Raw genomic sequence first — 217,951 nt, 5'->3', positions numbered from 1 at the left:
CGGGAAACCAGGCCTTCGCCTTCACGGGCACGGCTGCCGCCGCCCATTCGGTCTGGTATGTGAAACAGGCGGACGGCGTCCTGGTGCGCGGCGACCTGAACGGCAACAAGATCGCCGATTTCGAGATCTGGGTGGACGACGCGGCGCGCCTTGGCGCGAGCGACTTCATCCTCTAGGCGCGGTCCGCCGTGTCCAGCCAGATCGTCACCGGCCCGTCATTCACCAGCCGCACCGTCATGTCGGCGCCGAAGCGGCCGGTCTGGACCGCGATCCCCTGCGCGCGCAGGCTTTCGGCAAAGCGTTCGTAAAGCCGCCGCCCGTCGTCAGGCGCGGCGGCAGAGGAAAAGCCGGGGCGGTTGCCGGTGCGGGTATCGGCGGCCAGGGTGAACTGGCTGACCACCAGGGCGCCCCCGCCGATGTCCAGCAGCGACCGGTTCATCCGGCCCGCCTCGTCGCGGAAGATGCGCAGCTTGGCCACCCGGGCGGCCAGCTTGTCGGCAGCCCCTTCGTCATCGCCGGCCATGGCGCAGACCAGCACCAGCAGGCCCGGCCCGGTCTGGCCGACAACAGTGCCCTCCACCACGACCGACGCCTCGGTCACGCGTTGGACAAGCGCCCGCATCAGCCCAGCACGATCCCGGTGACGACCAGCAGCAGCCCGATCATTGATAGCGCCAGCGCCCCCATGTTGACGGCCAGCACCGGCCGCATCCGCTCGCGCAGCGCGGCGTCATCCAGCCCGGCCTTGCGCGCGCGGGCCACCGTCAGGATGCACCAGACCAGCGCCGCGACCCCCGCCAGCGTCAGCGCCGCGCCGCCCCAGATCAACCCCTCGAAAACCCTCATCGCGCACCCCCGTTCATGCCCATGCGCCCTAGCGGCGATTGCGCCGCGCGGCAAGACCGCCTAACAGATGCCCCCAAAGACGGGCAGGATCACACGGAAGGAAAACCCATGAAGGACGAGCAGGCCTACAGCGTCGCGGCGGATGAGCTGCGCCAGTTCATCGAGCAGTTCGAGCAGCTGGAAGCGGAAAAGAAGGACATCGCCGAACGCCAGAAAGAGGTGATGGCCGAGGCCAAGGCCCGCGGATACGACACCAAGGTGATGAAGAAGATCGTGGCCCTGCGCAAGCGCGACCGCGACGACATCGCCGAGGAGGAGGCGATCCTGGAAATGTACAAGCAGGCGCTTGGCATGGGCTGAGTCCCTATTTCCTTTGACTTCCCGTGTCTGATCCCCTAAAAGCCGCCCCTTCGGCCCTGAAATCCAGGGCGGCGGACGCGGGGAGATGTCTGTCGCAAGGATCGCGGTGCCTTCACGGGTGTCCGCACCCCCGATTCTGGCGATGACATGACGAACGATATGATAGCCGCGCCCCTGGCCGCGGCGCTGGCGGCCAAGGGCTATGCCAGCCTGACCACGGTTCAGGACGCGGTCCTGGAAAGCGACGCGCAGGGGCGCGACATGCTGGTCTCGGCGCAGACCGGATCGGGCAAGACGGTGGCCTTCGGGCTTGCCATCGCGCCGCAACTGCTGGACGGCGACACGCTGCCCGATGCGGTGGCCCCCCTGGCGCTGGCCATCGCGCCGACCCGAGAACTGGCCTTGCAGGTCGCGGCGGAACTGGGCTGGCTTTACGCCCAGGCAGGCGGCCGGATCGCCACCTGCGTGGGCGGCATGGATTACCGCGGCGAACGCCGCGCGCTGGAACGCAACCCCCATATCGTCGTCGGCACCCCCGGCCGCCTTCGCGACCACCTCGAACGCGGATCGCTGGATCTCTCGGCCCTGCGCGTCGCCATTCTGGACGAGGCGGACGAGATGCTGGACATGGGCTTTCGCGAGGATCTGGAATTCATCCTGCATTCCGCGCCCTCGGACCGGCGCACGCTGATGTTCTCGGCCACCGTGCCGCCCGCGATCGAACAGATGGCCCGGACGTTCCAGAAGGACGCGCTGCGCGTCGCGGCCCAGGGCGAATCGCGCCAGCATGTGGATATCGAATACCGCGCCTTCACCGTGGCCGCCCGCGACCGCGAACCCGCGATCTTCAACCTGCTGCGCCTGCACGAGGCGCAGACCGCGATCATCTTCTGCAAGACGCGCGCCAACGTGAACCACCTGCTAGCGCGCATGGGCAACCGCGGCTTCAAGGCCGTGGCGCTGTCGGGCGAGTTGAGCCAGCAGGAACGCACTCATGCGCTGCAAGCCTTGCGCGACGGGCGCGCCAAGGTCTGCGTGGCGACCGACGTGGCCGCGCGCGGCATCGACCTTCCGGGGCTGGAACTGGTGATCCATGCCGACCTGCCCACCAATTCCGACACGCTGCTGCACCGTTCCGGCCGCACGGGCCGGGCAGGGGCCAAGGGCGTGTCCGCCCTGATCGTGACGCCCGCCGACCTGCGCAAGGCGCAGATGCTGCTGAAACGCGCCCGCGTGGACGCCGAATGGGGACCGGCGCCGTCCGCCGACGAGGTTCGGGCGCAGGACGACACCCGGATGCTGGATCACCCCGCGCTGAAGGACGGCGCCGACGACGATGCCGCCATGGCGCAGATGCTGCTGGACCGTTTCGGCGCCCAGCGGGTGGCCCAGGCCTTCATCGGCCTGTGGCGCGAAGGCCGCCCCGCCCCCGAGGAGCTGACGGTGCTGCAGGACCGCGCCCCGGCGGCGGCCCGCGAACGCCCGCCCTTTGGCGAGGCGGTCTGGTTCCAGCTGTCCGTGGGCCATACGGGGCGGGCCGAGGCACGCTGGCTGTTGCCCAAGATCTGCGACGGCGGCGGCATCACCCGCGATGCCATCGGCGCCATCCGCGTGCGCCAGGACGAGACCTTCGTCCAGATCGCCGTGGAGCAAGCCGGCAAGTTCGGCAAGGTGATGGAGCTTGAGCCGGGCCTGACCATGCGCCGCCTGGAGGGCGAGCCGGATCTGGACCGCGCCCCCCGCCCGGCCGAGCGTCCCGCCCCCCGCAAGCCCGAGGCAGAGTGGAAAAAGCCCGCGCCCCGCGAGACGGCGGACGAGGCCCCGGCCAAGCCCAAGAAGGCGCGCTGGACGCCCGAGGAGCGCAGCGCGAAGACGGGCAGGGCCGGTCAGGATAACGCCAGGCCCGCCACTCCCGGCGGCTTCCGCGCCAAGGCCGCGCGCCCCGAGGGGGCCAAGGAACGCGGCAAGTTCGCTGCCCCCCGCAACGGCGGAAAGCCGCGCAAGGGCGAACGCTGAAAAGGCCCGCTGCCCGATCCAGGGCGTGCGGCGGTCTGCCGCCGCGCATCCTGCAAGGGCCGATGCAAATCCAAGAATAATGTTGACCTTGGGTCAAACTCGTCTCACGCTGAACTCGCTGTTCTAGTTAACGGAGTTTGCGTGATGATTAAGCGTGTTGGTCCTTCCGACGGGGATGCGGGCACGCGCCGCAATCCCCAGCCAGCGCAGGTTCTTCAGAAAAAGGATTTCGTTGACCGCGTTGTTGCCGCAAGCGGCGCCAAGAAGGCGGACGCCCGCCCCATCATCGAGGCGACCCTTGCCCAGTTGGGCAAGGCCTTGTCCGCAGGAGAGACCTTGGCCGTGCCGCCCCTTGGCCGGGCCAGGGTCAACCTGGAACGGGACCAGCGGGGCGGCGAGATCATCACCCTGCGTTTGCGCCGGCGGCCGGGCAGCATCCGGCAGTCCGCCCGTCCCTCCGCTTCGGACTGATGTCCGCCGATTCGGCCTTGCGGTCGTCTTTCCTGCCTGCTAGATGCTGCGCCCACGGGTGATTAGCTCAGCGGTAGAGCGCTTCGTTCACATCGAAGATGTCAGCGGTTCAAATCCGTTATCACCCACCATCCTTCCCTCGCCGCGTCGTCAGATCATGAAAACTCCTGTCACCGACGCCGCGATCCTGTCCGTCGCGCCCATGATGGACTGGACCGACCGGCATTGCCGCGTCTTCCACCGCCTGATGTCGCGCCGGGCGCTGCTGTACACGGAAATGGTTACCGCCCCCGCGATCCTCCATGGCGACCGGCCGCGGCTGCTGGATCATGACGCTTGCGAACATCCCCTGGCGCTGCAACTGGGCGGATCCGATCCGCTGGAATTGGCGCAGGCCACCCGCATCGCCGCCGCCTGGGGCTATGACGAGATCAACCTGAACGTCGGCTGCCCCAGCGACCGGGTGCAGTCGGGCTGCTTCGGGGCGGTGCTGATGAAGACGCCCGATCTGGTGGCCGACTGCGTGGCCCGCATGATCGACGCCAGCCGGGTCGAGGTCACGGTGAAATGCCGCATCGGTGTCGATGACCAGGTGCCCGAGGACGTGCTGCCCGCCTTCCTGGACACCATGCGTGCGGCGGGCATCCGGCGCATCGCGATCCACGCGCGCAAGGCCTGGCTGCAAGGGCTAAGTCCCAAGGAAAACCGCGACATCCCGCCCCTGGATTATCCCTTGGTCCATCGGATGAAGCGGCAGTTCCCGGACCTGCACCTGTCGGTCAACGGCGGCATCGCCAGCCTGGACGCCGCGCGCGAACACCTGCGCGTCATGGACGGCGTGATGGTGGGACGTGCCGCCTATCACCAGCCCTGGGACATCCTGGGTGGGGCCGACCGCCTGTGGGGCGACACGCCGCCTTTCGACCACCCCGAACAGGTCGCCCAGGCGATGCGCCCTTACATCGCCGCGCATCTGGCGGCAGGCGGGCGGCTGCACCAGATCACGCGGCACATGCTGGGCCTGTTCCACGGAATGCCCGGCGCGCGCGGCTGGAAACGCACCCTCTCCGAAGGCGCATCCAAGGGTGGCATCGAGGTCTATGACGCCGCCCTGCGGCAGGTCACGCAACTCGCCGCCTAGTCATTCACCTTTGCTCAAATATCCTGGGGTGAGGCCCGAAGGGCCGAGGGGCAAAGCCCCTCACTCCGCCGCCTTGGCCTGATCCCACAGCCGGTCCATCTCGGCCAGGTCGCTGTCCTCGGGGCGGCGGCCCTGTTCCGCCAAGGCGGCCTCTATGGCCTGAAAGCGGCGCGTGAACTTGGCGTTCGCCCGGCGCAGTGCCTGTTCGGGGTCGATCTTCAGATGCCGCGCCAGGTTCGCCATCACGAACAGAAGATCCCCGAATTCCTCCTCCAGCGCCTCCGGTCCCAGGCTGTCGCGCGCCTCGACCAGTTCGGCGGTTTCCTCGCCGATCTTGTCCAGAACATCCGCCGGGCCGGGCCAGTCGAAGCCCACGCGGGCCGCGCGGTTCTGCAGCTTGACCGCGCGCGTCAGCGCGGGCAGGCCCAGGGCCACGCCGTCCAGGGTGCCGCGTTCGGCCTTGCCCGCGCGCTCGACGGCCTTGATAGCTTCCCAGTCCTTGACCTGCTGTTCGGCGGACTTGTCGCGGGACTCATTCCCGAAGATATGCGGATGGCGGAAGACCAGCTTGTTGGACACCGCCGCCGCGCAATCGGCGAAATCGAACATGCCTTTCTCATCAGCCATTTGCGCGTGGAACACCACCTGCAGCAGCAGGTCGCCCAATTCGCCCGGCAACTCGTTCCAGGCCTGCCGGTCGATGGCGTCCGCGACCTCGTGTGCTTCCTCGATCGTGTAGGGGGCGATGGAGGCGAAATCCTGCTCGATGTCCCAGGGGCAGCCCGCCTGCGGGTCGCGCAACTGCGCCATGATGTCGATCAGGCGGGCGATCTCGGTCCCGGCGTCGCGGTCTGCCTTGGTCATTGCGGTTTCCCCCGGCTTCTGTCCTGATGGGCCATTGCCACAGCGCAGGGGTCAAGTCCACATGCCCGTCCTGAACCGCATCGCCGAATTTTCCGACGACATGACCCGCTGGCGGCGGCACCTGCACCAGCATCCCGAACTGGGCTTCGACTGCTACGGCACCGCCGCCTTCGTGGCCGAACGCCTGCACGCGTTTGGCGTGGACGAGATCCACGACGGCATCGGCAAATCCGGCCTTGTCGGCATCATCGAAGGTCAGGGACCGGGCCCCACCATCGGCCTGCGCGCCGACATGGACGCCCTGCCTATGGAGGAGGCGACGGGCCTCGATTACGCATCCACCGTGCCGGGCCGGATGCACGCCTGCGGGCATGACGGGCACACCACCATGCTGCTGGGCGCCGCGCGATACCTGGCGGAAACGCGCAATTTCGCGGGCCGCGTCGCGCTGATCTTTCAGCCGGCCGAGGAAAACGGCGGCGGTGGCCAAGCGATGGTGGGGGACGGCATGATGGACCGCTTCGCCATCACGCGGGTCTTCGCCATGCACAACAACCCCGGCCTGCCCGTGGGCATGATGAACACCACGCCCGGCCCGATCATGGCGGCGGTGGACACGTTCGAGATCCATGTCCAGGGCCGGGGCGGGCATGGGGCGATGCCGCACCTGACCGCCGATCCCATCGTCGCCGCCGTGGCGGTGGTGAACGCGATCCAGACGATTTCCAGCCGCAACCATTACGCGCTGGACGACCTCGCCCTGTCGGTCACGCAGATCCATACGGGCAGCGCCGACAACATCGTGCCCGACACCGCCTACATTTGCGGCACGGTACGCACCTTCGCCCCCCATGTCCGCGAGATGGTGCGCCGCCGCATGACGCAAATCTGCGAAGGCCAGGCCGCGGCCTATGACGTGGCGATCCGGCTGGACTACGCCCCCGGCTATCCCGCCACCGTCAACGACCCCGCCCAGACCGCCTTCGCCGTCGATGTCGCGCAAGAGATCCTGGGCCAGGACAATGTCTCGGGCGAGTTCGGGCGGGAAATGGGGGCCGAGGATTTCAGCTACATGCTGGAGGCGCGGCCCGGCTGCTATCTGTTCATCGGCCAGGGCGACACGGCCAGCGTCCATCACCCGGCCTATGACTTCAACGACGCGATCTCGCCCATCGGGGCCAGTTTCTTCGCGCGTCTTGTCGAACGCGGGCAGCCCATCCTTCGCTGACGTTCACGATCCTGTTCGGCGCCCGGCCTTTCTTGCCAAGCAGGGGCGGCGGGGATAGGTTGCGCGCCAATCCGGGCGGGGTCAGACCGCCGCGACAGCCGAAAGGACAACCCATGTTCGTCACCCCCGCCTATGCCCAGGCCACCGCAGGCGGTGCCAACCCCACCGCCGCCTTCGCGCAGTTCATCCCGCTGATCCTGATCTTCGCGATCATGTATTTCCTGATGATCCGCCCCCAGCAGAAGCGCGCCAAGCAGCACAAGGACATGGTCGCCGCGCTGAAGAAGGGCGACCAGGTCGTCACGCAAGGCGGCATCATCGGCAAGGTCGCCAGCGTCCGCGACGAGGAGCTTGAGGTCGAGATCGCCACCGGCGTGCGCGTCCGCGTGGTGCGCGGCACGGTGTCGCAAGTCCTGAACAAGACCGAGCCGGTCGCCGCGAACGCCTGACGCGTTCCCTTCATCCAATCAAGGGCTTGGGCCAAAGATGCTACAGATCGACCGTTGGAAACGCATCCTGATCATCGGGCTGTGCATCCTGGGCCTCGGCTTTGCCGTGCCCAACCTGTTCTATACCCGCGTCGAATCCCACAACGACGCCGTGGCCGCCATCGCCCGCACCGGCGTCGAGACGCCCGAGCTTGCCGCCGCCCGCGATGGCTGGCCCGGCTGGCTGCCCTCGTCCGTGGTGGCGCTTGGGCTTGACCTGCGTGGCGGCGCGCATCTGCTGGGCGAGGTCCGCGTGGCCGAGGTCCACAAGGCCCGCATGGACGCGCTGTGGCCCGAACTGCGCCGGGCGCTGGCCGACGAACGCGCGACGCTTGGCGCGGTCCGCCGCCTGCCGTCCCCGGAAGGCACGCTGAAGATCGAGATCGAGAAGCCCGAAGGGCTGACCCGCGCGACCGAGATCGTGCGCGGCTTTTCCAACCCCGTGACCACGCTGACCGGGGCGGGCCAGCAAAGCCTGGCGATCCAGGCGCAGGGCAACACGCTGACCATCCAGCTGTCGGACGCCGAAAAGGCCGTGACCGACGACCGCACCGTCCAGCAGAGCGTGGAAATCATCCGCCGCCGCGTGGACGAGGTCGGCACCCGCGAACCCACCATCGTCCGCCAGGGCGCCGACCGCATCCTGATCCAGGTGCCCGGCATCGGCTCGGCCGAGGAACTCAAGGCGCTGATCGGCACCACCGCCAAGCTGACCTTCAATTCGGTCGTGGGAACCGGCACCAACCCGGATGCCCGCCCCGGCGTGGGCCAGGTCATCCTGCCCTCCGCCGAACAGGAGGGGCTTTACTATACGCTCGAGGAAAGCCCCGTCGTCACCGGCGAGGAACTGACCGACGCCGTGCCCTCGACCGACCAGAACGGCTTGCCCTCGGTCGATTTCCGGTTCAACCCGTCGGGCGCGCGCAAGTTCGGCGCCTATACCAGCGCCAATATCGGCCAGCCCTTCGCCATCGTGCTGGACAACAAGGTGATCTCGGCCCCGGTGATCCGGCAGGCGATCACCGCCGGGTCGGGCCAGATCTCGGGATCCATGGATTTCGACGGGGCGAACCAGCTTGCCATCCTGCTGCGCGCGGGCGCGCTGCCCGCAAAGCTGGATTTCCTGGAAGAACGCACCATCGGCCCGGAACTGGGCCAGGACAGCATCGACGCCGGACGCCTGTCGTCGGTGATCGCGACGGCTGCGGTCGTGGCCTACATGATCGCCAGCTATGGCCTGTTCGGGGCCTTCGCCTCGGTCTCGGTGATCGCCAACGTCATCCTGATCCTGTCGATCATGTCGGTGATGGGCGCCACGCTGACCCTGCCGGGCATCGCCGGGATCGTGCTGACCGTCGGCACGGCGGTGGACGCCAACGTCATCATCTATGAACGCATCCGCGAGGAATTGCGCGCGGGCAAGCGCGTGGCGAAAGCCATCAGCGACGGCTTCGACGAGGCGATGAGCGCGATCATCGACGCCAACGTCACGTCCTTCATCGCGGCGGCGGTGATGTTCTTCCTGGGGTCCGGCCCGGTCAAGGGCTTTGCCGTGACGCTGACCATCGGGCTTGTCACCTCGGTCTTCACGGCGATCTTCCTGACGCGGCTGATGATCATCTGGTGGCTGGAATGGCGCAAGCCCAAAGAACTGATCCTGTAAGGGGACCGCTACAATGGCATTCCGTCTGAAACTTGTCCCCGACCACACCGACATCGACTTCTTCCGCTGGCAATGGCTGACCTTCGGCCTGTCGGCGGCGGCGATGGCGTTGTCCGTCCTGCTGATCGCCACGATGGGGCTGAACTTCGGCATCGACTTCAAGGGCGGCACCACCATCCGCACCGAAAGCCCGACCGCGTTCGAGGTCGGCGATTACCGTCAGGCTCTGGACGGCCTGGGCTTCAGCGACCTGGCGATCACCGAGGTCTTCGACCCCAGCTTCGGCCAGGACCGCCACGTCGCCATGATCCGCGTCGGCACCACGGACGAGACCGGCTCGGTTTCCGCCGAGCAGCTGAACCGGATCGAAACCGCGCTGCAACAGGTCGATCCGCAGATCACCTTTGCCTCGGTCGAATCGGTCGGGCCGAAGGTGTCGGCGGAACTGATCCAGACTGCCTTCTATGCCGTGGGCGCGGCCTGCCTGGGGATCATGGCCTATATCTGGCTGCGCTTCGAATGGCAGTTCGCCATCGGCTGCGTAGTGGCGCTGATCCATGACGTGCTGCTGACGGTCGGGCTGTTCTCGCTGTTTCAGTTAAAGTTCGACCTGACCACCATCGCGGCCCTGCTGACGACGCTGGGCTTTTCCTGCAACGACACGGTCGTGGTCTTCGACCGGCTGCGGGAAAACCTGATGAAGTACAAGACGCGGCCCCTCATCGACCTGATGAACCTGACCTGCAACGAGACGCTGTCGCGCACCATCATGACCGCCGTGACGACCGCCATCGCCCTGACCGCGATGCTGATCTTCGGCGGCGACGTGATCCGCGATTTCGTGATCGCGATGCTGTTCGGGGTGGTCGTTGGCTGCTATTCCACGATCTATGTCGCCAAGAACATCGTGCTGTGGCTGGGCGTGAAGCGCGACTGGTCCAAGAAGGATCCGAAGCTGGCCGCATCGCCCTTTGAAAACGCGGAACGTCCCTGATGAAGCTGACACCCACCCAGTTCGGCGGGGCGGTGGCCGTCGATGGCTATGGTCCCGGCTTCTTCCGCGTTGGCGGACAGGTCATGCAGGGTGCGGTGCTGGTCACGGCGTCGGGCGGAACGGCCTGGGGCGGGCTTGACGACCGCGCGCCGCTGCTGGCGCTGGCGGGGCAGGTGGACGTGCTGTTCATCGGCATGGGCGCGGATGTCGCCCACGCCCCCGCCGACCTGGTCGCCGCGCTGCGCGAGGGGGGGGTGGCGGTCGAATCCATGGCCTCCCCCACCGCCGCCCGGACCTATAACGTCACGCTGTCCGAAGGGCGGCGGGTCGCCTGCGCGCTTCTGCCCCTGTGAGCCTGCTGTCCGTCCATGACCTTGCTGTCGCGCGCGGCGGTCTGCGGACGGTCGAAGGGGTGTCCTTCACGCTGGCCCCGGGGCAGGCCCTGATCCTGCGCGGCCCGAACGGCATCGGCAAGACGACGCTGCTGCGCACGGTCGCGGGCCTGCAACCCCCCGTCATGGGCCGGATCGAGATGCCCGACGACGCCGTGGCCTATGCCGCCCATGCCGACGGGCTGAAGGGCGCGCTGTCCGTCACCGAGAACCTGGTCTTCTGGGCAGAGGTCTTCGGCGGCGGCGATATTTCCGCAGCACTGGCGGCCATGGATCTGACGGCACTGGCCGACCGTCCTGCCGCCGCGCTGTCGGCGGGGCAGAAGCGCCGCCTGGGCCTTGCCCGCCTGCTGGTCGCGCGCCGTCCGCTGTGGGTGCTGGACGAACCGACCGTGTCGCTGGACGCGGCCTCGGTCGCGCGCTTTGCCGACACCGTGCGCGGGCATCTGGCAGGCGGCGGCGCGGCGCTGATCGCCACCCATATCGACCTGGGGCTGGAGGCGCGGGTGCTGGACCTGACGCCCTTCCGCGCCCGGACCGACAGCACCGCGCGCCCCGCAGGCTTCAACGAGGCCTTCGCGTGATCGCCCTTCTGCGCCGCGACCTGCGGCTGGCCGTGCGCGCGGGCGGCGGCTTCGGCCTGGGCGTGGCCTTCTTCCTGATCCTCTGCGCGCTGGTCCCCTTTGGCGTCGGCCCCGACACCAGCGCGTTGCAACCGATCGCGGCGGGCATCCTGTGGCTGGGCGCGCTGCTGGCCTGCCTTCTGTCGCTGGACCGCATCTTCGCGCTGGATCATGAGGATGGCAGCCTTGACCTGCTGGCGACCTCGCCCCTGCCGCTGGAAGGCGCGGTGGCGGTCAAGGCGCTGGCGCACTGGATCACCACCGGCCTGCCGCTGATCGTCGCGGCACCCCTGTTCGGCATCCTGCTGCACCTGCCCGCTGCTGCCATCCCGGCGCTGCTGATGTCGCTGCTGCTGGGAACGCCCGCGCTGTCGATGCTGGGCGCGTTCGGCGCGGCCGTCACCGTGGGCCTGCGGCGCGGAGGGTTGCTTCTGTCGCTGCTGGTGCTGCCGCTGTATATACCGACGCTGATCTTCGGGACCGAGATGATCCGGCGCGGGCAGGACGGCGGCGACACGATGCCGCCGCTGCTGTTCCTGGCAGGCATCACGGCGGGGACATTGGCCGTGATACCTTTTGCCGCAGCCGCCGCGCTGCGGGTCAATCTGCGGTGAAGCGGCTTGAGCCGCCGGGGCGCGGGCGTTAGGGAACAACCATGTCGATCTGGGAATACGCCAACCCCGTCAAGTTCATGCGCACATCGGGCGCCGTCCTGCCATGGACCGTGGCGGGGGCGGCGGTCTGCACCGTCACGGGCCTGGTCTGGGGGTTCCTGACGCCCGAGGATTACCGGCAAGGGTCCACCGTCAAGATCGTCTTCCTGCATGTGCCCGCCGCGATGATGGCGATCAACATCTGGGTGATGATGCTGGTGGCCAGCCTGATCTGGCTGATCCGCCGCCACCATGTCAGCGCACTGGCCGCCAAGGCCGCGGCCCCCATCGGCGCGGTGATGACGGTGATCGGCCTCATCACCGGGGCGGTCTGGGGCCAGCCGATGTGGGGCACCTGGTGGGAATGGGATCCGCGCCTGACCAGCTTCCTGATCCTGCTGCTGTTCTATATCGGATACATCGCCTTGTGGTCGGCGGTCGAGGATCCCGACAGCGCCGCCGACCTGACGGGCGTGCTGTGCCTGGTGGGTTCGGTCTTCGCGCTGCTGTCGCGCTATGCCGTGTTCTTCTGGAACCAGGGCCTGCACCAGGGAGCGAGCCTGTCCGTCCAGTCCGGCGAACGGATGAGCGCGGTTTACAGATACCCGCTTTACCTGACCATGCTAGGCTTCGGGCTGATGTTCCTGTCGCTGATGCTGGTCCGCACCCGGACCGAAATCCGCAGGCGCCGCCTGGCCGCGTTGCAGGCAAGGGAGATGCGCGCATGATCGAGCTTGGGAAATATGCCGGGGCCGTTATGGGCGCCTATGGCCTGTCGCTGGCGCTGCTGGGCGGGTTGATCTGGCAGACGCTGGTTGCGAATGCCCGCGCGCGGCGTGATCTGGAAAGGCAGGAAAACCGTGGCTAGGATTTCGCCTCTTGTCGCGCTGCCGCCGCTGGCCTTTGCTGCCCTGGCGGGGATGTTCCTGTGGGGCATGGGGCGCGACGATCCGAACGAATTGCCCTCGGCCATGGTGGGGCGTCAGGCGCCCCCGGTCCCGCAGACGACGCTGCCGGGCAAGACGCAACTGACCGACGACATGCTGCGCCAGCCGGGCGTCAAGCTGGTGAACTTCTGGGCCAGCTGGTGTCCGCCCTGCCGGGCCGAGCATCCGACGCTGACCGAACTGGCCAAGCAGATGCCGGTTTATGGCGTCGATCTGCGCGATGTCGAGGCGAATGCCCTGGCCTTCCTGACCCAGGACGGCGATCCCTTCGCGGCGATCGCGACCGATCCCAAGGGACGCGGCGCCATCGACTGGGGCGTGACCGCCCCGCCCGAGACCTTCATCGTCGATGGCGAGGGCCGGATCCTGTATCGCTTCGCCGGACCCCTGGTGCGCGAGGATTACACGAACCGCTTCCTGCCCGAGCTTGAGAAAGCACGGGCAGCCGAATAGCGCGGCACGGGGCCGTCAGGGACCGTCGTTCAGATAGGGCGTCGGTTCCGCCTTGGCCTTTCGGGGCCGCTTGGCGGCGGGCTTTTTTGTCTTCGCCTGGACAATCCCGGGTTCTGCCCCGGCATCGCCCACAGGCTGGTCGTCGGCGTCAAGCTGGCTGCGCAGTTCTTCCTCGGCACGTGTCCAATGGTCGGCGTCGCGTCCTTCGGGGCGGCCTTCGCTTTCCCAGATCTCGTGGGCGCGTTGCCTGATCCGCTCCTGGTGGTCCTGATCCATGGTTCTCTCCTCTGGTTTACGAATGCGGTCTTTCGATCACCGCACAAGCGCCATGACGGTCTGCCACGGCACCGGAACGGTGCCGCTGAGGGGACGGTCCTGCGCGACCTCGTCGGCCGAGGTGTCGATGCGCAGCACCCATTCGCCCTCGGGCAGGGCGAATTCCGCGTCCTCGCCCGCATTGACCACGATCAACACATTCTTGCCGTCAGGCAAGGCCTGCTGCAGGGCGAAGCAGCGCAATTCGCCGTCCTGCCAGTCCCCGTCCTCCATCGCGCCGCCGCGCGGATGCAGCCATTCCATCACCGGGTGGCGGTCATCCGCATCGGCGGGGGCCACGCCGAAGCGGGATTGGGACAGCGACACGTCCTGGCGAAAGGCGGACAGCGCCTGCACGGCCAGCAGCACCTCCTCTCGCGCCTTGTCCCATTCCAGCCAGCTGATCGCGTTGTCCTGGCAATAGGCGTTGTTGTTGCCGTCCTGCGTGTTGCCGAAATCGTCGCCCGCCAGGATCATCGGCACGCCCTGGCTCAGCAGCACGGTCGCTAGCATGGCGCGGACGCGGCGGATGCGCGCGGCGATGATGCCGGGTTCGTCGGTCGCGCCCTCGGCCCCCAGGTTGTCGGACAGGTTGTGGTCGTGGCCGTCGCGGTTGTCCTCGCCATTGGCGTCGTTGTGCTTGTCGTTGTAGCTGACCGTGTCCCACAGGGTGAAGCCGTCATGCGCCGCGACGAAGTTGACGCTGGATGTCGCGGGCCGGTGGCTGTGGTTGAACTGCACGGGCGATCCCGCCAGCCGTTCGGACAGCGCGGGCAGCAGGCCCGGATCGCGGCGCCAGAAGGCGCGGGTGTCGTCGCGGAACTTGTCGTTCCATTCGCGGAACGGCCAGCGATAGCCGCCGACCTGGTATCCGCCCTCGCCGATGTCCCAGGGTTCGGCGATCAGCTTGACGCCCGACAGCACCGGATCCTGGCGGATGGCGTTGAAGAACGACCCGTCGCGCTCGAACCCCTGCGTCTCGCGCCCGAGGGTCGAGGCCAGATCGAAGCGGAAGCCGTCCACATGCATCGCCTCGACCCAATAGCGCAAGCTGTCCATGACCATGCGCAGCACCATCGGATGGGCCACGTTCAGCGTGTTGCCGGTGCCCGTGGTGTCGAAGCCGTGGCGGGGATTGTCGGGGGACAGCAGGTAATAGGACGCGTTGTCGATGCCGCGCAGCGACATGGTCTGGCCCAGCTCGTTGCCTTCGGCGGTGTGGTTGTAGACCACGTCCAGGATCACTTCGATCCCCGCCTTGTGCAGCTTGCGGATCGCTTCCTTGACCTCACGGATCTGGCCCGACTTCAGATAGGGGGCATGGGGGGCGAAAAAGGCCAGGGTGGAATAGCCCCAGTAATTCGACAGGCCCTTTTCGCCCAGGAAGCGGTCGTTGGCGAAGGCATGGATCGGCAGCAATTCGATGGCCAAGGCGCCGATGCGTTGCAGATGCTCGATCACGGCGTCGCTGCCAAGGCCGCGGAAGGTGCCGCGATCCCCTTCGGGAACGCCCGGATGCATTTGCGTCAGCCCCTTCACATGGGCTTCATAGATCACGCTGTTCTGCCAGGGCGTGCGGATCGCGCGGTCGGTGTCCCAATCGAACTTGGCATCGACCACCACCGCCTTGGGCATGAAGGCCGCGCTGTCGCGGGTGTCGAAGCTCAGGTCGTCCTCGCCCACCTGATAGCCGTGCAGCGCGTCGTCCCACTGGATCTGGCCGCGCAATTCGCGGGCATAGGGGTCCAGCAGCAGCTTGTTGGGGTTGAAGCGGTGGCCCTGCTCCGGCTCGTAGGGACCGTGGACGCGATAGCCATAGACCTGGCCCGGCATGACGCCGGGCAGATAGCCGAACCAGATCCCGCCCTCCATCTCGGGCAGCTCCAGCCGGTGCAGTTCCTGCTGGCCGGAATCGTCGAACAGGCAAAGCTCGACCTTCGTGGCGTGGTCCGAGAACAGGGCGAAGTTCGTGCCTTCGCCCAGGAATTCAGCCCCCAGGATGTCGGGGCGCATGACGCTGTGATCGAAGGTCGGGGCGTGCTTCATGTCGTACATGTCCAATCCGTATCAGGCGACATCGCGGGGATGCAGGGCGACGCCCTGGCGCGCGGGCAGGATCGCGGGGATGCGCAACGCGTCGCGCCGGTCCAGCATGGCCTGGGTGATCAGCACCGTGCGCCCTTCGCGGCGGAACCAGCGGGCATCCTCGTCCGGGTCCTCGCCCGCGACCAGGCCATGGGGGACGCGGGTGCCAGGCGCGACGATGGCGCAGGTCAGCCGGGCCGAGGGCGGGACCGCCGCCCCGGGCATCATCACGCTGCCGCGCCCCAGATACCATTCCGAGGCGGGCGAGATATGCGGCAGCCGCGCCGGCTGGCCGGCCACGAAATCCAGATGCGCCTGGCGCAGGGCGTCCAGCGTGCCCACGTCGCGCCAATAGGGCAGGCCCGTCGGCCCGGCGGGCAGGCGGTAAGCCATCGCCAGCCCCTGCGCGACGGCGGCGGGGATGACCTCGTGCCCGAAGTCCAGCGATTCGATGTCGGGACCGAACAGCGCGCCTTCCAGCCAGGCCCTGTCGAAGACGTAGATGCCCATCGACACCATGGCGCGGTCAGGCTCTCCGGGGATGGCGGGCGGGTTGGCGGGCTTTTCCAGGAAGGACGCGATGCGTCCGCTGTCGTCGGCCTGCATCACCCCGAAGCCGCTGGCCTGCGCCCGGGGCACCACGTCCACGGCCACGGTGACGGCGGCGCCGGATGCGCGATGCGCGGCGATCAGGCCCGTATAGTCCATGTCGTAGATATGGTCCGCCGCCAGCACCAGCACCTGATCCGCCTGCCAGTCCCGGACCTGTTGCCAGTTGTGGCGCACGGCGTCGGCGGTCCCGAGGTAGCGGTCGCGTCCGTCCTGCAGCAGCAGCGCGCCCGGCGCGAAATGCCGGCCCCAGCGGGCGGGCAGGTGGTGGTTCAGCGTCGCGGGCGCGAATTGCGTGGCCACCAGCAGCTTGTCCAGGCCGGACCGCACGACGTTCGCCATGGCGAAGTCCACGATCCGGTTGCGCCCCGCAAAAGGCACGGCAGGCTTGCTTTCGGTGGCGGTCAGGTCATGCAGCCGGGTGCCCTTGCCGCCTGCAAGAAGAATGGTGGCGACGCCGTGATCGGGATGGGTCAGTCTGGACAACGAAGGCTGCTGGTCGGTCACCGGGACAATCCTTTTCTCAAGGGAGGCGCGGCCGGCCAGAAGCCGACCCGTTCCAGCAACCGTCGCGACGCCGGATTGTTCCGGCGTTCATCAAAGATTATCCAGTGTCCTGACCGGGTTGAGGGTCACGCGCACCCCGCTGCCGTCCGCAAAGGCAAGCGACAAATCGCCCCCGTCCTGCGCCGCGGCCCGGGCCGAAAACGCGACCATTAGATGCTGGCCGCCCCCGCTGCGGATCAGCCGGATGCCGGTGTCGTCGATGAGGACCCGGGCGTCCGCGTCCTTGAGGAAATCGGCGTGCCTTTGGCGCAGCGACAGAAGCTGTCGGGTCCAGTCCGGCTTGGTATCCGCATCGGGGGTTGCGGCCAGGCTGTCCCAGTCCACCGGCAGGCGGTTGTCGGGGTCGGTCAGCGCCAGCAGCCCGCCTTCGTCCCCGCGATAGATGTCGGGGAATCCCGGCATCAGCATCTGCAAGGCCAGTTGCGCGAAGGCCAGCGCCTCGCCCCGGTCCAGCAGGGATTGCAGGGCAGGGTCGGGCGCACGCTGCCAGGCGTCCAGCAGGTCGCGGGCAAAGGCATGAGCGGCGGCCTCGGCCCCCGCGTCGGGGTTGGACCAGAAGCTGGTCAGCTTGGCCTCTCGCATGGCCTTTTCGATGTGGCCGTTCAGCCGGTCCGCGCTGCCATCCGCATCGCCGTTCCAGATCGCCAGGGCGGACTGGAGGATATACCAGCGCCACCGAGGCTCGACCGCCGGGGCCGAGGGCAGGGCGCCTGCCGCGTCATGCAGCGCCATGAAGGCCCGGGGCAGGTGGCTGATCGCCACCAGCCGCATCCGGGAATCGCCCGACCGCTTGGTGTCGTGGGTGGATACCAGCGTCATGTCCGACGCGCGGCGGCGGTCCAGGAAGGCATTGGCCTCGTCCGCCGTCACGGTGGGTTCATCGGGTTCGGCGCCGACCTCGTTCGCGGGCAGATAGCGGGTCCAGCGGAAGCCCGCCGTGTCCTCCTGCGCCTTGGCCAGCAGCGCGCCGGACACCTGCTGGAAGCGGCGGACCAGGGCACGCGCCTCGTCCGTCCGGGGGTCCAGCATCAGGTCGGCCAGCAGATCGACGACCGTGCGGCTGCGCAGCCCTTGGGCGGCATCGTCGGCAACGGCGCGCAGCAGCTCGCGGTCCTCGGGGCGGGCGGTGTCGGTGACATAGCTGCGGTATCGCGGCATGGCGACCAGCAGCGCCGTGATCGCCTCGCGCAGGGATTCCGGTCCCGGTTCGGCCACGGGCGATCCCTTGATGGCGGCGGCGGCCATGTCGCGCAGCTGGCGCCGTTCGGCGGCCAGTTCGTTGTCCAGCACCTCCAGCTTGGCCTGGCGAAGCTCGGCCCGGAAGTCGGTCCCGATGCCGGTCGCCTTGCGCCACATCGTGTCGAGTTCCTCGATCCCCGCCGGATCGGTCAGCAACCGGGCGATCAGGCGCGCGGCCTCGTATCCGGTGGTGCCGACCGTTTCCCATTCCGGGGGCAGGGTCTCGTCGCCCACCAGGATCTTTTCCACCCAGACGGGCGTGTCGGGCAGCGCCTCGTGCAGCCATTGCAGATAGGTTTTCGGATCGGCCAGCCCGTCGATGTGATCGACCCGCAACCCCTGGACCAGCCCCGACCGGACAAGGTCGAAGATCAGGCTGTGGGTGTCCTCGAAGACCTGCCGGTCCTCGACCCGCATCCCGATCAGGCTGGTGACGTTGAAGAACCGCCGGTGGGTGATGCCGTCGCGTTCCTGGCCGTAATGCACCAGCCGCCAGTGCTGCGCCTCGTGCAGGCTGCGCAGGTCGCCGGTGGCCGCGCTGCCCTCGGCCAGGGGGACCGACACGTCGCCGAACCGCCAGAAGCCATCTGACGTGCTGAAGGCGCCGTCTGCCAGCATCTTCTCGAAGGGTTCGGGCAGGAAGGGCAGGACCAGCGGACCCGCCTGCCAGTCGATGTCGAAGTGGCGGGCATATGGGCTGGCCTGCCCCTGCTTCAGCACGTCCAGCAGCCAGGGGTTTTCCAGCGTGAAGGCCGTATGGTTCGGCACGATGTCCAGGATGATGCCCAGGCCTTGGTCCTGCGCGGCGCGGGCCAGGGCCTCGAACCCTTCGCGCCCGCCAAGAGCGGGGTCGATCCGGGTGGGATCGGTGATGTCATAGCCATGGGTGGACCCTGTCGAGGCCATGAAGATCGGCGACAGGTAAAGGTGCGAGACGCCAAGGGTCCGCAGATAGGGAAGCAGGCGCGTCACGCGCGCGAAATCCACGCCGTCGCGAAGCTGGATGCGATAGGTCGCCAAGGGAATGGGATGGGTCATCGGGGCCTTGTGGTTACAAAAAGGGCATAGGGATCAACGCCTGCGCGGCCAACCGAGAAGGCCGCGTCCTGCGGCGGCTTCAGGTCCGGTTGGGCCTTGCCCAGGCTCAGCCACAGGCTCAGCGTGCCGCCGTGGAAATGCCAGGTGGCGGTCAGCGAGGCCGCACCGATGCGCGCGACCTCGGCCGGGGCGCTGCGTCCGCTTTTCAGCAGCGGCACGACATGATCCGCCCGAAACGCCAGCGCGCGGCGCGTCAGGTCCAGCCAGTTGCGGGCCGTGTCGGTATCGGACCAGTCCAGCCTGGACCGCTGGAAGGTGTCAAGCGACAGGGGGTCGGGCACTTCGTCGCCAAGGCTGGCGATGCCCGCGAATTCGGCGGCGCGGCCCTTGCGCACGGCCTCGGCCAGATCGCCGGTATAGTCGGCGAAGAACAGGAAGGGGGTGGTGGCGCCGCGTTCCTCGCCCATGAAGATCATGGGGATATAGGGCGCCACCAGCAGCAGGGCATAGGCCGCGCGCACCCCGTCGGGATCGGCCAGCGACAGCAGCCGTTCGCCCTTGGCGCGGTTGCCCACCTGGTCATGGGTCTGGGTCGAGTTGACGAAGCCCGTGACCGGCAGGTGCCCGCAAGGCTCGCCCCGCGGCTCGTCCCGGCCCGGGCGGGTCTGGCCTTCCTCGATATGGCCGCGTTGCAGGGCCAGGGACAGGTCGCCCACCGGATCATGCGAGAAGCTGGCGTAATAGCTGTCGGATTCGCCCGTCAGGGCGCAATGGACCGCGTGGTGGAAATCGTCGTTCCAGCTGGCGTCATAGCCGTTCTCGCGCAGGAAGGCCTCGTTCCGTTCATCCTCGACGACCAGGTGGATGGCGCGGGAGGGATCGACGGCACGGACCCGCTGGGCGAACTGGCGCATGAAGTTGTCCGCGCCGGGACCGGTGATCTGGTGGACCGCGTCCAGCCGCAGCCCGTCCAGCCGGTATTCCCCGATCCAGTATTCCGCGCATTGGGTCCAGTATTCGCGGACAGCAGGTTGCGAAAAGTCGATGGCCGCGCCCCAGGGGGTATGGCGGCTTTCATCGAAGAAGGCGGGCGCGGCGTGGTGCAGATAGGCGCCTTCGGGACCGAAATGGTTCATCACCAGATCCAGGATGACCATCAGGCCCTGCGCATGGGCGTGATCCACGAACCGGCGCAGGTCGTCGGGGCTGCCATAGGCCGGGTGCAGCGCATAGGGCAAGACGCCGTCATAGCCCCATCCCCGGTCGCCCGACCATTGGCCGACCGGCATGATCTCGATGGCGGTGATGCCGAGGCCCGCCAGGTCCGCCAGCCTTTCGGTCGCCGCCGCCAGTGTCCCCTCGGGCGTGAAGGTGCCCAGGTGCAGCTCATAGACCACCGCCTCGGCCCAGTCCCGACCCTGCCAAGGGGTCTGCCCGGCAGGCTTGGAGCGCGTCACGACCGAAGGGGAATGCACGTCCCCCGACTGCAGGCGCGAGGCCGGGTCGGGAATGTCCTGGCCGTCGATGCGGAACAGGTATTCGTCCCCTTCCCGTGCCGCTGCCGTGATCGACCAAAAGCCGTCCCCCTGGCGTTCCATCGGATGATGCTGCCCGCCAAGCACCAGCCCGACCTGCCTTGCATCGGGTGCCCAGATCCGCGCCGTCCAGCCGTCGTCGGACCAGCGCCCGCCCCAATGTTGTGTCATGCTGTCCCTGTCCCCTCAGATCATTGGCTTGCCGCCGGTCACGGCAATCGTCGCGCCCGAGACATAGGAGGACATCGGTTCGGCCAGCATCACATAGGCCGAGGCGAGTTCCACCGGCTGGGCAGGGCGCTTCATCGGATAGTTCTCGCCGAACTTGGACACCTTCTCGGGGTCCATGCTGGCGGGGATCAGGGGCGTCCAGACGGGACCGGGGGCCACCACGTTGGCGCGGATGCCGCGTTCGGCCAGCATCTGCGCAAGGCCCATGGTGAAGTTCTGGATGGCGCCCTTGGTCGTCGCATAGGCCAGCAGGTTCGGACTGGGATTGTCCGCGTTGATCGAGGCCGTGTTGATGATCGCGGAACCGGGCTTCATGTGCGGCACGGCGGCCTTGGTCAGGTAGAACATCGCGTGGATGTTGGTGGCAAAGGTGTATTGCCATTCCTCGTCCGGGATCTCCTCGATCTGGTCGAAGGTTTCCTGATGGGCGGCGTTGTTGACCAGGATGTCGATGCGCCCGAACTTCTGGGCGGTTTCCGCGACGATCCTGCGGCAGTGTTCGGGGTCCGAGATGTCGCCCGGCAAGGTCAGGCATTCGCGCCCGGCGTCCCGGATCAGTTGCGCGGTGGACTGGGCGTCATCGGTCTCGTCCAGATAGGCGATCGCCACGTCCGCCCCTTCGCGGGCATAGGCGATGGCGACCGCGCGGCCGATGCCGCTGTCGCCCCCGGTGATCAGGGCCTTCATCCCTTCCAGCCGGTTCGCGCCGCGCCAGCTTTCCTCGCCATGGTCGGGCACGGGGTCCATCTTCTGGAAGCTGCCGGGCAGGTCCTGCTGCTGCTTCGGAAAGGGCGGCTTGGGATAATCGCGCATCTGCGGCCTCGTGTTGGTGGGTGAATGGCCGCCCGACCGGCGGGCGGGATGCCCTTGCAGAACCGCCATCGGGCCGTTGGGTTTCCACCTTGCTGTTTATCAGCCGGAAATTCCGCGGCCGGACAGGGGGAACAACTGCCCCCGCCGCGTCGTTTGATCCCGACTGGATCGGAGCAAGACCATGCGAAACTGCGATATTCTGATAGCGGGCGGCGCGCTGATGATGGTGGCGGGGCTGATCGTTAAGGCCGCGTCCAGCCGCGAGGAGGAAAGCGATCATCGCTATGTCCGTGCGGCCGGAACCCGGGAAATGTCCGCGCCCCCGCGCACCTGGGACCGCGTGGACGAGACCGTGGACGAATCCTTCCCGGCCAGCGATCCCCCGGGCGGGTATTGAGACCATGCAGGATTCAGGCGACGCCAGGCTGATCGCCTATGGCAAGCTGATCGAGGCGCTGCCCGGTCTGCTGGACGCCGAGGGCAGGGCCGCGCTGTGCGACTGGCTGTCGGAACGCCAGGTCATGCATGACGGCCAGGAAGACCCCGGCGCCGTCATCGTCGAGGGGCTGGAAACCGAACTGGCCATCGCTCAGGTGTTCCGCGAGTTGTCCGAACGGTTGGGGTGCAGGCAGCTTTAGGACCATCTATTCCTGCGCCGTGCTGACTGGCGAAGGCCATCGCCTTCGCCACGCCGCGACATCGCAATCTGAACCGTCGGGCCTCAAAGGCCCGGCCAGCGCCCGCCCCGCCCCAGGCGGGCGCTTCTCGCCCACCGGGTCGGGCGCTGGCCTCTCGTGGTCACGGGGCTGCACCGTTTCTGGTTGCACCGTCGCGCAGCGGGCGGGGGAAATGCAGTGCATTTCCTGATCCCGCCCGTTGAGGCAAGGAAAGGCCCACCCGTCTTAGACCATGGCCGCCAGCAGCTTTTCCGTCTGGATCATCTCGATCTGCTGGCCGAAGCGGTTGGCATAGATCTCCATCGTGGCGTCGTGCGTTTCGTCGGTCGATGAACACAGCGCGTCCGACACGATGATCACGCGATAGCCCAGATCGACCGCCCCCATCACGGCGCCCAGCAGGCAGACATCCGTTTCCCCGCCGGTCATGATCAGCGTGTCGATCCGCTCCTCTTGCAGCATCCGGTGCAGCCGTCCATCCATCCAGGGCGAATAGACCGGCTTGTCGAAGATCCGTGCGGTGGGCAGGTGCAGCTCCAGTTCGGGCAGCAGCCGCAGCCAGTCCGGGTCGATGTTCTGGCGCAGCATCTGCGGCCATTTCTCGTAATAGGGACGCCAGGTGCCGGGGGCGTCGTCCAGCGTCTCGGGCGGGATGAAGCGGGTGAAGATCGTCTGCGACGGAAGGCGTTCCACCACCTGGCAGACCTGCGGCAGCACCCGGCGCAGCCATTCCACCGCCCAGGGCGAACCCTTGTCGAACATGCGCTGCATGTCGATGCACAGGTGCACCGTCCTGTCGCCCGGGGGACCATAGATCAGCCCCTCGTTCACCTTGCCATCCTTGTCCGGCTGCGTTCCAAAGGCCATGCGCGTGTTCCTTTTCGTTCCAGGGGGAAACTGCGGGCGGGGCGGCTGGTTGCAGGCGGGGCGTGATGTTCCCCCTTTGTTTCCGAAATGCGGTCGGATAGGATGGTGCGCGCTGGCTGATGGCAGAATGGAAGCCCCCATGGCGGAACCCCAGGATTGCGACGACCGCGCGGAAGGGCCGGCCCTGCGCAAGATCATCCATGTGGACATGGACGCCTTCTATGCATCCGTCGAGCAGCGCGACGATCCCGCCCTGCGCGGCAAGCCGGTGGCCGTGGGCGGGTCGGCCGCGCGCGGCGTTGTGGCCGCCGCCAGCTACGAGGCGCGGGCCTTTGGCGTGCGGTCCGCCATGCCCTCGGTCACGGCGAAACGGCGCTGTCCCGACCTGATCTTCGTCCGCCCCCGGTTCGAGGTGTATCGCGCCGTATCGGCCCAGATCCGGGAGGTCTTTGCCGAACACACCGACCTGATCGAACCCTTGTCGCTGGACGAGGCCTATCTGGACGTGACCCGGAACAAGCAAGGCATCCCCCTCGCCACCACCATCGCGCTGATGATCCGCGACCGGATCCGGCAGGTGACGGGGCTGAACGCGTCCGCGGGGATTTCCTACAACAAGTTCCTGGCGAAACTCGCCAGCGACCTGAACAAGCCGAACGGCCAGGCGGTCATCACCCCCGCGCGCGGCCCGGCCTTCGTGGCCGCGCTGCCGGTCAAGCGGTTCCACGGCATCGGTCCCGCCACCGCCGCCAAGATGGAACGCCTGGGCATCGTCACCGGGGCCGACCTGCGCGCCCAATCGCCCGAGTTCCTGCGCCATCACTTCGGCAAGGCGGGCGATTGGTATCACCGCATCGCGCGCGGCATCGACCATCGCCCGGTCGAGCCGCACCGCACCCGCAAGTCGGTGGGGGCCGAGGACACCTTTTCCACCGACATCCATGACTTCGACCTTGCGCGGCAGGAAATCGCGGCCCTGGCCGACAAGGTCTGGCGGCATTGCGAGGGCAAGCAACTGACCGGCCGCACGGTGACGCTGAAGGTGAAATACGCCGATTTCCGGCAGATCACCCGCAGCAGGACGCTGCCCGGCCCGGTCGGGGGCGCCCGCGACCTGGAAACCGTCGCGGTCCAGTTGCTGCAACCGCTGTTTCCCGTCGAAAAGGGCGTGCGGCTGCTGGGCGTCACGCTGTCGTCGCTGGGATCCGAGGACGAGGCCGAGGAACGCCAGCTGTCCCTGGGCCTGCCCGGCCCGTGACGGATAAATTTCGCCATAATGCGCGGGCGATGGAACGGACCCGCCCGGGATTGGTTGGAAAGGCATCTCGCGCTGCAACACGACCGCGGCGCACGAACGAAGCAAGGAGCTTTTCCATGGCCGACAAGACGCTGGACACGCTGTTCCACGAGACGCTCAAGGACATCTATTACGCCGAGCGCAAGATCCTGCAATCGCTGCGCAAGATGGCGCGCGCGGCCCAAAGCGAGGATCTGAAGGCCGCGTTCAAGATGCACGAGGAAGAAACCCAGGGCCAGGTCGAGCGCCTGACCCAGGTGTTCGAGCTGATCGGCAAAAGCCCGCGCGGCAAGACCTGCGACGCCATCGAGGGCATCATCTCGGAAGCCGAGGACATCGCCGAGGAGTTCAAGGGCAGCCCCGCCCTGGACGCGGGCCTGCTGGCCGCGGCCCAGGCGGTCGAGCATTACGAGATCACCCGCTATGGCACGCTGAAGGCCTGGGCGCAGCAGCTTGGCATGGACGAGGCGGTGGCGCTTCTGGACCAGACGCTGCAAGAGGAATCGGCCACCGACGAGAAGCTGACGGCCTTGGCCGAAAGCGTCATCAACGCCGCCGCCGAACCCGCCGCGGCCTGAACCGACCCGGCCCGCGCATTCCTGCGGGCCATGCCGCCTGCGCCGGAACCGGCGCGGGCGGTCTTTCGTTTTCAAGGCCGCAGGCGCGCCAGGACCGCGCTGGCGACAGCGGCGGCATGATCCCATCCCGGCAGATCGCGTCCTGCATCCCGGGCGGCATCGGCCATGGCGTCGCGCAGCGCGTGATCCTCCAGAACCCGGCGCAGCGCCCCCGCAAAGGCTGACGCGTTGTCCGGCGGCACCAGAAGGCCGGCGGGCGGGGGCACCGTGTCGGGAACCGCGCCGGTGTCGCAACTGACGACCGGCAGGCCGCGCACCAGGGCCTCGTCGAAGACCAGGCCGTGGCCTTCGTACCGGGTCGCCAGCGCAAAGACGGTGGCCTGCGCATACAACCGCTCCAGCAGATCGGGCGCGACCTGTCCGGCAAGCGTGATGCGGGCGGCGGCGGGGCTTGCCGCGGCCTGGCTTGCCAGGGCCTGCGCATGGGCCGCGTCCCAAGGGTTGCCGACGATCACCGCCCGCCAGTCAAGATCCGTCAGGCGCGACAGCGCCTCGATCAGGATGTCGTGTCCCTTGCGCGGGTGCAGGATGCCCACCGACAGGATCAGCGGCGGCGAAACGGGCGCGGCAGGCAGGCGGGGACGATCCACCCCCGGGCGGGCGATGGTGATGCGGGCGGGCGCGACGTGGTATTGCTGGACCAGGATGCGGCGGGTATGCGGGCTTGGCACCAGGACATGCCGGGCCAGCCGCAGGTTGTCGCATTCGGTGCGGAACAGGTGATCGCGCCGCGCCGGGTCCAGCCCGCTTTCGGCGGCCAGCGGGTGATGGACCATCGCGACGACCGGCGCGCGGACCCGGGCCAGGCCGTCCGTGTCGATGGCGCCGAAGACCAGCCCGTCCAGGATCAGCGGCCGGTCCGGCGGCAGCGCGGCCAGCGCCGCAACCGCCGCCGCCATGTCGCTGGCCGAGGGGTCGGGAAAGCTGGCGGGCAGTTGCAGATGAGCCATGTCGTGGCCGATCCGGCGCAGCCCCTCCAGCAGGCGGCGTTCATAGATGTAGCCGCCCGTCAGGGTGGCGATGTCGCCCGGGATGGCGAAGGCGGCGGGGCGGGGGATCAAGGGTCCACCTGCTCGGGCGCGTAAAGGCGCAGCACGCGACGCTCGATCCAGGCGATGCCCCCGTGGCCCAGGACGGATGCCCCCGTGACCAGCACCACCGTCAGCCACAGCATCGTGTAGTCCGACAGCGAGGCCGACAGCGTCATCAGGTTGCCAAGCCCGCGCCCGGTGGCCAGCCATTCGGCCACCGTGACCGCCAGGATGGCGGCGGGCACTCCCATCCGGGCCGCCGCGAAGAAGGCGGGCAGCATCGCCGGGATGCGCACATGGATCAACTGCGCCAGCCCACCGGCGCCATAGCCGCGCAGGATGTCGAGGATCTGCCCGGGCGCCTGCCGCAGCCCGTGCTGGCAGGCCACGAAGGTCGGAAAGAACACCATCAGCGCGACCAGCGCGATGGTGCCCGCCGCGCCCCGGCCCAGCATCAGCACGACCAGCGGCGCGGTGGTGACGATGGGCACCGACCGCAGCGCGACAGCCAGTGGCGTGACCAGCCCCGACAACCTGGGCGCCAGCGACAGGGTGACCGCAAGTCCCGCGCCCAACGCCAGACCCGCCAGATAGCCGGGCAGCACCAGCGCCGCCGTCTGGCCCGCCGCCCCCAACAGCGCCTGCCGGGTGGCGGCGGCATCCGGCGCCCGGGTCAGCGCGGCCAGCAGGTCGGGCGGACGCTTGGCGAAGAAGGGGTTCAGGCCGAAAAGCTCGATCCCGCCCCACCACAGCGCCAGCGTGACGCCCGCCAGCAGGACGCAGCCTTGCAGGCGGCCTGCCAGCGATCCCCGCGACAGGCGCGGCGGGGCCAGGATCACGGGCGGGCGTTCCAGCAGAAAGCGGCGGCCAAGCGCGCCGATGCCACCATAGGCCGCGATCGAGACCGCCGCCGCGACGCTTGCCACGGCCCACAAGGCGGGCACGTTCAGGTCGCGGGTGAAGCGGATGGTCAGCACGCCCAGGCCACGCTCGGCCCCCGTGAACTCGCCCACCATGGCGCCCAGGAAAGCGGCAGGGGCGGCGATCTGAAGCCCCGCCAGCAGATAGGGCAGGGAGGCGCGGGCGCGGACATGGATCAGCGCGGCCAGCCGTCCTCGGCCATAGCTTGCCACCAGGTCGAACCAGACCGAGGGCGCGGCCCGCAGCCCCGCCAGCAGCGGGATCAGCGTCGTGTAGAAGACGGCCAGCGCCGCCAGCACGATCTGCGGGCCGTTCCCCGGACCCATCGTCACGCGCAGGATCGGGCCGGTGGCGACCAGCGGCAGGCAAAAGACGACCAGCGCAAGCCCGCTCAGCAGGTTCAGTGCGCGCGGCCACAGCATCGCCACGGTGGCGATGAGGATGGCGGCCAGATTGCCCGCCAAAAACCCCCAGGCGGCATTCGCCAGCGAGGCGGACAACGCGCGTCCGACCAGCCCCGGATTGTCCGCAAGCCAGCCGCCCACGGCTACCGGCCCGGCCAGCAGGAACTGCCCCGCCGTCGCCGCCGCGGCCAGTTGCCACAAGGCCAGCAGCAAGACCGGCGATCCCGCCCGGCGGGCAAGCGCCGTCATTGCGCGGCCAGCGCCGGGCTGTCCGCCACGCCTTGCGCCAGGGCCGCAAGCGCCTGCGCCGCGATGCGCCGGAAGGCCGGGGTCTCGGTCACCTGCAAGGCGCGTGGATGGGGCAGCGGCACGGCCAGGTCGGCCACCACCCGCGCGGGCCGGGGCGACAGGACAAGGATGCGGTCCGACAGCAGCACGGCCTCGTCCACGGAGTGCGTGACCAGAACCGTGGTCGTGCCCAAGGGCTGCCACAAGGGCGGCAGGTCGCGCGCCAGCTGGCGGCGGGTCAGCTCGTCCACCGCGCCGAAGGGTTCGTCCAGCAGCAGCACCCGGGGTTGCGTGACCAGGGCGCGCGCGATGGCGGCACGCTGGCGCATTCCGCCGGACAGGGCGGCGGGCCGGGTTTCGTGAAAGCCTTCCAGCCCGACCAGCCCGATCAGCCGATCCACCAGCCCGGGATTGGCGGGCTGGCGCGCGAGCTTGCGGGCCAGCGCGATGTTCCGGCGCAGCGTCAGCCAGGGCAGCAGCGAGGGATCCTGGAAGGCCATCGCGATCGCGCCCTGCGCGGCCTGCCGGGCAGGGGGCAGCCCGGCGATCAGGACCTCGCCCGCCGTGGGCCGGTCCAGCCCCGCGATCAGCCGCAGCAGCGTCGATTTCCCGCAGCCCGACGGCCCGATGAGCGCGGTCGTCCGGCCCGGCGCGAAGGTCAGGTCCAGGGGGTCCAGCGCCATGACGCCATTGTCATGGATCCTGGCCAGGCCCGTGCAGGTGATCGGGGCAGGCGGTCTAGCCGGCATGGACTTCGTCAAGGATGGATCGGTCCCACAGGTCGGGCGTCACCGTGCGGCCCAGCAGGGACAGGGTGCGGATGTTGTCCTGAACCCCTTCGTCCGTCCACCAGCCAAAGCCATGCGCGTCGGTCAGCGGGGAAAACATCAGCGGCACCTGCCGTTCGGCCTGCAACCGCTGCACCGCCTTATCCAACCCGGCGTCGGGAAACATCGCGACCGTCAGGTCCGCCGCGGCATCGGTGTCAGAGCGATAGGCGTTCCACCCCCGCACCTCGCCCGCCATCAGGGCGACCAGTTCCCTGCGGCGGTTGGCCAGGCTGTCGTCGGTGGCCACATAGGTCTGGGACTGCAGCGCATAGCCGTGATCCGCCATCAGCATCGTTCGCGCCGCGATCCCCTGGACCGCCATGGCGACCGGCAGGTCGGTTTCCCAGCACAGCAACCCGTCCACCTCGCCCGCCAGCAGCGGTTGGGCGGAATACTGCGTCGGCACGATCTGGACAGCCCCGAAATCGACATCGTTCAGGCGGCACAGGGCCTGCAGGACCGGCGTGTTCGCCACCGCCATGCCGATGCGCTTGCCAGGCAGGTCGGCGGGCGCGTCGATCGGATTGCCAGGAAGCGAGGCGATGACGAAGGGGTTCTTCTGCATCGCCACGCCGATGATCCTGAAGGGCGCCCCCTGCGCCACGGCGGCGGCGGCATAGTCGGCGGCCGAGATGCCCACCAGCGCGTTGCCCGCGACCACGGGGGGTTCGACGGGGGCGTTGGGGCCGCCTTGCAGCAGCGACACTTCCAGCCCCGCATCCCGCCACCAGCCGTTTTGCAGCGCCAGATAGCTGCCGGCGAACTGGACGGAATGCAGCCAGGACAATTGCAGGCCCACCGGGGTCTGCGCCCATGCATAGGTGCTGCGGCAGGCGGCAAGGCCCGCCAGCCCGGCCATGACGCCGCGCCGGGTCATGGGAAGGATGCCGCGGGCGGCGGGCGGCACAGGCAAGCGGGCGGGGATCTGGCGGTCATGCATGGAGGAAAGCCTATGCCAGGCGCGCCATCCGTCAAGGCGGATTTGCGCCCCTGTTCAGATCGTTACTCATCCGCTACCATGATCGGAAGGGAGCCACGCGATGCCGAACCGCCTGCCAGGTTACCGACCGCCCGCCCGATGGCTGCACTGGATCGTGGCCGTCGCCGTTCTGGTGATGATTCCCGCAGGGCTGGTGATGGTGCAGGAGGGGCTGGCAAGGCCCGTGCAGGACACGCTGTTCATCCTGCACAAGAACCTCGGCACGCTGCTGATCCCGGTGATCCTGGTGCGGGTGATCTATCGCCTGACGCATCGCCCGCCGCCCCTGCCGGATACCATCCCGCGGTGGCAACGGCGGGCTGCGGCGCTGTCGCATGGGATGCTGTATGCCCTGCTGGTCGTGATGCCGGTCAGCGGATTCGTCCGCGTCCGCGCGGGCGGCTATCCCATCGAGCTTCTGGACAGGCTGGGCCTTGGCCCCTGGATCGGCAAGTCGGAACCCCTAGCCGATGCCGCCTCGGCCCTTCATCAGGCCGCGGCCTTTCTGCTGATCGCGGTGCTGGCGGTCCATGTCGGGGCCGCCCTGCAGCACGCGCTTATCCGGCGGGACGGGGTATGGTCGCGGATGTGGCCGGGTCGCGGGTGATCAGGGCCGCGCGCCGCAGGGCGGCCAGATCGGCGCTGCCGGTGCAGAAGCACGCCGTGCGCAACTGTTGCAGCACCACGTCCAGTTGCCGCTCCAGCGCCTCGGCACCATCCAGGGCCGAGGCCAGGACCGCCCCCGCCAGCGACACCAGATCCGCCCCCAGCCGGATCGCCCGGGCCGCGTCCAGCCCCGTGACGATGCCGCCCGAACCGATGATCGTGGCCTGGGGCGCCGCCTGCCGCGCGCCCCGGATGGCCTGCGCCGTGGGGATGCCCCACCCGGCAAAGCAGGCGGCCACCTGCGCGGCGGAACGGTCGGGCGCCCGCGCGGCCTCGACCCGCGCCCAGTCGGTGCCGCCTGCGCCAGCCACGTCGAACACCGTCACGCCCTCGGCGGCCAGGCGGGCGACGACGGTGGCGGAGAGGCCCGCGCCGACCTCCTTCACCACCACGGGCACCGGCAACGCGCGGGCCAGGGCGCCGATCTTGGCCGTCAGGCCCCGCCAGTCGCGGTCGCCCTCGGCCTGGACGGCCTCTTGCAAGGGGTTCAGGTGCAGGATCAGGGCGTTCGCGCCGATGGCCTCGACCGCGCGCAGGGCCTGGTCGCGGCCAAATCCCCGGTTCAGCTGCGCCGCGCCGAAATTGGCCAGGATCGGGATGTCGGGGGCGAGGCGGCGCAGGCTGCGGTCCAGCCCGGCGTCGCCGCCCCCCTCGATCATCACGCGCTGCGATCCGACCGCCAGGGGCAGGCGCAACCGCTGGCAGACCTGCGCCAGCGTGCGGTTGATCGCGCCCGCGCGGCTTGGGCCGCCGGTCATCGACCCGATCATCACGGGAGCGTTGATCCGGTGCCCCAGAAAATCGGTGGACAAATCCACGTCGTGCCACGAAACTTCGGGAAGGGCGACGTGTTCGAATACGACCGACTCCAGCCCGGTCGTTACCGTCGCGCCTGCCTGCCCGGCAAGCACGACATCCAGATGCTGTTCCTTGCGTGAGGTGAGTGTGAGATCGGAAACATCGTCTTTCCCAAGTGACGGATCGGGGTGGGTCATCTGCGGCAGCCCTTGTCGTTTCGCGTTGTCCCTGTCGGGCCGCAACGCCAGCCTTGAAGGACCAGTCTCATGCACCAGCAGGCATTAGACAAGGTGAACGCCGCAGCTAGGCACCCGGATGCACAGGCGGGCTTCGTGCGCCAGCTTGACCTGCGCATCGCGCACCACCTGTCGCAACTGTCCCCCGCCCCCGCCCGCCTGGTCGAGGCCGCGCGCGACGCCATGGGCAGCGGCAAGCGGCTGCGGCCCTATCTGCTGCATCTGGTGGCGGGCGACGCCGCCGACGGCGATGCCGTATTGGACATGGCCGTCGCGCTGGAGATGGTCCATACCGCGTCCCTGATCGTGGACGACCTGCCCTCCATGGACAACGCCCTGCTGCGCCGGGGCAGGCCCACGACCCATGCCCGGTTCGGCGAGGCGACGGCGATCCTGACCGCGATCGGGCTGCTGAACCACGCCATCTCGATCGCCAATGGCCTGAACGGGATGGACGACGGGCAGCGGGGGGCGCTGGTCTCGATCCTGTCGGGCGTGATGGGCTGGCAAGGGCTGGTCGCGGGGCAGGAACTGGATCTGAACGGGTTTTCCGATGCGGACGGGGCGGACGACGCGCTGGACCGGATCACCCGCATCAATGCGCTGAAGACCGGCGCGCTGCTGTGCGCGGCGGTCGAGGCCGGGGCGATCCTGGGCGGGCGCGAGGACGGCAAGCGCAGCCTGCTGCGCCGCTTTGGCGAGGATCTGGGCCAGGCCTTCCAGATCGCCGACGACCTGATCGACATGCTGTCCGACAGCGCCGCCACCGGCAAGGATTGCCAAAAGGACGTGGGCAAGGAAACCTATCTGGCCGTCTATGGCGCCGACGAGGCGCTGCGCCGCTGCCGTGCGCTGCTGGCAAGCGCCGACGAGGCGCTGGTCGGCGCGGGCCTGTCCCCCGATCCCTTCCGCTGCATGATCGACGCGATCTTCACCCCCATGCTGGACCGCGTGCCGCAGGCCGCGCCCAAGGCGGGGGCCGCGCGGTGACGGGGCTGGCGCCCCGCCGGTGCCGACGCTGTTCAGGCAACCGGACCGGAATAAGCCTGCCTTAAGGCCGGACGTAAAGACCGACCCGGCTGACGGGGACAACGCGCCGCCGTGGGCTTAGGATCGTCGATCCCACGGCCCTTGCGGCCAGCCGCATCTTTTCGCCCTTGGTGGTGGACAGCCGCCCGCTCCAGGCATCCGGTCCCTGCGCGCGCAGCTTGACGCCGATCTGGCGATAGATGTTGCGGGCGGCCGTAATGGCCAGGGCCGGGCGGCGGGGCAGGGCTGCGATACCCATGTCGGCGCTGCGGTAGTAAACCTCGGCCTCGTCCAGCAGGCGCAGGGCCACGCGGTGCAGGGCGGCGCGCTGGCCCGGGTCGTCGGGGTCAACTGTCGTGATCCCCTCGGCCCCCAGCAGGTCGCGCGGCAGATAGGTCCGGCCGATCCGGGCGTCGTCGATCACGTCGCGGGCGATGTTGGTCAACTGGAAGGCCAGTCCCAGGTCGCTGGCGCGGTCCAGCACGGCTTCATCCCGCACGCCCATGATCCGCGCCATCATCACGCCCACCACGCCCGCGACGTGATAGCAGTAATCCAGCAGGTCGCCCAGGGTGTGATACACGCGTCCCTCCACGTCCATCGCGAAGCCGTCCAGCAGTTCATCGACATGCCGGTGCGGGATGTCGCGTGCCGCGACCACGCGCGCCAGCCCCGCATAAACCGGCGCCGCCGCATCGCCCCGCAAGGCGCGGTGCGTCAGGTCGCGTAATTCGGCCAGCCGGGCGGCGGGGTCTTGGGCAACGCCCGTGGCAAACCCCGCCTCTTGCCCGTCGATCACGTCGTCGGCGTGGCGGCACCAGGCGTAAAGCATCACGCAATCCTCGTGCATCCCCGCGGGCAGGAAGCGCGAGGCCATAGCAAAGCTTTTCGACCCCACGGCGATGGATTGCCGGGCCTGGTCCAGGGTCGCGTCGCTCATGCCCGTTCCCCGATCATCAGCGAGGCGGTGGCCTCGGCCGATCCGACCACGCCGGGGATGCCCGCGCCGGGATGGGTGCCCGCGCCGACGATATACAGGTTCTCTAGCCGCTCGTCGCGGTTGTGGGGGCGGAACCAGGCGCTTTGGGTCAGGATCGGCTCGATGGAAAAGGCGGAACCCAGATGCGCGTTCAGTTCCGACCGGAAATCCAGCGGCGTGAAATGCCGCACCGTCATCAGGTCGCGCCGCAGGTTGGGGATATAGCGCGCCTCCAGGTAATCGAGGATCCGGTCGCGATAGATCGGCGCGGTGCGTTCCCAGTCGGGATCCACCGTGCCCAGATGCGGCACGGGGGCCAGGACGTAATAGGCGCTGCACCCCTCGGGCGCCAGATCCGGGTCCGTGACCGACGGCGCGTGCAGATACAGCGAGAAGTCGTCTGCCAGCGTCTTGCCCTTGAAGATCTGGCCGATCAGCTCGCGGTATCGCGGGCCGAACAGGACCATGTGGTGGCGCAGGTCGGGGCGCAAGCCCCGCAGGCCGAAATAGATCACGAACAGCGACATGGAATGGCGCTTGGCGGCCAGCTTGTCGCCCTTGGGATCGCCCAGCAGGGTGCGATAGGTGTGGACCACGTCGGCATTGCTGGCGATCATGTCGAAGGCGTGGCGCGCGCCCATGGCGTGGATGGCGGTGGCGCGGTTGCCTTCGGTCTCGATCCGGTCCACCGGGGCGTTCAGGTGGATGGTCCCGCCCAGTTCCCGGAACAGCCGCACCATGCCCGCGACCAGCGCGCCCGTGCCGCCCTTGGCGAACCAGACGCCGCCCTGGCGTTCCAGCGCATGGATCAGCGCATAGATGGATGATGTGGAAAACGGGTTGCCGCCCACCAGCAGCGTGTGAAAGCTGAAGGCCTGGCGCAGGTGTTCGTCCTTGATATGCCGCGCGACCATGGAATGAACCGACCGCCAGGCCTGCAACCGCGCCAGTTGCGGGGCGGCGCGGATCATGTCCGAAAAATGCAGGAAGGGCACGCTGCCCAGCTTCTCGTACCCCTCGCGATAGACATCGCGCGAATAGGCCAGGAAGCGGCGATAGCCTTCCACGTCGGGCGGGTTGATCTTGCGGATCTGCGCCTCGATCGCGTCCTGGTCGTCGGCGTAATCGAAGACGGTGCCGTCCTCCCAGCACAGGCGATAGAAGGGATCGACCGGCAGCAGGGTCACATGTTCGGCCATGTCGCGGCCCGACAGGCGCCACAGCTTCTTGAGGCAATCCGGGTCGGTGATGACCGTGGGACCCGCATCGAAGGTGAAGCCCGCGTCGTGATAGACATAGGCGCGGCCGCCCGGCTTGTCGCGCTTTTCAAAGACGGTGGTGGCGATCCCCTTGCTTTGCAGGCGGATGGCCAGTGCAAGGCCGCCGAGGCCAGCACCGATCACGGCGGCGGTCTTGCGGGGGGAAGTGGTCATGCAGGTCGTTCCTTCAGGGTTCCGGGCAGGCAGCGCAGCGCCTTGGCGACCGGCACGGGCGGCCGCCCGGTCAGGATGCGGGCCTTGTCGGCCAGGGTGCTGCGGCCTGCATACAGGCGTTCGATCAGGGGTTCGGGCAGGCGATAGAACCGCTCCATCACGCGGCGGCGTTCGTCGGGGGCGGCGGCCTCGAACAGCATCCGCGACAGCAGGCGGTAAAAGCCCTGCGCCCGGGCATCCGCCAGCGAATCGCGGCGCAGGGCCTTGGCGAGCGCCCAGGGACCTTGCTGCCAATGCCGCGCCACCAGATCGGCGCTGCGCACCGCATGGGGCAGGCTGTAGCCCGTCAGCGGGTGAAAGCGCAGGGCGCGCAGCCCGATGGCCGGGACGCCGGGGGGCAGGGATTTCCAGAAGGCGTCGGCATCCAGGCGCAGGGTGATCGGCAGGACGCCGGTTTCCTCGCGCACGACGGCGGCGACCTGCCAGCCCCGGGCCGCGGCATAATCCGCGATGTCCGCGCGCTGGCGGTCCGCCGACAGGTGGGCCGCGTCGGAATAATAGGTATCCTCGACCAGCAGGCGCGTGTCGTCGAAGGGCAGCAGGTAGAAGAAGCGATAGCCGTCCTGCTGCGGCACGGTGGCGTCCATGATGACGGGCCGCGTCAGGCCATGCGGGGCGGTCAGCCGCAGTTCCTGGCCCAGGAACTTCTGGAAGCGCACCTCGACCGCCGGATGGGGACGGAAGCCCCGCGCGTCGATGGCCAGGCGCGCCTCGATCCGCCCCCCGTCGGACAGGGTGAGGCTGCGTCCGTCCATCGCCGCCATCCGGGCCTGCAGCGTCGTCACGTTCGGCAACCGCTGCAACGCCGCGCCCAGGCTGTCCGCGTCCAACGAGGCATAGCCCGCCCGCAATTGCCGCCCGTATCCGGGAAAGCGCACGTCCTGCCCGTCCCAGGTCCGCCGGATCGCCGGGGCCAGCCAGGCCCGCTGCGATGCGTCCAGGTCGCCATCGTGGAAGGACCAGGTATGCCCCGCCAGCGGATCGGGCTTGGCATCGACCAGCAGCACGCGGCCCGCAGGCGCAAGCCGCAGCGCCGCCAGAGAGGCGGAAAGGCCCCCGCCCGCGATCACGATGTCAGGGGAATGCGCTGTCATATCCCGTTGATCTTGTGGCCCCTTGTCATAGCGAACGGCGCCCTTATCGTGGCAACGATGAAAGACGAACACCGTTCCGCCACCCCGCCCTTGCCGCGACGATCTGACACCCCGCTGCCGGTTGCAAGCGGTTTGCCGCGCCTGCGCGGACGGGGCCGGCAGGCCGCCTTGTTCATCGTCCTGGCGCTGGCTGTCAAGCTGGCCTTCCTGGCGGTCCTGCAACGGCCCCTGGGCTGCGATTGTTCGCAGGTCTGGGCCTTGCCCGGCGATGTGCGGCTGAATTCGCGCACGATGCTGGATCCCTACAGCCTGCTGCACCTGATCTTCGGCGCGGTGCTGGTCAAGCTGGTCCGGTGGAAGCGGCCCGACTGGCCCTTGTGGACGCTGCTGGCGGCGGTGATCGTCAGCAGCACGATCTGGGAAGTGGCCGAGAACCTGCCCGCCAGCATCGCCCTGTTCGGTTATTCCGCAGGCGATCCGCTGGCCTATGGCGGCGACAGCATCGTCAATTCGGTGGCGGACACGCTGGTCGCCACGCTGGGCGCGATGCTGGCCCTGCCGCTGGCGGGATGGGTGGTGGCCGTGATCGCCGTCGCGGCAGAGATCCTGTTGTCGATCGGCATCGGCGACGGTTTCCTGATCACCCTGTGGCGCGCGTTGGGGGGCTGACCCGCGCCTCGATCCTGTCCACCGCGCCCGCCGCGCCGGGCCAGTCGTCGGCCTGTGCGGCAAAGCTGCGCGCAGTGTCGCGAAAGCGGGGGCCGGAGAGCAGGCGCGCCACTGCCTCCCTGATCCGCGCCGGGCTGCGCTGCCAGGGTTGCAGCCGCAGCCCCGCGCCGCACTGCGCGATGCGCGCGGCCACGCCCGGCTGGTCATGGGTCAGCGGCACGGCCAGCATCGGCACGCCCGCCATCAGGCATTCCAGCGCCGTGTTCAGCCCGGCATGGGTCACGCACAGATCCGCGCGCTCCAGCACCGCCTGCTGCGGCACGAAGGGGCGGACCCAGTCGGCGGGGATCGCGCGCGCCCGATCCTCGGACAGGCATCCGGCATGGGAGACCAGCACCTGCGCCCCGGCCTGCCGGCAGGCAGCCGCGATGCGCGACAGCAGCCCCGCGCGATGGCCTTGCAGCGTGCCAAGCGAGACATAGACAAAGGGCCTTGTCCCGTCCGGCCGGATGTCGGGCGGAAAGTCCTGCGCCGCCTGCCCGCGCCGGAAGGGGCCGAGGGGGGCGATATGGGCGCCATTCACCGGGCGGGGATAGTCGAAGCCCAGCACGGTCTGCGACAGCGCCAGGCGGGGCGACAGGCAGTCCTGCAAGCGCCGCAGATCGCCAAGGTTCCAGGCCTGCGCCCAGCGGCGAATCACCCGCGACTGCGGCAGCATCAGCAGGTCGGCCACCCGCTCGCCCCCGGCATTGCGGCGCAGGCCCTGGGCGGTGGTGTCATGCGGCCAGCCCAGGAAGGGCAGGGGGATCCCCGGTTCCGGGTCCATGGGCACCGCGCAGGCGACCGAGACCAGCGGCACCCCAAGGGCGCGCGCCAGCAGGCCGGATGCAGGCTCCATCTGGTCGCCCAGGATCAGGTCGGGGGCAAGCGCGCGCAGGACGGGCAGGCCGTCGCGGCACAGGCGGTCGGTGCGGCGCGCGCCCGCCACGATCTCGGCCAGCAGGCGGCGGGGCTGCGGGCGGGCCGGGGGGCCGGGCAGGGTCACTTGCGCCGCGCCGCCTTGCAGGGCTACGCCAGGTTCGGTCAGGAAGATCGCCTCGTGCCCCCGGCGGGTCAGTTCCCGGGCCAGCGCCTCGAAGGCGCGCAGGTGGCTGGGCAGGGGCGGGGTGATCAGGACGGCGCGCATGAAGACCTTCGGGCATGGGGCACGCCCGTCCTGCCACAATCGGAGGCGGGTTGCACTTGTGCTTTCGGGTCGGTTTACCTCAGGGTGAGGGAAGGAGGGCCAGCGGTGCCGATCAAGCTGATCATCTTCGATTGCGACGGCGTGATCGCCGACAGCGAGGTCCTGTCGGCCTCGGTCCTGATCGACCAGTTGGCGGGTCTGGGGATTGTCATGACCCCCGCCGACGTGCGCCGCGATTTCCTGGGCCGCAGCTTCCCGACCGTCGCGCAGACGATCCGCGAGCGGTTCGGACAACCCTTGCCCGACCGGTTCGAGGCCGATTACCGCGCCCGCCTGCTGGACCGCTTTGCGGCGGAACTGGGACCGACGCCCGGCTTCATGGCGATGCTGGACGCCTTGGCGGTGCCCGCCTGCATCGCCACCTCGTCCAGCCCCGAACGCGCCGGGCGGACGCTGGAGGTGCTGGGCCTGGCCGACCGTTTCGCGGGCCGCGTCTTTACCGCAAGCCTTGTCCGCCACGGCAAGCCCGCGCCCGATCTGTTCCTGCTGGCCGCCGACCGCATGGGCTGCGCGCCCGAAAACACCTTGGTGATCGAGGACAGCAGCCCCGGCATCGCCGCGGGTCTGGCGGCGGGGATGCCTGTCCTGCATTACGCGGGCGGCGCGCATCTGCGCGGGGCCGAGCCGGTGCGCCTGCCGCCCGGCATCCGGTCCTTTGACAATTGGGGCGGATTCTCTCAACTGTTGGCTGATCTTCAGCAAGGAGTCCGCATCCCGTGAACGCCACCCGTTTTTCCCCCGAGGCGGTGCGACTGGACGATGCGGCGCGGGCGGGCTGGCTGTATTACGTGGCGGGCAACACCCAGGACGAGATCGCGCGCAAGCTGGGCGTCAGCCGCCAGTCGGCGCAGCGGCTGGTGGCGATGGCGGTTAGTGAAAAGCTGATCAAGGTCCGGGTGGATCATCCCATCGCGCGCTGCATGGACCTGGCAGGCGCGTTGTCGGATCGATTCGGGCTGATGTCCTGCGAAATCGTGCCCTCGGACCCCGACGCGCCCGGTCTGCTGACCGGCGTGGCGATCGCCGCGGCGGCGGAACTGGAAAGGACCCTCAAGTCGCCGGACCGGCGGATCGTCAGCCTGGGCACGGGCCGGGCGCTGAAGGCAACGGTGGAGCAATTGCCGCGCATGTCCTGCCCGCAGCATGTCGTCGTGTCCCGCCTGGGGAACATGATGCAGGACGGGTCGGCCTCGCCCTATAACGCGACGATCAGCCTGGCCGAACGGATCGGCGCGCCCCATTACCCGTATCCCCTGCCGGTGCTGGCGCGCGACCCTGCCGAGCTGGCCGCCATGCGCGGGCAGGACGCCGTGCGCAACACCATCCGCCTGTGCGAACAGGCGCATCTGTCGCTGGTGGGCATCGGCCAGATGGACCGCAGCGCGCCCTTGTTCGTGGACGGCTTCGTCAGCGCCGCCGAGATGGACGAACTGGCCGCCCTGGGCGCCGTGGGGGAAATCACCAGCTGGGTCTATGACCGCGAGGGCCGGGTGATCGACTGCGCCTTCAACGCCCGCGTGGCGTCCGCCCCGCTGCCGCGCGCCGCCGAACGCCCCGTGATCGCGGTGGCCACGGGCGAGGCGAAGCTGCCCGCGATCCGGGCCGCCCTTGTGGGGCATCTGGTCAACGGCCTGATCACCTCGGAAGCCACGGCCGAGCGTCTGCTGGCCCTCTAGGGCCGCCATCCCCCTTTGCAGACAGGAAATTCGCCGCTTTGGCGGATTGGTGTTCCATGTCAAACTTTGCCGATTGACAGAAGCCGGCAGCTTTGTGAGTATTTGCCCGTCGCCATGGCAAATGCCCAAACGACGAGGGAGGATAGCATGAACACCACTCTTCGCGCCCTGTTGGGTGCGACGGCGCTGTGCGCCACCGCCGGCATCGGTGCCGCGCAGGACAACGTGACCCTGACCATCGCCACCGTGAACAACGGCGACATGATCCGGATGCAGGGCCTGACCGGCGAATTCACCGCCGCGAATCCCGGCATCACGGTCGAATGGGTGACGCTGGAGGAAAACATCCTGCGCCAGAACGTGACCACCGACATCGCCAACCAGGGCGGCCAGTACGACATCATGACCATCGGCACCTACGAGGTTCCGATCTGGGCCAAGCAGAACTGGCTGGTGCCGCTGGAATTCGACGACGCCTACGCCGTCGATGACCTGATCCCCGCCGTGCGCGACGCGCTGTCGGTGGATGGCAAGCTGTATGCCGCGCCCTTCTATGCCGAATCGGCCATGGTGATGTATCGCACCGACCTGGCCCAGGCCGCGGGCGTCACCATTCCCGAAAGCCCGACCTGGACCGACATCATGACCGCCGCCAAGGCCATGACCGACAAGTCAGCCGAACAATACGGCATCTGCCTGCGCGGCAAGCCCGGCTGGGGCGAGAACATGGCCTTCCTGACCGCCATGTCCAACAGCTATGGCGCGCGCTGGTTCGACGCCGACTGGAAGCCGCAGTTCGACAGCGCCGAATGGAAGGCCACGCTGACCGACTATCTGACGATGATGAACGAATACGGTCCCCCCGGCGCCTCGTCCAACGGCTTCAACGAGAACCTGGCCCTGTTCCAGCAGGGCCGCTGCGGCATCTGGATCGACGCGACGGTGGCCGCCAGCTTCGTGACCGACCCCAAGAACTCGACCGTGGCGGACAAGGTGGGCTTCGCGCAGTTCCCCAACAAGGACGGCGTGGACAACCACGGCAACTGGCTGTGGGCCTGGAACCTGGCGATCCCGACATCCTCGGACGCGCAGAACGCGGCCAAGACCTTCATCGCCTGGGCCACGTCCAAGGGATACACGGAACTGGTCGCCAGCAAGGAAGGCTGGCGCGCGGCGCCTCCGGGCACGCGGACCTCGCTGTATGAGAACGCGGACTACCAGAAGGAGGCGCCCTTCGCGGCGATGACCCTGACGGCGATCAATTCCGCGAACACGCAGAAGGCCTCGGTCCAGGACATCCCCTATACGGGCGGGCAGTTCGTGGCGATCCCCGAATTCCAGGGCATCGGCACGGCGGTGGGCCAGCAGTTCTCGGCAGCCTTGGCCGGGCAGATGTCGGCGGATGACGCGCTGGCCGGCGCCCAGAGCACGACCCTGCGCGAAATGACGCGCGCGGGTTACATCAAGTAACGAGTCGAATCGTTACCGTTCGGCACCGCCCGGTTCCCTCCGCCGGGCGGTGTTCCTCGGGGCCTGAACGCGCCCCCGTGTCGCCAAGGGAGATTTCCGCCATGGCCACCCGCCAGACCCAAGGGCTTGCCCGTCTGATGCGCGCGCCCGCCATCATCCTGCTGTTCGTGTGGATGATCGTGCCGCTGTGCATGACGCTGTATTACTCGTTCCTGAACTACAACATGCTGAACCCCGGCATGACCAGTTGGGCGGGGTGGTTCAATTACCAGTATTTCTACACCGATCCCGCGTTCCTGGAATCGATCCGGAACACGCTGGTGCTGGTGCTGGGCGTGCTGTTCATCACCGTGGTCGGCGGCACCTTCATCGCCATGCTGATCGACAAGCCGATCTGGGGGCAGGGGATCGTGCGGATCCTGGTGATCAGCCCCTTTTTCGTGATGCCGCCGGTGGCCGCGCTGATCTGGAAGAACATGATCATGCACCCGAGTTACGGGGTGCTGGCGGATGTCGCGCGGTTTTTCGGCGTGCAGCCGGTGGACTGGTTCGCGCAATATCCGCTGACCTCGATCATCCTGATCGTGGCCTGGCAATGGCTGCCCTTCGCCACGCTGATCCTGCTGACATCGCTGCAATCGCTGGACACCGAACAGATGGAAGCGGCCGAGATGGACGGCGCGCCCGCCTACAGCCGGTTTTTCTATCTGGTGCTGCCGCACATGGCCCGCGCGATCACGGTGGTGATCCTGATCCAGACGATCTTCCTGCTGGGCATCTATGCGGAAATCCTGGTCACGACCAATGGCGGTCCGGGCACGGCCTCGACCAACCTGACCTTCCTGATCTATCGCGCCGCGCGGCTGAACTTCGACATCGGGGGTGCTGCAGCGGGGGGCATCATCGCCGTCATCCTGGCCAACCTGGTCGCCATCTTCCTGATGCGCGCCGTCGGCCGGAACCTGGACTGAGGGGGAACACATGGCACGCGCAGTCACCCGGAACGCCAGGATCGGCTGGACCATCGCGGCCTGGGCCGTGGCCCTGCTGATCTTCTTTCCGATCCTTTACACCATCATCACCAGCCTGAAATCGGAACAGGAGGCCATCGCGGGCTTCGACCTGATCCCGTCCTTCACGCTGGAAAGCTATCAGACGGTGCAAAGCCAGAACAACTATTGGCGGCCCTTCATGAACTCGGTCATCCTGTCGGTCGGATCGACGTTGCTGGCGCTGGTCGTGGCGATCCCGGCGGCCTGGGCGATGGCCTTCTCGCCCACGAAGCGGACCAAGGACATCCTGATGTGGATGCTGTCCACCAAGATGATGCCCGCCGTGGCCGTGCTGGTGCCGATCTACCTGATCTTCCTGCGCACCGGGCTGATGGACACCCGCATCGGGCTGACGATCCTCTTGATGCTCATCAACCTGCCGATCGTGGTCTGGATGCTGTATACCTATTTCCGCGAGATCCCGGGCGAGATCCTGGAGGCCGCGCGGATGGACGGGGCGTCCTTGCGCGACGAGATCCTGTATGTGCTGACGCCCATGGCGATCCCCGGCATCGCCTCGACGCTTCTTCTGAACATCATCCTGGCCTGGAACGAGGCCTTCTGGACGATCCAGCTGACCACCACCAAGGCCGCGCCCTTGTCGGCCTTCATCGCGTCGTTCAGCAGCCCGCAGGGGCTGTTCTGGGCCAAGCTGTCGGCGGCGTCGGTGATGGCCATCGCGCCGATCCTGGTCTTGGGCTGGTTCAGCCAGAAACAACTGGTCCGAGGCCTGACCTTCGGCGCCGTGAAATAAGGGGAAAGACATGGGACAGATAACCCTGCAAGGCGTGGCCAAGCGGTTCGGCGAGGTCGAGGTGATCCCGCCCCTGGACCTGACCATCGAGGACGGAGAGTTCGTGGTCTTCGTCGGCCCCTCGGGCTGCGGCAAGTCCACCCTTCTGCGCCTGATCGCAGGGCTGGAGGACGTGAGCGGCGGGCGCATCCTGATCGACGGGAAGGACGCGACCGATGCCTCGCCTGCGAAACGCGGGCTGGCGATGGTGTTCCAGTCCTATGCGCTCTATCCGCACATGTCGGTCAGGAAGAACATCGCCTTTCCGATGAAGATGGCGGGGATGCCCAAACCGGAACAGGACCGCCGGATCGAGGCCGCGGCCAAGGCGCTGAACCTGACCAGCTACCTCGACCGCCGCCCCGGGCAACTGTCGGGCGGCCAGCGCCAGCGGGTGGCCATCGGCCGGGCCATCGTGCGGGAACCCTCGGCCTTCCTGTTCGACGAGCCGCTGTCCAATCTGGATGCCGCGTTGCGCGTGGGGATGCGGCTGGAGATCAGCGAGTTGCACAACCGTCTCAAGACCACGATGATCTATGTCACCCATGATCAGGTCGAGGCCATGACCATGGCCGACAAGATCGTGGTGTTGCAGGCGGGCCGGATCGAGCAGGTGGGATCGCCGCTGGATCTGTATCACGCGCCGAAGAACGTCTTCGTGGCGGGCTTCATCGGCAGCCCGCGCATGAACCTGTTCACCGGCGCGGTTGCGGCGGACTACGGCGCCCAGACCATCGGCGTGCGGCCCGAACACATCCGCATCTCGGCCACGACCGGCAAGTGGCAGGGCCGCGTGGGGGTCAGCGAACACCTGGGGTCCGACAGCTTCTTCTATGTCGAAGGCACCGGCCTGGCGGAAACCGTCACCGTCCGGTCTGGCGGAGAGGTGGGGCTGCGCCACGGCGACACCGTCTGGCTGACGCCGGACGAGGGGAAGATCCATAAATTCGACACGAACGGAGACCGCATCTGATGCAACGACTGGACGGCAAGCGCGCGCTGATCACCGGCGCCGCGCGCGGCATCGGGCTGGAATTCGCCCGCGCCTATCTGGCCGAGGGTGCCCGGGTTGCCCTTGGCGACATCAACATCGACGCGGCCCGGCAGGCGGCGGATGCCCTGGGCCAAGGCGCCATCGCCGTGCGGCTGGACGTGACCGACCAGGCCTCCATCGACGCCTGCGTGGCCGAGGTCGAAGGGGCCTTCGGCGGCATCGACATCCTGGTGAACAACGCCGCCCTGTTCAGCGCCGCCCCCATCGCGGACATCACCCGCGCCGATTACGACCGGATCTTCGCCGTCAACGTCGCGGGCACGCTGTTCACCATGCAGGCCGTCGCGCGCGGCATGATCGCGCGGGGCCAGGGCGGCAAGATCATCAACATGGCCTCGCAGGCCGGGCGGCGGGGCGAGGCGCTGGTCGCCGTCTATTGCGCCAGCAAGGCCGGCGTCATCAGCCTGACCCAATCGGCGGGCCTGAACCTGATCGCCCACGGCATCAACGTCAACGCCATCGCGCCGGGCGTGGTGGATGGCGAGCATTGGGACGGCGTGGACGCGTTCTTCGCCAAATACGAGGGCAAGGCCCCCGGCCAGAAGAAGCGCGAGGTGGGCGAAGCCGTGCCCTTCGGCCGCATGGGCACCGCCGCCGACCTGACCGGCATGGCGATCTTCCTGGCATCCTCGGAAGCCGATTACATCGTCGCCCAGACCTACAACGTCGATGGCGGCAACTGGATGAGCTGAGGCTCGTCCCCCAGAAGAAAGGTTCGGCCATGGCCGTTTCGTTGAACGCATCCGCGCTGTCCCAACTGCCCGAGACCGTGGGCCGCCCCGGATACGACCGCGCCGCCCTGCGCCCCGGCATCGTCCATATCGGCGTGGGCAACTTCCACCGCGCGCACATGGCCTGGTATCTGGACCAGCTGTTCGAGGCGGGCGAGGGCCACGACTGGGCGCTGATCGGCGCGGGCGTGCGTCCGGGCGATGCCACCATGCGCGACAGGCTGGCCGCGCAGGACTGGCTGACCACGGTGGTCGAACTGGACCCAAACGGGCTGAATGCGCGGGTGATCGGGTCGATGGTCGATTTCGTCCCCGTGGATCCGCAGGCGGTGATCGCGGCCATGGCCGACCCGGCGATCCGCATCGTGTCGCTGACCATCACCGAGGGCGGATACTACGTCGATGCCAAGACCGACGGCTTTGACGCGGCCCACCCGGACATCGCCCATGACGCGGCCAACCCCGATGCGCCGCGCACGGTCTTCGGCATGATCCTGGCCGCGCTGCGGCAGCGCCGGGATGCGGGGGCCGAGCCATTCACGGTGCTGTCCTGCGACAACCTGCCCGAAAACGGCCATGTCTGCGCGCGCACGGTGACGGAGCTGGCGCAACTCTCGGACCCTTCGCTGGCGCAATGGGTCCGCCAGAAGGTCGCCTTCCCCAATTCCATGGTCGATTGCATCACCCCCGCCACGTCCCACCGCGAACGCGCCCTGGTCCGCGACCGCTTCGGCATCGACGACGCCGCCCCCGTGGTCTGCGAGCCGTTCCGCCAGTGGGTGCTGGAGGATCACTTCCCCCAGGGCCGCCCGCCGCTGGAAAAGGTCGGCGCGGAATTCGTGGCCGATGTCAGCCGCCACGAGCTGATGAAGCTGCGCATCCTCAACGGCGGCCACGCGGCCATCGCCTATCCGTCCGCGCTGCTGGGCCATCATTTCGTCCACGACGCCATGGCCGATCCGCAAATCGCCGCCTGGCTGCGCGCCCTGGAAACGCGCGAGATCATCCCGACGCTGAACCCCATTCCCGGCGTCAGCTATGACGATTACCTGGACCTGATCGTCAGCCGCTTCGCCAACCCCGAGGTGGGCGACACCATCCCGCGCCTCTGCCTGGACGGGTCGAACCGGCAGCCGAAATTCATCCTGCCCACGCTGGCCGATGCGCTGAAGAACGACCGCGACATCGACGGGTTGGCGCAAGAGGTGGCCTTCTGGTGCCGCTATTGCGAGCGGACGGACGAGGCGGGCAACGAGATCGCGCCCAATGATGATAACAGCGACGCGCTGCGCGAATACGCCATCGCGTCCCGCGCCGATCCGCTGGCCTTCCTGGCGAATGAAACCGTGTTCGGGCCGCTGGCCGCCAACCCGCGCTTTCAGGAGGCCTTCGCCCGCAGGCTGAAGATCGTGCAAACCCAGGGCGTGCGCGCCGCCATCGACAGCTATCTATCCGGCAAGTGAAAAACCGGCCCGAAAGGGCCGGTCCCGACATCAGGGCCGCAGCGTCTGGATCGTCACATAGCCCAAGGTCGGGCCGATCCACTGGCGCGACACGGCGATCTGGCCGCCCTGCACCATGTAGCTGTTCTGGAAGGTCGCGCCGTGGCCTTCGCAGTTCTCCACCGTCACGCCGGGGTTCGGACCCGCGCCCACGGTGCAGGCGAACTGCAAGGGCCGTTCCACCCCGTCGCCCGCGAAATACCGCATGACGCGCGTGCCGCTGCCCGAGGCACCGGCGCGGATCAGGGGTTCCGTCCCCGGTTCGGCCACCGACAGGTCGTTGCCCAAACCGCGCGTGCCGACCAGCATCCCGCCGCGCAGGATCAGCGCCTCCTCGGCGGGGGTCATGAAGGTGCGCAGGGCGCCGTTCTGGCCCGTCATCGCCATTACCTGCGTGCGGCCCAGGCTTTCGAAGCCCGCCTGGATCAGCGGGCCGGGATTGACGCGCAGCGCCTCGGCCGCCGCGTCCTGGGGCGACTTGGCGGGTGCGGCGGGCTGGCTGGCGGCGCGGCGTTGGGCTGCGACCTGGCCCGCCGTCTGCGCCAGCGCGCCGAACGGACCCGCGCCTTCGCTGTCGTTGCCGCACCCGGCCAGCCCGGCCAGCAGGGACGCCGCCAGCGTGATCTTCAGGACGCCGTTCATCGCCAGAACCTCCCCCAGCCTTCATAGAGTTTGACCGAATGACTGTCCCGAACCTGATCGTACAGGCGGTCGCGGACGTTCAGCTGGGCACCGCCGTCGCGCGACAGCGACCGCAGGTTGGCATCGACACGCTCGCGCGAGGGTTGCCCGGTCGCCCAGCCAAGCGGGATCGACAGCGTGACGCCCTTGTCGAAGCTGCCCTCGCCGAATTCCTCGGCAGACAGGTCGGTCTTGGTCGCATAGGCCCCGACCCGCCAGCCATTCGCGAATTCGCGGGTCAGGCTGATCGTCGCGCCCTTGTCGCCCGCCAGATACTTGCCCACGTCAAGCTGCGCCGTGAACCCCCGGGCGAATTCGTAATAGGCCGAGACATGGCCCATCGTCACCTCGTAGTCGCGGAAGTCGAACAACTGGTCGAAGTCGCGCTTCTTCACGTGGTTCACCTCGGCGCCAAGCGCCAGGGGCGAGTTCACGGGCTTCCACAGCACCTCGGTCGAGACGCCGCCATAGGCGCGTTCCAGCAGGCCGGCGGTCACGCGGGTATAGACCGTGGGCGCGGGCTTGGCATACCAGGCCAGCGTCAGTTCCGGGATCACCGGACTGGAATTGTCGCTGTACATGCGCGTATCCGACCGGACCCGCGGCACGCCCTCGGGGGTGGTTTCCAGGGCGGGGTTGGCCTCGTATTCCTCGGGCGTATAGTATTCGCCCCGCTGGCCGGGGATGCCCGGGCCGCGCCGGTCGATGTTGCCGAAGGCGCGCTGGCGCAGCGCGCCGGTCAGGACCAGCCCGGGCGCGATCTCGTAGCTTGCGCGCGCCTCGGCCCCGACCTCGTGGGTCAGCCCGTCCTCGGCGCTGAAGATGCCCAGGCTGACATAGGGCTTGATCGACCAGCGGAAGCGCGGATAGACGCCCTCGCTGCGCACCAGCCCCGGCGCGCCTGCCGGGGCGTCCGACAGGGCCGAGGCGCTCGCGATCTGGCCGGCCTCGGTGTTTTCCAGCCGCTCCACGTCCGAGCGGCGGAGGGTGACGGATGAGGTGGGCACACCCTCGGCGGTCGAGGTGATGACGAAGGTTTCCACCGACGGCGGCAGGGCGCGGGTCATCAGGCGCGCGGTGCGGCCGATGGCCTCGGCCTGGCTGATGTAGCGGCCATTGTGCAGCCGGACCTCGGCGCGGCCGGGCGACAGCGCCATGCTTTCCAGCGTCTGGCCTTCCTTGGCCATGGCCTGCCCGAGCGCGGTCTGGATCGCGGGCTGCGCGGTCGGATCCTGCGCCCAGGTGCCGGACCAGCCGTCGGGATCGGCCTGCGGGGCGGCGCGCGGGCGGACCGGGGCCGGGGCCTTTTCCAGGCCCGAGGGATAGGGCGCCTCGCGCGGGTTCAGGGCGATGGAAAACTGCGCCCCGAAGGTGTTGCCGCCGATGGTATAGACGCCGACCTCGTAGTTGCCGCCGAAGCGGTAGAAGGCGGCAAGGTTCAGGTTGCTGTCCGGTTCCTCGCCCTGCTGGAAGACCTGGCCGTTGCTGTATCGGGCGACATAATCCATGTTGGAATATTCCGCGACCAGGTTCAGCCGGTCGTTGACCTGCCAGCTGACCGAGGCAAAGGGCCGCGTGCCGCCCCGGAACCATTGGTCCACGTTGGGGGTGCCGCCCTCGTCGTCGATGTCGATGGTGCGCGGCTTGCCGGCCAGCACGCCCCAGCCAAGACCGGCGGACACGCGGACGGTCGGCGTCACCGTCTTGGTCGCGACGATGTATTCGCCCGAATAGACGCCCGTGCCCAGGAAATCCTGCAAGCCAACCGCAAGCGCCGGACGCCAGCCCTGCTCGTCCAGCACCTGATAGCGCAGGTCCAGCGACCGGTCGGTGATATAGCCGTCATCGCGGTAGTCGTTGATGCCGTCCACGCGCGAATAGCGCAGCACGGCCGTCAGCCCCGGCAGCGCCTGAAACACGACGCTGCTGCGGCGGGCATAGTCCGACCAGGAGATGGTGGCCCCCAGGGTGCCGTCCTGCAGGGTTTCCGCCGTGGGGGTGTCGATCCCCCCCGGCAGGCCAAAGGTGGACATGTTCCGCGCGTACATCGGGTCCGCCACGGCGGTCGTGCTGACCGAACCCAGGACCAGGGCCACGGGCAGGGTGGTCGCCATCAGGCGTCCGAGAAGGGGGGATCGGCGCATGGGTCGCGTGTCCTCGTTCTGCTTTTGGCCGGATCATAGGCGCAAACCGCCCCGCTGGAAGCCCGGAAACGCAACATGGCCGACATGGTGCGTCCTTGCTGCCGCAGGGGGCGGGCGATCACTCGGCGGGTTCGGGCGTGGTTGTCGTGCCGGTCGTCCCGGCAGGCGGCAGGGTGCGCAGTTCCGGGACGATGGGCGCGGTGCCGGTTGCCGGTGTTTCGGCCGCCGGGGCCGTCGTGGGGGCAGGAGGCAGGTCCGCCGTGCCTTCCGACGCGGGCGCGGGAGGGGTGGCCGCCGGAGGGGTGGCGGGCGGCGTCTGGTTCTCGGCCTCGGGCGCGGGGGTGCTGGCCGCCGGGGCGGGCGTTTCCTCGGCTGCGGCGGGCGTGGGGACCGGCCGGGCGGCTGCGGGGCGGCGGGTCGTCGTGGCCTGGCGCGGCGCGGCGGGGGCGGGGGCCTTGATGGCGGCGACGGCCTGGGCCACCTCGGGCGTGGCGGCGGAGGCGCAGCCGGTTTCCGTCCTGCCCGACACGGTCAGGCGCGCGGTGAAGGGAAAGTCCTGGTCCGCCATGCTGTCCTGGCAAGGGGCGGCGCGGACGTTCAGCACGAAGGGACGGCCCGCATGGACGCCCACGTATTCCACGCCCTGCGCGAAGGCCAGGCGGTTCACCCGGATCGGCCGGCCCTTCTGGTTGTCCGGCGTCTTGTAGATCGCGGTGCCGCCCGCCACGTCCACGGCCCAGAACGGTTCGTTCCCGCGCGCGCTGAAGGCCGCGGTGTTGTAGGTCGCGGGTTCGGCGGTGGACACGGGGCGGATCTCGGCCCCTGTCTCGATCGGCTGTTCCAGGGGCGAGACGCCCGGCGGTCCCTTGTGGCCCTGGACCTGCGGTTCGGCATTGCCAAGCTGGGGAAGGTTCATGCCCTCGCAGGCAGCCAGGGGCAGGGTCATCAGCGCGATGAGTGCAAGACGCGGTGTCATCGGTCAGCCTTCTATGGGGATCACTGTCGCGCCAGCGTTAGCAACCGCCGCGCGGCGGCACAAGCACGGGACGGCACTGGCGGCAACAGCCCGCCGCATGGCCCATCAACAATTCGGCACGTTGACCGCCAGCCCGCCCAGGGATGTTTCCTTGTACTTGTCCGACATGTCGCGGCCTGTCTGGCGCATCGTCTCGATGGCCGCGTCCAGCGGCACGAAATGGGTGCCGTCGCCGCGCAGCGACAGGCTGGCCGCGCTGACCGCCTTGATCGCGCCCAACCCGTTGCGCTCGATGCAGGGCACCTGCACCAGACCGCGCACCGGATCGCAGGTCATGCCCAGGTGATGTTCCAGGGCGATTTCCGCCGCGTTCTCGACCTGCTCGGGCGTGCCGCCCAGGACCGCCGCCAATCCCGCCGCCGCCATGGCGCTGGCGCTGCCGACCTCGGCCTGGCAGCCCGCCTCGGCGCCCGAGATGGAGGCGTTGTGCTTGACCAGCCCGCCGATGGCCGCAGCCGTCAGCAGGAAATCGGGGATGTCGCGTTCGGACGCGCCGGGCACATGGTCCAGCCAATAGCGGATCACCGCGGGAACCGTGCCCGCCGCGCCGTTCGTGGGGGCGGTCACGACCTGGCCGCCCGCTGCGTTCTCCTCGTTCACGGCCATGGCGTATGTGGACATCCAGTCGTTGATGACATGGGGCGCGGTCAGGTTCATGCCGCGTTCGGCCAGCAGCTTTTCATGGATCGCCTTGGCGCGGCGCTTGACCGACAGCCCGCCGGGGAGGATGCCGTCAGTGGCCAGGCCCCGGTCCATGCAGTCGCGCATCACCTGCCAAATCCGCATCAAGCCGTCGCGGATCTCGGCCTCGCTGCGATAAACGCGTTCGTTGTCATGCTTCATCCGGGCGATGGACTTGCCCGAGGCCTTGGCCATGGCCAGCATCTCGGCCGCGCTGGCAAAGGGAAAGGGGACGGCAGGCGCATCGTCGCTCCGCTTCTCGTCCCCCTTGCGGGCCAGCTCCTCGTCCGTCAGCACGAAGCCGCCGCCGATGGAGTAATAGACGCGGTGAAAGATCACGTCGCCCTGCGCGTCCGTGGCCGAGATCGTCATGCCGTTGGCGTGCCCCGGCAGCGCGTGGTCGTAATCGAAGCGCAGATCGCGGTCGGGGTCGAAGACCAGATCGCCCAAGCCATCAGGCGACAGGACGCGGGTTTCCCGGTTCCTGGCCAGCGCGGCCTCGGCGGCTTCCGCATCCAGCGTGGCGGGGACGAAGCCCGCAAGGCCCAGGATCGTGGCCCGGTCGGTCGCGTGGCCCTTGCCGGTAAAGGCAAGGCTGCCGTGCAGGCTGGCACGCAGCCCGTGCGCCTTGAAGGGCTGCTGGCGCAACTCGTCCAGAAAACGCGCACCCGCGACCATCGGCCCCATCGTGTGCGAGGACGAGGGGCCGACGCCCACCTTGAACAGATCGAAAACCGACAGGAACATGTGTCCCCCTTGTATTTTGGCTTTCATCTAAGCATCTGCCCGGCCAAAGGCCATTCCGATTGCGGCAGGCTTGCGGGATCTTGGCGACACGGGCACCGCAAATTGTCTGCCTTAATGATGGGCAATGTGCCTGTTTTATGTGCAATATTGCAGATGGTCAAACAAGCGGCACGATGGCCCGCCGCGCACGACCTTGCGGCTGGCGGCGGGCAGGATGAAGGAACAGGTTATGCAATTCGGCGACCCGATCATTCTTGGCGACACGCGGCTTGGCCCGCCGGTGTTTCTTGCGCCCATGGCGGGAATCACCGATCTGCCGTTTCGCCGTGCCGTTGCGCGGTACGGCGCGGGGCTGATGGTCAGCGAAATGGTCGCCTCGACCGAGATGGTGACGCCGCGCCCGTCCACCCGCGCCGCCGTCCGGGCCAAGGCCCTGACCGAAGGCGCGCTGCCCGTCAGCGTGCAGATCGCGGGGCGAGAGGCCGGGGCGATGGCCGAAACCGCCCGCATCGTCGAGGACATGGGCGCGCGCATCATCGACATCAACATGGGCTGTCCGGCCAGAAAGGTGACGGGCGGGCTGTCGGGCGCGGCGCTGATGCGGGATCTGGACCACGCGCTGACGCTGATCGACGCGGTGGTGGGCGCGGTATCCGTGCCCGTCACGCTGAAGATGCGGCTTGGCTGGGACGAGGATTGCCTGAACGCCGCCGACCTGGCCCGGCGCGCCGCGGATGCGGGCGTGGGGATGCTGACCGTGCATGGCCGGACGCGGGCACAGTTCTACAAGGGGCAGGCCGATTGGGCGCGCATCCGCGCGGTGGCGAACCTGCCGGGCCGTCCGCCGCTGGTCGCCAATGGCGATGTGGTGGACGCGGCGTCCGCCCGTGCGGCGCTGGCGGCGTCCGGTGCGGAAGCGGTGATGGTCGGGCGCGGCGCGCAGGGTGCCCCCTGGCGGCTGGCGCAGATCGCGCATGACCTGATGGGCGCGCCCGCCCCCGATGTGCCGCAAGGCGATGCCCTGGCCGATGCCGTGGCCGAGCATTACGAGTACATCCTGGATTTCTACGGCCTTGAGCTGGGCCTGCGCGTCGCGCGCAAGCATCTGGGCTGGTATGCCGATGCGAACGGCGCGCCCCTGCGGGACCGGATGCTGCGCGCGGACAGCCCGGCGGCGGCGCTGGCCCTGATCCGCCTGGCTTTTGCCGATGCGCGGGTGGCCGCATGACGCGACGCAGCCCTGCCGGTTTCGAGGAGGTCGATCCCGGTCCCGGCTGGGACGCCCTGCCGCTGCCTGCCCTGGTCCTGGATGAACAGGGCCGCGTCACCGCGATGAACGATGCGGCGGAAGTCTGGCTGAACATGTCCCGCAACTCGACCCTGGGCCGGACGCTTGACGGGGACGAGATGGGCACGCGGCTGCGCATCCACCCGTCCTTGTCGCCGCTGGTCTTCCGCGTCGTCCAGGGTGACGAACCCCTGTATCAACCCAATGTCCGGTTCGAGATCGGCGACCGCGCGGGCGGCCATCAGGAACGCCGCGCCCTGGTCCATGCCGGGCCTGCGGGCGAATTGGGAGGCGGCGTCACGCTGTTGCTGGTTCCCCAGGACGAGGCCGGGCTGCAATCGCAGAACCGCGCCGTGCGTACCGCCGCCCGCAGCGCCATCGGCATGGCCGAGATGCTGGCGCACGAGATCAAGAACCCCCTGGCAGGCATCCGGGGCGCGGCGCAGCTGATCGGCATGAACGCATCCCCCGAGGACCGCGAGATGGCCGAGATGATCGTCAGCGAATCGAAACGCATCGTGTCGCTCTTGGAACAGGTGGAACGCTTCGGCGACACATCGGCCCCGAACCTGCGGGCGATCAACGTCCATGACGTGCTGGAAAAGGTCCGCCGGTCGGCCGCCGTGGGGTTCGCCAAGAAAATCGGCATCGTCGCGGAATACGACCCCTCGCTGCCCGATGCCCTGGCCGATGCCGACCAGCTGACCCAGGTCTGCCTGAACCTGGTCAAGAACGCCGCCGAGGCGCTGAAGGACACCGACCGCCCCGCGATCCGGCTGCGCAGCTTCTATGACCACACCCTGCGCCTGCCGCCGGACGAAACCGACCCGACCGGCCGGCCCTTGCCCCTCCAGATCGAGATCGAGGACAACGGCCCGGGCCTGCCGCCTGCCATCGCCGACCAGATCTTCGAGCCGTTCGTGTCGGGGCGCGAGAACGGCACCGGCCTGGGGCTGGCGCTTGTCAGCAAGATCATCACCGACCATGGCGCGCTGATCCGCGTGGACTCGCGCCCTGGCCGCACCGTTTTCCGCATCTCACTGCCAAAGGCATAAGGGGACCGACGCCATGGACGGAACCGTTCTGATCGCCGACGACGACCGCACCATCCGCACGGTGCTGACACAGGCGCTGACCCGCGCGGGTTGCCGGGTCCATGCCACGGGCAGCCTGGCGCAGCTGTCGAAATGGGTCGAGGAAGGGCGCGGCGACCTGGTCATCACCGACGTGATGATGCCCGACGGCAACGGCATCGACCGCATCCCCGCCATCCGCGAGGCGCGGCCCGACCTGCCCGTCATCGTGATTTCCGCCCAGAACACCATCGTCACGGCCATCCGCGCGACCGAGGCCGAGGCCTTCGAATACCTGCCCAAGCCCTTCGACCTGCCGGATCTGATGACCAAGGCCAACCAGGCCCTGTCGCGCCGCCCGCGCAAGTCCGACCCGGTGCCCGACATCATCCCGGCGGTGCGGCCCGCGGCGGACCCCGCCATGCCGCTGATCGGCCATGCGCCCGCGATGCAGGCGCTGTTCCGCATGGTGGCCCGCGTCCTGAACGCCGACCTGCCGGTGCTGATCGCGGGTGAACCGGGCGTCGGCAAGACCACCATCGCGCGGTCCTTTCACGACCTGTCGGACCGGCGCGACAACGGCATCGCGATCCTGACCTCGGCCGATGCCACCGAGGAGGCGATCACCCGTGCGGCGGACAAGGCGCGCGGCGGCACGATCATCATCGAGAACCCGGCGGGCTTCGATCCCGCTGCCCAGGCCCGGCTGATCGGCCTGATCGAATCGCTGGAAAGCGGTCCCGACCGCGCCATGGCCCCGCGCATCGTGGCGACCACCGGTCCCGATCCCCAGGCCGACGTGGCGGCGGGGCGGCTGCGGTCGGATCTGTATTACCGGCTGGCCGGCGTCACGGTCACGGTGCCACCGCTGCGCGCGCGGGTCGATGACATCCTGCCGCTTGCCAACCACCTGCTGGCCCGCGCGGCCACGCAAGGGCTGCCGGACCGGACGCTCGGCGACGACGCGGCGGGGCTTTTGCGCGCCCATGCCTTTCCCGGCAACGTGCGCGAGCTGGAAAACATGATGCGCCGCCTGGCCCTGACCGCCAGCGGCGCCGCCATCACCGCCCCGGAAATGCGCGAGGCGCTGAGCCAGCAGGGCGGCACCCGCGCGGCGCCCATCGCCGCCATGCCGATGCCGGTGGCAGCGCCCGCCAGCGACAATGCCCTGTCCGCGCCCTATCAGCTTGGCGGCGGTAACGGTCCCCTGTCGGATTCGGTCGAGGCGCATCTGCAACGCTATTTCGACCTGCACGGCGACAGCCTGCCGCCCCCCGGGCTTTACGACCGCATCTTGCGGGAAATCGAACGACCTCTGCTTCAGGTTGCGCTGGACGCCACGGGCGGCAACCAGCTGAGATGCGCCGATCTTCTGGGGATAAACCGCAATACCCTGCGCAAGAAGCTGACCGAGCTGAATATCGAGGTGACACGGCGCCGCAAACTGATGTAAAACCGCCACAGGGGGCAGGGCCACCGTATCGGCGCTGCAACGGAAAGCCGCGAAAGACGGCAAGTGGGGGCTATGGCAGGCGCCGCATCAGGGCTGAGCTGGGACAGGCTCGCAAGGATCAAGCTGCCGCGTCACTGGCGCAGCGCCATGACGGCGGGTGTGCTGATCGTCGGCGTCCTGCTGGCGGGCGCGACGATGACGGTGCTTGGCCCGCTGGCCCAGGGCGCCGAAAGCCGCATGTTGCGGCTGATCCTGCTTCTGGATCTGGCCTATCTGATCGTGCTGATCGGGATCATCGTGCTGCGCATGGCGCGCCTGATCACCGCCCGGCGCAAGACCGCCGCCGGATCGCGCCTGCACGCGCGCCTTGTGCTGATCTTTGCCGGCCTCGCCCTGGTGCCCACGGTGCTGGTCGCGCTGTTCGCGGGGTTCCTGGTCAATATCGGGCTTGAAGGCTGGTTTTCGGGCCGGGTGCAGCAGGTCGTCACCACCTCGCAAGCCGCGGCCGAGGCCTACCAGGAGGAACACCGCCGCGACCTGACCGAGGATGCGACCGCCCTGGCCAGCATCCTGACCCAGGCAGGACGCGCCAACCCGATGATCGCGGACGGGGAAATGCGCCAGCTTCTGGTCCAGGGCCAGGCGCTGATCCAGCGGGGCCTGCGCGAGGCCTATGTCATCAACGGCACCGGGGAAATCCGCGCCCGGGGCGAGCGGTCCTATCTGTTCTGGTACGAGGCCCCGGCCAGCGGCGACCTGGACCGCGCGCAATCCGAAGGCGTCGTGCTGATCGAGGATTGGCAGAACAACGAATTCCGCGCCCTGGTGGCGCTGCCGCCGCTGGCCGACCGTTACCTGTACGTGACGCGCGACGTGGACGGCAACCTGCTGGGCCTGGTGGACGACACCCGCGCGACCGTCGGCAGCTATCGCCAGCTGGAACAGACGCGCAGCCAGGTGCTGTTCGAATTCTCGCTGGTGTATCTGGCTTTCGCGCTGCTGCTGGTGGCCGCCGCCGTGCTGCTGGGCCTGTGGTTCGCCTCGCGCCTGTCGCGGCCGATCGGGCTGCTGGCGCTTGCCAGCGAACAGGTAGGGCACGGGAACCTGGACGTGCAGGTGCCCGAACCCGACACGGGGGACGAAATCCAGACGCTGGGCCAGTCCTTCAACCGCATGACCCGGCAGCTCAAGGCGCAACGGGCCGAACTGATCGACAGCTATCGCGTCAGCGACGAACAGCGCCGGCTGTTCGACAACGTGCTGTCCTCCGTCACCTCGGGCGTGATCGGGCTGGACGCGGCGGGCGAGATCGACTTCGTGAACAGGTCCGCCAGCCGCCTGCTGGGCCTGGACCCCAAGCGCGACATCGACGCCCTGCTGTCCGAGGCGGTGCCGGAATTCGGCCCCCTGTTCGACCGCCTGTCGGCATCCGTTGCCGAAACCGTGCAGGACGAGGTGCGCCTGATGCGCGAAGGGCGCGTCGAAAGCCTGCTGGTGCGCATGGCCGTCCGGCGCGGCACCGATGGCGACCTGGAAGGCTATGTGGTGGCCTTCGATGACGTGACCGAGCTTGTGACCGCGCAGCGCATGGCCGCCTGGGGCGACGTGGCGCGGCGCGTGGCGCACGAGATCAAGAACCCGCTGACCCCCATCCAGCTGTCCGCCGAACGCCTGCGCCGCAAGTTCGGCAAGCTGGCATCGCCCGAGGACAAGGCGTCGCTCGACCAATACACCGACGTGATCATCCGCCAGACCGCCGACCTGCGCCGGATCGTGGACGAATTCAGCCGCTTTGCCCGGATGCCCGAACCCGACCGCGCCGAAACCGACCTGGCCGCCCTGCTGCGTGAGGTCACGCTGCTGCAACAGGACGCGCTGAAGGGGGCATTGACGACGCAAATCCCCGCCGGGCCGGTGATCGTCGATTGCGATGCCGGGATGCTGCGGCAGGCCTTCACGAACCTTCTGAAGAACGCGGGCGAAGCCGTCGAGGAACGGCGGGAAAACCCGCCCGAAGGCTGGGCGCCCCGGATCGCGGTCCTGATGCAGGCCGATCACGACGCGGTGACGATCCGCATCACCGACAACGGTCCCGGCCTGCCCGCCGACCGGTCCCGCCTGTTCGAGCCTTACGTGACCATGAAGACCGGCGGCACCGGCCTGGGCCTGCCCATCGTCAAGAAGATCGTCGAGGAACACGGCGGCAGCCTGTCCCTGTCGGACCGGCCCGACGGGCAGGGGGCCGTGGCCGAAATCCGTCTGCCGCGGGAACGCCATCCCATGCGCGGCGCGCAACGCAAGACAAAAACAAAAGAAGATGAGGCAGCACCGATATGAGCGATATCCTGATCGTTGACGACGAACGCGATATCCGCGAACTGGTCGCGGATATCCTGAAGGACGAGGGGTTCGAGACGCGCCTTGCCGCGAACTCGGACGAGGCGCTGGCGGCGCTGAACGACCGCCCGCCTGCGCTGATGGTCCTGGACATCTGGCTGAAGGACAGCCGGATGGACGGGATCGACATCCTCAAGCAGGTCAAGCGCAACAACCCGGACGTGCCCGTGATCATCATCTCCGGCCACGGCAACATCGAGATCGCGGTGGCGGCGATCAAGCAGGGCGCCTACGACTTCATCGAGAAGCCCTTCAACATCGACCAGCTGATGGTGGTGGTGAACCGCGCGATGGAAGCCAGCCGCCTGCGCCGGGAAAACAGCACCCTACGCCGGGGCGGCGACCGCTCGGCCGAAATGCTGGGCCATTCCGTGGCCTTCAAGCGGCTGCGCGACGCCCTGGACAAGGTGGCGAAATCCAACGGCCGCGTGATGCTGTCGGGCGAGCCGGGCACCGGCAAGGAAATGGCCGCCCGCTATATCCACGCCCACAGCCCGCGCGCCTCTGCCCCGTTCATCACCGTCCCCTGCGCCGCCATCGAGCCGGAACGGATGGAGGAGGTGCTGTTCGGCCGCGAAACCCCGGAACGCGGGATCGAGCCGGGATTGCTGGAACAGGCCCATGGCGGCGTGATCTATTTCGACGAGGTGGGCGACATGCCCATGGGAACGCAGCCGAAAATCCTGCGCGTGCTGACCGAACAGCAGTTCGTGCGGGCCGGGGGGGCGGACCGGGTGCGGGTCGATCTGCGCGTGATCTCGTCCACCAACCGCGACCTGCCCGCGGAAATCGCGGCGGGCCGGTTCCGGCAGGAACTGTATGACCGACTGAACGTGGTCCCCGTGGCGGTGCCCTCGCTGGCGGAACGGCGCGACGACATCGCCCTCCTGGCGCGCCATTTCATCGACGGGTTCCACAAGACCCAGGGGCTGACCCCGCGCGACCTGCCCGAGGAAACCGTGGCCGCGCTGCAATCCATGCGCTGGCCCGGCAACATCCGCCAGTTGCGCAACGTGATCGAGCGCGTGCTGATCCTGGCCGAGGAAAGCGGTCCCATCCAGCCCACCGAGCTGGAACCCCAGGGTGCCACCCCGGACAACAGCGACGCGCTCAGCCTCGGCCCGCAGATCACCGCCATGGCCCTGCGCGAAGCGCGCGAGATGTTCGAGCGCGAATACCTTGTGGCCCAGATCAACCGCTTTGGCGGCAACATCAGCCGCACCGCGCAATTCGTGGGGATGGAGCGCAGCGCCCTGCACCGCAAGCTGAAATCGCTGGGCGTGGTCGGCGGGATGCGGGCCGAGGACGAATTGCTGATGGGCAAGTAGGACGGTTGCACCCCGCGAACCGGCGGCATAGGCAGAGAGTGACGCAAAAGCCTGCGGCAAGGGAACGGCCATGAAGATCATCATCTGCGGCGCGGGCCAGGTCGGCTGGCAGATCGCCCGGCACCTGTCGGGCGAACGCAACGATGTGACGGTGATCGACAACAATGCCGAACTGATCCGCCGCGCGACCGATGCGCTGGACGTGCAGGGCGTGACCGGATTTGCCAGCCATCCCGACGTGCTGGACCAGGCGGGCGCGCGCGACGCCGACCTGATCATCGCCGCCACCCATTCGGACGAGGTGAACATGGTCACCTGCCAGGTCGCCCATTCGATCTTCCAGGTGCCCCGCAAGATCGCCCGCCTGCGCAGCAGCGCCTATCTCGAGGCGATCTATTCCGATCTCTACACCACGTCGAACCTGCCCATCGACGTGGTCATCAGCCCGGAACGAGAGGTCGCGAACGCCGCCCTGCAACGGCTGTCCGCGCCATCGACCTTTGACGTGGAAACCTTCATGGGGGGCCAAGTGCAGCTTCTGGGCATCCTGCTGGAGGATGATTGCCCCGCGTTGAACACCCCCCTGCGGCAGCTGAACGACCTGTTTTCCACCCTGCGCGCCATCGTCGTGGGCGTGCGCCGGCAGGGACGGCTGTTCGCGCCCGAACCGGGCGACCAGTTGTTCGCGCGCGACCAGATCTATGTCTTCAGCCACCGCGAGGACGTGGGCCGCACGCTGGAGATCTTCGGCAAGCCGCCGCTCAAGCAGGAACGCATCGCCATCATCGGGGCGGGCAACGTGGGCCTTGCCGTGGCGCAGGCGCTAGAGACGCGGCCCGACCGCATCCGCGCCAAGCTGATCGAACGCGACCGCGCCCGCGCGGAATACGCCGCCGACCGGCTGGAACGGACCATCGTGCTGAACGGCGACGGCCTGTCCGCCGAACTGCTCGAGGAAGCGGCCGTCCCCACCGCCGACGCCGTGCTGGCCGTGACCGACGACGACAAGACCAACATCCTCGCATCCGTGCGCGCCAAGCAGGCGGGGGCCAAGCTGGCGATCGCGCTGATCAACGACCCCACGCTGGTGTCCCTGATGGATGTGCTGGACATCGACGCCTATATCAACCCGCGTGCCACGACCGTGTCCACCATCCTGCGCCATGTCCGCCATGGCCGGGTGCGCGACATCTATTCCATCGGCGACGCCGAGGCCGAGGTGATCGAGGCGCAGGCCCTGTCCACGTCCCCCATATCCGGCCGCACGATCCGCGACATCGAGTTTCCCGAAGGCGTGCTGATCGGCGCGGTGCAAAAGGGCGACCGCATCGTGAAGCCCGCCCCCGACACAAGGATCGAGGAAGGCGACATCATCCTGATCTTCGCCCTCACCAAGGACGTGCCAGAGGTCGAGCGCCTGTTGCAGGTCTCGATCGACTTCTTCTGAGGCACCATGGCCGTCCTGCTGCGCCTTCCGCTGTTCGTGATCCTGGCCGCCATGACCGGGGCGGCGATGATGCTGCCCGCCGCCTATGCCTCGGTCAGCGATCAGGACCAGCTGGCGCGCAACTTCCTTTATTCCGGGCTTCTGGTGCTGGTGGGGGCGGGGATGGTCGGGCTTGCGACTTCGGCCAACCCCCACCCGCCGCGGCCGCGCGACACGCTGCTGGCGATGCTGGCGGTCTTTGCCGGGATGCCGCTGATCATGGCGCTGCCCTTTGCCGAAAGCGTGCCGGACACGGGCCTGTTCAATGCCTGGTGGGAAATGACCTCGGCGCTGACGACGACGGGGGCATCGCTCTATTCCGCCGACCTGCTGCCCTTGCCGCTGCATCTGTGGCGGGCGATGGCGGGGTGGATGGGCGGCTTCTTCATCCTGGTCGCCGCAACCGCCATCCTGGCCCCCCTGCATGTCGGCGGGTTCGAGATCATGGCCCCCCCCTATGGCCGCCCCGAATACCCCGAGCGTCTTCCCCGCTCCGCCGAGCCGCTGGACCGCAACCCGCATCTGTCCTCGCCGGTCTTCCACACCCCGCTGGCCCATCCCCATTTCCGCCTGATGCGGTCGGCGGTGCAGGTCTTTCCGGTCTATGCCGGGCTGACGCTGGCCTTGTGGCTGGTCCTGCTGCTGCTGGGCGATCCGGCGCTGGTCGCGCTGTGCCGGTCGATGGGAACGCTGTCCACCAGCGGGATTTCCCCGGTTCTCGGATCGCCCGGCGACAGTTCGGGCCTGTTGGGGGAAATGGCGGTGTTCCTGTTCCTGATCCCGGCCCTGTCGCGCCGCTTCTGGCCCGGGGGCGGGGAATTGCGCGCGTCCGACAGGCTGCGGGACGATCCCGAACTGAAGATGGCGGGGGGCCTTGTCGCCCTGGTGGCGTTGTCGCTGTTCGCCCGGCATTTCGGGGGCGCCATCGAAAGCGCCCGCGCCCCCGAGGGGTCGTCCGAGCTGCTGCACGACTTGCGCAACGGGCTTGCCGCCTTTTGGGGCGGGCTGTTCAACGGTCTCAGCTATCTGACCACGACCGGCTGGACCTCGATCGACTGGCAAGGCGCGCGGGCCTGGTCGGGCCTGGCCTCGCCCGGGCTGATCCTGGCGGGGCTGGCGATGATGGGGGGCGGGGTCGCCACCACGGCGGGGGGCGTCAAGCTGCTGCGCGTCTATGCCCTGGCCCGCCACGGCCAGCGGGAAATGGAACGGATCGTGCATCCGAACTCGGTCGCGGGCGGGGGCCAGATCGCGCGCAGGCTGCGGCGCGAGGGGGCCTATCTGGCCTTCATCTTCTTCATGCTGTTCGCCACATCCATCGCCGCCGTGGTGGCCCTGGTGTCCATCCAGCAGATCGAGATCGAGACGGCGACGATCCTGTCCGTCGCCGCGCTGACCAACACCGGCCCTCTGGCCGCCGCCATCCCGCTGACCCCGGCCTTCCAGGCCAGCGCCGGCATCGCCTCGGCCCCGTGGGAGGGATGGTCCGGCTTGCCGGCGTTCACCAAGACGATCCTGGCGGGGGCGATGATCCTGGGCCGGGTCGAGACGCTGGCCGTTCTTGCGCTGTTTTCGCCACAGTTCTGGCGCCGTTGAAGGCCGCTTTCCCCCGGGGCGCGACATGCTTGCAAGGGTTGTCCCGACCGCTTAGATGTAAGTTCCGACCGGGACAGTATAAAACGGAAAAAAATAATGGCTGGCGACAAGCAGAACCTGCAGGACGCGTTCCTCAATCACGTCCGCAAGGCGAAGGTGCCTGTCACGATCTTCCTGATCAACGGCGTCAAGCTGCAGGGCGTCATCACCTGGTTCGACAATTTCTGCGTGCTGTTGCGCCGCGACGGCCAGTCGCAGCTGGTCTACAAGCACGCCATCAGCACCATCATGCCGGGCCAGCCCATTTCGCTTTACGAAGGCGAGGACTGATTGACCGAGACCACCGCGACCGAGGCACGGCCGACCCGCGCCTATGTGATCCACCCGGATCTCGCCAGCCGGACGCAACGGCGCGAACCCGCGCATTCCCTGGCCGAGGCCGTGGCCCTGGCCCATGCCCTGCCGGGGATCGAGATCGTGGGCGACGAGGTCGCGCGCCTGCGCAAGCCCGATCCGGGCCGGCTGTTCGGCAAGGGCAAGCTGGCCGAGATCGGCACACGGCTTGAGGCCGCCGAGGTCGATCTGGTTCTGGTCGATGGTCCGGTGTCGCCGGTCCAGCAGCGCAACCTGGAAAAGGACTGGGGCGTCAAGCTTCTGGACCGGACCGGGCTGATCCTGGAAATCTTCGCCGACCGCGCGCGCACGCGCGAAGGCGTGTTGCAGGTGGAACTGGCCGCGCTGTCCTATCAGCGCACCCGCCTGGTCCGCGCCTGGACCCACCTGGAACGCCAGCGGGGCGGTTTCGGCTTTGTCGGCGGTCCCGGGGAAACCCAGATCGAGGCCGACCGCCGCGCCATCGACGAACAGATGACCCGGTTGCGCCGCCAGCTGGACCGCGTGGTCAAGACCCGCACCCTGCACCGCGCGGCGCGCGCCAAGGTGCCCTATCCCATCGTGGCCCTTGTGGGCTATACCAACGCCGGCAAATCCACGTTGTTCAACCGCATGACCGGGGCCGATGTTCTGGCCAAGGACATGCTGTTCGCGACCCTGGATCCCACCATGCGCGGCGTCCGCCTGCCCGGCGTCGGGGGCGGGCAGGGGCGCAAGATCATCCTGTCCGACACCGTGGGCTTCATCAGCGACCTGCCCACCGAACTGGTCGCCGCCTTCCGCGCCACCTTGGAAGAAGTGCTGGAAGCCGACCTGATCCTGCACGTCCGCGACATCAGCCACCCCGAAACCGAGGAACAGGCCGCCGACGTGGCCGAGATCCTGGAATCGCTGGGCGTCGATGAGGACGTGGCGCTGATCGAGGTCTGGAACAAGATCGACGCCTTGTCGCAAGACACACGCGACGCCCTGCGCCGCACCGATGCGCGGACCCAAGGCATCCAGGCCGTCAGCGCCCTGACGGGCGAGGGTCTGGACGACCTGATCGCCGCCATCGACGCGCATCTGTCCGAGGCCTTGGACGAGCCGAAGACGGAGGGCGTGGTGACGCTGCCCTTCTCGGACGGCCGCCGCCGGGCGTGGCTGCACGAGGCGGGCGTGGTCCAGCGCGAGGAATCGGGCGAGGGCGGGCTGACCCTGCACCTGCTGTGGACCGAACGGCAGAAGGCGGGCTTCGAGGCGATGAGCGCGCCGGAGAACGACGCGTAGGGTGCGTGCTTGCACGCACCATTGCGACGGGGCCGGTGCGTGCAAGCACGCACCCTACGCCATTTTCCCTTGGTTACAACGAATGGTGGGGTGAAACCCCACCCTACGAGTTCTGGACCAAGCGGCAAAAGGTGGGCTTCGAGGCGATGAGCGCGCCGGAAATTGATGGCCTGTAGGGTGGGATTTCACCCCACCATTCTTTTGGGCGGGCCGGTGGTGGGTGTAAATTCCACCCTGTAGGGTGCGTGCTTGCACGCACCATTGCGACGGGGCCGGTGCGTGCAAGCACGCACCCTACGCCTCGTCTCAAGAGCCATGGATCGTAGGGTGGGGTTTCACCCCACCATCACCCCGCCCAATCCACCGGCTTGCGCCCCTGCGACTCCAACCACGCATTGATCCGCGAGAACGGCTTGCTGCCGAAGAACCCCCGCCGCGCCGACAGCGGCGAGGGATGCGCCGTCGCGATCACCAGATCCTGCGGGCGTGGCAATCCCGCCATCGCCTTCTGCGCGTGCGTGCCCCACAGCAGAAAGGCCAGCGGCCCGTGGCGTTGCGCATCAGTCACCGCATCGCGAGCCAGCCGGTCCCATCCCCAGGACGCGTGCCGTCCCGCGTCGCCCGGCGGCACGGACAGGGACGTGTTCAGCAGCAGCACCCCCTGATGCGCCCAGCCGGACAGGTCGCCCGAGGCGGGGGCCGCGCCGATGTCGTCGCGCAGCTCGGTGAAGATGTTCTTCAGCGACCTTGGCAGGGCAACCTCGGGGGCGACCGAGAAGGCCAGACCGTTCGCGTGGCCCGGCGTCGGATAGGGATCCTGGCCCAGGATCACCACGCGGACCTTCTCGGGCGGGGTCGCCTCGAGCGCGGCGAAGACGAGGGCGGGGCCGGGCAGCCAGTCGTCCAGGCCCTTCAGCCGGTCGCGGATCGCGGGCCAGTTCTGCTGGAAGAAGGGCAGGTGGTCCCAGACCCCGGGGGGCTTCATGCCTCGGGCGTCCCGGTGACCTGGGCCAGCCGGTCCAGCCGCGCCTTGGCCGCGCCGCTGTCGATGGATTCGGCGGCCATCGCGGCCCCCTCGCGCAGGTCGCCCGCCTTGCCCGCGATCAGCAGCGCGGCCGCGGCGTTCAGCAGCACCGCGTCGCGATAGGCGCCGCGTTCGCCGCCCAGAAGCGCGCGGAAGGCGGCGGCGTTCTGGTGCGGCTCGCCGCCAATGATCGCCTCGAACGGGTGGCGGGGCAGGTCTGCGTCCTCGGGCGTGACGGTGAATTCTTGGATCTCGCCGTCCTTCAGGGCGGCGACACGGGTTTCCCCGGCGATGCTGATCTCGTCCGTGCCGTCGGCCCCGTGGACCAGCCAGGCGGCATCGCTGCCCAGATCGCGCAGAACCTCGGCCATGGGGCGGATCCAGTCGGCGCTGAAGGTGCCGGTCAGCTGACGCCGCACGGAGGCGGGATTTGTCAGCGGTCCCAGCAGGTTGAACACGGTTCTTGTGCCCAGTTCCGCGCGCGGCGGGCCGACATGGCGCATGGCGGGGTGGTGCATGGTCGCCATCATGAAGCAGATGCCCGCCTGATCCACCGCCTGCTGCGCGACCGCCGGCCCGCCCATCACGTTGATGCCCATGGCCGTCAGCGCATCCGCCGCGCCCGATTTCGACGACAGGTTGCGGTTGCCGTGCTTGGCGACCGGCACCCCCGCGCCCGCCACCACGAAGGCCGTCGCGGTCGAGATGTTCAGCGTCCCCTTGCCGTCCCCGCCGGTGCCCACGATGTCGATGGCGTCTGCGGGGGCATGGATGCGGTTCATCCGCTTGCGCATGGCGCGGGCGGCGGCGGCGATTTCGTCCACCGTCTCGCCCCGCACGCGCAGGGCCATCAGCAGGCCGCCGATCTGGGCGGGCGTGGCCGCGCCGTCGAACAGGGCGGAAAAGGCGGCCTCGGCCTCAATCGAAGTCAGCGGTCGGGTGGCGGCGATCCCGATCAGCGGGCGGATGTCCGTGGTCATGCGGCGGCCTGCCGGGGGGTGCAGCGGGACAGGAAGGTGCGGATCATCTCGTGCCCGTGTTCCGAGGCGATGGATTCGGGGTGGAACTGCACGCCCTCGATCGGCAGGGCCTCGTGGATCAGGCCCATGATGGTGCCGTCGTCGGATGTGGCGGTGACGCGCAGGCAGTTGGGCAGATCGTCGGGCCGCACCGTCAGCGAATGATAGCGCGTCGCCGTCAGGGGGGACGCCAGCCCGGCGAAGACCCCCGTGCCGTCATGGCTGATGGCATCGGTCTTGCCGTGCATGATGCGGTTGGCGCGCACGACGGTGCCGCCGAAGGCCTCTCCGATGGCCTGGTGGCCCAGGCAGACGCCGAACAGCGGGATCGCCCGGTCGGCGGCGGCGCGGATCAGGTCCAGGCAGATGCCCGCCTGCGCGGGGTCGCAGGGACCGGGCGAGATCACGATCCCGTCAGGCTGCATCGCCAAGGCCTCGTCCACCGTCAGGGCGTCGTTGCGGCGCACGACGACCTCGGCCCCGGCCTCGGCCAGGTAATGCACGAGGTTCCAGGTGAAGCTGTCGTAGTTGTCGATCAGAAGGATCATGGTCGGCGCCCTGATATGGTGGCGGTTTCCCCGCCTGAACGGGTCCGCTATAGATGGGCCGAAGCGCGCCGGGGGGTCAAGACCGGCACGGGCATGAAGGGGCACATGGCACGCGGTTTCTGGACAGGTCTTCTGCATGGCGGCGTGGTCAGCATCGCCGCCGTGGCCGCGTTGTCGTTGGCCGCGCCCGTGCCGCGGCCGGAACCGGCACCCGTGGCGCAGCCCGCGCCCCGCGTCGCGCCCGTCGAACCGAAGCCTGCAGCGCCCGTGCCGCAGGCCGGCGATGCCCCGCAGGCGGGGGCCGTCGATCTGCCGGTCGGGTCCGAGTTCGGGCGCGGCGGCGACATGGCGCCGCACCTGCCCGCGCCCCTGGCCACGGAACGCCCCGACCAGCCCGAGGCGCCCGCGGTGATGGCGCCGACCTCGGAACCCGCGCCTGTCGCGGTTACGGCCGCCGACCCCCGCCCGCAACTGGCGGGGGAACGGGATGGCCCGGTGCAGGGCGCCCCGGATGCGGGCGAGGATGCCCCGCAACTGGACCGTCCCGCTGCCCTGACTTTGCCCACCGCCCTGGCCGCGCCTGGCCGGACCGTCACCGATGCGCCCGACGCGGCGCCCGTCGTGCCGCAGGCCGAACCGGCACAGGCGTCCCCGGCCCCCGGCTTGCCGGCACCGGCACCGGATCTGTCGCTGCCGCCCGATCTGTCCGATCTGCGGGGGCTGGCGCCTGAGTGATTTCCTGCCGCGCCTTGCCTTGCAAAGCGACAGGCAAGGCGGTGCTGGGCCTGCAATCCTGTGAAACAGGCGGATGCTGCCGGTGGCCCGGCACGACATTTCACGCATCGGCGAACGCCGCAGTTATTCAGGGCGGATCCCCGGCATGTCCGCGGGTCTGCCGCCGGCAAGCGCATCCTTTCCGCTTTCGTCCTTCAACGCCACGCCGGTGGTCCCGATGCGCCGGGCTTCGCGGACAAGCCACGCCAGCCGATCCGCTGCCGCCTCGTGGGACAGCCCGCCGCGCAGGTGGATGTTCGACACGCAGTTCCGCGCGCTGTCGCGCAGCCCGGGTCGGGGGTTCAGCGTCAGATAGGCGCCAAGGCTGTCCGCCACCGACAGGCCGGGGCGTTCGCCGATCAGGACCAATACCATCCGCGCGCCCAGGGCCGCGCCGATGGGATCGCCGATGGCGACGCGGCCGCCGCGCACCAGCACCACGGGCTGCGCGGCAAGTTCGGGCAGGCGGTCCGACAGGGCCGCAACCACGCCCGGTGCCTGCGCCATCACCGCCGGGGCCGAAAGCCCGTCGCAGATGACCAGCGCCAGGGGACAGTCCAGACGCGGCAGGGCGGCTTGCGGGGCCAGTTGCCGTCCCAAGTCGGGGCGGCGCAGATAGGTCGTGCGATCGGTTGCAAGGCTTTCCACCCGCAGGCAGGGCCGGGGACCCAGGGCCGCGGCCAGCCCGTCCATGTCCAGGGCCGCGTGGATGGCGTCACGAGCGGCGGCGTGATCTTCCTGAAAGGACAGCAGCGCGGACAAGGGCATCGGCCGCGCCGCCGCGTCCAGGCGCACCCGGGCGGGCGTCAGGCGGCGCAACAGGTCGAAGTCCGGCACGCTCATGGCCGCAGGCCCATGCGACGGGCCAGCGCGGCGGGATCGGGCAAGGCCCGCGTGCCCTGTCCCGCCAGGCCGAACTCGGCCAGCCAGCGGGCGAATTCCGGCGCGGGACGCAGCCCGGTCACCTCGCGCAGATAGCCGATGTCCTCGAAGGCAAGGCTTTGATAGCCCAGCATCACGTCATCGGCGCCCGGCACGGTGATGACGAAGCTGACCCCCGCCTGCGCCAGCAGCGTGGCAAGATTGTCCATGTCGTCCTGGTCGGCCTCGACATGGTTGGTGTAGCAGACATCGACCCCCATCGGCAGGCCCATCAGCTTGCCGCAGAAATGATCCTCCAGCCCTGCGCGGATGATCTGCTTGCCGTCATACAGGTATTCCGGCCCGATGAAGCCCACGACCGTGTTGACCAGCAAGGGCTTGAAGGCGCGGGCCACGGCATAGGCGCGAACCTCCAGCGTCTGCTGATCGACGCCGTGATGCGCATCCGCCGACAGCGCCGCGCCTTGCCCGGTTTCGAAATACATGCAGTTCTGCCCGACCGTGCCCCGGGCGGCGGCAAGGCCCGCCCCATGCGCCTCGGCCAGGATGGCCAGCGAGATCCCGAAGCCCTCGTTCGCGGCCTGTGTTCCGGCGACGGACTGGAAGATCAGATCGACGGGGGCGCCGCGTTCCAGCAGGGCCAGGGAATTCGTCACATGGGTCAGCACGCAGCCTTGCGTCGGAATGGCGAAGGCCTGCCGCATCTCGTCCAGGGCGACCAGCAGCGCATGGCAGTTGGCGATATTGTCGGACGCCGGATTGATCCCGATCACGGCATCGCCAGCGCCCTGCAACAGGCCGTCCAGCACCGACACGGCGATGCCGCGCGGATCGTCGGCGGGGTGGTTGGGTTGCAGGCGCGTGGCCAGCGTGCCGCGCGTGCCGATGGTGTTGCGGAACGCGGTCACGACCTCGGCCTTGCGGGCGACGCGGATCAGGTCCTGGTTGCGCATCAGCTTGCTGACGGCCGCGACCATCTCGGGCACAAGGCCCGGGGCCAGCGCGGCCAGCGCGGCGGCATCGGCTGCGGGCGACAGCAGCCAGTCGCGGAATTCCCCCACCGTCATCGAGGCGACCGGCGCGAAGGCCGCTGCATCGTGGCTGTCGATGATCAGCCGCGTCACCTCGTCGGCTTCATAGGGCACCAGGGTCTCGGACAGGAAGGTCCGCAGCGGCAGGTCCATCAGCACGCGCCGGGCGGCGACCCGCTGCAACGCGCTATCCGCCGCGATCCCCGCAAGCTGGTCCCCCGACCGTTCGGGCGAGGCCGCGGCCATCACCGCGACCAGATCATCGAAGCGGAAGCTTTCGCCGCGGGCGGTCGCACGATAGGTCATCACAACGCTCTCAGCTGCGCAGGCCAGTCCGGGTGGCCGGTGATCTGGCGGAACCGCATCAGCTTCCACATGCCGTACTTGTGGAAATCGAAATCCAGCCGCGACACGCGCAACTGCACCATCGACCACAGCGCCCATTTCACGTCGGCCAGCGCCTTGTGGACGGTGACGCGGGCAACCAGGTCGCGGGAAACCCGTCCGAAATATTCCTCGATCAACTCCATCTCCTGCGCGGGGGCGAAGAACATCTCTCCGAACCAGATGCCCAGATCATAGCACCGATCGTTCATGGAACTGTATTCATAGTCGATCAGCATGATCGAGCCGTCCGGTCCGATCATGAAGTTGCCCGGCATCGGATCGTTGAAGCAAGGCACCAGATCCAGGCCCGAGGCCAGCAGCGCCTCGCGCGCCATGGATTCGTTCAGCATCACCCAGTCATGGTTGCGAAAGCGCGGCGCGTCCAGATCGCGGCACTGGGCGGCATGTTCGTCGATCATGTCGAACACGGTCTTGGTAAGGCCAAGCGCGGGCAGCGCGTGCATCCGGCGATAGGCGGCGATGGCCGCCGCGCGCTTGTCGCGGGCCGCGAAGTCGCTGTGGGTCGAGGCGCGGTGGCCGGGCAGGAAGTCGTTGATCTCGATCCCCCGATGGGCCAGGTCGTCATGGACGCGCGGTCCCAGTCCGGCGGCCGCGGCCTTGCGCGAGGCGTCCATCGCCGCCACCCGGTCGATGAACATCTCGGTCCCGTTGCCCGGCACCTTGACGAACCAGTCGCCCGTCCCGTCCAGCGTCCGCACCCGCCAGTTCTCGTTGGAAATGCCGCCCGGCACGGGACCATAGACGATGCCCTCGCCGCCCCGGAACAGGGGGGCGTCGCGGATCACCTGCTCGATGGTTTCTTCCAGCGCGTGCGCGGCAGAGCCGATGGGCTTCATCATCATGACGCGTCCCTCAGGCCGGGGGCACGGGCCAGGCGGACCAGCTGCTCGAAGTCGGGATGGTTCAGCGCCAGGCGCAGCCGCATCAGCCGCCATTCGCCGTATTTCAGCCATTCGACCCCGCGCCGGGCCGACATCAGCGCCAGCCTGCGCGACCACAGCGCGTGCAGCATGTCGTCCACCACCGACCACAGCCGCGCGCGGGCAAGGGCCGCATCGTCGGGGCGCCCCCAAAAGGCCAGGAACCCCGCCTGCATGTCCTGCGGAAAATCCGTGACCTCGGCCAGCAGGCAGCCGATGTCGTAAAGCGGATCGTTCATGCCCGCCCGGTCGAAATCGACCAGCATGACCTGCCCGTCCGGCCCGACCATCAGGTTGGACGCCGCGCCGTCGTTGCGGCAAGGCGCCAGCGGCGCGTCGTCCAGCATCGGCCGCAACCGGAAGACCAGGCGGCGCAGCCATGCGGCATCGTCGGGCAGGCTGTCCAGCGCGGCCAAGGCCTCGATCTGCGTGTCGATCAGCGCGAAGGGGTCGAAGCGGTGGGCCAGCGGGGCGGTGCCGTGCAGGGTGCGCAACGCGGCCATCGCGGCACCCGTCACGGCAGGATCCTGCAAGGTGAACTGGGTGGCAGTGCGCCAGCCGGTCAGCGCCTGCATGGCGACGGCGCCGGTGCCCGCATCGGACCACAACACGCGCGGCGCGATCCCGGCTTCGCCCGCCTGCGTGGCAAGCTGCATGGCGGCGGGCAGGTCGAAGCCGTCGCGCATCTCGGGGTGCATGACCTTCAGGAAGACCTCGCCCTGCGGCGCGGACACAAGGATCGAGGCGCTTTCCAGAGCCTTGTAGCTGGGCGAGGCCAGGGGTGCGGGGCCGGGCCGCGCGGGCAGGTTCGCGGCCAGCCCCGCCGCCTGCGCGGCCCGGGCTAGCATCGCGTCGGTGACAAGCGCGGTCATGGCCGCGCCGCCTTGTCCAGGTCCCCGCCCGCCGCGTCGATGCGGCGGATCATCTCGACCAGCACGTCGCCGCCTGCGGCCAGATCCTCGGGGCTGGTGTATTCGTCGTTGCGGTGGATGACGCCCCCGGCCGAGGGCACGGCCACCACGATGGCGGGCATCACGGCATTCAGCGCCACGGCGTCATGCCCGCCGATGGTGTCCAGCCGCATCCGGGCATGGCCGAAATCGTCGGCGACGGCCTCGGTCAGCGCGACAAGGCGCGGATCGAACCTGCCCGCGTCGCGGCGGTCCACCGCCACGATTTCGGCCGTCACCCTGGCCTTGGCCGCAAGCCCGGGCAGGGCGTCCCGAAGCCTTGCCTCGGACCATTCCAGCATCGCGGCTTCCGGGGCGCGCAGTTCGCAGAACAGCACCGCGCGGCCCGGCACGATGTTGGGCGAATTGGGCGAGATGTCCACCCGCGCGACCGACGTGAACAGCGTGTCCGCCGCGGTATCGGCCAGTTCCCGGACAAAGGCGATGACATGGGCCGCGCCCAGGACGGCATCGCGGCGATCCTCCATCGGGGTGGGACCGGTGTGGTTCTGTTCGCCGGTCATTTCGATGCGGACCTTCAGCGCCCCCCAATGTCGCACGAAGGGGGCGATGCGGGCGCCCGCGCGTTCCATCCTGGCATCGCCCTCGATATGGATTTCCAGATACAGGTCGGGCCTGGGCGCCGGGTCGCTGCCCCTGTAGCCGGTGCGCCCCAGTTCCTGTTCCACCGTCCTGCCATCGCGATCCGCGCGCGCCAGCGCCCAATCGCGGTCGATGGCCCCCGCGAAGACCGAGGATCCCAGCAGACTGGGCTGGAACCGCGCGCCTTCCTCGTTCATCCAGTCGGCGACGGCATAGTTGCAGCGCGGCGCGGTGCCCCCGTCGGCGGCTTCGCGGCGGAAGGTCTCGATGGCGGCCAGGGCGGCCACCACGCCATAGGCGCCGTCGAAGCGTCCGCCCCTGGGCTGGCTGTCCAGGTGCGATCCGATCATCACCAGGGGCGCACCGGGTCCGGCCAGATCAAGCTGCCCGAACAGGTTGCCGATGTCGTCCACCAGTACCCGATAGCCCCGCGCGCGCATTTCGCCCGCGAACCAGTCGCGCGCGGCCTTGTGGGCGTCGGTCAGCGCCGGGCGGTCGATCCCGCCGTCGCCGGTCGCGCCGAATTCGGACACCTTGTCCATCAGTCGCGCCAGAAGATCGGCGTCGATGCGGGTCAGCGAAAGGGTGTCAGACATGCGTGGCCTCGTGAGGTTCATTCAGGAAACAGGCCGCCAGGGCCTGTCCGCCGCGCGACAGCAGCGCGGGGTTTTCCGCGCGGCAGCGGTCGAAGGCATGGGGGCAGCGGCTGGCAAAGGCGCAGCCGGGCGGCAGGTCGATGGGACTGGGCGGCTCGCCCTCCAGCAGGCAATCCTCGGGGCGATAGCGGCGCGGTTCCAGCGTGGGGGCGGCGGACAGCAGCCCGCGGGTATAGGGATGGCCGGGGTCGAAGAACAGCCGGTCGTTCGGCGCGACCTCGACCGCCTCGCCCAGATACATCACCGCGATCCGCGAACACACCTGCCGCACCATGGTCAGGTCGTGGCTGATGAAGATATAGGTGAAGCCGTGCCGGGCCTGCAAACGCTCGAACAGATCCAGCAGCTTGCCCTGTTCGGTCTGGTCCAGCGCCGACAGCGTTTCGTCCATGATCAGCAGGTCGGGTTCCAGGATCATCGCGCGGGCGACGTTCAGCCGTTGGCGCTGGCCCGCCGACAGCCCGGTGGGCAGGCTTTCGTAAAGGCCGGGATGCAGGCCGACCTCGGACATGACCGCGCGGGCGCGATCCCGCCGCTCGGCCCGGGTGCCGATGCGGTGGATCTTCAACGGTTCCTCCAGGATCGCGCCGATTGCCGATTGCGGCGGCAAGGATCCGTAGGGGTCTTGCAGCACCAGCTGGAACTCTCGCCGCAGTTCGCGCAGGCGTTTCCGGCTGGCCGTGCCCACGTCTTCGCCCTTGAACAGGATCCGGCCGCCATCGGGACGTTCCAGCCCGGTCAGCAGCCGCATGAGCGATGACTTGCCGCAACCGGATTCTCCGACGATGCCGAAGTTGTCGCCCGCGAAAACGTCGAAATCGGCGTTCCGCACTGCCTGGACCAGGGCCTTGCCGGACTTGCCGCGCGTCTCGTAGGCCTTGGACACGCCGCGAACCGACATGATCGGGCGTTCGGTGGCGGGCACGCGGCGGCGGCGGTCGGGACCGCCCTGCCACAGCGTCGGCAGTTCCGCGATCAGCGCGTAGGTATAGCCATGCTGCGGCGATGCGATCAGGGCCGCGGGGGTCTGGCGTTCGACGACCCGGCCCTTGTGCAGCACCATCACCTCGTCCGAGGCGTCGCAGGCCACCGGCAGGGACGAACAGATGAACAGGATCGCGGTCGAGAATTCGGCGTTCAGGTCCCGCATCAGCTTCAGGATCTGCGCGGCGACGGTCACGTCCAGCGGCTGCGTGATGTTGTCCGCGATCAGCAGTGCGGGGTCCGATATCAGCGCATCCACGATCATCGCGCGCTGCATCATGCCGCCCGAATACTGGAACGGGTACTCGTTGAAGCGCCGCTCCGCCGCGGGGATCCTGACCGCCTTCAGCAGTTGGATCGCCTTGTCGCGCGCCTTTGCTGCGGGAATGTCGGGCCGCACCGCGCGCAGCTTTTCGACCAGTTGCGCGCCCACCGTCATGGTCGGATCCAGCGCGCCCGCCGGGTTGCCGCCGACATAGGCGATCTCTCGTCCCGACAGGCTGCGGGCATGGGTGGGATCGGCCAGCAGGTCGCGGCCTTGAAACAGCACGGTGCCACCCGAGACACGCAGGGGCGGGGAAAGCCAGCTTGCCAGCGTGCGGGCCAGCACGGTCTTGCCCGATCCGCTTTCGCCGATCACAGACAGGATCCGGCGCGGCTGCAGATCGAAGCTGATGCCGTCCAGGATGGTCCGGTCGCCGGCCATGACCGACAGGTTGCGGACCGACAGCAACGTCCGGGTTTCAGCACCGTCCAGCATTTCATGCGCCTCCGTAGATGGCGTTGCGGGCGCGTTCCAGGCTGGCCCCCATCAGGTTGATCGAGGTCAGCACCAGCACCAGGAAGATCCCCGGCATGGTGGCGATCCACCAGGCGTTCATCAGGTATTTCCGCCCGTCCGCGATGATGTTGCCGAAGGTCGGCGTCGGCGGCTGCACGCCGAGGCCCAGAAAGCCCAGCACGGATTCGAAGATCATCATGCGCGCGATGTCCAGCACCGCGACAAAGGCCATGGGCGGCAGCACCAGGGGCAGGATCAGCGCGAACATGATCCGCCAGTCCGTCGCGCCCAGCACCATCGCGCCGCGGACGTATTCCTTCTTGCGTTCGGACATGACGGTGGACCGCATGACGCGGGCATAGACGGGCCAGCCCGCCAGCCCCAGAACCAGGATGATCGAGGGGATGGTCGGGCGCGACACGCCCAGGATGGTGATCGCCAGGATGATCATCGGGATCGACAGCTGCGCATCCGTCAGACGCATCAGGATCGTGTCGGTCTTGCCCCCGAAATAGCCTGCGAACAGCCCGATCAGCGCCCCGACCAGCAGCATCAGCACGGTTGTGGACACCCCGATCAGCAGCGAATAGCGCAAGCCCACAAGGGCGCGCACCAGCATGTCGCGGCCCAGCTGGTCGGTTCCCAAGGGGTGGGACCAGCTCCAGCCCTCGCCCATGAACAAGGGCGGCATCAGCTTGGCCTTGATGTTCATCTTGACCGGGTCGATGCCTGACAGCGATGGATACAGCAGCGCCGCGGCAACCAGCAGGACCAGCACGATCAGGCCGATCCTGAATTCGACCGAGGCGAAGGCCTGCCGCCAGATCCGGGTCGAGACCTTGCGTTCGCGCAGGCGCGCCACGGGGACGGTGGTGATGTCGATGCTGCTCATCAGTATTCCAGCCTCGGGTCGATGGTGGTCGCAACCAGGTCAACGATGATGTTGATCAGGACAAAGGCGGCGGCGGTGACGATCGCGATGCCCTGGATCAGCGGAAAGTCCCGCTGCATGACCGCGTTGATGGTCAGAAGGCCAAGGCCCGGATAGTCGAAGATGAATTCGATCACCAGCACGCCGCCCAGCAGCATCGAAAACTGCACGCCGATCAGGTTCAGCAGCGGGATCGACGAATTCTTCAGGGCGTGGCGAAAGACGATCTGGTTGCGCGTCAGGCCGCGCACGCGGGCGATGTCGATGAAGGTCTGGCCCATCACCCCCGCGACCGAGACGGTCAGGGTGCGGATCAGGAACGGCGCGATCTCGATGGCCAGGACCAGGGCGGGCAGGATCGTGTAGGCGAAACCCTTGTAGCCGATGGCAGGCATCAGTTGCAGCTTTACCGACAGGATCAGCGCCAGCACGATCCCCAGCCAGAAGTTCGGCAGGCTGACGAACAGCGACGACAGGTAAAGCGCCATCCGGTCGGGCCAGCCGCCGGGATGCAGCCCGCCCCAGACCCCGACGGGCACCGCGATGACCAGCGCGAAGACCATCGCCAGCAGCGCCAGTTGCAGGGTCATCGGCGCGGTGTCGGCGATCAGGGCCAGCACCTCGGCCCGTTCGCTGCGGGTGGTGTCGTCGAAGCTGGCCCCGCCGACTGCCGCGCCGTTCGCGGGCCGCACGAAGCTTTGGCCCAGGTCGCCCTGCACGACGCCGCCGATATAGCGGCCGAACTGCTGCCAGATCGGGTCGCGCAGGCCCATGTCGGCGGCGATCTGCTCGATCAACGCTTCGGGCGCCATGCCTCCGGCCATCAGGCGCACCGGATCGCCCGGCACGACGCGCAGCAGCGTGAAGATCAGGGCCGAGACCAGAAAGACGATGATCGCGCCTTGGAACAGCCGGCGCGCCAGGAATCGAAGGATGAACATCTGCGGCTCCGCATTGCGTGGCATGTCATCGGAGATCCGGGACCGCCGCGGGGGCGGTCCCGGTGGCTGCGTCAGGCGACCGTCGCGCTGGCCGCGTCGCTTTGCCCGTCGGGATAGATGAACAACCCGTCCACATCCGCGCGCATCCCGTGGATTAGGACCGAGGTGAACAGGCTCAGCGCCGGAACCTTGTCGGCCAGCATCGGCATCAGGTTGGCTTGCAGCGACTGCTTGCGCGCTTCCATCGACGGCGCGTTGCGTTCCTCGTCCAGGGCGGCGTCCAGTTCGGGATCGACGATCCCGCAGATGCGCTTGCTGGTCGAATGGAAATGCGTGCGCAATACCAGGTCGGGTTCGGGCGATCCGGTGGACCAGCCGCAATCGACCATGTGGCCCGGCCCGCCGCCCGGACGGTCGTACAGGCGCTCGTTCCAGGCGGCGACCTCCATCACGTTCAGCGTGACGGGGAAGCCCTGTTCCTGAAGCAATGCGGTGATGAGTTCGCCATATTCCTTGGTCTTGGGATAGAAGCCGGTCGAGGTGATGTATTCCAGTTCCGGAAGCCCCTGTCCGCCCGGGAAGCCCGCCTCGGCCAGCAGGCGCTGGCATTCCTCGGGGTTGTATTCCGGATAGTCGGGAATGTCGAAGTAGCCGAACTTGATGGGCGAGATGAAGTTGCTGGACGCTTCGCCCGCCGTGCCCATGATCTCCATGATCATGCCGCGGTCGATGGCGTGGGCGGCGGCCTTGCGCACAAGCGGGTTGTCGAAGGGCGGTTTCGAGCAGCGGAACCACAGGTACTTGTTTTCCACCGAGACCAGCCGCGACAGCTTGATGCCTTCCTGGGCCTGCAAGGTCTCGACCTGTTCGGGTTCCAGCCGTTCGATCACGTCGGCTTGGCCGTTCATCAGCGACAGCATCCGCGTGGTCGCGTCGCCCACGAAGCTGAAGGTCACGCCCGGAACCTTGGGCGCGCCGCGGAAATAGTCCGGGAACGCCTCCATCACCGTGTCGTTGCCGCGCTGTTCGACGAAGCGGAACGGGCCGGTTCCGTTCAGTCGCTGCGACAGCGGACCGTTGGGGCCGGCGGCCACGTCGGTTGCCGACAGGATCGGCAGATAGGACGCCAGGAAGATGAACAACGACGCGCCATAGCCGCCCTTCGAGGTGTCCACGACCACGGTATGATCGTCGGGGGTCGTCACCTCGAAGGTGTCGGTCGGGCCGGGATAGACCTGCTTGGGGCGGTCCGGCAACGCGCCGTATTCAAAGGTGGCCTTCACGTCCTCGGCCTTGAAGGGCTTGCCGTCATGGAAGGTCACGCCTTCGCGCAGCTTGATCTGCAACCGATGGGCGTCCAGTTCGGTGATCTCGGTCGCCAATTCATAAACGACCTCGTCCGGCGCGCCGGGCCGCATTGGCGCGCGGGTCAGATAGCCCATCACGAAGCCTTCGATGTTGGTCTGCGACAGCGTGGTATGCGCGGTCGGATCCCAGTTGCCGGTGATGTTCTCGGCCGACAGGAACACCAGCGGCCGCGCGCCCTGCGCATGGGCCGAGCTGAAGAAGAAGTCGGGATTGATGCGCGCGGTGCCGAACAGGGCACCGGTCGCCGCGCCGTAACGAAGAAACTTTCTTCTGTCCATCACACTCTCCTGTTGGGAAAAGGTTGCGCGGCTTTTCACGCCGCTTGTCTTTCGCGAAGGTCCGCCAGCTTTCGCAGCATGGCCCCGTGCAGGTCCGGTGTGGCCGAGGCCAGAACGTCCCCTGCCGAGCCGACGCCCAGATCGGCGCCGTGCCAGTCGGTGATGACCCCGCCCGCACCGCGCACGATCTGCACGACCGGCAGGTAGTCATAGGGCTGCAAGCCCGTTTCCAGCACCAGGTCGCAATGGCCCGACGCCAAAAGCCCATAGCTGTAGCAATCGCCCCCGAAGCGGATCAGCCGGACCGCCTGCCGCAGCGCCTGAAAGGCGGCGGCGCGCGGGCCGGTGAACAGCAGCGGGTCGGTCGTATAGGCGAAGGCCTGCGACAGGTCGCGGCAATTGCTGGTCCGGCACAGTGCGCCGTTCAGCAAGGTCGGGCTGCCCTGGACGCCGACCCAGCGTTCGCCCGTCGCCGGCATGTCGATCTGCCCCAGGCAGGGCGTCGCGCCGTCCATCAGCGCCAGCAACTGCCCGAACAGCGGGTGCCCGGTCACGAAGCTTTTGGTGCCGTCGATCGGGTCCACGATCCAGACATGGCGGCTGTCCGTGTTCACCGGCGCTTCTTCCTCGCCGAAGATGCCGTGGCCGGGCCATTCGGCGGCGATCCGGGTGCGGATGAAGGCCTCGATCTCTCGGTCGGCGACGGTGACGGGGCTGTTGTCGTTTTTATGCTCGACCCCGAGCGGCTGGCGGAAATGCCGCATCGCGATCTTGCGCGCCGCGTCCGCCGTCTGGCTGGCAAAGCGCGTCGCTTGTTGCAGATCGACCATGTGACGCCTCGTGGATTTGTGTGGAGCTTGATCCAAGGCTAGGTTCGGACGCTTGGCGCTTGCCACGCAAAGCTTGCGCCACGGCGTGCAAATACTTGCGTTGAGATGTTTTTGTGCGGGAATGCTTCCTATGTGGCATTACCAAGGCCAAATTCGCGGCAACAATACCAACAATATCCACATCCTCGTCGTGGCCTTGTGGATTTGCGGCAATCCCGTGCTAGCAAGCTCCATGCGGATCGGAGAACAAGATGTGGTCGCACGAGCGTCAGGGCAAGATTCTGGAACTGCTGGCCCGTGACGGCAAGGTCATGACGAATCAGTTGGCCGCACTGTTCGGCGTTTCGCGCGAGACGGTGCGGCGCGATCTTCTGGAGATGGAGCAAACCGCAAGCCTGATGCGCGTGCATGGCGGTGCGATCCCGTCGGGGGCCGAGATCGTGCCGGAACCCGCCTTCGACATCCGCCGCACCGCGGATGCCGCAGCCAAGACAGCCATAGCCGAGACCGCCTGCGCCCTGATCCAGCCGGGCATGACCCTGATGATCGACACCGGCACCACGACGCTGGCCTTTGCCCGTGCCCTGGTGCGTCGCGGTGCGATGCGCATCATCACCAATTCCATCGAAATCGCGCAACTGGCGGCCGCCAGCGATTGCGAGACGCTGCTTCTGGGCGGCCGTCCGCATCGCGACGTTCCCGGCACCTTCGGCGAGATGACGATTTCCGAGGTGGACCGCTTCCTGGCGGACATGGCCGTCATCTCGCCCGTGGGGCTGCACCCGCATCGCGGCGCGACGGACTACGAGTTCCACGAGGCGGAACTTGCGCGCGCCATGATCCGGCGGTCGAAGTCGCGCATGATTCTCAGCCATTCGGGCAAGATCGGCGTGGAAAGCCGCGTGGCGATCTGCGGGCTTGATGACATCGACCATGTCGTGACCGATGCCCGCCCGGGCGAAGTCTTCATGCTGCCGCGCGGACAGGTGCATTTCGCCGAACCGCAGGTTTCCGAGTCCCACAGACCGAACCAGCGCCGATGATCGGGTGCAGGGTACCGGATCGATCGGTCCGGAAAGCGGAGGACGTTGGACAGAAGGTCCCCCGCCTCTGCCCTTCCTTGCCTGCCGGTCGGACATCGGGCCTGCGTCTTCGCGATGAAGACCGGTGTGCGGGCGGGGCGGTGGAGAAATCCAGCTCTACTTCCTGTTGAATCGGGACAGCAAACCCTAGAGAGCAAAATCACAGGGTAAAAATTATTTCAATTTGGAATTAACAGATTGTGATCAGAAAGATTTTCCCGATGCGTTTTTTGATCAACTTCAAGATGATCGTTATAATGTCCATTGCCGGTTCCGTGAAGGCCGGACCAGGGAAAGGCGTGGTCGTCCTGCCGGCGACTGAACGCCTGTTTCCGCATTCCCGCCATCCACGTGTTCCTGCCGGGAGGATCGGCGTTCTGACGGTGGCGTGATCGGGGCGGCCGCCTGGACCTCTTGCCGAAGGATGATCGACGGGCGCCACCCGATGGCCCGGATGCGTCTTGCGGACCGGGAACCCGGCTAGGCGCGGGATGGCGGGACGTTCCGATTGCTTGCTTGACTGAACCCGAACACGCAGGCAATCTTGTCCCTGTTGCCGATCCACTGTCTTTTTCACGCTTGCCAGGAACCTGTCCTGGCAGTCGCGGTTACCCGTTGCATCGTTTCGGCGTTGTGGATCTTGTCTTGCGGGTTGTGACCGTTGCATGATCCCGCCGTTCTTCTATTCGGGAATATATGGAAACTTTTCAATTCATATTCAGTATATCGCTGCCGTCCGTGCAGCGAAATCATTGCCAAATTCCTGAACGGGGTTTTTAACTGTTGAATATGTTTCGGTGGGAAAACTCTCATGCCTCATGACCTTGCCTACAGGCAATTGCTGACGTTGATCAATGCCCGCAGCCAGCAATGGCTGCGCCACCAGATCGAGCTTTTGCCGCCCTTGTCCGCGCCGGGCGACCCTCATCTGGCCGCCGTGGCTGAAATCGCGGTGGCCGCGCATATATGCACCGGCCTGCGCGGCAGCCCGGCGCCGCTTCAAACCTTTGTCGGCAGCCGGTTCACGCCCGAATTCACCAGGAATTTCATCGACGGTCTCCAGTGCCGGTCCGGGATGGGCCAAAGGTCCGGGGCCGCCCTTCTGGGGTTCTTGCCGCAGGCCGACGTGGCGCGGATCAGCCTGGCAGACATGTCGCTGACCGAACGCCTGGCCCTGTCCGGCCCCTCCGACCCCGGCCTGCTGGCCGAGGCAGAGGTGGTCCTGCGCAGCCCCATCCCCGAGGAGCGGCTGACCGAGCAGGACATCGACGGCTATGCCCATGTGCTGATGCTGTGTTACCGCTTCGGGGCGGAACGTCCGCGCTTTGCCAACACCTGGACCTATGGCGACGCCTTCGCGAATTGCCTGCGCTTTGCCGCCTGGGCCGAGCGGAAGGGCAAGCTGATGTCCCTGGCGCAGATGTGCTATTGCCTGTGCCTGATCGACCCCGATCACGACGTGGCGCCGCTGCTGGGCGACCTTATCGCAAGCCAGCGCCCGGACGGGTCGTTTCCCGCCCGGATCGGCTTTGGAACCGCCGACCAGGATCAGTCTGCGCTGCGTCCGACGCTGGCCGCGCTTGTGGCGCTGCACATGGCGGTTTACCGACGCTGGCACAACCCGCGGCCCAGCCTGCCGATGGCGGCCTAGAACAGTCCTTCGATCTGGCCCAGGTCGTTCAGGCCGATGGTTTCGGCCGCCGGGTGGCGGGGCAGGCCGGGCATGGTCATGATCTGGCCGCAGATGGCGACGACGAAGCCCGCGCCTGCGTTCAATCGGACCTCCCGCACGGCGATCACATGGCCTTCCGGCGCGCCGCGCAGGTCCGGGTCGGTCGAAAACGAGTATTGCGTCTTCGCGATGCAGACCGGCAGGCGGCCATGGCCCTGTTCCTCCCACAGGTCCAGTTGGGTGCGGACGCCGGGCAGGGCCTCGACATGGGCCGCGCGATGGATGCGGGTGCAGATCGTCTCGATCTTCTGCCACAAGGGCATTGCGTCGGGATAAAGCGTGTGGAAATCGGCCTCGCCGCCGTCCACCAGTTCCACGACCCGCCGGGCCAGATCCTCGGCCCCCGCGCCGCCCTTGGCCCAGTGCCGGGACAGGATCGCCGTGGTGCCGTGGCGGGTGCAATAATCCTGCAGGGCGGCGATCTCGGCCGGGGTGTCGCCTGCGAAGTGGTTGACGGCGACCACCAGCGGCAGGCCGAAGCCGCGCAGGTTTTCGATATGGCGGCCCAGGTTGGCGCAGCCGCGCGTCACGGCGGCGACGTTCTCGGTCCCCAGATCCTCCTTGGCGACGCCGCCGTTCATCTTCAGCGCGCGGATGGTCGCCACCAGCACCACGGCGGCGGGCGACAAGCCGGCCAGGCGGCACTTGATGTCCAGGAACTTCTCGGCCCCCAGGTCGGCGCCGAAGCCCGCCTCGGTCACGACATAATCCGACAGGCGCAGCGCGGTGTCGGTGGCGATCACGCTGTTGCAGCCGTGCGCGATGTTGGCGAAGGGGCCGCCATGGACCAGGGCCGGGTTGTTTTCCAGCGTCTGCACCAGGTTCGGCTGCAAGGCGTCGCGCAGCAGGACCGTCATGGCGCCGTCCGCCCGCAGGTCACGCGCGGTGACGGGGCGGCGGTCGCGGGTGTATCCCACGACGATCCGGCCCAGACGGTCGTGCAGGTCGTCCAGGCCGCGCGCCAGGCACAGGATCGCCATGACCTCGGACGCGACCGTGATGTCGAACCCGGTCTGGCGCGAGAACCCGTTCGAGACCCCGCCAAGCCCCACGACGATGTCGCGCAGCGCGCGGTCGTTCATGTCCATCACGCGGCGCCAGGTGATGCGGCGCGTGTCGATGTCGAGCGCGTTGCCCCAATAGATGTGGTTGTCGATCATGGCGGCCAGCAGGTTGTGCGCCGCCGTGATCGCATGGAAATCGCCGGTGAAATGAAGGTTCATCTCCTCCATCGGCACGATCTGGGCATGGCCCCCGCCCGCAGCACCGCCCTTCATGCCGAAGTTCGGACCAAGGCTGGCTTCCCGGATGCAGACGGTGGCGCGCTTGCCGATGCGGTTCAGCGCATCGCCCAGGCCGACGGTGGTGGTCGTCTTGCCTTCGCCCGCAGGCGTCGGGTTGATGGCCGTCACCAGCACCAGATGGCCGCGCGGGCGGTCAGCCAGGCTGGCCACCGTGTCATGCGCGATCTTGGCCTTGTCGGGACCGTAACGCAGGATGTCGTTCTCGCCCAGGCCCAGCCTTGCGGCGATGTCGGCGATGGGCAGCTTGCGGGCGGCGCGGGCGATCTGGATATCGGTCGTCATGCGGCAGGGCATGGCCCGGCGGGCGCGACCTGTCAACACGGGGCTTGCGCGGCCCGGACCAAAGGGTCAGTCGTTGCGCGTCAGCTCGGCCCGGACGGCGGCGCGCAGGTCGGGCAACAGGTCGGTTTCAAACCACGGGTTGCGCTTCAGCCAGCCGGTGTTGCGCCACGAGGGATGGGGCAGGGGAAAGACCGCCGGCGCATGGTCCCGCCAAGATGCCACCGCCCCCGTCACGTCGCGCAGCCCCAGGTGCCAGCGGATCGCATGGCCGCCGACCAGCAGCGTCAGCCGGGGCTGCAACTGCGCCATGACGCGGCTGCGCCAGGTCTGCGCGCAAAGCGGCGGCGGCGGCAGGTCCGATCCGCGCGCGTCATAGCCGGGAAAGCAGAAGGCCATCGGCACGATGGCGATGCGGTCCCGGTCATAGAAGACGGACGGGTCCACCCCCATCCAGCCGCGCAGCCGGTCGCCGGACCGGTCGGTGAAAGGCTGGCCGCTGAGATGTACCCGCATCCCGGGCGCCTGGCCCACCACGAGGATGCGCGCGGCCGGCCGGAACCAGACGACGGGGCGGGGATGGTGGGCGGTGGCCGTGGCGGCAAAGCGCCCCGCGCAAAGGCGGCAGGCACGAATCGACTGTTCAAGCAGGCTCATGCGGAACAGATAGGGAAAATGCGGCACGTTTGAAGGGTGACAAACGGGCGCGGGGCGGGCATTAGGAAAGGGGAAAACTGGACTCTCCGCTCGCCTGATAATAGTGTCGCCTGCGCCGGGCGATCCTGCCCACGGGCCGTGCGGCAACAGGGATGATCGATGCTGGAATTCGACAATGTCTCGAAGTCCTTCTGGACGGGAACGCGCCGCAAGGTGATTCTCGACCAGGCCTCGTTCCGGGTCGAGCTTGGCAATTCCCTGGGCATCCTTGCGCCCAACGGCACCGGCAAGACGACGCTGATCAACATGATGTGCGGGCTTGAAAAGCCGGACGAAGGCACGATCCGGCGGACATGCCGCATCTCGTTTCCCCTTGGCTTCATGGGCGGGGTCGTCACCAAGCATTCCGCGAACGAGAATGCGCGATACATCGCCCGCATCTATGGCCTCGACCCGGATTACGTTTCGGCCTTCACCCGCTGGCTGACGGACATCGACGAATATTTCGACATGCCCGTGGGCACCTATTCGGCGGGGATGCGGCAGCGGTTCACGTTCTCGCTGCTGCTGGCGCTGGAATTCGACATCTACCTGATCGACGAGGGGATGCCGCAGACGACGGATGTGGAATTCAACCGCAAGGCGGGCGCGGTGCTGTATGACCGGCTGAAGACGGCGACGGTGGTGATCGTGTCCCACCAGCCCGCCACGATCGAGAAGTTCTGCCGATCGGCCGCCATCCTGCGGGACGGGCGGCTGTATTCCTTTGAATCCCTTGCTGAGGCGAAACAGTATTATGACTACACCGCCTAAGGCCCGCCGCTATCACGCCTCGGCTGCCGAATCCGTCCGACCCGACATCGGCCCCGCAGCCGTGCCCCCGGCCGGGCGGCCCTTTTCGGACGCCAATATCCGGATCTCGGTCCGCAAGAAGGACGAGACGCCGGACATGCCGCCCCGGGACGATGATCGCGAACGCTTCATGCGCACCGACCCGGTCGATGACGGCCTGTCCCATGTCAAGCCGGCCGAGGCGCCATCCCCCGCATCCGGGGAAGACCTGGACAGCCAGCTGGAGGCGATCCGTGCGGAAAACCTGTCCGAACGGCAATTGCGCATCGCCCGCCGGATCGCCGCCCTGCACCAGATCGAGGTCGCCTCGGACGAGGAGGCGGTGCTGCGCCTGCGCCAGCGCGGCATCGACCCCTCGCACCGCGCGGCCCTGGGCCAGATCCTGTCCAGCGAAGGCAGCCGTGCGCAGGCAAAGCCGGCTGCGAACACGCCGGCGGTGATGCCGAAGAAAGCGCCTGCGCCTGCTCTCAGGCCGGGAACCGAGGTCGGGCCGGCCAAGCCCGACCTTCCCTCGCGCGAGGTCCTGACCGAGGAAAAGCGCGCGGCCGAGATCTATCGCATCCAGCGCGACATCGCCAAGCGCAGGCGGCGGCGGATGGTCCTGCTGGGGCTGCGGCTGCTGGCCTTCGTGATCCTGCCGACGGCCTTGGCAGGCTGGTATTACTTCCGCGTCGCCACGCCGCTTTATGCAACGGTGTCGCAGTTCCGCATCCAGTCGGCGGAAGGCCAGGGATCGGCGGGCGCCAGCGGATTGGGCGGGATGCTGTCGGGATCGGCGCTTACGACCAACACCGATTCGGTGGCTGTCCAAAGCTATCTGACCTCGCGCGAGGCCATGCTGCGGCTGGATGCCGACAAGGACTTCCGGGCGGCCTATCAGGGTCCCGGCATTGATCCGGTCAAGCGCCTGCCGCCTGACGCCACGAACGAGGAAACCTTCGGGCTTTACAAGAAATCGGTCAAGATCGGCTATGACCCGACCGAGGGCATGATCGACATGGAGGTGATCGCCCCCGACCCGCAGCAAAGCCACGATTTCTCGCTGGCGCTGATCGCCTATGCCGAGGAGCAGGTCGATCAGATGACCTCGCGCCTGCGGGACGATCAGATGCAAGGCGCGATCGAAATCTATGAGGATGCCGAGGCCAAGGTGCTTGCCGCGCAGCGCCGCGTGCAGGAACTGCAGCAGACGCTGGGTGTCCTGGACCCGGCGGCAGAAGGGACGGTGGTGATGACCCAGATCTCCTCGCTGGAATCGCAGCTTGCGACGAAGCGGCTGGAACTGGGACAACTGCTGGCCAATCCTCAGCCCCTGCAAAGCCGCGTCACCGCCCTGCGCGGCGACATCACCCGGCTGGAGGAGATGATCGCCGAAACGCGCACGCAGCTGACCGAAGGCGACGACAGCCGCAATTCGCTGGCGCTGATCTCGGGCGAGCTGCGGATCGCCGAAAGCGACCTCCTGACCCGGCAGGAACTGCTGGCCGGCGCCGCCGCGCAGATGGAGTCCGCACGCATCGAGGCCAACAAGCAGGTCCGCTATCTGTCGCTGTCCGTCGCGCCCGTGCCGCCGGACGAGGCGACCTATCCCAAGGCGTTCCAGAATACACTGGTGGCCTTTCTGATCTTTTCGGGTATCTATCTGATGCTGTCGCTGACAGCCTCGATCCTTCGCGAACAGGTATCCACATGACCCAGGCCAAGCATGTCCGCATCCGCGACCTTTCCTGCGGCAACGACCTGCCCCTGACGGTCATTGCCGGACCCTGCCAGCTTGAAACGCTGGACCATGCCCTGATGATCGGGGAGCGCATGGCCGAGGCCTGCGCCAAGGCCGGGGCGGGCTATGTCTTCAAGGCCAGCTACGACAAGGCCAACCGGACCTCTCTGTCAGGGCGGCGCGGGGTGGGGATCGGCGAGGGGCTGGACATCCTGGCGACCGTCCGCGACCGGCTGGGCTGTCCGGTGCTGACCGACGTGCATGACGCCGAACAGGCCGTGCAGGCGGCGCAGGTCGTGGACGTGATCCAGATCCCGGCCTTCCTGTCGCGCCAGACCGACCTGCTGCTGGCGGCGGGCCGGACGGGGGCGGTGGTCAACATCAAGAAGGGGCAGTTCTTGGCGCCGTGGGACATGGCGAACGTGGCCAACAAGGTCGCCTCGACCGGCAACGACAACATCCTGCTGACCGAACGCGGCGTCAGTTTCGGCTACAACACCCTGGTGGCCGACATGCGGTCGCTGCCGATCATGGCGCGGACCGGCTATCCGGTGATCATGGACGCGACCCATTCGGTGCAGCAGCCGGGCGGGCAGGGCGGTTCCTCGGGCGGGCAGCGCGAATTCGCGCCGGTGATGGCGCGCGCCGCCGTGGCGCTTGGCGTGGCCGGGGTGTTCATCGAGACGCACGAGGATCCGGACTGCGCCCCCTCGGACGGACCGAACATGATCCCGCTGGACCGGATGCCTGCCCTGGTGACTTCGCTGATGGCCTTCGACCGGCTGGCCAAGGCCGATCCCGTGATGGGCTAGGCCGCGCGGCCCGCCGCATCCGCCGAGGCCCAGGCCCACTGGAAATTGTATCCCCCCAGCCAGCCCGTCACATCGACGCATTCGCCGATGAAGAACAACCCCGGCACGGTGCGCGCCTGCATCGTCCGCGCGTCCAAGTCGCGCGTGTCGATGCCGCCCAGCGTCACCTCGGCCGTGCGATAGCCTTCCGAGCCGACCGGGCGCATCTGCCAATGGTTGACCCGCGCGCCGATGGCCTCCAACCGCGCATTCGGCTGATCGGCCAGCCGGGCTTGCGTGAACCCCATCTCGTCGCAGATCGCCGCGGCCAGACGGGCGGGCAGGGCGCGGCCAAGCGCCGAGGCCACGGCCGCGCGCCCCGACTGGCCCCGGGCAGTCTTCAGTTCCGCCGCGATGTCCCGGCCGGGGGCAAGGTCGATCTGCAGCGTCTCTCCGGGCTGCCAATAGCTGGAGATTTGCAGGATCACCGGCCCGCTGAGACCGCGATGCGTGAACAGCAGCGCATCCCGGAACCGTCCGCCGCCATGACGGATCTCGGCCTCGACCGAGACGCCGGCCAGCGGGCGGCACAAGGCCAGTTCCTGTTCGGCAAAGGTCAGGGGCACAAGGGCGGCGCGCGTCTCGACCAAGCGCAGGCCGAACTGGGCCGCGATGTCATAGGCGATGCCCGTCGCGCCGATCTTCGGGATCGACTTGCCGCCCGTCGCCACCACCACCTGCGCTGCGTGGATCGTCCCGCCCGAGGTTTCGACGACAAAGCCTGTCCCGTCATGGCGGACAGCGTGCAGCGCCGTCTGCATCCGCAACCCGGCGCCGTCCATCCGGTCCAGCAGCATCCGGGTGATCTGCGTCGCCTTGCCGTCGCAGAAAAGCTGCCCTTGCGTCTTTTCGTGCCAAACGATCCCGGCGCGATCCACGAGGCGCACGAAATCGGATGCGGTGAATCGCGACAGCGCGCTGGCGGCAAACCGGGGGTTCCGCGACAGGAACCGATCCGGGGCGGTCGCAAGATTGGTGAAATTGCACCGCCCCCCGCCCGAGATGCGGATCTTCTCGCCCGGACCCTGGGCATGATCCAGCACCACCACGCGCCGCCCCTGGCGCAGGGCCGAGCCTGCGCAGAACAATCCCGCCGCTCCGGCACCCAATATCAGCAGATCGACCTGTTCCATCCGGGCCGCATAATGCGCCATCACCCGACAGGCAAGTTTTGTGATTTTTCGTCTTGCACCCCCGCGCGGCCTTGGCTATTCACCCGCTCACAGTTGGGGCGTGGCCAAGTGGTAAGGCATCGGTTTTTGGTACCGTGTACCGTAGGTTCGAATCCTACCGCCCCAGCCATTTCATTTTATTGAATGAAAACAACCGGTTATTCAGGCAGATGCTGACGCAACCGGAACAGTTTGGCGGCCCATCTGACCGGCTCAGATGGGCGAGTCGGCGGATATGAGAAAGCCTCGAAGCGGGATGCGCTCGGGGCGTCATGTCGTTGTTGTTGGGTCGGGTAGTCAGGCAGCTTGCCGATCAAGCGGTAGTCCTTCGATCTTGATCTGGTCCAGGCTCCAAGGGTCGAGAACAATCTCCTTCTCGCGGTCGAAGTATGCGAGTGCATCTGCCTTGCTGATCGTCACAGCCGCGACATAGGGCAGACCATCTTCGGGGAAGCGGCGCGCGAACCATTCCGCTTGTTCCCGGTCTAGGGTCCAGGAAAAGCCATGTTCTCCACCCTCGCCACAGAAGCCGCGATAGACGCGGATGGTAGAAGGCAAGGACGCAAGGAACGCCCGCTCCTCCAGGCTCATTACCCGGTCGCGTGTCTTGCGAAGTTGGCCGTCCTTGCGCCATTTGACGCGCGACCATATCCAGTCCCAGGTCTCGCTCTCATCATACGCGCTTTCCGTATCAGACCAGACATAGCCGACAGCAAGTAGAAGGCGTTGGATGCCGTGCATGTCGATCAGCTTCTCTAGGTATTCGAGCCGATAAGGGCGCATCACCCATAGAAGGGCGCAGGTCCAATTTTTGGCGGCACAACAGGCGTCGAAGCCGGCTTGTGCGTCCCTGATCCAATCCAGGACACTCGGCACCATGTCCGGCTTCATCCCTACACGGATGGCGAACGGATGATGAAACACCATCATGCCATCATGTTCGTCAAGGTAGTTTCGGAATTCTGGCGGCAATGCTGCCCGCGTCTCATTGATCATGTTGATCTCCATCCAGGCCACAGTGTTTCCAGATCGGGCGGGATAGCTACTTCCCGCCCTTCGCGACCTGGATATGTTCGTGGTAGTCCTGCCCGACCGGATCGTCTCATGGGATGCGGGAAAAATTTGGCTCTATGAAAAAGCCCCGATGCCTGCGGCAGCACCGGGGCCTTGTTTCGACATCGCGCCGTGCAAGGAACGCTCGGCCATGTCGTGACGGGGTTTGGCCTGAACGTGCCGCGCACTTACCGTCTGATCGCAGCCCTGTTCGCGGCCTCTTAAAGCGCAGGGTCGAGCCAGACCCTATCTGAATTCGTCAAGCCACGCCGGACACATGGCCAACTGTCAGCACTTCCTCAAACAGCCCGAAAGCATCTTCGAATGCTTTGCGGACCATCGACAGTCGCGCATCCACGCTCATGCCTTCATGGCCGAAGGGAATATCGAAGACTAAGCCTTCGCGGGTCGTAATCGAAACCCTGTCCACGTTCTTGTTCGTCATCTTCACTGTCCAACTCGTTGTATTGCCGCCATTCCATTGGTCGGTATTCAATAGTCTATAAAGAGTTGATTTAGGCCGCAAGAGTCAAAGTGATAGAAAGTGCAAGAAATAAATAGCCGTTCCGGTCGCATTTTTACCTAGATAGGCAGTTAGGCATCAACCTATTTCATTGTCATGATAGTCGCAAAAATAAACCCGCCACCAGTGACGAGTTGGTGGCGGGTTATCATGACCGGGTAATCAATCCGGTAAAAACAACCTATATTGGGAAAATGGTATCTTCAAGAGTCTTTCCCAAATATACTGGTTTCCCATAACTCGGCGCTTCGCGCCTCGCCTGCGCGGCCCTGCGGGCCTTGCCGGTCTTCGCGCCTTCGGCGCTCGCCCGACGTTCTTACACTGCCTGCCGGAACCTGTATTCAATCGTTATCATGTTTCTTTTATATGGGCTTTCCTGAGATGACTATTCCCCCCGATGGATAAACAACCTTAATAAGCCAAAGCTGATGCTCTGGCGATTGTCTATCCATCAGGGGGAATGCTCGGCGGGGATCTTTCCGTCGGAGTGGTGAACCGAACCTGCTTATCAAGGCGACCGGGCGGCATCCGTTGTCCCGGCGATATTCGGCGCATTCGGCCTTTCGGCCATGCGGTTGCAGCCCGAAGGCTGCGCAACACGGGCGGCTTGCCTACAACCCAACCCATGTCTGACGGGTGTCACACGCGGGGACAGAGCCGTCATCTTTTCTGGTGCTATCTGGCTGTGCCGGGAAGCAACCGCCCAAGTGCGTCCAATGTTCTCCATCGGGGTGCGATCTGGGGCGATCTAACCTGCGAGTCCCTAGCTAACCCGTCTCCGCGCACCGTCTCGTATTCGGCTTTCTGCGGGATCATTGCCCAAGGCTAGGTGCGAACAAGGCCGGGTTGATTAGAACCGACCGAGTGTCTTTGCTGCGAGATGGGGCGCTTTGCCGAGCCAGGTCTCATAGGGCAACTTAGACTTAGCTCTAGAATAGTGATCTTTCTGCATTGCCACAAGTGCAAAAATGACACAGCCAATCATTGGCATCCTAAGAAGCCGTGGTGAAGTCTTCCTTGAAGGTGGCCGTGAACCGGCACGGGTAGCCCTCGGTCAGGGACCATTCCGCGCAGGTCCATTTGCGGGGCGTCGCCTCGCCGTTCAGGGTGTAGTAGAAGGGAACGTATCCGCCCTGCGCGATCAGAAAGCCTTCGATGGTTCTGGCCTCGTTTAAGGTCAGGTAGTCCCATCTGAAGGAAATGACGCACCGGATATGGTTCAAGCCCGCCGGTGATGCCTGCACATAGCCGTCGCCGAATGAAGCCTTGCGCAGGTTCACCTCGGGGGCATGGCCGGTGCCGGGGCTTGGGCGCATGGGCGGCTGGAAAACATCAAGGGCCATGTCAACGCCTCCCCAGCATCGCACCGGGTCTCATCTGCTTGACCAGCTCTTGCTGCACCAGCCCGCGCATCGCCCGTTCCGTTTCGGCGCTGACCTGTTTTGCCAGATCGGCATTCTGTTCGGGCGTTCCGCCGCTGGCGTTCACTGTGACCGGGCTGTTGATCGTCACCACCGGCGCGGATGCCCCCGCAGAGGCTCTACTTTGACCGCTGGTGGCCTTTGTGGCCCTTCCGGCTGCACTGACCAGCCCGCCGTCTGCATAGCCCTTGCGGGCGCTCTGGTGCAGTCTCTCAAGGTTGTCTGCGCCAAGGCGCTGAACCGTCTCTTTCGAGAAAACGTATTCGCCTTTATGGACCACGCCCGCCGGTTCATATTTGCCGCCGTCGCCTGTATATCCGCCCTGGGCATATCCTCCAAGCATTCCGCCGACACTGGACGAAAGCCCGCTCATGCCGGGAATCTGAAAGATCAGCTTCATCATTTGCGCCTTGGCAATTTCCATCAGCAGATCGGCAATGGCTTCTTTCGCGGATTTGGAGCCATCCAGGATGCTGCCGAACATTCCTTCAAGGGCATTCTTTCCCCTGTCGGATTGATCCTTGATCCGGTCAAGTTTCGCGGCGGCTTCCTCGGCATTAAGACCGGCAGTCACATAACCTTGCGCCAGTTGGTCGATTTGCGCGATCAGTTCGGGCGTGATCTGTTTTCCGGCCTGTTGGGCAGCATGAAGCAATTCGGCTTTCTGCCGGGCGAATTCCAGAGCATCGCCATATTGGTTATTACTGGCCGCGACGGTGGCAAGGATTTGGGTTTCGATTTGAAGGGCTGCGGTCTTGTCTTTAATGGCCTGGGCCTCGCGGGCGAATTCATCCAGCTTCTCGCGGGTCGATCCACCACCGCCACCGGCGGGCTTGCTGGCACCACCGACGCGGGATGCCCTGTCAGCGGCTGCGCGGGCCTCCTCGGCAGCGATGGCGGCTTGTGCGGTCTCTGTGGCCTGTTGATCGGTCAGGGTCGCTCCAGACTCGCCTGCGCGCCTCCTGACGGCCTCGATCTCGCGTTGCAGGGCCAGTTGTTCGCTAGTGGCGGCATTGCGCGCCTGTTCGGCCTGGGTGAAGCCATCCAGGGCCTCGCGTTGCACCTCCATGGAATCCATGCTGGCGGCCTCGGCTGCATGCCGGTCCCGCATGGCCTGCGTGGCCTTCTGGTCCGGTGCCGTGCCAGCCGCGCGGGCAATGGCCGCGCCCATGCTGTTCGCCAAGCTGGTGACAGAGGCGATCACGCCGCCAAGGCGGGAAAGCTGGCTCATGACGCCAGAGAATTGAACGCGGTCGCCCGCCTCTAGGGTGGCAAAGGCATGGGACGCCGCGGCTTCGATCTCGCCAAGCTGCGTCGTGAAATCCTCGCCGCTGATCTCGCCATCGTGGAAGGCTTGAACCAGGTTCTGCATCTGCTCATAGGCCACGCGCAGGGCATCGGCTGCCGTGTCATAGCCCAAGCTGTCGAGCCTGCTGATGGCATCCAGCATCGCCACGCCCGCGCGGCCTGCTTCCTCGGCAAGGGTGGAATAGCGTTCATTCAATCGGGTCAGGGCTTCGGCCTGATCGTCCACCGCGTCACGGTCACGGGACAGGGTGTCATAGAGTTCATCACCCAGGACGGCGCGCCCTTCGGCCTCGGAGTCAAAGATGCCGTCAAGCCGGGCGCGGAAGTCAGTCAGTTCGGTGCCAGCAGCGGCCAAGTTGACCACCGCTGCCTTGGCAAAGTTGGCCGCGCCGGTGGTCAACTCGCTAAACTTGCGGTTGATCTGGTCCGCTTTCGCGATCAGCTCGGCATCCAGCACCGCGCCAGTTTCGTGCGCCCTGTCGATAGTCGCCCGCAGCGCGCCCTGACCTTGGGCCAGCAATTCCACAAAGCGCTCGCCACCGGTGCCGCCGAAAACCTCATCCGCGATCCTGATCTGCGCGGCCTTGTCCAGACTCTGAAGCCGGCCAAGGATCTCCAACATCAGGGCCGAAGGGTCTTTCAGCTTCTGCTTCAGGTCGTCGGCACGATAGCCAAGCCGGGTGAAAGCTTCGGCGGCAGGGCCAACGCCGGTCACAATGTATTCGTCAGCGCGCAGGTTCAGTTCTTTGAAACCATCAATCAGGGCGTCAACGTCGATCCGGTTCTGTTTCGCCAGGAATGACCATTCTTGAAAAGCCTGCGTTGATAGACCAGCACGGGCAGCCTCATTGCCGATATTGGCCATGCCTTCGGCGACTTGGTTCAGGTTGCCAATCAGGGCAGTTGCACCACCGGCAGCAATGCCACCTGCCAGACCACCAAGGAAAGGCAGGGTCAGCCCTTGCAGCTTTCCGAATTGTGCGGCAATGCCGTTGCCCATCTGGCCGTAGGTGGCATTGATTTTATCGGCGGATTGTTTCGCTCGCCTTTCCATTTGATCGGCGGCACGTCGCTGTTTCTCATTGGCGATTTTCAAGCTTCTTTCGAGTTTGTTGATTCTCGCTTCAACGTCGATAATCAGGCCGGGCGTTACTGCATTCATGGTTGTCTCACTTTTTAAATAACAAACAGGCCCGAAACTTCGGGGCTGTCATATCGGGATTTCTGGTTATGGGCGGTCGTGGCGCGGGACACGGCCATGGCAGATGCCACGGCAGCGTCGATCCGGCTGGCGGTGCGGGCCTTGTGCATCCTGACAAGGCCGCTGGTCGGGTTGCGCGATGTCACCACGTTCTCGAAGTGATGGCGCTGCACGGGGTCGCCATCGTGGCGGATCAGCCGCCCGGTGACGATCCTCTCCATGTCACCGGCGGCAACGCCCATCGTCAGCGGGCGCTGCGGAAAGGCAAAGACCGGCAGCCCATCGTCGTGCAGGTGCTGCATGGTGACGCGGGCTAGATGCGGGTCGAAGGCGATTTCCTGCACGTCGAAGGTTCCGCATAGGTCGCGGATATGATCTTCGACGGTGCCATGGTCAATGATCGGGCCAGGGCAGACCGTGATCAGGTTGTCATCGCGCCATCGCTCATAGGGTGCGCCATCGCGATCACCACGGGCGCGCAGGTCTTCACCAGGAACAAAGACGCGCGACCGAAGGGTGATCTGGCCGTCATCGTGCCGGAAGGCGATGGCAACGGCGGTCAGGTCGCCCGACACGCTCATGTCGCAGCCGATATAGGCGGGCAGCGCTTCCAGGTCGGCGTCGTCGTCGTCCAGGCAGCGGGCGTCATAGGTGCCCAGGTCAAAGAGCGGGTCGCGGCTGTTGGCCTGCCACACGTTCAAGTTGAATTGCTTGAAGCTGGCAAGTTCCGCCGGGTTGCCTTCGGCCTCTTTCGCCAGGGCGCGCAGGCCCGACATGGATGGAAAGCCATAGGCCAAGCCGGGATTGGCCTTGTGCCATGTCGCCACGTCCTGCCAGTCGTCATCCGGTTCGGCCATAAACAGGACCGGCAGGAATTCCGGGTTGACGATCTCACCCATTGCCACGCGCCGGGCATAGTCGAATAGATCGGCCGCCAGCCCTTCGGCACCGCGCCCGGCGGTCGTGCAGATCACCATCAGCGTGTCGTCAGTCTTGGCCTGCCCGCTCTTGATGGCTTCCCATAGGTCGCGGCCTTTCCAGGCGTGAACCTCGTCGATCAGGGTGAAGGCAGGCGTCAAGCCGTGCGCTGCGCCGCCATCGCTGGCAAGGGCGGTTAAGGTCGAACCTTTGGCCGGAAAGGTGATCTGCTTCTTGCTGTTGAAGGCATCGCGGATCGTCACCGCCCGCAACAGCCGGTGATCTTCACGGATGATGTTGGCGGCCTCGCGAAAGCCGATGCTGGCCTGTTCCCGGTCACATGCGGCAAAGATCACCTGACCGGCAGGGCGGGCCTCGGGGCCGAACAGGTGCAAGAGCGACAAGGCAGCGGCCAAGCTGGTCTTGCGGTTGCCCCTGGGCAGCATCAGGAACACGGTCTTGACGGTTCGGCTGCCATCCAGGTTGCGCGGGCCATAGATGCGCCTGACGATCCGCTCTTGCCAGTCGTAAAGCTGGAACGCGCGCGGATGGCTGTTCGTGTTGGCCACCACCGGCGGGGCGTTGGTGTTGGCGGCATTGGGATGGCGCAGACGGCGCAGGAACGTGACGGCACGTTGCCCATGCCCGAGAGGATCAGGGATGGCCGATCCGTCGCTGATCCAGGCCGGGAAGGTCGAAGCCATCAGGCTACCGCCAGGGGGTTGTCGTCGTCATCCTCGGGCGCTGCTGATCCGATGCGCGCCCGGCTGACAGGATCAAGGCCAAGGGTGGCAGCGATCTGGCGGGCAGTCTGCGCCGCCCGGTTCTGGACGCCGAACAGCTTCACGTCGATCAGGCCGCCCGCAAGCTGGCGCTCATGGGCAATTTGCCGGACAAGGCCGGTCATCTCGCAGTAGGTTTCGACCTGGGCCAGATCGGCCTTGCAGATCACGCGCCGGCTGATCAGCGTTGGCATGATCCGCCGCCATTCGTCGCGGGCATAGGTCGAAAAATAGGCAGGCGGCTTCGGGGCACGGATCAGCGGCTGTTGATCGGCGCTGACCTTTGGCTTGATCCCGCGAAGATGCGCAGCGCTCATGCAACCGCCTCTGCCCTGATCTCCAGGCCGCGCTTGCGGCCGATCTCCGACAAGCCGGTGATGTTCCAGACCGCGCCGTTGTGGGTCAGGCGGTCGCCCGTGCTGATCGGCTGCGACGGCCAGCGGATCAGGAAAACCACCTTGTTCTGGTTGCCTTCGATCTGGCCGGTCAAGAATTCGGTCGTGGTCGCTTCCTTGATCTCGGCGCGCGTCGTCAGGACCGGCAGCCAGACTTGGCGCACAAGGCCGTTGTCGCTGACCGCTTCCTGTTCGCGTTCGATCTGGATACGCGCTTGCAGCTTGCCCGCCCTCATTCGTGCCACCGGATGACAGCGCGCAGGCTGATGGCAGCGTGCGCAGCACCATCGAACGCAGGTTGTTCAGACCAGACCAGGGCCGGGCGTTCCCAAGAGTCAAAGTCAAAGCCTTGAGCGTCGGGCGCGTCCATGAGCGTGACCAAGGCGGCAGCCGCGATGCTTTCGGCGGTGCCGGAACCATCCTGCACGGCCCAGACGTGTAAAAGCTGGCTAACCTCGGCCACAATTTGACCACCGCTTGCCCGGCCAAGGATTTCTGTTCGGCTCGGTGACAGGTGGATGGCGGGCAGTTGCTCAGGCCGCACCGCCGCCATGCGGATGCGGGCCGGTTCGATATGCTGGGTGATCACCGGGTCAGCCAGCAGCCGGGCGCGGATGGCCTCTTGAAGCGCCAGGGTCGGAATCATTGGCTGGCCTCACGGATGGCCTTGTTGACTGCGCTATTGATACGCCTTTGAACGCGGGCACGATTGAGCCGCCACGCGGGCAGCAGGAAGGGTGTGGCGGGCATGGTGCCGGTGCTGGCGCCGTCCTGGTGGTGGCGCTCATCAGTGCCAAATTCGACCAAGTGCGCGGTGCGCACATCAGGGTTGCCGACAGTCACCACCGCTTGCAATTCGTGAGTTGTGCGGGTGGCACCGCCCTGGGCATAGGCGGGCGTGGTCGAGTTCGGGCCGGTCGTCTCGATTGAGTCAATCGTCTCGCCCGTCCTGCGCGATGCCTCTGCCAGGGTGCGGGCATCCGCCGCGACTTTCTGCACGCCCTTGATCAGGGCAGGCTGCACTTGGGCGACGATCTCGCGCGGGATGGCGGCCAAGCGCTTTGCCAGAGCGTCGGATGACTGCCGGGTGATGCTCATTCTGCGGCCTCAGGCTCGGGCTGGTGGCCGGTGACGCGGGCTTTCAGCGGCGACAGTAGATCATGGACGCCGAAGGGCAGTTGATAGGCACTGGCGAAGGTGACGGCCTCGCGGCTTTCATATTGGGTTGCCGTCAACAGCAAGCCGGCCTGCACCATCAGGGCGTTATCGGCATCGAATTCTTGGCCTGTGTAGGCCGCTACCCATGCGGCTGCGACATTGCCGTAGTGGTTCAGAAGTTGGTCGTCTTCGCTGTGGTCAACGACAAGATGCGCCTTCACGAGAGGCAACGGCAGGGCAGGCATGGGCATACTCGCAACAGGTGTAATCATTACTGTTGCAAAAATATCACAGATGCGGTCGCAACGCTAGGTGGAAAAGTTATATTCGACCTGTCTTGCGCGCGACTCCACACGCCGGTTCTGTCCACAGGGCACAAATTGGAAGATACCCCCTCCCTTTTATCCTCAACATCGTCTCATTTCAGCCGTTGCTGTTTCTGGTTGGCCGTGCATAGCTCACAGAGTTGTCAACACTCTGTCGGATTGCAGTCATGTCTCAAATGGAAAGCCCACTCGTTAGCTCGGCACTATCCTATCCAATTCGTCAAAGGCTCACGGCGCTTGGCTGGTGGGGTTTAATCTTGATGCTGATAATGCCAATGATATTTGGATATGCCTATATGGAATACGTAAGTGATTCAGCGAAGGCTGCTTACAGTTATGCAAATGGATATACTTATTCAGCGGAAAGCGCCGAAAAGTCGGCATTGACAAAAGGGGTCATTGCTCTGATTTCTGCAATCTTGGCTACTCTGGGTATGATTGGCGTTTTTATCGGACGCGAACATTACCAATATATCCCTAAGACCAATTAAGCAGTCTTTTGACCTTTGCCCACTGGCGTCTCGATAGCCTGGGCAAAGGTCATGCCTTGCACCGTGATGCGTTTGTAGATCGTGTTCTTTCCAATGCCGGTGATCTCGGACCATTCCGCCAGTGAACGGGCTTCACCATCATACTGGTATAAGGTTGGCTCTGTGCCTCTCTTATGCGGTGCGCCGTTCATGGCGGCAGACCGGCGCAGACCTTCCTTGATACGGGCACTGATCTCCGCACTGTTCATGTTGAAGGACCGGCGGGCCGATGCCCTATGCTCTGCCCTTGCGTCTTCGGCTGTCAGTGTGAATGCGCGTTCTGGTGCCCAGGACTGATTGATGCGCCACTGTGCTGTTTGTAGGGCGATGCCCGTGCGGGCACACCAATCTGCCGCCGTTCTGGTGATGCCGTCGAACGTGAATTGCCGATCCGGGAAGGGGATGCGCTTCTGCTTGGGCTTTGCCGCGGCCTTGGTGAAGGTAGCGATGCTTCGGCCGGGATTGTCGGCCAATTCCTTGGGCGTGGGTGCCTGGGCGATCTGGTTGCGCATCTTCTCTATCACCGCGTTCATGTCCATGTCGGCCAAGGCGCAGACTTCACTCAGGTCGCGGCTTGGACTGGTCAGGTAGCGCCGCGCTTCCTCGCAGATGCGAATGCGGGTGTCGCGATTTGACTCTTGAGAAACGCCCAGGACGGCATCTGCCACCGTGCGCAGCAACACCGCCTGCCATAGTTCGCGGCTCATCCTGCGGCCCGTTCCTGCCTTTGCTTCACGCTGTTGTGGCAATGGGCGCAGAGGCTTTGCAGGTTGGTCCAAGACAGCAACAGGGCGCGGTTGCCCCGGTGCCGTTCCTTGTGGTCAACATGCTCTGCCTCGGCACCACAGAAGGCGCAGAACGGGTGCAGGCGGATGAATTCGGCCCGCAGCTTGCGCCATTCGCTGTCATAGCCACGTTGGGCGGCAGACGGGCGCCTGCGGTCATGCCGGGCCTTCCGCTCGCGCTGGCGGTCGAGCTGGCAGGCGCAAAGCTGATCGGCCGGCACGATCTGGCCGCAACCACAAAGACGGGGCGGCTTAGCCATTGCCGCCGTAAATGCGATCATCTTGCAGCGATCCGCCTGCACCGTTGTTCGGGTTGGTCGCAACGGCAGGCGGCAAGTCGCCCGCCGGGCCGTTGATGACCACGCTGCCCGAGATCATGTAGCCGCCAGTGACGACTTCACCGTAGGCGATGGGCACGATGTTGCCTTCCCTGATGACCGATGAAGGACCGGACATGGTGAAGGATTCTTTGCGATCTTCGGCTTTCTGTTCTGGTGCCAGCATGGCCGAAACGCCGCTGACAGCCATTGCAAGGCCCATGCTGCCCACCATTGCGCCGACTGTGCCGCCCGCGAAAGGCGTAGCCATCAGCGCCCCCGCAGCGCCACCTGTCACCATGGAAAGGCCGATCAGGGCAATGCCCGCGATCACCTTGCCCAGGCCGCCGTTCTTGCGGCCCGCCACGGTCGGCACGATATGGATGGCCCGATCGGCCAGGTCCACGCCAAGCTGGTTTTCGCGCAAGGCAAGACCCTGACGCACCGTCTTGCCCAGCACGATCTTGTAGAAGCCGTTGCGGATGGCGTTGGCGAAGCGAGGAAAATTGGCTTGAAGCGCCGCGATGGTTTCGCCCACGCTGTTCACGTCAAAGCAATAGGTCTTTCCGAATTCAGCGCCAAGTGCGCCATGCAGGTGAATGTTTCTCATCATGGCGGATCACCAGAGCAAGGTGACGCGGTGCAGCGTCGTGCCGGTGCGAAGGATCCGGCGCGGGCGTAGCGCCAAGATCAGGGCGGGCGCAGCCATCAGGTTGACGATGCTCGGCACGTCAATGGACAGCCGGTTGCCGTTCTGAGCAATCATTATGATGCGGTTAGGCCGTGCTCCGCCGCCCCAACGCCAAGGAAATTCGTTGCTGATCTCGGTCGGCTCGCCTGCCGCATCGTCAACAATCTCGCCCATGCTGTCAGTCACAACGTCGCCGGGTTGGTCAGGATTGTTTGTGCTGCTTGGCAGATCGGGGTTCCAGACCGCCGGAATGCTGGCGGGGATATAAAGGGCCGAAGGGATGACCGGCAGATCGGTATCGTCGTCCGGCGTGATGGTCAGGGCGTTGCTGTAGGGCGGCAGTTGGGTGCTGGCCGGGATACGCCCGCCGAAGGGGTCAATCGTCATTGGTTTCTCGCTTGCAGTTGCCGCAGCGCCTGACGGTCAAAGGCGGGGTCATAGCCTAGGTTTTCGATCTCGCGCAGGCGTTCGGGCGTGTATTCGTTCGTTGTAGTCGGGCGGGCGCTGCCTGTGTCATGGGCATCGGACAGGCCGGGCGTCAGCTTCACCAGCCGGTCAACATGGGCCTCGAACGCGGCCTCGATCTCGGCAGGGCTGGCGTTCCAGGTCTCAGCAGGCGACCAGCCAAGCCAGCCGGTCGCATACTGAAACAGGGTCTTGTGATACTCGTTCAACGACATGGGCTTGTCGCTGGCTCTGCCTTGGCTCGGCGCATTCGCTGCGCTGTCGTCACCTGCTTTGAGAAGGGCAGCCAGGACCGCCAGACAAGCCGCCTGGGCATCGGCCAGGAAGGACGCCAGGGGCTTGTCGGCGGTGGCGGCAAGGAAGCGTTGCGCGTCCTGCCGATCCGTTGCGGTGGCGAGTAACACCGCCCGGATGGTCGAGAGGGATTGCCGGGCGATCTGTTCCCAGACCTGGGGGAAGCCGCCCGGCAGGTTGTCGATGGCGACGGCAGCCCGCAAGGACGCGCGCAGCATGACGACAGCGCCGTCATGCTCCAGGATCGTCTCGAAGGCGGGCCGCACGGTCATTGGCTTCAGGCGGCCACGCGCAGCTTCACGAAGCGGTCGGCATGGGTCAGATCGGCACCGACGCGCTTGCGGGCGATGAACCGAACCTGCCCCTTGGTGCCCAGCGTGTAGGGGTCGCGCAGGATCGACAGGTCAACCCGGTCGAAGACACGATAGCCCGACAGATCGCCGAACATGATGGGCGCGGTGCCTGCCGCCACGTTGTCCATATCCGGCATTTCCACGATGGGATTGCCCAGAAGGCGCATGACGCCGCCGTCCTTCGGATCGGTGACAAGATACTGGCCTTGCGCATCCTTGAAGCGCCGGATGGTCGCGAGCGTCGTGCGGTTCATCAGCCAGACCGCGCTGCGGGCATGGAAGGACGGGATGCTGTGCTGCATGGTGATCAGCACGTCCATCGGGTTCGATGCCGGGAAGGCCGCTGCAACGCCGGTCCTGATCTCGGCAACGCCGGGGGCGGTCATCAGGCCGCGCGGCTGGCCGGTGCCGGTGCCTTTGACGAAAGCCAGACCTTCGACCTTCGCGAAGCCAGAAGCAATCTCGCGGCTCATGACGCCTTCAAGGTCATAAGCGTTGTCTTCCAGCACCTTGTTGCTGGCGACATAGAAGCTGGACAGTTCATGGTTGGCGATCTTGACCTGCCCGAACGTGGGTTCGCTGACGGTCATGTCCGCACCTTCTTCGGTCCAGAACGCGTTGACGCCAGACAGCAAGGTCGGGAAGGTGATTTCCGGGCTGGTGACAGTCTGCACATCGGCATACTGGCGCAGCGGCGACATTTCGGTCAGCAGCTTCAGGATTTCCGCGCTGTATTCGGGCGGCACCAGATAGCCGCCGTTGGCATTGGCCGCGACAGCAAGCGCCTTGGTTTCGGCCGCGTCCATGCGGGCCTCACCAACGCGCAGGTAGTTCGCAAAGGCTTTCCGTTCAGGCTGTTCGCCAAGCACAATGGCCGGTGCACCAGGACGGTTGCCCTTGGCTTCCAGCTTGTCCAGGCGCGACTTGACGGCCTCGAATGCCTTCAGGTCAATGACCGGCGCGTCATTGGCCGGGGTCTTGGGGTCGGCCTTCAGGGCCAGGTCTTCGTTTTCCACGCTTGGATTCTCCTGTGATGCGGGAATGGCAGATTTCAGGGTGCGAACAGCCGCCCCCGGATTGCAGGGCGTCTTGACGACGCTGATCTCGCGCAGCGACAGGGCGGTGATGTTGCGGCCCTTCTGGTGTCGCTGCGCGGATTGGGTGACGAAACCGATGGACAAGCCGCCGATCTCGCCTTGGCGGATCAGGTCGGCAACCTCGCGGGCGCGGGGCACGTCATGGATCAGCAGCTTGCCTTTGACGGTCAGCCCTTCATCGGTTTCGGTGATTTCGGACCAGACGCCAATTGTCTGGCCGCTGTCATGTTCAGCCAGCATGGGCAGGGATGCGGGCCGGTCGAACGCGCCGGGCGTGATACTGTCGCCGACAAGATCAACCGTGCCGAACGGCCAAGCCAAGCCGGTGATCTCGCCTGTCTCGGCAACGGAAAGCGTGGCCTTGGTTTCCAGGTGTTGCAGATCCTCAGTCATTAGCCTGGACCTCTTTCCTCTCGCGCAGGGCGCGCTTCAGCACGGCACCGGCCAGGGTCAGGGCCTCATCTGGCAGCCCTTCGGCATGGCGGGCGATCTGGGCGTGAACGGGATTCATTCTGCGGTCTCCGATCCGCTCCACCGGGCGTCCAGCACGTCCAGGGCCAAGGGCAGGATTTCCCCGATTGGCCGATCCTTGGCGTATGTCGCGACCAGCCGGGCGGCCTCCTCGGGGTTGGTGCCGCCACCGATCAGGCCCAGGCGGATCACCTCGATCAGATCGGACAGCCGGAAGTCGTTGCGGGTCATACGGCTGAACAGGCCACCGATGCCGGTATCGGTCAGGCGTTCCAATTCGATCACCATTGGATCGGTCAAACGAAACAGGCGCGGCCCATCGCCGAAAAAGACGCTATGGTCGATCATTCGTCATCATCCTGGGGATTGGCCGGGGCGGGTTCTGCGCCGGTCGTGGTGTAGGGATTGGACAGGCTGTTGCCTTCGGGCATGGGCGGCAGGTTCAGACCGGCGCGCACCTCATTGGCAGTTAGGACACCAGCGCTGCGATACTGGCTATATGCCGTGGAACGGGCGGCAAAGTCGGTCGTCAGCAGATCGTCGGTGACAGCTTCGACATAGAGGCGGGCGCGTTCTTCGGGCGACAGCAGCACGCGTGCATAGGCGGCCTGCCAGCGCTTCAACCAAGGCCGCAGGGTCATGGTCAGAAACTGCCGGCCCATCTCCTCGGTGTTGCTCCAGGTGCCGCGCGACAGTTCGAACAAAAGGGTTGGCGGGATCCTGAAGGCGCGGGCGATCTCGCGCACCTGCTCCAGGCGGTTCTCCAGGAATTGCGCATCGGTATGGGTGCCGCTGATCGGCACATAGTCCATATTTTCGTCCAAGACGGCGGTGCCGCCTGCCTGCTTGCCGCCATGAGTCTGAAACCAGCTTGCGGCGATCTTTTTCGCGCCTTCTGCGTCCAACTTGTTCGGATGCTTGATGATGCCCGAAGGACGCCCGCCGTTGCTGTAGAAGCCTGCAAGGTGCTGTTCGGCGGCGATGGCAAGGCCGATGGCCTCGCGGGCCAGGGTGATCGGGCTGGCACCGCCGAAAGCTGAAACGTGCAGCACATCCTGATAGGCCAGGATCACGTCACCGCCGCCTTGCAGGCGCACGCGATAGGACGGTTCGCCCAAGGTGTCATATTCAACGCTGACCGCGCCGGGGTCCATCCGGTGCAGTTCCATCGGTTTGCCCTCGCTGGTGCGCACCACCTGGGCAAAGCCATGGCCGCGCAGCAGGGCGTCGAGCGTTAGGGCCTCGCGCAGATCTTCGGCGCTGGTCCAGGGGTTCGCCTCGTCATGGATTAGGCGATAGGCCGGGTGATCCTTGACGGCTGCGCGGGCCTCGCGCTTGTGCAGCTTGAAGGGAAGCGCGCCACAGGTTTCCGAGATCAAACCAACAGCGCAGGCCACGGCAGGGACGCGCATGGCAGTGGCATGGGTCACGTTCACGCCGCTGGCGACGGGCTTGACGCCGAACAGCCCGAAAGCCTCGGGATCGGTCAGGGTGACAGACTTCTGTTCGATGGGCTGGCCTTGGCCGAATGCACGGCCAAGGCGCGACAGGATGGACACCAGAAAACTCGCAACAAACTCAACTGTGCCTTTTATAACACATGTGTTGCTAATTTACAACAGACTAGTTTAATTTGGCATAAGGTGCGACAGGTCCAGTTCTGGATAGGCAATCGCCTTCACCAGTTCCACACGCTGTTCCAGCATCCCTTGCGGCATGATTCCATAACGCCCAGTCATGCTTGCTTCAGTATGTCCCAGGATGAAGCCGAATTGATTGTCGAGATACCCAGCCCGGCGCAGGGCATCAGCAGCACCGTGCCGGAAGGAATAGAGTGACAGACCGCGCCCGTTCTTCAAACCGATCTTGGTCAAGTAGCGTCCAGATTCCCGCGACACATCTGCCAACATTTGCCCGCGCTCATTTCGCACCGCGCCTGGGAACAAGGCATTACCGCCTTCCTCCAACCGTTTCGCGTGGTAGTCGATAAAGCCAAGGCTGATCAGTTCGGGATGGACAGGCACCACGCGCATAGAGCCAGCCGTCTTGACGCTCTTACCTTCTACGGTTTCGTCGCCTTCGGTCGTGATATGCATGATCCAATGCCCATGCTCTTGCCGAACGTCCGACAAGGCAAGTTGGCCGATCTCGCCGGGACGTGCGCCCGAGAAAAGCATGATCAGCGGCACCCAAAAGCGATGATCGCGGATCAGGACGTTGCCGGGCTTTGCCACATTCCGCCACTCATCAGCGCTCTGGCATCCGGCAAACCAGGGCGACTTGAACAGTGTCTGTAGCTGATCGGTTTTGAAAGGAAGGGTAGGGGCTTTGGCTTCCTTCTTGAGCATCAGCCCCTCGATAGGGTTGCGCTCCAAATAGCCGTTGTTCACCGCCCAAGATAGGAACGCCGACAGGCTGGACAGGTAGCGGTTCACGGTGCGGTCAGCGATCACCGGCTTGCCCACTTCCTCGTTCTTCTTGACTATCTGCTGAATGTTCATCCCGGCAAAGGCTTTCGTCTCGGTGGCCTTCACGGGATACTTGACCAGAAGCTGCTTCCAGTCGCGGACCTCGGCCTTGCTGATCTTGGCGATAGGGAAGCTGGCACCGACAAGTTCAATGAATGTGCCGATGTCCCGGCGACACTGATCAACGCGATCCTTTGCCACGCCGCGCGGGTTCTCGCGGGCGAAAATCTCGAAGATCTCCATGATGGACTCGCCCGGTTTCGCTGTCTCGCGCCTGGGGCCGGTGGCGGGCTTCACCAGCGGGTCGGCAGGCTGGCCGGTGTAGTCGCCCTGGTCGCGCTCTAAGGTGCGCTGTAGCGCCTCAATCTCGGCCCGCATCATGTGCCGGGCAAGGCTGATCCAGTCAGGCGTTCCGTGATCCACGAAAAGCCGGTTGCGGCGCAGGTAGTCGTCAACCTCATCGGCGATCAGCGCAGTTTCGCCTTTCGCCAGATGCTTCCGCATTTCGGCCAGCTTCACCTTGCGGGCGTTCGTGTTGAAGCTGGCGGCTTCCTTCACCACCTGCACGTCGAGAATCACGTCCATCATCGCCAGAGGGTCGTGTATGTCGATGCGTTCGGCATGGACGCGCTGCACGGCCTGTTCTGTTGCCGCGTCGATCTCGGCTTCACCGGGAAGCATGGCGCGTTCCTGATCATCACGGGCCAGGGTGTCGCTGTAATGATCCCACACCGCGTTTTCCCGGTCGCCCGGCATCAGCGCCCGCCGGGCGCGCAGGTCGTCGAATTCACGCTGCCAACGCAACACCACGGCGGGCAGCAGGCGCTTCGCCTCAGTCTCATCCTTCGTGCGAAGCGACTCCTTCCAAGTCGTTGTGCCGGTCACAGACACAAGGTCTTTGGGCACGTCAATGCGCGCATAGTAGATCGCACCGCGCCGATAGAGATAGGAAACTCGCGCCATCCCGGATACCTTTCAAGGGGGCTGCCGGATCATCAAACCGGAACACCTGACCGGAACAGTTCTAGGGTGAAAAGGCGTTTATAGTCAATAAACTAGGCGATTTCAGAGCGTTGAAAAATTCTGTAATAATGTCCTACCGCCCCAGCCAAAATCATCTAGATTGCTGTTTTTTATACAACTTTCAGCTCGCGATGATCTCGAACCGCGTCACGTCCACCATGCCGCGGTCGGTGATCTTCAGGGCGGGGATGACGGGCAGGGCCAGGAAGGCCAGTTGCAGGAACGGCTCCTCCAGCACGACGCCCAGGCTTCTGGCGGCCTCGCGCAGCAGGATCAGGCGGTCGCGCACCGTCTCGAACGGGTCCAGGCTCATCAGGCCGGCGACGGGCAGCGGCAGTTCGGCCAGCACGCGGCCCGCATCTACCACGACGAAACCCCCCTCAATCTGCGACAGGCGGTTCGCGGCCAGGGCCATGTCGTCGTAATCGGTGCCGACCACGGCGATGTTGTGATGGTCGTGGCAAACGGTCGAGGCGATGGCGCCGCGCTGCAGCCCGAAGCCCTGCACGAAGCCCGTCGCGATGTTGCCGTTCCGGCCGTGCCGTTCGATCACCGCGATGCGGGCCAGGTCGCGCGAGGGATCGGGGCGCTTGTCGCCATCCTCGGGGGCGATGTCGTGGGTCAGGTGGGCGGTGATGATCTTGCCCTCGATGATGCCGATCACCGGCGTCTCGCGGCGGTTGCCGGGGTGGCGGAAGTGCCGGGCGGTGACCGCAGGCGCCTTGACGGAATGGCGACCGATGAGGGCCAGGTCGCCACGCGCGGCGAAGGCGGCGTCGTCGGCCAGGCGCCCGCCGCACAGGACCAGTTGCGCCCGGCAGTTGTCCAGGCTGTCCAGCGCCACGATGTCGGCGCGCAGGCCCGGCGCGATCAGCCCGCGATCCTTCAGCCCGAAGGCCTCGGCCGCCGACAGGGATGCCGCGCGATAGACCGCCAGAACCGGGCTGCCGCGCCGGATCAGCTCTCGGATCATGTGGTCGATGTGCCCATGTTCCGCGATGTCCAGCGGGTTCCGGTCGTCGGTGCAAAGGCACATGTAGGGCGCGGTCACATCGGTCAGCACCGGCTGCAGGGCTGCCAGATCCTTGCTGACGGATCCCTCTCGGATCAGAACCCGCATCCCCTTGCGCAGCTTTTCCAAGGCCTCGGCGGCGGTGGTCGCCTCGTGTTCCGTGCGGATGCCCGCCGCGACATAGGCCGACAGGTCGCGGCCCGACAGTTGCGGGCAATGGCCGTCGATATGGCCGCCCGCGAACAGCCGCAGCTTGGCCATGGCCGAAGGGTCGCGGTGGATCACGCCGGGATAGTTCATGAACTCGGCCAGCCCGATGGCCGACGGGTGGCCCATCACGGCGCGCAGATCGGCGGCCTCGATCCGGGCGCCCGAGGTTTCCATCTCGGTCGAGGGCACGCAGGAGGACAGTTGCACCCGCAGGTCCATCAGGGTGTGCTCGCTGGCTGCCTGGAACCAGCGGATGCCGTCGGGGCCGATGACGTTGGCGATCTCGTGGGGGTCGCAGATGGCGGTGGTGATGCCGCGCGGGGTGACGCAGCGGTCGAACTCGAAGGGCGTGACCAGGCTGCTTTCGACATGCAGGTGGGTGTCGATGAAGCCCGGCACCAGCGTCAGGCCGGTCACGTCGATCACGCGGCGGGCCTCGTAATCCTCGCCTAGGCCGACGATGCGGTCGCCGCAGATGGCGACATCGCCCGCGATGGTCGTGCCGGTGATCAGGTCGAAGACCTGCCCGCCCCGCAGCACCAGGTCGGCGGGTTCATCGCCGCGCGCCTGCGCAATGCGCCGTTCCAGATCGTCCATGGTGCCTCCGTCCGTTTGCGTCAGAAGACCTGACACAAGGCGCGGCGTCCAGAGGGTCGTGAGGAATGGTGCACCCGAAGGGATTCGAACCCCTGGCCTCTGCCTTCGGAGGGCAGCGCTCTATCCAGCTGAGCTACGGGTGCCTGGGGCCGTGAATAACCGCAGTGATGCGGGCGCGCAACGGCGAAAACGACCGGATGGCCCTCAGCCCGCGCAGATCTGTTGCAGGGCCAGCCATTGTTCGTCGGTCAGCAGCGGGCGGGCGGGGGGATCGGTGCGGAACGGGTCGCCCTCGATCAGGGGCAGGACGGTCTGGCCGGTGGGGTCGATGGAGCGGGCATAGGGTTCGGCCGGGATGCCGCGTTCGCCCAGGGCGGCCAGCAGGTCGGCATCCGCGGGTCGGGGGGCGGGCTGCATCAGCAGCGCATTGCCATAGCCCGCCATCGCCTCGCGCGGCAGGTGGCCCAGGGTCATCAGCCGCAGAGATGCCGCCAAGCCCGCGTGGCGCACGGCATCCGCCTTCAGGTCCGGCTCGGCCGTTGCCAGCCGGGCCGAGACCAGATGCGCGGCGGCGGCCTCGGGACCGGGGGCGGCGCGCAGCAGGTCGCTGCCGATGACATAAAGATCGCCGGGCAGGCGGCGCGCGCCGCCCAGGGGACCGGGAACGACGCGGATGATGGCATCCGGGTCCAGCAGATGCGGCGCCAGGTGATCCAGCACCGCCTGGCCGGATTCGCGGGTGCAGACCTTGCCCGCGCCCCTTTCCAGATCGGCCAGGATCGCCATGCCGATGTCGCGCGCCTGCGCCGGCGGCGCGATGCGCGCCGCATGGGCAATCAGCGCCCCCGGCAGCCAGAAGGCCAGCAAACCCAGGACCGCCAGGATCGCCAGGGCCAGCAGCACGCCGCGCAGCCTGCCGGAATGGGCGCGATGGCTGGCCACCGCCCCCTGGACCCGGGAAATCGCGTCGATCATCAGCGGATCGTCGATGGCGACGGTTTCGTCCGTTCCTTCGGCCCCGGGTGCATACAAGGCAGGCAGGGCGCCGGGGTTCAACTGGACGACCGCGGGCAGGGACCAGTGCGACAGCGGGCGGTCGGTTCCAGGATCGGACAAGACCAGCGTGGCGTCACCCAAGGACACGATGACCTCGCGCAAGGGCGCATCAGGGGCCGCGCGCCACGACCCCTGGGCTTCGAGCCGTTGAAATTTGGTAAGCGCGGTCATCGGGTCCGGTCTGTGAGGTTCCAGCCGACCATAGCGCGCGGCAATGGCAGGTCAATTGCACCCGCCGAAGCCGGTCAAACCGCCCCTTCGGGAACCCGCATCCCCTTGTCGCGCGCCAGCACCCGCATCCGGTCCTGCAGCTTCTCGAAGGCCCGCACCTCGATCTGGCGGATCCGTTCGCGCGACACCTCGTAGCGCGCCGACAGATCCTCCAGCGTCAGGGGGTCGTCGCGCAGGCGGCGTTCGATCAAGATGTCCTTTTCGCGATCGTTCAGCACGTCCATCGCCTGCATCAGCATCTGGCGGCGGGTGTCCAGTTCCTCGGATTCCGCGAAGGCCTCGGCCTGGTTGGCTTCGGTATCCTCCAGCCAGTCCTGCCATTGAGAGGATGATTCGCCATCGCCCGATCCGACGGTGGCGTTCAGGGATGCGTCCCCGCCCGACAGGCGGCGGTTCATCTCGATCACCTCCTGCTGGGTCACGTTCAGGTCGGTGGCGATCTGTGCGACGTTTTCGGGGCGCAGGTCGCCTTCCTCCAGCGCGCCGATCTTGGACTTGGCCTTGCGCAGGTTGAAGAACAGCTTCTTCTGCGCGCTGGTGGTGCCCATCTTCACCAGCGACCAGGACCGCAGGATGTATTCCTGGATCGAGGCGCGGATCCACCACATCGCATAGGTCGCCAGGCGGAAGCCCCGTTCGGGGTCGAACCGCTTGACGGCCTGCATCAGGCCCACGTTCGCCTCGGAAATCACTTCGGCCTGGGGCAGGCCATAGCCGCGATAGCCCATGGCGATCTTGGCGGCCAGCCGCAGGTGCGAGGTGACCAGCCTGTGCGCGGCCTCGCTGTCCTGGTGGTCGGCCCAAGCCTTGGCCAGCATGTATTCCTCCTCCGGCTCCAGCAGAGGGAACTTGCGGATCTCTTGCAGATAGCGGTTCAGGCCCTGTTCGGGACTGGGGGCGGGAAGGTTTCCATAATTCGCCATGCTTCTGGCCTTTCGCATATGCCCGGGGAACGCAACCTGCGCGCGCAAGGTTCCGGCACCCTCGACGGGGGTCATGGTGACATTCTGTTGAGAAATCATGAACGCGACAAACGCGGCACCTTCACGATGCCGTCATGTGGCCGCCCGCAGCGCATCCAGCAGCGCCTGCATGTCGGGGGGCAGGGGGCTGTCGAAGGACAAGGGCTGGCCCGTCACCGGATGGTCGAAGCCCAGATGCGCGGCATGAAGCGCCTGCCGGGGAAAGGCGCCGACCGCCTCGGCCGCCGCGCCAAGTGCCTTGGCGGACGCGCGCCGTGCCCCGCCATAGACCGGATCGCCGATCAGCCCCAAGCCGGCATGGGCCATGTGGACCCGGATCTGGTGCGTGCGCCCGGTTTCCAGGCGGCATTCCACCAGCATGGCGACCGGCGGCGTTCCGAAGCGTTCCAGCATCCGCGCCCGCGTCACCGCATGGCGGCCCTTGTCGAAATACACGGCCTGCCGCTGCCGGTCCGTCGCGTGGCGCGTCAGGCGGGTGGTGATCTTCAGCACCGCGCCGTCCTCGAAACCTATACCGGGCGTGCCTCGCAGCCGCGCATCGGCGCCGTCGATCACGCCATGGGCCAGCGCCAGGTATCGCCGTTGCGCGGTATGCGCCTCGAACTGGGCAGCCAGCCCATGATGGGCGCGGTCGGACTTGGCCACGACCAGCAGGCCCGAGGTGTCCTTGTCGATCCGATGCACGATGCCGGGGCGCTTTTCGCCGCCGATCCCCGACAGCGTGTCGCCGCAATGGGCCAGAAGGGCGTTGACCAGCGTGCCGTTGGGCGATCCGGGGGCCGGGTGGACGACCATGCCCGCCGGCTTGTCGATGACGATCAGGTCGGCGTCCTCGTAAGCGATGACCAGGGGGATAGCCTCGGGACGGGTTTCGACGGGTTCGGGGTCAGGGATATGGATGCGGTAATCCTGTCCCTGAACCACCCGTGTCTTGCCGTCACGCACCACGCCGTCGGGTCCGCTGACCGCACCGTCGGCGATCAGACGCGCCAGGCGCGAGCGCGACAGGGCCGCCGCCTCTGGCACCGCCAGGGCAAGGGCCTTATCAAGCCGGTCGGGCGGATTGGCCGGAATGGTGACGACAAGGTTGGACATGGATCACGATGATAGCGACTGGAAGCGGGCGGCGAAAGCGGTGCCGGAACTGCGGCTGCTGCGCTGGCTGGTGACGGGACTGGCGCTGGTGATGGGCCTGGGCATGATCGCCATCGTCGCGCTGCTGTGGCTGCGCCTGGGCCAGCCGGTGCTGCCGGATCTGCCCGAGGCGATCACGCTGCCCGATGGCGCGCGGCCCGAGGCCGTGACCTTCGCCCGCGACTGGATCGTGGTCGTCACCGACGCGGGCGAGGTTCTGCTGTTCGACCGTTCCGGCGCGCTGCGGGACCGGGTTCAGCCCTGACGGCCCGCTTCCATCGCGTCCAGCCGGGCCTTCAGCTCGGCATTCTCGGTGCGGGCCTTGATGGCCATCTCGCGCACGGCCTCGAACTCCTCGCGGGTCACAAAGTCGCGATCGGCCAGCCAGCGGTCGATCCAGCCCTTCATGGCGGTTTCGGCCTCGGCCTTGGCGCCGTGGGCCACGCCCATGGCGTTGGTCATCAGCTTCGAGATGTCGTCAAAGAACTTGTTTTGCGTGGTCATTTGGCCTTTGCCCCTGATGCGTGCTTGGCGTCCTATATGGGCCGCGCCGCGTCCGGGTTCAATGCGGGCCGTCGCCGATCGCGTCCCCGCGCCGCCCGGACGCCCCCGTTGACACCGCGCCCCCGCCGACTAGCGTGCGCCGCGCAGAAGCAGAGGCCCCATGATCCCCTTTCCCCCCGTCGCCCCCGAGATCTTTACCATCCACCTGGGCGGCCTGACCCTGTCGCTGCGCTGGTATGCGCTGGCCTATCTGGCGGGGCTGCTGATCGGCTGGCGGATCATCATCGCCATGATGCGCCGCGACCGCATCTGGGGCGACCGCGCGCCGATGCCTGCCGACCGGGTGGACGACCTGCTGACCTGGGTGATCCTGGGGGTGATCCTGGGCGGCCGCCTGGGCTTCGTGCTGTTCTACGAACCCGCCTTCTACCTGGCGAACCCCGCCGAGATCATCAAGGTCTGGCAAGGGGGCATGAGCTTTCACGGCGGCTTCGCGGGCGTGATCGTCGCCACCTGGGCCTTTTGCCGCGCGAACGGCATCCCGGCCCTGCGGCTGGCGGACGCCATGGCGGTGGTCGCGCCCATCGGCATCTTCTTCGGCCGCATCGCCAACTTCATCAATGCGGAACTGTGGGGCCGTCCCACCGACCTGCCCTGGGGCGTGATCTTCCCGGTCGAGGCCGCGCAGGCCTGTCCCGGCGTGGTCGGTCCCTGCGCCCGCCATCCCAGCCAGCTTTACGAGGCGGGGTTGGAGGGGCTGCTTCTGGGCCTGATCCTGTTCGCTCTGGTTCGCGCGGGTGGCCTACGCCGTCCTGGCCTGGCCTTCGGGGTCTTCCTCGCCGGATACGGGCTGGCGCGCATGGTCGTGGAACTGTTCCGCGTGGCCGACGCGCAGTTCATCACGCCCGACAATCCGCTGGGCCACGTGATCGGCGGACCGGTCATCGGGCTGACCATGGGGCAGGTGCTGTCGCTGCCCATGGTGCTGATCGGGCTGTTCCTGATCCTGCGCGCCACCCGCCGCCCCGCAACGGCCCCCGCATGACGCCCTTGGCGGAAATCATCGCGACGCGCATCCGGGCCACGGGGCCGATCAGCCTGGCCGATTACATGGAGATCTGCCTGCTGCATCCGCGATACGGATACTACACCACGCGCGATCCCTTCGGGGTCCAGGGCGATTTCACAACCGCGCCGGAAATCCACCAGATGTTCGGGGAACTCTGCGGGTTGGCCCTGGCACAGGCCTGGATGGACCAGGGCCGCCCCACGCCCTTTACCCTGGCCGAGCCGGGACCGGGCCGCGGCACGCTGATGGCCGACATGCTGCGCGCGATCCGCAAGGCGCCGGGCATGGCGGACGCCGCGCAGATCGCGCTGATCGAGGCATCCCCGCATCTGCGCCGGATCCAGCGGGACCGCCTGGGCGCGGTCACGCATCTCGACAGCGTCGAGGAACTGCCGGCCAAACCCTTGTTCCTGATCGCGAACGAGTTCTTCGACGCCCTGCCGATCCGGCAGTATCAGCGCACCGAAGCCGGCTGGGCCGAACGCATGGTGGGCCTGTCGGACGATGGCCTGTGCCTTGGCCTCGGCCCCGTGGTGGATCTGCCGCGCGAGGGCCAGCCGGGCGACGTGGTCGAGGAATGTCCCGCCGCCCCTGCCATGGTCGAGGCCATCGGCCGCCGCATCGCCGCCCATGGCGGGGCGGCGATTTTTGTCGATTACGGCGGCTGGAACGGCTATGGCGACACCTTCCAGGCCCTGCGCAACCACCAACCCGAGGATCCGCTGGCGCGCCCGGGCGAGGCCGACCTGACCGCCCATGTCGATTTCGCCCCCCTTGCCGCCGCCGCCATCCGGGCGGGGGCCGTGGCGTCCCGCCCGATCCGCCAGGGCGACTGGCTGCTGTCGCTGAGCGCAGGGCAGCGGGCCGAACGGCTGGCGGCTGCAAAGGACGCCACCGCGATGGCGGCGCTTCGGCGCTTGACCCACCCGGACGAAATGGGTCACCTGTTCAAGGCCATGGCCATCTGGCCGAAAGGGGCGCCCCCGGTGCCCGGATTTGACGCGCTGAGGCTTCATGCAGACCACGCTTGAGATCCTGACCCATCCCCTGCTGCGCGGCGTCAACCACGGGTTCTTCACCCGCAAGGGCGGCGCGTCGTCCGGGCTGTTCTCGGGGCTGAACTGCGGACGGCGGTCCACCGACCAGGCGGAAATGGTGACGCTGAACCGTGGCCGCGTCGCCACCGCCATGGGCGTCCCCGCCGAGGCGCTGGCGACCGTGAAGCAGGTCCATTCGGCGGATGTGGTCACGTTGACGGACGCCCACGACATCGCAGCGGTCGCGAACACCGAGGCCGACGGCATCGTCACCGCCCGCCGCGGCGTGGCCCTGGCGGTGCTGACCGCCGATTGCCAGCCGATCCTGCTGGCCGATCCCGACGCCGGGGTGATCGGCGCCTGCCACGCGGGCTGGCGCGGGGCGCTGGACGGCATCATCGAAGCCACGGTGGATGCCATGCGTGCCCTGGGCGCGGCCCGGATCCGCGCAGTGATCGGTCCCACGATCAGCCAGCGCGCCTACGAGGTCGGTCCCGATTTCATGGACAGCTTCCTGGCCGAGGATCCCGCCCATGACCGCTTCTTCAGCGGCGGACCGAACGGGCGGCCCATGTTCGACCTGCCGTCCTTTGGCCTGATGCGGCTGCGCGATGCCGGGGTGGATGCCGTATGGTCCGGCCATTGCACCTATTCCGATCCGGCTCGGTTCTTCAGCTATCGCCGCGCCACGCACGAGGGCAAGGCCGATTACGGCAGGCTGATCTCGGCCATCACGCTTTGATCCGGGCGGGGCTTCCGCTGGCGGCGCGGGGGATGCGCATCGGCCTGCTGGGCGGATCCTTCGATCCCGCGCACGAAGGCCATGTGGCGATCACCGAGGCCGCCATGCGCCAGTTCCGGCTGGACCGCGTCTGGTGGCTCGTGTCACCCGGCAACCCGCTGAAGGCACGGGGACCCGCGCCCATGGCACAGCGGCTGGCGCAGGCGCGGCGGCTGTTGACCGACCCGCGCATCGTCGTGACGGATATCGAGCAGCGCCTTGGCACCCGGATGACGGCGGACACCCTTGCCGCGCTGCGCCGCCTGTATCCCGGCGTGCGCTTCGTCTGGCTGATGGGGTCGGACAATCTGGTGCAGTTCCACCGCTGGGACCGCTGGAAACGGATCGCCGCCACCGTCCCCATCGGCGTGCTGGCCCGGCCCGGATCGCGGACCGCGGCGCGCCACACGAAAGCCGCGCAGGTCATGGCCCGCGCGCGCCTGCCGCTGTCGCAGGCGGGGACGTTGGCCGGGCGCAAGCCGCCTGCCTGGGTGCTGGTCAACCTGCCGATGTCGCGCCAATCCTCGACCGCGCTGAGGGCCGGGCGATGATGCACCGGCGCGCCCTTCTGGCGGGCCTTGCCGCGCTGCCGGTGGCGCCCGCCTGGGGCCGCCCGCCGGCCAAGCCCGCCTTCTCGGCCCGTCCGGTGGTCGCTGCGACCAGGCTGCCCGGCATCGTCGCCTATGCGCGCCTGGACCTGCCGGGCGACAGTCTGGCCGATGCCGCGCTGGCCGCCGCGCCGATGATGCCCGCCAGCACGCTGAAGGCGGTGACGGCGCTTTACGCCCTGGCGAAGCTGGGACGCAACCGGACCTTTGCCACCCGCGTCATCCGCGCGGGCGACACCCTGGTTCTGGCGGGCGGGGGCGATCCGGTGCTGTCCACCGACGACCTGGCGCGGCTGGCCGCCGATCTGGCGGCATCCGGCCAGCCTGCGCCCGCGCGCTTCGCCGTCTGGGGCGGGGCCTTGCCGCAGCTTGACGAAATCGCGCCTGCGCAGGCCGATCACCTGGCCTATAACCCTGCGCTGTCGGGGATGATCCTGAACTTCAACCGCGTGCATCTGGGCTGGCGGCAGGGCGGTTCCCGGATGTCGCTGGAGGCGCGGGCGGCAAGCCATTCCCCGCGCGCCTATACGATCACGGCGGCGCCGGGCGATGGGGCGGACCTGTTTTCCTGGCGCCAAGACGGGCTGCACGAAAGCTGGACCATCTCGCGCAGCGCCATCGCGCGCCCCGGCAGCCGCTGGCTTCCCGTCCGCAAGCCCGAGCTTTATGCGGGCGATGTCTTCCAGACGCTGTGCCGCGCGCAGGGCCTGGTCCTGCCCGCGCCCGAGGTCATCCGCGACCTGCCGCCGGGCGAGGTGCTGGTCAGCCATTCCAGCCCGCCGCTGGAGGAGGTCCTGCGCGGGATGCTGCATTTCTCGACCAACCTGACGGCCGAGGTCGTGGGCCTTCACGCCAGCGGCGCGGCGGATCCGGCGGCTTCGGCCCGCGCGATGATTGCGTGGTTGACGGAGCAGGGGCACGGCGCGGACTTCACCCTGGCCGATCATTCCGGCCTGTCGCCCGACAGCCGCGTGACGGCGCAGGGCATGGCGCGGCTGCTGGCGGGACCGGGGCTGACAGTGGGCCTGCCCGACCTGCTGAAACCCGACCCCCTGGACGAGCATCTGGGCCGGGGCGCGACCGCCGCCATGCAGATCCGCGCCAAGACGGGGACGCTGAACTTCGTGTCGAACCTGGCGGGCTATCTGACCCGCCCGGACGGCAACCGGTCGGCCTTCGCGATCCTGTGCGCCGATCCGCCCCGGCAGGCGGCAACGGCGGGGCAGGAACTGCCCGCTGGCGTGCTGTCCTGGACGCGGGACGCCAGGCAGCTTCAGCGCGACATCCTGGCGATCTGGTCCTGACTACAGAACCCGGTGGCGCACCTGGGCCGACAGCTCGATGGCGGCGGCGTGCAGGCGTGAGATGTTCAGCTGGTGCCGGATCTCGGCCAGCATGGCGACCTCGCCTTCATACAGCCGCCCGTCCGCCGCGCCCACGTCGCAGGCCAGCGCATAGGCGGTTTCATACAGTTTCTCGGGCAGTGCGTCGCGGACCAGGCCGAACAGCGCGTCGATGCCGTCCTCATCCTCGAACAGGGTGATCACCGTCTGGCTGATGGCCCGGATGCGGTCGTCGTCGTATTCGGCAAAGACCGGGGCGTGATCGACGTTGCGCTGGATCGCGATCAGTTCCGACGTGCGATAGGTCTGGTCCGAGGCCAGCACCGCGACCATCACCGCCACCAGGGCATCGCAAGGCGAGAACGAGGGCAGGTCGATGGTCATGGCTTGTCCTTCGGCATTCGGTTCGGGCGCAAATTATTGACGATAGAGGCCGCTTTCAATAAGGCGTCAAGGTCTTGGAACAGGAGAAGACGCATGACCACCCTGCGCGACGCCGCGATGCAATCGAAGGCCTGGCCGTTCGAGGAGGCGCGCCGGGTGCTGAAACGCTATGAAAGGAAGGATCCCGACAAGGGCTATGTCCTGTTCGAGACGGGCTATGGCCCCTCGGGCCTGCCCCATATCGGCACGTTCGGAGAGGTGGCGCGCACCACGATGATCCGCCGCGCCTTCGAGATCATCAGCGACATCCCCACCCGCCTGGTCTGCTTTTCCGACGACATGGACGGGATGCGCAAGGTGCCGGAAAATGTTCCCAACCAGGACATGCTGCGCCGGCATCTGCAGGAACCGCTGACCACGGTGCCCGACCCTTTCGGCGAATACGACAGCTTCGGCGCGCACAACAACGCCATGCTGCGCCGCTTCCTGGACACCTTCGGGTTCGAATACGAATTCATCAGCGCGACCGAGTTCTACAAGTCCGGCCAGTTCGACGACACGCTGAGGCTTGCGGCCGAACGCTATGACGCGATCATGGAGGTGATGCTGGCGTCCCTGCGCGAGGAACGCCAGCAGACCTACAGCTGCTTCCTGCCGATCAGCCCCAAGACCGGCAAGGTGCTGTATGTGCCGATCAAGCATGTGGACGCGAAGAACGGCACCATCACCTTTGACGACGAGGACGGGCACGAACTGACCCTGCCGGTCACGGGCGGCCAGGTGAAGCTGCAATGGAAGCCCGATTTCGGCGCTCGCTGGGCCGCGCTGGACGTGGACTTCGAGATGTACGGCAAGGACCATTCCACCAACACGCCGATCTATGACGGCATCTGCGAGATCCTGGGAGGGCGCGCTCCCACGCATTTCACCTATGAGCTGTTCCTGGACCAGAACGGCCAGAAGATCAGCAAGTCCAAGGGCAACGGGCTGTCCATCGACGAATGGCTGACCTATGCGGCGACGGAAAGCCTGTCCTATTTCATGTATCAAAAGCCCAAGACGGCCAAGCGGATGTATTTCGACGTGATCCCCAAGGCCGTTGATGAATATCACCAGCAGTTGCGCGCCTATCCCGATCAGCCGGTCGATCAGCAATTGGCCAATCCGGTCTGGCACATCCACGGCGGCGAGGTGCCCGCGTCCGACATGGTGGTGCCGTTCCAGATGCTGCTGAACCTGGCATCCGTCGCCGGGGCCAAGGACAAGGAGGGCCTCTGGGGCTTCATCCGCCGCTATGCGCCCGAGGCTTCGCCCGAGACGCATCCCGGCCTGGACCAGGCGGCGGGTTTCGCCGTGCGCTACTTCACCGACTTCGTGGCCCCCACCCGCCAGTTCCGCGCGCCCACCGAGGTGGAACGCCGGGCGATGGAGGATCTGGCGGGCCGTCTGGCCGCTTGGGATCAGCCTGCCGACCCCGAGGCGCTGCAATCCATGGTCTTCGCCATCGGCAAGGACCACGGCTTCGAGCCGCTGCGCGACTGGTTCGCGGCCTTGTATCAGGTGCTGCTGGGCGCGGACCAGGGGCCGCGCTTCGGCGGGTTCATCGCGTTGTATGGCATTGATGAGACGCGCGCGCTGATCGAGAAGGCGCTGGCGGGGGAGTTGGTGGAGGCATAGCTGCCGGTGAGCGGGCGGGAAAAGGAAACGCACTGCGTTTCCCCCGCCCTTTGTGCGACAGTGCCGTAAAAGACGGTGCAGCCCATGACCACGGAAGGCAAGCGCCTGACCCGAGGGGGGCGTGAAGCGCCCGCGTGGGGGCGGGGCGGGCGCTGGTCGGGCTTTTGAAGCCCGGCGGTTCCGGTTGGGAGGGCATGCCGTGGCGAAGGCGATGGCCTTCGCCATTTCGGGGCAGCTCTTTAAAGCCGCCGCCGCGCGCGCAGCGCCGCGCTGATCGTGCCGTCGTCGAGATAATCCAGTTCCCCCCCGATCGGCACCCCTTGGGCCAAGACCGTCACGGCCGCACCCGAGTCCGCCAAGGCATCGGCGATGTAATGCGCCGTCGTCTGCCCATCCACGGTGGCGTTCAGGGCCAGGATCACCTCGCGGATTTTCTCGCGCTCCACCCGGTCGATCAGCGCGGGGATGCCCAGGTCGTCCGGGCCGATCTCGTCTAGGGCCGACAGCGTGCCGCCCAGCACGTGATAGCGCCCGCCGAAGGCCCGGCCGCGTTCCATCGCCCACAGGTCGGCCACGTCCTGCACCACGCAAAGTTCCCCCGTGGCGCGGGCGGGGTCCGTGCAGATCGCGCATTCGTCGCGGTCGGTGATGTTGCCGCAGGTCACGCATTCGCGCGAATTGACCGCCACCCGGTCCAGCAGCCCCGCAAGTTGCGACATCTGCCCGGCGCGCTTGCGGATCAGGTGCAGCACGATGCGCCGCGCGGACCGCGGCCCAAGCCCCGGCAACCGCGCCATCAGCCCGACCAGCGCCTGGATGTCGTCGCTGCCGTCAGCCATTCAGAAGGGCAGCTTCATGTCGGTCGGCAGGCCCAGTTCCTGGCTGACGCGGGCCATTTCCGATTGCATCCGGTCCTGCGCCTTGCGCTGCGCGTCCTTGATGGCGGCCAGGATCAGATCCTCGACCACTTCCTTCTCGGACGGGACGAAGATCGACGGATCGATCTCCAGCGCCGTCAACTCGCCCTTGGCGGTGGCGGTCGCGCGGACCAGGCCCGCGCCGGATTCGCCGGTCACGGTGATGCTGTCCAGGCTGGCCTGCATCTGCTGCATCCGGTCCTGCATGTCCTTCGCGGCCTTCATCATCTTGGCCATGTCGCCAAAGCCGCCCAAACCCTTGATCATCGCCTATTCCTCATCCTCGAAGGGATCCCATTCCTCGACCTCGGCCACGGGGCCTTGGGTCAGTTCGTGCGGGTTCACCGCGCCGTCCGCCGCATCCTCGGCGGGCGCCTCGGGCGCGGCGCGGGTCACGCGCTTCAGCGTGGCGCCGGGAAACGCCGCCAGCACCTGCTGCACGATGGGCAGTTGCAAGGCGCGGTCCTCTCGTTCGCGCTGGTCGGCGGCCTGCCGTTCGGCGATCGTGGGCGCGCCGCCCTCGTTCGTGACGGTGACGGCCCAGCGTTGTCCGCCGGTCCAGCCGCGCAGGCGTTCGGCCAGCCTTTGCGCCAGGTCGCGGGGGGCGTCGCCCTTCGGCTGAAACTCGATCCGGCCGGGGCTGTAGCGGACAAGGCCCACATGCCGCTCCACCTGCACCAACAGCAGCATGTCCCCCATCCGCCGGATTAGCTCCAGGACCGAGGCGAAGTCGGGCCAGGCCGCGAAAGCGTCCGGGCTGAGCGCCAGGGCCGTCGCGGCACCCGACCGCTGGGCGATCACCGGCGCGGGCCGGGCGGCGCGGGGCGCCTGCGCGGGCGCGGCAGGCGCGGCGGATCGCGCGAAATCGCCCGCCGCCTGGGCCTGCTGGACGCGGCGGATCAATTGTTCGGGGTCGGGCAGGTCGGCCACATGGGTCAGGCGGATCACCGCCATTTCCGCGGCCATCATCGCATTCGGCGCGGCGGACACCTCCTCCAGCGCCTTGAGCAGCATCTGCCACAGCCGCGTCAGCACGCGCATCGCCAGCTTGCCTGCCAGTTCCCTGCCCCGCACCCGTTCGTCGGGCGCGATCGTCGGATCGTCGCCCGCATCCGGCGTGATCTTCACCACGGAAATCCAATGCGTGATCTCGGCCAGATCGCGCAGCACGGCGACCGGGTCCGCGCCATCGGCATATTGCGATTGCAGCTCGGTCAGGGCGGATGCGGCATCGCCCCTCAGGATCATCTCGAACAGGTCGATAACGCGGCCACGATCGGCCAGGCCCAGCATGGCGCGGACCTGTTCGGCACTGGTTTCCCCCGCCCCGTGGCTGATCGCCTGATCCAGAAGGCTGGTCGCGTCGCGGGCCGATCCTTCCGCCGCGCGGGTGATCAGGGCCAGCGCGTCGTCGGTGATCCGCGCGCCCTCGGCCGCGGCGATGCGGCGCAGCAGGGCGATCATCACCTCGGGTTCGATGCGGCGCAGGTCGAAGCGCTGGCAGCGCGACAGGACGGTGACGGGAACCTTGCGGATCTCGGTGGTGGCAAAGATGAACTTCACATGGAGAGGCGGTTCTTCCAGCGTCTTCAAAAGCGCGTTGAAGGCGCTGGTGGACAGCATGTGGACTTCGTCGATGATGTAGATCTTGTAGCGCGCGCTTGCCGCCCGGTAATGCACCGATTCGATGATCTCGCGGATGTCGCCCACGCCGGTGCGGGATGCCGCGTCCATTTCCAGCACATCGACATGGCGGCCTTCGGTGATCGCCACGCAATGTTCGCAGATCCCGCAGGGTTCGGTCGTGGGACCGCCCCCGCCGTCGGGACCGATGCAGTTCATGCCCTTGGCGATGATCCGCGCCGTGGTGGTCTTTCCGGTGCCGCGGATGCCGGTCATGATGAAGGCCTGCGCGATGCGGTCCGCGGCGAAGGCGTTCTTCAGCGTGCGCACCATGGCGTCCTGGCCGACCAGGTCGGCGAAGGTTTCCGGCCGGTATTTCCGGGCCAGGACCTGATAGGCAGGTGCTGCGTCTTGGGGCATCGAAGGGTCCGTCACAGGGTCATGGCGAACCTAGTCGCTGCCGCCCCGCGCGGCAAGGGCCGGCCCTATTCGGCGGGTTCGGGGACCGTGGTGCCGCGGCGCATCTGGCGGAACTTTTCCCAGGCCTCGTTCAGGCGGCGGGTGCGGGCCTCGGCCAGGCGCACGGCCTCGGGCGGCAGGCCGCGGGCGATGGCGCGGTCGGGATGGGCTTCCAGGATCAGCGAGCGGAACCGCTTGCGCGCCTCGGGCAGGGGGGTGTCCAGCGGGATGCCCAGCACGTCGCAGGGCGGGCAGTCGGACTTGCGGTCGTGGCGCAGGCGGATGGCGGCCACGCGTTCGGCAGGCAGGCCGAAGATGCGGCCCACCTCGTCGATGAAGATGATCTCGTTTTCATGCATTCCGCCATCGGCCACGGCGATGATGCACAATCCTTCGATCACGTCGGCAAGCACCGGATCGCCCGGCGGGAACATGGCGGCGATGCGGCGTGCCCAGGCATCAAACCCCGCCACGTCCTGGCGCGCCAGGTCGAAGACGCGGGCGGCGTTCTTTTCCTCGGCGCGCGGGATGATGAAGACGCGGCGGAAGGCCGCGACCTCGGCCCGGCCCACGGCGCCGTCGGATTTCGCAAGCTTGGCGCCCAGGGCGATCACGGCGATGGTGAAGGCCACGGACCGTTCGGGCGGGATGGTCGCGCGATGGCTGCCCAGAAGTGCCGCGAAGCGGTCGCCGATGCGCTGCCAGAAGCTGCGGGGCTTCGGCAGGTTGGGGCAGGGGGTATCGGTCGCGCGCATGTCCATGGGGGCAGGTTAGCCGCTAACGCGCGGCAAGGGTAGGGGCAGGGTGTCGCGTCCTAGGGCGGAGACATCAAATCCTTGCCCATCAGCACAAGGTCGTGAAAGCTGCCGAATTTCCAGCCAGCACAGGGGATCCGGCCCCATTCGGCATAGCCCGCCCGCGCGTGAAACCGCAGCGATCCTTCGTTCGAGGCCGTGATGCCGCCGATCAAAAGCCGGTGTCCTTTCGTGCGGGCATGGTCTTCCAGGGCTGCCAGCAGCAAGTGGCCCGTGCCGCTGCCCCGCGCGTCGGGGGCCAAGTAGATGGTGTGTTCCATGCTGCGCGCATAGCCGCCGCCGTGGCGGAACTGGGCATAGGTCGCAAAGCCCAGGATACGGCCTTCATCCTGGGCCACCAGGAAGGGATGGCCCATGGCCTGCCGGTCGCGGATCAGGGTGGCGATTTCGGCGTCCGAACGCTCGGTCGGCCAGAAGGTGATCACCATGTCGCGGACGATGGGGTTCCAGATCGACGCGATGGCGGGCACGTCCTCCGGTGTGGCCTCGCGCAGGATCATCAGCCGCGATGCGCCCCGGCGGCCAGATCGCGCACGAAGTCCAGCACCTCGGGGACGGGGCGGCCTTCGCCGATCTTCTTGACGATGGCGCTGCCCACCACGCAACCGTCCGCGACACCCGCGATCTGCTGGGCGGCATCGGGGGTCGAGATGCCGAAGCCCACCACCACGGGCAGGTTGGCCGAGGCGCGGATGCGCGCGACCTCGGGCGCGACCTCGGCGGCGTTGGCGGCGGGGCCGCCGGTGATGCCGGTGACGCTGACGTAATAGACGAAGCCCGAGGTGTTCTTGACCACGGCGGGCAAGCGGCGGTCGTCGGTCGTGGGGGTGGCAAGGCGGATGAAGTTCAGGCCCGCGCGTTGGGCGGGGATGCACAGTTCGTCGTCTTCCTCGGGCGGTAGGTCCACGACGATCAGCCCGTCCACGCCTGCCGCCTTGGCTTCTGCCAGGAAGGCATCGACCCCGCCCGGGCGGGCATAGATCGGGTTGTAATAGCCCATCAGCACGACCGGCGTGGTGTCGTCGGACTGGCGGAACTGGCGCAGGATCTCCAGCGTGCGGGTGACGCTGCCGCCTGCGGCCAGCGCGCGCTGGCCCGCCGCCTGGATCGTAGGGCCGTCGGCCATGGGATCGGTGAAGGGCATTCCCAGTTCGATGATGTCCACGCCCGCGCCAGGCAGGCCGCGCATGATCTCCAGCGTCGTCGCCTCGTCAGGATCCGAGGCCATGATATAGGTCACGAAGGCCTTGCGCCCCTGGGCCTGAAGCCGCTGAAAGGTATCGTCGATCCGGGTCATCTGCCACTCCGCTCTGCCGCTGCCTAAGTGCAGCGCCGGGGGCGGGCTGTCAATCTGCCGTCATGCGGCCATCGCCGCGACCTCGCTCACGGCCCGTCGAAGATAGCCCGCGAACTCGGCCGCTTCGCGCCGGGCCGGGCCGTCGGCCACATAGACGTTCAGCCAGGTGGGCGGCAAGGGCGGCAGGGCGCCGCCGTGGTCCACCGGCTCCAGTCCCGCCTGGGCGATGCCGCGCGGCAGGATCGTGATGCCCAGATCGGCGGCGGCGGTGACGCGCCAGGTGTCGCTGCCGCCGTCGGCCACGCCCTGGACCCATTCGATCCCGGCCCGTTCCAGCGCCGCCAGCCCCACCGGGTAATAGGCGCAATGCGGCGAGTTCGCCAAGGGCAGCGGGCGCTGTTCCCAGGCGGTGCCGCCGATGGCGCCAAACCAGGCCAGATCGACCTTGGACAGGTGGATCGCCCCCGGCGGGGTCTCGAATTCCGTGGTCAGGATCACGTCATGGTCGCCGCGCTTCATCTGGTGGCGCAAGTCCTTGCTGCGGCCGTCGTTTATGACCAGTTCGACCCGCGGATTGGCCTGGCGGAAGGCGCGCACCGCCTGGGCCACCTTGGTGAACAGCCAGTCGCTGGTCAGGCCCACGCGCAGCCGCGCCTCGGGGCGCTGGCCGGTGAAGCGCGACACGATGGCATCGTTCAGGGCGACCAGCTTGCGCGCCTCGATCAGCAATTCCTCGGCAAAGTCGGTCAGCACCACGCCGCGCCCCTGCTTTTGCAGCATCGGTTCGGCGAACAGATCCTCCAGCCGCTTCATCTGCATGGACAGCGCGCTTTGGGTCATGTTCAGCGCCTCGGCCGCGCGGGTGACGGCGCCGTATTCGGCCACGGCCTGAAGCGACCGCAGGGTGCTGATGTCGAGATTGCGCATGGTTCAACAATCCTGATGGGATGGATCAAAAACATTCGTTTCAAAAATACATCGGACGCTTCTATCTATCAAGAACGGAAATCAGACAACCATCACGCATCACTGTTGATGATGCGTTCAATCACCGGAGATGAACGATGGCCATCAAGACCACATCGCTTCATGTCCTTGCCGGGCACGGCTTTTCTTCGCGCCCGTCATTGGGCAAGCGCATCATGACCATGCTGAGCGTCCGCCGATCCCGCCAGGATCTGTCGCATCTGGGCGACGAGCAACTGCGCGACATCGGCCTGACCCGCGAGGATGTCGCGGACGAGATCGCGCGTCCCATCTGGGACGTGCCCAATAACTGGCGTCGCTGATCCTACCCCATCACGATTGCCATACTGCCGCGCCGCCCGCACCGGGCCGGCGCGGTTTTTTCCTCGGCCTTAATCCTCGGCCATGGGCGGGCCGAAGCGTTCGATCATGCGCGTCCGGATCTGGTCACGGGTCTGGCGATAGGCGGCAAGTTTCGCCTCGCGTCCCTCGGCCAGGCCCGTGGGGTCCATGATCGGCCAGTATTCCACGTCCAGGTGATAGACCCGCGTCAGTTCCAGGGCCTGCCGCTGGCTGGCGGGCGACAAGGCCACGATCAGGTCGAAGCCGCCCAGGTCGTCGCCCCAGTCCTTCATCTCGTCGAAACTGCGGCTGCGGTGGTTTTCGATCCTGACGCCGATTTCGTCGCAGACGGCGATGGCGAAGCCGTCCACCTCCATGTCGTTCTTGACGCCCGCCGACTGGACATAGGCGGCGCGGCCATAGAACTTCTTCATCATGCCTTCGGCAATGGGGGACCGAATGGAATTGTGATCGCAGCAGAACAGGACCGAGGCGGGGATCGTGTTCTGCACCATCGTCAGCCCTGGGGCACCAGGGCGCAGATCAGGGTGAACAGGCGCCGGGCGGTGTCGATGTCCAGTTCGGCCTTGCCTTCCAGCCGTTCCTGAAGCGTGCGCGCGCCTTCGTTGTGGATGCCGCGCCGGGCCATGTCGATCGCCTCGATCTGGGCGGGGGGCAGGCGCTTGACCGCGTCGAAATAGCTTTGACAGATCTGGAAATAATCCTTGGTCACCTGCCGGAACGGACCCATCGACAGGTGGAATTCGGCGACCTTGTCGCCCCCTTCGGCGGCCACGTCGAAGACCAGGCGGCGTTCGCGGATGCACAGGTCCAGCTTGAACGGCCCTTGCGGCGCAGGCTGGCCGTCGCGGCCGGGGACGGAAAAGCTGTTGTCCTCGATCAGGTCGAAGATCGCCACGCGGCGTTCCTGCTCCATCTCGGGTGTGGCGGGCGAGGCTTGGGAATCGTCGATCTCGATCTGGATGATCCGGCTCATTCCGGGGGCCTTTCGTTCAGCAGGTCCAGGCGCGCGCGGATCGATTCGCCATGCGCCTGCAACCCCTCGGCGGCGGCCAGGCGCATGGCGGCGTGGCCCACGGCATTCAGCGCGCCGGGCGTCAGCCGCGCCATCGTGGTGCGCTTGAGGAAATCCAGCACCGACAGCCCCGACGAAAACCGCGCCGACCGCGCCGTGGGCAGGACGTGGTTCGGGCCGCTGATGTAATCGCCCACGGCCTCGGGCGTGTGCGGTCCCAGGAAGATCGCGCCGGCATGGACGCATTTCGCGGCCAGCGCCTCGGGGTCGTCCACGCAGAGTTCCAGATGCTCGGGGGCGATCCGGTTCGACAGGGCGGCGGCTTCCTCCAAGTCGCGGACGATGATGATGGTGCCATAATCGCGCCAGCTGGCGCCCGCGATCCGGGCGCGGGGCAGACTGGGCAGGATGCGGTCCACCGCGCCCGCGACGGCATGGCCAAGCGCGGGATCGGTGGTGATCAGGATCGACTGCGCGTCGGCATCGTGTTCGGCCTGCGCCAGCAGGTCCAGGGCCAGCCAGTCGGGGTGCTGGTCCCCTTCGGCGATCACCAGGACTTCGGAGGGACCAGCGATCATGTCGATGCCGACGCGGCCAAAGACCTGCCGCTTGGCCGCCGCGACATAGGCATTGCCCGGCCCGGTGATCTTGTCCACCGGCGCGATGGTGTCGGTGCCAAAGGCCATGGCGGCGATCGCCTGCGCGCCGCCGATGCGATAAATCTCGGTGACGCCCGACAGTTGGGCTGCCAGCAGGACCAGCGGGTTGAGGTGGCCCCCCGGCGTCGGCACGCAGATCACCAGCCGATCCACCCCCGCCACCCGCGCCGGGATCGCGTTCATCAGGACGGACGACGGATAGGCCGCCTGGCCGCCCGGCACATACAGTCCCGCCGCCGACACGGGTGTCCAGCGCCAGCCCAGGGTCGCGCCCTGCGGGTCGGTCCAGATCGCATCCTCGGGCATCTGGCGTTCGTGATAGGCGCGGATGCGTTCGGCAGCCAGCGTCAGGGCGGCGCGGTCCGGGGCCGAGACATGGGCGACCTGCGCCGCGATCTCCTCGGGCGAAAAGCGCAGCCGGTCGGGGGTCAGGTCCAGCCGGTCGAAGCGGCTGGTCAGGTCGCACAGCGCAGCGTCGCCGCGCTTGCGCACATCGGCGATGATCGCCGCCACGGCGTCGTTCACATCGGTGGAATCCTCGCGCTTGGCCGCAAGCATGTCGGCAAAGCGCGCCTCGAAGTCGGGTTCCGATGTGTTCAGCGTGACGGGCATGATCTGTCCTCTGGTATCGCGCCTTGTTAGCCGCAACCCCCGCCCGCCTCAAGCACCGCAAAGGGCGGCTTCTTCTTTGTCCAGATACCCTCTTATTCGGGATGAACGGGCGCCTTGCCCGACACCGCGCGATAGGGGCGCGTCACGTCGCGCAGGTCGATGTTGATGCATTCCAGCTCGACCGCCAACGTCCCGTCGCCCGCGAATTCCAGAAGCAGCCGCCCGGTGCCGTCGGGACCGGGCTGCCAGACCATCGCCAGCAGTTCCAGCACGGTGTCCGCGTCCCGGCTGATGCCGTCGGACAGCACCCGCTGCACGTCGCGGATCAGCAGGACCGACCGGACGCGTTCGTAATCGCGCCCCTCGGCCGCGGCCTGTTCGGCGTCCTCCCACCGGAAGCGGTTCACCAGCAGCGCCAGTGTCCGGCCCCGATGGTCATAGGACATCTCGGACGCGGGCAGGATCGCGTCCTGCAACAGCGCGGACAGGATGCGCAGATCCTGTTCATCCTCGGCCATCAGGGCCAGGGGGGCGGGGTCGGCATCGGCGAAACGGGCGTCCTGTGGCATCGCTTACTCCTCTTTCACGCGTTCGATATGGGCGCCCACGCCGCGCAGCTTGCGGACGACATGCTCGTAGCCGCGGTCCAGGTGATAGACCCGGCTGACGGTGGTCTGGCCCTGGGCGGCAAGCCCCGCCAGGATCAGGCTGACGGATGCGCGCAGGTCGGTGGCCATCACCGGCGCGCCGCGCAAGCCGTCGACGCCGGTCACGGTGGCGTGGCCGCCGTGAACCTCGATCCGGGCGCCCATGCGGGTCAGTTCGGGGGCGTGCATGAAGCGGTTCTCGAAGATCGTTTCCTCCAGCACGCTGGTGCCCTCAGCCACGCACATCAGCGCCATGAACTGCGCCTGGAGGTCGGTGGGGAAGCCCGGGAAAGGCTCGGTCGTGACATTCACTGCGCGGACGGCGCCGTTCCTGCGGCTGACCTTGATCCCGCGCGCGGTTTCCGTGACGCTGACGCCCGCCTCGTCCAGCTTGTCGCAGAATGCCGACAAAAGCTCGATCCGGCCACCCAGGCATTCGACCTCCCCCCCGCAGATCGCGGGCGCGAGCATGTAGGTGCCAAGCTCGATCCGGTCGGTGACGACGGGGTGGGTCGCGCCGTGCAGGGCATCGACCCCCTGGATGGTGATGGTCGATGTGCCCTCGCCCTCGATCTGCGCGCCCATCGCGCGCAGGCAGCGGGCCAGATCGACGATTTCCGGCTCGCGCGCGGCGTTCTTCAGCACCGTGGTGCCGCGCGCCAGGGTGGCGGCCATCAGCGCGTTTTCCGTGGCGCCGACCGAGACGACGGGGAAATCCACCATCGCGCCGCGCAAGCCCCCCGCAGGCGCCTTGGCATGGACATAGCCGTCGCGCAGGTCCAGTTCCGCGCCCATCGCCTCGAACGCCTTGAGATGCAGGTCCACCGGCCGCGCGCCGATGGCGCAGCCGCCGGGCAGCGAGACCTCGGCCCGGCCATCGCGCGCCAGCATCGGTCCCAGCACCAGGATCGAGGCGCGCATCTTGCGCACGATGTCGTAATCCGCGCGGTGGCTGGTCAGCGCATGGCTGGACAGTGCCAGAACCTGGCCGTCCTGCAGGCTGGCGACCTCGGCCCCCAGGGATTGCAGCAGCGCGGTCATGGTGCGGATGTCCGACAGGCGCGGCGCGTTGGTCAGCGTCAGCGGCTGGTCGGTCAGCAGCGTCGCGGGCATCAGCGTCAGGCAGGCGTTCTTGGCCCCCGCGATGGGGATTTCCCCCGAAAGCGGGCCGTTCCCGCGAACGATGATCTGGTCCATCTAAGCGTCGTCCTTGCCTGTGTCACTGTCCTGCGGCGTGTCGCCGTCCTGCGCCGCCCGCGCGCGCGCCTGCGCCTTGCGCCGTTGCAGATTGGCGCGCAGGGCGGCCCGCAGCCGTTCCTCGCGCGTGTCCTGCTTTTTGTTGTCGTCCGGGCGGTCGTTCATCCGCACCTGTTATCGCCGGTTGCGGCCGCAGTCCAGCAAAGCCCGCCCGGGCAGGGGTTCGGGGCGGGCAGATTTTTCTGCCGATCCCCCTTGCGCGGGGCGGCGGCTTTGTCTAAACGCCGCCACACGATGCTGTGGTAGCTCAGTGGTAGAGCACACCCTTGGTAAGGGTGAGGTCGAGAGTTCAATCCTCTCTCACAGCACCATCCTCACACCATGCCGAACCACACCGGGCGATTGCGCATCCGCCCGCCGCGCGCTACATGCCGCCCCATGACAAACCGCCCCTCGCTTCCGCCCGAAATCGCCCGCCGCCGGACCTTCGCGATCATCTCGCATCCCGACGCGGGCAAGACCACGCTGACCGAAAAGTTCCTGCTGTATGGCGGCGCGATCCAGATGGCGGGGCAGGTGCGCGCCAAGGGCGAGGCGCGCCGGACGCGGTCGGACTTCATGAAGATGGAGCAGGAGCGGGGGATTTCCGTCAGCGCATCGGCGATGTCCTTCGACTTCGACGGCTATCGCTTCAACCTGGTGGACACGCCGGGCCACAGCGACTTTTCCGAGGACACCTATCGCACCCTGACCGCCGTGGACGCGGCGATCATGGTGATCGACGGGGCCAAGGGCGTGGAAAGCCAGACCCGCAAGCTGTTCGAGGTGTGCCGGCTGCGCGACCTGCCGATCCTGACCTTTTGCAACAAGATGGACCGCGAATCCCGCGACACGTTCGAGATCATCGACGAAATCCAGGAAAACCTGGCCATCGACGTGGCCCCGGCGTCCTGGCCCATCGGCGTGGGGCGAGAGTTCATCGGCTGCTACGACATGCTGCACGACCGGTTGGAGCTGATGGACCGCGCCGACCGCAACAAGGTTGCCGAGTCGGTGGCGATGGAGGGGTTGGACGACCCCCGCCTGGCCGACCATGTCCCTGCCGACCTGCTGGAAAAACTGCGCGACGAGGTCGAGATGGCGCGCGAACTGCTGCCCGCCTTCGACCGCAAGTCCTTCCTGGAAGGGCACATGACGCCGATCTGGTTCGGCAGCGCGATCAACAGCTTTGGCGTGCGCGAACTGATGAAGGGCATCAGCCAATACGGCCCGCCCCCGCAGCCGCAGAACGCCGCCGACCGAGAGATCGCGCCCGAGGAAAAGACCGTCACGGGCTTTGTCTTCAAGGTCCAGGCCAACATGGACCCCAAGCACCGCGACCGGGTGGCCTTCGTGCGGCTCGCCTCGGGCCATTTCGAGCGCGGCATGAAGATGGTCCATGTGCGCACGAAGAAACCCATGGCGGTGACGAACCCCGTGATGTTCCTGGCCGCCGACCGCGAACTGGCCGAGGAAGCCTGGGCCGGCGACATCATCGGCATCCCGAACCACGGCCAGTTGCGCATCGGCGATGCGTTGACCGAGGGCGAGGCGCTGCGCTTCACCGGCATCCCGTCCTTCGCGCCGGAACTGCTGCAAACGGTGCGCGCGACCGACCCGATGAAGGCCAAGCACCTGGAAAAGGCGCTGATGCAATTCGCCGAGGAGGGTGCGGCCAAGGTCTTCAAGCCGATGATCGGGTCGGGCTTCATCGTGGGGGTCGTGGGCGCGCTGCAATTCGAGGTTCTGGCCAGCCGGATCGAGATCGAATACGGCATCCCCGTCCGCTTCGAGGGATCGCAATTCACCTCGGCCCGCTGGGTCGCGGGGCCGCGCGACAAGGTCGAGGCCTTCGTGAACGCCAACAAGGGCCACATCGCCCAGGACCACGACGGCGACATGGTTTATCTGACGCGGCTGCAATGGGACATCGACCGCGTGAGCCGCGATCACCCGGAGCTGCGGCTGACGGCGACAAAGGAAATGATGGTCTGACGCTTGACCTGGAGCGCGCTCCAACCCCTAGGTGAAAGGGCGTTCCTTGGGGAAAGCCTCGAATCGGGCGGACAGGTGGCGATGCAGATTTCCGATTTCGCGCGGCAGACCGGCCTGAGTGCCGACACGTTGCGCTATTACGAAAGGATCGGGCTGATGCAGCCGCCGCTGCGTGACGGCGGCGGGCGCCGGGTGTATCGGGCGCGCGACCTGGATTGGGCGCGCTTTCTGATCCGGTTGCGCCAGACCGGTATGCCCATCGCCGAGATGCAGGCCTATGCACGGCTGCGGGCGCAGGGCGATGCGACGGCTGCTGCCCGGCGCGACCTGCTGATGCGCCACCGCGACGGGCTGCGGCAACGGCTGGCCGACCTGGCCGAGTGTCTTTCCCTGATGGATCAAAAGATCGCCCTGTATGGGGCGATGATTTCCAGCGGAAAGGACGCACCCGATGCCACAGGACACCATTCATGAAACCCGCAACGAACGCGGCCGCCGCCTGCTGGCGCTGATCGACGGCGAAGCGGGGCAGGCGGTCATCGACAGCCTGGCGGACATCGCCCCGGATTTCGCCGAACTGCTGTTCGAGTTTCCCTTTGGCGACATCTATGCCCGGCCTGGCCTGGGCCTGCGCGACCGAGAGATCGCCACCATCGCGGCGCTTGCCGCCATGGGCAATGCGCGCCCGCAACTGGAGGTGCATATCCGCGCCGGGCTGAATGTCGGGCTGACCCGGCAGGAGATCGTCGAGGTGCTGATGCAGATGGCCGTCTATGCGGGATTTCCGGCGGCGTTGAACAGCCTTGCGGCGGCGCGGGCCGTCTTTCGGGACAGCTAGGGCGCTATTTCCGCCACCTGTCCAGCTGCACGACCTCGCCCCCGCCGTTCGGCCCGCCATCGGGGCTGTCGTCGCCGTCCTCATTGCCGTCTTCGTCGTCCTCATCTTCGGATTCCTGCGTTTCGAAGCGCAGGCCGAATTCGACCGAAGGGTCCACAAAGGTCCGCAGCGCGTCGAAGGGGATGCGCAGCGGTTCGGGGGAATTGCCGAAGTTCAGGGTGACGGTGAAACCCTCGTCGTCCACGGTCAGGTTGTCGAACCAGTGCTGGATAACGATGGTCATTTCCTCGGGATAGCGTTCGCGCAGCCAGTCGGCCATTTCCACGCCTTCGTCGCGGGTGTCGAAGGTGATGAAAAAGTGGTGGTCGCCCGGCAGGCCGTGTTCCGCCACGCCTTCCAGCACGTCGGCGATCAGCCCCTGCAACGCGCGGTGCATCATTCCGCCGTAGTCGATTCCCGATCGCGCCATGCCCGTCCCCTTAGAATTCCGGGCCAGCATAGGCATATGACGGGTATTGAAAAGGGGGGCGGCTGACGCCCGGGCAAGAAACCTGCAATGCCCGCCGTTACGCATGGCGGCGGCGTGGCAGGCAGGTCCGGAAAAGGGTTGAAGGTGCAGGATTCTGTTGCCAGGCTCCTGCAGGCCCCGCCTTACGCTGCTAGGCGCAAGGGCTTAGGTTTCGATCACTCGAACTGCTTACGCAGCCAGGGCGATCGGAGCACGGTTGTCGTTGGCAACTGTACATTTTGCACCGATAACGGTGGTAGCTCACCGAGACAAAGCAAACATCTTTAGACGTTCGTCGATCCTGTTTCGACCCCATTGTCCCCCAACGAGGGTGATCTGGTGGAGTCGCCGGGTACCGCCCCCGGGTCCGATCCGCTTATTCCATGCGCGTTTATGTCCATAGTCCGGGTTGCCCCGGACAGGGTGAATATAGGCGCAGGGTTCGCGGCCTGCAAGGCCGGCGTCACACCGTTCCGGCCCAGGGACCATGCGGGTCGTCCAGGCCGTCGATCCGCTGGAAACCGTGCGCGCCGAAAAAGTCGCGCTGCGCCTGGATCAGGTTCGCGGTGCCACGCCCGGTGCGCATCCCGTCGAACCACATCAGGCCAGAGGCCAGCGCAGGCAGGGCATGGCCTGCCGCCGCACCCTGCGACACCACCTGGCGCAGCGCGGGCATGGCGGTTTCGATCAGGTCCGCGAAGAAGGGCGCCATGATCAGGTTGCGCGAGGGATCGGCGGCCAGGGCGGCGGCCATGTCGTTCAGCATGGCCGAGCGGATGATGCAGCCTGCGCGCCAGACCCGCGCGATTTCCGGCAGGTCCAGCGTCCAGCCGAATCGCTCGGACGCGGCCCGGATCATCGCGAAGCCCTGCGCATAGCAGAGGATCTTGCCCGCGATCAGCGCCAGTTCCAGGGTGTCGGGCGCCAGGGCGCAGGGCTGCGGCGCCGGTCCGAACAGCGCCTGACCGGCCAGCCGTTCGTCCAGACGGGCGGATACGTTGCGCGCCATCACCGCGGCCTCGATCACCGGAATGGGGGCGGACAGGTGCTGCGCCTCGATTGCGGTCCAGCGGCCGGTGCCCTTTTGCCCCGCGCGGTCCAGGATCATGTCCACCATCGGGCGGCCGGTATGGGGATCGGCGGCGGCGGTCACGATGGCCGAAATCTCGATCAGATAGGATTTCAGCGCGCCTTCGTTCCAGGCGGCAAAGGTCCGGCTGATCGCGGCGGCGTCCAGCCCCATGCCGTCGCGCAGCAGGCCATAGACCTCGGCGATCATCTGCATGTCGGCATATTCAATGCCGTTATGAACCATCTTCACGAAATGGCCCGCGCCCGCATCGCCCATCCGGGCGGCGCAGGGGGTGCCGTCCTCGGCCCGGGCGGCGATGGCGGTCATCACGTCGGCCACGCGCGCCCAGTCGGCCACGTCGCCCCCGCCCATGATGGCGGGACCATGGCGCGCGCCTTCCTCGCCGCCCGAGACGCCCATGCCCAGAAAGCGGAAGGGCAGGCCGGCGGCGTTGCGGCGGCTGGTGTCGTGGAAATCGGCGTTGCCCGCGTCGATCACCAGATCATCGGCGTCCAGCAGGGGCGCAAGCGCCGCAAGTTGGTCGTCCACCGCCTGGCCCGCGGGCACCATCAGGATGATCGCGCGGGGCGGTGCGATGGCCGCGACCAGATCGGCCAATGTCTCGGTCGGGACGATCCGTTCGGCCAAGGCACCTGCGCCTGCGGCGAAGGCCCGCGTCACGGCGGTCGTGCGGTTCCAGACCGCTATCGGGAAGCCTTTCTCGGCGATGTTCAGCGCCAGCGCCGCGCCCATCGTCCCCAATCCGATCAGCCCGATCCGAGCCTGTGCCATGATGCAATCCTTCCGCAGTCTGTGATGGCAGGCCGTTTACGCTAACGGATCGGGGTTGTCACGGCACCGTCAGGCGGGCTTGCCTTGCACGCGGATCAGCGTCTGCAAGCCCGTCGCGACATGGGTGCGCCTGGCGGGCGTCACGCCCCAGACATCAAGCTGGCAGATGGTCAGGGTGCGGCCCGGCTTGACGACGCGGCCCGTGGCCTCCAGCCAGTCACCCTGCGCCGGATTGATCAGGTTCAGCTTGAATTCGACCGTCAGGACCTCGCTGTCCTGGGGAAACAGCGTGAAGCCCGCATAGCCGCCCGCCGAATCCGCGATCGAGGCCGTGCCGCCCGCGTGGAAATAGCCGTGCTGCTGCGTCAGGTCCGGCTTGAAGGGCAGGCGGATCGTGACCAGCCCGGCCTTGACCTCGGCCAGTTCGGCGCCCAGCAGGCGCATCAGGCCCTGACGGGCGAAGCTGTCGCGGATGCGGGTCACGGTCGCGTCGGGCAGGTCGCTGCCAATCTCCATCTTGTCCTCCGGGCTACAGGGTCAGCAGGGCGGCGCGGAAGCCGGGGTCGGACAGCACCACCTCGTTCGCGCCGATGCGGTCGGCATGAGCCAGCGCCAGCGATGTCAGATCCTGCGCGGTCTCGACCGCTTGGGGCAGGCCGTGGCCCCGGCCAAGGGACGCCACGACCAGCCCCGCGAACAGGTCGCCGGTGCCGGGCAGGGCCACGGGCAGGCGGCGGGTCGGGTGGCGCGTCGTGCCCTCTGGTCCCAGGATCACGCTTTCCAGGCAATCGGCGGGGCTGTCGTCCAGCACGCAACCGGTGGCGATCAGCGTGCCGCCCGGCGCCAGGCGCAGGTCGGCGGCGGCGGCTTGCAGGTCCGCCAGTCCGGTGATGGCGCGGCCTGTCAGGTGGCCCAGTTCAAAGGAATTGGGCGTCGCCAGATCGGCCAGCGGCAGCAGCCGGTCGCGCATGATCCCGGCCAGTTCGGCGGGCACGTAAAGTCCCGGCCCATGGTCGCCCATGACCGGATCGCACAGATAACGCAGGCCGGGATTCGCAGCCTTGGCTCGGGCGACGAAGTCGGCCACCAGCAGCCCCACCCCGACCGAGCCGATATAGCCGGTCATCAGCCATGCCGCGCGCTGCGGCAACCCGCGTTCCCACGCCCCCAGCAGCAGGTCGGCGAACAGGTCCGGCGGCAAGGGCGCACCGCGCAATGTCGGATAATCGGGCGTGTTGGAAAAGATCACCGTGGGGATGGCCGCGACCTCCAATCCCGCGGCCTGCATGGGAAAGACGGCGGCGGAGTTGCCGACATGGCCGTGGACGACCTGGCTCTGGATGGAAATCACCAGCGCCGGCTTCATGTCCCGGCAATGGCGCTTTTCGCGCCGGTCCCTGCAAGGGGGGCAACATGTCCTGTCAACAGGGCGGTCGGCATGGTCATTCCGCAACTAAACTTGGCACCGTTATCAACCGACTGGCAAAGGTTCGGCAATCGCCCATTTGCCGCCCCTTGAATGGTCGGGGGGCGCAGGTTACGTTTTGTTCAACTTGATATCGGAGGGCGTATCGTGATGACGCCCAAGCGTCCTGCGGGTGCGGACGCGTTCCCGAAAACCGCGGTAGAGCCGTCCGGCACCCGAAACCCCGAGGAGGGGGCGCTTTATGCTGCCCTCGACCTCGGCACAAACTCGTGCCGGATGCTGATTGCCCGACCGAAGGGCAGTCAGTTCCAGGTCATCGACAGCTTCTCCAAGCCGGTTCAGCTTGGCCAGGGGCTGGAAGCGTCTGGCCGCCTGTCGCGCAGTTCGATGGCGCGCACAGTCCATGCCTTGCAGGTCTGCCGGCGCAAGCTGGAACAGCACCGCGTGCGCAACATGCGCCTGGTCGCGACCGAGGCCTGCCGGCGCGCCCGCAACAGCCGCGACCTTTTGCGCACCATCCGGCGCGAGACCGGCCTGCAGATCGAGACCATCACCGCCGAGGAAGAAGCCCGGCTGGCCGTGATCTCCTGCGCGCCGCTGGTCAGCCACAAGACGGAAACGCTGATGGTCGTGGACATCGGCGGCGGATCGACCGAGCTTGTCTGGATCGACCTGGAAGATGTGGAACCCAAGGAACGCCCGCGCGCGATCATGCGGCTGTCGGACGGCTTCGGCAATCCGCAGCCCGGCGGGGCGCGCGTGGTGGACTGGATCAGCGTGCCGCTGGGGGTTGCCACGCTGCGCGACCAGTTCGCCGATGTCGAGGACGACGGGGGCCGCTTTGCCCTGATGTCCTGGTATTTCGAGGAGATGCTGGCGGGCTTCACCCCCTATGCCGAAGGTTCGCCCGACGAGGGTTTCCAGATCATCGGCACCTCGGGGACGGTCACGACGGTCGCGGCCAGCTTCTTGGGCCTGCGCCGCTATGACCGGACCAAGGTGGACGGGCTGGAGATGACCAGCACCCAGATCGACCGGGTGATCCATTCCTATCTGCAGCTTGGTCCCGATGGCCGCCGCGCCGACCCGCGCATCGGGCGCGAACGCCATGCGCTGATCATGTCCGGCGCGGCGATCCTGCAGACCCTGATGCGGATCTGGCCCACCAGCAAGCTGTCGGTCGCCGACCGCGGCCTGCGAGAGGGGTTGCTTTATGCCCAGATGGTGCGCGATGGGGTGCTGGCATCGGAAGGACTGAACGGGGTGGCATGAGATGACAAAGGCGCCGGGCAGCCGTGAAGGCAAATCCAGCGGGCGGGGCGCGCGCGACCTGCGCGTGCGGGTCAAGACCGCCAAGGGCCGCAAGCTGTCCTCCAAGCTGTGGCTGGAACGGCAGCTGAACGACCCTTACGTCGTCCGCGCCAGGCGCGAGGGCTATCGCGGCCGCGCGGCCTACAAGATCCTGGAACTGGACGACAAGTATCGCTTCCTGGTCCCCGGCGCGCGGGTGGTCGATCTGGGCTGCGCGCCCGGCGGCTGGTGCCAGGTCGCCGTGAGCCGCGTCAATGCGCTTGGCGAAAAGGGCGGCAAGGCGGTGGGCAAGGTCCTGGGCGTCGATCTGCAAGAGGTCGATCCGATCGCGGGGGCCGAGATCCACCAGCTTGATTTCCTGTCCGAAGGCGCGGACGAAAAGGTTAAGGAATGGCTGGGCGGCCCCGCCGACGTGGTGATGTCGGACATGGCGGCGGCATCGTCCGGCCACAAGGGCACCGACCATATCCGCATCGTGGCCCTGGTCGAGGCCGCGGCGGCGCTGGCCTTCGACATCCTTGAACCCGGTGGAACGTTCATCGCCAAGGTCCTGGCAGGCGGGGCGGAAACCGAGATGCAGGCCATGCTGAAGCGCAACTTCGACAAGGTCGCCAACGTCAAGCCGCCCGCCAGCCGCAGCGATTCGTCCGAGAAGTTCGTGGTCGCCACCGGCTTTCGCGGCAGGCAGGCGCAGGACGATCAGCAGGACTGAGCGCGGAACGCGTCGGGCGTCCTCCCGGTCGCGGCGACAAAGGCGCGGATGAAATGGGCATGGCTGGAATAGCCAAGGTCCGCCGCGATGCGCTGCGTCGGGCGCGCCGTCTCGCGCAGCATCCGGGCCGCGCAGTCCAGCCGCAGCTGGTGCATCAGCGCCACCGCGCGCTTGCCATGGGCCGCAAGGCAGGCCTGGTCCAGTTGCAGCGTGCTGCTGCCCAGTTCGGCGGCCAGTTCCGCCACGGACCGGGATTCGCCCAGCTGTTCACGGGCAAGCGCCAGGAAGCGGTCGATCAGCGGGCGGTCGGGAAAGCCGGTGTCCCGCATGTCGGGCGCGCGGCCCGGCGCAAGCTGGCGCAGGCGCAGCGACAAAAGGTTGACCAGGCAGGACAGGGTTCCGGGGTCGCCCCCCGGCGTCTCGACCCCGATCTCGCGCAGCGTGGCCTCCAGTTGCGCGGCATGGTTGCCGACCTGCGCGGCCAGGACATGATCGGGCAGGGGCGGCACCGCCTGCGCCCCCAGCCGGGCCGAGATCAGCGCGACATGGCCGGTGGTCCCATGGGCGGGCGAGGCCGCAAAGGCCGTGCCCGCCGGGATATAGCGCAGATCGCCCGACCGCAGGCAAAAGCGGTCGCGGGGAAAATCAAGCTGCACGCGCCCTTGTGTCACCCAGATCAGCACGTGATCGGGGCGGGTGCGGGGCTGCGGCGGATTGGCCCGGCTGCCCCACAGGAATGCCGCCAGCGGCAGCAGGCGGATGCCGCTCTGCCGCCCGACGGGATGCGCCTCGCGCCAGGCGGGTTGCAGGGCGGCGGGCGCGGGGCGGTCCTGGGGTTGCGGGATCGCCGGGGGACCGGCCACCGGCTGGGGCGCGTCGGCGATGAAGGGCGCGTTGACCCCGTCCACCCCCAAGCGCCGGCCCGCCCGGATCTGACTGGGCGAGAACGGAAATCCGTCTTTCCACTGCGAATGCTCGAACGCGGTCATGAGATTCGCCTGACATAAAGGACAATGAGCGAATTATTGCCTATGGACGTTTCAAACTCAACGCCCTCGACGCGCGATCAGTTTCGGTCTGTGCTTTTCGCGTCAGCCTGGACGGGCTGCCAGTCCTTCATCCGCCCCCGGAACCAGATGCGCTGCGCCTTGGCGTATTGCCGGGTGGCGATGATCGCGCGTTCGGTGGCGGTCGGCAGGTCGATCTCGCTCCGCAGATGGGCGACCAGGTCGGGCGCGCCGATGGCGCGCGCCCATTGCCGGGCGGGATCCCAGGACGGCAGCATGGCGCGCGCTTCCTCCAGCGCGCCCTGCCGCATCATCGCATGAAAACGCCCCGCGATCCGGTCGGCCAGCCAGTCGCGATCCGCCGTGACCAGGATGCGCTGCGCGTCATGCGCGGCGATCAGGGGCGGCGGCGTGTCGGCCTGCCAGTCGGCCAACCCGCGTCCCGTGGCGGTCAGCACCTCCCACGCGCGCTGGACGCGGGCGGGGTTGCGCGTGTCGATGCGGGCGCGGGTGGCCGGGTCCAGATCGGCCGCCATGCGCGCCAGCCCGCCCTCGGTTGCCAGCCGGGCATCCCCCTCGGCCCGCACAGTAGGGGGCACGGGCGGCACATGGGCCAGCCCTTGGGTCAGCGCGGTCAGGTAAAGCCCGGTCCCGCCCACGACGATCAGCCGCCGGTGCAGCAACCCCGCCACGTCGCGCAGCCAGTCGCCCACGGAATAGGCCACATCAGGCGCGACATGGCCGTAAAGCGCGTGGGGGGCCGCGGCCTCGTCATCAGACGTGGGGCGCGCGGTCAGGACACGCCAGCAGGACCAGATCTGCAAGGCATCGGCATTGACGATCAGCCCGCCCTGGGCGCGCGCCACGGTCAAGGCCAGCGCCGACTTGCCGCTGGCTGTCGGCCCCGCGATCAGCAGGTGGCGCCCGGGGTCGATCTGGTGCAGAGGGGTCACGGCAGGGCGGCTTTCGGGCAGTTGAACACCGCCGCCTTTTGCGACATTTTGCGCCGCGATGAAAGCGACCGGCGCTGACACGAGGGAATGGACATGACCGATCATCAGGGCGGCGCGCCCGCGCATTATGGCAGGGTGATGCTGAAAATATCGGGCGAGGCGCTGATGGGCGATCAGGGCTACGGGCTGCACCCCCCCACCGTCAGCCGGATCGCCGACGAGGTCGAATCGGTCCAGAAGATGGGCGTCGAGGTCTGCATGGTCATCGGCGGCGGCAACATCTTCCGGGGCCTGCAAGGCAGCGCCCAGGGGATGGAACGGACGACCGCCGACTACATGGGGATGCTGGCGACCGTCATGAACGCGCTGGCCATGCAATCCGCGCTGGAAGCCAAGGGCCTGCATTGCCGCGTCATCAGCGCCATCCGCATGGACGAGGTCTGCGAACCCTACATTCGCCGCCGCGCCATCCGGCACCTGGAAAAGAAGCGCATCGTGATCTTCGCCGCCGGAACCGGGAACCCGTATTTCACCACCGACACCGCCGCCACCCTGCGCGCGAACGAGATGAACTGCGAGGCCATCTTCAAGGGCACCAAGGTCGATGGCGTCTATGACAAGGATCCGAAAAAGCATTCGGACGCAAAGCGCTACGAGAACGTCAGCTATGACGAGGTGTTGCAGAAGCACTTGGGCGTGATGGACGCCTCCGCCATCGCGCTGGCCCGCGACAACCGCCTGCCGATCATCGTCTTCTCGCTGGACGAACCGGGCGGCTTCCGCACCATCCTGGAAGGCAAGGGCACCTATACGCGGGTGCATAACTAGCCCCTGGGGGCCGTCGCCGGGACGGCAAAGCCTTGCGCATTTTAGGGGCAAAGTCTTTGCCATCATTAACGGATCCCGCTACAAGCGGGGAAAATTCAATGCAGAGGCAGTCCCACATGGCAGAGGACATCGAAATCGACATCGACGATCTGGAACGGCGGATGAAGGGCGCGATGGAAAGCCTGCGCCACGAATTTTCCAGCCTGCGCACGGGCCGCGCCTCGGCCTCGATGGTCGAACCCGTCCAGGTCGAGGCTTATGGCCAGATGACCCCGGTCAACCAGCTGGGCACCGTCAACGTGCCGGAACCGCGCATGGTCACGATCAACGTCTGGGACAAGGGCATGGTCAACAAGGTCGAAAAGGCCATCCGCGAATCCGGCCTGGGCATCAACCCGCAGACGAACGGCACCATCATCATGCTGCCGATCCCCGAACTGAACGAGGAACGGCGCCGCGAACTGACCAAGGTCGCGGCCCAATATGCCGAAAGCGCGCGCGTCGCCATCCGCAACGTGCGCCGCGACGGCATGGACCAGATCAAGAAGGGCAAGGCCAACGGGATGCCCGAGGATGACCAGAAGTTCTGGGAAACCGCCGTGCAAGAGCTGACCGACAAGATGATCGCCCTTGTCGATCAGACGCTTGAAGGCAAGCAAGCCGAAATCATGCAGGTCTGAGGGACAATGATGGCCGCTGAAACCGCACCGCTGCTGTTATCGGGCGGGGTCGATCAGCGGCCTCGCCATGTCGCGATCATCATGGACGGCAACGGCCGCTGGGCGACCGAACGCGGCTGGCCGCGCCTTGTCGGCCACCGCCGGGGGGCGGAACGTGTCAAGCAGATCGTCCGCGCCTGCCCCGACCTGGGGGTGAACTGGCTGACCGTTTACGCCTTCTCGACCGAGAACTGGAAGCGATCGACCGAGGAAGTCTTGGGCCTCATGAAGATCTTTCGCCGCTATATCCAGTACGAGGCCGAGGGCATGGCCGCCGAGGGCGTGCGCCTGCGCTTCATCGGCGGGCGCGACCGGCTGGACGGCAAGCTGCGCGCCCTGATGTCCTCGATCGAGGCGCGCACGGCGGGCAATACCCGGCTGAACCTGACCGTCGCGATCAACTATGGCGGGCGGGACGAGCTGACGCGGGCGTCGGCGCGGCTGGCCCAGAAGATCGCGCGGGGCGAGATCGAGACGCCGACCGACGCCGATCTGGCCGCCTGCCTGGACACGGCCGGCCATCCCGACCCGGACCTGGTGATCCGCACCTCGGGCGAGACGCGGACCTCGAACTTCCTGCCCTGGCAGGCGGCTTACGCGGAATACGAATTCACGCCGACCCTGTGGCCGGATTTCACCCCTGACCACCTTGCGCAGATCCTGGACCGCTTCGGGATGCGCGACCGCCGCTTCGGGGGCGTATGAGCGCCGGGCGCGTCCAGGCGCTGAAGCCCCCGCCGGGCAAATGGGCCGACCTGTCGCGCCGTGTCGCCTCGACGCTGGTGCTGCTGGGCATCGGCATCATGCTGGCGGTGGCGACGGGGATCTGGCTGCGGCTGGCGATGGCCGCGATCTCGGCCATCACCTTCTGGGAACTGGCGGCAATGACGGGGTGGAAGAACCCGCGCCTGCATCCCGGCATCTTCGGCGCATGGCGGCCCTTTGCGCTGGCGGTCATCGCCTTCATGTCGCAGGTCGTGGCGACGATGTTCGGCCATCCCCTGGCGGTCCTGGCGCTGCTGTTCCCGCTGGTCGCGGGCATCCCCGGCGCCGCCACGCGCGACCGCTGGACCTATGCGGTGTTCGGTCTTGCGATCATGCTGGTGGCCTATGGCCTGGTCGGCTTCCGGGAAGCTTACGGCCTGAACTTCGTGCTGTGGCTGATGGGCATCGTGATCGTGTCCGACACGGCGGGTTATTTCTTCGGGCGGATGATCGGGGGGCCAAAGTTCTGGCCCTCGCTCAGCCCGAAGAAGACCTGGTCGGGGACAATCGCCGGATGGATCGGCGCGCTGTTGCTGGGGGTGCTGTTGTGGCGGCTTGGACGGGGCGACGCCATGCTGGTCTGGTGTTCGCCGATCGTCTGCTTCGCCGGGCAGATGGGCGACATCGCCGAAAGCTGGCTGAAGCGCCGGGCAGGGGTCAAGGACAGTTCCAACCTGATCCCCGGCCATGGCGGCTTCATGGATCGTTTCGATGCGGTGACGGGTGCGGTGCTGGCCACCATGCTGATCGGGCTGCTGACGGCATTGCCGGCGGTGAACTGACGGATGCGGCGCATTTCGATCTTTGGGGCCACCGGGTCCGTGGGCGCGAATGGCGTTGACCTGATCCGGCGGGCGGGCGGGCCTGCGGCTTACCAGACGGTCGCCCTGACCGGCGGGCGCAACATCGCACGGCTGGCGCAGATGGCGCGCGAGTTGCAGGCCGAGGTCGCCGTGACCGCGCATCCCGAACTGTTGGACGATCTGCGCGACGCCTTGGCGGGCAGCGGGGTCGAGGCTGCGGCGGGTCCGCAGGCTCTGGTCGAGGCGGCGCAGCGGCCTGCCGACTGGGTGCTGTCCGCCATCGTCGGGGCGGCGGGATTGGTGCCGGGGCTGACGGCCCTTGCACAGGGCGGCATCCTGGCGCTTGCCAACAAGGAGTCCCTTGTCTGCGCCGGGCCGCTGCTGCGCCGTGCGGCCAAGGCCAGCGGCGCAAGGATCCTGCCGGTCGATTCCGAACATTCCGCGATCTTTCAAGCCCTTGGACAGGAAAACCTGGAATCTGTCCAGGACGTGACCATTACCGCCTCGGGCGGGGCCTTCCGCGACTGGCCGCTGGAACGTCTGGCGGCGGCGACGGTGGCCGAGGCGTCCACCCATCCCAACTGGGCCATGGGCCAGCGGATCACCATCGACAGCGCGTCCATGTTCAACAAGGCGATGGAGGTCATTGAGGCAAGGGAATTCTTCAGCCTCAGGCCGGACCGGATCAGGGTCCTGGTTCACCCGGAATCCATCATCCACGCCATGGTCAGCCATGTTGATGGCGGCACCATTGCCCATCTGGGCGCGCCCGACATGCGCCACGCCATAGGCTATGCACTGAACTGGCCCCGCCGCGCGCCCCTGCCGGTGGCGCCGCTGGATCTGGCCGCACTCGGCAGCCTGACCTTTCGCGCGCCCGACGAGAACCGCTGGCCCGCCCTGCGCCTGGCCCGAGAGGTGATGGCGGCAGGCGGCATGGCGGGCGCGGTCTTCAACGCGGCCAAGGAACAGGCGCTGGACGATTTCATCGGGGGGCGGATCGGGTTCACGGCCATGGCGCCTCGCGTGGAAATGACCTTGCAGGCCCTGTCGGGGCGCGCCGGTTTCGGCGATGATCCGGCCGACCTGGACACGGTCCTGCACTGGGACCGCGCAGCACGCAAGGAAGCCGCCGCATGAGTGACCTGATCCCGCAATTCGGCGGCACGCTGTGGACGCTGGCGGCGTTCTTCGTGGCGCTTGCCGTGATCGTCACGGTGCACGAATTCGGCCACTATTACATCGGCCGCCTGTCGGGCATCCGGGCCGAGGTGTTTTCGGTCGGCTTCGGCCCGCGCCTCGTCTCGCGCCGCGACCGGCGGGGCACGCTGTGGCAGGTGGCGGCGATTCCGCTGGGGGGCTATGTCCGCTTTCTGGGCGACGACAACGCGGCAAGCGCGGGGCCGAGCCGTCCCGTCGATCCGGCGCTGCGGCGGCAAACGCTGTCTGGGGCGCCGTTATGGGCGCGGTTCGCCACGCTGCTGGCAGGGCCGGTGTTCAACTTCGTGCTGTCGATCCTGATCTTCGGCGGCTTTGCGCTGTTCCAGGGCCTGCCTGTCGAGGAACCGCAGGTCGGCACCATTGCCGACGCGCCGCCGGGCATCGTCAACGAGTTGCAGCCCGGCGACCGGATCCTGGCCGTGGGCGGCCAGCCGGTGGAAAGCTGGCGCGACATCGGCCGGATCGCGGAAACCTTGCCCGTGGCGGACCATCAGGACTGGCGCGTCGGGCGCGACGGGGCCGAGATCACCGTGCGCGGTCCCGATCCCATGCCCGCCCGCATCAGCGGCGTCGCCCCGCGCAGCGCGGCGGCCGAGGCTGGCTTGCGCGCAGGCGACGTGGTGGTGGCCATCGAAGGCCAGCCCGTCAGCCGCTTCACCCAGATGCGCCAGGCCGTCGAGGCCGCCGAGGGCCAGCCGCTGGCGCTTCAGGTCTGGCGCCCCGGGACAGGGATCGCGGATTACACGTTGGTCCCCAAGATGCAGGACTTGCCGGCCGAGGGCGGCGGTTACGAACGCCGCTGGCTGATCGGCGTCACCGGCGGCGAAAGCTTCTTCGCGCCCGCAACCCGGAAAGCCGGGCCGCTGGAGTCCTTGTGGTTGGGCGTCCGGCAGACCTGGGGGATCGTCACGTCGTCGCTGTCGGGGATGTGGGCGATGATCTCGGGCCAGATCGGGACGTGCAACCTGGGCGGCGCGATCAGCATCGCGGAAAGCACGGGCCAGGCGGCCAGCGCGGGGGGCGGCAGCTTCCTGTGGTGGATCGCGGTCCTGTCGGCGGCCATCGGGTTCCTGAACCTGCTGCCGATCCCGGTGCTGGATGGCGGCCACCTGATGTTCTACACGTGGGAGGCCGTGACCGGCCGTCCGCCCCCGGACAAGGCGCTGAATCTGCTGACGGCGATCGGCATGGCGGCTGTGCTGTCGCTGATGATTTTCGGCCTGAGCAACGATCTTTTCTGTCCCTGACCGCGATGTGCTTTTGACAGGGCAAACGGTTTGAGGCACAAGCTGAATGCAAAAGAAGGTGCCGCAAGCAGCGCCAACGCAGGCTGACGACAAGAGGGGCAGCAATGACACGGAAACTGGGCAAGGGCGCGGTCGCGCTGATGACCGCCTTGACGATCGCGGCCCCGGCGGCGCTGATCCCGGGTGCTGCGGCAGCCTATGTCTTCAACGACGTGCGCATCGAGGGTTCGGCGCGGGTCGAGCCGGCAACGGTCCTGTCCTATGCCGACATCGCGCGCGGCCAGGACGTGTCGGCGGGCGAGTTGAACGACGCCCTGCAACGGTTGCAGAATTCCGGCCTGTTCGAGACGGTCGAGATCGTGCCGCAGGGCAACGTCCTGGTGATCCGCGTCAGCGAATATCCCACGATCAACCAGATCAGCTTCGAGGGAAACCGCCGCATCAATGACGAACAGCTGGCCGAGGTCGTGCAAAGCGAATCGCGCCGGGTCTATCAGCCCAGCCAGGCCTTGCAGGACGCCAACAACATCGCCCAGGCCTATGCCGCGCAGGGCCGCCTGGCCGCGCGCGTGGACCCTCGCATCATCCGCCGCAGCGACAACCGCGTCGATCTGGTCTTCGAGGTCCGCGAAGGCAACGTCACGGAAATCGAGCGCATCGGCTTTACCGGCAACCGCGCCTTCAGCGACCGCCGCCTGCGCAACGTGCTGGACACCAAGCAGGCGGGCATCCTGCGCACCTTCATCCGCCGCGACACCTTCGCGCCCGAACGGCTGCAACTGGACGAACAGCTGCTGACCGATTTTTACCGTTCGCGCGGATACGCCGATTTCCGGGTTCAGGCGGTGGCCCCCGAACTGGCCCGCGAACGCGACGCCTTCTACATCACCTTCAACATCCAGGAAGGCCCGCGCTACCGTTTCGCGCAGGTCAACACGGTGTCCGAGATCCCGGGCGTCGATGCGGCGGCCTTTGCCGCGCAGAACCGCGTCGGGCGGGGCGATGTCTATAACCCCGCCGCCATCGACAACACCATCCGCCGGATGGAAACGGTAGCCATCCAGCAGGGGCTGAACTTCGTCAACATCGAACCCCGCGTGACGCGCAACCCGCAGTCGCAGACGCTGGACCTGACCTTTGCCGTCACCCGTGGCCCGCGCGTCTTCGTCGAACGCATCGACATCGAGGGGAACACCACCACGCTGGACCAGGTGATCCGCCGCCAGTTCAACACGGTCGAGGGCGATCCCTTCAGCCCGCGCGAAATCCGCAACGCCGCCGAACGCATCCGCGCGCTTGGCTATTTCAGCGATGCCCAGGTCGAAAGCCGCCCCGGCAGCAGCAACGAACAGGTCATCGTCGATGTCAACGTCGAGGAACAGCCGACCGGCTCGCTGTCCTTCGGGGCGTCCTATGGCGTGTCCTCGGGCGTGGGGCTGAACGCGTCCTTGCAGGAAAACAACTTCCTGGGCCGGGGCCAGACGGTCGGGCTGTCGGTTTCGACCGCGGATGGCGACCAGTCCTCGTCGCTGACCTTCATCGAGCCGTATTTCCTGGGCCGCGACCTGCGCTTCGGCTTCAACACCTATTACAACGTCACGGAAGCCCTGAACTCGGACTACAACACCCGGTCCGTGGGGATCCGTCCGTCCATCGAATTCCCGATTTCGCAAAACGGGCGGCTGGAACTGCGCTATCGCATTTCCAAGGAAACCCTGGGCGGGGTCGAGGAGGACAGCTCGACCCTGCTGCAGGCCGAGGAAGGGCAGCGCGTCACCTCGGCGCTTGGCTACAGCTATCTGTGGGACACGCGCGTCACCGGGCTGGATCCGCTGACCAGCTACAAGCTGCGCTTCTCGCAGGATTTCGCGGGGCTTGGGGGCGACACGAAAAGCGTGACGACCAGCGGGCTGGCCGGGGTGGAAAGCACCGCCTGGCGCGAGGAAGTCACCCTGCGCGCCGAATTCGAGGCAGGCGCGATCCATTCCTATGACGACTATTCGACCTGGATCCTGGACCGCTATCGCGGCGGCACGCGCATCCGCGGCTTTGAACCCAACGGCATCGGCCCGCGCGACCTGGCGGCCGAGAACGAGGACGGGTTGGGCGGCAACTATTTCTGGGTGGTCCGCACCGAGGCGCAGTTCCCCGTCGGCCTGCCCGAGGAATACGGGATTTCGGGCGGGTTGTTCGCCGATGTCGGGTCCATCTGGGGGCTGGACGAGACGGTCGGGACCGGGGGCGCCATCGTGGACGATTCGATGAACATCCGCGCCTCGGTCGGGGCCTCGCTGTTCTGGACGACGCCCATCGGTCCGCTGCGGTTCAACTTCTCGAAGGCCCTCAAGAAGGAAGACTACGACGAGGAGCAGAACTTCGACCTGACCATCTCGACCCGGTTCTGATGGGGACCATGCGGCGGCTTGCCACCTGTGCGCTGCTTGTCCTGGCAGGCGGCGCGCTGGCGCAAGAGGCGCCCGAAGGCGCCCCCGCCGCGCCGGAACTGCCCTCGCGCACGATCCAGACGCCCGCCGGTGCCAAGCCCCTGGCCGCGCCGATCCTGACCGTGGACCAGGACGTGCTGTTCACGGCATCCGACTGGGGCAGGCGCACGCAGCGCGTGCTGGAGGAGGAAGGCGGCAAGATCGAGGCCGAGAACGACCGCCTTGCCGCCCAGTTGTCAGCCGAGGAAGCCGAGCTGACCGAACAGCGCGCCACGCTGGACCCGGCCGAGTTTCGCAAGCAGGCCGAAGCCTTCGACACCCGCGCGACCGAGATCAGACGCCAGCGCGCGCAGGTCGTGCAGGATCTGAACGCCTGGGCCGCGGCCGACCGCGCGGCCTTTTATCGCGCGGCGCTGCCCTTGATGGGCGAGATGATGCAGGAACGCGGGGCCGTCGCGGTCCTGGACCGGCGCACGGTCTTCGTGTCGCTGGACGCCATCGACCTGACGCAGGATCTGGTCGCGCGGTTGAACAGGGACCTGGGCGACGGCGCCGGGACCGTGCCCTTGAAGGGTCAGGCGGACTAGGGCAGCCGCGCCAGCCGTTCGCTCAGCAGGTCGAAGACGCCGCCGCGGTCCAGATCGCGGATGAACAGCGCGTTGGCGGGCCGCCCCGTGACGCGCCACCAGTCGGCGACCGTCATGCCGGTGGTGAAGCGGCCTTCCGTCTCGATCTCGACATTGATCTCGCGGCCCCGGAACAGGTCGGGGCGCAAGAGCCAGGCGATGGTGCAGGGGTCGTGCAGGGGCGCGCCGTGGCTGCCGTATTTCTCCTTGTCGAAGCGTTCGAAGAAATCGATCCAGCTGGCGATGGCCGGGCCGCAGCGGCCGGGCAGGGCGCGCATCCCCTCGATCCAGTCGCGAGAGGTCAGCGCCTGATGGGTGGCGTCCAGCGGCATCACCACCAGCGGCACGCCTGCGGCAAAGACGGCGGCGGCGGCTTCGGGATCGACGAAGATGTTGAATTCGGCGGCGGGGGTGACGTTGCCCACCTCGAAATAGGCGCCGCCCATCAGGACGATTTCCTGGACGCGAGCGATGATGTCGGGTGCCTGGCGGAAGGCCTGGGCGATGTTGGTCAGGGGACCGATGGGCACCAGCGTCACCGTGCCCGCCGGTTCGCGCCGCAGCGTGTCGATGATGAAATCGACGCCGTGCCGCGCTTGCAGGGGAACGGTCGGTTCAGGCAGCTCGATGCCGTCCAGTCCCGTCTGGCCGTGGACGTTCTCGGCCGTCACCAGCTTGCGCGACAAGGGCCGGTCGCAGCCCGCGAAGACCGGGATGTCGGGCCGCCCCGCCAGTTCGACGATCTTGCGCGCGTTCAACGCGGTCAGCGGCAGCGGCACGTTTCCGGCCACGGCGGTCAGGCCCAGCACCTGCAGTTCCGGGCTGGCCAGCGCCAGCAGGATCGCCACCGCGTCGTCCTGGCCGGGATCCGTGTCGATGATGATCTTGCGCGCCATGCCGACTCCTGACTTGCGCCGCTGTTGTGGGATCGAAACGCGCGGGACGCAAGCCCCGCGTGGCCGGTGATCCATTGACCACCCGCCCGCCCCGCGCTAGGGCGCAGCCATGGCACGCGCACCCCTTCTTCAACTGACCGACATTTCCCTGACCTTTGGCGGCGATCCCGTGTTCGACGGGCTGTCCCTGACGGTCCAGCCGGGCGACCGCGTGGCCCTGGTGGGCCGCAACGGATCGGGCAAATCGACGCTGATGAAGGTCATGGCGGGCCTGGTCGAGGTGGACCGGGGCGAGGTCGTGGTCAGCGCGGGCGTGTCCACCGGCTACATGGAGCAGGATCCCGACCTGTCGGGCTTCGCCACCCTGGGCGATTTCGCCGCATCGGGCCTGCCGGAATCCGAATCCTACCGCGTCGCCATGGCGGCCGAGGGGTTGAAGTTCGATCCTGCCCGCCCCGTGGAAACCGCATCCGGCGGCGAACGCCGCCGCGCGGCACTCGCCCGGCTGCTGGCGCGGGCGCCCGAACTGATGCTGCTGGACGAACCCACCAACCACCTGGACATCGAGGCGATCGGCTGGCTGGAAGATCACTTGTCGCAGACCCGCGCGGCTTACGTCATCATCAGCCACGACCGCGCCTTCTTGCGCCGTCTGACCCGCGCGACCCTGTGGATCGACCGGGGCGAGGTGCGCCGCCAGGAACGCGGCTTCGAGGGGTTCGAGGACTGGCGAGAGGCCGTGTGGTCGGCGGAAGATGACGCCCGCCACAAGCTGGACCGCAAGATCAAGGCCGAGGCCCGCTGGGCGGTCGAAGGCATCAGCGCGCGGCGCAAGCGCAACCAGGGCCGGGTCCGCGCGCTGGCGGCCCTGCGCGCCGAACGCGGCGCCCAGATCCGGCGCCAGGGCACGGCGGCCATGGCGTTCGATTCCGGCACGCAATCGGGCAAGAAGGTGATCGAGGCCAAGGGCATCGCCAAGGCCTTTGGCGACCGCACCATCCTGCAACCCTTTGACCTGCGGGTGAACCGGGGCGACCGGGTGGCGTTCGTCGGTCCGAACGGCGCGGGCAAGACCACGCTGATCAAGATGCTGACCGGAGAGATCGCACCCGACCAGGGCACCGTCACGCTGGGCACCAACCTGGAGCTGGCGGTCTTTGACCAGACCCGGTCGGCGCTGAACCCCGACCAGACGCTGTGGGAATCGCTGACGGGCGATCCCGACATGCGCGTCTCGGGCCGGGCCGATCAGGTGATGGTGCGGGGGCAGCCCCGGCATGTCGTGGCCTATCTCAAGGATTTCCTGTTCGACGACGCGCAGGCCCGCGCGCCCGTGCGCAGCCTGTCGGGCGGCGAAAAGGCGCGGCTGCTGCTGGCGCGGCTGATGGCGCGCCCGTCGAACCTGCTGGTGCTGGACGAGCCGACCAACGACCTGGACGTGGAAACGCTTGATCTGTTGCAGGATCTGCTGGGCGAATACGACGGCACCGTGCTGCTGGTCAGCCACGACCGCGACTTCATCGACCGCGTGGCCGACACGACCGTGGCGATGGAAGGCGACGGGCAGGCCATCGTCTATGCGGGCGGCTGGTCCGATTACCAGGCGCAGCGGGGCGAGGATGCGCCCGTCACCCTCGACAGCGCGCCGAAGAAGCCCGAGGCCGCGTCTGAGAAGCCCAAGGCCACCAAGGCCGGCCTGTCCTTTACGGAACGCCACCGCCTCGACGCGCTGCCTGCCGTGATCGCGCGGCTGGAGGCCGAGATCGCCAAGCTGACCGAGTTCCTGGCGCAGCCCGACCTGTTCACGACCGCGCCTGCCAAGTTCCGAAAGGCGACCGAGGCGCTTGCCGAACGGCAGCAGGCGCTGTCGGCCGCCGAGGAAGAATGGCTGACGCTGGAGGAAAAGGCCGCCTCCTAGGCCCCGCGTTCCGCATGGCTGCTGATCCAGCCATGCGCGAACTTGATCTTTTCCCGGATTTTCGGCGTCAGGATGAAGGGATACAGGTCCGAATTGTCCAGCGCGCGGTTGATGTCGTTGATGGCGATGGCCACGGCGGCCGCGATGTTCAGCAGCCGGTCGGCATCCGTGTCGGCATAGGGCTGATAATCCTCGGGGATGTCCTTCATGGACAGGCCCGCGCTGACGAAGCTGTCGGTGAAATCGACCATGTGCAGCAGATGGGCTACCGTCTCGGCCCAGTCCTCGTGCGGGTGAGAGGTCGCATAGGCGGTGATGAAATCCTCTCCCGAATCCTTGGGATTGTCGTAATGCTCTTGCAGCGCGGCGGCGTAATCGGCGGTCTCGTCCCCGAACAGGGGGCGGAATTCGTCGGTGAAGCCCGGCGCGGCAGCCAGCCGGTCGAACAGGAAATGCGCCAGTTCGTGCCGGAAATGGCCGACCATCGACCGATACTGCTCGCCCAGCTGGTGCTGGCGTTGCACGCGGATCAACTCGTCCGCCTCGGTCACGTTGATGACGATCTCGCCGTTGTCGTGGCCCATCATGATCTGCACGGCCCGCCCGCCGCCGGTGTTTTCGGACAGCATCTGGAAGCGGGGCCGCATCCCCCCGTCCGCGTCGGTGAACCATTGCCAGTTCGACAGGTTGGCCAGCACCCAGCGTTTCGCCCGTTCGGCGCGCGCCAGCAATTGCTGGTTGTCGCCCACGTTCAGCGCGGGCACCGTGTCGGACATGGCGCAGGACCGGCACAGCGTTTCGCCCGGAACGGCGGCCCAGTTGCACTGGATGGTGTCGCGGTTGGCGCAAGGCTCGGCCTCGTTCCACATGGCGCGGGCCTCGGGTTCGTAGAACAGCGGCTCGCCGCAGGCGCAGAACAGGTTGTCGAAATAGACGCGGGTGTCGCAGGCGGGGCAGGTGAAGCTTTGCATGATGATGTCCTTGAAGGGCTGACAGGAAAACCGCGTCCCGCGCCGCGGTTCCAGCCGCCCGCCGAAATATCGCCGCTGTTGCCTGCTTGACTTGCAGGGCCTGATCCGCCATATGCACGCGGACCGGCCGGGCGAACGCCCTGGGCCGGTGCGTTATTTTCAATGACATCCCCATGCGCGGGATGCGCTGTCCGAAGGCGGGAAACCCCAACGCCGGAGCGATCCGGGGCCAAAGGGCGCGGAAACAAGGGAAACGAAGCGATGTTCGCGGTTCTGAAGACGGGCGGCAAGCAATACAAGGTGCAGGCGGGCGACGTTCTGCGCGTCGAAAAGCTGAATGCCGCGGCTGGCGACAAGGTCCAGTTCAATGAAATCCTGATGGTCGGATCGACCCTGGGCGCGCCGATGGTCGATGGCGCCTGCGTCCAGGCCGAGGTGATCGACCAGATCAAGGCCGACAAGGTCATCACCTTCGTCAAGCGCCGCCGCAAGCACAGCTCGCAGCGCACGCGCGGGCATCGCCAGCAGCTGACCCTGCTGCGGGTGACCGATGTTCTGGCCGAAGGCGCGGCTTCGACCGGCGTGAAGACCGCCGTCGGCGCCCGCACCAAAGAAAACGCGTAAGGAGATCGAACCATGGCACACAAGAAAGCAGGCGGTTCGTCCCGCAACGGTCGTGATTCCGCCGGTCGCCGTCTGGGCGTCAAGCTGTATGGCGGCCAGGCCGCCATTGCCGGCAACATCATCGTGCGCCAGCGCGGCACCAAGTGGTGGGCGGGCGACAATGTCGGCATGGGCAAGGACCATACCCTGTTCGCCCTGTCCGACGGGCACGTGACCTTCAAGAAGGGCCTGAAGGGCCGCACCTTCATTTCGGTGGTCCCCGCGACCCTCGAAGCCGCCGAGTAACCCGAGCTTAACATTTCACTGTTACAGGGGGATCGGCGAAAGCCGGTCCCCCGCCTGTTTTCCGGGGAGGGAAGATGGTCATGTCTGCACCGATGCGGGAGGGAACGCGCTTGGACGATCTGAAGATTTCGGACTCTGCGCTGAACCAGCCCGTCATCGCCACCGAACGGTTCATCCTGCGCCCGCTGCGTCCTTCGGATGCCGGGATGATCGCGCATTACACCTCGGACAAGCGCGTGGCCGAAGGGACGCGGGCCATTCCGCATCCCTTGCCGCCCGGGGCTTCCGAAGCCTTTGTCGCGCGCGCCTTGTCGCCCGACCGGACCGAGGATGTCTGGGCCATCGACGGTTCCGCCAACAAGCTGGCCGAACTGCTGGGCGTCGTGTCCCTGACCCGGATGGAGGGGGACCAGTCCGAACTGGGCTTCTGGATCGGCGCGGGATTCTGGAACACCGGCTTCGCGACCGAGGCGGTGGATGCGCTGGTGCGCGCCAACCCGCACAAGGCCCGCACCCTGTTCGCCGAGGCGTTCCAGGACAATCCCGGTTCGGCCCGGGTGCTGACCAATTGCGGCTTCGTCTATCTGGGCGATGCCGAAAGCTGGTCGGTGGCCCGCGATGCCCGGGTGCCGACCTGGACCTATCTGCGCAAGATGTAAGGGCAGGGGGCGCTCGCGCCCCCTCTGGCGCGCAAACGCGCCATTCACCCCCTGAGGATATTTTCGTGAAGAAGAAGCCGGTTGCAGAATCTGCATCCGGCCGCTTGCATTCCGGGGCCAAGCGCATAACTCGGCCTCATGAACATTCCGTATTCCCTTCTCGACCTGTCGCCGGTGCCCGAGGGTTCCGAGGCCGCGGACGCGATCCGCAACACCCTGGACCTTGCGCGTCAGGCGGAAGGCTGGGGCTATCGCCGCTTCTGGCTGGCGGAACACCACAACATGCCCGGCATCGCCAGCGCCGCGACTGCCGTGCTGATCGGGCTGGTGGCCCAGGTGACCTCGCGGATCCGGGTGGGCGCGGGGGGCATCATGCTGCCGAACCACGCGCCGCTGACCGTGGCCGAGGCGTTTGGCACTCTGGCCACTGCATTCCCGGATCGCATCGACCTGGGCCTTGGCCGGGCGCCGGGCGGGGACGGTGCCGTCATCCGCGCGCTGCGGCGCGACCCGATGGCCGACAGCTTTCCGCAGGACGTGGTCGAGTTGCTGGACTATCTTGGTCCCGAGCGTCCCGGCGCCGCGGTGCGCGCGCTGCCGGGCGAGGGGACGAATGTCCCGGTCTGGATCCTGGGCAGCAGCCTGTTCGGCGCGCAACTGGCCGCGCATCTGGGGCTGCCCTATGCCTTTGCCAGCCATTTCGCGCCGGGGGATATGGAGCAGGCCATCGCCATCTATCGCGACCGTTTCCGCCCCGGCCCGTGGAACGACCAGCCTCGGGTCATGATCGCGGTCAATGTCTTTGCCGCCGATGAGGCCGAGGAGGCGCGGTATCTGCGGACCTCGATGCAACTGGCATTTGCGCGGCTTCGGACCGGGATGCCCGGCAAGCTGCCGCGCCCGGTGCGCGACCTGGACGGCGAGATCGGCCCGCAGATGCGGCACATGGTCGATGGGGCGCTGAAGATCAGTGCGGTCGGCGATGCGGTGCAGGTGAAGGACCAGATTCAGGCGCTGATCGCGCAATACCGGCCGGACGAGGTGATCCTGACCGGACAGATCCACGACCATGCGGCGCGGCTGCGCAGCTTCGAGATCGCGGCAGAGGTGATGAACTCCCTGTAGGACGCGGCTGGCAGGATGGCGCTGTGCTGTCTTGCTGGCGGTCTTGTCTGAACACGGGCGGGCGGAAGGCTGGCTGGTGTTCACAAGCTGGCTTGCGGAAAGGCTGGCTGGCTGTTGCCTTTCTTCTAGCCCGCGTTCAGGCGTCATGCAAGAGAAAACAAGCAAAATCAGATAGTTGATTGTTTCGGTCGGGTGATGCCGCACCCTTGGTCAACCACGGCATGAAAAAGCCGCCGACACGTCCGCATCGGCGGTTTCTTCAGCTTCCCGAAAATCAGGGCCGGGTGCGCAGCAGGCCCATGATTTCCTTGGTGCGCTCCAGGATCGGGGTCGCGATCTCGTCCGCGCGCACTGCGCCCTGGCCCAGGATCCGGTCGATTTCCGCCGGATCGGCCATGTAGTCGTTCATCCGCCGGGTGATCGGCTCCATCGAGGCGACGGCCAGGTCCGCCAGCGCGGGCTTGAAGGCGCCGAAGCCCTGGCCCTCGAAGCGCGCCAGCACCTGGTCGGGCGTTTCGTCCGCCAGGGCGGCATAGATGTTGACCAGGTTCCGTGCCTCGGGGCGGTCCTTCAGCCCGTCGGTGCTGCCGGGCAGGGGGTCGGCGTCGGTGCGGGCCTTGCGGATCTTCTGGGCAATGGCGTCGGCGCTGTCGGTCAGGTTGATGCGGCTTGCGTCCGAGGGGTCCGATTTCGACATCTTTTTCGATCCGTCCCGAAGCGACATGACCTTGGTCGCCACCCCCTCGATCAGCGGTTCGGTGATCGGGAACTGCTCGACGCCATAGTCGTGGTTGAACTTGGCGGCAATGTCGCGGGTCAGTTCCAGATGCTGCTTCTGATCCTCGCCCACCGGCACGGCGGTGGCCTGATAGGTCAGGATGTCCGCGGCCATCAGTGCGGGATAGGCCAGCAGGCCCAGGCTGACGTTTTCGGTGTTCTTGCCCGCCTTGTCCTTGAACTGCGTCATCCGGTACATCCAGCCGACGCGGGCGACCGTGTTGAAAAGCCAGGCCATTTCGGCATGGGCGCTGACTTGGCTCTGGTTGAACAGGACCGACTGCGCGGGATCCACGCCTGCCGCCATGAAGGCCGCCGCGGCCTCGCGGATGTTGCGGCGCAGGGTTTCGGGATCCTGCCAGACGGTGATCGCGTGCAGGTCCACCAGGCAATAGATCGTCTGGGCCTCGCCCCCTTGCAGCGCCGCGAAACGCTTGAGCGCGCCCAGGTAATTGCCCAGCGTCAACCCGCCCGAGGGCTGGATCCCCGAGAAGATGCGCGGGGTGAAACGGGTCTTTGTCGTCTCGGTCATGGCGGGCCTGCTTGGATTTTCCGTGCGGTTGGCTTAGCCCTTGGCCGCAAGGACCGCAACCGCGAAGGAAACCCGATGCGCCAGGCCATGCCCGTCTCTCCGCTCAACCCGCTGCCGGCGGTTCTCTGGGCGCTGGCCCTGCCCGCCATCGCGGGCGAGATCGTGTTCCTGCTGGGCCAGACCGGCCTGATCGGCGGCGCGCAGGGCGTGGGCCTGCGGCTGAGCGCGATGCAGATGACCGCCTTCGCGCCCGAGATGGTGCAGCGCATGTGGCAGGTCGGCGCGGTCGATTGGGACCAGGCTTACCGCATCCTGTCCTACAGCTTCGTCAACACCTCGTTCACCCATGCGCTGTTCGTGGTCGTCTTCACCCTGGCGCTTGGCAACATGATCGCGCGCGAGTTCCGGCCCTGGGCGGTCGTGGCGCTGTTCTTGGGGTCGGCCATCGGCGGGGCGCTGGTCTATACGGCGGTGATCTCGGCCCTGCCGGGGCGGCCGGGGCCGCTGATCGGCGGCTATCCGGCGGTCTATGGGCTGGTGGGCGCCTTCACCTTTCTGCTGTGGTCGCGGTTGGGGGCGGTTCATGCCAACCGGATGCGCGCCTTTACCCTGATCGGGATGCTGCTGGCGTTTCAGTTGGTCTTCGGCATCGTCTTCGGCGGCGCGGGCTATGGCTGGATCGCCGAGATCGCGGGGTTCGGCGCGGGCTTCCTGCTCAGCTTCGTGCTGGTGGATGGCGGGGTGCAGCGGGTGTTGCGCCAGATCAGGGCGCGTTGACGATTTCCGTGGCACCATCAGCCATCTTCCAGCAAGGAAAGGACATCCGATGAAGATCGAATTCGCAGGCAGGACGGGCATCGTGACAGGGGCCGCCTCCGGCATCGGCAAGGCGATCGCCGAAGGCTATGCGGCATCCGGCGGCACGGTCATCGTGTCAGACATGAAGCTGGAAGCCGCGCAGAAGGTCGCGGATGCGATCACCGCCGCGGGCGGCAGCGCCCATGCCTGCGCCGCCGATGTCGCCAGCGAGCAGGATGTCGAGGCGCTGGTGCGCTTTGCCGAGGACAGGACGGGATCTTTGTCGCACATGGTCAACAATGCCGGGATCGGCGGGGCGCAGGGGAAGGCGGGCGAGTATCCCGTGGACGCCTGGAAGAAGGTCATCGACGTGAACCTGACCGGGGTCTTCCTGGGGATGCGCTTTGCCATTCCCGCGATGAAACGGGCCGGGGGCGGGGCCATCGTCAACGTCTCGTCCATCCTGGGTTCGGTGGGCCTTGCCGGGTCGCCGGCCTATGTCGCGGCCAAGCATGGCGTGAACGGCCTGACCAAGACGGGGGCGCTGGATCATGCAGCCGACGGGATTCGGGTGAACGGGGTCGGGCCGGGCTTCATCAGCACGCCGATGCTGGACGAGAACCTGGACAAGGCGACGCTGGATTACCTGGCCACGCAACATGCCCTTGGACGCCTGGGCACGGCGGACGAGGTGGCCTCGCTGGTGCTGTATCTGCTGTCGGACCTGGCCAGCTTCATCACCGGATCCTATCACCTGGTCGATGGCGGCTATACGGCCCGATAGGCGCGCGGCGGTCCGCAGGCATCAACGCCCCCGCCGGACCGCCGCCCTCAGGTCCGACAGCCGATAGGCGCGCGTCGCGAAGCTGAGCGTGAAATAGATCGCGGCCCCGCCGAAGACCAGGATCGCCAGGCCAGCAACGCGCCCGGCATCCGCCCGGTCCAGCCAGCCCATGATCGCCCACAAGGCCCCCGCCATCAGCGCCGATGACAGCACGATCAGCGGCGTCTTGCGGCGCAGGCGGTCGTCGGCGCGGGCGGCATCGCCCATGGCGCGGGTGCCCCACCACAGCTGCGCGACCATGATCCAGGCGGCGACCGTGGTGCCAAGGGCGGCGGCCAGGAAACCCAGCGAGGGCATCAGGCCAAAGGCGACGATGGCGTTGACGATCATCGACCACACGGCATAGCGGAACGGGGTCTTCGTATCCTCGCGCGCGAAATACAGCGGTTGCAGGATCTTCTGCAGCACGAAGGCGGGCAGGCCGCAGGCATAGACGACCAGGGCGCGGGCGGTCTGGGTGGTATCATAGGCCGTGAACTCGCCGCGCTGGAACAAGGTGCGGACCATCGGTTCGGCGATCACGGCGATGGCGAAGGCGGCGGGCAGGGTCAGGAACAGCCCGAATTCCGTCGCGCGGGAATAGGCGGACTGGCCGCCCGCGTGATCGCCCGCCCGCAACCGGCGCGACAGTTCGGGCAGCAGCACCACGGCCACGGCCGCGCCCACGACGCCCAGGGGAAGCTGATACAGGCGGTCGGAATAGGACAGCCAGGAAATCGCGCCTTCGAAATGGCTGGCGACCTGGCGGCCGACCAGCAGGTTGATCTGCACCACGCCCCCCGCGAAGGCGGCAGGCAGGGCGACGGCCAGCAGGCGGCGCATGTCGGGCGTCAGGCGCGGGCGCTGCAGGCGGAAGGACCAGCCCGTGCGGCGCGCGTCCCACCAGACCAGCGCAAGCTGCGCGATCCCGGTCAGCGGGGTGGCCCAGGCCAGCGTCAGGCCCACGTCCCAGCCTTGCCACCACGCCACCGCCATGGCGGCGATGAACAGCAGGTTCAGCAGCACCGGCGCGGCGGCGGCGGCGGTGAAGCGGCCGTTCGCGTTCAGCACGCCCGAGATCATCGAGGCCAGCGAGATCAGCAGGATATAGGGAAACATGATCCGGCCATACTGGACCGCCAGCGGAAACCGTTCGTCCCCCGCAAAGCCCGAGGCCATCAGCCAGACCAGCCCCGGCATGAAGATCATCGCCACCGCCGACAGGATCAGCACGGACATCAAGAGGCCCGAGAACGCCTCGGACGCGAAACGTTGCGCGTCCGCGCGGTCGTCCAGCTTCTTGGCGAACATGGGCACGAAGGCGGTGTTGAAGGCGCCTTCCGCGAAGAAGCGGCGGAACATGTTGGGCAGCGACAGGCCGACGAAGAAGGCGTCGGCCACGGCCCCGCTGCCCAGCCAGGCGGCCATCAGGATGTCGCGGACAAAGCCCGACAAGCGCGACACGAAGGTCCAGATCCCTACCGAAAGGAATCCCCGCACCAGTCCCGATTTCATGTGTTCAAGCCTCTGCCCGTTTTGCCCCGTCGGCGATGGCCGCGCGCAGTTTCTTTTCCAGCGCGTCGCGTTTGGCGTCGCTGTGCAGTTTCAGGCCGAACATATCCTTGACGTAGAAACTGTCCACCACCTGCGCGCCGAATGTCGCGATCACGGCGCTGACGATCTGGATATGGTTCGCCGCCAGCGTCCGCGTCAGGTCGTAAAGCAGGCCCGGGCGGTCGCGGGTATCGACCTCGATGATGGTATAGATGTCGCTGCCTTCGTTGTCGAAGGTGACATGGGTGGGGAACTTGAATTCCCGCGTGCGCTTCTTGGGCTTGTCGCGGGTGGCAAAGGCCTCGCGCGCGACGATCTCGCCCTTCAGGATGCTGAGAATCTTCTGGCGCAGCCGGGGCATCCGGTCTTCGTCGAAGGGGCTGCCGTCGGGATCCTGGACCCAGAAGACGGCGGTCGCAAAGCCGTCGCGCGTCGTGTAGGTCCGCGCATCGACCACGTTCGCGCCCATCAGCGTCAGCGCCCCGCACAGGCGGGAAAAGATGCCCGGATGGTCGGACAGCACGAAGGCCGCGCGCGTCGCGTCGCGGTGGGTGTCGGCGCGCAGGTCGGTGCGGATTTCGTCTGGGCCGATGCCGTTCAGCAGTTCGGCGAATGTGGCCTGCGTTTCGGTCGGAAGGCCCGACCAATAGCTGTCGTAATGCCGCCCCAACTCGGCCCGGATCGCCCGCGCGTCCCACCCCTTGGCGATCAGCATGTGGCGCAGGCTGCGCTTGGCCTCGTTCTGGCGGCGGTCGCGGTTCAGGTCCTCCATGCCGTTTTCCAGGACAAGGGCGGTCTCCTGGTGCAGCTTGCGCAGCAGCGCGGCCTTCCAGTTGTTCCAGGTGCCGGGACCGACGCCGCGGATGTCGCACACCGTCAGCACCAGAAGCATGTCCAGCCGCCTGCGCGTCTTCACCGCCTTGGCGAAGTCGCGCAGGGTGCGGGGGTCGGCGATGTCGCGTTTCTGCGCCACGTCCGACATCAGCAGGTGGTTGCGGACCAGCCATTCCACCGTGTCGATGTCGTCTTGGGGAAAGCCGAAGCGCGCCGCGATCCGCCGCGCCAGCCGCGCCCCCAGGATCGAGTGATCCTCTCGCCGGCCCTTGCCGATGTCGTGCAGCAGGGTCGCCAGATACAGGACGCGGCGGTTGATGCCGGATTCCATGATCGCGCTGGACAGGGGCAGATCCTCGGGATGCTCGCCCCGCTCGATCTCGGCCAGCGCCGCGACGCATTGGATCGAATGTTCGTCCACTGTGTAGTGGTGATACATGTTGAACTGCATCATCGCCACCACCGGCTCGAATTCCGGGATGAAGGCCGCCAGCACGCCCAGCTCGTTCATGCGGCGCAGGCCCCGTTCCGGGTTGCCGTGCTTGAGCAGCAGATCCATGAAGATGCGGGTGGCCTCGGGGTCCGACCGCACCTTGTCGTCGATCAGATCCAGGTTGGCCGCGACCAGGCGCATCGCGTCGGGGTGGATCAGGATGCCGGTGCGCAGCGCCTCCTCGAACAGGCGCAGGATGTTCAGGGGATCCTTCAGGAACTCGGCATCGTTGGTGATGCTCAGCCGGCCGTGGTTGTCGGTGAAGCCGTCCCGCAGCTTGCGGCGGCGGCGGAACAGGCGGCCCAGAAAGGGGGCGCTGCGGACGTGGCGGGCCTCGAGTTCCGTCAGGAAGACGCGGGTCAACTCGCCTACATGGGTGGCGTGGCGGAAGTAGTCCTGCATGAAATACTCGACCCCGCGCCGGGCCGATGTGTCGCGATAGCCCATGCGCCGCGCCACCTCGACCTGCATGTCGAAGGACAGGACATCCACGGGGCGTCCCGCGATCAGGTGCAGGTGGCAGCGCACGGCCCACAGGAAATCCTCGGCCTGCCAGAAGGCCCCGTGTTCCTCGCGCGTGAAGACGCCCAGATCGACCAGCTCGACCGCGCGGTCCACGCGGTGGATGTATTTCGCGATCCAGTAGAGGGTCTGGAGGTCGCGCAGGCCCCCCTTGCCCTCCTTGACGTTGGGTTCCAGGACATACCGCTGCCCGCCCTGGCGCTGGTGACGGGCGGCGCGTTCATCCAGCTTGGCCTCGATGAATTCGGGAACGGTCTTCGAGAACAGCTCGACCCACAGGCGTTCGCGCAATTCCCCGGCCAGGGGGGCGTGGCCCGTGACCAGGCGGTGTTCCACAAGCGAGGTGCGGATGGTCATGTCGCCCGCGCCCAGGCGGATGCAGTCATCCACGCTGCGGATCGAATGGCCGATCTTCAGCTTCAGATCCCACAGGATGTACAGCATGGATTCGACCACGCTTTCGGCCCAGGCGGTGATCTTCCACGGCGTCAGGAACAGCAGGTCCACGTCGGACGCCGGCGCCATTTCCGCCCGGCCATAGCCGCCCACGGCCAGCACCGCCAGCCTTTCGGCGTCCGAGGGGGATTGCTGCGGATGCAGGCGGGTGGTTGCAACGTGGTGGGATGCGATGACGATGCCGTCCGTCAGGCTGGCGATGGCGCGGACGGTTTCGCGCGCGGCGCGGGGATGGCTGGCAAGGCCCGCCTCGATCGCCGCCATGGCCCCGGCCCGCGCCTCGGACAACAGCGCCACGGTGCGGGCGCGGATGTCCTTGCGCTCGGTCAGGCCGGCAAGGGCCTGGTCCAGGATCGGCAGAAATCGGGCGGGGTCAAAGATCGGATGCGCCCCGGGCAGGGCCGGGGCGCTTTGCAGGATGGTCGCGTCGGGCAGGTCGGCCAAGATCAGAACCCGAAGCCGCCGCCGAAGCCGCGCGGCGCGGGTTCCAGGATGACCAGCCGGTTGCCGCGCAGGGTGGCCACCGCCAGCGCCCGTTCCGAGGTTCCGTCCGGACGCAGCCGGAAGACCCCGCCCACGCCCGCAAAGCCCGCGTTCTGCGTCAGCCCCGTGGTCGTCAGCGCATTGCGCTTGCCGCTGCGCGCCAGCGAGGCGATGGCGGCGACCCCGTCATAGGCCAGGCTCGCCAGTTCATGCGGCTGCTCGCCATGGGCGCTGCGATAGCGGGCGTCGAACTGCGCTTTCAGGCCCTGGTCCGGGATCGCGAACCAGCCTTCCTGCAACTGCGGCATCGAGATCCGGTTGGCGGGCTGGTCCCAGCGGGTCAGCCCCATCATCTGCGTCACGGGCGACCGGACACCGGCGGCGGCCAGCTTTTCGGTCAGGTAGGGCAGCACGGCCTGGTTGTTGGCGGTCATGAACACCGCATCGACCTGGCCCGACTGCGCGGCGGCCACGATCTGCGGCGTCACGGCGTCGATGCCCGTGACCGACACGGAATGGTTCGATCGTCCCGCCAGGCGGGCGCCGTTGCGGGCGATGGCGGTCTCGATCGCGCGGCCGCCCAGCTGGCCCGCGATGTCGTCCTCGGCCACGACATAGATGTTGCGCTTGCCCTGGCGGGTGCCATAGGCGACCAGGCGGTCCGCGACATTGGCGAAGCTGTTGCCCAGGATGAAGACGTTGCCGCCCGCGATCTCGGCATTGTTCGAGAAGGTCAGCACGTTGATGTTGCGCGGCCGCATGGCATTGCCCACGGCATTCGCGCCTTCGGCGAACAGCGGGCCGACGATGATCTGCGCGCCCGCGTCGGCCGCCGCATTGGCCTGGGCCACGGCCTGTTCGGTGCTGGTGCCGGTGTCATAGACGCGCAGGTCGATGCTGGCGCCCTGCGCATCCGCCGCCGCCATCCGCGCGGCGTTCTTCAGGCTGCGCGACAGCCATTCCAGATCGGCCGAGCCGCTGCCGCCGGGGGCCAGCAGGGCCACGCGCACGGGTTCGCCGGGATTGATCAGGGGACCGATGGCAGGGCCGCTGGCCCGCTGCGATCCGCCCGCCGGCTCGCAGGCAGCAAGGACGAAGGCGGACAGGATGGCAACGGCACCGGCAACGACGCGGCGCCATCCGGCGGCGGGCCGGGTTGTGGCGGAAACGACCATATGAAACTTTCCTGCTGTGAGGTATCGCCGAGGTGCGGGCAGCCTAGGACCAACGGGCTGGCTTGGCAATCAGTCGGAAGGAAAACGCAGATGGACATCCAGCCCCCGCAGCGCCTGGCCGCCCATGTCGAGGCAAGGCCGCTCGACACCGGCCTTTACCTGGTGGCGACGCCCATCGGCACGGCCCGCGACATCACCCTGCGCGCGCTGGACGTGCTGAATGCCGCCGACGTGCTGGCGGCCGAGGATACGCGCGTGCTGCGCCATCTGCTGGACATCCACGGCGTCCCGCTGCGGGGGCGGCGGATCCTGCCCTATCACGACCACAACGGGGAACGTGCCCGTCCCGCGCTGCTGGCCGCCCTGGCCGGGGGCGCAAGCGTCGCCTATGCCTCGGACGCGGGCACGCCGCTGGTGGCCGATCCGGGCTTCCGCCTGGCACGGGAAGCCGCGGCGTCCGGCCACCGCGTCCACGCCCTTCCCGGCCCCTCGGCCCCCCTGGTGGCGCTGAGCCTGTCGGGCCTGCCAAGCGACCGCTTCCTGTTCGCGGGCTTTCCTCCGTCAACAAGGGGCGCGCGCATGACCTGGCTGCGGCAATGGATGGCGGTGGATGCGACGTTGATCCTGTTTGAAAGCCCCCGGCGCGTTAATCAAACATTGGAAGAGATGTGCGAGGTTGATGCGAATCGGATTACGGTGGTGGCGCGGGAACTGACCAAGAAGTTCGAGGAGGTGATCCGCGGCACGGCCGCCGAACTGGCGCAGGATCCGCGCATGGCCGTCCTGAAGGGCGAGGTCGTGATGCTGGTCGATCGGCCGGGCGCCGTGGTGGCCGACGAAGGGATGATACGGCAGGCCCTGGGGGCCAGGCTGGGGCGGATGACGGTGAAGGATGCCGCGAAAGAGGTTGCGGCGGAATTGGGATTGGCACGGCGCGAGGTTTACCAGATCGCGCTGTCCCTGGATGAAGGCGAGGAGTGATCATGAGCTATGCCAAGGCGGGGGATTTCGACCGGGCACTGCCTGTTGCATCGGGACCGGTGTCGGCTGCACGGCGCACGCGTGGGCGACTTGCCCACCTGGCGGGAACCCTTGCCGAGGACAGCGTTGCCCGCAGCCTGGAAGGCAAGGGCATGACGATCCTGGCGCGGCGCTGGCGCGGCAAGGCAGGGGAAATCGACCTGATCTGCCGGGATGGGCAGTGCCTGATCTTTGTCGAGGTCAAGCAGTCCGCCACCCATCACGAAGCCGCGCAGCGGTTGGGTGCGGCCCAGCAGGGCCGCATCATGCGTGCGGCGCTGGAATACTGCGACAAGGAAGGCCATGCGCCGCTGCCGGAGATGCGCTTCGATGCCGCGCTGGTGGATGGGCAGGGCCGGATCGAAATCCTCGAACGGGCGTTCGAGGAGGCCTTTGCCTGAACCGTGCCATGCCGCCGGTCGCCGCATGAGCAGCCTCACGGCAGGGGCGGACCGTCAAACTCTCCACAAAGCTGGGCTAAAGGTCGCTGATGCAGAAATTCGGTCATCACGCAGTCGGGGTTTGCCAGGGATCCCGGCTGCTGTTTTCGGCATTCGAGGATCAGGGCGTCATGTGGACAAGCGAGGGACCGCGCACTGTTCGCCAGTCCGTGACCTTTGCGCAAGCCTTTACTGCCCCGCCTGTGGTCCATGTGGCAATCGGCATGTGGGATATCGCCGGGGATGCGAACCAGCGGGCCGACATCTGCGCCGAACAGGTGACCGCACGGGGCTTCGACATCGTCTTCCGCACCTGGGGCGATACAAGGGTTGCACGGATCCGCGCCGACTGGCTGGCCATCGGTACGGTCCGTCATGAAGACGACTTCGCTGTCTAGGCGCGGTCGAGGTTGACGGCGATCAGCCCGGCGGTTTCGTCCGGATGGGTCAGCGGCAGCATGTGGCCCGCCCCCGGCACGCTGGCGCGGCCGACATCGGCGAGGCGCGCGGCCAAGGCCTCGGCGATGGCGTGGATGACCGCCGGGGACCGCTCTCCCGCGATGATCAGCACGGGGGCGTCGATGGCCTCCAGCCCCCCATCCCGCAGGATGTTGGCACGGTCATGGGTCAGGGTGTCGTCGGTCGCGGCCACCAGGCGGATCTGGTCGGTCATCATCCGACAGGCGGGTGGGGGCAGGTCGTCGAAGGGCTGCGCGCCCCACAGGTCGATGAAGGCGCGGGCGGCATCCTCGATGTGGCCCTGGGCCAGATGGCCCGTGATGATCCGGCCGCGCGCGTCCTGCTCGGCGTTGGGCGCGGCCGCAAACAGCACCGGCTCGATCAGGGTCAGGCTGCGCACCGCCTCGGGCGCGGCGATGGCGATGCGGAGGGCAACGGTCGCGCCAAGGCTGTGGCCGATCAGATCCAGCGGCCGGTCGATGAAGCTGGCCGCGATCCGCGTGACGGCGGTGTGGAAATCCGGCCCCTCGGTTCCCTCCATCCAGGGGCCGCTGCGCCCATGACCCGGCATGTCGAAGCCGGTCAGATCGACGCGCCCCTCCAGCCGCCGGGCGATCGGTCCCCAGTAACCCGCGCTGCCCATCATGCAATGCAGGGCCAAGGCCGGGCGGTCCTTGTCGCCCGGCCAGTGGCGCTTGTGGATGCCGGTCATGGGGCCGACAGGTGCCGGTCGAGGAAATCCAGCCGGTCCTGGCCCCAGAACTTCTGCCCGCTTTCCCGCACCACATAGAAGGGCGATCCGAACACCCCCGCCTCGACCGCCTGTTCCAGGTTGCGGCCATAGGTTTCGGCGCCGATGAACAGGCCCTTGTCGGCCAGCGCGGGATCGAAGCCATGCGCCCCCAGGATGTCGCGAATGACGGCGTCGTCGCTGATGTCGCGATCCTCGGCCCAAATGGCGCGCAGGAAACCCTGCACCAACCCGCCCAGGTCACCGCCGCCCGCCTGTTGCGCGGCGATGATGGCATAGGAGGACGGCGCCATGTTCACCGGCCAATGGGCGGGCTTCACGTTCAGGGCCACCCCCAGGTGATCGGCCCAGCGAGGCAATTCCTGCGCGCGATAGTCCATCCGGCTGGGATGGCGGTTGGCCGGGCGCACCCCGCCGGTGCGGTCGAAAAGCTGCAATATATCCAGCGGCTTGTAGGTGATCGCAGCACCGTGGCGTTCCGCGATCCGTTCCAGCCGGTCGCCCGCCAGATAGGCCCAGGGGCTGATCGTTCCGAAATAGTAGTCGATATTGGCCATAAGGACGGTCCTTCGCGGTTTGCCCGCAGGCTAACCGGGTGATAAGGCGGGCGCAATCTGGCGAATCCCCGTGCAAAGGCCCCCTCCATGCCCGTCATGACCGAACCCAAGCTGATTTCCGGCAATGCGAACCGGACCCTTGCCGCGGCGATTGCCCGGCGGATGTCGATGCACCGGGGGATGAACGTCAGCCTTTGCGATGCCCGGATCGAGCGGTTCAACGACCAGGAAATCTTCGTCGAGGTGTTCGAGAATGTCCGGGGCGAGGACATGTACATCATCCAGCCGACCTCGAACCCGGCGAATGACAACCTGATGGAACTGATGGTGATGACCGATGCGCTGAGGCGGTCCTCGGCGGCGCGGATCACGGCGGTCATTCCCTATTTCGGCTATGCCCGCCAGGACCGCCGCGCCAAGGCCCGCACGCCCATCAGCGCCAAGCTGGTGGCGAACCTTCTGACCGAGGCGGGCATCGACCGGGTGCTGACGCTGGATCTGCACGCCGCCCAGATCCAGGGCTTTTTCGACATTCCGGTGGACAACCTGTATGCCGCGCCGGTCTTTGCGCTCGACGTGCAGCATCACTTCCGGGGCCGGATGAACGACCTGATGGTCGTGTCCCCCGACGTGGGCGGCGTGGCTCGCGCGCGCGAACTGGCGACGCGGATCGGCGCGCCGCTGTCCATCGTGGACAAGCGCCGCGAAAAGGCGGGCGAAGTGGCCGAGATGACCGTGATCGGCGATGTCGCGGGCAAGGTCTGCATCATCGTCGACGACATCTGCGACACGGCGGGCACGCTGGTGAAGGCCGCCCAGGTGCTGACCGACAACGGCGCGACCGAAGTTCACGCCTATATCACCCATGGCGTGCTGTCCGGCCCGGCGGTCGAGCGGGTGAGCAAGTCGGTGATGAAATCTCTGGTCATCACCGATTCGATCCAGCCGACCGATGCAGTGAAATCCGCGCCCAACATCCGCATCGTGCCGACCGCGCCGATGTTCACGCAAGCCATCCTGAACATCTGGAACGGCACATCGGTCAGCAGCCTGTTCGAGACGGACACCCTGCTGCCGATCTACGAGGGGCTGTATTCCAGCCTTTGACCTTGGTGCTTGCGGCCCCGTCGGATGCCTCCGGCGCGGATATTTGAGTGAAGAAGAAGCCTAGAGCGCGCGCCAGCCGATGTCGCGGCGGCAGAAGCCCTCGGGCCAGTCGAGGGCGTCCACCTGGGCATAGGCGCGTTCATGCGCCTCGGCCAAGGTCGCGCCGCGGCCGGTGCAGGCCAGGACGCGGCCGCCGGTGGCGATGACCTGGCCGTCCTTGCTGGCGGTGCCCGCGTGAAAGGTCATGGCGAAACTGGTTTCGGACAGGCCGTCCAGGCCGTTGATGACGCTTCCCTTTTCATGGGCACCCGGATAGCCCTGCGCGGCCATCACCACCGTCAGCGCGTGATCGTCGGCCCAGTTGACCGCGGCCCCGGCCAGCCGCCCCTCGGCGCAGGCCAGCAGCAGGTCCAGCGTCTGCGCGCCCAGGCGCATCATCAGCGCCTGGCATTCGGGATCGCCGAAGCGGACGTTGTATTCGACCAGCCGGGCCTGGCCCTTGTCGATCATCAGCCCCGCGTAAAGCACGCCCTGGAACGGCATCCCGCGCGCGGCCATCTCGGCCACGGTGGGGCGCACGATCCGGGCCATGACCTGTTCCTGCAAGGCCTCGGTCAGGATCGGCGCGGGGCTGTAGGCGCCCATGCCGCCGGTGTTCGGGCCGGTGTCGCCGTCGCCCACGCGCTTGTGGTCCTGCGCGGTGCCGATGGGAAGGCAGTCCGCGCCGTCGCACAGGACGAAGAAGCTGGCTTCCTCGCCCGCCATGAATTCCTCGATCACTACCGACATCTCGCCGAATTCGCCGTCGAAGATGGCGTCGATGGCGTCGTGCGCCTGGTCCACGGTTTCGGCCACGGTGACGCCCTTGCCTGCGGCCAACCCGTCGGCCTTGACCACGATGGGTGCGCCCTGGGCCGCGACGTGATCGCGTGCGCTGGCGGCATCGGTGAAGCGCGCCCAGGCGGCGGTGGGCGCCCCGCAGGCATCGCAGATTTCCTTGGTGAAGGCCTTCGACGCCTCGAGCTGGGCTGCGGCTTGCGAGGGGCCGAAGACCAGGAAGCCCGCGTCGCGCAGGGCGTCGGACACGCCGGCGGCCAGCGGCGCTTCGGGGCCGATCACCACGAAGTCGATGGCGTTTCCTTCGGCGAATTCCAGAACCTCGGCGCGCGACAGGATGTTCAGGTCGGCGCATTCCGCGACATTGGCGACGCCCGCATTGCCCGGGGCCACGATCAGGCGGTCGCATTTCGGGTTCTGCCGGATCGCCCAGGCCAGCGCATGTTCGCGCCCGCCGCCGCCAAGGATCAGGATGTTCATGGGCCGCCCTTTCGCTTCTGGTCGCGGCGTTCTAGTGTGGCGCGGCGAAGGGAACAAGACGCATGGATTTGCTGGAAGACGCGCCGGGCAGCAACGCGCATGAATTCACGGTTTCCGAACTGTCGGGCGCGGTCAAGCGCAGCCTGGAGGATCAGTTCGGCCGCGTTCGCGTGAGGGGCGAGATCGGGCGCGTGTCGCGGCCATCGTCGGGGCACATCTATTTCGACCTGAAGGACGACCGGTCCGTCCTGGCCGCCGTCACCTGGAAGGGGCAGGCCGCCAAGCTGGCGCAGCGCCCCGAGGAGGGGATGGAGGTCATCGCCACCGGCCGCATCACCACCTTTCCCGGCCAGTCGAAATACCAGCTGATCGTCGATCAGATCGAGCCTGCGGGCCTGGGCGCGCTGATGGCGATGCTGGAAAAGCGCCGCCAGGCCCTTGCGGCCGAGGGGCTGTTCGACGAGGCGCGCAAGCGCCCGCTGCCGTCGCTGCCCCGGGTGATCGGGGTCGTGACCTCGCTCTCGGGGGCGGTGATCCGCGACATCCTGCACCGGCTGCGCGACCGCTTTCCGACGCGCGTGTTGATCTGGCCGGTGGCCGTCCAGGGCGAGGGTTGCGCCCCCCAAGTGGCCGCCGCGATCCGGGGCTTCAACGATCTGCCGCAGGGCGGGCCGATCCCGCGCCCCGATCTGCTGATCGTCGCGCGGGGCGGCGGCAGCCTGGAGGATCTGTGGGGCTTCAACGAGGAAGCCGTGGTCCGCGCCGCCGCCGAAAGCCGCATCCCGCTGATTTCCGCCGTGGGGCATGAAACGGACACGACGCTGATCGACTTCGCCTCGGACCGCCGCGCGCCGACGCCGACGGCTGCGGCGGAAATGGCGGTGCCGGTGCTGGCGGAACTGGCGGCGAGGCTGGCCGAATCGCAGGCGCGGCTGACGCGGTGCAGCCAGCATCACATCGACCGCCCCCGGCAACGGCTGCGCGACCTGTCCCGCGCGCTTGGCCGCCCCGGCGCGCTGACCGAAGGCGCGCGGCAGCGGCTGGATCTGTGGGCCGGGCGGCTGGATCCGGCGCTGCACGGGTTGGTGCGCACCCGCAGGCACCAGCTTGCGGCGCGGCCCATGCCGGTGGCGCTGCTGCGGCGCTTCACCGACCGCAAGGCCCATGCGCTGCACGGGTTGGAACACCGGCTGGATTCGGCCGCGACCCGCAGGCTGGAACGGCGGCGCGACCGCACCGTGGCGATGGGGGAACGGCTGGAGGCCTCGCTGGCGCGGGTGATGGCCGGCACGCGGCGGGCGATCGCGCAGCAGGATCAGCGGCTGGCCGATCTGGCGCGGCGGCTGGATGGGGCCGTGCAGCGGGCGATCCGCAACCGCGACCAGGCGATGCAGCGGGTGGATCGGCTGCGCCTGTCGCTGGGCTACAAGGAAACGCTGAAGCGCGGCTTCGTGGTGGTCCATGGTCCCGATGGCGTGGTGACAACGGCACAGGCTGCGCGCCAACTGCCGCAGATGGACCTGGAGTTCGCCGATGGCCGCGTGACCGTCCGTCCCGAAAGCGCGCCAAAGCCTGCCCGCAAGCCCAAGCCGCCCGAACAGAAATCCCTGTTCTGATTTCACCTTTGCCCAAATATCCTCGGGGGGTGCGGGGGGCGAAGCGCCCCCGCCGCTACGCATCCGCCGGGCGCAGCATCAGCCAGATCAGCGCCCCGCCCGCCAGCACCAGGAAGGGCAGCATCGCCAGATTGACCGCGTTCCAGCCCGCCACTACGGAACCCCCGCTGCAATTCATCAGCCCGCCCGAGGACAGCGAGGCAAGAAACACGCCCCCGAACACCACCGCGTCGTTCAGGCCCTGGACGCGGCCCCGCTCCTCGGGGGCGTGGGCGCGGGACAGCATGGTGGTGGCGCCGATATAGCCGAAGTTCCAACCCATCCCCAACAGGATCAGGGTGGCGAAGAAATGCGACAGTTCCACCCCCGACAGGGCGGCGGCCCCCGCCAGGGCCAGCAGGAACAGGCCCACCGCGACGATCCGCTCCGCGCCGAAGCGGGCGATCAGGTGGCCGGTGAAGAAGCTGGGCGCGAACATTGCCAGCACATGCACGCTGACGATATTGGCCGCATCCGTCGGCGCAAAGCCGCAGCCCACCACCGCCAGCGGGGTCGAGGTCATCACCAGGTTCATCAGGGCATAGGCCACCATGCCGCAGATCATCGCCACGGCAATCTGCGGCTGGCGCAGCAGTTCGGCCAGCGGGCGGCCCGCATCCGCGTCGGCCTCGGCAGGCGCAGGCCTGGGACTGTCGAGGAACGCGAACAGGAACGGCCCAAGCGCGTTCAGCCCGATCACCGCCAGATAGGTGGCCAGGAACGGCACCGCCGTCAGTCCGTCCGTGACCCGCACTACGGCCGGGCCGATGATCGCGGCGGCCAGCCCGCCCGCCATCACCCAGCTGATCGCGCGGGGGGCGTAATCCTCGGACGCGAGGTCGGTGGCGGCGAAGCGATAGAAACCCTGCGCCGACATGTAGATGCCGGTCAGCAGGGATCCGGCCATGAACAGCCAGAACGACCCCGCCGACAGCCCCCATGCCGCCAGTGCCGCGCCCAAGCCGCCCGCAAGAACCGCCAGCATGAAACCCGCCTGCCTGCCGCGATCCTGCATGAAGCGCGCCAGCGGACGCGCGGTCAGCGCCGATCCCAGGACGATCATCGACAAGGGCAGGGTGGAGATGCAAGGGTTCGGCGCCAGGATCTGGCCCGCCAAACCGCCGACGATGAAGATCACCGACATCTGGGCGCCCAGGATCGCCTGCGCCGCGACCAGTACGATCACGTTGCGGCGGGCGCGCCTGTCGTCGGGGACCAAGGTCAGCCCCGGCTCAACCGGGATGCGGCGTGCGCCCGTTCCTGGATCGCGCCCCAGTTCTCGGCGCTGACATCGGCATCGGTGGCGATCCAGCTGCCGCCCACGCAGACCACGTTCGGCAGCGACAGATAGTCACCGGCATTGGCAACCGAAATGCCGCCGGTCGGACAGAAGCTGACCTTCGGCAGCGGTCCCGCCAGCGATTTCAGCGCGGGCGCGCCGCCGATCGCCTCGGCCGGAAAGAACTTCAGCATGTCATAGCCTGCATCCGCCGCGCGCATCACCTCGGACGCGGTGGCGGTGCCGGGCAGCAGGGGCAGCTCCAACTCCTCGCAGGCGGCGATCAGGCGGTCGGTCAGGCCGGGCGAGACGGCGAAACTCGCGCCCGCATCCTTGGCGCGCTTGGCGTCGTCCGGCGTCAGCACCGTGCCCGCGCCGACATGGCCGCCCGACACGCCCGACATCGCCCGGATGGCGTCCAGCGCGGCGTCGGACCGCAACGTGATCTCCAGCACCGGCAGCCCGCCCGACACCAGGGCACGGGCCAGGCCCGCCGCGCGTTCCGCGTTCTTGATGACGATCACCGGAATGACCGGGGCAAGCCTGCACAATGCGCGCGTCTTTTGCGACTGGAGTTCAGGGTTCATGGCGCCACCTTCCGTTCCGCGATCCGGGGGCAAACTGCCCGCGGACGGGGGGCGATGCAAGCGGTTTGCCGCCCCCGGGCGCAAATCCCGATACCGCTAACCTAGATCGCGGACAGCACCGCGACATAATGGATGGCCGCGGCCGTCACGACAAAGCCGTGCCAGATCGCGTTCTGAAAGCGCAGCCGTTCCCAGACGTGGAAGATCACGCCCACGGTATAGACGATCCCCCCGATCACGATCAGCAGCATGGACAAGGGCGGCAGGTTGTCGGCGATGGGACGGAAAGCGACAAGCCCGCTCCACCCCATCAGAATGTACAGCAGTATCGCCAGCCGGTCGTATCGCCCGGGCAGCAGGCATTTCAGCGCGATGCCAAGCGCGGCCATGGTCCAGATGCAGATCAGCAAGGCGAAAACCACCGGATCGGCCGATGCCTTGTGCAGGAAGGGCGTATAGGTGGCCGCGATCAGGATGAAGATCGCCGAATGATCGGCCCGCCGCAGTTTCCATTTCAGCGCCGAATGCGGCAGCGCGTTGTAGAGGAACGATACCGCCAGGGCCAGGATCAGCCCGGTGCCATAGATCGAGACGGCCAGAACCTCGGCCCGGGTGGCCGAGGTCGCGGCCTGGAACACCAGCACCGCCACGCCCACCACCGCCAGGGCGACGCCGATGGCATGGACGATGCCGTCCGCCAGCCTTTCGTGGAAATCATAATGCCGCCCGAAGCGGAACTGGCTGTCAGTCATGATGTACCCCTTCCGCCAATCTTGCCTGACCCATACAACGCGGGCAATTGACAGTTCGTTCAAATGCCGCGCGATCCGCGTGACCCCTTGCAAATGGCGCGCGCAGGGGCTATTTGCCCCACACTTCACAGGCAGGGGCGGGCCTTTGCGGGAGAAATCCGCAAAAGGTCCACCGGTTGGGGCATATGCCCTGAATCCTTTGCCAAGGCGCAAACCGGAAAGGACATGGAATGGCGCTTCCCGAATTCAATCTGCGTCAGCTCTTGGAAGCTGGCGTTCACTACGGTCACCAGACGCAACGCTGGAATCCGCGCATGGCGGAATTCATCTATGGCGACCGCAACGGCATCCACATCCTGGACCTGACGCAGACCGTCCCGATGCTGGACGCGGCCCTGCAGGTCGTGCGCGACACCGTCGCCAAGGGCGGCCGCATCCTGTTCGTCGGCACCAAGCGCCAGGCGCAGAAGCCGATCGCGGACGCGGCGGAACGCTCGGCCCAGTTCTACATGAACCACCGCTGGCTGGGCGGCACGCTGACCAACTGGAAGACCGTGTCCCAGTCGATCAACCGCCTGAAGGCCCTGGACGAGACCATGGCCGGCGGCGCCGAAGGCATGACCAAGAAAGAGCGTCTGCAGCTCGAGCGTGAGCAGAGCAAGCTGCAAGCCTCGCTGGGCGGCATCCGCGACATGGGCGGCTTGCCGGATCTGCTGTTCGTCATCGACGTGAACAAGGAAGACCTGGCGATCCTGGAAGCCAGGAAGCTGGGCATCCCGGTCGTGGCCGTGGTCGATACCAACTGCTCGCCCGAAGGCGTGGACTACATCATCCCCGGCAACGACGACGCCGCCCGGGCCATCGCGCTGTATTGCGACCTGGCCAGCCGCGCCGCGCTTGACGGCATGTCGGCCCAGATGGGCGCCGCCGGCGTGGATGTCGGCGCGCTGTCCGACGCCCCCGAGGAGCTGCTGGACGAGCCTGTTGCCGAACAGGCGACCGCCGACGCCTGATCGGCGCTTGCGTCCCGATACATTCACGGAACTGTCGTCAGGCGGGGACATGCCCCGCCTGACGCGTTGATCAAAGGAGACGGATCATGGCTATCACCGCCGCGATGGTGAAAGAGCTGCGCGAAACGACCGGCGCAGGGATGATGGACGCCAAGAAGGCGCTGACCGAGACCGACGGCAACATGGAAGCCGCCATCGACTGGCTGCGCACCAAGGGTCTGGCCAAGGCCGCCAAGAAGGCCGACCGCGTCGCCGCCGAAGGTCTGGTGGGCGTGCAGGTCACCGATGGCCGCGGCGTCGCCGTCGAGATCAACTCGGAAACCGACTTCGTCGCCAAGAACGCCGACTTCCAGCAGCTGGTCCGCGACATCACCGACATCGCCCTGACCACCGCCACGGATGTCGAGGTGCTGAAGGCCACGCACCTGAACGGCAAGCCCGTGTCCGAGGTGCTGACCGACGCCATCGCCCGCATCGGCGAGAACATGACCCTGCGCCGGATGCATCTGCTGGAAGGCGACACGGTGGTGTCCTATGTCCACAACGCCGCAGGCGACGGCCTGGGCCGGATCGGGGTTCTGGTCGCGCTGAAGGGCGACAAGGACAAGGCGCAGGCCATCGGCAAGCAGTTCGCGATGCACATCGCCGCGACCAGCCCGGTCTCGCTGTCGGAAGCGACCATGGACCAGGCGCTGCTGGCGCGCGAACTGGAAGTCCAGACCGCCAAGGCGCTGGAAGAAAACGCCGCCTCGTCCAAGCCGAAGCCCGAGGCCGTGATCCAGAACAACATCATCCCGGGCCGGATGAAGAAGTTCGTGGCCGAAAACACGTTGCTGGGCCAGGCTTTCGTGATCAACCCCGACCTGACGGTCGAGCAGGCCGCGAAGGAAGCCGGGGTCGAGATCACCGGCTATGCCCGCGTGGCGGTCGGCGAAGGCATCGAGAAGAAGGAAGAGGATTTCGCGGCCGAGGTCGCCAAGACCCTCAGCGGCGCCTGATCCCGTTCTCCTGGACAACGGAACGCCGGTCCCCTGGGGGCCGGCGTTTTTCGTTTTGACGCCCGCACGGCGGCATGTCATGCACGGGCGCGAAACTGCCTTGCGAAGCCATGCCATTCATCATCGCCATCGACGGACCCGCCGCCTCGGGCAAGGGCACCATCGCCCGCGCGCTTGCGGCGCATTTCGGCTTTCACCACCTGGATACGGGGCTGCTGTATCGGGCGACCGGGGCCAAGGGCGGCGATCCCGTGCTGGCCGCGCAGACGCTGGACGCGGGCGACCTGGCCCGGTCCGACCTGCGCAGCGCCCAGGCCGGGCAGGCCGCCAGCCGCGTGGCGACCATCCCCGAGGTGCGCGCCGCCCTGGTGGATTTCCAGCGCCGCTTTGCCACCCGGGAACCCGGCGCGGTGCTGGACGGACGCGATATCGGCACGGTCATCTGCCCGGACGCGGCCATCAAGCTGTATGTCACGGCCTCGGACCAGGTGCGCGCCGCCCGCCGCGCGGCCGAGCTTGGCGCCGACCCCGCCCAGATGCTGGCCGAGTTGCAGGAACGCGACCGCCGCGACAGCGAACGCGCGACGGCGCCCCTGAAGCCCGCCGACGATGCGGTCGTTCTGGACACCAGCGACCTGACCATCGCCGAGGCGATTGCCCGCGCCATCGCCCAGGTGGACCGGGCGCGGGCGTGACCCCCTCTCAGCCGCAGGTGACCCGGGCGATCCAGCCCTTGGGATCGAGGAAGATGTTCAGCCGCCCCGGCTGGTATTCCTGCGTCACGATCTGCCCGGGACTGATTTCCCGGTAATCCAGTTGCGGCGGCAGATAAACATCTCCGATGTTCATGCCGACAAGGGTCTGATGCCGGGCCGGATCGCAGCGGGTCGCGGCGACTGTGGGGGCATAGGCCGTCGCACAGGCGGCCAGCGGAACCAGGAAAAAGGCGGGCAGGATCATGCGCGCAGAGATTGGCATCGGATCACCTTTGTGTTTGGGTGAGAACGACGCGCGGACCAAAGCGTTCCCCGCCCCTTGGAGGAAAGATGATGAAACAAGGACTTGCCGCCACCGCCTTGGCCGTCCTGCCTGCATTCGCCACGGCATCCAGCGACGACGCCTGGGACGCCTTTCGCGCCACGGTTGACACGGCCTGCCGGACCGCCCTCGCCGCGCTTGCCGACAGCACCGTCACGGTCGAGGTGAACCCGTTCGGGTCCGAAAGCTATGGTGCGGCCCTGGTCAGCGTGGCCCGGGCCACGGGCACGGACCGCATGATCTGCATCCTCGACAAGCAGACGGGCAGGGCAGAGATCACGGCGCCCTTCACGGACGCCGCGCCGGTCCGATAGGGCTAGTTCGTCAGGGCAAAGGTGCCGCAGCCGATTCGTCCGCCCGCATGGCCGGATGGCTGGCCCCTGTAATCGTCGGGTTGTTCATGGATGATGATGGCGGATCCGTCCTCGTCCGCGACCATCTCGGGGGTCAGGCCGGCCACGAAGTATTCCACCGTCAGCGCCCCGCCGTCCGGAACGTGGATGTTGGGCAAATCCCCCGGGTGGGGACCGTTTTCCGCCATAATGCCGTGTTCCTTGTCACCGGCCAGATGACCGCCCGCCGATTCGAAATCGGGCGCCGTGCATTCCCCGGTTTGGTGCAGATGGGCGCCGTGGATGCCCGGGGGAACGCCCTGCAATTCCAGCGTGACCAGCATGATCCCTGACGGCATTGCCATCGCAGTGGCGCGGCCCAGGGTCTCTCCTTCGGCGGACAGGATGTCGGCGGTCATCGGCGGTTGGTCGTCAACCGGCGGCATGTCCTGCGCGGCGGCGGGCAGGGCCAGCAGCAGCCCGAGGGCGGCAGCGGTTCGGAATGGCATGGGAACCTCCTGTGGTTTCGGTCGCAGCCTCAACGCCGCGGCATGGCAGGCGTTCCGGCCCTTGATCCGGGCCGCGCGATTGGCGATAAGTCGCCCCGAGATCCGCCCGAAAGGTAGCCCCATGCGCGTCCGCATCTATCAACCCGCCCGCAATGCCATGCAGTCCGGCAATGCGCGGACAAAAGGCTGGGTCCTGGAGTTTCCGCCCGTCGGGCGCGAGATCGACCCGCTGATGGGCTGGATCAGCAGCGACGACACCCAAAGCCAGGTCCGCCTGCACTTCGACACCCAAAAGCAGGCCGAGGACTATGCGCGAGAGCATGGCTTCGACTATGTCGTCCAGCCTCCGCACAAGCGCGCCGCCAATGTCCGCCCGCGCGGATACGGCGAAAACTTCGCCACCGATCGCCGCGGACCCTGGACGCACTGACCGCCCGGGCGCCTAGCCGAAATCGTGAAAGATGAACCAGGCGCCCAGGCAGATCAGCCCGAATCCCACGCCGTGCTGCCAGCCGATGCGTTCCCCCAGATAAACCCACGAGAACAGCGCGAAGACCGACAGGCTGATCACCTCCTGGATGGTCTTCAGCTGGGCTGCGCTGAAATGCCCGTGGCCGATGCGGTTGGCGGGTACCTGCAGGATGTATTCAAACAGCGCGATGAACCAGCTGACCGCGATCACCGTGACCAGCGGCGCGGTCTTGAACTTCAGGTGGCCGTACCACGCCACCGTCATGAAGACGTTCGAGGCGATCAGAAGACCGATGGTGACGACGGGAACCGGCAAGCCTAGTCCCATTGCGATTGCCGGTCCTTCGCCAGGTTGCCGAACCGGGTGAACTGGCCTTCGAACGAAAGCTCGACCGTGCCGATGGGACCGTGGCGCTGCTTGCCCAGGATCACCTCGGCCTTGCCGTGGCATTGCTCCATCACCTGCTGCCACTTGGCCATGGCGTCCAGGTCGCTGTCCGACGGCTTTTCGCGTTCCTTGTAGTATTCCTCGCGGAACACGAACATCACGATGTCGGCGTCCTGCTCGATGGACCCGGATTCGCGAAGGTCCGACAGCTGCGGGCGCTTGTCGTCGCGGTTTTCCACCTGCCGCGACAGCTGCGACAGGGCGATCACGGGGATGTTCAGCTCCTTGGCGACGGCTTTCAGCCCCTGGGTGATCTCGGACACCTCGTTCACGCGGCTGTCCTTGGCGGACGCGGCCTTCAGCAGTTGCAGATAGTCCACCATCAGCACGTCCAGCCCATGCGTCCGCTTCAGCTTGCGCGCGCGGGCGGCAAGCTGGTTGATCGGCAGGGCGGGCGTGTCGTCGATATACAGGGGGCAGTTCTGCAACGCGTGCGCGGCCTCGACGAAGCGGCGGAATTCGCCCTCGTCCATGTTGCCGCTGCGGATGCGTTCGCTGGGCACCTCGGCCGCCTCGGACAGGATCCGCGCGGCAAGCTGTTCGGCCGACATTTCCAGGCTGAAAAAGCCCACCACGCCACCTTCGACCGTGCCGATTGTGCCGTCGGGGCGTTCGCCCGTCTTGTGGGCCTTGGCGATGTTGAAGGCGATGTTGGTCGCCAGCGAGGTCTTGCCCATCGAGGGACGGCCCGCCAGGATCACCAGGTCGGAATTGTTCAGGCCCCCCATCTTGGCGTCCAGGTCGATCAGCCCGGTCGAGATCCCCGACAGCTTGCCGTCGCGCTGATAGGCGGCGTTGGCGGCCTGCACCGCGCCCGTCACGGCCTTGAGGAAGGACTGGAAGCCGCGCTCCGCCGTGCCCGCCTCGCCCAGCTTGTACAGCGTCTGTTCGGCGGCCTTGATCTGCTCCTCGGCCTCGTCGCCCACCTCGACCGTGGCGGCGCGGGCGGAAATGTCCTGGCCCAACTGGATCAGTTCGCGGCGCAGGGCGAATTCGCGGATCATCTGGGCATAGTCGCGCGCGGCATAGGCGCTGATCGCGGCCCCCGCCATGCGCGCCAGATAGGCCGGCCCGCCCAGTTCCCTCAGCCCCTCGTCATGTTCCAGGAACGCCTTGATCGTGACGGGGCTGGCCAGGGCGTTCTTGCGGATGCGTTCGGAACAGATGTCGAAGATGCGGGCGTGGACCGGGTGATAGAAGTGGTCCGGCTTGATGATCTGGCTGACCCGGTCGAACACGTCGTTGTTGGTCAGCAGCGCGCCCAGAAGCTGCTGTTCGGCTTCCAGCGAGAAGGGGATCGAGGGCGTGTCCTCGGCGCTGACGGGCTGACCCGGAATGATGGCGCGCAGATTGGTCATGGGCTGCCCCCTTTTCTTCTTGCCCCGTTCTACACCCGATGCGCCACGCGGGGAACGCCGCGCAGTGCGATTTCAGGGGGTGGTTCTGTGGATGGCCTGTGGATAAGTCAGGCGTTCGCGGCCTGCCAGGCGCGGGGATCGGTCAGGAAGATCTCGACCTCGGCCAGCGTTTGCGGGTCGAAAGCGGCTTGGGCCTTGGCCTCGGCCAGGACATCCCACCAGGTGCAGAGGTGATGCAGCGAAACACCATGATCGGCCAGGCGCTGCGTCGTTTCCGGGAAGATGCCGTAATAGAAGACAACCGCCGTATGCGCGCAACTCGCGCCGGTGTCGCGAATCGCGTCCACGAAGGACAGCTTGCTGCCGCCGTCGGTGGTCAGGTCCTCGACCAGCAGCACGCGCTGTCCCTCGGACATCGCCCCCTCGATACGGGCATTGCGGCCATAGCCCTTGGGCTTTTTCCGCACATAGGTCATGGGCAGGCCCAGCCGTTCGGCGACCATGGCGGCAAAGGGAATGCCCGCGGTTTCACCGCCTGCCACGTTGTCGAAGGCCTCGAAGCCCGCGTCGCGCATCACCGTCGCCGCCATGAAATCCATCAAGGTCTGGCGCACGCGGGGAAAGCTGATGATGCGGCGGCAGTCCACATAGGTCGGCCCCTTCAGGCCCGAGGCATAGGTGAAGGGCGTCGTCGCGTTGAAATCGACGGCCTTGATTTCCAGCAGCATCCGGGCGGACAGGCGGGCGATCTCGTCGCGCGCGGGAAAGGTCAGGCTCATCAGTCCTCCAGATGCCAGTAAAGCGGAAAGCCGGGGTCGAAGACGGTGACGGTCTCGCCGCCCGCGTCGATCTGCGCCGGATAGGCGGCGGGGGTGGCGCGCTTGACCAGCGTGACACGGTCGTCGTTCGGCGGCAGGCGATAGAAGGCGGCGCCGTGCAGGCTGGTGAAGCCTTCCAGCCGGTCCAGCGCGCCCTCATCCTCAAACACCTGGGCCAGGATCGACAGGGTGTTGGGCGCCGTGAAGCAGCCCGCGCAGCCGCAGGGTTGCAGCTTGGCGGCATCAGTGTGGGGCGCGCTGTCGGTGCCCAGGAAGAACCGCGACTCGCCACTGGTCGCGGCCTCGCGCAGGGCCAGGCGGTGCGATTCGCGCTTGGCGACGGGCAGGCAGTAGTAATGCGGCCTGATGCCGCCGGCCAGGATCGCGTTGCGGTTGATGACCAGGTGATGCGTGGTGATCGTCGCGGCCAGATCGTCGCCACCCGCGCGGGCATAGGCCACGCCCTCGCCCGTGGTGATATGCTCCATCACCACGCGCAGGCCGGGGGTGCGGCGGCGCAGCGGGTCCAGGACGCGGTCGATGAAGACAGCCTCGCGGTCGAAGATGTCCACGGCCGGATCGGTGACTTCGCCATGCACGCACAGGGTCACGCCCGCCTCGGCCATCGCCTCCAGCACCGGCTGGACGCGGTCGAAATCGGTCACGCCGCTGGCGGAATTGGTCGTGGCGCCCGCGGGATAGAGCTTGACCGCGCGGATGATGCCGTCACGGAACGCGGCCACGACATCGGCGGCGTCGGTCGCGTCGGTCAGGTACAGCGTCATCTGCGGCTGCAACGCGGCACCCTGCGGCAGGGCGGCCAGGATCCGGTCGCGATAGGCGGCGGCCTGGGCGCCGGTCACGACCGGGGGCACCAGGTTCGGCATGATGATCGCGCGGCCGAAGCGGGCGGAATGGGGCGCGACGGCGGCCAGCATCGCGCCGTCGCGCAGGTGCAGGTGCCAGTCGTCGGGGCGGCGAAGGGTGATGCGGTCGGTCATGGCCTGCCTCTATACAGCGCAAACGGGCCTTGCCAAGCGCGTCATGCATAAAATGGCAGGCACCCGTGCAACAGCCGACCTTGTCCTGACGTTCGTGTCACATCAGATAAAGAAGATGATCCAAAGGATGACGCCATGTTCCCGATGATGCCCAAGAACCCTGTCCGCCTTTGGACGCAATTCGCCCGAATCGCCATCGAATCGCAGATGGTGATCGGCCTGCGCACGGCGGGGATGATGGGCATCATGGCGCAGGCGCCGGGCGAGCCTTTCGTCATGGTCGCCGAGAAACAGGCGGCCGCGACCGAGTCGCTGTTCGCCATGGCCCGGGCCGCAAGCCGAGGCCACAGCGCCGAGCGCGTGATGGCCGCCGCCCTGCGCCCCTATGGCAAGCGGACCCGCGCCAACTCGCGTCGCCTGGGCCGCGTCGGGTAAAGGAAAACGGCGGGGTTTCCCCCGCCGTCCTCTGGTCAGATCAGCTTGCCCATCGCGACTGCCGTGTCGGACATGCGGTTGGAAAAGCCCCATTCGTTGTCGTACCAGGTCAGGATGCGGCACAGCCGGCCTTCCATCACCTTGGTCTGGTCCATGTGGAAGACCGAGGAATGCGGGTCGTGGTTGAAGTCCGACGAGACCAGCTTTTCCTCGGTATAGCCGAGGATGCCCTTCATTGGGCCATCGGCCGCCGCCTTGATCGCGGCGTTGATTTCCTCGACCGAGGTGTCGCGCCCGGCCTCGAACACCAGGTCCACGACCGACACGTTGGGCGTGGGCACGCGGATCGCCACGCCGTCCAGCTTGCCCCTCAGTTCCGGCAGCACCAGACCCACGGCCTTGGCGGCGCCGGTCGAGGTCGGGATCATCGACAGGGCGGCGGCACGGGCGCGATACAGATCCTTGTGCATCGTGTCCAGCGTCGGCTGGTCGCCGGTATAGCTGTGGATCGTCGTCATGAAGCCGCGGTCGATGCCGATGGCGTCGTTCAGCACCTTGGCGACGGGCGACAGGCAGTTCGTGGTGCAGCTGGCGTTCGACACGACCAGATCGTCGGCGGTCAGCGTGTCGTCGTTCACGCCGAAGACGATGGTCTTGTCGGCATTCTCGCCGGGGGCCGAGATCAGCACGCGCTTGGCGCCGGTGGACAGGTGCGGCTGGACCTTGTCCCGGGACGTGAAGATGCCGGTGCATTCCATGATCACGTCGATGTCGCCCCAGGGCAGGTCGGCCGGGTTGCGGACCGCCGTGACCTTGATCGGGCCGCGGCCCACGTCGATGGTATCGCCGTTGACCGTGACCGTCGCCGGGAAGCGGCCATGGACGCTGTCATAGCGCAGCAGATGGGCGTTGGTTTCGACGGGGCCGAGATCGTTGATCGCGACGACCTCGATATCGGTGCGCCCGGATTCGATGATGGCGCGCAGGACGTTCCGGCCGATCCGCCCGAAACCGTTGATCGCAACTTTGACAGCCATGGTTCTCTACTCCCGACCAAGTGACGTTGCGCCCCTCGTATCGCGCTGTATCGGGTGATGCAAATGCCGCGTGGCCGCGCCCGACCTGCGGATGGCCGGCCAGGGCGGCGTTAGCGCCAGAAGATGAGATATTCGACCAGGCCGTCCACCGCCCGCGCCGCCATCAGCGGCAACTGCCACTGAAGCCACAGCTGGTCGGCGACGAACAGTCCCAGGATCAGGACCAGAAGCGCGATGGCGATGGTGTTGGTCATGGCCGTCTTATCCGCCCGTCGCGCAAGCGGCGCAAGCACCCTTACTCATCGTCCTGCGGCAGGATCAGGGTGATCTCTCCCGCTTCCTCCAGCCGGCGGATGGCCGAGACGACCTCGGTCATCGCCTCCTCGATGTCCGAGGGGCGCAGCTTGCCCAGGTCGTTGCGTTCTTCCCGCAGCCCGTCGGACATGCGCTGCGACAGGCTCGCCAGGATGAACTCGGCCGCCGCGGCCTCGGCCTCGCCGGGGGCGGCAAGGGCGCGGACCAGGACGGCCTGGTCCACCTCGCGGATGATGCGCGGGATGTCGCGCGGCAGGACGCGGGCGGGGATATGGGCGAAGATGAAGATCGCCTTGCGCACGCTGCCCGCGAATTCGGCGTCGTGGCGGTCGAGGCTGTCCAGCACGTCGTCGCGCAGGTCGGCCGTGGCGAAGTTCAGGATCGCGCCCATCCGGTCCGTCGCGGGGGTGGACAGCGCGGGGCGGGGCAAGGCCTCGGCCGCCTGCAGCAGGATCAGGCCGACCCGTTGCAGCGATTCGGGCGTGACGCCCGCCGTCATGGACATGGCCTGCGCCACCGACCGCGCCCGTTCGCGGGGCAGGCTCACGAAAACCTCGGACGCGCGTTCCACCGGCAGCTTGGACAGCATCAGGGCCACCATCTCGACCGCCTCGGAATTGGCCAGCGCCAGGATGGCGGGGGCGGGCAGGGCGCCGATGCGGGACCATGGGTCGCCCCGGCCCTGGATCGCGGCGCGGCGGCGCAGCCGGTCGGTGCTGTCCTCGGACAGTTGCGCGCCCAGCATGGCCAGCGTGCCGTCCAGGTCGCCCGGAAAGGTCACGCCCACCGATTCCAGCCGGTCGCAGAATTCGGTGATGATCGCGTCGCGGGTCTGGCGGTCGATCAGTTCCATCCCCGCCATCTCCTCGGCCAGCAGGGTCTGGCTTTCGCTGTCCAGCCGCGACAGGCCCGATGCCTGGTCGTCATCCAGAAGCAGGCGCACGATCACCGCCGCCTTTTGCCGCTGGTTCAATCCCGTTTGTATCGTCATCGTTCCACCAGATCGACCCTATCCTGCGGCCAATCTGGCAGAGCTTTCCTAACACCGGGTTTATGCGCGCCTATTTCTGGCCTTGCTCGAACACCCGGCGGAAGATCGTGTCCACGTGCTTGGTGTGATAGCCAAGGTCGAACTTCTCCTTGATCTCGGCAGGCGACAGGGCCGCCGTCACCTCGGGGTCGGCCAGTAATTCTTCCCGGAAATCAGCGCCTTGTTCCCAGACCTTCATGGCGTTTCTTTGCACCAGGCGATAGGCGTCCTCGCGCGAGACGCCGGCCTGCGTCAGCGCCAGCAGGACGCGCTGCGACATGACCAGGCCCTTGAACTTGTTCATGTTGGCCAGCATGTTTTCGGGATAGACGACCAGCTTGTCGATCACGCCCGCCAGACGGTTCAGCGCGAAATCCAGCGTGATGGTCGCGTCGGGCGCAATGCCGCGTTCCACCGAACTGTGCGAAATGTCGCGTTCGTGCCACAGGGCCACGTTTTCCATCGCCGGGATCACGGCCATGCGGACCAGGCGGGCGAGGCCGGTCAGGTTCTCGGTCAGGACCGGGTTGCGCTTGTGGGGCATGGCGGAACTGCCCTTTTGGCCGGGGGAAAAGAACTCCTCGGCCTCCAGCACCTCGGTCCGCTGCATGTGGCGGATCTCGATGGCGACGTTCTCGATGCTGGAGGCGATCACGCCCAGGGTCGCGAAGAACATTGCGTGGCGGTCGCGGGGGATCACCTGGGTCGAGATCGGTTCGGGGCGCAGGCCCAGTTTGGCGCAGACATGCTCCTCGACCGCGGGGTCGATATTGGCGAAGGTGCCGACGGCGCCGGAAATCGCACCCGTGGCGACCTCCCACCGGGCCTGTTCCAGGCGGGCGCGGTTGCGGTTCATTTCCGCGTAGAAGCGCGCGAAGGTCAGGCCCATCGTGGTCGGCTCGGCATGGATGCCGTGGCTGCGGCCGATGCGGACGGTGTCCTTGTGTTCATAGGCGCGGCGCTTCAGTGCCTCGAGCACGCGGTCCAGGTCGTCCAGCAGGATGTCGGCGGCGCGGACAAGCTGGACGTTCAGGGTGGTGTCCAGCACGTCCGAACTGGTCATGCCTTGGTGGACGAAGCGGGCCTGGTCCGCGCCGACATGCTCGGCCAGATGGGTCAGGAAGGCGATCACGTCGTGCTTGGTCACGGCCTCGATCTCGTCGATGCGGGCCACGTCGAATTCCACGTCCTTGGCGCGCCACACGGCCTCGGCATTCTCGCGCGGGATCACGCCCAGGTCGGCCTGGGCATCGCAGGCATGGGCCTCGATCTCGAACCAGATGCGGAAACGGGTCTCGGGCGACCAGATGGCGGTCATGGCGGGGCGGGCATAGCGGGGGATCATGGCGGGCCTCTTTTTCCGGTTGGGGCGGGCATAGCGGCGCAATGACCCGGCGGCAAGTTTTCGATTTCCGCCCGGCCGGGCACGGGAACATTCCGGCGGCGCAAGCTGTTGAGGATTCGACCAATCCGACAAGACCGGAGAAAAGCCATGCATCCGACCCATGACGACGACCGCCCCATGACCGAGGCCGACCGCACGAGCGAGACCCGTTTCGGCCCCCGTCCCGTGCCCCCGGGGCACCATGGACCCAAGCCGTCCTTCCAGGCGCGGCGGGTGATCGCCTCGGGGAACGTCTCGCCCGATGGCCGTTCGTCCTATCCCACCCCCTCGCTGGGCGCCAAGATTGCCGTCTGGGGCGGCGTCGCGGTGGGCGTGGCGGGCGGGACGGCGGCGGCCGTTCTGGCCGTGCGCAAGATCGCCGATGCCGTTTCCGGCAGTTCCCATGCCAAGCATCCCCACCGCAAGTTCAACGCACCCCGCTTTGTCGAGATGGACGAGGACGAGCGCGATGCCATGCGCCGCCGCGTGCGCGCCCAGGATCACGCCGACCGCCAGGAGTTCAGCCGCCTGCGGGCCGAGGCCTCGCAACACCGTCACGACCGCAAGCCCAAGGCCCCCAAGCGCAAGGGCAACTTTGTCGAGGATCTGATCCACACATCGACCAGGCTGTCGGAAAGCCTGGAAGGGGTGGCCAAGTCGCTGTCGGTGGCGATGGACAGCTTCCGCAGCGTGGCGGGCCAGGCGACCGGCGTGGTGTCGGAATTCGCCTCCACCGCCGACCAGCTGCGGTCCGCCTTGCGGGGCGATCAGCCCAAGGCCGCGCAAAGGGAGGCAGGCGATTCGGACCGCGCGCATCGGCTTTGATCGGGTAACAGGAACAAGGCCATGAGAAGCAGCACGCCCGGAGTCCTCGACGCGCTATTCGGCGATTTGGACGATCCGACCCGCCAGCGTTTCGGGATGAAGACCGACGAAACGCCGCAGGCGCGGACACCGGCGCGGCCGCATCCGGCGGGCAAGGATGTCGGGCTGCGCGACCTGGGCAAGGACGACTGGATGGACATCACGAAGGCGACCTTCACCCAGGTCGGCACCGACCGGGTGACGGCCGTCGCGGGCGGGATCACCTTCTTCGGCCTGCTGTCCCTGTTCCCGGCGATCACGGCGCTGGTGTCGATCTATGGGCTGGTCGCCGATCCCGCGACGATTTCGGGCCATCTGGACATGCTGGAAAGCTTTCTGCCGCAGGGGGCGCTGGACATCATCCGTGGTCAGGTCGAATCGATCACCTCGTCGCCGGGAACGGCGCTGTCGCTGGCGGGGATAGGCGGGCTGCTGGTGGCCTTCTATTCCGCCAATGGCGGGGTCAAGGCCCTGCTGTCGGCGCTGAACGTCGCCTTTTTCCAGACCGAGACGCGCGGCATCATCCGCCTGAACCTGGTGTCCATGGCCTTTACCCTGGGCGGGCTGGTGCTGATCGTCCTGATGCTGGGCGTGATCGCCGTCATTCCGATCCTGCTGCAGATGCTGCCCCTGGCCGAAACGACCAGCACCTGGGTCGCGGTGATCCGCTGGCCGATCATGTTCGGCGTCCTGATCGTGGCGCTGGCCGCGCTCTATCGCTGGGGACCCGACGCGCCGGATTCGCGCTGGCGCTGGATTTCGCCCGGTGCGGTGATCGCCGCCGTGGGGCTGGTGATCACCTCGATCCTGTTCAGCTGGTATGCCGCGAACTTTGCCGACTACAACGAAACCTATGGTTCCTTGGGCGCGGTGATCGCTCTGATGATGTGGCTGTGGTTCGCATCCACCGTGGTCCTGGTGGGCGCCGAGGTCAATTCCGAGATCGAACGCCACTTGAAGCAAATGGCGGGCGTGCCGATTGACCCGGCACAGGAAAAGCCCGCCAAGTAGCCCTCAGCGTTCGGTCAGCTTCAGCTCGATGCGCCGGTTCGCCGACAGCGCCTCGGGCGTCGTGCCGGGGGTCACGGGCCGCGTATCGGCAAAGCCTGTGGCAGCCAGCCGGTTCGCCGGAAAGCCCAGTTCGTCGGTCATGTAGCGCACGACGGCCAGGGCGCGGGCCTGGCTCAGTTCCCAGTTGTCGCGATAACGCCCGGTGCCCGACAGTTGCGTGCTGTCGGTGTGGCCGTCCACCCGGATGATCCAGTCGATTTCCGGGGGGATGTCGTCCGCGATCTCGGACAGCATCCGGGCCACGCGGGCGACCTGGTCGCGCCCTTCGGGCGACAGGGTCGTGGCGCCCGGCGGGAACAGCACCTCGGACTGGAAGACGAAACGGTCGCCCACCACCTGCACGCCCTCGCGCCCCGACAGGATCTCGGACAGGCGGCCAAAGAATTCCGACCGATAACGGGCCAGATCCTTGGCTTCCTCCTCGGCGCGCTGGCGGGCCTGTTCTTCCAGCGTCAGGCGGCGGTCGGTTTCCTCGGCGGCGCGTAGCAGGGCGGCGTTCAACTGTTGCCCCAGGCTTTCGACGCGCAATTCAGCCTGCCGTTGTTCGTCGCCTGCGGCATCCAGAAGCGCCTGCAGCGATCCCAACTGCGCGGTCAGAGAGGCCACCTGTTCATTCAGCAACGCGACCCGCCGCTGCCCCTCGTCCGACAGCGCCGTCTGGTCGGACAGCGCCTTTTCCGCCGTGGCCAGAAGCGCGGCCTGACGCTCGGCCTCGGTCAGGCTGCGGGCGGCTTGGGCGGTCGCCTCGTCGCGCGCGGCCTCGGCTGCGGCCAGCAGGGTCAGGGTTTCCTCGGCGCGCTTGCGGCTTTCCTCCAGCGACAGGGTCATGGCGGTCAGTTCGGTGTCCGCGCGTTCCAGCCGTTCGCGCAGGGCGCGCGCGGCCTCGGCATCGGTCAGGCGGGCGGCCTCGGCCTCGGTCAGCTGGGCCTGCAACGCGCCCGCCTTCGCCTCGGCCGCCTGGGTCTGCTGGCGCAGGTCGGCCGTCACGGCCTCCAGCGCGTCGCGGCGGGCGGCGGCAAGGCGCGCCTGTTCGGCCTGCGCGTCGATTTCCCGGCGCGCGGCCGCCACGGCCAGTTCGGCGGCGCTGGCGCGGCTTTGCTGCTGGGCCAGTTGCGCCTGCGCCTGCTGCTGGTCGGCGGCGCGCGCGGCCATCAGCGCCGCGACCTCGGCCTCGAAATCGGTCAGGCGGGACCGGGCCTGCGCCAACTCGCCCTGGCTGCTTTCCAGTTGCGAGGACAGGCGCGCGATGCGGGCGGCGCGGTCGCGCGCCTCGGCCTCGGCATCGGCAAGCTGGCCTTGCAGATCCGCGCCGCGATCCTCGGACGCGGTCAGCGCCTGCCCCAGGGCCGAGACCTGCTGCCCAAGCTGTTCCAGCCGCTGTTCCTGGGCCGAGATCGTCTGCGTCTGTCCCGCGATCGTCTGGCCCTGTTCGGCGATGGTGTCGTCCTGGTCGGTGATCTGTTCGCGCAGCACAGACTGCATCACGGTAAAGATCGTCAGCACGAAGACCAGCACCATCAGCAGCGTGGCCAGGGCATCCACGAAGCCCGGCCAGATATTGGCCGAAAAGCGGTGCCCGGATGCGGCGCGGCGCAGGGCCATGGCTCAGGCCCCGTCCCGCGACACCAGCGGGTCGCGCAGAAGATCGTCGCGGAACGGATCGTTGAAGCGCGCCGCGCGCACCGCACGCGTCAGGACCAGGATGTCGGACCGCAGTTCCGCCACCATCTCGTCCCGGCCCTCGGTCAGGTCCTTGGTCAGCCTGTTCAGCGCGGCCTCGATCCCGCCCAGATCGGGGGGCGGGGCGGCGGGGCGTTCCGCTTCGCTGCGCACCAGATCGACCAGCCGGTCCTGCCCGCCGATCAGCCTTTCCTGTCCATCGGCCAGCCGGGACAGGGCTTCGGTCAGCCCGGCGATGCGGGACAGGGATGCCTCCTGCTCGGCCTCGCTGCGCTGGACCAGCGCCTCGATGGCCTGGGCCATCACCACGACGCGTTCGTCCGCCATGGCGGCGGCTTCGTCGCGCTGAATGTCGCGTTCGGCCTGCATCTGCTGAAGGCGGTCCATCTGGCCCGCCATCTGTTCCAGGAACCCCGCCAGCGCGGCCTGATCGACGCCCTCGCCCTCGGAACCCGCCAGGCTGACGCGGGTAAAGCCCGACATCCATTCCTCAAGCTCGCGATGGAAGCGGTTCTGGCCGTGGGTGACGAACAGTTCCAGAAGCCCCACGACCAGCGATCCGGCAAGCCCCAGCAGGGACGAGGAAAACGCCGTCGCCATGCCGCCCAACTGGGATTCCAGCCCGCTCATCAGCTTGTCGAAGACCTGGATGCCGGCTTCGCCTTGCTGCGGGGCCAGGGTGCGGATCGTCTCGACCACCGCCGGGATGGTCGTCGCAAGGCCATAGAAGGTGCCAAGAAGTCCCAGGAAGATCAGCAGGTTCGACAGGTATCTTGTGATGTCGCGCAACTCGTCGATGCGGGTTGCCACGGAATCGAGGATCGAGGCCGCCGCACTGGTCGAGATGACCCCGCCCACAGGCCCGCGCGCGCCAAGAAGCGCGGCCAAGGGCGCCAGAAGACGCGGGGGCTGGTCGCCGGTGTCCAGCCCGCCCCGCGCCGCGATGCCCTTTTCCACGGCATTGCTGCGCCGGGCGGCGAACCGCTCGATCCAGCTGACCGAGCGGATCAGCTGGCCCACCTGCCAGAAACAGGCCAGCACGCCCAGGGCGAAGACGGCCAGGATCAGCCCGTTCAGCCACAGGTTCGCGCGGAAGATCGGCAGGATGCGGCCATAGGCGATCCATCCCCCCGCCAGCACCAGGACCAGCACCGTGACCATCATCACGATCTGCCGCACGGGTTGCGAGAAATGCGGGCTGGCAGGGCCGGGGCCGGGGGGGCGGGTCGCGGTGATCCGCCGGTCCGCCGCGCCGGTGCGGCGTGGAAGGGCGGACTGGTCAGGCCGCTGGCTGCTGGTGGGGTCGGTCAACTGGTCGCATTCCCATGGCCAAACACTGTCAGCCGGGAGTGTAGGGCGCGCCCCCGCGCTTGCCAAGCGATCCGACGGTCAGGCCGGCGGGTTTCTGTCGCTTTCCAGCAACTTGCGCACTTCGTCCGTCAGATGGTCCATTGTCGCGTCGCCCAGGCCGATCTGCGCCAGATGGGCGGCGGTGTTGAACAGGTAATCGGCGTTCGGTCCCCGCCCGCCCTGCGCCCGCGCGATGATCCGCGCCTGTTCGGCCAGATCCAGCCCGCCCGCATACTGGACGTGGTCGCGCCGCATGACATAGGCCAGCGCCTCGACACGGCGGCCATCCTCCAGCCGCAGGGGCAGGATCGCCTCCTTATAGGCGTCCGTCACCAGTTCGCGCGCGCGCAGATAGGCCAGCACCTCGTCATGGTCGCCGTCCGCGATGCGCAGGGCCAGGCCGCCGCATTCGCCGCCCGGCTGCGCGTCGAGGCCCAGCACCAGCCCCGGCCGCGCCGCCGTGCCGCGATGCTGGATCGACCGCAGGCAGAAGCTGCGGGCATAGCCCGTCACCCATGCCCGCGCGGTCTCGACCGGCGCAAAGCCCGGATCCCAGATCAGCGATCCATAGCCGAAGACCCATTCGATCTTTCGCATCGTCCCCATTCCGTCCATTCACCGAAAGTTAGGACAACGCGTGCCATGACGGAAGGGGACGGGTGAGGGGATGATGATTCCAAGGCTGCTTCTGATGATCGCGCTGGCACTTGCGGGCCTGTGGTTCGCAGCCGAACCCCTGCTGGTCGCGCAGGCGCGGCGGCATGTGCAGGCGGACGGGATCGCCCCGCAACCGGGGTGGGGGCGGCTTGGGCTGGCGTTGACGGGCGTGACGTTGCCGACGCAGGCCGGGCGGCTGGAACTGCCGAGGCTGGATCTGTGGGTGACGCCCCTGTCGCCGACGACCCTGCGGGCCGGCCTGCCCGAGACGGCCTTTTGGGATGCCCCGGCCGGGCGGCGGCAGGTCGGGATGGAGGATGCCGCTGCAGCCGTGACGCTGTCGCCCCTTGGTTCGGTTGTGCGGGCCAATGCGTCCTTTGCGGCCCTGGCGCTGGACGGCGCGCCGCTGTCGGGGCGGGGCGACGTGACCGCGCGCGCCGTGGCGGACGACCGCATCCCGGGCCATGCCTTCCAGATGCGGATCCACCTGCCCGACCTGCGCCTGCCGCAGGCCCGGTCCGCCACCGGCGGGCTGCGCCTGTGGCTGGATCGTGCGCCCGGTATCGGGACCGAGACGCCTGCCGTGCTGGGCGTCATGACCGAGGGGTTCGAGATCGACACCGGCCGTTTCACGGTGCGGCTGGTCGGGCAGTTGAGCAAGGGCGCGGACGGTCTGGCCCAGGGCCGTGTCGCGCTCTACGGCAGCGATGCCGCCGCCATGCTGGATCGGGCCATCGAGGAGGGGCTGGTCCCGCCAAAGGTCCGCCTGCTGGCGCGGGGCATGCTGAACCGGGTCGGACAGATGGATTTCGCGGGCGGCGGCGCGGACTGGCCGTCCATGCCGCCCGCAGCGCAAGGTCAGGTCCGCATCCCGCTGGAGATGCGCGAGGGCCGGATGTTCCTCGGCACGGTCGAGATCGGGTCGGCCCCGCCCTGGCCCGCGTTCTAGCTGCCCGTCGCGACGCGCCCGAAGTCGGGGGCGGCGGTGTCCTGCCCGGCCTCGATGATGCCGCGGCGGATGGCGCGGGTGCGGGTGAAGTAATCGAACAGCTGCTGGCCGTCGCCCATGCGGATGGCGCGCTGCAGGACGAACAGTTCCTCGGTGAAGCGGCCCAGGATGTCCAGCGTCGCCTCCTTGTTGTGCAGGAACACGTCGCGCCACATGGTGGGATCGCTGGCGGCGATGCGGGTGAAGTCGCGGAAACCGGCGGCGGAATACTGGATCACTTCCTCGTCCGTGACGCGGCGCAGGTGGTCGGCCACGCCCACCATGGTATAGGCGATCAGGTGGGGCGCGTGGCTGGTCACGGCCAGGACCAGGTCGTGGTGTGCGGGTTCCATGGTGTCGGTCTTGGCGCCCATGGCGCGGACCAGATCGGACAGGCGGGCGACGGCATCGGGGTCGCTGTCCGGCAGGGGGGTTAGCAGCCACCAGCGGTTGCGGAACAGGCTGGCAAAGCCCGCGCGGGGACCGGAATGTTCGGTGCCTGCCAAGGGATGGCCGGGCACGAAATGCACGCCCGGCGGGATGTGAGGGGCAACGGCGTCGATGACCGACTGCTTGACCGATCCGACATCCGTGACGGTGGCGCCCGGTTTCAGATGTGGCGCGATGTCCGCCGCAACCGCGCCCATGGCACCCACCGGAACGGCCAGGACGATCAGGTCGGCGCCTTCCACCGCCTCTGCCGCGCTGTCGGCGATGCGGTCGCAAAGGCCGATCTCTCGGGCGGTGTCGCGGGTCTCGGCGCTGCGGGCATAGCCCACGATTTCACGCGCCAGACCCCCTTCGCGGATGGCATGGGCCATGGATCCGGCGATCAGGCCAAGCCCGATCAATGCGACACGGTCATAGATCACGGTCATGCGCGGCCCCGTTCGGACATGAAGCGGCCCAGGCAATCCAGGACGCGGGTCACGCCATCCTCGTCCCCCACGGTGATGCGCAGGGCGGCGGGCAAGCCGTAGCCCGCGACGCGGCGCACCAGGATGCCATCGCCGCGAAGCGCGGCATCGGCGGCCTCGGCCTCGGCCGGGTCGGTGAATCGGGCCAGCACGAAATTGGCGAAACTCTCGTCGCAGCCGATGCCCATCTGGATCAGCGAGTTGCGCATCCGCTCGCGCATCCGGGCGTTCAGGCCGGCGCAACGGTCGCGGAAGGCGGTGTCGCGGACCGCCGCCTCGGCCGTGGCCATCTGGGCGTTCGACAGGTTGAAGGGCTGGCGGATGCGGTTCAGCACGTCGATGATCTCGCGCCCGGCATAGCCCCAGCCGATCCGCAAGCCCCCAAGCCCATGGATCTTGGAGAATGTCCGCGTCATGATGACGTTGGGGTGGCGGTCCACCAGCGACACGCCGCCGTCCGCGCCCGCCGCGAATTCGGTGTAAGCGCCGTCATGGACCAGCAAAACGGCGGGGGGCAGGCCATCCACCAGACGCTGCACTTCCTCCGCGGTCAGCATGGTGCCGGTCGGGTTGGCCGGGTTGGCGACAAAGACGATCCGCGTCCGGTCCGTGACGGCGGCCAGGATCGCGTCCACGTCGATGCGGCGCTCGGCCTCGGGGACCGTGACGGGAACCGCGCCGACCATCCGGGCCAGGATCGGATACATGGAAAAGCCATGTTCCGTCGTGATCACCTCGTCGCCCGTCCCGGCAAAGGCCTGGACCACGAATTGCAGCACCTCGTCGGACCCCACCCCGCAGATGATCCGGTCGGGGTCAAGGCCGTGGACCTCGCCGATGGCGCGGCGCAGGGGACCGTGATCGGTGTTCGGATAGCGGTGCAGATCCCCTGCCGCCGCGGCATAGGCCGCCTTCGCCTTGTCGCTGCACCCCAGCGGGTTTTCGTTCGACGACAGCTTCAGCACGTCGCGGTGCCCCGGCAGCCTGCTTTCGCCGCTGACGTAAAGCGCGATGTCCATGATGCCGGGTTGGGGTGTGATCTGCGTCATGTCCGTATCCTCTGTCGCGCCCCGTCTAGTGCATCGCGGCGCGGCGAGGAAGTGTCATGCGGGCAGAAATCCCCCGGCAGGCGGCGCGGCAAGGCGTTGACCGCATCCCCCTTCCGTCGCAGGCTGGCGCTTGACCGCCGCCGGAAAGGTGGCCTATACGAAATGAACGATCGTTCAATAAACCGGGAGGGGGTTTGCGGATGTTCACGCGGGGGATGGAGTTCGACGGGGGCGAGGACGTGAACGCCCTGCGCGACATGGTGCATCGCTGGGCGCAGGACCGCGTCAAGCCCATCGCCGCCGCCGTGGACCGCACCAACGCCTTTCCGAACGAGCTGTGGACGGAAATGGGCGATCTGGGCCTTTTGGGCATCACCGTCCCCGAGGAATTCGGCGGCGCGGGCATGGGCTATCTGGCCCATGTCGTGGCTGTCGAGGAAATCGCACGGGCCAGCGCCAGCGTCAGCCTGTCCTATGGCGCGCATTCCAACCTGTGCGTGAACCAGATCAAGCTGAACGGCACCGACGAACAGCGCCGCAGGTATCTGCCCGACCTGTGCAGCGGCAAGGCCGTGGGCGCGCTTGCCATGTCCGAGGAAGGCGCGGGCAGCGACGTGGTGTCGATGAAGCTGCGCGCGGAAAAGAAGAACGACCGCTATGTCCTGAACGGCAGCAAATACTGGATCACCAATGCGCCCGATGCCCACACGCTGGTCGTCTATGCCAAGACCGACCCTGACGCGGGGTCCAGGGGCATCACCGCCTTCATCGTCGAACGCGGCATGGCGGGGTTTTCCACCAGTCCGCATTTCGACAAGCTGGGGATGCGCGGGTCGAACACGGGCGAGCTGATCTTCGAGAATTGCGAGATCCCGTTCGAGAATGTTCTGGGCGAGGAAGGCCGGGGCGTCCGCGTGCTGATGTCGGGGCTAGATTACGAACGGCTGGTCCTGTCGGGCATTGGCACCGGCATCATGGCCGCCTGCCTGGACGAAGTGATGCCCTATGTCCGCGACCGCAAGCAGTTCGGCCAGCCGATCGGGTCGTTCCAGCTGATGCAGGCCAAGATCGCCGACATGTATGTCGCGCTGAACACCGCACGTGCCTATGTCTATGAGGTGGCCAAGGCCTGCGACGCGGGCAAGGTCACGCGCCAGGACGCGGCGGGCGCGGTGCTCTATGCCAGCGAACAGGCCATGGTGCAGGCCCACCAGGCGGTGCAGGCGCTTGGCGGGGCAGGGTTTCTCAACGACAGCACGGTCAGCCGCCTGTTTCGCGACGCCAAGCTGATGGAGATCGGCGCGGGCACCAGCGAAATCCGCCGGATGCTGATCGGGCGCGAACTGATGGAGGTGGTGTGATGCGCGTCTTGCTAATCCTGGCCGTGATGGCAACCCCGGCTTTCGGCCAGGAACCCGAACGGCCGCCCTTCGATGGGGGGCTGATCGACGCCTGCCTGGAAAACGCCAGCGGGCAGGCCAAGCCGGACGAAACGCCGGATTACCTTGCCTGCGTCGGCGCGGCCTCCGGTCCCTGTCTTGCCTCGCCCGAGGGCCAGAGCACCGCGGCGATGTCCTGGTGCCTGGGAAATGAACTGGATGTCTGGGACAAGAAGCTGAACGACAGCTATGCCAGGGTGCTGAAGGCCGCGAGTGCCGCCGATGCCGAGATGGCGGACCTGGGATCCGCCGCCGCAAGACAGGAACCGCTGCTGCGCCAGATGCAGCGCGACTGGATCGCCTTTCGCGACTCGGCCTGTTCCTATGAAGGCAGCCGCTGGGGCGGCGGCACCGGCGCGGGTCCGGCTGGCGTCGAATGCAGCCTGCACCTGACGGCGGAGCAATACTTGCGCCTGCGCGCGTGGGAGCCGCAGGATGACTAGGCCGTCTGCGGCACGGCTTCGGCGCATCCCGTCAAGGATGCGCCGGGCGTATGGCTCAGAACTTCATCACGTAGCTGACGCCCGTGACCAGCGGGTCGATCGCGACCTCGCCAATGTCGGCGCCGTTCAGGGTCACGTCCGCGTCGATGTCGATGTAACGCAGGTCGGCGCGGATGGCCGAACGGTCGTTGATCCAGTAATCGGCGCCCAGATGCGCGGCCAGGCCCCAGCTGTTCTTCACGCGCAGGTCCGTGCCCGACAGCGGGCCTTTCGATTCCGCATCATAGATGCCGGTGAAGTTCACGCCGACGCCCACGAAAGGCTTGAACTGCGGGGTGGCGTCGAAATGGTATTGCAGCGACACGACCGGGGGCAGGTGCTTGACGGTGCCGATCTCGGTTCCGTCCGACTTGATCGAATGCTTGAAGGGCAGGGCGCCCAGCAATTCGACCCCGATGTTGTCGCGGATGAAATATTCGACGGTGATCTGGGGGCGGGTGTTGTCGTCGATCTCGACCGGGACGGTGCCACCTGCCAGGTCGCCGTTGTCCGACTTGGGGTTCACGTTCGCGATGCCCAGACCGACGGTCAGGTCGCCCGCCTGCTGCGCAGCCACCGGGGAAACGACGGCCAGCACGGCCGCGGCGGCAAGGCACAGAGTTTTCATCACAAGACTCCTTCAAAGGTTACAGGGCGCGGCATGGACCGGTGCCCGGGCCGAAAACATGATCTGGATCAAACCGCTGTGAACCAAAGCTCGGCTGCGACAATGCGCCGCGCCCCGTTCGGGAAAGCCTGCCCATGAAGCTGACATCATCCGCCCTGACGACATCGGATGGCTTCCGCGCCAACCGTCAGGCGCATCTGGCGCTGCTGGAGGTCGCCCGCGAAGCCGCCCTGGCCGCCGCCGCCGGGGGCGGGGCCAAGGCGATGGAGCGCCACACCGGCCGGGGCAAGATGCCCCCGCGCGAAAGGGTGGCGAACCTGCTGGATTCGGGTTCGCCCTTCCTGGAAATCGGCGCCACGGCGGCGCATGGCCTTTATGACGATGCGGCCCCCGGCGCGGGCGTGATCGCGGGCGTGGGCCGGGTGCATGGCCGGGACGTGATGGTCGTGGCCAACGACGCCACCGTGAAGGGCGGCACCTATTATCCGATGTCGGTCAAGAAGCACCTGCGTGCCCAGGAAATCGCCGAACAGTGCCACCTGCCCTGCGTCTATCTGGTCGATTCGGGCGGCGCGAACCTGCCCAACCAGGACGAGGTCTTCCCCGACCGCGACCATTTCGGCCGCATCTTCTACAACCAGGCGCAGATGAGCGCCAAGGGCATCCCGCAGATCGCCGTGGTGATGGGAAGCTGCACGGCAGGTGGCGCCTATGTCCCCGCCATGTCCGACGTGACGATCATCGTGCGGGGCCAGGGCACGATCTTCCTGGCCGGTCCCCCCCTCGTCCGCGCCGCCACGGGCGAGGTCGTCACCGCCGAGGATCTGGGCGGCGGCGATGTTCACACCCGCCTGTCCGGCGTGGCCGACTATCTGGCCGAGGATGACGCCCATGCGCTCGCCATGGCGCGGCGCGCCCTAGGCCACCTGAACCGCCGGATGCCCGACACGGTGGCCTGGCAAACCCCCGAACCCCCGGCCTTCGACCCCGAGGAGATCCTGGGCGTCGTCCCCGCCGACCTGCGCACCCCCTACGACATCCGCGAGGTGATCGCCCGCGTCGTGGACGCCAGCCGCTTCGACGAATTCAAGGCCCGCTTCGGCGAGACGCTGGTCACGGGCTTCGCCCATGTCGAGGGCTGCCCGGTCGGCATCGTCGCCAACAACGGCGTGCTGTTCTCCGAAGCCGCGCAGAAAGGCGCGCATTTCATCGAACTGTGCAGCCAGCGGTCCATTCCGCTGGTCTTCCTGCAAAACATCACCGGCTTCATGGTCGGCCGCAAATACGAGAACGAGGGCATCGCCCGCCACGGCGCCAAGATGGTGACGGCGGTCGCCACCACGAACGTCCCCAAGATCACGGTGCTGGTGGGCGGCAGCTTCGGCGCGGGCAACTACGGCATGGCGGGCCGCGCCTACTCGCCCCGCTTCCTGTGGACCTGGCCCAACTCGCGCATCAGCGTCATGGGCGGCGAACAGGCGGCAGGGGTGCTGGCCACCGTCCGCCGCGAAGGCATCGAACGCACAGGCGGCACCTGGTCGGCGGAAGACGAGGCCGAATTCAAGCGCCCCACCATCGAGATGTTCGACTGCCAGTCCCACCCCCTCTACGCCTCGGCGCGGCTGTGGGACGACGGCATCATCGACCCGCGCAAGACCCGCGACGTGCTGTCGCTGTCCCTGCGCGCCTGCCTCAACGCGCCCATCGAACCCACACGCTTCGGCGTGTTCAGGATGTAGAACGGATGTCTCTTTCACCTTTGCATAAATATCCCGCGGGGGGTGAGGCGCGCCCGGAAAAAGGTCCAGTGGACCTTTTTCAGCGACGAACGCCTGCCGCCATGCGGCAGGCTGGGGCGCGTGAAACCCTTTCTCTTTCCCGCCACAGGCAGGTGCCGCCATGTTCCAGAAAATCCTGATCGCCAACCGGGGCGAGATCGCCTGCCGCGTCATCGACACCGCCCGCAGGCTGGGCGTGCGCACGGTGGCGGTCTTTTCCGACGCCGACCGCGCTGCCCGCCATGTCGCGCTGGCGGACGAGGCGGTCCACATCGGCGGCCCCGCGCCCAAGGACAGCTACCTGCGCGGCGACGCGATCATCCGGGCCGCGCTGGACACCGGCGCGCAGGCGATCCATCCGGGCTATGGCTTCCTGTCCGAAAACCCCGATTTCGTGGAAGCCGTGACGGCGGCTGGCCTGGTCTTCATCGGACCGTCCGCCAGCGCGATCCGCGCCATGGGGCTGAAGGACGCCGCCAAGGCGCTGATGTCGCAGGCGGGCGTGCCCGTGGTCCCCGGCTATCACGGCGAAAACCAGGATCCCGCGCATCTGGAGGAACAGGCGGGCCGGATCGGCTATCCGGTCCTCATCAAGGCCGTTGCGGGCGGCGGTGGCAAGGGGATGCGCCTTGTCGAACGCCCGCAGGACTTCGCGAGCGCCCTGCAATCGGCGCAAGGCGAGGCCGCGACCGCCTTCGGCAACCCCGCCGTGCTGATCGAGAAATACATCCAGCGGCCCCGCCATATCGAGGTCCAGGTCTTCGGCGACGGCACCCGCGCGGTCCACCTGTTCGAACGTGATTGTTCCCTGCAACGCCGCCATCAGAAGGTGATCGAGGAAGCCCCGGCCCCCGGCATGACGCCCGAGATGCGCCAGGCCATGGGCAATGCGGCGGTCCGCGCCGCCGAGGCCATTGGCTATGCGGGCGCGGGCACCATCGAATTCATCGTGGACGCCAGCGGGGGCCTGCGCCCCGACGGCTTCTGGTTCATGGAGATGAACACCCGCTTGCAGGTCGAACACCCCGTGACCGAGGCGATCACCGGCGTCGATCTGGTCGAATGGCAGTTGCGCGTCGCCAGTGGCGAACCCTTGCCCGCGCGGCAGGAGGATCTGACGATCCACGGCCACGCCTTCGAGGCCCGCCTTTACGCCGAGGACGTGCCCGCAGGCTTCCTGCCCGCCACGGGCCGCCTGGCGCATCTGCGATTTGCCGACACGGCCCGCAACGAGACCGGCGTGCGGCAGGGCGATACGATCAGCCCCTGGTATGATCCGATGATCGCCAAGGTCATCACCTGGGGCAAGACCCGCGCCATGGCGCTTGGCAAGCTGGAAGCCGCCCTGGTCGATACCGAGGTCGCAGGCACCGTCACCAACATCGACTTCCTGATCGCCTTGACCCGGCATGGGGGCTTTCGCGCGGGCCAGGTCGATACCGGCCTGATCGCGCGCGACCTGGACGCCCTTGTCGCGGCATCCGAACCCCAACCCGCCGCCCGCGCGCTGGCGGTGATCGGCCTGGCGGGTCTGGCCGATCCCAGCGTCAAGGGCGGCATGACCCTGTGGCAGCCGCTGCGCCGCACCATCGCCTGGCAGGGGGGCCAGGCCGTGCTGGAGGTTCTCGGCCCCGGCGCGGCCTGCGTGACGCTGGACGGCCAGCCACTTGATGTCCGCTGGCAGGGCGACCGCTGGTGGGTGGACGGCGCGCTGAGCCGCCACCGCATCACCGCGCATGACGGCGGCGTCAGCGTCTTCGGCGCGGGCAGCCTGCATCTGGCGCCGCTCGATCCGCTGGACCGGCAGGCCGATGCCGGGGCAGGGGCGGCGCTGACGCTGTCGCCCATGCCGGGACTGGTGAAATCGGTCCATGTCGCCGCCGGGCAGGCCGTGAAGGCGGGCGACCGCCTGGCCGTGCTGGAGGCGATGAAGATGGAACACGGCCTGACCGCCGCCCGCGACGGCGTGGTGGCCGAGGTTCTGGCAGCGGCGGGCCAACAGGTCGAGGCCGGCGCCCCCCTGATCCGGCTGGAGGAGGAGGATGCCTGAACCCACCCCCACCGACGCAGCCCCGCCCGCCCAGGGCGGCCCCGTCAAGGACGACACGGGCGAGATCATCCTGTGGCACGTCCCCCTGTCGCGCTCCATGCGCATCCTGTGGCTGCTCAATGAACTGGACCTGCCCTTCAGCCTGCGCGTGATGGACCTGCGCGGCAAGGACATGCGCGCCGCCGAATACGCGGCCATCCACCCGGTCGGCCGCGCGCCCGCCTTGCAGATCAACGGCAACGTCATCCACGAATCCGGCGCGATGGTCGAATACCTGTGCGAAACGCGCGGTCCCCACCTGTGGCGCGCGCCGGGCGAGGAGGGGCGGCTCGGCTGGCTCGACTGGCTGCATTTCGCCGAAACCATCGGCCAGCACATTGCCAACCTGACGCAAAGCCACCTGATGTTGCGCGACCCGGCCACGCGCTCGGCCACGGTGATGAAGCTGGAAACCGCGCGGCTGGCCCGCACCCTGCGGCTGGTCGAACAGACGGTCGAGCGGCAGGACTGGCTGATGGCCAGCGGCTTTTCCGGCGTGGACTGCTCGGTCGGCTGGTCGGTCTGGATCGCGGGCCGCTTCGTCCGCCTGCCGCCCGCGCTGCAAGCCTATGCCGACCGCTGCACCGCGCGCCCTGCCTTCCGCCGCGCCTTGCCGCAGGAAGGCGAGCCGCAGCTTTACGACCGCGACTTCTACGAGCTTCCCGATACGTGAGATCGAAGTCAGCAGCTTCGTTTCCTCGAACTGGGTGCCGCAGATGGGAAACGCCGCGCAGGTTCGCGATCTTCGCCAACGCGTCCAAGGGCTTCAGCCGCGCCACCCTGAACGCCACGATTGCCGAAAGCCTGGAACGGCTGGCCGCCATGGGCGGACGGCATTCCAATGCGCGGCCATGTCAGCATGGACCAGGCCGTGATCGCCGACAGCATCGACCGCCGGGTCGCCGCCTGGGAAGGGACCGAGGCCCCCGAGGGCATCGCCGCCTTCTTCGACAAGCGCAAGCCGTGCTGGCAGGTCTGATCCGCCTGCGCTAAGCCTTGAGCAAGAACAGCAAGGGCGGCAGGCATGGAAGTCAGGATACTGGACCCGCGGATCCGCGACTGGGGGATCCCCGATTACCAGACGGCGGGGTCGGCGGCGGTCGATCTGTTCGCCTGCATCGACGCGCCCCTGGACATCGCCCCGCAAGCCCCGGCAGTGCTGATCAGCGCCGGGATCGCGCTGTCCTTCGACGATTTCTCCTGCGCGGGCCTGATCCTGCCCCGGTCGGGTCAGGGGCACAAGCGCGGCCTGGTGCTGGGCAATTCGACCGGGTTGATTGACCCCGATTACACGGGCGAGATCCTCATCAGCACCTGGAACCGCAACCCCGCCGGATCGCCGCCGGTCACCGTCCAGCCGGGCGAACGGATCGCGCAGATGATCTTCGTCCCCGTCCTGCGGCCCACCTTTACCGTGGTTGACGGCTTCAGCCGGGCCACCGCGCGGGCGGCAGGCGGCTTCGGCTCGACCGGGGCCTGAGCGGTGCTGGGGTTCTGGCTGCTGGTCGGGGTCGCGGCGGCGGGATGGGTCTTTGGCCTGCCGCGCCGGTGGCTGGTGGCCGCGCTTGTCGCGGTCTGGGCGGTGATCGAACTGGCCCATCTGGCGGGGGTGGGGACGGCGTTCGGCGGATCGGCGCGCGGCTGGCTGGTCGCGGGCGGGTTGGCGGGCGTGGTCATGGGCTATCGCGCGGGCCTTGGGCGGCTGCGCGCGCGGGCGGCGCCTGCGCCGGTGCCCCCTGCCGCCGATCCCGGCATGTCGGACGCGGAACTGGACCGCTATGCCCGCCACCTGGTGCTGCGCGAAATCGGCGGTCCCGGCCAGATGCGCCTGCGTGAGGCGCGGGTGCTGGTGGTGGGTGCGGGCGGCCTGGGCGCGCCGGTCTGCCTGTATCTGGCGGCGGCAGGGGTAGGGCGGATCACGCTGGCCGACGCCGATACGGTCGGCTTGTCAAACCTGCAACGCCAGGTGATCTTTCGCAGCGACCAGCGGGGCGAGGGCAAGGCCCAGGCCGCGGCGGGCGCGATGCGCGCGCTGAACCCGCAGGTCGCGGTGACGCCCCTGCCGCGCCGCATCACCGGGGCCGATGCCGACCTGATCGCCCAGCACGACTTGGTCCTGGACGGCACCGACAGCTTTGCCGCGCGGGACGCGATCAACCGCGCCTGCGTCGCCGCTCGCGTGCCGCTGATCGCGGGGGCCATCGCGCAATGGGAAGGGCAGGTCACGCTGTATGACCCCGCGCACGGCGGGCCGTGCCTGGCCTGCCTGTTCCCCACGGCCCCCGCGCCGGGCCTCGCCCCCCCTTGCGCCGAGGCGGGCGTGATCGGCCCCTTGCCCGGCGTCGTCGGCAGCCTGATGGCGCTGGAGGCGATCAAGCAACTGACCGGCGCGGGGCAGGGCCTTCGCGGGCGGATGCTGATCTTCGACGGGCTTCACGGCGAAAGCCGCATGATCGGCACGGCGCGGCGCCCGGATTGCCCGGTGTGTGGATCGGGCAGTCGAGTTTCCAATTGACGCAGGACTGTTAGCTGCGAGGGAAATCAGGTTGCATCCTGCGGGAAACGCTGTTCCCTTGTCAGAAACGAAGTTTTTCGATCGTTTCAAAAATGTTCATGATATTGACAAAGCGTGTATTTGCCTCCGAGCTTGTCATGCTGGTGCATCGATCTGGATGATAGGATTTCTGAACCGCCTTCTTCAGGGCCTTTATTGCCGTAAGCATCTGTGGGATCCTGCCTTCTTGCGCCGGGCTTGGACCAGCTTCGCGGGCCTTTGCTGCGGAAAGTGCGGCAGCAAGCGCTCTATTTTCGCTGCGCAGCCGGTCTATTTCCTGGAGGGACTTCGCAAGCTCACCCCGGAGTCTTCCGGTATCATCTTTCTGCGCCCCAGGCCCCTTTAGAGCCGCAAGTCGCGTCGTCACCCGCCCCCCGAGCCTCTGTGCCCGTGCCGTTCCACGGTGCTGAAGTTCAGCCGCGAGTTCTTCCAACTTGGACATATTGTCCATATACCGGCTGAACATCTTCTCCAGTTCTTCGATGGAACTTGATATATGCGGTCGTGACACGTTTAACCCCTGGCGTCTTTCGCATAAGATACGCATGAGGCATGTCGCGGGCCATCACATGTCTAAGGTTTTCAGTTTTTCGAGTGCTGGCGCTTGGGATTAAGCTGAAATAGGTTCCATTCCAGACTGGAGGCCCGCCATGAACCCTGACCTGACCCGATGGACCGGACCCGAGGGGCTGCCCCGCTTCGACCGGATCGCGGACGCGGACTTCACCCCCGCCTTCGACCGCGAACTGGCCGCAGCCGAGGCCGCGATGGAGGCCATCGCTGCCAATCCCGACGCGCCCACCTTCGCCAACACCGTCGCCGCGATGGAACTGGCCGAGGACGGGCTGAACCGCCTGCTGTCGATCTTCTACACCTTGGCCAACGCCGATTCGAACCCGGCGCGAGAGGCGCTTCAACGCGACTTCGCCCCCCGGCTGGCGGCTTACAACAGCAAGACCGGAATGGACCCGCGCCTGTTCGCCCGCGTCAAGGCGGTCGCCGCCACGGCGGACAGCCTGCCGCCCGAGGATCGCCGCATCACCGAACTGGCCCTGCGCGGGCTGACGCGGTCCGGCGCGGGACTGGACGGCGCGGCGCGCGAGCGCATGGCCGAGATCCGCGCCCGCATGGCGGTGCTGACCACGCGGTTTTCCCAGAACGTGCTGGCCGACGAACGCGATTACGTCCTGCCCGTCCCCGACGACCGGCTGGCGGGGCTGCCCGACTGGCTGGTCCGGTCCATGCGCGCGGCTGCGGCGGCGCGGGGGATGGACGGGCAGGTCGTCACCCTGTCCCGGTCGCTGATCGTGCCCTTTCTGGAACATGCCGGCGACCGCGCGCTGCGAGAGGTCGCGTTCCGCGCCTGGACCGCGCGGGGAACGGGGCAGGGCGCGGGGGGCGAGGCCACCGACAACCTGCCCCTGGTGGCCGAGATCCTGGCGCTGCGCCATGAACGCGCTCGGCTGCTGGGATACGCCGATTTCGCCGCCTTCAAGCTGGAACCCGAGATGGCGGGCACGGCCGACCGCGTGGCGGACCTGCTGGGTCAGGTCTGGGAACCGGCCCGCAAGCGTGCGGCCAGCGACGAGGCCAGGCTGACCGCCCTCGCGCGAGAGGATGGCGTGAACGGCGCGCTGGAACCTTGGGACTGGCGGCTTTACGCGGCGCGGCTGCGGCGGCGGGACCATGACTTCGATGCCGACCAGGTGAAGCCCTATCTGACGCTGGACGCGATGCTGGCGGCCATGATGGACGTGGCCCACCGCCTGTTCCGGCTGGAGTTCCAGCCCTTCGACGCCCCCCTGTGGTCGCCCGATGCGCGGGCCTGGCGGATCACGCGGGACGGGCGGCTGATGGCGGTCTTCGTGGGCGATTACTTCGCGCGGCCCTCGAAACGGTCGGGGGCCTGGTGTTCGTCGCTTCAGGTCCAGCACAAGATCGGCGCGGGGCAGCGGCCCATCGTGGTGAACGTCTGCAACTTCACCCCGCCCGAAGGCCCGAACGCGCCCGCCTTCCTGTCCTGGGACGATGCGCGCACGCTGTTCCACGAATTCGGCCATGCCACGCATCACATCCTGTCGGACGTGACCTGGCCATCGATCTCCGGAACGGCAGTGGCGCAGGATTTCGTGGAGCTGCCCTCCCAGCTTTACGAACACTGGCTGGAACAGCCCGCCGTGCTGGACGCCCATGCGCGGCACCACCGGACGGGCGAGCCGTTGCCCGCCGATCTGCGCGACCGGCTGCTGGCAGCGGGCAAGGCCGATGCGGGGTTTTCCACGACCGAATATCTGGAAAGCGCGCTGGTCGATCTGGCATTTCACCAAGGCGATCCGCCCGCCGATCCCATGGCCCGGCAGGCGCGGGTGTTGGCGGGGCTGGACGCGCCTGCCGCAATCCCCATGCGCCACGCGACGCCGCATTTCAGCCATGTGTTCAGCGGCGACAGCTATGCCAGCGGCTATTACAGCTACATGTGGTCCGAGGTGATGGACGCCGACGCCTTCGCCGCCTTCCAGGAGACCGGCGACATCTTCGACCCGGCCACCGCGCGGAGGCTGGAGGAAACGATCCTGTCCAAGGGCGGCTCGGCCCCGGCGGACCAGCTGTGGCTGGCGTTTCGCGACCGGATGCCGGGGGTCGATGCGCTGCTGCGGGGGCGGGGGTTGGCCTAGTCCCGCACCTCGTCCGCGTCCACGCCCCAGATGGCGGTCTTGGGCACCCATCCCCGCTGCCCTCCGCCGGAAATGCGGCACCAGTCCGGCTCGCATTCGCCAAGCCGCACGATGGCCCCCATCTCGGCCCGCGCCACGATGTCGGCGTCCGGGTGCGGGCGGCTGCGCAGTTCCACCATGTCCTGCGTCACAAGCGCGGTACGCACGCCTGACAGCAGCGCGTAATGGATCCAGCCGCCCGCGCCGTCCTTGTCCTCGACCCGGCGCCAGTGGCCGAATTCGGCCACCACGCGCAGGGGCATCCCGGCGTGGCGGAACACCCAGTCGATGCGGTGCGACAGGCTGGGACCACGCCGCGCGTTGCCCTCGGACCCCTTCAGGCTGACATAGCGGGGGACGGGCAGGTTGGTGACGGGACCGCGCGTCGCGCCGCCTTCGTCCTGGACGCGCACGATCCGCGCATCGGCCGATTGCGGCACGGCGTCCGCCTGGGCCAGCGCCGGACCCACCGATGCAGCCACGGCCAATGCCCCGGCCCCCAAAAGCGTCCTTATTCTCATAAACCCGTCCGTTCCTGCCGACCGCCGTTCCGGCGGCCCCTTCTGCCCTTTGCCGGGACCGCGCAAGCCGCCCCGATGAGGTCTTGTGCGCGCCCCATATCGCGGGCAGTTTGCCAAAACCGGCGGCACTTTGAAAGGCCGCCCCGACATGACATCGAGAAAGTGAGGCCCTCATGCACAGCCCGCAGCCCTCGCGCCAGAAACTGCGCGTCGTCGTGACGCGCCGCCTGCCCGAGGCGGTCGAGACGCGCATGAAGGAACTGTTCGACGTGGTCCTGCGCGAGGAAGACGCCAAGATGTCGCGCGACGATCTGGCGGCGGCGATGCGCGGGGCGGATGTGCTGGTGCCCACCGTGACCGACCATATCGACGCCGCCATGCTGGCCCAAGCGGGCGAGCGGTTGAAGCTGATCGCCAATTACGGCGCGGGCGTGGATCACATCGACGTCCAGTCCGCCCGCCAGCGCGGCGTGCTGGTCACGAACACCCCCGGCGTCGTGACCGAGGACACGGCCGACATGGTCATGGCGCTGATCCTGGGCGTGGTGCGCCGCATCCCCGAGGGCATGGCCGAGATGCAGGCCGGCCGCTGGGCCGGATGGGCGCCGACTGCGCATCTGGGCGGGCGCGTCGGCGGGCGCCGGCTGGGGATCCTGGGGATGGGCCGCATCGGGCAGGCGGTGGCGCGGCGGGCCAATGCCTTCGGGATGCAGGTCCATTACCACAACCGCCGCCGCCTGCGCCCCGAGATCGAGCAGGAACTGCAGGCGACCTATTGGGAAAGCCTGGACCAGATGCTGGCGCGGATGGACATCATCAGCGTGAACGCGCCGCATACGCCCTCGACCTTCCACCTGCTGAACGCGCGGCGGCTGAAGCTGCTGAAGCCCACGGCAGTGGTCGTCAACACCTCGCGCGGCGAGGTGATTGACGAGAACGCCCTGACCCGGATGCTGCGCGCAAGGGAAATCGCGGGCGCGGGCCTGGACGTGTTCGAGCATGGGCACGAGATCAACCCCCGCCTGCGCGAACTGCCGAACGTGGTCCTGCTGCCCCACATGGGCAGCGCCACGATCGAGGGCCGTGCCGAGATGGGCGAGAAGGTCATCATCAACATCAAGACCTTTGCCGACGGCCACCGCCCGCCCGATCTGGTCGTGCCCAGCATGTTGTAACGGGGGCGAAGCCCCAGGACCTTCTGCAAGGGTGGATCATGGCCAGGACGGGTCTCGTCGGGATCAAGGCGCGGTGGGCGGTGTCGGCGCTGTTCTTCTGCAACGGGCTGCTGGTGGGAAGCTGGGCGCCCAAGCTGCCCGCCCTGATGGCGCGGCTCGGCATCACCGAGCAGGTCGCGGGCCTGATCGTGCTGGCGCTCGGGGTCGGGTCGATCTGCATGATGCCAGTCTTTGGCGCCCTGGTCGCGCGGCGCGGGTCGGCCCATGCGGTCCGGCTGGCGGCGATGCTGGCCACGCCCAGCCTGATCTGGATTTCGCTCGCCCCCGGTCCCTGGTGGGCGGCCGCCGCCGTGCTGGCCTTTGGCGGGCTGATCGGGGCCATGGACGTGGCCATGAACGCCAATGCCGTGGCGGTCGAGCGCGCCCGGCGCCGCGCGATCATGTCGTCCTGCCACGGGTTCTGGTCCCTGGGCGGCCTGGCGGGCGCGGGGGCAGGGGGCGTGGCGATCCAGGCCCTGGGCGAACTGACCCATGCCGTCATCGTGACGCTGATCGTCGCGGGGATCCTGGTGCTGGCCTTTCCCCTGCTGCTGCGGGACAAGCCGTCCGCCGACCACCGGCATGAACCCCTGCGCCTGCCGCGCACGCCGCTGCCTTATCTGATCGGCGTCATGGCGCTGGCCTCGATGATCCCCGAGGGCGCGATCCTCGACTGGGCAGCGGTCTATCTGCAGCGGGAGATGGGCGCGTCCCTGGCGCTGGCGGGGTGGGGCTTTGCCGCCTGCGCGGGAACGATGGCGGTCATGCGCTTCCTGGGGGACGGGATCCGGGGCCGGTTCGGCGCGGTCAGGACGCTGCGGGCCAGCACGGGGATCGCCATGGCGGGCCTGGCGCTGGCGGCGCTGGCGCCCTCGCCCCTGACCGCAATCGCGGGCTTTGCCCTGGCGGGCATCGGCATCGCGAACATGGTGCCCATCGCCTTTTCGGCGGCGGGCAACGTGCCGGGCCTGGCGCATGGCGTGGGGCTGTCGGTCGTCACCACCATGGGCTATTCCGGGATCCTGCTGGCCCCGGGCACCATCGGCTTCCTGGCCGAACGGACCAGCTTTTCCGTCATCTACGCGGGCCTGTCGCTGCTGCTGCTGGTGCCGCTGCTGCTGTCCCGCCTGGCGCGGACGGCGGACTTTCATCAGGGGGGCTGAGCGGTCAGCGATACACGTTGTCCTCGCCGGGAAAGCGCCGTTCGCGCACGGCGGCGGCGTAATCGGCAATCGCCCTATCAGCCTGCGCCCCCAGATCCGCGAAGCGGCGCACGAAGCGCGGCACGCGGCCGGTCAGGCCCAGCATGTCGTCCAAGACCAGGATCTGCCCGTCGCAGCGGGCGGAGGCGCCGATGCCGATGGTGGGAACCGCCACGGTTTCGGTGATGCGGTCGGCCAGGGGTTCGACCACGCCCTCGACCACGATGGCAAAGGCGCCCGCCCCCGCGACATCCACGGCATCCTGCACATGGCGGGGCCAGCTTTCGGCATCGCGCCCTTGGGTCTTGAACCCGCCCATGGTGTGCGTGGTCTGCGGCGTCAGGCCGACATGGCCCATGACCGGGATGCCGCGTTCGGTCAGGAAGCGGATCGTGGGGGCCATGCGGCTGCCGCCCTCCAGCTTGACGGCCCCGCAACCGGTTTCCCCCATGACCCGGGCGGCGTTGCGGAAGGCTTGTTCCGGGCTTTCCTCGTAGCTGCCGAAGGGCATGTCCACGACCACCATGGCCCGCCCGCTGCCCCGCACCACCGCCTGGCCGTGCAGGATCATCATCTCCACCGTCACGCCGATGGTCGAGGGCAGGCCGTGGATCACCATGCCCAGGCTGTCGCCGACCAGGATCAGGTCGGCATGGGCATCCACCAGGGCCGCCAGCGGCGCGGTATAGGCGGTCAGCGCGACGATGGGCGTGCCGCCCTTGCGTTCCGCGATCTGCAGGGCGGTCACGCGCTTGACGCGGGTTTCAACGGACATCGGGGGCGCCTTTCGGATGGGCGACCCGCTGGTCGATCAGCAGCACGTCGCCGAAGCGGACGGCCAGCAGGATCACCACGGGGGCTTGGATCATGGCGATGCGCGACAGGGTGGCGGCATCGCGGATGTCGATGGATCGGATGTCGGCCAAGGGTTCCGCCCCGATGATCCGGCGCAGCGCGGCGCGGGTGGCGGAGAGGCCCGCGCCCTCGGCCACCATCCGCTGGGCCTGATCCAGGGCGCGGTTCAGGACGGGGGCTGCGGCGCGTTCGCCGGGCGACAGGCGGCGGTTGCGTGACGACATGGCAAGGCCGTCGGCTTCGCGCACGGTGGGCACGGGCAGGATTTCGACCGGCATGTCCAGGTCCGCGACCATCTGCCGGATCACGGCAAGCTGCTGGTAATCCTTTTCGCCGAATGCCGCGGCGTCGGGGCGGACGATGTTGAACAGCTTCGTCACCACCGTCGCCACGCCCCGGAAATGGCCGGGGCGCAGCCGGCCCATCAGCATCCGGGATAGATCCGTGACCTCGACCACCGTCTGCGCGCCGGGGCGGTAGATGTCGGCGACCGTGGGCAGGAACACCGCGTCGCAGCCCGCCTGTTCCAGCAGGGCGATGTCGTTTTCCTCGTCCCGGGGATAGGTCGCCAGATCCTCGTTCGGGCCGAACTGCGTGGGGTTCACGAAGATCGACGTGACCACCCGGCCGCCACCCTGCGTGTCCAGCCAGCGGCGCGCATGGGCCACCAGCGACAGGTGCCCGTCATGCAGCGCGCCCATGGTCGGCACCAGGGCCACACGTCCCCCTGGGCTGCGCCAATCGCGCATCGCCCCCTTGTCGCGGCAAATCTGCATTCCGTCCCCCCTTGGTGGCGCAGACCCTAGCGGACCGTCACGGATTCGCACAAGTGCTGCGTTGCAGCATGTCGTTTTTGGCCATTATAGGTCGGGCCTAACGAACCGGCTGGCACAGGCCGTGGCAGTAACGGGCAACAACATACCCAAGGAGTCGCGCGGATGAAGTCGCATGTGAAGGTTCTTGTCGTCGGGGGCGGCGCGGTCGGCTGCGGCATCGCGCTCCACCTGGCGCGTGCGGGGTGGGACACCATGCTGGTCGAGCGTGACGAGCTGACGGCGGGATCCACCTGGCACGCGGCGGGCCTGCTGCCGCTGTTCAACATGAACTACGCGACGACCCATATCCACGACTATTCGGTCAAGCTGTATGCGGACCTGGAGGCGCAGACCGGGCTGAACGCGGGCTTCACCCGCTGCGGCAACCTGCGGATGGCGCAGACGCAGGACCGGATGGACGAATACATGCTGTATTCCGCCACTGCCGAGACCGTGGGGATCGAGCATCAGTTCCTTACCCCGCAGCAGATCAGGGACCGCTGGCCCCTGGTCCGCACCGAGGATCTGAAGGGCGCGCTGTTCCACCCGACCGACGGCTACATCAACCCCGCCGACGTGACGCAGGCCATGGCCAAGGGCGCGCGGATGGCGGGCGCCACCATCGAGCGCAAGATCCAGGTGAACGGCTATGCCTGGACCGGGTCCGAATGGATCGTGACCTGCGAGAAGCTGGTGGAAAAGGGCGGCAACCTGGTCGGATCGGGCGAGGTCTTCGAGATCCGGGCCGAGCATGTCGTGACCGCCACCGGCAACCACGCGCAGCGCACCGCGCGCCTGCTGGGCATCAGGATCCCCGCGATCCCGGTGGAACACCAGTACATCGTCACCGAACCCGACCCCGCCCTGGTGCAATGGCGCGCGGCGGGCAACCCCGAACACCCGGTCCTGCGCGATGCCGACGCGAAATGGTATGTGCGAGAGGAGCGCGGCGGCTGGATCCTGGGGCCATACGAACGCAACGCCCCGGCGCGGTTCCTCTATGACGTGCCCGAATCCTTCCGCGCCGACCTGTTCCCGCTGGATCTGGAACGGATCGAGGAGGAATACATGTCCATGATCCACCGGATCCCGACATCCGAAACGGTGGGGCTGAAGGACGACTACAACGGCCCGATCTGCTATACCCCCGACGGCAACCCGCTGGTCGGCCCTGCGCCGGGCCTGCGCAACATGTGGCTGGCCGAGGGCTTTTCGTTCGGCATCACCGCGGCGGGCGGCGTGGGCCATTACCTGACGCAGATGATGGTCAATGGCGAGGCCGAGATCGACATGGCGTCCCTGGACCCGCGCCGTTTCGGCGGCTGGATGACCACGGAATATGCCGCCCGCAAGAACGAAGAGGCGTATGAGCACGTCTTCATCCTGCACCACCCCGATGAGGAACGCGAAGCCTGCCGCCCGCTGCGCACCTCGCCCGCCTATGACCGGCAAAAGGCGCGGGGCGCGCAGTTCGGGCAGGTGAACGGCTGGGAACGGCCGAACTACTACGGTCCCGAGGGCTTCGACGACCACGCGTCCCGCAGCTTCCGCCGGGGCGGCTGGTGGCAATACGCCAAGGCCGAGGCCGAGGCTGTCCGCAATGCGGCGGGCCTGATCGACGCGACGGCGTTCGCCAAGCACAGCGTCAAGGGGCCGGGCGCGACGGCCTTCCTGGATTGGCTGACCACCAACAAGCTGCCCAAGGTGGGCCGCATCAACCTGACCTATGCGCTGACCGATGCGGGCACCACGCGGACCGAATACACCATCGTCCGGCTGGCCGAGAACGACTATTACCTGGTCTCCGCCGGAGCATGGGCGGCCTATGACGGCGACCACCTGGTGAAGTCGGCCGAGGATTTCATGGCGGCGGGCGGGGATTACGTCAGCATCCAGGACGTGACCACGCAATGGGGTGTCTTCGCCCTGGCGGGTCCGGCCTCGCGCGACATCCTGGCCAAACTCATCCGCGACGCGCAGCCCGAAACCGCGCTGTCCAACAAGCGGTTCCCCTGGCTGTCGGCCAAGCGGATCGAACTAGGCATGGTGCCGGTCAACGCCATCCGCGTGGCCTATACGGGCGAGCTAGGCTGGGAACTGCACCATCCGATCGAGATGCAGAACCACCTGTTCGACCGCCTGATCGAGGCGGGCGAGCCGTTGGGGCTAAAGCTGGTGGGCGCGCGGGCGCAAAACTGGCTGCGGCAGGAAAAATCCTATCGCGCCTTCGGCACGGAACTGGGCCGCGACGCGACCCCGCTGGAGGCGGGACTGGACCGCTTCGTCGATCTGTCCAAGGACTTCCGCGGCAAGGCCGCGATGCAGGCCAAGGGCATCCGGTCGCTGTGCATCACGCTGCTGATCGACGGCCCGGGGGACGCCGATCCCTGGGGCCGCGAGGGGATCTTCCTGGACGGGGAAAAGGTCGGGCGCCTGACCTCGGGCGGGTATTCGGCAGCGTTCGGCAAGCAGATCGGCATGGGCTATGTCCGCCCCGATCTGGCGGCGCCGGGGACCAAGGTCAAGGTCCGCATGTTCCGCGAATTCTGGGACGCCGAAGTGACCGAGGACAGCCCCTATGATCCGCAGAACGCGCGGATCCGCGTGGACGGCTAAGCCCGCGCCCTGCGCCGCCGGTCAGCCGACCAGCAGGCGCAAGGCATCCTCGTAGGAGGACAGGTTGACGGGCGTGTCGGGGGGATAGGGCCGGTCCATGTTCAGCGCGGCGAAACCATGGGTCAGCGCCCAGATCGCCGTTTCAAAGGCCGCGGGCGGGCGGTTCCCCACGAAGGGCGTCCAGTGGTCCTGAAGGATGGCATAAACGGCGCGTGCCGCCAGGCGCAGGTCGTCGTTCTCGGTCGGCAGCTGGTCGAACATCAGCCGGAACAAGGCCGGCCTGCGCCAGGAAAAGCGGATATAGGCCTGGTTCACCGCCAGCAGGCCCTGGAACGGATCGGCATCCGGCGGCAGGGCATCACGGGCGCTGACCAGTTCATGCAGAAAGCTGCAGAACCCCTCGGTGGCGATGGCCGTGCGCAGGCCGGGCAGTCCGTTGAAGTGATGGGCAGGCGCGGCATGGGATACGCCTGCGCGGGCGGCGACCCGGCGCAGCGTCAGCCCCTCGGCGCCTTCCTCGTCCAGAAGGGCCAGTCCGGCTTCGATCAACAGTCTGGGCAGATCTCCGCGCATCGGCATCGTGATCATCGCTCAACTTGACAGTGTAAAGCCAATCGGGGATGCTGGCTTATCCCGGTTGGTTAACGGCACGCTGGAAAGCGGGACAGCCGTGCCGTCTTGTGCCTTGGGTAATGGGTTTCCGGGACGCCCGCTTAAGCTCTGGCCTGATAGTGTTCGTGTTTTCGTTTCAACGGTGATCAGGCCAGAGCCTTTGCGGGCGACCATAAACGCCCTTGCAGATTCTGCAACCTCTGGTCGAACCTTTTTGTATGGACAAAACAAAAAAGCCGAACCCGAAGGTCCGGCCTTTTCGTTTTGGAGCGGGCGATGAGATTCGAACTCACGACCCTAACCTTGGCAAGGTTATGCTCTACCCCTGAGCTACGCCCGCATCCGTTCCGTCGGCGCTTCGTCTCGCCTTCGGTGAGCGGTGATTTATGGGACTGCGCCGGGGGGTGCAAGAGGAAAAATCATCTGGCAGGCGGAAATTTTCCGGCCCGTTGACAGGCCTTGCCGAACCGCGCGAACCTGGCCGCCAGCAGTGGGGGGAAGGCCGTGGCCGCTGGCGAGCCGCTTTCACAATTCGTGCGTGACGCCCTGGCCGGCGGGCACGACGGGCCGCGCATCCGCGAGGCCCTGCAAGGGGCCGGCTGGACCGCGCCAGAAATTGACGGCGCGATGGCCGCCTGGCAGGGCGGGGGCGATCTGCCGCCGGTGCCGCGTCCCCGGCCCTATGTCTCGGCGCGCGAGGCGATGCTGTATGCGCTGCTGATGATCGCCCTGGTGCTGCTGTGCTTCCATGTCCTGCGGCTTGGTTTCCAGCTGATCGACGGGGCCATCCCCGATGGCGCGGACAGCGCCCTGCCGGACCGGTGGTCCATGCGGTTTTCCATCGCCGCCATCCTGGCCGTCCTGCCGCTGTTCGTGGTGCTGGACCACCGCATGGCCCGCCGCCTGGGGCGGGGCGAACAACGCCGCCGGTCGCAGGCGCGCCGGGTCTTCGCCTCGGTCACGATCCTTGCCGCCGCGCTGGTGCTGCTGGGCGATGCCGTGTCGGTCGTTCATGCCTTCCTGTCGGGCGACCTGACGCCGCGCCTGGCCGCGAAATGCGCCTTGGTGGCCGTCATGGGCCTGCTGGTCGCGGCCTGTTACCGCGAGGATCTGGATGGCTAGGCGCTGGTTCGTCCGGGCGCTGGCCGCGCTGTCGCTGGCGGTGCTGGCCGCGGGGATCATCGCGACCGGCGGACCTGCGCAGGGCCGGGCGGAACGGCGCGACCAGGCGCGCCAGCGCGACCTGTCCGAGATCCAGTCGCTGCTGGCCTGCAAGGCGCAGCAGGCGGGCCGGGTGGGCACCGATCCTACCCCGACCGAGGCCTGTCCGATGACGCCCCGGCTGGCCGATCCCTTCACGGGCGCCCCGTATCGCATCGAGCAGGTCGCGCCCGACACGCTGCGCCTTTGCGCCGGGTTCGAGCTGCCGCCCGAGGCGCAGGATCATGGCCCCGACGCCTCGGGCTGCATGGTGCAGCGGGTCGTGCCGGACTGACCTATTCCGCCGCGCGGACCCGCGCGGGCCGCAGCATTGGCGCCAGATAGCGCCCGGTGTGGCTGTCGGGGATCTTCGCCACGTCCTCGGGCGTGCCAACGGCCACGATGCGCCCGCCGCCGTCGCCGCCCTCGGGACCGATGTCGATGATCCAGTCGGCGGTCTTGATGACATCCAGGTTGTGTTCGATCACCACCACCGTGTTGCCCTGATCGACCAGCCGGTGCAGCACCTCCAGCAGCTTGCGCACGTCCTCGAAATGCAGGCCTGTGGTAGGTTCGTCCAGGATGTACAGCGTCTTGCCGGTGGACTGGCGGGACAGTTCCTTGGCAAGCTTGACCCGCTGCGCCTCGCCGCCCGAGAGGGTGGTGGCCTGCTGGCCGACCTTGACGTAGCCAAGGCCCACCTCCATCAGCGCGTCCATCTTGTTGCGGATGGCGGGCACGGCGGAAAAGAAGCCCTGCGCGTCCTCGACCGTCATGTCCAGCACGTCGGCGATGGACTTGCCCTTGAACTGCACCTCCAGCGTCTCGCGGTTGTATCGCTTGCCCTTGCAGGTCTCGCAGGTGACGTAGACATCGGGCAGGAAGTGCATCTCGATCTTGATGACGCCGTCGCCCTGGCAGGCCTCGCAGCGTCCGCCCTTGACGTTGAAGCTGAACCGGCCGGGCTTGTAGCCGCGCGCCTTGGATTCGGGCAGGCCCGCATACCAGTCGCGGATGGGGGTATAGGCGCCGGTATAGGTCGCGGGGTTCGACCGGGGCGTGCGGCCGATGGGCCGCTGGTCGATGTCGATCACCTTGTCCAGATGCTCCAGCCCCTTGATCGTCTCGCACGGCGCGGGGGTCTGGCGCGCGCCGTTCAGGCGCAGGCTGGCGGTCTTGAACAGGGTTTCAATCGTCAGCGTGGACTTGCCGCCGCCCGAGACCCCGGTGACGCAGACGAACTTGCCCAGCGGGAATTCCGCCGTCACGTCCTTGAGGTTGTTGCCGGTGGCCTTGACCACCGTCACGACCTTGCCGTTGCCGGTGCGGCGTTCGTCGCTGAACGCGATCTCTCGCGCGCCCGACAGGTACTGGCCCGTCAGGCTGGCCGGATCGGCGGCGATCTCGTCGGGCGTGCCCTGGCTGACCACGGTGCCGCCATGCACGCCCGCGCCCGGACCCATGTCGAAGACGTAATCGGCATGGCGGATCGCGTCCTCGTCATGTTCCACCACGATGACCGAGTTGCCCTGATCGCGCAGGCCCTTCAATGTGTCCAGCAGGCGGTCGTTGTCGCGCTGATGCAGGCCGATCGAGGGTTCGTCCAGCACGTACAGAACGCCGGTCAGGCCTGACCCGATCTGGCTTGCAAGGCGAATCCGCTGGCTTTCGCCGCCCGACAGCGTGCCCGCCGCGCGGCTCAGCGTCAGGTAGTCCAGGCCCACGTTCACCAGAAAGCCCAGCCGTTCGCGGATTTCCTTGAGGATGGCGTGGGCGATCTCGTTCTTCTGCTTGCTCAGGTGCTGCGGCGCGGCCTGGATCCAGGCCAGCGCCTCCTTGATCGACAGTTCCACGACCTGGCCGATGTGGTTGCCGGCGATCTTGACCGCCAGGGCCTCGTCCTTGAGGCGATAGCCGTGGCAGGCGCCGCAGGGGCGGTTGTTCTGATACCGCTCGAACTCCTCGCGCACCCACGCGCTGTCGGATTCGCGCATCCGGCGTTCCATGTTGGGGATCACGCCCTCGAACACGCGGCTGACGTTGTAAACACGGCCCGCGTCGTCGAAACGGAACACGATCTCCTCGGCTCCCGAACCGTGCAGGAACATGCGCTGCACGTCCTCGGGCAGGTTCTTCCAAGGGGTCTTCTTGTCGAATCCGTAATGCTTGGCCAGCGCGTTGACCGTCTGCGTCAGATAGGCGGATTTCGACTTGGCCCAGGGGGCGATGGCACCCTTTTCCACCGACAGCGCGGCATCGGGCACGACAAGCCGTTCGTCAAAGAACAGTTCCGCACCCAGGCCATCGCAAACCGGGCAGGCGCCATAGGGGGCGTTGAAGGAAAACAGCCGCGGCTCGATTTCCGGGATGGTGAAGCCGCTGACCGGGCAGGCGAAGTTCTCGCTGAAGGTGGTGCGTTCCGGTTCATCGGCGGCGGTTTCCACGATGGCGATGCCGTCGGCCAGATCCAGCGCCGTGCGCAGCGAATCGGCCAGGCGCGTTTCCAGCCCTTCGCGCACGACGATGCGGTCCACCACCACGTCGATGTCGTGGCGGAACTTCTTGTCCAGGGTCGGCGGCTCGTCCAGTTCGTGGAACTGGCCGTTCACCTTGACACGCTGGAAACCCTGCTTGCGAAGCTCCAGGAATTCCTTGCGGTATTCCCCCTTGCGGTCGCGGACGATGGGGGCCAGCAGATAGGCGCGCGTGCCCTCGGGCATCTCCATGATCCGGTCCACCATGTCCTGGACCTGCTGCGCCTCGATCGGCAGGCCGGTGGCGGGGCTGTATGGCGTGCCCGCGCGGGCGAACAGCAGCCGCAGGTAGTCGTAGATTTCCGTGACCGTGCCGACGGTTGACCGGGGGTTCTTGCTGGTCGTCTTTTGCTCGATGCTGATGGCGGGGGACAGGCCGGTGATGTGGTCCACGTCGGGCTTGCCCATCATGTCCAGGAACTGGCGCGCATAGGCCGACAGGCTTTCGACGTAACGCCGCTGCCCTTCGGCATAGATCGTGTCGAAGGCCAGCGAGGATTTGCCCGAACCCGACAGACCGGTGATGACCACCAGCTTGTCGCGCGGGATGTCCATGTCCACGCCCTTCAGGTTATGCTCGCGCGCGCCGCGCACCTCGATGAACTTCTGTTCCATGACATGTCCCTGGCCGACCAAGGGCATCACATAGGGAGAACGGGCCAAAAAGCAACCGCAGAATGGGAACATCAGGCGAACACGACCCTGCGTAAACCTTTTGTGGCAACGGGTGCATGGTGGCGCTTGCGCTGCGCTGCGGCATTGCTAGTCTGCCGCGCAAAGTCGAAAGGGGACCGCGCGATGTTTCAGAAGATCCTGATTGCGAACCGTGGCGAGATTGCGATCCGCGTGATGCGGGCGGCCAACG

221 protein-coding genes, 5 tRNA genes, 1 other RNA gene and 1 pseudogene (1 of these 228 cut by a window edge) are annotated in these 217,951 nt (G+C 67.4%); 107 read left to right on the top strand and 121 right to left on the bottom strand.

Translation table 11 applies throughout. From position 1 onward, the window contains the following. Nucleotides 1-176: the end of a calcium-binding protein gene (locus GIY56_RS01120; protein ID WP_154762976.1), read on the top strand. It extends 784 nt beyond the left edge of the window; the window shows 176 of its 960 coding nt (coding positions 785-960); its start codon lies beyond the left edge, outside the window; the stop codon is at nucleotides 174-176. Here GIY56_RS01120 and dtd read toward each other — a convergent pair. Together dtd and GIY56_RS01110 are read right to left on the bottom strand one after the other, a co-directional pair. Further along, nucleotides 173-622: a D-aminoacyl-tRNA deacylase gene (gene dtd, locus GIY56_RS01115; RefSeq protein ID WP_154762975.1), complete on the bottom strand. Its 450-nt coding sequence runs from the start codon at nucleotides 620-622 to the stop codon at nucleotides 173-175. The two genes, GIY56_RS01120 and dtd, sit on opposite strands and share 4 nt — an antisense overlap. Next, nucleotides 622-846, bottom strand: coding sequence for a hypothetical protein (locus tag GIY56_RS01110; protein WP_154762974.1), 225 nt, complete (start codon nucleotides 844-846; stop codon nucleotides 622-624). The genes dtd and GIY56_RS01110 overlap by 1 nt, the downstream gene beginning before the upstream one ends. A 108-nt stretch (nucleotides 847-954) precedes the next feature. On the opposite strand from GIY56_RS01110, the gene GIY56_RS01105 reads away from it, so the two are divergent. The 5 genes from GIY56_RS01105 to dusA all read left to right on the top strand — a co-directional run bounded on the left by GIY56_RS01105 (nucleotide 955) and on the right by dusA (nucleotide 4,834). Then, nucleotides 955-1,206 carry a DUF2312 domain-containing protein gene (locus tag GIY56_RS01105; RefSeq protein WP_154762973.1) on the top strand — a complete coding sequence of 84 codons (252 nt, stop codon included), beginning with the start codon at nucleotides 955-957 and terminating at the stop codon, nucleotides 1,204-1,206. A gap of 147 nt (nucleotides 1,207-1,353) precedes the next feature. After that, on the top strand, nucleotides 1,354-3,222 hold the full coding sequence (locus GIY56_RS01100; protein ID WP_154762972.1) for a DEAD/DEAH box helicase: 1,869 nt from the start codon (nucleotides 1,354-1,356) through the stop codon (nucleotides 3,220-3,222). A 144-nt stretch (nucleotides 3,223-3,366) separates the two neighbouring features. Beyond that, complete coding sequence (locus GIY56_RS01095) at nucleotides 3,367-3,693, top strand: HU family DNA-binding protein (RefSeq protein WP_154762971.1); 327 nt, start codon at nucleotides 3,367-3,369, stop codon at nucleotides 3,691-3,693. A 56-nt stretch (nucleotides 3,694-3,749) separates the two neighbouring features. Further along, nucleotides 3,750-3,824 (top strand) — tRNA-Val (locus GIY56_RS01090). 26 nt (nucleotides 3,825-3,850) lie between these two features. Continuing rightward, nucleotides 3,851-4,834, top strand: a complete 984-nt coding sequence (dusA, locus tag GIY56_RS01085) for a tRNA dihydrouridine(20/20a) synthase DusA (protein WP_154762970.1) — start codon at nucleotides 3,851-3,853, stop codon at nucleotides 4,832-4,834. A 60-nt stretch (nucleotides 4,835-4,894) separates the two neighbouring features. Here dusA and mazG read toward each other — a convergent pair whose 3' ends face one another. Further along, nucleotides 4,895-5,698 (bottom strand): nucleoside triphosphate pyrophosphohydrolase, encoded by an 804-nt coding sequence (mazG, locus tag GIY56_RS01080; protein WP_154762969.1) that lies wholly within the window; start codon nucleotides 5,696-5,698, stop codon nucleotides 4,895-4,897. A gap of 61 nt (nucleotides 5,699-5,759) precedes the next feature. On the opposite strand from mazG, the gene GIY56_RS01075 reads away from it, so the two are divergent. The 10 genes from GIY56_RS01075 to GIY56_RS01030 all read left to right on the top strand — a co-directional run bounded on the left by GIY56_RS01075 (nucleotide 5,760) and on the right by GIY56_RS01030 (nucleotide 13,139). After that, a complete protein-coding gene (locus tag GIY56_RS01075) occupies nucleotides 5,760-6,926 on the top strand; it encodes a M20 aminoacylase family protein (protein ID WP_154762968.1) in 1,167 nt (388 codons plus the stop codon). A gap of 113 nt (nucleotides 6,927-7,039) precedes the next feature. Continuing rightward, on the top strand, nucleotides 7,040-7,375 hold the full coding sequence (yajC, locus tag GIY56_RS01070) for a preprotein translocase subunit YajC (RefSeq protein ID WP_154762967.1): 336 nt from the start codon (nucleotides 7,040-7,042) through the stop codon (nucleotides 7,373-7,375). A 37-nt stretch (nucleotides 7,376-7,412) separates the two neighbouring features. Continuing rightward, nucleotides 7,413-9,077 carry a protein translocase subunit SecD gene (gene secD / locus GIY56_RS01065; RefSeq protein WP_154762966.1) on the top strand — a complete coding sequence of 555 codons (1,665 nt, stop codon included), beginning with the start codon at nucleotides 7,413-7,415 and terminating at the stop codon, nucleotides 9,075-9,077. Between the two features lie 13 nt (nucleotides 9,078-9,090). Beyond that, the gene (gene secF / locus GIY56_RS01060) at nucleotides 9,091-10,071 is read left to right on the top strand and encodes a protein translocase subunit SecF (RefSeq protein ID WP_154762965.1); all 981 of its coding nucleotides are present in this window, start codon (nucleotides 9,091-9,093) and stop codon (nucleotides 10,069-10,071) included. After that, complete coding sequence (locus GIY56_RS01055; RefSeq protein ID WP_154762964.1) at nucleotides 10,071-10,424, top strand: Mth938-like domain-containing protein; 354 nt, start codon at nucleotides 10,071-10,073, stop codon at nucleotides 10,422-10,424. The genes secF and GIY56_RS01055 overlap by 1 nt, the downstream gene beginning before the upstream one ends. Then, nucleotides 10,421-11,047 carry a heme ABC exporter ATP-binding protein CcmA gene (gene ccmA / locus GIY56_RS01050; protein WP_328288401.1) on the top strand — a complete coding sequence of 209 codons (627 nt, stop codon included), beginning with the start codon at nucleotides 10,421-10,423 and terminating at the stop codon, nucleotides 11,045-11,047. The genes GIY56_RS01055 and ccmA overlap by 4 nt, the downstream gene beginning before the upstream one ends. Next, entirely contained in the window at nucleotides 11,044-11,700 is a 657-nt protein-coding gene (ccmB, locus tag GIY56_RS01045; protein WP_328288400.1) for a heme exporter protein CcmB, read from the top strand. Before ccmA ends, ccmB begins: the two co-directional genes overlap by 4 nt. Nucleotides 11,701-11,741: 41 nt before the next feature. Beyond that, the gene (locus tag GIY56_RS01040; protein WP_154762963.1) at nucleotides 11,742-12,467 is read left to right on the top strand and encodes a heme ABC transporter permease; all 726 of its coding nucleotides are present in this window, start codon (nucleotides 11,742-11,744) and stop codon (nucleotides 12,465-12,467) included. Then, a complete protein-coding gene (gene ccmD / locus GIY56_RS01035; protein WP_154762962.1) occupies nucleotides 12,464-12,607 on the top strand; it encodes a heme exporter protein CcmD in 144 nt (47 codons plus the stop codon). The genes GIY56_RS01040 and ccmD overlap by 4 nt, the downstream gene beginning before the upstream one ends. Beyond that, complete coding sequence (locus GIY56_RS01030; protein ID WP_328288399.1) at nucleotides 12,600-13,139, top strand: DsbE family thiol:disulfide interchange protein; 540 nt, start codon at nucleotides 12,600-12,602, stop codon at nucleotides 13,137-13,139. Before ccmD ends, GIY56_RS01030 begins: the two co-directional genes overlap by 8 nt. A gap of 15 nt (nucleotides 13,140-13,154) precedes the next feature. Here the strand turns inward: GIY56_RS01030 and GIY56_RS01025 are convergent, their stop codons facing one another. From GIY56_RS01025 to GIY56_RS01000, 6 genes are all read right to left on the bottom strand, one after another. After that, the gene (locus GIY56_RS01025; protein ID WP_154762960.1) at nucleotides 13,155-13,415 is read right to left on the bottom strand and encodes a DUF2934 domain-containing protein; all 261 of its coding nucleotides are present in this window, start codon (nucleotides 13,413-13,415) and stop codon (nucleotides 13,155-13,157) included. A gap of 36 nt (nucleotides 13,416-13,451) precedes the next feature. Continuing rightward, nucleotides 13,452-15,509, bottom strand: a complete 2,058-nt coding sequence (glgX, locus tag GIY56_RS01020; RefSeq protein ID WP_154762959.1) for a glycogen debranching protein GlgX — start codon at nucleotides 15,507-15,509, stop codon at nucleotides 13,452-13,454. Between the two features lie 12 nt (nucleotides 15,510-15,521). After that, the gene (locus GIY56_RS01015) at nucleotides 15,522-16,655 is read right to left on the bottom strand and encodes a sugar phosphate nucleotidyltransferase (protein WP_328288398.1); all 1,134 of its coding nucleotides are present in this window, start codon (nucleotides 16,653-16,655) and stop codon (nucleotides 15,522-15,524) included. 90 nt (nucleotides 16,656-16,745) lie between these two features. Beyond that, nucleotides 16,746-18,992, bottom strand: coding sequence for a malto-oligosyltrehalose synthase (gene treY, locus GIY56_RS01010; RefSeq protein WP_154762958.1), 2,247 nt, complete (start codon nucleotides 18,990-18,992; stop codon nucleotides 16,746-16,748). Then, nucleotides 18,989-20,698 (bottom strand): malto-oligosyltrehalose trehalohydrolase, encoded by a 1,710-nt coding sequence (treZ, locus tag GIY56_RS01005; RefSeq protein WP_154762957.1) that lies wholly within the window; start codon nucleotides 20,696-20,698, stop codon nucleotides 18,989-18,991. Before treZ ends, treY begins: the two co-directional genes overlap by 4 nt. Nucleotides 20,699-20,713: 15 nt before the next feature. Further along, nucleotides 20,714-21,571 (bottom strand): SDR family oxidoreductase, encoded by an 858-nt coding sequence (locus tag GIY56_RS01000; RefSeq protein ID WP_154762956.1) that lies wholly within the window; start codon nucleotides 21,569-21,571, stop codon nucleotides 20,714-20,716. Nucleotides 21,572-21,752: 181 nt separating this feature from the next. Between GIY56_RS01000 and GIY56_RS00995 the strand changes: the two genes are divergently transcribed. Together GIY56_RS00995 and GIY56_RS00990 are read left to right on the top strand one after the other, a co-directional pair. Further along, nucleotides 21,753-21,968: a hypothetical protein gene (locus GIY56_RS00995; RefSeq protein WP_154762955.1), complete on the top strand. Its 216-nt coding sequence runs from the start codon at nucleotides 21,753-21,755 to the stop codon at nucleotides 21,966-21,968. 4 nt (nucleotides 21,969-21,972) lie between these two features. Continuing rightward, entirely contained in the window at nucleotides 21,973-22,209 is a 237-nt protein-coding gene (locus GIY56_RS00990; protein ID WP_154762954.1) for a hypothetical protein, read from the top strand. Between the two features lie 264 nt (nucleotides 22,210-22,473). Here GIY56_RS00990 and GIY56_RS00985 read toward each other — a convergent pair whose 3' ends face one another. Further along, nucleotides 22,474-23,115 carry a cysteine hydrolase family protein gene (locus GIY56_RS00985; RefSeq protein ID WP_154762953.1) on the bottom strand — a complete coding sequence of 214 codons (642 nt, stop codon included), beginning with the start codon at nucleotides 23,113-23,115 and terminating at the stop codon, nucleotides 22,474-22,476. A gap of 139 nt (nucleotides 23,116-23,254) precedes the next feature. Here GIY56_RS00985 and dinB point away from each other — a divergent pair, with 139 nt between their 5' ends. Beyond that, the gene (dinB, locus tag GIY56_RS00980) at nucleotides 23,255-24,373 is read left to right on the top strand and encodes a DNA polymerase IV (protein WP_154762952.1); all 1,119 of its coding nucleotides are present in this window, start codon (nucleotides 23,255-23,257) and stop codon (nucleotides 24,371-24,373) included. 116 nt (nucleotides 24,374-24,489) lie between these two features. Then, entirely contained in the window at nucleotides 24,490-24,990 is a 501-nt protein-coding gene (locus tag GIY56_RS00975; RefSeq protein ID WP_154762951.1) for a YciE/YciF ferroxidase family protein, read from the top strand. 71 nt (nucleotides 24,991-25,061) lie between these two features. On the opposite strand, the gene GIY56_RS00970 is transcribed toward GIY56_RS00975, so the two are convergent. Genes GIY56_RS00970 through GIY56_RS00955 form a run of 4 tightly spaced genes read right to left on the bottom strand, consistent with a single transcriptional unit; the run spans nucleotide 25,062 to nucleotide 29,401 of the window. Continuing rightward, a complete protein-coding gene (locus tag GIY56_RS00970; RefSeq protein ID WP_407946937.1) occupies nucleotides 25,062-26,108 on the bottom strand; it encodes a glycosyltransferase family 4 protein in 1,047 nt (348 codons plus the stop codon). Beyond that, entirely contained in the window at nucleotides 26,108-27,655 is a 1,548-nt protein-coding gene (locus GIY56_RS00965; protein WP_154762949.1) for an ABC transporter permease, read from the bottom strand. Before GIY56_RS00965 ends, GIY56_RS00970 begins: the two co-directional genes overlap by 1 nt. Continuing rightward, on the bottom strand, nucleotides 27,652-28,443 hold the full coding sequence (locus tag GIY56_RS00960) for an ABC transporter ATP-binding protein (RefSeq protein WP_154762948.1): 792 nt from the start codon (nucleotides 28,441-28,443) through the stop codon (nucleotides 27,652-27,654). The genes GIY56_RS00965 and GIY56_RS00960 overlap by 4 nt, the downstream gene beginning before the upstream one ends. Continuing rightward, on the bottom strand, nucleotides 28,433-29,401 hold the full coding sequence (locus GIY56_RS00955; RefSeq protein WP_154763394.1) for an ABC transporter substrate-binding protein: 969 nt from the start codon (nucleotides 29,399-29,401) through the stop codon (nucleotides 28,433-28,435). Before GIY56_RS00955 ends, GIY56_RS00960 begins: the two co-directional genes overlap by 11 nt. A gap of 163 nt (nucleotides 29,402-29,564) precedes the next feature. Between GIY56_RS00955 and GIY56_RS00950 the strand changes: the two genes are divergently transcribed. Continuing rightward, nucleotides 29,565-30,110 carry a cytochrome b gene (locus GIY56_RS00950; RefSeq protein ID WP_154762947.1) on the top strand — a complete coding sequence of 182 codons (546 nt, stop codon included), beginning with the start codon at nucleotides 29,565-29,567 and terminating at the stop codon, nucleotides 30,108-30,110. Here GIY56_RS00950 and fni read toward each other — a convergent pair. Next, nucleotides 30,061-31,164 carry a type 2 isopentenyl-diphosphate Delta-isomerase gene (gene fni / locus GIY56_RS00945; protein WP_154762946.1) on the bottom strand — a complete coding sequence of 368 codons (1,104 nt, stop codon included), beginning with the start codon at nucleotides 31,162-31,164 and terminating at the stop codon, nucleotides 30,061-30,063. The genes GIY56_RS00950 and fni overlap by 50 nt on opposite strands. A 69-nt stretch (nucleotides 31,165-31,233) precedes the next feature. Here fni and GIY56_RS00940 point away from each other — a divergent pair, with 69 nt between their 5' ends. Next, the gene (locus tag GIY56_RS00940) at nucleotides 31,234-32,193 is read left to right on the top strand and encodes a polyprenyl synthetase family protein (RefSeq protein WP_154762945.1); all 960 of its coding nucleotides are present in this window, start codon (nucleotides 31,234-31,236) and stop codon (nucleotides 32,191-32,193) included. Nucleotides 32,194-32,254: 61 nt separating this feature from the next. On the opposite strand, the gene GIY56_RS00935 is transcribed toward GIY56_RS00940, so the two are convergent. From GIY56_RS00935 to crtY, 3 genes are read right to left on the bottom strand one after another with little or no spacing between them, the layout of a single operon-like run. Continuing rightward, nucleotides 32,255-33,172, bottom strand: a complete 918-nt coding sequence (locus GIY56_RS00935; protein WP_154762944.1) for a phytoene/squalene synthase family protein — start codon at nucleotides 33,170-33,172, stop codon at nucleotides 32,255-32,257. Further along, nucleotides 33,169-34,644 carry a phytoene desaturase gene (locus tag GIY56_RS00930; RefSeq protein WP_154762943.1) on the bottom strand — a complete coding sequence of 492 codons (1,476 nt, stop codon included), beginning with the start codon at nucleotides 34,642-34,644 and terminating at the stop codon, nucleotides 33,169-33,171. Before GIY56_RS00930 ends, GIY56_RS00935 begins: the two co-directional genes overlap by 4 nt. Next, on the bottom strand, nucleotides 34,641-35,798 hold the full coding sequence (gene crtY, locus GIY56_RS00925) for a lycopene beta-cyclase CrtY (protein ID WP_154762942.1): 1,158 nt from the start codon (nucleotides 35,796-35,798) through the stop codon (nucleotides 34,641-34,643). The genes GIY56_RS00930 and crtY overlap by 4 nt, the downstream gene beginning before the upstream one ends. A 168-nt stretch (nucleotides 35,799-35,966) precedes the next feature. On the opposite strand from crtY, the gene GIY56_RS00920 reads away from it, so the two are divergent. After that, entirely contained in the window at nucleotides 35,967-36,467 is a 501-nt protein-coding gene (locus GIY56_RS00920; RefSeq protein ID WP_196053511.1) for a DUF2585 family protein, read from the top strand. Here the strand turns inward: GIY56_RS00920 and GIY56_RS00915 are convergent. Next, the gene (locus tag GIY56_RS00915) at nucleotides 36,439-37,653 is read right to left on the bottom strand and encodes a glycosyltransferase (protein WP_154762940.1); all 1,215 of its coding nucleotides are present in this window, start codon (nucleotides 37,651-37,653) and stop codon (nucleotides 36,439-36,441) included. The two genes, GIY56_RS00920 and GIY56_RS00915, sit on opposite strands and share 29 nt — an antisense overlap. A 105-nt stretch (nucleotides 37,654-37,758) precedes the next feature. Between GIY56_RS00915 and GIY56_RS00910 the strand changes: the two genes are divergently transcribed. From GIY56_RS00910 to GIY56_RS00875, 8 genes are all read left to right on the top strand, one after another. Further along, entirely contained in the window at nucleotides 37,759-38,433 is a 675-nt protein-coding gene (locus GIY56_RS00910) for an HAD family hydrolase (RefSeq protein WP_328288397.1), read from the top strand. Further along, nucleotides 38,430-39,389 (top strand): sugar-binding transcriptional regulator, encoded by a 960-nt coding sequence (locus tag GIY56_RS00905; protein ID WP_328288396.1) that lies wholly within the window; start codon nucleotides 38,430-38,432, stop codon nucleotides 39,387-39,389. Before GIY56_RS00910 ends, GIY56_RS00905 begins: the two co-directional genes overlap by 4 nt. Before the next feature lie 147 nt (nucleotides 39,390-39,536). Further along, nucleotides 39,537-40,859, top strand: a complete 1,323-nt coding sequence (locus GIY56_RS00900; RefSeq protein ID WP_154762939.1) for an ABC transporter substrate-binding protein — start codon at nucleotides 39,537-39,539, stop codon at nucleotides 40,857-40,859. A gap of 101 nt (nucleotides 40,860-40,960) precedes the next feature. Then, entirely contained in the window at nucleotides 40,961-41,830 is an 870-nt protein-coding gene (locus GIY56_RS00895; protein WP_154762938.1) for a carbohydrate ABC transporter permease, read from the top strand. A gap of 10 nt (nucleotides 41,831-41,840) precedes the next feature. Continuing rightward, complete coding sequence (locus tag GIY56_RS00890; RefSeq protein ID WP_154762937.1) at nucleotides 41,841-42,665, top strand: carbohydrate ABC transporter permease; 825 nt, start codon at nucleotides 41,841-41,843, stop codon at nucleotides 42,663-42,665. Between the two features lie 10 nt (nucleotides 42,666-42,675). After that, on the top strand, nucleotides 42,676-43,677 hold the full coding sequence (locus GIY56_RS00885) for an ABC transporter ATP-binding protein (protein ID WP_154762936.1): 1,002 nt from the start codon (nucleotides 42,676-42,678) through the stop codon (nucleotides 43,675-43,677). After that, nucleotides 43,677-44,450: an L-iditol 2-dehydrogenase gene (locus tag GIY56_RS00880; protein WP_154762935.1), complete on the top strand. Its 774-nt coding sequence runs from the start codon at nucleotides 43,677-43,679 to the stop codon at nucleotides 44,448-44,450. The genes GIY56_RS00885 and GIY56_RS00880 overlap by 1 nt, the downstream gene beginning before the upstream one ends. Nucleotides 44,451-44,479: 29 nt before the next feature. Further along, the gene (locus GIY56_RS00875) at nucleotides 44,480-45,952 is read left to right on the top strand and encodes a mannitol dehydrogenase family protein (protein ID WP_154762934.1); all 1,473 of its coding nucleotides are present in this window, start codon (nucleotides 44,480-44,482) and stop codon (nucleotides 45,950-45,952) included. Nucleotides 45,953-45,982: 30 nt separating this feature from the next. On the opposite strand, the gene GIY56_RS00870 is transcribed toward GIY56_RS00875, so the two are convergent. From GIY56_RS00870 to GIY56_RS00855, 4 genes are all read right to left on the bottom strand, one after another. Then, nucleotides 45,983-46,633 (bottom strand): YjbF family lipoprotein, encoded by a 651-nt coding sequence (locus GIY56_RS00870; protein WP_154762933.1) that lies wholly within the window; start codon nucleotides 46,631-46,633, stop codon nucleotides 45,983-45,985. Further along, entirely contained in the window at nucleotides 46,630-48,786 is a 2,157-nt protein-coding gene (locus GIY56_RS00865) for a YjbH domain-containing protein (RefSeq protein WP_230312210.1), read from the bottom strand. Before GIY56_RS00865 ends, GIY56_RS00870 begins: the two co-directional genes overlap by 4 nt. Nucleotides 48,787-48,934: 148 nt before the next feature. Further along, nucleotides 48,935-49,792: a COG3650 family protein gene (locus GIY56_RS00860; protein WP_154762931.1), complete on the bottom strand. Its 858-nt coding sequence runs from the start codon at nucleotides 49,790-49,792 to the stop codon at nucleotides 48,935-48,937. 105 nt (nucleotides 49,793-49,897) lie between these two features. After that, nucleotides 49,898-51,280, bottom strand: a complete 1,383-nt coding sequence (locus tag GIY56_RS00855; RefSeq protein WP_154762930.1) for an L-serine ammonia-lyase — start codon at nucleotides 51,278-51,280, stop codon at nucleotides 49,898-49,900. A gap of 229 nt (nucleotides 51,281-51,509) precedes the next feature. Between GIY56_RS00855 and dusB the strand changes: the two genes are divergently transcribed. The 9 genes from dusB to hflX all read left to right on the top strand — a co-directional run bounded on the left by dusB (nucleotide 51,510) and on the right by hflX (nucleotide 63,563). Beyond that, nucleotides 51,510-52,508, top strand: a complete 999-nt coding sequence (gene dusB, locus GIY56_RS00850; protein WP_154762929.1) for a tRNA dihydrouridine synthase DusB — start codon at nucleotides 51,510-51,512, stop codon at nucleotides 52,506-52,508. Then, entirely contained in the window at nucleotides 52,505-53,623 is a 1,119-nt protein-coding gene (locus tag GIY56_RS00845; protein WP_154762928.1) for a two-component system sensor histidine kinase NtrB, read from the top strand. The genes dusB and GIY56_RS00845 overlap by 4 nt, the downstream gene beginning before the upstream one ends. 13 nt (nucleotides 53,624-53,636) lie before the next feature. Beyond that, nucleotides 53,637-55,094, top strand: coding sequence for a response regulator (locus tag GIY56_RS00840; protein ID WP_154762927.1), 1,458 nt, complete (start codon nucleotides 53,637-53,639; stop codon nucleotides 55,092-55,094). Between the two features lie 72 nt (nucleotides 55,095-55,166). Then, nucleotides 55,167-57,431, top strand: coding sequence for a sensor histidine kinase NtrY-like (locus GIY56_RS00835; protein WP_154762926.1), 2,265 nt, complete (start codon nucleotides 55,167-55,169; stop codon nucleotides 57,429-57,431). Then, a complete protein-coding gene (gene ntrX / locus GIY56_RS00830; protein WP_154762925.1) occupies nucleotides 57,428-58,819 on the top strand; it encodes a nitrogen assimilation response regulator NtrX in 1,392 nt (463 codons plus the stop codon). Before GIY56_RS00835 ends, ntrX begins: the two co-directional genes overlap by 4 nt. Nucleotides 58,820-58,889: 70 nt before the next feature. Beyond that, nucleotides 58,890-60,266, top strand: a complete 1,377-nt coding sequence (gene trkA / locus GIY56_RS00825; protein ID WP_154762924.1) for a Trk system potassium transporter TrkA — start codon at nucleotides 58,890-58,892, stop codon at nucleotides 60,264-60,266. 6 nt (nucleotides 60,267-60,272) lie between these two features. Further along, nucleotides 60,273-61,901: a TrkH family potassium uptake protein gene (locus GIY56_RS00820; RefSeq protein ID WP_154762923.1), complete on the top strand. Its 1,629-nt coding sequence runs from the start codon at nucleotides 60,273-60,275 to the stop codon at nucleotides 61,899-61,901. Nucleotides 61,902-61,997: 96 nt separating this feature from the next. After that, on the top strand, nucleotides 61,998-62,231 hold the full coding sequence (gene hfq, locus GIY56_RS00815) for an RNA chaperone Hfq (RefSeq protein ID WP_020949330.1): 234 nt from the start codon (nucleotides 61,998-62,000) through the stop codon (nucleotides 62,229-62,231). Continuing rightward, nucleotides 62,232-63,563, top strand: a complete 1,332-nt coding sequence (gene hflX / locus GIY56_RS00810) for a GTPase HflX (protein ID WP_154762922.1) — start codon at nucleotides 62,232-62,234, stop codon at nucleotides 63,561-63,563. 346 nt (nucleotides 63,564-63,909) lie between these two features. Here the strand turns inward: hflX and GIY56_RS00805 are convergent, their stop codons facing one another. The 3 genes from GIY56_RS00805 to GIY56_RS00795 are packed head-to-tail and all read right to left on the bottom strand — an operon-like array spanning nucleotide 63,910 to nucleotide 66,154. Then, nucleotides 63,910-64,548, bottom strand: coding sequence for a uracil-DNA glycosylase (locus GIY56_RS00805; RefSeq protein ID WP_154762921.1), 639 nt, complete (start codon nucleotides 64,546-64,548; stop codon nucleotides 63,910-63,912). Beyond that, a complete protein-coding gene (trpD, locus tag GIY56_RS00800) occupies nucleotides 64,545-65,567 on the bottom strand; it encodes an anthranilate phosphoribosyltransferase (RefSeq protein WP_154762920.1) in 1,023 nt (340 codons plus the stop codon). The genes GIY56_RS00805 and trpD overlap by 4 nt, the downstream gene beginning before the upstream one ends. Next, nucleotides 65,564-66,154: an anthranilate synthase component II gene (locus GIY56_RS00795; protein WP_154762919.1), complete on the bottom strand. Its 591-nt coding sequence runs from the start codon at nucleotides 66,152-66,154 to the stop codon at nucleotides 65,564-65,566. Before GIY56_RS00795 ends, trpD begins: the two co-directional genes overlap by 4 nt. Nucleotides 66,155-66,259: 105 nt before the next feature. On the opposite strand from GIY56_RS00795, the gene GIY56_RS00790 reads away from it, so the two are divergent. Beyond that, nucleotides 66,260-66,889, top strand: coding sequence for a hypothetical protein (locus tag GIY56_RS00790; protein ID WP_154762918.1), 630 nt, complete (start codon nucleotides 66,260-66,262; stop codon nucleotides 66,887-66,889). A 123-nt stretch (nucleotides 66,890-67,012) separates the two neighbouring features. On the opposite strand, the gene eutC is transcribed toward GIY56_RS00790, so the two are convergent. The 10 genes from eutC to GIY56_RS00740 all read right to left on the bottom strand — a co-directional run bounded on the left by eutC (nucleotide 67,013) and on the right by GIY56_RS00740 (nucleotide 78,491). Further along, entirely contained in the window at nucleotides 67,013-67,771 is a 759-nt protein-coding gene (gene eutC / locus GIY56_RS00785) for an ethanolamine ammonia-lyase subunit EutC (RefSeq protein ID WP_154762917.1), read from the bottom strand. Continuing rightward, nucleotides 67,768-69,147, bottom strand: a complete 1,380-nt coding sequence (locus tag GIY56_RS00780; RefSeq protein WP_154762916.1) for an ethanolamine ammonia-lyase subunit EutB — start codon at nucleotides 69,145-69,147, stop codon at nucleotides 67,768-67,770. Before GIY56_RS00780 ends, eutC begins: the two co-directional genes overlap by 4 nt. After that, nucleotides 69,147-70,091 (bottom strand): choline kinase family protein, encoded by a 945-nt coding sequence (locus tag GIY56_RS00775; RefSeq protein WP_154762915.1) that lies wholly within the window; start codon nucleotides 70,089-70,091, stop codon nucleotides 69,147-69,149. The genes GIY56_RS00780 and GIY56_RS00775 overlap by 1 nt, the downstream gene beginning before the upstream one ends. Next, the gene (locus GIY56_RS00770) at nucleotides 70,088-71,041 is read right to left on the bottom strand and encodes a phosphotransferase (protein ID WP_154762914.1); all 954 of its coding nucleotides are present in this window, start codon (nucleotides 71,039-71,041) and stop codon (nucleotides 70,088-70,090) included. Before GIY56_RS00770 ends, GIY56_RS00775 begins: the two co-directional genes overlap by 4 nt. Beyond that, a complete protein-coding gene (locus tag GIY56_RS00765; protein WP_154762913.1) occupies nucleotides 71,038-72,318 on the bottom strand; it encodes a Zn-dependent hydrolase in 1,281 nt (426 codons plus the stop codon). Before GIY56_RS00765 ends, GIY56_RS00770 begins: the two co-directional genes overlap by 4 nt. Then, complete coding sequence (locus GIY56_RS00760; RefSeq protein WP_154762912.1) at nucleotides 72,311-74,122, bottom strand: ABC transporter ATP-binding protein; 1,812 nt, start codon at nucleotides 74,120-74,122, stop codon at nucleotides 72,311-72,313. The genes GIY56_RS00765 and GIY56_RS00760 overlap by 8 nt, the downstream gene beginning before the upstream one ends. Nucleotide 74,123: 1 nt before the next feature. After that, the gene (locus GIY56_RS00755; protein ID WP_154762911.1) at nucleotides 74,124-75,035 is read right to left on the bottom strand and encodes an ABC transporter permease; all 912 of its coding nucleotides are present in this window, start codon (nucleotides 75,033-75,035) and stop codon (nucleotides 74,124-74,126) included. Continuing rightward, a complete protein-coding gene (locus tag GIY56_RS00750) occupies nucleotides 75,035-76,015 on the bottom strand; it encodes an ABC transporter permease (RefSeq protein ID WP_154762910.1) in 981 nt (326 codons plus the stop codon). The genes GIY56_RS00755 and GIY56_RS00750 overlap by 1 nt, the downstream gene beginning before the upstream one ends. Before the next feature lie 71 nt (nucleotides 76,016-76,086). After that, complete coding sequence (locus tag GIY56_RS00745) at nucleotides 76,087-77,661, bottom strand: ABC transporter substrate-binding protein (protein WP_154762909.1); 1,575 nt, start codon at nucleotides 77,659-77,661, stop codon at nucleotides 76,087-76,089. Between the two features lie 35 nt (nucleotides 77,662-77,696). After that, nucleotides 77,697-78,491 (bottom strand): inositol monophosphatase family protein, encoded by a 795-nt coding sequence (locus tag GIY56_RS00740; RefSeq protein WP_154762908.1) that lies wholly within the window; start codon nucleotides 78,489-78,491, stop codon nucleotides 77,697-77,699. 251 nt (nucleotides 78,492-78,742) lie between these two features. Between GIY56_RS00740 and GIY56_RS00735 the strand changes: the two genes are divergently transcribed. The 3 genes from GIY56_RS00735 (at nucleotide 78,743) to GIY56_RS00725 (ending at nucleotide 81,224) form a co-directional block, all read left to right on the top strand. After that, on the top strand, nucleotides 78,743-79,534 hold the full coding sequence (locus GIY56_RS00735) for a DeoR/GlpR family DNA-binding transcription regulator (RefSeq protein WP_154762907.1): 792 nt from the start codon (nucleotides 78,743-78,745) through the stop codon (nucleotides 79,532-79,534). Nucleotides 79,535-79,794: 260 nt separating this feature from the next. Next, the gene (locus GIY56_RS00730) at nucleotides 79,795-79,965 is read left to right on the top strand and encodes a hypothetical protein (protein ID WP_154762906.1); all 171 of its coding nucleotides are present in this window, start codon (nucleotides 79,795-79,797) and stop codon (nucleotides 79,963-79,965) included. Nucleotides 79,966-80,411: 446 nt separating this feature from the next. Further along, nucleotides 80,412-81,224, top strand: coding sequence for a hypothetical protein (locus GIY56_RS00725; protein ID WP_154762905.1), 813 nt, complete (start codon nucleotides 80,412-80,414; stop codon nucleotides 81,222-81,224). Here the strand turns inward: GIY56_RS00725 and GIY56_RS00720 are convergent. Beyond that, nucleotides 81,221-82,891 carry a formate--tetrahydrofolate ligase gene (locus GIY56_RS00720; protein WP_154762904.1) on the bottom strand — a complete coding sequence of 557 codons (1,671 nt, stop codon included), beginning with the start codon at nucleotides 82,889-82,891 and terminating at the stop codon, nucleotides 81,221-81,223. The two genes, GIY56_RS00725 and GIY56_RS00720, sit on opposite strands and share 4 nt — an antisense overlap. Nucleotides 82,892-82,957: 66 nt before the next feature. Continuing rightward, nucleotides 82,958-83,545 (bottom strand): uracil-DNA glycosylase family protein, encoded by a 588-nt coding sequence (locus GIY56_RS00715; RefSeq protein WP_154762903.1) that lies wholly within the window; start codon nucleotides 83,543-83,545, stop codon nucleotides 82,958-82,960. Nucleotides 83,546-83,704: 159 nt separating this feature from the next. Here GIY56_RS00715 and GIY56_RS00710 point away from each other — a divergent pair, with 159 nt between their 5' ends. The 3 genes from GIY56_RS00710 to kdsA are packed head-to-tail and all read left to right on the top strand — an operon-like array spanning nucleotide 83,705 to nucleotide 86,929. Next, nucleotides 83,705-84,358, top strand: coding sequence for an ABC transporter ATP-binding protein (locus tag GIY56_RS00710; protein WP_154762902.1), 654 nt, complete (start codon nucleotides 83,705-83,707; stop codon nucleotides 84,356-84,358). After that, nucleotides 84,342-86,090 carry a capsule biosynthesis protein gene (locus tag GIY56_RS00705; RefSeq protein WP_154762901.1) on the top strand — a complete coding sequence of 583 codons (1,749 nt, stop codon included), beginning with the start codon at nucleotides 84,342-84,344 and terminating at the stop codon, nucleotides 86,088-86,090. Before GIY56_RS00710 ends, GIY56_RS00705 begins: the two co-directional genes overlap by 17 nt. Beyond that, nucleotides 86,087-86,929, top strand: a complete 843-nt coding sequence (gene kdsA, locus GIY56_RS00700; RefSeq protein ID WP_154762900.1) for a 3-deoxy-8-phosphooctulonate synthase — start codon at nucleotides 86,087-86,089, stop codon at nucleotides 86,927-86,929. Before GIY56_RS00705 ends, kdsA begins: the two co-directional genes overlap by 4 nt. Here kdsA and GIY56_RS00695 read toward each other — a convergent pair. Further along, a complete protein-coding gene (locus GIY56_RS00695; RefSeq protein WP_154763391.1) occupies nucleotides 86,926-88,101 on the bottom strand; it encodes a BaiN/RdsA family NAD(P)/FAD-dependent oxidoreductase in 1,176 nt (391 codons plus the stop codon). The genes kdsA and GIY56_RS00695 overlap by 4 nt on opposite strands. Nucleotides 88,102-88,195: 94 nt before the next feature. Between GIY56_RS00695 and GIY56_RS00690 the strand changes: the two genes are divergently transcribed. Then, a tRNA-Gln gene (locus GIY56_RS00690) sits at nucleotides 88,196-88,270 on the top strand. A gap of 167 nt (nucleotides 88,271-88,437) precedes the next feature. On the opposite strand, the gene GIY56_RS00685 is transcribed toward GIY56_RS00690, so the two are convergent. The 10 genes from GIY56_RS00685 to GIY56_RS00640 form a co-directional block, all read right to left on the bottom strand. Next, complete coding sequence (locus GIY56_RS00685) at nucleotides 88,438-89,148, bottom strand: hypothetical protein (RefSeq protein WP_154762899.1); 711 nt, start codon at nucleotides 89,146-89,148, stop codon at nucleotides 88,438-88,440. 304 nt (nucleotides 89,149-89,452) lie between these two features. Continuing rightward, a complete protein-coding gene (locus GIY56_RS00680; protein ID WP_154762898.1) occupies nucleotides 89,453-89,638 on the bottom strand; it encodes a hypothetical protein in 186 nt (61 codons plus the stop codon). Between the two features lie 1,070 nt (nucleotides 89,639-90,708). Then, nucleotides 90,709-91,059 carry a phage tail protein gene (locus tag GIY56_RS00675; RefSeq protein ID WP_154762897.1) on the bottom strand — a complete coding sequence of 117 codons (351 nt, stop codon included), beginning with the start codon at nucleotides 91,057-91,059 and terminating at the stop codon, nucleotides 90,709-90,711. A 1-nt stretch (nucleotide 91,060) separates the two neighbouring features. Continuing rightward, nucleotides 91,061-93,607 carry a phage tail tape measure protein gene (locus GIY56_RS00670; protein WP_154762896.1) on the bottom strand — a complete coding sequence of 849 codons (2,547 nt, stop codon included), beginning with the start codon at nucleotides 93,605-93,607 and terminating at the stop codon, nucleotides 91,061-91,063. Nucleotides 93,608-93,621: 14 nt separating this feature from the next. After that, nucleotides 93,622-95,268 carry a terminase large subunit gene (locus GIY56_RS00665; protein ID WP_230312208.1) on the bottom strand — a complete coding sequence of 549 codons (1,647 nt, stop codon included), beginning with the start codon at nucleotides 95,266-95,268 and terminating at the stop codon, nucleotides 93,622-93,624. After that, the gene (locus GIY56_RS00660) at nucleotides 95,268-95,663 is read right to left on the bottom strand and encodes a phage terminase small subunit P27 family (RefSeq protein WP_154762894.1); all 396 of its coding nucleotides are present in this window, start codon (nucleotides 95,661-95,663) and stop codon (nucleotides 95,268-95,270) included. The genes GIY56_RS00665 and GIY56_RS00660 overlap by 1 nt, the downstream gene beginning before the upstream one ends. Then, on the bottom strand, nucleotides 95,660-95,977 hold the full coding sequence (locus GIY56_RS00655) for a head-tail adaptor protein (protein WP_154762893.1): 318 nt from the start codon (nucleotides 95,975-95,977) through the stop codon (nucleotides 95,660-95,662). The genes GIY56_RS00660 and GIY56_RS00655 overlap by 4 nt, the downstream gene beginning before the upstream one ends. After that, a complete protein-coding gene (locus GIY56_RS00650; protein WP_154762892.1) occupies nucleotides 95,974-96,387 on the bottom strand; it encodes a DUF3168 domain-containing protein in 414 nt (137 codons plus the stop codon). The genes GIY56_RS00655 and GIY56_RS00650 overlap by 4 nt, the downstream gene beginning before the upstream one ends. Further along, complete coding sequence (locus GIY56_RS00645) at nucleotides 96,384-96,839, bottom strand: HK97 gp10 family phage protein (RefSeq protein ID WP_154762891.1); 456 nt, start codon at nucleotides 96,837-96,839, stop codon at nucleotides 96,384-96,386. The genes GIY56_RS00650 and GIY56_RS00645 overlap by 4 nt, the downstream gene beginning before the upstream one ends. After that, nucleotides 96,836-97,144 carry a head-tail connector protein gene (locus GIY56_RS00640; protein ID WP_196053510.1) on the bottom strand — a complete coding sequence of 103 codons (309 nt, stop codon included), beginning with the start codon at nucleotides 97,142-97,144 and terminating at the stop codon, nucleotides 96,836-96,838. The genes GIY56_RS00645 and GIY56_RS00640 overlap by 4 nt, the downstream gene beginning before the upstream one ends. Before the next feature lie 257 nt (nucleotides 97,145-97,401). On the opposite strand from GIY56_RS00640, the gene GIY56_RS00635 reads away from it, so the two are divergent. Continuing rightward, the gene (locus tag GIY56_RS00635; protein ID WP_154762889.1) at nucleotides 97,402-97,716 is read left to right on the top strand and encodes a hypothetical protein; all 315 of its coding nucleotides are present in this window, start codon (nucleotides 97,402-97,404) and stop codon (nucleotides 97,714-97,716) included. On the opposite strand, the gene GIY56_RS00630 is transcribed toward GIY56_RS00635, so the two are convergent. The 15 genes from GIY56_RS00630 to GIY56_RS00565 all read right to left on the bottom strand — a co-directional run bounded on the left by GIY56_RS00630 (nucleotide 97,713) and on the right by GIY56_RS00565 (nucleotide 110,903). Further along, entirely contained in the window at nucleotides 97,713-98,462 is a 750-nt protein-coding gene (locus tag GIY56_RS00630; protein WP_154762888.1) for a hypothetical protein, read from the bottom strand. The genes GIY56_RS00635 and GIY56_RS00630 overlap by 4 nt on opposite strands. Next, nucleotides 98,459-98,800, bottom strand: coding sequence for an HNH endonuclease (locus GIY56_RS00625; RefSeq protein WP_154762887.1), 342 nt, complete (start codon nucleotides 98,798-98,800; stop codon nucleotides 98,459-98,461). Before GIY56_RS00625 ends, GIY56_RS00630 begins: the two co-directional genes overlap by 4 nt. Continuing rightward, entirely contained in the window at nucleotides 98,793-99,395 is a 603-nt protein-coding gene (locus GIY56_RS00620; RefSeq protein ID WP_154762886.1) for a tail assembly protein, read from the bottom strand. The genes GIY56_RS00625 and GIY56_RS00620 overlap by 8 nt, the downstream gene beginning before the upstream one ends. Before the next feature lie 81 nt (nucleotides 99,396-99,476). Then, on the bottom strand, nucleotides 99,477-99,935 hold the full coding sequence (locus GIY56_RS00615; RefSeq protein ID WP_154762885.1) for a hypothetical protein: 459 nt from the start codon (nucleotides 99,933-99,935) through the stop codon (nucleotides 99,477-99,479). Next, nucleotides 99,932-100,579 (bottom strand): hypothetical protein, encoded by a 648-nt coding sequence (locus GIY56_RS00610; protein WP_154762884.1) that lies wholly within the window; start codon nucleotides 100,577-100,579, stop codon nucleotides 99,932-99,934. Before GIY56_RS00610 ends, GIY56_RS00615 begins: the two co-directional genes overlap by 4 nt. Nucleotides 100,580-100,584: 5 nt before the next feature. After that, nucleotides 100,585-102,150: a phage major capsid protein gene (locus tag GIY56_RS00605; RefSeq protein WP_154762883.1), complete on the bottom strand. Its 1,566-nt coding sequence runs from the start codon at nucleotides 102,148-102,150 to the stop codon at nucleotides 100,585-100,587. Further along, nucleotides 102,143-102,268, bottom strand: a complete 126-nt coding sequence (locus tag GIY56_RS18710) for a hypothetical protein (RefSeq protein WP_268866550.1) — start codon at nucleotides 102,266-102,268, stop codon at nucleotides 102,143-102,145. The genes GIY56_RS00605 and GIY56_RS18710 overlap by 8 nt, the downstream gene beginning before the upstream one ends. Then, nucleotides 102,265-102,576, bottom strand: a complete 312-nt coding sequence (locus GIY56_RS00600; protein WP_154762882.1) for a gene transfer agent family protein — start codon at nucleotides 102,574-102,576, stop codon at nucleotides 102,265-102,267. The genes GIY56_RS18710 and GIY56_RS00600 overlap by 4 nt, the downstream gene beginning before the upstream one ends. Continuing rightward, nucleotides 102,573-103,787, bottom strand: a complete 1,215-nt coding sequence (locus tag GIY56_RS00595; protein WP_328288395.1) for a phage portal protein — start codon at nucleotides 103,785-103,787, stop codon at nucleotides 102,573-102,575. The genes GIY56_RS00600 and GIY56_RS00595 overlap by 4 nt, the downstream gene beginning before the upstream one ends. A gap of 69 nt (nucleotides 103,788-103,856) precedes the next feature. Further along, nucleotides 103,857-105,659 carry a site-specific integrase gene (locus GIY56_RS00590; protein WP_154762881.1) on the bottom strand — a complete coding sequence of 601 codons (1,803 nt, stop codon included), beginning with the start codon at nucleotides 105,657-105,659 and terminating at the stop codon, nucleotides 103,857-103,859. A gap of 181 nt (nucleotides 105,660-105,840) precedes the next feature. Continuing rightward, nucleotides 105,841-107,538 (bottom strand): adenine deaminase, encoded by a 1,698-nt coding sequence (ade, locus tag GIY56_RS00585; RefSeq protein WP_154762880.1) that lies wholly within the window; start codon nucleotides 107,536-107,538, stop codon nucleotides 105,841-105,843. Nucleotides 107,539-107,604: 66 nt separating this feature from the next. Next, nucleotides 107,605-107,681, bottom strand: a tRNA-Arg gene (locus GIY56_RS00580). A 61-nt stretch (nucleotides 107,682-107,742) separates the two neighbouring features. Next, complete coding sequence (locus tag GIY56_RS00575; RefSeq protein WP_154762879.1) at nucleotides 107,743-108,765, bottom strand: hypothetical protein; 1,023 nt, start codon at nucleotides 108,763-108,765, stop codon at nucleotides 107,743-107,745. Between the two features lie 74 nt (nucleotides 108,766-108,839). Beyond that, complete coding sequence (rpoH, locus tag GIY56_RS00570; protein WP_154762878.1) at nucleotides 108,840-109,748, bottom strand: RNA polymerase sigma factor RpoH; 909 nt, start codon at nucleotides 109,746-109,748, stop codon at nucleotides 108,840-108,842. Nucleotides 109,749-109,880: 132 nt separating this feature from the next. Beyond that, the gene (locus GIY56_RS00565; RefSeq protein ID WP_154762877.1) at nucleotides 109,881-110,903 is read right to left on the bottom strand and encodes an RluA family pseudouridine synthase; all 1,023 of its coding nucleotides are present in this window, start codon (nucleotides 110,901-110,903) and stop codon (nucleotides 109,881-109,883) included. Between GIY56_RS00565 and GIY56_RS00560 the strand changes: the two genes are divergently transcribed. After that, entirely contained in the window at nucleotides 110,902-111,207 is a 306-nt protein-coding gene (locus GIY56_RS00560; protein WP_154762876.1) for a DUF6476 family protein, read from the top strand. The two genes, GIY56_RS00565 and GIY56_RS00560, sit on opposite strands and share 2 nt — an antisense overlap. On the opposite strand, the gene GIY56_RS00555 is transcribed toward GIY56_RS00560, so the two are convergent. Beyond that, nucleotides 111,198-111,446 carry an accessory factor UbiK family protein gene (locus tag GIY56_RS00555; protein ID WP_154762875.1) on the bottom strand — a complete coding sequence of 83 codons (249 nt, stop codon included), beginning with the start codon at nucleotides 111,444-111,446 and terminating at the stop codon, nucleotides 111,198-111,200. The genes GIY56_RS00560 and GIY56_RS00555 overlap by 10 nt on opposite strands. Before the next feature lie 160 nt (nucleotides 111,447-111,606). Here GIY56_RS00555 and lgt point away from each other — a divergent pair, with 160 nt between their 5' ends. Genes lgt through GIY56_RS00530 form a run of 5 tightly spaced genes read left to right on the top strand, consistent with a single transcriptional unit; the run spans nucleotide 111,607 to nucleotide 116,245 of the window. Beyond that, on the top strand, nucleotides 111,607-112,491 hold the full coding sequence (gene lgt, locus GIY56_RS00550) for a prolipoprotein diacylglyceryl transferase (RefSeq protein WP_154762874.1): 885 nt from the start codon (nucleotides 111,607-111,609) through the stop codon (nucleotides 112,489-112,491). Then, the gene (locus GIY56_RS00545) at nucleotides 112,488-113,546 is read left to right on the top strand and encodes a class I SAM-dependent methyltransferase (protein ID WP_154762873.1); all 1,059 of its coding nucleotides are present in this window, start codon (nucleotides 112,488-112,490) and stop codon (nucleotides 113,544-113,546) included. The genes lgt and GIY56_RS00545 overlap by 4 nt, the downstream gene beginning before the upstream one ends. Continuing rightward, entirely contained in the window at nucleotides 113,530-114,294 is a 765-nt protein-coding gene (gene pgeF, locus GIY56_RS00540) for a peptidoglycan editing factor PgeF (protein ID WP_154762872.1), read from the top strand. The genes GIY56_RS00545 and pgeF overlap by 17 nt, the downstream gene beginning before the upstream one ends. A gap of 32 nt (nucleotides 114,295-114,326) precedes the next feature. Continuing rightward, complete coding sequence (locus GIY56_RS00535; RefSeq protein WP_230312206.1) at nucleotides 114,327-114,884, top strand: nicotinate-nucleotide adenylyltransferase; 558 nt, start codon at nucleotides 114,327-114,329, stop codon at nucleotides 114,882-114,884. Beyond that, a complete protein-coding gene (locus GIY56_RS00530; protein ID WP_154762870.1) occupies nucleotides 114,881-116,245 on the top strand; it encodes a D-alanyl-D-alanine carboxypeptidase in 1,365 nt (454 codons plus the stop codon). The genes GIY56_RS00535 and GIY56_RS00530 overlap by 4 nt, the downstream gene beginning before the upstream one ends. On the opposite strand, the gene GIY56_RS00525 is transcribed toward GIY56_RS00530, so the two are convergent. Continuing rightward, entirely contained in the window at nucleotides 116,246-116,668 is a 423-nt protein-coding gene (locus GIY56_RS00525) for a tellurite resistance TerB family protein (protein ID WP_154762869.1), read from the bottom strand. 93 nt (nucleotides 116,669-116,761) lie between these two features. Here GIY56_RS00525 and GIY56_RS00520 point away from each other — a divergent pair, with 93 nt between their 5' ends. Next, nucleotides 116,762-118,345: a lysine--tRNA ligase gene (locus tag GIY56_RS00520; RefSeq protein WP_154762868.1), complete on the top strand. Its 1,584-nt coding sequence runs from the start codon at nucleotides 116,762-116,764 to the stop codon at nucleotides 118,343-118,345. 239 nt (nucleotides 118,346-118,584) lie between these two features. Here GIY56_RS00520 and recR read toward each other — a convergent pair whose 3' ends face one another. The 7 genes from recR to GIY56_RS00485 form a co-directional block, all read right to left on the bottom strand. Beyond that, entirely contained in the window at nucleotides 118,585-119,184 is a 600-nt protein-coding gene (recR, locus tag GIY56_RS00515) for a recombination mediator RecR (protein WP_154762867.1), read from the bottom strand. Then, complete coding sequence (locus GIY56_RS00510; protein WP_154762866.1) at nucleotides 119,185-119,529, bottom strand: YbaB/EbfC family nucleoid-associated protein; 345 nt, start codon at nucleotides 119,527-119,529, stop codon at nucleotides 119,185-119,187. It abuts the gene before it with no gap. A 3-nt stretch (nucleotides 119,530-119,532) separates the two neighbouring features. Further along, the gene (locus tag GIY56_RS00505) at nucleotides 119,533-121,305 is read right to left on the bottom strand and encodes a DNA polymerase III subunit gamma/tau (protein WP_154762865.1); all 1,773 of its coding nucleotides are present in this window, start codon (nucleotides 121,303-121,305) and stop codon (nucleotides 119,533-119,535) included. A gap of 65 nt (nucleotides 121,306-121,370) precedes the next feature. After that, nucleotides 121,371-122,099: a molecular chaperone DjiA gene (locus tag GIY56_RS00500; RefSeq protein WP_230312205.1), complete on the bottom strand. Its 729-nt coding sequence runs from the start codon at nucleotides 122,097-122,099 to the stop codon at nucleotides 121,371-121,373. Nucleotides 122,100-122,158: 59 nt separating this feature from the next. Next, on the bottom strand, nucleotides 122,159-122,659 hold the full coding sequence (locus GIY56_RS00495) for a GNAT family N-acetyltransferase (RefSeq protein ID WP_154762863.1): 501 nt from the start codon (nucleotides 122,657-122,659) through the stop codon (nucleotides 122,159-122,161). Then, nucleotides 122,659-123,456 (bottom strand): tryptophan synthase subunit alpha, encoded by a 798-nt coding sequence (trpA, locus tag GIY56_RS00490; protein WP_154762862.1) that lies wholly within the window; start codon nucleotides 123,454-123,456, stop codon nucleotides 122,659-122,661. The genes GIY56_RS00495 and trpA overlap by 1 nt, the downstream gene beginning before the upstream one ends. Before the next feature lie 60 nt (nucleotides 123,457-123,516). Further along, the gene (locus GIY56_RS00485) at nucleotides 123,517-124,383 is read right to left on the bottom strand and encodes a LysR family transcriptional regulator (RefSeq protein ID WP_154762861.1); all 867 of its coding nucleotides are present in this window, start codon (nucleotides 124,381-124,383) and stop codon (nucleotides 123,517-123,519) included. 137 nt (nucleotides 124,384-124,520) lie between these two features. Here GIY56_RS00485 and GIY56_RS00480 point away from each other — a divergent pair, with 137 nt between their 5' ends. Further along, on the top strand, nucleotides 124,521-124,745 hold the full coding sequence (locus GIY56_RS00480) for a DUF1127 domain-containing protein (protein WP_154762860.1): 225 nt from the start codon (nucleotides 124,521-124,523) through the stop codon (nucleotides 124,743-124,745). Nucleotides 124,746-124,814: 69 nt separating this feature from the next. On the opposite strand, the gene GIY56_RS00475 is transcribed toward GIY56_RS00480, so the two are convergent. From GIY56_RS00475 to GIY56_RS18315, 6 genes are all read right to left on the bottom strand, one after another. After that, entirely contained in the window at nucleotides 124,815-125,279 is a 465-nt protein-coding gene (locus GIY56_RS00475; RefSeq protein ID WP_196053509.1) for an arsenate-mycothiol transferase ArsC, read from the bottom strand. A gap of 2 nt (nucleotides 125,280-125,281) precedes the next feature. Next, entirely contained in the window at nucleotides 125,282-125,761 is a 480-nt protein-coding gene (locus GIY56_RS00470) for a UPF0262 family protein (RefSeq protein WP_154762859.1), read from the bottom strand. Then, nucleotides 125,758-127,071, bottom strand: coding sequence for a histidinol dehydrogenase (hisD, locus tag GIY56_RS00465; protein ID WP_154762858.1), 1,314 nt, complete (start codon nucleotides 127,069-127,071; stop codon nucleotides 125,758-125,760). The genes GIY56_RS00470 and hisD overlap by 4 nt, the downstream gene beginning before the upstream one ends. A gap of 92 nt (nucleotides 127,072-127,163) precedes the next feature. Further along, nucleotides 127,164-127,640, bottom strand: a complete 477-nt coding sequence (locus tag GIY56_RS00460) for a DUF2948 family protein (RefSeq protein WP_154762857.1) — start codon at nucleotides 127,638-127,640, stop codon at nucleotides 127,164-127,166. A gap of 3 nt (nucleotides 127,641-127,643) precedes the next feature. Further along, on the bottom strand, nucleotides 127,644-128,915 hold the full coding sequence (gene murA / locus GIY56_RS00455; protein WP_154762856.1) for a UDP-N-acetylglucosamine 1-carboxyvinyltransferase: 1,272 nt from the start codon (nucleotides 128,913-128,915) through the stop codon (nucleotides 127,644-127,646). Beyond that, nucleotides 128,916-129,080 (bottom strand): hypothetical protein, encoded by a 165-nt coding sequence (locus GIY56_RS18315; RefSeq protein ID WP_196053508.1) that lies wholly within the window; start codon nucleotides 129,078-129,080, stop codon nucleotides 128,916-128,918. Nucleotides 129,081-129,211: 131 nt separating this feature from the next. On the opposite strand from GIY56_RS18315, the gene GIY56_RS00450 reads away from it, so the two are divergent. The 4 genes from GIY56_RS00450 (at nucleotide 129,212) to GIY56_RS00435 (ending at nucleotide 131,787) form a co-directional block, all read left to right on the top strand. Continuing rightward, nucleotides 129,212-129,286 (top strand) — tRNA-Thr (locus tag GIY56_RS00450). A 67-nt stretch (nucleotides 129,287-129,353) separates the two neighbouring features. Then, nucleotides 129,354-130,949, top strand: coding sequence for a peptide chain release factor 3 (locus GIY56_RS00445; protein ID WP_154762855.1), 1,596 nt, complete (start codon nucleotides 129,354-129,356; stop codon nucleotides 130,947-130,949). Between the two features lie 81 nt (nucleotides 130,950-131,030). Then, entirely contained in the window at nucleotides 131,031-131,423 is a 393-nt protein-coding gene (locus GIY56_RS00440) for a MerR family transcriptional regulator (RefSeq protein WP_154762854.1), read from the top strand. Then, a complete protein-coding gene (locus tag GIY56_RS00435; protein WP_154762853.1) occupies nucleotides 131,401-131,787 on the top strand; it encodes a carboxymuconolactone decarboxylase family protein in 387 nt (128 codons plus the stop codon). The genes GIY56_RS00440 and GIY56_RS00435 overlap by 23 nt, the downstream gene beginning before the upstream one ends. 4 nt (nucleotides 131,788-131,791) lie before the next feature. Here GIY56_RS00435 and GIY56_RS00430 read toward each other — a convergent pair whose 3' ends face one another. The 5 genes from GIY56_RS00430 to pdxY all read right to left on the bottom strand — a co-directional run bounded on the left by GIY56_RS00430 (nucleotide 131,792) and on the right by pdxY (nucleotide 135,525). Continuing rightward, nucleotides 131,792-132,256, bottom strand: coding sequence for an SspB family protein (locus GIY56_RS00430; protein ID WP_154762852.1), 465 nt, complete (start codon nucleotides 132,254-132,256; stop codon nucleotides 131,792-131,794). Between the two features lie 143 nt (nucleotides 132,257-132,399). Then, nucleotides 132,400-132,754, bottom strand: a transfer-messenger RNA (tmRNA) gene (gene ssrA, locus GIY56_RS00425). 4 nt (nucleotides 132,755-132,758) lie between these two features. Further along, nucleotides 132,759-134,159 (bottom strand): NADP-dependent phosphogluconate dehydrogenase, encoded by a 1,401-nt coding sequence (gene gndA, locus GIY56_RS00420; RefSeq protein ID WP_154762851.1) that lies wholly within the window; start codon nucleotides 134,157-134,159, stop codon nucleotides 132,759-132,761. A 69-nt stretch (nucleotides 134,160-134,228) separates the two neighbouring features. After that, nucleotides 134,229-134,675 (bottom strand): PaaI family thioesterase, encoded by a 447-nt coding sequence (locus tag GIY56_RS00415; RefSeq protein ID WP_154762850.1) that lies wholly within the window; start codon nucleotides 134,673-134,675, stop codon nucleotides 134,229-134,231. A 13-nt stretch (nucleotides 134,676-134,688) separates the two neighbouring features. Beyond that, nucleotides 134,689-135,525, bottom strand: coding sequence for a pyridoxal kinase (gene pdxY / locus GIY56_RS00410; RefSeq protein WP_154762849.1), 837 nt, complete (start codon nucleotides 135,523-135,525; stop codon nucleotides 134,689-134,691). Nucleotides 135,526-135,735: 210 nt separating this feature from the next. Here pdxY and GIY56_RS00405 point away from each other — a divergent pair, with 210 nt between their 5' ends. Next, a complete protein-coding gene (locus tag GIY56_RS00405; RefSeq protein ID WP_154762848.1) occupies nucleotides 135,736-136,857 on the top strand; it encodes a Ppx/GppA phosphatase family protein in 1,122 nt (373 codons plus the stop codon). A gap of 1 nt (nucleotide 136,858) precedes the next feature. Next, the gene (locus GIY56_RS00400; RefSeq protein ID WP_154762847.1) at nucleotides 136,859-137,608 is read left to right on the top strand and encodes an RlmE family RNA methyltransferase; all 750 of its coding nucleotides are present in this window, start codon (nucleotides 136,859-136,861) and stop codon (nucleotides 137,606-137,608) included. Here the strand turns inward: GIY56_RS00400 and GIY56_RS00395 are convergent. Next, nucleotides 137,596-138,597: a helix-turn-helix domain-containing protein gene (locus GIY56_RS00395; protein WP_154762846.1), complete on the bottom strand. Its 1,002-nt coding sequence runs from the start codon at nucleotides 138,595-138,597 to the stop codon at nucleotides 137,596-137,598. The genes GIY56_RS00400 and GIY56_RS00395 overlap by 13 nt on opposite strands. 77 nt (nucleotides 138,598-138,674) lie before the next feature. Continuing rightward, nucleotides 138,675-139,568 (bottom strand): tRNA (adenosine(37)-N6)-dimethylallyltransferase MiaA, encoded by an 894-nt coding sequence (gene miaA, locus GIY56_RS00390; RefSeq protein ID WP_328288394.1) that lies wholly within the window; start codon nucleotides 139,566-139,568, stop codon nucleotides 138,675-138,677. A 93-nt stretch (nucleotides 139,569-139,661) separates the two neighbouring features. Between miaA and pyrH the strand changes: the two genes are divergently transcribed. The 8 genes from pyrH (at nucleotide 139,662) to GIY56_RS00350 (ending at nucleotide 148,182) form a co-directional block, all read left to right on the top strand. After that, nucleotides 139,662-140,396 (top strand): UMP kinase, encoded by a 735-nt coding sequence (gene pyrH / locus GIY56_RS00385; protein WP_154762844.1) that lies wholly within the window; start codon nucleotides 139,662-139,664, stop codon nucleotides 140,394-140,396. A 116-nt stretch (nucleotides 140,397-140,512) separates the two neighbouring features. Then, entirely contained in the window at nucleotides 140,513-141,076 is a 564-nt protein-coding gene (frr, locus tag GIY56_RS00380; protein ID WP_154762843.1) for a ribosome recycling factor, read from the top strand. A 6-nt stretch (nucleotides 141,077-141,082) separates the two neighbouring features. Then, a complete protein-coding gene (uppS, locus tag GIY56_RS00375) occupies nucleotides 141,083-141,820 on the top strand; it encodes a polyprenyl diphosphate synthase (RefSeq protein ID WP_407946931.1) in 738 nt (245 codons plus the stop codon). Continuing rightward, nucleotides 141,817-142,662 (top strand): phosphatidate cytidylyltransferase, encoded by an 846-nt coding sequence (locus GIY56_RS00370; RefSeq protein ID WP_230312204.1) that lies wholly within the window; start codon nucleotides 141,817-141,819, stop codon nucleotides 142,660-142,662. The genes uppS and GIY56_RS00370 overlap by 4 nt, the downstream gene beginning before the upstream one ends. 3 nt (nucleotides 142,663-142,665) lie before the next feature. Further along, the gene (gene dxr / locus GIY56_RS00365) at nucleotides 142,666-143,823 is read left to right on the top strand and encodes a 1-deoxy-D-xylulose-5-phosphate reductoisomerase (RefSeq protein WP_154762841.1); all 1,158 of its coding nucleotides are present in this window, start codon (nucleotides 142,666-142,668) and stop codon (nucleotides 143,821-143,823) included. Continuing rightward, entirely contained in the window at nucleotides 143,820-145,151 is a 1,332-nt protein-coding gene (gene rseP / locus GIY56_RS00360; protein WP_154762840.1) for an RIP metalloprotease RseP, read from the top strand. The genes dxr and rseP overlap by 4 nt, the downstream gene beginning before the upstream one ends. 104 nt (nucleotides 145,152-145,255) lie before the next feature. Further along, the gene (gene bamA / locus GIY56_RS00355; protein WP_154762839.1) at nucleotides 145,256-147,556 is read left to right on the top strand and encodes an outer membrane protein assembly factor BamA; all 2,301 of its coding nucleotides are present in this window, start codon (nucleotides 145,256-145,258) and stop codon (nucleotides 147,554-147,556) included. 8 nt (nucleotides 147,557-147,564) lie between these two features. Then, nucleotides 147,565-148,182 (top strand): OmpH family outer membrane protein, encoded by a 618-nt coding sequence (locus tag GIY56_RS00350; protein WP_196053507.1) that lies wholly within the window; start codon nucleotides 147,565-147,567, stop codon nucleotides 148,180-148,182. Here the strand turns inward: GIY56_RS00350 and GIY56_RS00345 are convergent. Next, the gene (locus GIY56_RS00345) at nucleotides 148,179-149,117 is read right to left on the bottom strand and encodes a nucleoside hydrolase (RefSeq protein WP_154762837.1); all 939 of its coding nucleotides are present in this window, start codon (nucleotides 149,115-149,117) and stop codon (nucleotides 148,179-148,181) included. The two genes, GIY56_RS00350 and GIY56_RS00345, sit on opposite strands and share 4 nt — an antisense overlap. 109 nt (nucleotides 149,118-149,226) lie before the next feature. On the opposite strand from GIY56_RS00345, the gene GIY56_RS00340 reads away from it, so the two are divergent. After that, nucleotides 149,227-151,035 carry an ABC-F family ATP-binding cassette domain-containing protein gene (locus GIY56_RS00340; RefSeq protein WP_154762836.1) on the top strand — a complete coding sequence of 603 codons (1,809 nt, stop codon included), beginning with the start codon at nucleotides 149,227-149,229 and terminating at the stop codon, nucleotides 151,033-151,035. Here the strand turns inward: GIY56_RS00340 and GIY56_RS00335 are convergent. After that, the gene (locus GIY56_RS00335) at nucleotides 151,032-152,006 is read right to left on the bottom strand and encodes a putative zinc-binding metallopeptidase (protein WP_154762835.1); all 975 of its coding nucleotides are present in this window, start codon (nucleotides 152,004-152,006) and stop codon (nucleotides 151,032-151,034) included. The genes GIY56_RS00340 and GIY56_RS00335 overlap by 4 nt on opposite strands. A gap of 261 nt (nucleotides 152,007-152,267) precedes the next feature. On the opposite strand from GIY56_RS00335, the gene rplU reads away from it, so the two are divergent. The 4 genes from rplU (at nucleotide 152,268) to GIY56_RS00315 (ending at nucleotide 154,699) form a co-directional block, all read left to right on the top strand. Next, entirely contained in the window at nucleotides 152,268-152,630 is a 363-nt protein-coding gene (gene rplU / locus GIY56_RS00330) for a 50S ribosomal protein L21 (RefSeq protein WP_154762834.1), read from the top strand. Nucleotides 152,631-152,642: 12 nt separating this feature from the next. After that, on the top strand, nucleotides 152,643-152,915 hold the full coding sequence (rpmA, locus tag GIY56_RS00325; RefSeq protein WP_154762833.1) for a 50S ribosomal protein L27: 273 nt from the start codon (nucleotides 152,643-152,645) through the stop codon (nucleotides 152,913-152,915). Nucleotides 152,916-153,007: 92 nt separating this feature from the next. Further along, the gene (locus tag GIY56_RS00320) at nucleotides 153,008-153,574 is read left to right on the top strand and encodes a GNAT family N-acetyltransferase (RefSeq protein ID WP_196053533.1); all 567 of its coding nucleotides are present in this window, start codon (nucleotides 153,008-153,010) and stop codon (nucleotides 153,572-153,574) included. 144 nt (nucleotides 153,575-153,718) lie between these two features. Then, entirely contained in the window at nucleotides 153,719-154,699 is a 981-nt protein-coding gene (locus GIY56_RS00315) for an LLM class flavin-dependent oxidoreductase (protein ID WP_328288419.1), read from the top strand. A gap of 274 nt (nucleotides 154,700-154,973) precedes the next feature. On the opposite strand, the gene trpS is transcribed toward GIY56_RS00315, so the two are convergent. Beyond that, nucleotides 154,974-156,008 carry a tryptophan--tRNA ligase gene (gene trpS, locus GIY56_RS00310; RefSeq protein WP_154762830.1) on the bottom strand — a complete coding sequence of 345 codons (1,035 nt, stop codon included), beginning with the start codon at nucleotides 156,006-156,008 and terminating at the stop codon, nucleotides 154,974-154,976. A gap of 75 nt (nucleotides 156,009-156,083) precedes the next feature. Between trpS and GIY56_RS00305 the strand changes: the two genes are divergently transcribed. Further along, entirely contained in the window at nucleotides 156,084-156,785 is a 702-nt protein-coding gene (locus GIY56_RS00305; protein WP_154762829.1) for a rhomboid family intramembrane serine protease, read from the top strand. Between the two features lie 49 nt (nucleotides 156,786-156,834). Continuing rightward, complete coding sequence (locus GIY56_RS00300) at nucleotides 156,835-157,590, top strand: SDR family NAD(P)-dependent oxidoreductase (RefSeq protein WP_154762828.1); 756 nt, start codon at nucleotides 156,835-156,837, stop codon at nucleotides 157,588-157,590. Nucleotides 157,591-157,611: 21 nt separating this feature from the next. Here GIY56_RS00300 and murJ read toward each other — a convergent pair whose 3' ends face one another. From murJ to GIY56_RS00285, 3 genes are read right to left on the bottom strand one after another with little or no spacing between them, the layout of a single operon-like run. After that, a complete protein-coding gene (gene murJ / locus GIY56_RS00295; protein ID WP_154762827.1) occupies nucleotides 157,612-159,144 on the bottom strand; it encodes a murein biosynthesis integral membrane protein MurJ in 1,533 nt (510 codons plus the stop codon). A 4-nt stretch (nucleotides 159,145-159,148) separates the two neighbouring features. Beyond that, nucleotides 159,149-161,932 (bottom strand): [protein-PII] uridylyltransferase, encoded by a 2,784-nt coding sequence (locus tag GIY56_RS00290; protein WP_154762826.1) that lies wholly within the window; start codon nucleotides 161,930-161,932, stop codon nucleotides 159,149-159,151. A 2-nt stretch (nucleotides 161,933-161,934) separates the two neighbouring features. After that, complete coding sequence (locus tag GIY56_RS00285) at nucleotides 161,935-163,146, bottom strand: penicillin-binding protein activator (protein WP_154762825.1); 1,212 nt, start codon at nucleotides 163,144-163,146, stop codon at nucleotides 161,935-161,937. Between the two features lie 90 nt (nucleotides 163,147-163,236). On the opposite strand from GIY56_RS00285, the gene rsmI reads away from it, so the two are divergent. The 3 genes from rsmI (at nucleotide 163,237) to GIY56_RS00270 (ending at nucleotide 165,004) form a co-directional block, all read left to right on the top strand. Next, complete coding sequence (gene rsmI, locus GIY56_RS00280) at nucleotides 163,237-164,127, top strand: 16S rRNA (cytidine(1402)-2'-O)-methyltransferase (RefSeq protein ID WP_154762824.1); 891 nt, start codon at nucleotides 163,237-163,239, stop codon at nucleotides 164,125-164,127. Nucleotides 164,128-164,129: 2 nt separating this feature from the next. Next, nucleotides 164,130-164,567, top strand: coding sequence for a YraN family protein (locus GIY56_RS00275; protein ID WP_154762823.1), 438 nt, complete (start codon nucleotides 164,130-164,132; stop codon nucleotides 164,565-164,567). 209 nt (nucleotides 164,568-164,776) lie between these two features. Further along, nucleotides 164,777-165,004 carry an H-type lectin domain-containing protein gene (locus GIY56_RS00270; RefSeq protein WP_328288393.1) on the top strand — a complete coding sequence of 76 codons (228 nt, stop codon included), beginning with the start codon at nucleotides 164,777-164,779 and terminating at the stop codon, nucleotides 165,002-165,004. On the opposite strand, the gene GIY56_RS00265 is transcribed toward GIY56_RS00270, so the two are convergent. Continuing rightward, a complete protein-coding gene (locus GIY56_RS00265; RefSeq protein WP_154762821.1) occupies nucleotides 165,001-165,777 on the bottom strand; it encodes an alpha/beta fold hydrolase in 777 nt (258 codons plus the stop codon). The genes GIY56_RS00270 and GIY56_RS00265 overlap by 4 nt on opposite strands. Continuing rightward, nucleotides 165,774-166,373: a 2-hydroxychromene-2-carboxylate isomerase gene (locus GIY56_RS00260; RefSeq protein ID WP_154762820.1), complete on the bottom strand. Its 600-nt coding sequence runs from the start codon at nucleotides 166,371-166,373 to the stop codon at nucleotides 165,774-165,776. Before GIY56_RS00260 ends, GIY56_RS00265 begins: the two co-directional genes overlap by 4 nt. An 87-nt stretch (nucleotides 166,374-166,460) precedes the next feature. Between GIY56_RS00260 and GIY56_RS00255 the strand changes: the two genes are divergently transcribed. Then, entirely contained in the window at nucleotides 166,461-167,480 is a 1,020-nt protein-coding gene (locus GIY56_RS00255; RefSeq protein WP_154762819.1) for a ribose-phosphate pyrophosphokinase, read from the top strand. 60 nt (nucleotides 167,481-167,540) lie between these two features. On the opposite strand, the gene purD is transcribed toward GIY56_RS00255, so the two are convergent. Beyond that, entirely contained in the window at nucleotides 167,541-168,797 is a 1,257-nt protein-coding gene (gene purD, locus GIY56_RS00250) for a phosphoribosylamine--glycine ligase (protein ID WP_154762818.1), read from the bottom strand. Between the two features lie 62 nt (nucleotides 168,798-168,859). On the opposite strand from purD, the gene xseA reads away from it, so the two are divergent. Then, nucleotides 168,860-170,413, top strand: a complete 1,554-nt coding sequence (gene xseA, locus GIY56_RS00245) for an exodeoxyribonuclease VII large subunit (protein WP_154762817.1) — start codon at nucleotides 168,860-168,862, stop codon at nucleotides 170,411-170,413. A 55-nt stretch (nucleotides 170,414-170,468) separates the two neighbouring features. Here the strand turns inward: xseA and GIY56_RS00240 are convergent, their stop codons facing one another. The 3 genes from GIY56_RS00240 to trhA form a co-directional block, all read right to left on the bottom strand. After that, the gene (locus GIY56_RS00240) at nucleotides 170,469-171,671 is read right to left on the bottom strand and encodes an MFS transporter (RefSeq protein ID WP_407946930.1); all 1,203 of its coding nucleotides are present in this window, start codon (nucleotides 171,669-171,671) and stop codon (nucleotides 170,469-170,471) included. A gap of 2 nt (nucleotides 171,672-171,673) precedes the next feature. Beyond that, nucleotides 171,674-172,318 (bottom strand): bifunctional 4-hydroxy-2-oxoglutarate aldolase/2-dehydro-3-deoxy-phosphogluconate aldolase, encoded by a 645-nt coding sequence (gene eda / locus GIY56_RS00235; RefSeq protein ID WP_154762816.1) that lies wholly within the window; start codon nucleotides 172,316-172,318, stop codon nucleotides 171,674-171,676. Between the two features lie 101 nt (nucleotides 172,319-172,419). After that, nucleotides 172,420-173,070: a PAQR family membrane homeostasis protein TrhA gene (gene trhA, locus GIY56_RS00230; protein ID WP_154762815.1), complete on the bottom strand. Its 651-nt coding sequence runs from the start codon at nucleotides 173,068-173,070 to the stop codon at nucleotides 172,420-172,422. Between the two features lie 230 nt (nucleotides 173,071-173,300). Here trhA and rpsB point away from each other — a divergent pair, with 230 nt between their 5' ends. From rpsB to GIY56_RS00215, 3 genes are all read left to right on the top strand, one after another. Continuing rightward, complete coding sequence (gene rpsB, locus GIY56_RS00225; RefSeq protein WP_154762814.1) at nucleotides 173,301-174,083, top strand: 30S ribosomal protein S2; 783 nt, start codon at nucleotides 173,301-173,303, stop codon at nucleotides 174,081-174,083. An 86-nt stretch (nucleotides 174,084-174,169) separates the two neighbouring features. Continuing rightward, nucleotides 174,170-175,081, top strand: a complete 912-nt coding sequence (tsf, locus tag GIY56_RS00220; RefSeq protein WP_154762813.1) for a translation elongation factor Ts — start codon at nucleotides 174,170-174,172, stop codon at nucleotides 175,079-175,081. Nucleotides 175,082-175,191: 110 nt separating this feature from the next. Further along, on the top strand, nucleotides 175,192-175,776 hold the full coding sequence (locus tag GIY56_RS00215) for a (d)CMP kinase (RefSeq protein WP_154762812.1): 585 nt from the start codon (nucleotides 175,192-175,194) through the stop codon (nucleotides 175,774-175,776). A 7-nt stretch (nucleotides 175,777-175,783) separates the two neighbouring features. On the opposite strand, the gene GIY56_RS00210 is transcribed toward GIY56_RS00215, so the two are convergent. After that, on the bottom strand, nucleotides 175,784-176,059 hold the full coding sequence (locus tag GIY56_RS00210; RefSeq protein ID WP_196053506.1) for an I78 family peptidase inhibitor: 276 nt from the start codon (nucleotides 176,057-176,059) through the stop codon (nucleotides 175,784-175,786). A gap of 71 nt (nucleotides 176,060-176,130) precedes the next feature. On the opposite strand from GIY56_RS00210, the gene GIY56_RS00205 reads away from it, so the two are divergent. Then, the gene (locus GIY56_RS00205; protein ID WP_154762810.1) at nucleotides 176,131-176,433 is read left to right on the top strand and encodes a hypothetical protein; all 303 of its coding nucleotides are present in this window, start codon (nucleotides 176,131-176,133) and stop codon (nucleotides 176,431-176,433) included. Nucleotides 176,434-176,435: 2 nt separating this feature from the next. Here GIY56_RS00205 and GIY56_RS00200 read toward each other — a convergent pair whose 3' ends face one another. After that, the gene (locus tag GIY56_RS00200; RefSeq protein ID WP_230312203.1) at nucleotides 176,436-176,960 is read right to left on the bottom strand and encodes a superoxide dismutase family protein; all 525 of its coding nucleotides are present in this window, start codon (nucleotides 176,958-176,960) and stop codon (nucleotides 176,436-176,438) included. Between the two features lie 121 nt (nucleotides 176,961-177,081). Between GIY56_RS00200 and GIY56_RS00195 the strand changes: the two genes are divergently transcribed. After that, on the top strand, nucleotides 177,082-177,390 hold the full coding sequence (locus tag GIY56_RS00195; protein WP_154762809.1) for an ETC complex I subunit: 309 nt from the start codon (nucleotides 177,082-177,084) through the stop codon (nucleotides 177,388-177,390). Between the two features lie 12 nt (nucleotides 177,391-177,402). Here GIY56_RS00195 and GIY56_RS00190 read toward each other — a convergent pair whose 3' ends face one another. From GIY56_RS00190 to pyrC, 4 genes are all read right to left on the bottom strand, one after another. Further along, a complete protein-coding gene (locus GIY56_RS00190; RefSeq protein ID WP_154762808.1) occupies nucleotides 177,403-177,759 on the bottom strand; it encodes a DMT family protein in 357 nt (118 codons plus the stop codon). Then, entirely contained in the window at nucleotides 177,750-179,237 is a 1,488-nt protein-coding gene (locus tag GIY56_RS00185) for a replicative DNA helicase (RefSeq protein WP_154762807.1), read from the bottom strand. The genes GIY56_RS00190 and GIY56_RS00185 overlap by 10 nt, the downstream gene beginning before the upstream one ends. Before the next feature lie 107 nt (nucleotides 179,238-179,344). Beyond that, on the bottom strand, nucleotides 179,345-180,016 hold the full coding sequence (locus GIY56_RS00180; RefSeq protein ID WP_154762806.1) for an orotate phosphoribosyltransferase: 672 nt from the start codon (nucleotides 180,014-180,016) through the stop codon (nucleotides 179,345-179,347). Further along, nucleotides 180,016-181,056 (bottom strand): dihydroorotase, encoded by a 1,041-nt coding sequence (gene pyrC, locus GIY56_RS00175; RefSeq protein ID WP_154762805.1) that lies wholly within the window; start codon nucleotides 181,054-181,056, stop codon nucleotides 180,016-180,018. Before pyrC ends, GIY56_RS00180 begins: the two co-directional genes overlap by 1 nt. A gap of 135 nt (nucleotides 181,057-181,191) precedes the next feature. Here pyrC and GIY56_RS00170 point away from each other — a divergent pair, with 135 nt between their 5' ends. Continuing rightward, complete coding sequence (locus GIY56_RS00170) at nucleotides 181,192-181,491, top strand: antibiotic ABC transporter (protein WP_154762804.1); 300 nt, start codon at nucleotides 181,192-181,194, stop codon at nucleotides 181,489-181,491. 35 nt (nucleotides 181,492-181,526) lie between these two features. On the opposite strand, the gene gap is transcribed toward GIY56_RS00170, so the two are convergent. The 4 genes from gap to purB all read right to left on the bottom strand — a co-directional run bounded on the left by gap (nucleotide 181,527) and on the right by purB (nucleotide 185,218). Continuing rightward, on the bottom strand, nucleotides 181,527-182,528 hold the full coding sequence (gap, locus tag GIY56_RS00165) for a type I glyceraldehyde-3-phosphate dehydrogenase (RefSeq protein WP_154762803.1): 1,002 nt from the start codon (nucleotides 182,526-182,528) through the stop codon (nucleotides 181,527-181,529). A 110-nt stretch (nucleotides 182,529-182,638) separates the two neighbouring features. After that, nucleotides 182,639-182,782 (bottom strand): hypothetical protein, encoded by a 144-nt coding sequence (locus GIY56_RS18310; protein WP_196053505.1) that lies wholly within the window; start codon nucleotides 182,780-182,782, stop codon nucleotides 182,639-182,641. A 41-nt stretch (nucleotides 182,783-182,823) separates the two neighbouring features. Further along, nucleotides 182,824-183,834, bottom strand: a complete 1,011-nt coding sequence (locus tag GIY56_RS00160; protein WP_154762802.1) for a FliG C-terminal domain-containing protein — start codon at nucleotides 183,832-183,834, stop codon at nucleotides 182,824-182,826. 70 nt (nucleotides 183,835-183,904) lie between these two features. Next, a complete protein-coding gene (gene purB / locus GIY56_RS00155) occupies nucleotides 183,905-185,218 on the bottom strand; it encodes an adenylosuccinate lyase (RefSeq protein ID WP_154762801.1) in 1,314 nt (437 codons plus the stop codon). Nucleotides 185,219-185,365: 147 nt separating this feature from the next. Here purB and GIY56_RS00150 point away from each other — a divergent pair, with 147 nt between their 5' ends. Next, the gene (locus GIY56_RS00150; RefSeq protein ID WP_154762800.1) at nucleotides 185,366-186,082 is read left to right on the top strand and encodes a hypothetical protein; all 717 of its coding nucleotides are present in this window, start codon (nucleotides 185,366-185,368) and stop codon (nucleotides 186,080-186,082) included. Nucleotides 186,083-186,103: 21 nt separating this feature from the next. Then, nucleotides 186,104-187,132, top strand: coding sequence for a YihY/virulence factor BrkB family protein (locus GIY56_RS00145; RefSeq protein ID WP_154762799.1), 1,029 nt, complete (start codon nucleotides 186,104-186,106; stop codon nucleotides 187,130-187,132). A 3-nt stretch (nucleotides 187,133-187,135) separates the two neighbouring features. Here the strand turns inward: GIY56_RS00145 and GIY56_RS00140 are convergent, their stop codons facing one another. The 3 genes from GIY56_RS00140 to GIY56_RS00130 all read right to left on the bottom strand — a co-directional run bounded on the left by GIY56_RS00140 (nucleotide 187,136) and on the right by GIY56_RS00130 (nucleotide 190,819). Then, a complete protein-coding gene (locus tag GIY56_RS00140; protein ID WP_154762798.1) occupies nucleotides 187,136-188,794 on the bottom strand; it encodes a peptidoglycan -binding protein in 1,659 nt (552 codons plus the stop codon). Between the two features lie 3 nt (nucleotides 188,795-188,797). Continuing rightward, nucleotides 188,798-190,036 carry a biopolymer transporter ExbB gene (locus GIY56_RS00135; protein WP_230312240.1) on the bottom strand — a complete coding sequence of 413 codons (1,239 nt, stop codon included), beginning with the start codon at nucleotides 190,034-190,036 and terminating at the stop codon, nucleotides 188,798-188,800. A gap of 225 nt (nucleotides 190,037-190,261) precedes the next feature. Then, entirely contained in the window at nucleotides 190,262-190,819 is a 558-nt protein-coding gene (locus GIY56_RS00130) for a gamma-glutamylcyclotransferase (RefSeq protein WP_407946929.1), read from the bottom strand. A gap of 94 nt (nucleotides 190,820-190,913) precedes the next feature. Here GIY56_RS00130 and GIY56_RS00125 point away from each other — a divergent pair, with 94 nt between their 5' ends. After that, on the top strand, nucleotides 190,914-191,828 hold the full coding sequence (locus GIY56_RS00125; protein WP_196053504.1) for a DUF2125 domain-containing protein: 915 nt from the start codon (nucleotides 190,914-190,916) through the stop codon (nucleotides 191,826-191,828). Here the strand turns inward: GIY56_RS00125 and GIY56_RS00120 are convergent. Continuing rightward, nucleotides 191,825-192,745, bottom strand: a complete 921-nt coding sequence (locus GIY56_RS00120) for a prephenate/arogenate dehydrogenase family protein (RefSeq protein ID WP_154762796.1) — start codon at nucleotides 192,743-192,745, stop codon at nucleotides 191,825-191,827. The genes GIY56_RS00125 and GIY56_RS00120 overlap by 4 nt on opposite strands. Next, nucleotides 192,742-193,833 (bottom strand): histidinol-phosphate transaminase, encoded by a 1,092-nt coding sequence (hisC, locus tag GIY56_RS00115; RefSeq protein ID WP_154762795.1) that lies wholly within the window; start codon nucleotides 193,831-193,833, stop codon nucleotides 192,742-192,744. The genes GIY56_RS00120 and hisC overlap by 4 nt, the downstream gene beginning before the upstream one ends. Nucleotides 193,834-194,033: 200 nt before the next feature. Between hisC and GIY56_RS00110 the strand changes: the two genes are divergently transcribed. Together GIY56_RS00110 and GIY56_RS00105 are read left to right on the top strand one after the other, a co-directional pair. Further along, nucleotides 194,034-195,194 (top strand): isovaleryl-CoA dehydrogenase, encoded by a 1,161-nt coding sequence (locus tag GIY56_RS00110; protein WP_154762794.1) that lies wholly within the window; start codon nucleotides 194,034-194,036, stop codon nucleotides 195,192-195,194. Beyond that, nucleotides 195,194-195,715: a lysozyme inhibitor LprI family protein gene (locus tag GIY56_RS00105; RefSeq protein ID WP_154762793.1), complete on the top strand. Its 522-nt coding sequence runs from the start codon at nucleotides 195,194-195,196 to the stop codon at nucleotides 195,713-195,715. Before GIY56_RS00110 ends, GIY56_RS00105 begins: the two co-directional genes overlap by 1 nt. 55 nt (nucleotides 195,716-195,770) lie before the next feature. Here the strand turns inward: GIY56_RS00105 and GIY56_RS00100 are convergent, their stop codons facing one another. Then, the gene (locus GIY56_RS00100) at nucleotides 195,771-196,382 is read right to left on the bottom strand and encodes an OmpW/AlkL family protein (RefSeq protein WP_154762792.1); all 612 of its coding nucleotides are present in this window, start codon (nucleotides 196,380-196,382) and stop codon (nucleotides 195,771-195,773) included. A 134-nt stretch (nucleotides 196,383-196,516) separates the two neighbouring features. Between GIY56_RS00100 and GIY56_RS00095 the strand changes: the two genes are divergently transcribed. The 6 genes and pseudogenes from GIY56_RS00095 to GIY56_RS00070 all read left to right on the top strand — a co-directional run bounded on the left by GIY56_RS00095 (nucleotide 196,517) and on the right by GIY56_RS00070 (nucleotide 202,764). After that, entirely contained in the window at nucleotides 196,517-198,121 is a 1,605-nt protein-coding gene (locus GIY56_RS00095) for a carboxyl transferase domain-containing protein (protein ID WP_154762791.1), read from the top strand. A 160-nt stretch (nucleotides 198,122-198,281) separates the two neighbouring features. Further along, complete coding sequence (locus tag GIY56_RS00090; protein ID WP_154762790.1) at nucleotides 198,282-200,210, top strand: acetyl-CoA carboxylase biotin carboxylase subunit; 1,929 nt, start codon at nucleotides 198,282-198,284, stop codon at nucleotides 200,208-200,210. Next, nucleotides 200,203-200,922, top strand: a complete 720-nt coding sequence (locus GIY56_RS00085; protein ID WP_154762789.1) for a glutathione S-transferase family protein — start codon at nucleotides 200,203-200,205, stop codon at nucleotides 200,920-200,922. The genes GIY56_RS00090 and GIY56_RS00085 overlap by 8 nt, the downstream gene beginning before the upstream one ends. Before the next feature lie 192 nt (nucleotides 200,923-201,114). Then, a pseudogene (locus GIY56_RS00080) lies at nucleotides 201,115-201,228 on the top strand (enoyl-CoA hydratase); the annotation flags it as partial. A gap of 45 nt (nucleotides 201,229-201,273) precedes the next feature. Continuing rightward, nucleotides 201,274-201,729: a dUTP diphosphatase gene (gene dut, locus GIY56_RS00075; protein WP_154762788.1), complete on the top strand. Its 456-nt coding sequence runs from the start codon at nucleotides 201,274-201,276 to the stop codon at nucleotides 201,727-201,729. Between the two features lie 3 nt (nucleotides 201,730-201,732). Then, on the top strand, nucleotides 201,733-202,764 hold the full coding sequence (locus GIY56_RS00070) for a HesA/MoeB/ThiF family protein (RefSeq protein WP_328288392.1): 1,032 nt from the start codon (nucleotides 201,733-201,735) through the stop codon (nucleotides 202,762-202,764). A gap of 61 nt (nucleotides 202,765-202,825) precedes the next feature. Here the strand turns inward: GIY56_RS00070 and GIY56_RS00065 are convergent, their stop codons facing one another. Further along, nucleotides 202,826-203,314 (bottom strand): hypothetical protein, encoded by a 489-nt coding sequence (locus GIY56_RS00065; protein WP_154762787.1) that lies wholly within the window; start codon nucleotides 203,312-203,314, stop codon nucleotides 202,826-202,828. A 139-nt stretch (nucleotides 203,315-203,453) separates the two neighbouring features. Here GIY56_RS00065 and GIY56_RS00060 point away from each other — a divergent pair, with 139 nt between their 5' ends. Next, on the top strand, nucleotides 203,454-205,478 hold the full coding sequence (locus GIY56_RS00060; RefSeq protein ID WP_154762786.1) for a M3 family metallopeptidase: 2,025 nt from the start codon (nucleotides 203,454-203,456) through the stop codon (nucleotides 205,476-205,478). Here the strand turns inward: GIY56_RS00060 and GIY56_RS00055 are convergent. After that, complete coding sequence (locus GIY56_RS00055; RefSeq protein ID WP_154762785.1) at nucleotides 205,475-206,038, bottom strand: SH3 domain-containing protein; 564 nt, start codon at nucleotides 206,036-206,038, stop codon at nucleotides 205,475-205,477. The genes GIY56_RS00060 and GIY56_RS00055 overlap by 4 nt on opposite strands. A 173-nt stretch (nucleotides 206,039-206,211) precedes the next feature. Here GIY56_RS00055 and GIY56_RS00050 point away from each other — a divergent pair, with 173 nt between their 5' ends. Then, nucleotides 206,212-207,213, top strand: coding sequence for a 2-hydroxyacid dehydrogenase (locus GIY56_RS00050; RefSeq protein WP_154762784.1), 1,002 nt, complete (start codon nucleotides 206,212-206,214; stop codon nucleotides 207,211-207,213). A gap of 38 nt (nucleotides 207,214-207,251) precedes the next feature. Beyond that, nucleotides 207,252-208,415 carry an MFS transporter gene (locus GIY56_RS00045; RefSeq protein ID WP_154762783.1) on the top strand — a complete coding sequence of 388 codons (1,164 nt, stop codon included), beginning with the start codon at nucleotides 207,252-207,254 and terminating at the stop codon, nucleotides 208,413-208,415. Between the two features lie 4 nt (nucleotides 208,416-208,419). Here the strand turns inward: GIY56_RS00045 and panB are convergent, their stop codons facing one another. Further along, the gene (gene panB / locus GIY56_RS00040) at nucleotides 208,420-209,229 is read right to left on the bottom strand and encodes a 3-methyl-2-oxobutanoate hydroxymethyltransferase (protein WP_154762782.1); all 810 of its coding nucleotides are present in this window, start codon (nucleotides 209,227-209,229) and stop codon (nucleotides 208,420-208,422) included. After that, entirely contained in the window at nucleotides 209,219-210,085 is an 867-nt protein-coding gene (panC, locus tag GIY56_RS00035) for a pantoate--beta-alanine ligase (protein ID WP_154762781.1), read from the bottom strand. Before panC ends, panB begins: the two co-directional genes overlap by 11 nt. Before the next feature lie 162 nt (nucleotides 210,086-210,247). Here panC and GIY56_RS00030 point away from each other — a divergent pair, with 162 nt between their 5' ends. Next, nucleotides 210,248-212,740 carry a GcvT family protein gene (locus GIY56_RS00030; protein ID WP_154762780.1) on the top strand — a complete coding sequence of 831 codons (2,493 nt, stop codon included), beginning with the start codon at nucleotides 210,248-210,250 and terminating at the stop codon, nucleotides 212,738-212,740. Between the two features lie 21 nt (nucleotides 212,741-212,761). Here GIY56_RS00030 and GIY56_RS00025 read toward each other — a convergent pair whose 3' ends face one another. Next, nucleotides 212,762-213,313: a TetR/AcrR family transcriptional regulator gene (locus GIY56_RS00025; RefSeq protein WP_196053503.1), complete on the bottom strand. Its 552-nt coding sequence runs from the start codon at nucleotides 213,311-213,313 to the stop codon at nucleotides 212,762-212,764. 304 nt (nucleotides 213,314-213,617) lie between these two features. Next, nucleotides 213,618-213,692, bottom strand: a tRNA-Gly gene (locus GIY56_RS00020). 194 nt (nucleotides 213,693-213,886) lie between these two features. On the opposite strand from GIY56_RS00020, the gene GIY56_RS00015 reads away from it, so the two are divergent. Next, the gene (locus GIY56_RS00015) at nucleotides 213,887-214,474 is read left to right on the top strand and encodes a DUF5671 domain-containing protein (protein WP_328288391.1); all 588 of its coding nucleotides are present in this window, start codon (nucleotides 213,887-213,889) and stop codon (nucleotides 214,472-214,474) included. Further along, nucleotides 214,467-214,847 (top strand): hypothetical protein, encoded by a 381-nt coding sequence (locus GIY56_RS00010; RefSeq protein ID WP_154762778.1) that lies wholly within the window; start codon nucleotides 214,467-214,469, stop codon nucleotides 214,845-214,847. Before GIY56_RS00015 ends, GIY56_RS00010 begins: the two co-directional genes overlap by 8 nt. A gap of 1 nt (nucleotide 214,848) precedes the next feature. Here the strand turns inward: GIY56_RS00010 and uvrA are convergent, their stop codons facing one another. Continuing rightward, nucleotides 214,849-217,701 (bottom strand): excinuclease ABC subunit UvrA, encoded by a 2,853-nt coding sequence (uvrA, locus tag GIY56_RS00005; RefSeq protein WP_154762777.1) that lies wholly within the window; start codon nucleotides 217,699-217,701, stop codon nucleotides 214,849-214,851. Nucleotides 217,702-217,704: 3 nt separating this feature from the next. Here uvrA and GIY56_RS18300 point away from each other — a divergent pair. Further along, on the top strand, nucleotides 217,705-217,951 hold a 247-nt coding region (locus tag GIY56_RS18300), incomplete at its 3' end, for a biotin carboxylase N-terminal domain-containing protein (RefSeq protein WP_196053502.1).

This window comes from Paracoccus lichenicola (assembly GCF_009708075.1).
GTDB lineage: Bacteria > Pseudomonadota > Alphaproteobacteria > Rhodobacterales > Rhodobacteraceae > Paracoccus > Paracoccus lichenicola.
Note: the sequence above shows the minus strand (reverse complement) of the source record. Positions and strands in the feature narration are given on the sequence as shown.

What these genes read in the sequence shown, in the direction of transcription:
- dtd (WP_154762975.1), bottom strand. Translation starts at nt 622, where the DNA reads ATGCGGGCGCTTGTCCAACGCGTGACCGAGGCGTCGGTCGTGGTGGAG.
- GIY56_RS01110 (WP_154762974.1), bottom strand. Translation starts at nt 846, where the DNA reads ATGAGGGTTTTCGAGGGGTTGATCTGGGGCGGCGCGGCGCTGACGCTG.
- GIY56_RS01105 (WP_154762973.1), top strand. Translation starts at nt 955, where the DNA reads ATGAAGGACGAGCAGGCCTACAGCGTCGCGGCGGATGAGCTGCGCCAG.
- GIY56_RS01100 (WP_154762972.1), top strand. Translation starts at nt 1,354, where the DNA reads ATGACGAACGATATGATAGCCGCGCCCCTGGCCGCGGCGCTGGCGGCC.
- GIY56_RS01095 (WP_154762971.1), top strand. Translation starts at nt 3,367, where the DNA reads ATGATTAAGCGTGTTGGTCCTTCCGACGGGGATGCGGGCACGCGCCGC.
- dusA (WP_154762970.1), top strand. Translation starts at nt 3,851, where the DNA reads ATGAAAACTCCTGTCACCGACGCCGCGATCCTGTCCGTCGCGCCCATG.
- mazG (WP_154762969.1), bottom strand. Translation starts at nt 5,698, where the DNA reads ATGACCAAGGCAGACCGCGACGCCGGGACCGAGATCGCCCGCCTGATC.
- GIY56_RS01075 (WP_154762968.1), top strand. Translation starts at nt 5,760, where the DNA reads ATGCCCGTCCTGAACCGCATCGCCGAATTTTCCGACGACATGACCCGC.
- yajC (WP_154762967.1), top strand. Translation starts at nt 7,040, where the DNA reads ATGTTCGTCACCCCCGCCTATGCCCAGGCCACCGCAGGCGGTGCCAAC.
- secD (WP_154762966.1), top strand. Translation starts at nt 7,413, where the DNA reads ATGCTACAGATCGACCGTTGGAAACGCATCCTGATCATCGGGCTGTGC.
- secF (WP_154762965.1), top strand. Translation starts at nt 9,091, where the DNA reads ATGGCATTCCGTCTGAAACTTGTCCCCGACCACACCGACATCGACTTC.
- GIY56_RS01055 (WP_154762964.1), top strand. Translation starts at nt 10,071, where the DNA reads ATGAAGCTGACACCCACCCAGTTCGGCGGGGCGGTGGCCGTCGATGGC.
- GIY56_RS01040 (WP_154762963.1), top strand. Translation starts at nt 11,742, where the DNA reads ATGTCGATCTGGGAATACGCCAACCCCGTCAAGTTCATGCGCACATCG.
- ccmD (WP_154762962.1), top strand. Translation starts at nt 12,464, where the DNA reads ATGATCGAGCTTGGGAAATATGCCGGGGCCGTTATGGGCGCCTATGGC.
- GIY56_RS01025 (WP_154762960.1), bottom strand. Translation starts at nt 13,415, where the DNA reads ATGGATCAGGACCACCAGGAGCGGATCAGGCAACGCGCCCACGAGATC.
- glgX (WP_154762959.1), bottom strand. Translation starts at nt 15,509, where the DNA reads ATGTACGACATGAAGCACGCCCCGACCTTCGATCACAGCGTCATGCGC.
- treY (WP_154762958.1), bottom strand. Translation starts at nt 18,992, where the DNA reads ATGACCCATCCCATTCCCTTGGCGACCTATCGCATCCAGCTTCGCGAC.
- treZ (WP_154762957.1), bottom strand. Translation starts at nt 20,698, where the DNA reads ATGACACAACATTGGGGCGGGCGCTGGTCCGACGACGGCTGGACGGCG.
- GIY56_RS01000 (WP_154762956.1), bottom strand. Translation starts at nt 21,571, where the DNA reads ATGCGCGATTATCCCAAGCCGCCCTTTCCGAAGCAGCAGCAGGACCTG.
- GIY56_RS00995 (WP_154762955.1), top strand. Translation starts at nt 21,753, where the DNA reads ATGCGAAACTGCGATATTCTGATAGCGGGCGGCGCGCTGATGATGGTG.
- GIY56_RS00990 (WP_154762954.1), top strand. Translation starts at nt 21,973, where the DNA reads ATGCAGGATTCAGGCGACGCCAGGCTGATCGCCTATGGCAAGCTGATC.
- GIY56_RS00985 (WP_154762953.1), bottom strand. Translation starts at nt 23,115, where the DNA reads ATGGCCTTTGGAACGCAGCCGGACAAGGATGGCAAGGTGAACGAGGGG.
- dinB (WP_154762952.1), top strand. Translation starts at nt 23,255, where the DNA reads ATGGCGGAACCCCAGGATTGCGACGACCGCGCGGAAGGGCCGGCCCTG.
- GIY56_RS00975 (WP_154762951.1), top strand. Translation starts at nt 24,490, where the DNA reads ATGGCCGACAAGACGCTGGACACGCTGTTCCACGAGACGCTCAAGGAC.
- GIY56_RS00965 (WP_154762949.1), bottom strand. Translation starts at nt 27,655, where the DNA reads ATGACGGCGCTTGCCCGCCGGGCGGGATCGCCGGTCTTGCTGCTGGCC.
- GIY56_RS00960 (WP_154762948.1), bottom strand. Translation starts at nt 28,443, where the DNA reads ATGCCGGCTAGACCGCCTGCCCCGATCACCTGCACGGGCCTGGCCAGG.
- GIY56_RS00955 (WP_154763394.1), bottom strand. Translation starts at nt 29,401, where the DNA reads ATGACCCGGCGCGGCGTCATGGCCGGGCTGGCGGGCCTTGCCGCCTGC.
- GIY56_RS00950 (WP_154762947.1), top strand. Translation starts at nt 29,565, where the DNA reads ATGCCGAACCGCCTGCCAGGTTACCGACCGCCCGCCCGATGGCTGCAC.
- fni (WP_154762946.1), bottom strand. Translation starts at nt 31,164, where the DNA reads ATGACCCACCCCGATCCGTCACTTGGGAAAGACGATGTTTCCGATCTC.
- GIY56_RS00940 (WP_154762945.1), top strand. Translation starts at nt 31,234, where the DNA reads ATGCACCAGCAGGCATTAGACAAGGTGAACGCCGCAGCTAGGCACCCG.
- GIY56_RS00935 (WP_154762944.1), bottom strand. Translation starts at nt 33,172, where the DNA reads ATGAGCGACGCGACCCTGGACCAGGCCCGGCAATCCATCGCCGTGGGG.
- GIY56_RS00930 (WP_154762943.1), bottom strand. Translation starts at nt 34,644, where the DNA reads ATGACCACTTCCCCCCGCAAGACCGCCGCCGTGATCGGTGCTGGCCTC.
- crtY (WP_154762942.1), bottom strand. Translation starts at nt 35,798, where the DNA reads ATGACAGCGCATTCCCCTGACATCGTGATCGCGGGCGGGGGCCTTTCC.
- GIY56_RS00915 (WP_154762940.1), bottom strand. Translation starts at nt 37,653, where the DNA reads ATGCGCGCCGTCCTGATCACCCCGCCCCTGCCCAGCCACCTGCGCGCC.
- GIY56_RS00900 (WP_154762939.1), top strand. Translation starts at nt 39,537, where the DNA reads ATGAACACCACTCTTCGCGCCCTGTTGGGTGCGACGGCGCTGTGCGCC.
- GIY56_RS00895 (WP_154762938.1), top strand. Translation starts at nt 40,961, where the DNA reads ATGGCCACCCGCCAGACCCAAGGGCTTGCCCGTCTGATGCGCGCGCCC.
- GIY56_RS00890 (WP_154762937.1), top strand. Translation starts at nt 41,841, where the DNA reads ATGGCACGCGCAGTCACCCGGAACGCCAGGATCGGCTGGACCATCGCG.
- GIY56_RS00885 (WP_154762936.1), top strand. Translation starts at nt 42,676, where the DNA reads ATGGGACAGATAACCCTGCAAGGCGTGGCCAAGCGGTTCGGCGAGGTC.
- GIY56_RS00880 (WP_154762935.1), top strand. Translation starts at nt 43,677, where the DNA reads ATGCAACGACTGGACGGCAAGCGCGCGCTGATCACCGGCGCCGCGCGC.
- GIY56_RS00875 (WP_154762934.1), top strand. Translation starts at nt 44,480, where the DNA reads ATGGCCGTTTCGTTGAACGCATCCGCGCTGTCCCAACTGCCCGAGACC.
- GIY56_RS00870 (WP_154762933.1), bottom strand. Translation starts at nt 46,633, where the DNA reads ATGAACGGCGTCCTGAAGATCACGCTGGCGGCGTCCCTGCTGGCCGGG.
- GIY56_RS00865 (WP_230312210.1), bottom strand. Translation starts at nt 48,786, where the DNA reads ATGGCGACCACCCTGCCCGTGGCCCTGGTCCTGGGTTCGGTCAGCACG.
- GIY56_RS00860 (WP_154762931.1), bottom strand. Translation starts at nt 49,792, where the DNA reads ATGACACCGCGTCTTGCACTCATCGCGCTGATGACCCTGCCCCTGGCT.
- GIY56_RS00855 (WP_154762930.1), bottom strand. Translation starts at nt 51,280, where the DNA reads ATGTTCCTGTCGGTTTTCGATCTGTTCAAGGTGGGCGTCGGCCCCTCG.
- dusB (WP_154762929.1), top strand. Translation starts at nt 51,510, where the DNA reads ATGCAATTCGGCGACCCGATCATTCTTGGCGACACGCGGCTTGGCCCG.
- GIY56_RS00845 (WP_154762928.1), top strand. Translation starts at nt 52,505, where the DNA reads ATGACGCGACGCAGCCCTGCCGGTTTCGAGGAGGTCGATCCCGGTCCC.
- GIY56_RS00840 (WP_154762927.1), top strand. Translation starts at nt 53,637, where the DNA reads ATGGACGGAACCGTTCTGATCGCCGACGACGACCGCACCATCCGCACG.
- GIY56_RS00835 (WP_154762926.1), top strand. Translation starts at nt 55,167, where the DNA reads ATGGCAGGCGCCGCATCAGGGCTGAGCTGGGACAGGCTCGCAAGGATC.
- ntrX (WP_154762925.1), top strand. Translation starts at nt 57,428, where the DNA reads ATGAGCGATATCCTGATCGTTGACGACGAACGCGATATCCGCGAACTG.
- trkA (WP_154762924.1), top strand. Translation starts at nt 58,890, where the DNA reads ATGAAGATCATCATCTGCGGCGCGGGCCAGGTCGGCTGGCAGATCGCC.
- GIY56_RS00820 (WP_154762923.1), top strand. Translation starts at nt 60,273, where the DNA reads ATGGCCGTCCTGCTGCGCCTTCCGCTGTTCGTGATCCTGGCCGCCATG.
- hfq (WP_020949330.1), top strand. Translation starts at nt 61,998, where the DNA reads ATGGCTGGCGACAAGCAGAACCTGCAGGACGCGTTCCTCAATCACGTC.
- GIY56_RS00805 (WP_154762921.1), bottom strand. Translation starts at nt 64,548, where the DNA reads ATGAAGCCCCCCGGGGTCTGGGACCACCTGCCCTTCTTCCAGCAGAAC.
- trpD (WP_154762920.1), bottom strand. Translation starts at nt 65,567, where the DNA reads ATGACCACGGACATCCGCCCGCTGATCGGGATCGCCGCCACCCGACCG.
- GIY56_RS00795 (WP_154762919.1), bottom strand. Translation starts at nt 66,154, where the DNA reads ATGATCCTTCTGATCGACAACTACGACAGCTTCACCTGGAACCTCGTG.
- GIY56_RS00790 (WP_154762918.1), top strand. Translation starts at nt 66,260, where the DNA reads ATGGCACGCGGTTTCTGGACAGGTCTTCTGCATGGCGGCGTGGTCAGC.
- eutC (WP_154762917.1), bottom strand. Translation starts at nt 67,771, where the DNA reads ATGAGCGTGCCGGACTTCGACCTGTTGCGCCGCCTGACGCCCGCCCGG.
- GIY56_RS00780 (WP_154762916.1), bottom strand. Translation starts at nt 69,147, where the DNA reads ATGACCTATCGTGCGACCGCCCGCGGCGAAAGCTTCCGCTTCGATGAT.
- GIY56_RS00775 (WP_154762915.1), bottom strand. Translation starts at nt 70,091, where the DNA reads ATGATGATGAAGCCCATCGGCTCTGCCGCGCACGCGCTGGAAGAAACC.
- GIY56_RS00770 (WP_154762914.1), bottom strand. Translation starts at nt 71,041, where the DNA reads ATGACCGCGCTTGTCACCGACGCGATGCTAGCCCGGGCCGCGCAGGCG.
- GIY56_RS00765 (WP_154762913.1), bottom strand. Translation starts at nt 72,318, where the DNA reads ATGTCTGACACCCTTTCGCTGACCCGCATCGACGCCGATCTTCTGGCG.
- GIY56_RS00760 (WP_154762912.1), bottom strand. Translation starts at nt 74,122, where the DNA reads ATGCTGGACGGTGCTGAAACCCGGACGTTGCTGTCGGTCCGCAACCTG.
- GIY56_RS00755 (WP_154762911.1), bottom strand. Translation starts at nt 75,035, where the DNA reads ATGAGCAGCATCGACATCACCACCGTCCCCGTGGCGCGCCTGCGCGAA.
- GIY56_RS00750 (WP_154762910.1), bottom strand. Translation starts at nt 76,015, where the DNA reads ATGTTCATCCTTCGATTCCTGGCGCGCCGGCTGTTCCAAGGCGCGATC.
- GIY56_RS00745 (WP_154762909.1), bottom strand. Translation starts at nt 77,661, where the DNA reads ATGGACAGAAGAAAGTTTCTTCGTTACGGCGCGGCGACCGGTGCCCTG.
- GIY56_RS00740 (WP_154762908.1), bottom strand. Translation starts at nt 78,491, where the DNA reads ATGGTCGATCTGCAACAAGCGACGCGCTTTGCCAGCCAGACGGCGGAC.
- GIY56_RS00735 (WP_154762907.1), top strand. Translation starts at nt 78,743, where the DNA reads ATGTGGTCGCACGAGCGTCAGGGCAAGATTCTGGAACTGCTGGCCCGT.
- GIY56_RS00730 (WP_154762906.1), top strand. Translation starts at nt 79,795, where the DNA reads ATGCGTTTTTTGATCAACTTCAAGATGATCGTTATAATGTCCATTGCC.
- GIY56_RS00720 (WP_154762904.1), bottom strand. Translation starts at nt 82,891, where the DNA reads ATGACGACCGATATCCAGATCGCCCGCGCCGCCCGCAAGCTGCCCATC.
- GIY56_RS00715 (WP_154762903.1), bottom strand. Translation starts at nt 83,545, where the DNA reads ATGAGCCTGCTTGAACAGTCGATTCGTGCCTGCCGCCTTTGCGCGGGG.
- GIY56_RS00710 (WP_154762902.1), top strand. Translation starts at nt 83,705, where the DNA reads ATGCTGGAATTCGACAATGTCTCGAAGTCCTTCTGGACGGGAACGCGC.
- GIY56_RS00705 (WP_154762901.1), top strand. Translation starts at nt 84,342, where the DNA reads ATGACTACACCGCCTAAGGCCCGCCGCTATCACGCCTCGGCTGCCGAA.
- kdsA (WP_154762900.1), top strand. Translation starts at nt 86,087, where the DNA reads ATGACCCAGGCCAAGCATGTCCGCATCCGCGACCTTTCCTGCGGCAAC.
- GIY56_RS00695 (WP_154763391.1), bottom strand. Translation starts at nt 88,101, where the DNA reads ATGGAACAGGTCGATCTGCTGATATTGGGTGCCGGAGCGGCGGGATTG.
- GIY56_RS00685 (WP_154762899.1), bottom strand. Translation starts at nt 89,148, where the DNA reads ATGGAGATCAACATGATCAATGAGACGCGGGCAGCATTGCCGCCAGAA.
- GIY56_RS00680 (WP_154762898.1), bottom strand. Translation starts at nt 89,638, where the DNA reads ATGACGAACAAGAACGTGGACAGGGTTTCGATTACGACCCGCGAAGGC.
- GIY56_RS00675 (WP_154762897.1), bottom strand. Translation starts at nt 91,059, where the DNA reads ATGGCCCTTGATGTTTTCCAGCCGCCCATGCGCCCAAGCCCCGGCACC.
- GIY56_RS00670 (WP_154762896.1), bottom strand. Translation starts at nt 93,607, where the DNA reads ATGAATGCAGTAACGCCCGGCCTGATTATCGACGTTGAAGCGAGAATC.
- GIY56_RS00665 (WP_230312208.1), bottom strand. Translation starts at nt 95,268, where the DNA reads ATGGCTTCGACCTTCCCGGCCTGGATCAGCGACGGATCGGCCATCCCT.
- GIY56_RS00660 (WP_154762894.1), bottom strand. Translation starts at nt 95,663, where the DNA reads ATGAGCGCTGCGCATCTTCGCGGGATCAAGCCAAAGGTCAGCGCCGAT.
- GIY56_RS00655 (WP_154762893.1), bottom strand. Translation starts at nt 95,977, where the DNA reads ATGAGGGCGGGCAAGCTGCAAGCGCGTATCCAGATCGAACGCGAACAG.
- GIY56_RS00650 (WP_154762892.1), bottom strand. Translation starts at nt 96,387, where the DNA reads ATGATTCCGACCCTGGCGCTTCAAGAGGCCATCCGCGCCCGGCTGCTG.
- GIY56_RS00645 (WP_154762891.1), bottom strand. Translation starts at nt 96,839, where the DNA reads ATGAGCATCACCCGGCAGTCATCCGACGCTCTGGCAAAGCGCTTGGCC.
- GIY56_RS00640 (WP_196053510.1), bottom strand. Translation starts at nt 97,144, where the DNA reads ATGCCTGCCCTGCCGTTGCCTCTCGTGAAGGCGCATCTTGTCGTTGAC.
- GIY56_RS00635 (WP_154762889.1), top strand. Translation starts at nt 97,402, where the DNA reads ATGGAAAGCCCACTCGTTAGCTCGGCACTATCCTATCCAATTCGTCAA.
- GIY56_RS00630 (WP_154762888.1), bottom strand. Translation starts at nt 98,462, where the DNA reads ATGAGCCGCGAACTATGGCAGGCGGTGTTGCTGCGCACGGTGGCAGAT.
- GIY56_RS00625 (WP_154762887.1), bottom strand. Translation starts at nt 98,800, where the DNA reads ATGGCTAAGCCGCCCCGTCTTTGTGGTTGCGGCCAGATCGTGCCGGCC.
- GIY56_RS00615 (WP_154762885.1), bottom strand. Translation starts at nt 99,935, where the DNA reads ATGACGATTGACCCCTTCGGCGGGCGTATCCCGGCCAGCACCCAACTG.
- GIY56_RS00610 (WP_154762884.1), bottom strand. Translation starts at nt 100,579, where the DNA reads ATGACCGTGCGGCCCGCCTTCGAGACGATCCTGGAGCATGACGGCGCT.
- GIY56_RS00605 (WP_154762883.1), bottom strand. Translation starts at nt 102,150, where the DNA reads ATGACTGAGGATCTGCAACACCTGGAAACCAAGGCCACGCTTTCCGTT.
- GIY56_RS18710 (WP_268866550.1), bottom strand. Translation starts at nt 102,268, where the DNA reads ATGAATCCCGTTCACGCCCAGATCGCCCGCCATGCCGAAGGGCTGCCA.
- GIY56_RS00600 (WP_154762882.1), bottom strand. Translation starts at nt 102,576, where the DNA reads ATGATCGACCATAGCGTCTTTTTCGGCGATGGGCCGCGCCTGTTTCGT.
- GIY56_RS00590 (WP_154762881.1), bottom strand. Translation starts at nt 105,659, where the DNA reads ATGGCGCGAGTTTCCTATCTCTATCGGCGCGGTGCGATCTACTATGCG.
- ade (WP_154762880.1), bottom strand. Translation starts at nt 107,538, where the DNA reads ATGGACGATCTGGAACGGCGCATTGCGCAGGCGCGCGGCGATGAACCC.
- GIY56_RS00575 (WP_154762879.1), bottom strand. Translation starts at nt 108,765, where the DNA reads ATGACCGCGCTTACCAAATTTCAACGGCTCGAAGCCCAGGGGTCGTGG.
- rpoH (WP_154762878.1), bottom strand. Translation starts at nt 109,748, where the DNA reads ATGGCGAATTATGGAAACCTTCCCGCCCCCAGTCCCGAACAGGGCCTG.
- GIY56_RS00560 (WP_154762876.1), top strand. Translation starts at nt 110,902, where the DNA reads ATGGATCACGATGATAGCGACTGGAAGCGGGCGGCGAAAGCGGTGCCG.
- GIY56_RS00565 (WP_154762877.1), bottom strand. Translation starts at nt 110,903, where the DNA reads ATGTCCAACCTTGTCGTCACCATTCCGGCCAATCCGCCCGACCGGCTT.
- GIY56_RS00555 (WP_154762875.1), bottom strand. Translation starts at nt 111,446, where the DNA reads ATGACCACGCAAAACAAGTTCTTTGACGACATCTCGAAGCTGATGACC.
- lgt (WP_154762874.1), top strand. Translation starts at nt 111,607, where the DNA reads ATGATCCCCTTTCCCCCCGTCGCCCCCGAGATCTTTACCATCCACCTG.
- GIY56_RS00545 (WP_154762873.1), top strand. Translation starts at nt 112,488, where the DNA reads ATGACGCCCTTGGCGGAAATCATCGCGACGCGCATCCGGGCCACGGGG.
- pgeF (WP_154762872.1), top strand. Translation starts at nt 113,530, where the DNA reads ATGCAGACCACGCTTGAGATCCTGACCCATCCCCTGCTGCGCGGCGTC.
- GIY56_RS00535 (WP_230312206.1), top strand. Translation starts at nt 114,327, where the DNA reads ATGCGCATCGGCCTGCTGGGCGGATCCTTCGATCCCGCGCACGAAGGC.
- GIY56_RS00530 (WP_154762870.1), top strand. Translation starts at nt 114,881, where the DNA reads ATGATGCACCGGCGCGCCCTTCTGGCGGGCCTTGCCGCGCTGCCGGTG.
- GIY56_RS00525 (WP_154762869.1), bottom strand. Translation starts at nt 116,668, where the DNA reads ATGACCATCGACCTGCCCTCGTTCTCGCCTTGCGATGCCCTGGTGGCG.
- GIY56_RS00520 (WP_154762868.1), top strand. Translation starts at nt 116,762, where the DNA reads ATGACCACCCTGCGCGACGCCGCGATGCAATCGAAGGCCTGGCCGTTC.
- recR (WP_154762867.1), bottom strand. Translation starts at nt 119,184, where the DNA reads ATGGCTGACGGCAGCGACGACATCCAGGCGCTGGTCGGGCTGATGGCG.
- GIY56_RS00510 (WP_154762866.1), bottom strand. Translation starts at nt 119,529, where the DNA reads ATGATCAAGGGTTTGGGCGGCTTTGGCGACATGGCCAAGATGATGAAG.
- GIY56_RS00505 (WP_154762865.1), bottom strand. Translation starts at nt 121,305, where the DNA reads ATGCCCCAAGACGCAGCACCTGCCTATCAGGTCCTGGCCCGGAAATAC.
- GIY56_RS00500 (WP_230312205.1), bottom strand. Translation starts at nt 122,099, where the DNA reads ATGCGCGCGACCGATACCCCCTGCCCCAACCTGCCGAAGCCCCGCAGC.
- GIY56_RS00495 (WP_154762863.1), bottom strand. Translation starts at nt 122,659, where the DNA reads ATGATCCTGCGCGAGGCCACACCGGAGGACGTGCCCGCCATCGCGTCG.
- trpA (WP_154762862.1), bottom strand. Translation starts at nt 123,456, where the DNA reads ATGACCCGGATCGACGATACCTTTCAGCGGCTTCAGGCCCAGGGGCGC.
- GIY56_RS00485 (WP_154762861.1), bottom strand. Translation starts at nt 124,383, where the DNA reads ATGCGCAATCTCGACATCAGCACCCTGCGGTCGCTTCAGGCCGTGGCC.
- GIY56_RS00480 (WP_154762860.1), top strand. Translation starts at nt 124,521, where the DNA reads ATGGCCATCAAGACCACATCGCTTCATGTCCTTGCCGGGCACGGCTTT.
- GIY56_RS00475 (WP_196053509.1), bottom strand. Translation starts at nt 125,279, where the DNA reads ATGGTGCAGAACACGATCCCCGCCTCGGTCCTGTTCTGCTGCGATCAC.
- GIY56_RS00470 (WP_154762859.1), bottom strand. Translation starts at nt 125,761, where the DNA reads ATGAGCCGGATCATCCAGATCGAGATCGACGATTCCCAAGCCTCGCCC.
- hisD (WP_154762858.1), bottom strand. Translation starts at nt 127,071, where the DNA reads ATGCCCGTCACGCTGAACACATCGGAACCCGACTTCGAGGCGCGCTTT.
- GIY56_RS00460 (WP_154762857.1), bottom strand. Translation starts at nt 127,640, where the DNA reads ATGCCACAGGACGCCCGTTTCGCCGATGCCGACCCCGCCCCCCTGGCC.
- murA (WP_154762856.1), bottom strand. Translation starts at nt 128,915, where the DNA reads ATGGACCAGATCATCGTTCGCGGGAACGGCCCGCTTTCGGGGGAAATC.
- GIY56_RS18315 (WP_196053508.1), bottom strand. Translation starts at nt 129,080, where the DNA reads ATGAACGACCGCCCGGACGACAACAAAAAGCAGGACACGCGCGAGGAA.
- GIY56_RS00445 (WP_154762855.1), top strand. Translation starts at nt 129,354, where the DNA reads ATGACAAACCGCCCCTCGCTTCCGCCCGAAATCGCCCGCCGCCGGACC.
- GIY56_RS00440 (WP_154762854.1), top strand. Translation starts at nt 131,031, where the DNA reads ATGCAGATTTCCGATTTCGCGCGGCAGACCGGCCTGAGTGCCGACACG.
- GIY56_RS00435 (WP_154762853.1), top strand. Translation starts at nt 131,401, where the DNA reads ATGCCACAGGACACCATTCATGAAACCCGCAACGAACGCGGCCGCCGC.
- GIY56_RS00430 (WP_154762852.1), bottom strand. Translation starts at nt 132,256, where the DNA reads ATGGCGCGATCGGGAATCGACTACGGCGGAATGATGCACCGCGCGTTG.
- gndA (WP_154762851.1), bottom strand. Translation starts at nt 134,159, where the DNA reads ATGGCACAGGCTCGGATCGGGCTGATCGGATTGGGGACGATGGGCGCG.
- GIY56_RS00415 (WP_154762850.1), bottom strand. Translation starts at nt 134,675, where the DNA reads ATGGAGATTGGCAGCGACCTGCCCGACGCGACCGTGACCCGCATCCGC.
- pdxY (WP_154762849.1), bottom strand. Translation starts at nt 135,525, where the DNA reads ATGAAGCCGGCGCTGGTGATTTCCATCCAGAGCCAGGTCGTCCACGGC.
- GIY56_RS00405 (WP_154762848.1), top strand. Translation starts at nt 135,736, where the DNA reads ATGACGCCCAAGCGTCCTGCGGGTGCGGACGCGTTCCCGAAAACCGCG.
- GIY56_RS00400 (WP_154762847.1), top strand. Translation starts at nt 136,859, where the DNA reads ATGACAAAGGCGCCGGGCAGCCGTGAAGGCAAATCCAGCGGGCGGGGC.
- GIY56_RS00395 (WP_154762846.1), bottom strand. Translation starts at nt 138,597, where the DNA reads ATGACCGCGTTCGAGCATTCGCAGTGGAAAGACGGATTTCCGTTCTCG.
- pyrH (WP_154762844.1), top strand. Translation starts at nt 139,662, where the DNA reads ATGACCGATCATCAGGGCGGCGCGCCCGCGCATTATGGCAGGGTGATG.
- frr (WP_154762843.1), top strand. Translation starts at nt 140,513, where the DNA reads ATGGCAGAGGACATCGAAATCGACATCGACGATCTGGAACGGCGGATG.
- uppS (WP_407946931.1), top strand. Translation starts at nt 141,083, where the DNA reads ATGATGGCCGCTGAAACCGCACCGCTGCTGTTATCGGGCGGGGTCGAT.
- GIY56_RS00370 (WP_230312204.1), top strand. Translation starts at nt 141,817, where the DNA reads ATGAGCGCCGGGCGCGTCCAGGCGCTGAAGCCCCCGCCGGGCAAATGG.
- dxr (WP_154762841.1), top strand. Translation starts at nt 142,666, where the DNA reads ATGCGGCGCATTTCGATCTTTGGGGCCACCGGGTCCGTGGGCGCGAAT.
- rseP (WP_154762840.1), top strand. Translation starts at nt 143,820, where the DNA reads ATGAGTGACCTGATCCCGCAATTCGGCGGCACGCTGTGGACGCTGGCG.
- bamA (WP_154762839.1), top strand. Translation starts at nt 145,256, where the DNA reads ATGACACGGAAACTGGGCAAGGGCGCGGTCGCGCTGATGACCGCCTTG.
- GIY56_RS00350 (WP_196053507.1), top strand. Translation starts at nt 147,565, where the DNA reads ATGCGGCGGCTTGCCACCTGTGCGCTGCTTGTCCTGGCAGGCGGCGCG.
- GIY56_RS00345 (WP_154762837.1), bottom strand. Translation starts at nt 149,117, where the DNA reads ATGGCGCGCAAGATCATCATCGACACGGATCCCGGCCAGGACGACGCG.
- GIY56_RS00340 (WP_154762836.1), top strand. Translation starts at nt 149,227, where the DNA reads ATGGCACGCGCACCCCTTCTTCAACTGACCGACATTTCCCTGACCTTT.
- GIY56_RS00335 (WP_154762835.1), bottom strand. Translation starts at nt 152,006, where the DNA reads ATGCAAAGCTTCACCTGCCCCGCCTGCGACACCCGCGTCTATTTCGAC.
- rplU (WP_154762834.1), top strand. Translation starts at nt 152,268, where the DNA reads ATGTTCGCGGTTCTGAAGACGGGCGGCAAGCAATACAAGGTGCAGGCG.
- rpmA (WP_154762833.1), top strand. Translation starts at nt 152,643, where the DNA reads ATGGCACACAAGAAAGCAGGCGGTTCGTCCCGCAACGGTCGTGATTCC.
- GIY56_RS00320 (WP_196053533.1), top strand. Translation starts at nt 153,008, where the DNA reads ATGCGGGAGGGAACGCGCTTGGACGATCTGAAGATTTCGGACTCTGCG.
- trpS (WP_154762830.1), bottom strand. Translation starts at nt 156,008, where the DNA reads ATGACCGAGACGACAAAGACCCGTTTCACCCCGCGCATCTTCTCGGGG.
- GIY56_RS00305 (WP_154762829.1), top strand. Translation starts at nt 156,084, where the DNA reads ATGCGCCAGGCCATGCCCGTCTCTCCGCTCAACCCGCTGCCGGCGGTT.
- GIY56_RS00300 (WP_154762828.1), top strand. Translation starts at nt 156,835, where the DNA reads ATGAAGATCGAATTCGCAGGCAGGACGGGCATCGTGACAGGGGCCGCC.
- murJ (WP_154762827.1), bottom strand. Translation starts at nt 159,144, where the DNA reads ATGAAATCGGGACTGGTGCGGGGATTCCTTTCGGTAGGGATCTGGACC.
- GIY56_RS00285 (WP_154762825.1), bottom strand. Translation starts at nt 163,146, where the DNA reads ATGGTCGTTTCCGCCACAACCCGGCCCGCCGCCGGATGGCGCCGCGTC.
- rsmI (WP_154762824.1), top strand. Translation starts at nt 163,237, where the DNA reads ATGGACATCCAGCCCCCGCAGCGCCTGGCCGCCCATGTCGAGGCAAGG.
- GIY56_RS00275 (WP_154762823.1), top strand. Translation starts at nt 164,130, where the DNA reads ATGAGCTATGCCAAGGCGGGGGATTTCGACCGGGCACTGCCTGTTGCA.
- GIY56_RS00265 (WP_154762821.1), bottom strand. Translation starts at nt 165,777, where the DNA reads ATGACCGGCATCCACAAGCGCCACTGGCCGGGCGACAAGGACCGCCCG.
- GIY56_RS00260 (WP_154762820.1), bottom strand. Translation starts at nt 166,373, where the DNA reads ATGGCCAATATCGACTACTATTTCGGAACGATCAGCCCCTGGGCCTAT.
- GIY56_RS00255 (WP_154762819.1), top strand. Translation starts at nt 166,461, where the DNA reads ATGCCCGTCATGACCGAACCCAAGCTGATTTCCGGCAATGCGAACCGG.
- purD (WP_154762818.1), bottom strand. Translation starts at nt 168,797, where the DNA reads ATGAACATCCTGATCCTTGGCGGCGGCGGGCGCGAACATGCGCTGGCC.
- xseA (WP_154762817.1), top strand. Translation starts at nt 168,860, where the DNA reads ATGGATTTGCTGGAAGACGCGCCGGGCAGCAACGCGCATGAATTCACG.
- eda (WP_154762816.1), bottom strand. Translation starts at nt 172,318, where the DNA reads ATGAACCCTGAACTCCAGTCGCAAAAGACGCGCGCATTGTGCAGGCTT.
- trhA (WP_154762815.1), bottom strand. Translation starts at nt 173,070, where the DNA reads ATGACTGACAGCCAGTTCCGCTTCGGGCGGCATTATGATTTCCACGAA.
- rpsB (WP_154762814.1), top strand. Translation starts at nt 173,301, where the DNA reads ATGGCGCTTCCCGAATTCAATCTGCGTCAGCTCTTGGAAGCTGGCGTT.
- tsf (WP_154762813.1), top strand. Translation starts at nt 174,170, where the DNA reads ATGGCTATCACCGCCGCGATGGTGAAAGAGCTGCGCGAAACGACCGGC.
- GIY56_RS00215 (WP_154762812.1), top strand. Translation starts at nt 175,192, where the DNA reads ATGCCATTCATCATCGCCATCGACGGACCCGCCGCCTCGGGCAAGGGC.
- GIY56_RS00210 (WP_196053506.1), bottom strand. Translation starts at nt 176,059, where the DNA reads ATGCCAATCTCTGCGCGCATGATCCTGCCCGCCTTTTTCCTGGTTCCG.
- GIY56_RS00205 (WP_154762810.1), top strand. Translation starts at nt 176,131, where the DNA reads ATGAAACAAGGACTTGCCGCCACCGCCTTGGCCGTCCTGCCTGCATTC.
- GIY56_RS00200 (WP_230312203.1), bottom strand. Translation starts at nt 176,960, where the DNA reads ATGCCATTCCGAACCGCTGCCGCCCTCGGGCTGCTGCTGGCCCTGCCC.
- GIY56_RS00195 (WP_154762809.1), top strand. Translation starts at nt 177,082, where the DNA reads ATGCGCGTCCGCATCTATCAACCCGCCCGCAATGCCATGCAGTCCGGC.
- GIY56_RS00190 (WP_154762808.1), bottom strand. Translation starts at nt 177,759, where the DNA reads ATGGGACTAGGCTTGCCGGTTCCCGTCGTCACCATCGGTCTTCTGATC.
- GIY56_RS00185 (WP_154762807.1), bottom strand. Translation starts at nt 179,237, where the DNA reads ATGACCAATCTGCGCGCCATCATTCCGGGTCAGCCCGTCAGCGCCGAG.
- GIY56_RS00180 (WP_154762806.1), bottom strand. Translation starts at nt 180,016, where the DNA reads ATGAGCCTGACCTTTCCCGCGCGCGACGAGATCGCCCGCCTGTCCGCC.
- pyrC (WP_154762805.1), bottom strand. Translation starts at nt 181,056, where the DNA reads ATGACCGACCGCATCACCCTTCGCCGCCCCGACGACTGGCACCTGCAC.
- GIY56_RS00170 (WP_154762804.1), top strand. Translation starts at nt 181,192, where the DNA reads ATGTTCCCGATGATGCCCAAGAACCCTGTCCGCCTTTGGACGCAATTC.
- gap (WP_154762803.1), bottom strand. Translation starts at nt 182,528, where the DNA reads ATGGCTGTCAAAGTTGCGATCAACGGTTTCGGGCGGATCGGCCGGAAC.
- GIY56_RS18310 (WP_196053505.1), bottom strand. Translation starts at nt 182,782, where the DNA reads ATGACCAACACCATCGCCATCGCGCTTCTGGTCCTGATCCTGGGACTG.
- GIY56_RS00160 (WP_154762802.1), bottom strand. Translation starts at nt 183,834, where the DNA reads ATGACGATACAAACGGGATTGAACCAGCGGCAAAAGGCGGCGGTGATC.
- purB (WP_154762801.1), bottom strand. Translation starts at nt 185,218, where the DNA reads ATGATCCCCCGCTATGCCCGCCCCGCCATGACCGCCATCTGGTCGCCC.
- GIY56_RS00150 (WP_154762800.1), top strand. Translation starts at nt 185,366, where the DNA reads ATGCATCCGACCCATGACGACGACCGCCCCATGACCGAGGCCGACCGC.
- GIY56_RS00145 (WP_154762799.1), top strand. Translation starts at nt 186,104, where the DNA reads ATGAGAAGCAGCACGCCCGGAGTCCTCGACGCGCTATTCGGCGATTTG.
- GIY56_RS00140 (WP_154762798.1), bottom strand. Translation starts at nt 188,794, where the DNA reads ATGGCCCTGCGCCGCGCCGCATCCGGGCACCGCTTTTCGGCCAATATC.
- GIY56_RS00135 (WP_230312240.1), bottom strand. Translation starts at nt 190,036, where the DNA reads ATGATGGTCACGGTGCTGGTCCTGGTGCTGGCGGGGGGATGGATCGCC.
- GIY56_RS00130 (WP_407946929.1), bottom strand. Translation starts at nt 190,819, where the DNA reads ATGCGAAAGATCGAATGGGTCTTCGGCTATGGATCGCTGATCTGGGAT.
- GIY56_RS00125 (WP_196053504.1), top strand. Translation starts at nt 190,914, where the DNA reads ATGATCGCGCTGGCACTTGCGGGCCTGTGGTTCGCAGCCGAACCCCTG.
- GIY56_RS00120 (WP_154762796.1), bottom strand. Translation starts at nt 192,745, where the DNA reads ATGACCGTGATCTATGACCGTGTCGCATTGATCGGGCTTGGCCTGATC.
- hisC (WP_154762795.1), bottom strand. Translation starts at nt 193,833, where the DNA reads ATGACGCAGATCACACCCCAACCCGGCATCATGGACATCGCGCTTTAC.
- GIY56_RS00110 (WP_154762794.1), top strand. Translation starts at nt 194,034, where the DNA reads ATGTTCACGCGGGGGATGGAGTTCGACGGGGGCGAGGACGTGAACGCC.
- GIY56_RS00105 (WP_154762793.1), top strand. Translation starts at nt 195,194, where the DNA reads ATGCGCGTCTTGCTAATCCTGGCCGTGATGGCAACCCCGGCTTTCGGC.
- GIY56_RS00100 (WP_154762792.1), bottom strand. Translation starts at nt 196,382, where the DNA reads ATGAAAACTCTGTGCCTTGCCGCCGCGGCCGTGCTGGCCGTCGTTTCC.
- GIY56_RS00095 (WP_154762791.1), top strand. Translation starts at nt 196,517, where the DNA reads ATGAAGCTGACATCATCCGCCCTGACGACATCGGATGGCTTCCGCGCC.
- GIY56_RS00090 (WP_154762790.1), top strand. Translation starts at nt 198,282, where the DNA reads ATGTTCCAGAAAATCCTGATCGCCAACCGGGGCGAGATCGCCTGCCGC.
- GIY56_RS00085 (WP_154762789.1), top strand. Translation starts at nt 200,203, where the DNA reads ATGCCTGAACCCACCCCCACCGACGCAGCCCCGCCCGCCCAGGGCGGC.
- dut (WP_154762788.1), top strand. Translation starts at nt 201,274, where the DNA reads ATGGAAGTCAGGATACTGGACCCGCGGATCCGCGACTGGGGGATCCCC.
- GIY56_RS00060 (WP_154762786.1), top strand. Translation starts at nt 203,454, where the DNA reads ATGAACCCTGACCTGACCCGATGGACCGGACCCGAGGGGCTGCCCCGC.
- GIY56_RS00055 (WP_154762785.1), bottom strand. Translation starts at nt 206,038, where the DNA reads ATGAGAATAAGGACGCTTTTGGGGGCCGGGGCATTGGCCGTGGCTGCA.
- GIY56_RS00050 (WP_154762784.1), top strand. Translation starts at nt 206,212, where the DNA reads ATGCACAGCCCGCAGCCCTCGCGCCAGAAACTGCGCGTCGTCGTGACG.
- GIY56_RS00045 (WP_154762783.1), top strand. Translation starts at nt 207,252, where the DNA reads ATGGCCAGGACGGGTCTCGTCGGGATCAAGGCGCGGTGGGCGGTGTCG.
- panB (WP_154762782.1), bottom strand. Translation starts at nt 209,229, where the DNA reads ATGTCCGTTGAAACCCGCGTCAAGCGCGTGACCGCCCTGCAGATCGCG.
- panC (WP_154762781.1), bottom strand. Translation starts at nt 210,085, where the DNA reads ATGCAGATTTGCCGCGACAAGGGGGCGATGCGCGATTGGCGCAGCCCA.
- GIY56_RS00030 (WP_154762780.1), top strand. Translation starts at nt 210,248, where the DNA reads ATGAAGTCGCATGTGAAGGTTCTTGTCGTCGGGGGCGGCGCGGTCGGC.
- GIY56_RS00025 (WP_196053503.1), bottom strand. Translation starts at nt 213,313, where the DNA reads ATGCGCGGAGATCTGCCCAGACTGTTGATCGAAGCCGGACTGGCCCTT.
- GIY56_RS00010 (WP_154762778.1), top strand. Translation starts at nt 214,467, where the DNA reads ATGGCTAGGCGCTGGTTCGTCCGGGCGCTGGCCGCGCTGTCGCTGGCG.
- uvrA (WP_154762777.1), bottom strand. Translation starts at nt 217,701, where the DNA reads ATGGAACAGAAGTTCATCGAGGTGCGCGGCGCGCGCGAGCATAACCTG.